Here is a 212501-nt window from a genome sequence, read left to right on the forward strand (position 1 = left end):
ATTTAATAACAGTAGATGAAGTAATCAAAACTATTAATCATTTAAAAAACTAATTTAAATTTTTGATAACTATATCTTTTGCTTCGTTAACTATAGTCGAAAGTCTAGAAGTTTCTGGTGAAATATCAGGGTGAATTTTTTTTTGTATTTTTATATAAGCTTTATTTACTTCATCCTTAGTTATTTTTTTTGACGGATTAAGATTTAATATTTTGTAAGCTTCTGATGTAGACATTGTGTTGGCATTAGATACTTTCTGGTCATTAAATGAAAATCTTCCAGAATTTCTAAGAGTTTGAATTAATCGGAATAGTGAAATTAGTTGAAAAAAAGATAGACCCTTTAATTTTAATAAAGCCAAACTTGCAACTGTTAATGGCAAAGTTAACAAAAATTTGCCAGCAACTGCAAATAATATTGCAACCACTATTAAACCAATAAATAATATTATTCTCACACCTTGTGATATTTTTTTTGAATTTATTGAGGCAAAAAACCTTAATAAAAAATACAAAGCAGCCAAAATTAACACTGTATAAATTATTATATTCATATATTTCCCTACTTATGAAAATACCATATCTAAAAAAAAAACCAGAATTAAAATCATGTCATGATGTTACATGGGAAGACAATTATAGCTGGATACATCAAAAAAATATTTTAGAGGTACTTAGAGATAAAAATAAACTATTACCTAAAGTAAAAGATTATCTTGAAGAAGAGAATAAATATACTGATTATCATTTAGAAAACACGAAACCTTTACAAAAAAAATTATTTAATGAAATTAAAGGAAGAATAAAGTTAGATGACGAGTCTCTTCCCTATAAAGATCACACCTATGAATATTGGACCAAAACAACTGAAGCTGGAAATTATTCAATCAAACTTCGAAAGAAAATTAATTCAGATTTAGTTGAAGAAGTTTGGAATGGTGATAAAGAAAAAGAAAATCTAGGAGTAGAGTATTTTGGTGTTGGAGATTTAGAAGTAAGCAATAATGATAAATACCTAGGATATTCTTTAGACACCAAAGGCTCTGAATATTATACAATTTCTATAAGAGATATTGAAACCAATAAAATCATCACAAAAGAAATTTCTGAAACTTCAGGAGGAATTACTTTTAGTTTAGATGATAAATATATTTTTTATTCTAAACTTGATGAAAATCATCGTGCAAGGAAAATATACAGGCATGAAATTGGTAATTTTAAAAACCAAGATCAACTAATTTTTGAGGAAAAAAGTGAGGCATTCACTGTTAGCATTGGCTTAAGCTCCGATGAAAAATATTATTTTATTAATACATCTGACCATAACACATCTGAACAATACTATTTTAATGTAGATGAGAAAAATCCTTCACCAAAATTAATAATGAAAAGAGAGAAAGGAATTCTCTACTCAGTTAGCTCTTGGGATGGAAAATTTTATAATCATACTAACAAAAATGCTGAGGATTTTAAAATTGATATTTCTAAAAGTCTTACACTTCAAGAATGGAAAGCATTTATATCTCCAAGAGATGAAGTTTTAATAGGTGGGCTAACTTTTTTAAAAGACTGGATTATTAGATCTGAAACTTCCAACGCACTAGATAAATTATTTATTAGAAATATTACATCAGATCTTGAAGAGGAATTAATATTTTCTAATGAAAGTATTTATGTACCAGATATTTCTTTGGTTCAAAGAGATAGAAATACTAACAAATTATATCTTGGCTATTCGTCTCCCAAAACTCCATCAAGGGTTTATTTATACGACTTACATAATAAATCTAAAAAACTTGTTAAAGAACAGGAAATACCTTCTGGACATAATCCAGAAAATTATATTGTTGAAAGAGTAGAATATAAATCTCACGATGGAAGGTTAGTTCCATTAACAATTACAAGGCATAAAAAGACTAAAATTGATGGTTCGGCAAATTTATTGCTTTATGGATATGGTTCATATGGAAGTTCAATAAGTCCCAACTTTTCGTCAACAAGATTAAGCTTAATTGATAGAGATATTATATGGGCAACAGCTCATATTAGAGGTGGTATGGAAAAAGGAATGAAATGGTGGAAAGAAGGAAAGCTTACTAATAAAAAAAATACCTTTGAAGATTACATTCATGCTGCAAAATATTTGATTGACAATAACTATTCATCAAAAGGAAAAATAATTGGTATGGGGGGCTCTGCTGGAGGCTTATTAATGGGAGCAGTTGTAAATCAATCACCAGAATTATTTTTAGGAATGATCATGGCAGTACCATTTGTAGATTCTCTAACAACAAATCTTGATCACTCTTTACCTTTAACTGTTGGAGAATTTGATGAATTTGGAAATGCTCAAGATAATAAAGAACATTTTGATTATATATTTTCATATGCTCCTTATAATAATATTAAAAAAATGGATTACCCACACATATTAATTACTACAAGCTTAAGTGATAATAGAGTTTTGTTTGATGAGCCTGCAAAATTTACTGCAAAATTAAGAGAATATAAAACTGATAATAATTTACTTCTTTTAAAAACAGAAATGAACGCAGGTCATGGAGGAAAATCTGGAAGAGATGGTGCTATTGAAGAAATAGCAATTGATTATGCGTTTGCACTAAAAATATCAGAAAAAATTTAATTCTGTAGATCTTGAAACAGTAAAACTAATTCCTATATATACTTTGTAAGTCGCCTAATGGGGCTTACATAAATAAACTTGCTTAACAAAGGAGAATATTATGACAAGTAAGGATCTATCAATCTTTAACTCACTAAGACCATTTTCAATTGGTTTTGACGATATGTTTGATCAATTTGAAAATATGCTTGGAAATGGAAATTTGACCATGCAGTCAAATTATCCACCATACAACATAAGAAAAACTGCAAAAGATAACTATGCTATTGAAGTTGCATTGGCTGGTTTTAATAAAAATGACGTTGAGGTTGAGTTTGAAGATAATTTATTAACTGTAAGAACCAAGCAAGTTAATAAATCAGATGAAAACAATGTTGATGGGGAAATAATTCATAAAGGTATTTCACAAAGACAATTTGCAAGATCATTCACTATTGCTGATGACGTAAAGGTAAATGGTGCTGAACTAAAAGATGGTCTATTAACTATTTCTTGTGAAAGAATTATACCAGAACATAAAAAGAAAAAACTTATAGAAATTAAATAAGTTTACCTTGCTTGCGGGGATAAATTCCTCGCAAGTACTTAATTAAAAACAACCATTTGATACAAAGCCAATAACAATTTTATCAGGATTTATTTCAAATCTTCTCTCACAAGGAATTCCATATTTTTTTGTATTATAAATTAATTCAAAATTTCCTTTTGCATTCTTGAAATCTTCATCTGGTTTTCCTAAATCCATCTGTAAAACACTCGCAGGCTTACTAATATATTTACTTAATTTTTCATTCTCTTTTTCAACAATTTTATTTGTTTTATCTTTGATTGTTTGACATCCGGCAATCATCAAAAATGAAAAAGATATAATTAAAAGTAATTTTAGTTTTGCCATAAAATAACAATAACATTACAATTATGGCATAATTATAAACTTCTGAGTTGAAATATGTGAATAAACGCTAGTTTTACAGCGTATTTACAAGAAGAATCAAATATTTGTCACTTAATAGGAGGACAAATGCTTGAAAATTATTTCAATTATAAAAAACACAAAACAGATTTTAAAACAGAAGTAATAGCTGGAACTACTACGTTTTTAACGATGGCTTATATAATGTTTTTAAATCCATTTATCTTATCGGGTGAATTTGCCGGACCCGAAAAAGGTTTCTTTGATTTCGGCGCAGTTTATACAGCAACAATATTAGCAACAGCACTCGCATGTTTTATAATGGCTTTTTATGGAAAAACTTGGCCAATTGGACTTGCGCCTGGTATGGGCATTAATGCCTTTGTTGCTTTTGGAGTTTGTGCAGGAATGGGTTACACACCTCAAGAAGCTTTGGGTGCAGTACTAGTTGCCGGTGTATTATTTTTAATTATATCTCTTACACCTATTAGAGCCTGGTTAATTAATTCAATTCCTAAAAGTCTTAAGTTAGGAATCGGTGCGGGGATTGGTTTATTCTTAGCAATTATTGGATTGCAAATTATGGAAGTCGTAGTTGATGATCCAGTTACTCTAGTAAAACTTGGAGATTTAAGTAACCCAATAGTTTTATTAGGTTGCGCAACATTCATTGCAATTATTGTAATGGAAAAGATGAATATAAAAGGGAATATTATAATAGGAATTTTAGTATTCAGTATTATTTCATGGGCAGCAGGATTAGCTAATTTCAATGGTCTTGTAAGTGCACCTCCACCAATGACTTATCTTTTTAAGTTTGATTTATCAGCTGCACTGACTGCAGGAATGTCTACAGTAATATTCACTTTATTATTCATCGACTTTTTCGATACTGCAGGAACGTTGACATCAGTTGCAAACGTTGCTGGTAAAGTTGATAAACAAGGTAAACTTCAAGACATCAATAAAGCTATGTTATCTGATAGTGTTGGTACAGTTGCAGGTGCAATGATGGGAACAACAACTGTTACAAGTTATGTAGAGTCTGGTGCTGGTGTAAAAGCCGGTGGTAGAACTGGAATGACATCTCTTGTTATTGGATTGTTATTTTTAGCATGTATATTTTTTGCTCCTTTAGCAACTAGTTTACCAAAACAAATTGATGGTGCTGCTTTATTATTTGTTTCTGTTTTATTTGTAAGAAATATTACAGATATCGAATGGGACGACATTGCAGAGTCTGCTCCAGCAATTTTAGCTATGATTGCAATGCCTTTAACCTATAGTATTAGTAATGGTATTGCTTTAGCATTTGTGTCTTATGCTTTAATTAAAATATTTACTGGTAAATTTTCATCTACATCACCAGCGATATTTGTTATTGCAATATTAAGTGTAATAAGCTTTGCAGTTGCTTAATTAAAAAATTTAATAGGGCTAGTAACTCTAGCCCTATTAATTAATTTCTTTTAATAATTTCTTCTATAGATAGTTCTTCATAATGTTCAGTTGGCTGAACAATCCATGGATCTGTATCTAATCTAACTGGACAAAAATCAGGTTCAAAAGTTGATGATTTTTTTTTCCATAAACAAGCTGTTTTAACTTCATTTATATAATCTTTTGTTGGACCATAATTTTTTAGCCACTCTATACTTTTATTTAATGTTAAACCTGTGTCTGAAAGATCATCAACCAAAAGTACTTTATTATAATCTTTGTTTTCTGCTAAAGAACTAATTTCCCTTGCAAACATTAGTTGCCCTTGCTTATCTTCCATCCCATCTCCAGAGTAGCTCTGGATAACAATGTAGGCTATTGGTAATTTTAAAATTCTTGAAAGGATATCTAAAATTGGGGCTGCACCTCTCATTATTCCCACTAGAACCGTAGGTTTATATTTTTTATGAATCTCGATTGCTAACTTTTCAACAATTTTGTTATACTCATCAAAAGTGATAATTAATTTATCAGCCATAAATTTTACTATCATAACTAAAAAATTTTGAAAGGGAGAAATAATGAAAGCTTATTGGATCAGTTTGTATGTAAAAGTTGAAAATCAAGATAATTTAAAAAAATATGCAGAAGTTGTTACACCAATTATTAAAAGTTTTGGGGGTGTTCCTCTTGTAAGAGGCGGAAAACATAAAACATACGATGGAGATGATTTTTCCAGATCAGTTATTTGGGAATTTCCAAGTTATGAAAAAGCAATTGAATGTCACAATTCAACAGAATATTTAGCTGGATGGGATTTAGCAAAAGATACCACTGAGAGACATATGCAGGTAATTGAGGGCTTTAGTACTGAATAGGTTCAGGATCTATACTTCTCCACAAATACCAGGTTGCAACAGAACAATATGGTGAAAATCTTTTTTGCAACAAATTTACAAACTTTTCAGGTGGTAAATATTTTTTTTTATAATTTTTAGAAATTGCTCTGAGTAGTCCAATATCTTGTACCGGCCAAATATTAGAACGATTATAAGTAAATAATAAAATCATTTCTGCAGACCATCTACCAATTTGTCTTAATTGTGAAAGATATAAAATAGCATCTTCATCTGACATTTTCGATATTAATCTTGGATTAAAAGTTTTATCCAAAGTTTGTTTTGCTAAACTTTGAATTCCTTTTACTTTTTGTTTACTAAGACCGCATGATTTTAATTGTGTAAATGTTAATGTAGTTACCATTTTAGCATTAATCTTATTTTTACATTTTTTTTTAAATTTTAAAAAAACTGAGTTTGCTGCTGCAACACTAATCTGTTGACCAATAATACTTTTACATAAAGAAAAAAAAATATCTTTTCTTGTTGTTAGAATTTTTTCTGTAGGAGATTTATATTTCATAATTAAACTAGCCATCACTTTATCTTTATTAGACAAATTTTTTTTTGCTCTACTCCAATAACTTGGTATCTTACTCATGTCTTGATAATGATAAATTTTTTTTTAAAACTATTTCACGTCTAAATATTATTATTGAAGATGCTATTACTAAAATAGCCCCAATTAGAGTTTTTGTTGTTGGAATTTCATCCCAAATTAAATAACCAAATATTATGGCAAATACTAATGCTAGATACTTTACTGGGGTAACCAAACTTACTTCAGATAATTTATAAGACTGGGTTAGCCATAAGTTTGCTAATCCTCCTAAAATTCCTATCATGGATAATAAAAATAAATCAAGTAAATTTGGTAATAACCAATTTTGATAAAATGTAAAAAAACTTAAAATCATTATTGAAATTGAAAAAAAGAATCCTATTAACCAAACTGGTTCTGTTGTGGATAATCTCCTAATAGTTATAGCTACATAAGATAGTCCTAAGCAAAAAATAATAGGTAAAATAAAATAAAAATTTAAGGAACTAAATCCTGGTTCTGAGATAACAATAATCCCAATAAAACCAACCATAACTGCTAACCATCTATAAAAACCAACTTTTTCATTTAATAAAAATATTGAAAAAATAGTAGTAAATATTGGTGCTGCAAAAGTAACGCTAACAACAGTAGCTAATGGAAGATTTCTTAAAGCAACAACAATTGAAATTAACGCAATTATTCCAGCCATACATCTTTTAAAATGTAACAAAGGTCTACTAGTTTTATAAAAATCAATATATCTTTCCCTAGGAATGATAAATAAAATAGGAATTAATCCACAAAAACCTCTAAAAAACAAAACTTGTCCAACTGGGTAATCATTGGTCCATTTTACAATCACATCCATTACAGAAAATGCACATATAGAGATAAACATGTAAAAAAAGCCTAATTGATTTTTAGAGAACATGTGATTAAGTTTAGATCAAATAATCTAATTATCAATGGAAATAGCAATTTTAGCACTTGGATGTTTTTGGGGACCTGAAATTAAGTTTAACAAACTTGAGGGGATTTTAAAAACTGAAGTAGGTTACTGTGGTGGTGACAGTAGTAAAACTAATTATAAAGAAGTTTGTTCAGGCACAACTAACCATGCTGAAGTAGTAAAATTAGAATTTGATCCTAAATTAATTTCATATGAAAAAATTATTAAATATTTTTATGAAATTCATGACCCAACCACCTTAAACTCTCAAGGTCCAGACTTTGGGACTCAGTATAGAAGTGAAATATTTCATTTTAACGATCAACAGAAACAAATTGCTGAAAAAATTACCAATGAGGAAAATAAAAAATTATTTGGAAAAATTGTTACAAAAATTTCTATAGTTAAAAATTATTGTCCAGCAGAAGAATATCATCAAAAATATTTAGAAAAGAGATAAAATGTCATTAGTAGATACAAATTGGCTAGAAAAAAATATAAATAAAGTTAAAATTATTGACTGCTCTTGGCATATGCCACAAACAAAAAGAAATGGTTTTATTGAATATCTTAAAGAGCATATTCCAAATGCTATTTTTTTTGATCTAGATAAAAATTCAAAACTAAATACAGATTTGCCTCATATGTTAACTGATGCAAAATCATGGGAAGAGATTGTAAGTAGCATGGGAATAGAAAATAATGATGAAATAGTAATTTATGACAACTCAGATGTTATCAGTTCCTGTAGATGTTGGTATAATCTAATTTACTTTGGTCATAACCCAAAAAAAGTTCATGTATTAAACGGTGGTTTAAAGAAGTGGAAAAATGAAAATAAATTAACAGACAGCAAACAAACAAATTTAAGAGTATCCATTTATAAAGCAGAAGAAAATAAGCAGCTTGTTAAAAATAAAAAAGAAATAGATGAAAATATTCAAAAAAAAGAATTTGAAGTTGTCGACGCTAGAAGTAAAGAAAGATTTGAAGGAAAAGTCGTAGAGCCAAGAAAAGGCTTAAAAAGTGGATCAATCAAAAATTCTTTTTGTATCCCTTTTTCTGAATTAATAAATGAGGATCATACATTTATTAACAAAGATGAAATTACAAAAAAATTTAATTCGGTAGGATTTGATATAAATAAAAACCTAGTATTTACTTGTGGATCTGGAGTCACTGCAAGCGTATTGGCGCTAGCTTATTCAATAATTAATGATAAATATATGCCCACAATTTACGATGGCTCATGGTCTGAGTATGGAAAGAGTTAAATTATGAGAAGATCAACAAAAATTATATCAATAGTATTAATCTTCTTTTTTATCATTGCAGCAGTAATCATTGCTAGAACAATGATTGGTAATCATTTTAAGAAAAAATTTAGCAAAAGACCACCGCCAGGAATAATTGTTCAAGTGGTTGAACAAAAATTATTTCAAAACACTATCGAGACATTTGGTACTGCAGCTCCAGCACAAATTAAATCCTTTAATATTGAAAAATATGAAATTTTAGAGCCAATTAAATTTAATACAAAAGTTAAAACAGGAGATGTGATTGCAAAATTAAAGAATAGAAACATAACCACTCCTTTCGATGGAATTATTGGTAAACGAGATTTTTCTAATGATATAGATGTATCAAAGAGTTCAATTATACTAAATTTAGAAGATACTTCAGTTCTATTTGTTGATGTAGATATACCTGAAACGTTTGCACCATATGTAAAAAAAGGTCAAAACGTAAATATAAAATTTTCTGGAAATGCTCTTAAAAAATACCCTGGGACTGTAGAATCTACTGCAAGCAGAATTGACACAAATAAAAGATCTCTTCCAGTTAGAATTAAACTTGATAACCCTGACAATGAACTTTTATCTGGATCGCTATTAGAGATCTCTATTAACTACAATGAGAGAAACTCTTTAAGCATTCTTGATACTAGTTTGCTAATGGAGGGTGATAATGTTTATGTATATAAAGTAGATAAAGAAAATACTGTAAAAAAAGTAGCAGTAGAAATTGGCTTAAGAAAAAAAGGAATTGTAGAAATCAAATCTGGTCTTGAAGATGGTGATACAGTAGTTGCTGAAGGTCTAAAAAAAACAAGACCTAATGGAAAAATAAAACCAATTGAATATGGTTCAAAACCAAAGTCATCAAGTTGGAAGAAAAAAGGTAAACCAGCTAAAACAGAGCAGAAAAAAAGTAAGTTTGATTGGTTAAAAAAATTAAACCCATTTAAAAAATCTGAGACAGAGAAAAAATAAATAAATGTACATCACCGAAGTAAGCATAAAACGACCTGTAGTAGCATGGGTTCTATCTTTAATACTAATTGTATTTGGTTTATTTGTTTATTCTGAACTGCCGGTAAGAGAGCTACCTGATGGTTTACAGCCACCTGTAGTGCAAGTTAAAGTTGATTATAAATCTGCGTCAGCTCCAATTGTAGATCAAGAAATAACTCAGGTTATCGAAGATGTTATTGGAGGAGCAGAAGGAATTAAGAATATTGACTCTAAGTCTGAAAACGGAAGAAGTAGTATTAACATCGAGTTTGATACGGATATTGAGCTTGATGATGCCGCAAATGACATTAGAGAAAGAGTGGCTAGAGTAGTCGATAATCTTCCTTCTGAAGCAGATGCTCCACAAATATTAAAACAAGCAGCAGGTTTTACCACAACAATGTGGCTTTCTGTTTCGTCTTCAACATGGTCGGATTTAGAACTTGGTGATTATGCAGATAGATATTTAGTGGATTCTTTCTCAAGTGTAAAAAATGTTGGAAGAATTCTATTGGGAGGTCTTAGAGAACTTAGTGTTAGAGTTTGGATTGATCCTATTAAGCTAGCTGCAAATGATATGACTATTCAGGAAGTAGAAAATGCACTTAGAAATGAAAATATAAGTCTGCCTGCTGGAACTTTGGAAGCAGATAATATAGATCTAACAATTAATTTAGATAAATCCTATAACAACATTGATGAATTAAAATTTTTACCTATTAAAAGAACAAAAGATAAAATAGTTAGATTAGCAGATGTTGCAAATGTAGAATTAGGTCCTGTTTCTGAAAAAACATTATTTAAAGCTCAAAGTAAAAATAATTTAAATCAAAAAACAGTTGGTATTGGGATTTATGCCAAGAGTGGTGCCTCAACAGTTGAGCTATCAAAAGAAATCCAAAAAAAAATTGTTGAAGTTAGAAAAACTTTACCAGAAGGTCTCAAGTTAGAAGTTTCATTTAACAGAGCCACATATGTTAAGGCAGCAATTGATGAAGTTTATAAAACTCTAGCAATTGCATTTGTTTTAGTTGTAATAATAATTTATTTATTTTTAGGTAATATTAAAGCAGTAATAGTTCCTGCTGTTGCTCTACCAGTTAGCTTAATTGCATCATTTTTAGGTATTTATTTATTTGATTTATCAATAAATATTTTTGTGCTTCTAAGTTTTATACTCGCAATTGGAATTATAACTGATGACTCTGTTATTATGACAGATGCAATATATAGAAGAATAGAAAATGGAGAAAATCCATTAGTTGCTGCATATAAAGGGTCTAAACAAATTACTTTTGCAATTGTAGCAACAACTTTAATTTTACTTGCTGTTTTTATTCCATTGATTTTTATTAAAGGAATATCAGGAACTTTATTTAGAGAGACTGCTATAGCTTTATCTTTTTCTATTGTTGTATCATCATTTGTTGCTTTAACTTTGTCACCAATGCTTGCGAGCAAATTTTTAGATAAAAAAGCTAGTTCTGGATTCTTTGTAAAAAAATTTAATATTTTTTTTCAGGGTTTTTCAAATTTTTATAAAGAAACATTAAACTATTGGATTAATAAAAAGAAAACGATAATAACTTTTATTTTTTTAATTATAGCTGGATCTGTGGCTTTATTTATGTACACAACCAAAGAGCTTCTCCCAAAAGAAGATAGGGGTGTTTATTTAGTTATTGGTTTTACAGATGAAGGAAGTTCGTTTGATTACACACAACAAAAAGCTCAAGATGTAGAAAAGAGATTGCTTCCATTGCTACAGGCTGAAGATAGTCCTTACAATAGATTCATCATGAGAGTTCCAGGTTTTGGAAGTTCTGCAAATTCATTTAATAGTTTTATTATAATTGCTTTACTAGATGATTGGAAAAAACGAGATAAAGATGCAATGACAATCATGAGACAAGCTATAGGCAAGATAGTAACTGTACCTCAAACTTTAGCTTTTCCAATTTCACCTCAAGGGATAAGGGTTTCCAATTACAATAAACCAGTCCAAATGGTAATTTTAGGAAGTACCTACGAAGAATTAGAAGGTATTCAAAAAGAAGTTATGAGTAAACTTAGAAGAAATAGAGGATTGTCAAGAATCGAGTCAGATTTTAATAGGAATAAACCAGAAGTAAAATTAGTTATAAATAAAAATAAAGCTAAAGATTTAGGAATATCGACTAGATCTATTGGTCAGACATTAGAAACTTTATATGGTGGTAAAAGAGTTACTACATTTAATAAATTAGGAAAAGAATATCCAATTATTCTTCAGCAATATCTTGTTGATAGAAAAAATAAAGATAGTTTGAGCAAGCTATTTGTAAGATCTAGCATAACTGGTGAATTAATCTCACTATCAAACTTAGTTGATTTAAAAGAAGAAGGGTCTGCAAAAGTACTAGCAAGATACGATAGACAAAGAGCAGTAACAATATCAGCGAACATAAATCCAAATTACTCGTTATTTGAGGCAATTGAATATCTGGAAAATATTATGTCAGAAGTTGCACCCACAAACCAAATTACTTGGAAAGGTGAGTCTGAAGAGATCAAAGAAACTACCAATGAACTTTATATTATTTTTGCACTTGGTTTACTCACAGCATATTTAGTAATGGCTGCAACATTTAACTCTTTTGTCCACCCATTTATAATTATGCTTACAGTACCATTGGCTGTTTTTGGTGGTTTAGTTTTTATTCTATTTTTAAATAGCTCAATAAATATTTTTTCTCAAATTGCTCTTGTAATTTTAATTGGTATATCAACTAAAAATAGTATTTTAATTGTAGATTATGCTAATCAAATAAGAACGACAGGTAAAGATTTGGTAAGCTCAGTAAAAGAAGCATCTAGTTTAAGATTTAGACCAATTATGATGACATCTATAAGTACCATGATAGCGATGATGCCTTTAGTAATTGGAAATATTGGACCAGGAGCTGGAGAAGCATCTAGACTAGCTGTTGGAGCAACTATTCTTGGAGGAATGATAATTTCTACTTTCTTTACACTATATGTGACACCAACAATGTACTTGGCACTTGCCAGAAATAGCAAAAGAATAGACTCGGTTGATTTAGAGTTAAAAAAAGAATTATCTAAAAAATAATATATTTATTTCTGCTCAGTGAGGTGCTACATTCTTTTAGCTGATTTTTATAAACATTTGATTGTTTCTCAACTCTTTTTGCCAAATTAATTATCTTTTTATTTTTTTTGTAATATTTGTAATTTCCCCATCCCTCATGATAAGCAACATACTGTTTAAAAGAATCAGTTTTGGATATTTTTAAAATAGTACTTGATTTATTAGTGTACCAACCAATAAAATCAACACTATCCTTAAACCTAGTTCTAACTGCCAACTTATTCCCTGTTTCTTTTTTATATTGCTCCCAAGTACCATCAACTGCTTGAGAATATCCAAATGAACTTGATAGTCTCTTATAAGGAATTATCTTAAAAAGTTTTTGTCTGGGAGGTTTTGCTAGCCAGTCAAAATCTGACTCCATTTTTATTATAGCAAGCTGTAAATAAATAGGTGTACCCCATTTTTTTTCTGATTTACTTACATGCTTAAACCATAAATATCTTTCGTTAAATATGGAACAACTATTAGCAGTATTTGATGGTATTGAAGAACAAGCAGAAATAAAAAATAATACTACAAATAATGAATTAATTTTAAAAATTTGCATATTTTTTATAAAAAAAGTTAGTCAACAACACAATTAATACTCCAAATAAATTTCCAAATAAATCAGAGAATTCAAAGCTTCTTACTGGAATAAATATATGTGATATTTCTAAAATTATAGAAAGTAAAACCAGGTACATATTCAAAAAATTCAATTTATTTGAATTTTTATAGGTAAAAAGACCAAGTGTAGTCAGTAAACTAAATGCATATAAATGGTTTGTGGAAATTAAAAGATCTGGAGTTAATTGTGGCTGTAACTTACAATCATCAAATAGAAAACAACCTAATAAACTGCCAGGAAATAAATACAAGACTATTAGAATAAAATTAGATAGATAAAAAATGAATTTATTTTGTAAAAAAAAATTAGTCATTAAATTGTATAGTTATATTTTATAAATTAAATTAAAAGATTAACAAATGAGTTATTTAATTTTAGTAAGACATGGTCAAAGTGTATGGAATCTTGCAAAAAAATTCACCGGCTGGGTTGATGTTGATTTAACTGACAATGGTAAATTAGAAGCAAAAAAAGCAGGTGAACTAATAAAATCAAACAATATTCATGTTGATATTTATTATTCATCTTTTCAATTAAGAGCAAAAAATACGTTAAAATTAATCAAAGAAATATTACATGACGTAAAAGTTTCAAAAGAAGCTTGGCAACTGAATGAACGACATTATGGAGCTCTCACAGGCTTAAATAAAGATGAAATGAAAGTAAAACTTGGTGAAGAAAAAGTTCATCAATTTAGACGTTCATGGGATTTGCGACCAGACCCTTTAGATAAAAACAATCCTTATCACCCTATTAATATTAATACCTATAAAGAAATACCAATTAATAGAATTCCTGATACGGAGTCTCTTAAAGATACTTATGAAAGAGTATTAGAGTTTTATAAACAAGAAATTGAAAATGAGATTTCTAACAATAATATTTTAATATCTGCACATGGAAATTCGATTAGAGCATTATGTAAATATTTATTTAAATTAGATGAAAATCAAATATCTAAATTGGAGATACCAACTGGAAATCCACTTGTAATAAAATTAGATGAAGAGAATAAAATTACAGATTGCAAATACTTAGATAAAGAAAGAGCTAAAGATCTTGTAGTTTTTTAAAAGTTTTGAGATCAGTTAAATGATAAAAATCATTATCAGTCTCAAATCCATATAGTTCTTCTTTTTCAATTAGATCGTTCCATACATTTGTTATTGAAAAATTTTTATCTTTATAATCAGAAAGAAGTTTTTTATTTATAATTTGGCAGCCTGTATAAATAAATTTACTCTCATTATTTTTTATGATTAAATTTTCTTTAAGATCAAAATCACCATTTAAATTTTTATCAAAACTTAATTCCTTTTTTACTAATAAAAGTATATTTTTTAGTTTTTTGGAAAAATACATATTTTCCATTTCAATAATTTCATTAAAATAATTTTTCTTCCATATTGTATCTGGGTTAAATATTAAAACATTATCTTCACTTGTATGTTTCATCATATTATTTATTCCACCACCTGTATCAAGAATACTCTCACCATCTTCAATAATTGAAATTTTAGATTTAAATCTTTTATTATTTATAAAATCATGAATTTGATCTTTTAAATAAAAAGTATTGAGAATAATTTGCTGTATACCCAAACTTTCAATTAGATTAATACAAGTTTCAAGCACTGCAATATTGTTTAATTTGATCAAAGGTTTGGGAGTGTCTAGCGTTAGCGGATTTAATCTTTTTCCAAATCCTGCACATAAAATAAAGGCTGTATTAATTTTCATTTTACTTAGTTATAAATTTAGGGAAATTAGTTGCCAATAACAACTTCAAATTAATTAAGTCTTTATTTTTACTCATCCTGCTATCAATCATATTCCAGGCATATGGAATAAGTTTTAAATATTTTCTTTTCTTATCTCTTTCTGCCAATCTCATGAATATTCCAATAATTTTTAAATTTCTAAGAACAGATAAAATATCAAAATCATTTTTGAATTTATTTACATCGATTGTTTTATTGGTGTTTAAATAATAGTTGTACACCTTATCTTTTAATGAATTGGGTGTTTTATATCTGACATCATCAATTAAGGACGCTAAATCATAGGCTTTGTTTCCAATAAGAGCATCTTGATTATCAATTAATCCGATTTGATTATTGGAGTTTATGATTAAGTTTGAAACATGAAAATCTCTATGAACAAAAGTATCATTTTTAAAGTTTAGTTTTGATAATGCCAACTTAATTTCTTTATCAAATTTACTATTGAATATATTGATTTTTTTTTTATTTAATTTTTTTGGAACATACCAATAACTAAATAACTTTGCTTCATCTAATAAGATTTTGCTTTTATAATCTTTAATCAGGTAAAATTTATTTCTAAAATTTTTGATTTTTTTATCTTTTATTAATTGTATTTTATTTAAAATATTAATTATTTTCTTAAATATTAAATATTGATTTTTTTTATTTCTTGAAAATATTTGATAAATAGTTTTTTTTCCCAAATCTTGTATTTCAATATAATTCTCTTTATAATTTTGACTTAATAATTTAGGTGCAATTATATTATTTTTAATTAAGATTTTATTAATTGAGTCATAAATTAATAAATTTTTAATTTTTTCTCTTTTTGCAAAAACTATAATTGAATTTTTTTTAGTATTTCTATAAAATTTTCTAAAAGAAGCATCTCCTTTAATTTCCCTAAAATCTTTTGAAAGTTTCATATAAAAAGATCAGTCTAGACCATCAATTTTAACAGATCTATTATTTAATTCATTTTCATAGTTAAAAATTAAATCTATGGTCTTGTTAAAGTTTACTTTATTAATTAATTCTGGCCACTCAATAAGTGTTATTTTATTTTGATCATTATCAAATAGATCTAAATTCTTAACTTCAGACTTATCTTTCAATCTAAATAGGTCATAATGTTTAATAATTAAATCATCTGTCTCATATTCATTAAGTAAGTTAAAAGTTGGACTTGTTACTTCTGTAGTTTGTAATTTTTTTTTTATTTGAAATTGATTAATTAAATATTTTACAAAAGTAGTTTTACCTACCCCCATTTCTCCATATAAAAAGATTGCTTCGCCACCTGTCAGATAATTGGAAAAATTCTTAGCTAATTCTTTGGTCGTCTCTTCTGAGGATATATCTATTATGCTATTTTTAATAGCGATAGGCATCTGGTTTGAATGGACCTTCAGTTCCAACACTTATATAATCTGCTTGTTCTTTGGATAATTTTGTAAGTTTAGCACCAACTTTTTTTAAATGAAGAGTTGCAACTTTTTCATCCAAATGTTTAGGAAGAACATAAACTTTATTTTCATAATTTTTATGATTTTTCCAAAGCTCAATCTGTGCAATTACTTGGTTTGTAAATGAAGCACTCATAACAAAACTTGGATGTCCTGTTGCACAACCTAAATTAACTAATCTTCCCTCTGCTAAAAGAATAATTCTTTTTTTGCTTGGCAATTCTATTTCATGAACTTGTGGTTTAACTTCACTCCATTTATAATTTTTAAGAGCTTCGACTTGAATTTCATTATCAAAGTGACCAATATTACATAAAATTGCTCTATCTTTCATATCTCTCATATGGTCTGCAGTAACAATATCTTTATTTCCTGTGGCTGTTACAACGATATCAGCTCTGCTAATAGCTTCTTCCATTAAAACAACCTCATATCCTTCCATTGCAGCCTGTAATGCACAGATTGGATCTGCTTCAGTAACCAAAACTCTTGCTCCACTTTGTCTTAGTGATGCCGCACTTCCTTTACCTACGTCTCCAAAGCCCGCTACAATTGCAATTTTTCCTGACATCATTACATCTGTTGCTCTTCTAATTCCATCTACTAAACTTTCTCTGCAACCATATAAATTATCAAATTTTGATTTAGTAACTGAGTCATTAACATTAATCGCTGGCACTAAAAGAGAATTGTCTTGTTCCATCTTATTTAAAGCTTTTATTCCTGTAGTAGTCTCTTCTGAAACTCCTTTTATTTCTTTCATCAAATCTTTATATTCATTATGCATGATTGCAGTTAAATCACCGCCATCATCTAAAAGCATATTTGGTTTCCAATCAGGTTTGCCAATAATAGTTTGTTTGATACACCAGAGATATTCCTCTTCAGTTTCACCCTTCCATGCATAAACAGGTATTCCAGCCTTGGCGATCGCAGAAGCTGCATGATCCTGAGTTGAAAAAATATTACACGAAGACCATCTTATCTCAGCTCCTAGAGCAGCCAATGTTTCTATCAATACAGCTGTCTGAATAGTCATATGCAAACAACCAATAATTCTTGCTCCTGTTAATGGTTTAGTTTTTGAATACTCTTCTCTTAAAGCCATTAATCCTGGCATTTCACTCTCTGCTATCGAGATTTCTTTTCTACCAAATTCAGCTGATGATATATCTTTGACTTTAAAATCTTCCATAGAAAAGTTTTATACAGTTAACAACAAATTAATCAAGATAAGATTAAGCGCTTGGAAAATTTATCTCTACAATAGCACCATCTCTATCTAATCGATTTGATGCTACAATTTCACCATCATGAAGATCAACTAAATTTTTAACAATATTTAATCCAAGACCTGAATGTTCTCCAAATTTATCTGGCCTATTGCTATAAAATCTTTTGAATATTTTTGATGTATCTATCTCTTTAAAGCCTTGGCCATCATCAATAATTTTAACCATAATTTTTTTATTTGCAGTATTGGATATATTTACAAAAATATTTTCTCCTTCTTTGCAAAATGAAATTGAATTATCCAATAAATTAGCAATTATTTGCTCAATTCGGTTTTCTATACCATTAATAATATATTTTTCATTGCCATCATTTTCATAATTAATTTTAATATTTTTTTTAACTCCTTGGATGTTGTTATAATCATCTACAACAGATTGAATAATTGGCTCTATATTGATTTTTTTCATCTTTTCTTTACTAAGAGCCACTTCATCTTTTAACATCTGTGAATAATCAGTTATTAATCTTTCAATTCTCAAAACATCATGGCTAAGAATATTCAATAATTTTAATCGTTGTTCAGAGTTGTTACTGTCTTGCAATATCTCAGAAGCACTTTTTAAAGATGCAAGTGGGTTTCTGATTTCATGAACTAGATCTGTGGAAAAATTCTCAGCGTGAGCGACTCTTTTTTGAAGTTCAATTGTCATATCATCCAGTGAATTTGATAAAAGTCCTAATTCATCATTACGACTTTTTAAACTTTCAATATTTGTTTTGGTTTGACTTTTGTCTTTAATAACTTTTGTATAGCTTACAAGGTTTTGTATTGGTTTAATAAAATATCTACTCAAAACAAAAGAGAAAATAAGAATTACAAAACCTACAGCAATTGCGGTTCTAATAACAAAAGCTTTCCTTTCATCAGTGGCTATTTTGATATCATTGGCATTTTCAGTAATGGCAATGTACCCAATATTAGAATTATCTTTAATTACATTTTTAATAGTAATTAATTTAAATTGATTAAGATCCTCCTGTATGAATGTGTAAGAATTTCCATAAGCGTCTGAATTTAAATATTTTTTTAATATTTTTTCATGAGGAAAGTTCTTATTTTTAGTTAAATTATTATTTTCATTTGTATCATTTTTGTCATTTTCATTATCATTCAAACTTTCGAATTCAATTTCATCTAATCTTGTAGAAAAAGATCTTGGATCAAGATCTAAGGTATCTGTGTCACCTACTATATTTAAATCATTATCAAAAAAGATTACTCTATCAAGGTTTTGAAATATAAAACGCGTTGAAAATAAAAACTTCCTAATATCATCAGGATTAAATTTTACGTCTAATCTTAGAAGAGTATTGATTGTATTATCTATTACATTTAAGTGTTTTACTGATTTCTTTTTAATTAAATTAGGTTGAACATTATTTAGATAAATAAATGTAAATAAACTAATAATTGTAAAGATTATAAAATTTATAAATAAAAATTTTTTTAATATAGATAAACTTTTTAAATATTTACTAAACATTAGCTAACATTCCATCTATATCCACTACCATATCTAGTTTCAATAGCTGAAAAATCAGGGTCTACTTTTTTGAATTTTTTACGAATTCTTTTAACATGACTATCAATAGTTCTATCTTCAATATCAGTGTCTTCTCTGTAAGCAATATCCATTAATTGTGCTCGTTCTTTAATAATTCCAGGTCTTTTTGCTAACTCTTTAACAATTAAAAATTCTGTTGTAGTTAACTTGTCCGGGAGCTGTTTACTGTTCCACTCACACTCAAGTTGAGATGGGTCTAATTTTAGCTTACCGTGTGAAATTAAACTTTTATTTTCCTCTAAAATATTATTCGTATCTTTTTTTCTTAGTTGAACTCTAATTCTTTCAATCAAAACTTTAATTGAAAAACCTCCAGATTTTTTTACAAAATCATCTGCTCCTAATTTCAATCCAAGCAACTCATCAATTTCATCGTCTTTGGATGTCAAAAAAATTACTGGTAGAGATGTTTTTTTTCTAAGTTTTTTAAGCAATTCTTCTCCATCCATTTTAGGCATCTTTATATCGATAACTGCTAAATCAGGAGGTGTTCTGGTTAGACCAATCAATGCACTTTCTCCATCTATATAGGTTTGAACTGTAAAACCTTCTTTTTCTAAAGCTATACTTAAACTAGTTAAAATATTTCTATCATCATCTATTAAAGCTATGGTTTGTTTATGCATTCTTTATATAAAAATACTAAATTGTTCTAAATTGGGCAATCTAATAAAATTAATGAAGCATTCCCCAATTATCTCCAACATTAACATCAACAGTTAGTGGAGTTGAAAATGAATGATAATCACTTTGTGCAACACTGGTCATTTCTTCTTTTATTAATTTGATCATCATTTTTTCATCTTTTTTTGGTACCTCAAATATTAATTCATCATGGATTTGCAAAAGCATTTTAGATTTAATATTTTTTTGTTCTAACAATTTTTTATCTAATCTAATCATTGCTAAACGCATAATTTCTGATGCTGACCCTTGTATAGGTGCATTGATTGCAGCTCGTTCTTGAAAGTTTCTCACATTGAAGTTTTTATCATTAATTCCATTGAAATGAGATCTTCTACCAAAAATATTATTTACATAACCACTTTTTCTACAAAACTTAATAGTACTATCCATATAAACTTTTATTTCAGGAAATTTTCCAAAGTATGCATTTAAAAATTCTTCTGCCTCATGGTTTGAAACATTAATTTGTTTTGCTAAGCCATATTGTGAAATTCCATAAATAATTCCAAAGTTAATTGCTTTAGCTTTTCTTCGATGATCTTGATCTACTTTTTTAATATCAATATTAAAAATCTGACTAGCTGTTAATGAATGTATGTCTTCATTATTCTTAAAAGCTTTTTTAAGTTCTTTAACATCTGCTAAATCTGCTAAAATTCTCATTTCAATTTGATTGTAATCTGCTGAAATTAACAAATAATCTTTTTTTGCAGCAAAAGCTTTTCTGATATCTTTTCCATCTTCTGATTTAATTGGAATATTTTGTAAATTTGGATCGCTTGATGCCAATCTACCAGTTGTAGTTGCTGCTAATAAGAAAGAAGTATGTACCCTTTTTGTTGATGGATTAATGTGTTCTGGTAAAGAATCTGAGTAAGTATTTTTTAGTTTTGATACTTGTCTCCAGTCTAAAACTATTTGTGGAAATTTATGCCCTTTAAAAGCTAAATCTTCTAAAACACTTGCGCTTGTTGCAAAGCTTCCTTTTTTTGTTTTTTTTAAACCTGCAATCTTTAAATCATTATAAATAATTTCACCTAATTGCTTTGGTGAAGCTATATTAAATTCTTTTTTTGAAATTTTAAAAACTTCTTTTTCTAAATTCTTAATTTTTTTTTCAAACTTTGAAGAAAGTGATTTTAAAAATTTGCTATCAACCTCAATTCCTTCCATTTCCATAAAGGCTAGGATTTTAATTAATGGTTTTTCAAATATTTCATAAATATTTACCATTTTTTCTAACTTTAAATTTTTAATAAATTTTTTATATAATCTAAAAGTTATATCGGCATCTTCTGCCGCATAATCTTTAGCTTTATCAACCTCTACATCACTAAAATTTATCTCTTTCTTTCCAGTTCCAACGATTTCTTTAAAAGATATTGTTTTATGTCCTAAATGAATTTCTGAAAGTATATCCATATTATGTCTATTTTTTCCTGCATCCAAAACATAAGACATAAGCATTGTATCTTCCATTGATGAAATTGTTATTCCTTGCTTATATAAAACTATAAAATCAAACTTAATATTTTGACCAATTTTCTTAACACTTGGATCTTCTAATAAAGGTTTTAATTTTTTAATGACAATATCTTTCCTAATACATTTTGATGATTTATGTCCAATTGGAATATAACAAGCTTTGCCAATTTTAGAACATAGAGAAACGCCTATTAAATCTGCTTGATGTGGATCTAAAGAATTTGTTTCTGTATCCACTGCAACCTCTCCTGCTTCTTCAGCTTCTTTTATCCATTCATCTATTTGATGAGGTTCGCTAATTAAGTGATAGTTTTTATTATTGATTGGCTGATGTTTTTCTGAAGCTTTTATTTTATCAGATATGTCTTTTAGTTTTGGTTCACCATATGCAGAAATAACAGAACTTAAAAGTCGGTTAAATTCCATCTCTCTTAAAAATGTATAAAGTTTATCTTTATCTATTTCTTTTAGTTTGAACTCTGTCAAATCTCTGTTGGTTGGAACATCTTTCATTAATGTTACAAGTTTTTTACTAATCAATGCCTTATCTTTATTTTCAATAAGTGTTTCTCTTCTTTTATTTTGTTTTATTTCACTAGCTGACTTTAAGAGTTTTTCTAAAGTTCCGTATTTATTAATCAGTTCAGCGGCTGTTTTAACTCCTATACCCGGAACACCTGGAACATTATCACTACTATCCCCAGCGAGAGACTGTACGTCTATCACTTTTGATGAATCAACTCCAAATTTTGTAAAAATATCTTCTTCTGAAATAAATTTATTTTTCATAGGATCAAAAATTCGAACACCTTTTTTATATAATTGCATCAAATCTTTATCTGAAGAAACAATTGTAACTTTAGCACCTTTCTTCAGTATTTTTTCAACATAAGTAGCAATTAAATCGTCTGCTTCATAATTAGGCAGATCAACCGATGGTAAGTTGAAAGCTAGTACTGACTTTCTGATATACTCAAATTGAGGCGCCAAATCATCAGGTGCCTCTGAACGATTAGCCTTATAATCACTATAAATATCATTTCTAAATGTCTTTCTTGCTGAATCAAAAATTACTGCAAAATGTGAAGGTTTTTGTAAATTTTGCTCTGACTTTGAGTCTTCAAGTAATTTAAAAAGCATACTACAAAATCCACTTACAGCACCTGTTGGTAGTCCATCACTTTTTCTAGTTAATGGTGGTAATGCATAATAAGCTCTAAAAATATATCCTGAGCCATCAATTAGGTAAAAATGATCTGTTTTTTGAATTTTATCCATTAAAATATCATTAAATATTACAGTCGTATGAAAATCTGTATATAAAAAAATTTCTTTTTTTTAAGATCATTAATTATATCTAGATTATTTTAATGTTTGATAGTATCATTTTGATATGGAGTTAACTAAAAATATATCTCAAACTAAATTAATAAAATCAGTATTGACAATATTACTTGGATCTATAGCACTGACCATATCAGCTAAAATTAAAATACCTTTTTATCCAATTCCAATGACTATGCAAACATTTGTAGTTCTATTTTTGGGTGTAAGCCTTGGATATAAAATGGGGCTTGCGAGTATTGGGCTGTATTTGTTTGAAGGAATTTTAGGTTTACCTGTTTTTTCAAATTCTCCTGAAAAAGGGGTTGGATTAATTTATTTTACAGGCCCAACTATGGGTTATTTAATTGGTTTTTTAACTGCTGGCTACTTAGCCTCAAAAGTTAATAGCAAAGACAGTCTTTTATTAATTTTGGCTAAGCTAACAATAGCAACTTCTACAATTTATATGTTGGGATTATTATGGTTAGGAACACTTATTGGGTGGGACAAGCCAATTATAGCTTTAGGAGCTCAGCCATTTCTATTAGCAGAGATATTTAAAGTAGTGCTTTTAGCCTTGATAACGAAGCAAATTTTAAAAATTAGAAAATTTATCTAGGGGATCTTTTAGAAAGAATTCTTTGAAGAGTTCTTCTATGCATTTTTAATCTTCTTGCAGTTTCTGAAACATTTCTATTACATAACTCAAATACTCTGTGTATGTGTTCCCATTTCACTCTATCTGCAGACATTGGATTTTCTGGAGGAGCAGCTTTTTTTGCAGGATCTGCAAGTAAAGCTTTTTCTACATCCTCAGCATCAGCTGGCTTTGCAAGATAATCTATGGCACCCTCTTTAATGGCTGCCACTGTGGTTGGAATATTTCCATAACCAGTCAGCATAATTATTCTACTTTCACTATTTGTATTTTGAATTTCTTTTACAACCTCTAATCCGTTACCATCTCCAAGTCTTAAGTCTACTACTGCAAAACCAGGCTTTTTCACTTTAACCGACTCTACTCCTTTTTGTACACTCTCAGCTTGAGTAACTTCAAATCCCTTTTTTTCCATGGCCCTTGCCAGTCTTTCTCTAAAAGGATTATCGTCATCAACTATAAGTAGAGATTTATTATCAAAATCGTTAATATTTTTGAGGACTGTTTGTTCTTTCATTAGACTAATATGGTGATTAGCCATCATAATTCAATACCTATTATTTACTTTACATTATTAATCTATGGGCTTAATAGGAGGAAATTTTAAAGTTTTTTAGAGATAAAAAGCTTTTTTTTATTAAATTTTTTTTTGGAGGCATTTTAAATGCAAAAATTTAAATCAGTTGAACAAATAGTAAATCAACTGAAACCTGAAAAACCGATATATTGTATCAGAAAGAATTCTATTCGTTCTGCAGTAAAATATTTCAACAAAAATTTTCCTGGTAAAATTCTTTATGCGGTTAAGACCAATCCACATCCTGTCGTAATTCAATCAATCATAGATAGTGGTGTAGAACAATTTGATGTTGCTTCTATAGAAGAAATTAAAAGTATTAGAATGTTTAGCCAAACAGCAAAATGTTCATACATGCATACTGTAAAAAGTAGAGAGAGTATTAAAGAAGCTTATTTTAACCATGGAGTAAAAACATTCTCACTAGATACTAAGGATGAATTAATAAAGATTATTAAAAGCACAAATGGTGCCAAAGATTTAGAATTATTTGTAAGAGTTGCCGTTTCTAATGAGCATGCTGAAATAGATTTATCTAAAAAATTTGGTGCTTTAAATTCAGAAGCAGCAGGATTATTAAGACTAGCAAAACAACATGCAAAGAAAATTGGTTTAAGCTTTCATGTTGGTTCACAATGTATGCATCCCATTTCATACTCTAAAGGTATTAATGAAATTGGAAATATAATTAAAAAAACAAAAATTTTACCTGATTACATTAATGTTGGAGGAGGATTTCCAACAATTTATCCAGACTTAGTGCCTCAAACTATGGATAGTTATTTTAATGAAATTAAAAAAGGTTTAGAAAATTTAAAACTTGAAAAAATGCCTGAAATTATTTGTGAACCTGGAAGAGCTTTAGTTGCTGAAAGTGGTTCCACAATTGTCAGAGTAAATTTAAGGAAAAAACAAAAACTTTACATAAATGATGGTACATATGGAACTCTGTTTGATGCAGGAACTCCAAATATAGTGTTTCCATCTAAAATGATTAAAGAAAATTCTAATAAGATAATATCAAAAAAATTAACAGCTTTTGATTTTTTTGGACCTACATGTGATAGCATGGATTATATGAAGGGTCCTTTTCTTCTTCCAAATAATATAAAGGAAAATGATTATATTGAGCTAGGCCAACTTGGTGCTTATGGCTTAACATTTAGAACTCAATTTAATGGTTATTACTCTGATGAAATATTTGAAGTTGAAGATAAACCAATCATGACAATGTATGACAAAGACATTAACAAAGCTACTTTGGTTGCTTAATGTCAGATCAAAAAAACCCAGGTCATAATAGTAAAAAAGACTTCTTAAAAAACCCTGTTGAACACATTGATATTACTTCATTCGACTCTAGAAAAATAATCTCTTCAATGGAAAAAATGTCTTTTGTTTCTCGGGAAACAGCTAATGCTGCCAATATTTACAATGATATGCTTAAAGATAAAGATTGCACAATATTTCTAACTTTAGCTGGATCAACATCAGCTGCTGGGTGTATGAATATTTACAAAGATCTTGTAAAATATAATATGGTTGATGCAATTGTTGCAACTGGGGCTTCTATTGTAGACATGGATTTTTTTGAAGCACTTGGATTTAAACATTATCAAGGTTCTCAATTTCAAGATGATACTGAATTAAGAAATAATTATATAGATAGAATATATGACACGTATATTGATGAAGAAGAGCTTCAAATGTGTGATAAAATTATTTGTGAAATAGCTGATACATTGGAACCAAGAAGTTACACATCACGAGAATTTATTTATGAAATGGGAAAATATTTAAAGAAGAATTCTAAAAAGAAAGACTCTTTAATTGAAACAGCATTTGATAATAATGTGCCAATATTTTGTCCAGCTTTCACAGATTCAAGTGCGGGTTTTGGTCTAGTGATTCATCAAGAAAAAAATCCAAAACAACACATGACGATAGACTCTGTAAGAGAATTCAGAGAGTTAACAGAAATAAAGATTAAATCTAAAGGTTCAGGTCTATTTATGATTGGTGGAGGTGTGCCAAAAAATTTTATTCAAGATACAGTAATTTGTGCTGAACTATTAGGTAAAGAAGTTGACATGCATAAATATGCTGTACAAATAACTGTTGCTGATAGTAGAGATGGTGCTTGCAGTAGCTCAACATTAAAGGAAGCAAGTTCCTGGGGAAAAGTTGATATTACAAAAGAACAAATGGTATTTGCAGAGGCAACAAGTGTATTACCTTTGATTGCAAGTGATGCTTATCATAAGGGTGAGTGGAAAAATAGAGATAGAAAAAACTTTACAAAAATTTTTGAATAAAATTGAAATATCTTTCAAATAAAAATGGATTTCTAGGAATTGACAATAAAGTCAATTTTAAAGAAAAAGTTGTAATAGTTCCTTTTGGTCTTGAAAAAACAGTGAGTTATGGTGGGGGAACAAAAAATGGTCCAAAAGAAATAATAAAAGCATCTCACCAAGTTGAACTTTATGACGAAGAATTGAATTGTGAGCCCCATAAAAAGATAGGTATTAAAACTTTAAAGCCATTTAAAATTGATAAAGATATCAAAAAAGCACTTGGTAAAATGTCTAAAATTAATGAGGAAATTTTAGATAAAAAACTTTTTCCAATGACTTTTGGTGGTGAACATTCTATCACACCTGGTTGTATTGCTCCTTTTGCAAAAAAATATAAAGATATTTGTCTACTACACTTTGATGCTCATGCAGACTTGCGTGAAAGCTATAATGGAGAAAAGTTCTCTCATGCCTCAGCTATAAAAAGATGTTTGGACTACCCAAACGTTTCTCTAATTTCTTTTGGTATTAGAAATATATCAGAAAGTGAGATTCCTTTTTTAAAAAAGAATTCATCAAGAATTAATATATTTTGGGCAAAAGATAAAAATAAATGGAATCTTAATAAATTTAAGAAATTAATTAAGAACAAAACAGTTTATCTAACTTTTGATGTAGATGGATTAGACTCAAGTATCATGCCAGCAACAGGAACTCCTGAACCAGGTGGATTGTTATGGGATGAAACTTTAAATATTATTCGAATTGCAGCAAAAAATTCAAAAATTGTTGGTGCAGATATTAATGAATTATCACCGATAAAAGGCTTTAACTCATATAACTTTCTTGTAGCAAAACTAGCTTACAAAATTTTATCTTATAAATTTTTATATTAATTTTAGACAGGCTTACTGATCTTAAGTAAAATTTTAAATGGCACCAACATTACCAAAGATACAAATAGTTTTACTGCTAGATCACCCAATGATAATGTTATCCAAGGTACACCTGTTGCATAGAATGAAATCGAAAAAAATAAAAAAGTATCAACTGTAGATCCAATTACAGATGAAGTTAAAGGGGCTATAAACCACTCTTTTTTTCTTAGACGGTCAAAAATCTGAATATCTAATAGTTGAGCTGTTAGAAAAGCTATTCCAGATCCAATAGCTATTCTAATAGAAATTAAATCAGCAAAATTAGTTGAAAATATAAGAGTAAAAATAATTCCTATAAAAAATCCAAAATATACAATCTTTCTTGCAACAAATTTACCATAAAATCTATTAGCTAAATCTGTAATCAAAAAAGCTACTGGGTAACTAAAAGCTCCATAAGTGAGAATCTCACTTAATCCATAATAATTAATTGGAAATTGAACTAGATAATTAGAGGATAAAACAACTACTCCCATCAAAATTGATAGGGCAATAAAAAGTTTGCTCATTAAGCAGTTTTAGCTACAGGCTTTTTCTTAAATGGAGATTTTATTAAAATATTTTTTTTTAATTCTTTTAATCTTGGGGACAGATTTTTGTTTTTAACTGCCTTGAGAAATTCATCAAAGCTACCTTTTTTATCAACAGATCTAACACCAGAATTGCTTACTGTTAACTTTAGACTTCTCTTTAATAATTCACTTGTGAATTTTACTTTTTTTAAATTTGGCAAAAATCTTCTCTTAGTCTTGTTGTTAGCATGACTAACGTTGTGACCCTTCATGGGGATTTTTCCAGTTAATTCACATTTTTTTGACATAATAATAGTGCCTATATAAGGGGAGATATGGAAAGCGTCAAGTTTAATAGATTTAAGATAGAGTTTTATTTCCTACAATTTCAGTATAATTTTTAACTCCATCTCTAATTAATAATTCTTTTAGGTCTTTTTTTATAATTCCTGCAATATTTGGGCCTTTAAAAACCATCCCTGTATATAACTGCACATAGTCTGCGCCAGCTGCTAACTTGTCATAAGCCGCCTTACCAGAATCGATCCCACCAACACCAATAATTTTTATTTTTCCTTTTAATAATTTATAAAATCTATTTATTAAAATGTTAGATTTCTCCTCAATTGGTTTTCCTGACAAACCCCCTTTTTGATGTCCTTGTATATCACTCAGTTTATCCCTTGTAGCTTCTGATGTGTTTGAAATGATGATTGCTTTTATTTCACATTCTAAAAGAATTTCAGAAATTAAGTTAATTTGATTTTCATCTATATCTGGTGAAATTTTAACAGCAATAGGAATATTTGATTTTAAATTTTTTTTCTCTATCATAATAGACCTAAGTAAATCTTTTAATTTATTACCTTCGTGAAATGTTCTTAAATTTTCAGTGTTTGGTGATGAAATATTGATTGTTATATAATCGGCTTCATCATAGAAAGTTTTTAATCCTATTAAATAATCATTTAATCTATCGTTAGAGTCTTTATTAGGTCCAATGTTAATACCAAGTAAACCCATTTTATTATTACGTTTAATACGCTCTTTAACAATTTCAGCACCATGATTATTAAAGCCTAGTCTATTAATTAATGCTTCATCTTCTACCAATCTAAACACTCTAGGTTTAGGATTTCCATATTGTTTCAAAGGAGTAATCGTTCCAACCTCTACAAATCCAAAACCTAATTTGAATAATGAGTTGTATACCTCTGCATTTTTATCAAAACCAGCTGCCATTCCAATTGGATTATCTAAATCTTTGTCAAAAATTTTTGTTTGAAAAATAGGATCATTTTTACTTTCATCAAATACGTTAGGAATTAAATTAAATTTTAATGATTTTATTGCTAACGTATGTGCTTTTTCAGGATCTACTTTGAATATTAGCGGTCTTAATTTAGAAAACATTATTTTAATTTATTCATTAACAACTCGGTAGTTTCTTTTACACCAAAAAAACTTATAAAAAATCCCATTCGAGGTCCATTTTCATCACCAAAAACTACCTCATATATTAATTTGAACCAATCTCTCAAGTTATCTGCATAACCATTTTCCTTTCCAGTAGAATAAATCAAAGTTTGAATATCTTCTGGGGACATTTCATCTGTACATTTTTTTAGAGTTTTTACTAATGCTTCAAGAGCTAGTTTTTCTGACACATTTGGTGATTTATATTTTTTCTGAGCTTTAATTACATCATTAAAATATTTAATTGCATAACCAACTAGGCCATCAAAAATTGAAAAATTTTTTTCAGAAATATCTGACTTATATTTTTTAACAAACTTCCATAACAAATCCTTACTATCAGCATTACTTGTTTCAACTAAATTAAGTAACATTGAAAATGTCATAATCATTTCTTCTTTTGGAATATTACCATTATGTACGTGCCATACAGGATTCATTAATAACTGTAGCTCATTTTGTTTTTTGGATTTTTCAATACAATCTAAATACTCATCAACAGCTTTAGGCACTATTTCTTTATATAACTTTTTTGCTCTTTTTGGATTTTGATACATGTACAAGGATAAGCTTTCTGGTGATGCATATTCCAGCCATTGATCAATTGTTATCCCATTTCCTTTTGATTTAGAAATTTTTTCTCCTTTTTCATCTAAAAACAACTCATATGCAAAACCAGATGGATTTTTCTTCCCTAATAAATTTATTATTTTTGTGGATAAAATTGCACTTTCAATCAAATCTTTTCCGTACATCTCAAAGTCTACATCTAATGCGTACCATCTCATTGCCCAATCAACTTTCCACTGTAATTTACAATTCCCATTTAAGATACTTGCCTCTAATTTTTTTCCCTTATTATCAAAAATAATATTTGATTTTTCTTTATCAATTTCAATAACAGGAATTTCTAAAACATGTCCAGTCTCAGGACAAATTGGTAAAAAGGGACTGTAAGTTTGTTGGCGCTCCTTACCTAAAGTTGGAATAATAATATTCATAATTTTCTCATAATTTTCTAAAATTATTTTAAGTGTTGGATTAAAAAATCCACTTTTATAAAGTGATGTAGAGCTTTGGAAATTATAATTAAATTTAAAACTATCTAAAAATTTTTTTAACATTTCATTGTTATGCTCACCAAAGCTTCCAAATTTTTTAAATGGATCAGGGACTTTGGTTAATGGCTTGTGAAGATTGTCTTTTAGTAACTCTTGATTAGGAACATTATCTGGTACCTTTCGTAAGCCATCCATATCATCAGAAAATGTTATTATTTCAGTTGGAAGATCCGATAGTTGCTTTAAAGCATTTACCATCATTGACGTTCTTGCAACCTCACCAAATGTTCCTATATGTGGAAGACCACTAGGACCATAGCCTGTTTGAAGAGTAATCTTGCCTTTTTTTTCTATAAAAGACTTTCTTTCTCGAAGTAGTTTTTTTGCTTCTACAAAAGGCCAAGCGCTAGTTTTATCTAAATTTTCTTTTTTAATCATGAATTATGCTTCTAAAAATCTTAAATCAGTGGTTTTACCAATTCTTATAGAGTTGAAATTTATTTACCATAAAATAATGTTCTTTCAAAATGACTAATTATAAAACTGTTTTTTTTACACTAGGAATTTTACAAATAATTCTTGGGGTATTCATGTTCATACCTATTATTGTCCAATTTGCTTACTCTGAAATAGACTCTTCATTTTTTGGAGCATCAATCGTTACAATAATTTTTGGAACTTTGTTTTTTTTATCTAACCTAGATCATGATAAAAAATTAAATTTACAACAAGCCTTTTTGCTCACTGCACTTTCTTGGCTGAGTATAGCAATTTTTGGGTCTCTTCCTTTTATATTTTCAACAATAGAGCTATCAGTGACAGATGCTTTTTTTGAGAGCATGTCTGGAATAACAACTACTGGGTCAACTATTATTTCAAATCTAGAATTTACACCAAAAGGAATTTTACTATGGAGAGCTATATTGCAGTGGTTAGGTGGCATTGGTATTATTGTTATGGCTATCACTTTGATGCCAATAATGAATGTTGGTGGAATGCAATTATTTAAGATTTCTAGCAATGACTCTGAAGAAAAAATACTTCCAAAATCTAAAGAGATAGCTTTGAGATTAATATATATATATTCAGGCTTAACTATAATTTGTGCATTGACTTATTGGATATTTGGAATGGGTAAATTTGACAGTATAACACATTCTATGACCACAATAGCAACAGGTGGTTTTTCAAATTATAATCAATCTATTGGTTTTTTTAATAGTATTCCAATTGAAATAGTCTCCATGATATTCATTATTTTAGGAAGTGTTCCATTTATTGCGTACATCAAATTTATAAGTGGAAATAGAAAAATTTTTTTAACAGATGCTCAAATTAAAACTTTTTTTAAAATTATTGTTACTGCAATTATATTATTATCAACATACCTATTATTAAATAATCATGAAAATTTTAATTTAAGGTCAGTTTTTTTTAATACTATTTCTATATTAACAGGTACTGGTTATGTAAACTCTGAGTATGATAGCTGGGGTGCTTTTCCAATAACTTTGTTTTTGGCGCTAATGTTTATAGGTGGATGTGCTGGGTCAACTGCTTGTGGTATTAAAATTTTTAGAATTCAAATTCTATATTTATTTATAGTAAATCAACTTAAAAAAATCATTTATCCGAAAGGTGTGTTTGTTATCAAGTACGATCAAGGCTCAGTTGATAATAAATTTATTGCATCAATAATTTCTTTTATCTATTTTTACTTTGTAATCTTCTTTATACTTACCGCATTACTATCTTTAACTGGTCTTGATTTCATCACGGCAATTTCAGGAGCCGCCACATCAATTTCAAATGTTGGACCAGGATTGGGTCCTATAATAGGTCCTAATGGAGATTTTTCATCTTTACCCGATATTTCTAAATGGATTTTAACGATTGGTATGATTTTAGGTAGACTTGAGCTATTTGCAATATTAGTATTATTCTTGCCATCTTTTTGGAGAAATTAATATGATTGAAATAAAAAAACAATCTCTATCAGAAACCTTTTCAGTTTATTTTGATAGAAGAATGATAAGAATACTACTGCTTGGAGCCATCTCTGGTTTTCCATGGGTTTTAATAGGTAGCAGTTTGAGTTTATGGCTCAAAGAAGAGGGTCTAAGTAGATCTACAATAGGATGGGCAGGATTGATATTTGGGGTATACGCATTTAATTATTTATGGGCACCTCTAATAGATAGACTTCAAATTCCTTATCTTACAAAAAAACTTGGTCATCGACGTGGCTGGATAGTTTTAATGCAAACTGCAATTTTAATCTGCTTGGTCGTTTGGAGTTTAATAAACCCAACAGAAAATCTCGCGCTGTTAATTACAGTTGGGTTAATCATTGCAATTGCATCAGCAACACAAGACATAACTGTGGATGCTTTAAGAATTGAACAGATCGGTGAAAATGAGGGCAAATCAATGGCCGCTGGTGCTGCAATGGCAGTTGTTGGTTGGTGGAGTGGATATAAATTAGGTGGTGTAATAGCTTTATTTACTGCTGAATACTTTCAAAATATTGGCATAGCTAATTATTGGCAATCAACATTTTTAATATTGGGAATTGTAGTAATTTTAATGAATATTGGGCTTATGTTTGTTCATGAAGCTCCTTCGAGTACGAGGAAAGTTAATCAAAGAAAAACTGACCAACTAATTCAGAGTAAACTTGGATCACAAAATTTTATTACAAATATAATTGCTTGGATAAGTGGAACTCTTGGGGGTCCTGTAATAAGTTTTTTCAAAAAAAATGGATTTTCAATTGCAATAGGTATTTTGAGTTTCGTTTTTTTATTTAAGATAGGTGAGGCATTTTTGGGTCGTATGTCTATAGTCTTTTATAAGGAAATAGGATTTTCTAAAGGCGATATTGCTATTTATTCAAAAACTTTGGGCTGGATTACAACAGTTATCTTTACATTGTTAGGTGGTCTATTTGTAATTAGATCGGGAGTTTTAAAAGCAATGTTTCTAGCGGGTATATTGATGGCTGCAACTAATTTATTATTTACAGCATTAGCGTGGAGTGGAAAATCAGAGTGGTTATTTGCAGTTGCTGTAATTTTTGACGATATAGCTGCAGCATTTGCAACTGTTGCCTTTGTTGCTTTTATTTCACTGTTAGTAGACAGGACTTATACTGCAACACAATATGCACTTCTTGCTTCTATTGGAACGGCTGGAAGAACAACACTTGCATCCTCGTCTGGAGCATTAGTAGATTGGCTAAATGGAGATTGGGGTACATTCTTTATTTTGACTGCTATCATGGTTATCCCTTCATTGATTTGCTTATGGTTTATTAAAGATAAGCTTAAACTTCGTGAAAAATAATTTTTATTATAAGAATCAATTCTCAAATATTTATAAAAAGGCTTCAAAAAATTCTGAAGTTACTTCTCAAATAATATTCGGAGAAAAATTTAAAATTTTATCAAAAAATAAAGATTGGATAAAAATAAAATCTTCATTTGATAACTATATCGGTTATATCAAGAATGAAAAGTATGTACAAAACCACAAGCCAAGCCATAAAGTTTATAGTTTAAAAGCTAAAGTTTGGAGTAAACAAAAAATAATAACCAATAAATTTTTACCCTTTGGTTCAAAAATTTCAATAATTAAAGAAAGTAAAAATCTTGCAGAATTTGAAAAAAATAAATGGGTAAAAAAAAATGATTTAAAAAAAATAGATCATAAAGAAAAAAATTTTACTAAAATATTTAAATTATTTTTAAAAACCAAATATGTATGGGGTGGCAAAACTTTCAATGGAATTGATTGTTCAGCTTTATTGCAGCTATTTTATTATTATAATAACTCTTTTTATCCAAGAGATACAAAAGACCAAATCAAATATTCTAGAAAACAATTAAAAAGAAAAGTATTTAAAAAAGGTGATGTAATCTTTTGGAAAGGTCATGTTGCTATGTGCATTGATTCTAAACAATTAATTCACGCTTATGGTCCAGAAAAAAAAGTATTAATTATGCCAATAATAAAAACAATAGAGAGAATTAAAAGAACAGCTAGCCTGTCTATAAAAAAAATATCCTCTATAAAATATTAACTTCTTCCAAAATCAGGTTTGTTAACATCTTGTTTTAATTTAATGATTTTTGTTCTTACTTTTTTGGTTTGAATTAATTTTTTTAAAATTGATTTATTATTTTTTGAATTAATATCTTTTTTAAAAGAATTTAAGTTTTTAATAAATAGATCAATAGCTTTTGAAATATTATGTTTATTGTTAAAAAATATATCTCTCCACATAATTTCATTTGAGGCTGCTATTCTTGAAAAATCTCGTAACCCACCTGCACTATATTTAATCAAATCATAATTTTGTATTTTTTCAAAGTCTTGTGCTGATTTTACTAAATTGTATGCAATCAAGTGTGGAAGATGACTAGTTATAGAGAAAATTTTATCATGTTTTTCTGGACTCATAATAACTATTTTTGATCCAATCTTTTTCCAAAACTTATTCAATATATTTAAATGATTTTTCTTAGTATTTTTCTCTTTTATCAAAACACACCATTTATCCTCAAATATATCTTGCCTTCCATACTCTGGTCCGCTTACCTCGGATCCTGCTATGGGGTGACTTTGTGTCCAGGAAATATCTTTTCTTAAAAATTTTTTAATAATTTTTGATGACTCTATTTTTGACGAACCTATGTCAGTTATAATAGTTTTGGATAATAAACATTTGTTCATTCTAAGAATAAGATTCTTATATTCATTCATTGGTGTACATAAAATAATCAAATCTGCTTTTACAACTCCAGCCTCCAATTTTTTTATAATTATTCCTGGTAATTTTAATTTTTTTATTTTTATAATATTGGATTTTGATTTCTCATAAATATAAATCTTGTTAGCCATCTTCTTTTTTTGAATTCTTCTCAGCAAAGATGATCCTAATAACCCACATCCAATAATTAAAATATTTTTCATATTAATTTAATATTTTTTTTGCAGCATTCATAAATGCTAAATTTTCATTTTTAGATCCAATAGTTAATCTTAATTTATTTTTAATATGATAACCATCTTCTGTGGATCTTAAAATAATTCCTTTTATTTTTAGTCTTTCATAAAAATACTTTGCTGTATATTTACATTTTTCAAAATCTAAAAATAAAAAATTTGCAGAAATTGGATTTGAAAAAATTTCGTATCTTTCAAGAAAAGATTTTAATTTCTTTGCATAATATAAGTTGTGTTTTATTGAGCGTTTTATAAAATTTTGATCTTTAAGTGACTCCGTTGCTGCCATTTGTCCAATATGACTAACATTAAATGGGGGTTTTATAACATTTAATGCATTTATTATCTTTTTAGATCCATATCCCCACCCAACTCGTAAAGAAGCTAGTCCAAATATTTTAGAGAATGTTCTTAATACAAAAACATTGTCTTTGTTTTTAAACAAATCTAATCCTGATTTGTAGTCAGAATTTTTCATATATTCTGCGTAAGCATCGTCTACCACCAATAAAATATTTTTATTCAATTTTTTTCTAAGATCTAGTAACTCTTTTTTTGTCAAATAAGTTCCAGTAGGATTATTAGGGTTAGCAAGGAAAACTATTTTTGTATTTTTTGTTACTTTTTTGAGTATCTCAATATTTGAAATTTTATAGTTAATTTCTTTTGCAAATTTAACTTTTGCATCAACAATATTTGCATAAATTCTGTACATTAGAAAACTGTATTCTGGAACTACAACTTCATCTTTTGGCTTTAAAAATAATTGACAGATCATTTGAATAACTTCATCTGAACCTGCTCCACATATAATTTTATCTGGATCACGTTTAAATTTTTTTGATATTTCTTTTCTTAAATTCTGAGATTTACCATCTGGATATCTCTCTAAATTTAACCCTTTATTAGATATTATCTTGGTTGCTTTGGAACTCATTCCCAAAGCTGACTCATTTGCTGATAATTTAATTATTTTTTTTAGTTTTTTAATTTTGGATTTACCCGGTTTGTAGGGCTCAATATTAAAATTTTTAAATTTTGGAGTGGTCATATTTTTAATTTATGAGTTCTTTATAGATAAAATTATAAAATTTTACATAGAATAAGACAGTTTTTAAAAAAATTGACATAATAAATAACATCTAGTACAAAATTTATGCGCTGATTTAACTGAATTGCGAGCGCTTAAAAAAAACCGCTAAAATTGTTTTTTTTCTCTCAATTCAAATAATAGCATTTATTATGAATACGGAATTAAACTTAAAAACTCTAATAGTTAAAAAACCACTTAAACTTGACTGTGGGAAAACTATCAATGATTTTCCAATTGCATACGAAACCTATGGAACTTTAAATGAAGAAAAAGATAATGCTATTTTAGTTTTTCATGCACTTACAGGTGACCAATTTGTAACTGGCCAAAATCCAATTACAAATAAAGATGGCTGGTGGTCCTATGCTGTAGGTCCTGATAAGGCAATTGATACAAACAAATATTTTGTAATCTGCTCAAATGTGATTGGTGGATGCCTCGGCTCATTTGGTCCAAGTCACAAAGATCCAAATACTCAAAAAGTTTTTGGTACCAATTTTCCTGTAATCACTATTAACGACATGGTAAATGCTCAGAATAATTTACTAGATCACTTTGGTATAGAAAAACTTTTTTCTATTGTGGGGGGATCAATGGGTGGAATGCAAGTTCTGCAATTTATTAGTAATTTTCCAGATAAGGCTAAAACTGTAATTCCTATTGCATGTACCTCAAGTCATTCAGCACAAAATATTGCGTTTAATGAACTTGGAAGACAAGCAATTGCTGCAGATAGTAATTGGAATGAAGGAGATTATAATTCCAAAGATACTATACCCAATAAAGGTTTGGCAGTTGCAAGAATGGCTGCTCATATCACATATCTTTCAAAAAAAGGCCTTCAAGAAAAATTTGGGAGAAAATTACAAGAAAGAGAAGATCTAAAATTTGGATTTGATGCTGATTTTCAAATTGAAAGTTACTTGAGATACCAAGGATCAGTTTTTGTAGATAGATTTGATGCAAATAGTTACCTTTATATTACAAGAGCTATGGATTACTTTGATTTAGCTAAACAATTTAACGGAAATTTATCAGATGCTTTTAAAGAAACTAAAGCTAAATTTTTCATAATATCTTTTACATCAGATTGGCTTTACCCTACTCAGGAAAATAAAGATATCGTAATTGCTTTAAACGCTATTGGTGCTGACGTTGGTTTTGTTGAAATCGAGTCAGATAAAGGACATGATTCTTTCTTACTTGATGTCCCAGACTTTCTAAGTGCTCTTAAAAATTTTTTAGATAAATCTTATACAGATAATTAATTATGAAAAATGAATTCCAAGTTATTGCTGATTTAATTGAAAAAGATAAAAAAGTTTTGGATGTTGGGTGTGCAGATGGCACTTTAATGAAATTTTTAAAAGATAATAAAAATATTAACATTAGAGGATTAGAAATCTCAAAAGATAAAGTTCAAAAATGTATAGCAAAAGGATTAACAGTAATTGAGGGAAATGCTGAGAAAGATTTAATCCAATTTCCTGATAAATCTTTTGATTATGTTGTTTTAAGTCAAACACTTCAGGCATTTTTAAATCCTGAACTAGTAATAAATGAATTATTAAGAGTTGGAAAAAAAGCAATAGTTACCATACCTAATTTTGGTTATTGGAAAATTAGACTTCATTTATTAACTAAAGGAACAATGCCTATAACTAAAACATTGCCTGATGAATGGTATAACACTCCAAATTTACATATGTGTACAATTAAGGATTTTGTTCATTTTGTAAAATCTAGAAATTTTAAAATTTTCAAATCGATAGCTCTAAGTAATGAAAACGTATCATCAATTAATGATACTAATTTAGGTCTTAAAAATTTATTTGCTGATCTAGGTATATTTTTAATTGAAAAATAATATGAGAATAGAAATAATTCACTGCTTAAAAGATAATTACAGTTATTTAGTAATTGATGAGTCTAATAATACAGCATGCGTTATTGACCCAAGTGAGTCTGAACCAGTTATTAATTTTATTGAAAAAGAAAATATTACTCTAAAATATATTCTAAATACACATCATCATTTTGATCATATTGGAGGAAATATAGATCTAAAAAATAGATACAATTCAATTGTAGTCGGCTATAAAGATGACGCTAATAGAATTCCAGAGATCCAAGTTTTACTTGAGGATGGTCAAATTTGGAAAGCTGATAACTTTGAGGCAAAAATTATTCATGTACCTGGTCATACGACAGGTCATATTAGTTTTCATTTTTTTAAAGAAAAACTAATCTTTACCGGTGACACACTATTTTCTCTTGGTTGTGGAAAAATTTTTGAAGGCACTTATCAAGAAATGTTTAACTCTTTAGGAAAAATAAAAAGGCTTCCTGAGGACACTAAAATTTATTGTGGACATGAATACACACTTCAAAATTCCAAGTTTTGTATCAAACATGAGCCTGAAAATATAAATTTACAAAACAAAATATCAAAAATTAATGAAAAGCTTAAAAATAACCTGCCCACTATCCCCTCTAGTGTCAAAGATGAAATAGAATGTAATATATTTTTAAGAGCAAAAAACGTTGAATCCTTTTCAAAATTGAGAGATTTAAAGGATAATTTCTAGTTAATTCAACTTGACTAAAACCTTGCTACAACTATATTGCGGTAACTTAAATTTAAATTCTTACTATGTCTTACGCTATAATAAAAACAGGTGGAAAACAGTATAAAGTTAAAGCTGGTGAAATCCTGAAAATTGAAAAATTACCAGACTCAAAACCTGAGTCTAAGATAGAATTCAACGAAATACTTGCATATGGAGATGATAAATCTATAGAAATAGGTACCCCACATGTTGAAGGTGCTAAAGTAGAAGCTGATTTAATTAAAAATGGTAAAGACAGAACGATTTTAATCTTCAAAAAAAGAAGAAGACATAATTCAAGAAGAAAAAATGGTCATAGACAAGAACATACAATGATTAGAATTAACAAAATTTTTTCTAAAGATGGTAAAGTTTTATCTGAGGCAGAAAAAATGGTTAAACCAACTAAAAAAGTTGAAGCTGAAGTTAAACCAAAAACAGAAGCGGCAAATAAATAAATTAGGTAAGTTATGGCAACAAAAAAAGCAGGTGGATCATCGAGAAACGGACGAGATAGTGCTGGGCGAAGACTTGGTGTTAAAAAGTACGGTGGTGAGACAGTAATACCTGGAAATATAATTGTAAGACAAAGAGGAACTAAAATTTTTCCTGGAGAAAATGTAGGAATGGGTAAAGATCATTCTATTTTTTCAGTAGTAAAAGGTAAAGTTGTGTTCAAAAAATCTAAAGCAGATAGAACTTTCGTTTCAGTAAAGCCCAATTAATAGTACAACTTAAATAGATGTTGTATTATGAAATTCCTAGATCAAGTAAAAATTTATATTAAAGCTGGAAACGGTGGTGATGGCTCACCAAGCTTCAGAAGAGAAAAATATGTTGAGTATGGAGGCCCCGATGGAGGTGATGGAGGAAAGGGTGGATCAATAATTTTAAAGGCTGAAGATAATCTTAACACACTTATAGATTATAGGTACCAACAACATCATAAGGCACAACGAGGAGAAAATGGTGCTGGACAAAATCGTACAGGTAAAGGAGGTGACGATTTATTTTTAAAGGTGCCCCTTGGAACTCAAGTTTTTGAAGAAGACAACAAAACTTTACTATTTGATTTTAATAAAAAAGGAGAAGATTTTGTCGTTGCTATTGGTGGTAAAGGTGGACTTGGAAATACTAGGTTTAAAAGTTCTACAAATAGAGCCCCAAGAAAATTTACCAAAGGTGGAATTGGAGAAGAGTTTACAATTTGGCTTCAATTAAAAACAATTGCTGACATTGGAATAATTGGTTTACCAAATGCTGGAAAATCAAGTTTGTTGGCTGCAATAACAAACGCAAATCCAAAAATCGCAAATTATAGATTCACTACTTTAAATCCTAATTTAGGAGTTGCGTCTTATGATGATAAAGAAATTACTATTGCAGATATCCCAGGACTTGTAGAAGGTGCTCATGAAGGTGTTGGTCTTGGTATACAGTTTTTAAAACATATAGAAAGATGTAAATCATTATTGCATCTTATAGATATTACTAACTTAGATTTAAATGAGTCTTACGAACAAGTTAAAAATGAATTAAAAAGTTACAGCTCAAAATTAATTGATAAAAAAGAGCTTGTAGTACTTAATAAAATAGATTTAGTAGATGAAGATACTGTTAAAGATGTAATTGATTATTTTTCAAAAGGTAAAAATTGTGAAATAATGACTATGACTACATTAGAAAAAGACTCTATATCTAAAATTAAAGCTAAACTTTTGTCATATGTCTCTTAAAAATTCTAAAATAATAGTTGTCAAAATAGGATCTTCACTTCTCGTAGATAACAATAAAAAGATTAGAAAAAAATGGCTTTCTAGTTTTGCAAAAGATATCAAAAAATTAAAAGATAAAAATCAAAAAGTAGTAATTGTAAGCTCAGGTGCAATAGCGCTTGGATGCAAGAAAATGAATATAAATAAAAAAACAATTAAACTAGATAAGAGTCAGGCTATAGCTTCAATCGGGCAAATCGAACTGATGAACTTATTTTCTCAAACATTTACAAAATATAAGCTAAATATTTCACAAATCCTATTAACTCTTGAAGATACAGAGGAAAGAAGAAGATCTTTAAATGCTAAAAGAACTTTTGAAAATTTATTTGATTTAGGTTTTATTCCAATCGTTAATGAAAATGACACAATAGCCACAACTGAAATAAAATATGGTGATAATGATAGACTGGCGTCAAGAGTTGCACAAATTTCAGATGCTGACACTTTAATTCTTCTTTCAGATGTGAATGGTCTTTACACAAAAAATCCAAAAATTTACAAAGATGCTGAATTAATCAAAAATGTAAATGATATAAAAAAAGATTTAAAAGAGATTAATATCAAAGGTGTAAACGAATATGGCAGTGGTGGAATGGAAACTAAAATTGAAGCAGCAAAAATCTGTCAATTAGCAGGCTGTAATATGGTTATAGCAAATGGACTACTCTTAAATCCTATCTCAATGATTAATGAAAAAAATAATTGTACTTGGTTTAATTCTAAAGTTTCAAAGCTTGATGCTAGAAAAAAATGGATCATAAGTTCTATTGCGCCAAAAGGATCAATTATAATTGATGATGGTGCAAAAAAAGCTTTAAGATCAGGAAAAAGCTTATTAGCCGCTGGGATTAAAAAAATTTCAGGAAAATTTAGTAAAGGGGATCATGTCAAAATTCTAGATAAAAAAAACAATGAATGTGCAAGAGGTTTAAGTTCTTTTACATCTGATGAAATAATTAAAATTATGGGAAATCATTCAAATCAAATAGAAAAATTACTAGGTTATGTTGCAAAATCAGAAGTTATTCACAAAGATGATATGGTAGAGATTTAAAATGATTAAAATAATGAACTTAATAGGTATTAAAAGTAGAAAAGCCTCCGAAAAAAAAATTAATTTAGATACTAAAAATAAAGTTTTAAATCTTTACGCCAAATTACTTGATAAAGAAAATAAATCGATATTAAGAGAAAACTTAAAAGATGTTAAATTTGCTAAAAGTAAAGGAATTAAAGAAAATCTAATTAACAGACTACAAATTGATAAAGTAAGACTCAAAAATATCAAAGATTCTGTCATTAAAATTTCTAAACTAAAAGATCCTGTAAATGTAACTCTAAAAAAATGGAGTAGACCAAATGGATTAAATATAAAAAGAGTAACTATACCAATTGGCGTAATTGGTGTTATTTTTGAAAGTAGACCCAATGTAACATCTGATGTAGCAGGTCTATGCTTTAAGTCTGGTAATGCTGTAATTCTAAAAGGTGGATCAGAAGCTTTGAATACCAACAGAATATTGGCAAAATTATTTCGACAAGCTCTTAAAAAAAATAATGTTGATGAAAATTATATTCAATTTGTAGACTCTAAAGATAGAAAAATGGTCGACATTATGCTTTCAAAAATGAAACAATACATTGATGTTATAATTCCTAGAGGTGGAAAAAATTTAGTTAAAAGAGTTCAAGAGTTTTCAACAGTTCCTACAATCGGCCACCTAGAAGGTATTTGTCACACGTTTATTGACAAAGATGCAGAATTAAATATGGCATCAAATATTATTTATAATGCTAAATTAAGAAATACAGCTATTTGCGGTGCAACCGAAACTATTTTACTTCATGAGAAAATAGTTAAAAAATTTTGTAATCCAATTTTAAAAAGACTTGAGAATGAAAATTGTAAAATATACGGTGATAATATCATAAGAAAATATTACAAAGGTAAAGTTTATCCAGCTAAAGAGAAAGATTGGTCTACAGAATATTTAACAGCTGCTGTATCGGTTAAAGTTGTTAAAAGTTCTGATGAAGCTATCAATCATATAAACAAATACGGAACAATGCATACTGACTCAATTATTACTAAAAATAAAAAAACAGCTAATAAGTTTTTAAAAAATGTTAAAAGCTCTATTGCAATGCATAATACTTCAACACAGTTTGCGGATGGTGGTGAATTCGGATTTGGTGGAGAAGTAGGTATATCAACTAATACACTACCTCCAAGAGGCCCTGTTAGCTTAGAGCAGTTAGTTTCATACAAATATGAAATCTCAAGTAAAGGAAAAATAAGAGAATAACTTGAATATAAAAAAAGTTAAAATTGGAATTTTGGGAGGTTCATTTGATCCAGCTCACAAAGGTCATTTAGCAATATCTAAAGAAGCTAAAAAAAAATTCAAACTTGAAAAAATTATTTGGGCTATTACTAAGCAAAATCCACTTAAATCTGAGAGCAAGACACCTATTGCAAAAAAAATTAAGGATTGTAAAAAAATAATTGGATTGAATTCATTTATAAAAGTAAAATTTTATGAAAATATAATTAAATCTAATAAAACTATTGATCTAATTAACCATCTTAAAAAAAATAAAAACTTTGAAATTTATTTTTTAATGGGGGCGGACAACCTGATTGATTTTCATAGATGGCACAAATCAGAATTAATTACTCAAAAATGTAATATCATCGTATTCGATCGTCATGGATATAAAAAAAATTCTTTAAAATCAAAGACATTTAAGAAGTTTAACAATAAAACTCTTACATTTGTTGAATTTAAAAAAGTCAACATTTCATCTTCTCAATTAAGAAAAATTTGATAGTCTTATTTTAATTAATGGATAAAATTTCAGATCTTAAATCAGTTGTAATTGACACACTGGATCTTAACAAAGCTCAAGACATTGTAACTATTGACCTTAAAGATAAAAGTTCAATGGCAGACTATATGATTATTGCAAGTGGTACTTCTTCAAGACATATACAGTCTTTATCAGAGCAGGTTTTAGAAAAGTTAAAAGATAATGGTATCAAAAATTCGAAGATTGAAGGAAAAGAAAGTAGTGAATGGAAGCTGGTTGACGGAATTGATTTGATTGTGCATATATTCCATCCTGAAAAAAGAAAGTTTTATGAGCTTGAAAAAATTTGGTCAGAACTAATTCCAAAAGAAAAGGTAATTATATGAAAAAAATTCAACTTTATTTGATAATTTTTTTAACCTCTTTTTTTTTCTCCTATTCAATAAATTCAGCTGAAATAGATATTTATAAAAAAATTGATCTATTTGGAGAAGTCCTTGAAAAGATAAATGAAGAATATGTAGATGAAATTAATCAATCTGAAAGCATGGACTCTGCTATTAATGGTCTTCTTCAGTCACTTGATCCCTATTCTGCTTATATGTCACCAGAAATTTTTCAAGAGATGCAAACCGAAACTAGTGGGGAGTTTGGTGGTCTCGGAATTGAAGTTAGTATGGAGTCAGGTGTTGTAAAAGTAATTTCACCCATAGATGATACTCCTGCATCAAAAGCTGGCATTAAAGCTGGGGACTATATTGTAAAAATTAATAACACTCAGGTGCAAGGAAAATCTTTAAGTGAAGCAGTTGATTTAATGAGAGGTCCAGTTGGTTCTAGCATTGAGCTAACTGTGAGACGAAGAGGAGTAAAAAAGGCTCTTACATTCAACATAACAAGAGAAATAATTGAAGTACAATCTGTTAAATCAGATTTATTAGAAAATAATATAGGATATATCAGATTAACTTCTTTCAACGACAACAGTAGTCAACAGATTAAAAAACAAATTAAAAAACTAAAAGAAAACGAAAATTTAAAAGCATTTATATTGGACTTAAGAAATAATCCTGGAGGTCTATTATCTCAGGCAATAAAAATTTCTGACTTTTTTTTAGAAAATGGTGAAATAGTATCAACGAAAAGCAGAAAAAAATCAGAGAATAGAAAATGGTTTGCAAGAAAAGGAGATATTACTGATGGAAAAACTTTATTGGTATTGATAAACTATGGATCTGCATCTGCATCTGAAATTGTTGCTGGAGCTCTTAAAGATCATAAAAGAGCAATTATACTTGGTGAAAGTAGTTACGGAAAAGGATCTGTGCAGTCAATAATTCCTCTAAAAAACAAAGGAGCTATCAGATTAACAATTGCAAAATATTACCTGCCATCTGGAAAATCTATATCAGAAGTAGGAGTAAGACCAGATATTGAAGTCAATGAAGAAGGTGATGACTTTAGAATTAAAACTGTTACCGATAATCAGCTAAATTACGCAATTAAGTTACTAAACGGATAGTAATATGAAAAAGAATTTTAGCGAACTACCACTAAGAATTGGGGTAGGAATAATTTTATTAAATAATGATAATAAAGTTTTTGTTGCAAGAAGGATCGATAATGCAAAAAAATTTTGGCAGATGCCTCAAGGTGGAGTTGATGAGGGAGAAGATTTTTTAAAAGCTGCATACAGAGAACTTGAGGAAGAAACTAGTGTTAAAAGTGTAGAACTAATCAAAGAAATGGATGGCTCTATAACCTACGAACTTCCTGATCGATTATTAGGAATTATTTGGAAAGGTAAATACAAAGGTCAAAAACAAAAGTGGTTTTTAATGAAATTTACAGGAGAAGAAAAAGAAATTAATATTAAAACTAAAAATCCAGAGTTTTTAGATTGGAAATGGATCGATATTGATCAAATTACAGAAGTTGTAGTAGATTTTAAGCTACACGTTTACAAAGAACTTCAGGAAAAAGTTAAAAAGATTATTAATTAAGAGATCTTAGTACTTCAAGTTTTTGATCAACCAAATATTTAGATTGGTCATTTATCTCAGGGTTGCTTGCTTCCTCTTCAGCCAATTTTAATAGATCTTGTTGCTTAGATTTATCTAAATCTGTGAGATTAAATATCGAGCTTGTCAGGATTGATAAATTGTTATTTTTAAACTCAACAATTCCATCCTCAACATAATAATTTTCATCACCAGATTTTGACAAAATTTTTATAATACCTGGCTTTAAAAATGAAATTATAGAAATGTGATCTTTAAGTATTCCCATCTCACCTTCAAAGGCAGGAACAACAACTTCAGATGCATCTTCTTTAACTAAAAAAGATTTTTCTGGATTTACTATTTCAATCTTAAACTCTTCACTCATTAAGCAGCAGCTTCCTTAGCCATTTTTTCAGCTTTTTCTATTGCTTCTTCTATAGTTCCAACCATATAAAAAGCTGCTTCTGGCAGGTGATCGTAGTCACCTTTACAAATTGCAGCAAAGCCTTTTATTGTTGAGTCTAAATCAACTAATTTACCTGGTGATCCAGTAAATACTTCAGCAACAAAGAACGGTTGAGATAAAAATCTCTGGATTTTTCTTGCTCTTGCTACAACCAACTTATCTTCTTCAGATAATTCATCCATACCTAAAATAGCTATTATATCTTGCAGCGATTTATAAGTTTGTAAGATTTTTTGAACTTCTCTAGCAACTCTATAATGTTCATCACCAACAATTCTAGGATCCAAAATTCTTGAAGTAGAATCAAGTGGATCAACTGCAGGATAAATACCTATTTCTGCAATTTGTCTCGATAGTACGGTAGTAGCATCCAAGTGAGCAAATGATGTTGCGGGCGCAGGGTCAGTTAAATCATCGGCAGGTACATAAATAGCCTGTACTGATGTAATCGATCCTTTATTAGTAGTAGTAATTCTTTCTTGAAGGTTACCCATGTCAGTTGCAAGTGTAGGCTGATAACCAACAGCCGATGGTATTCTACCCAATAGTGCTGACACCTCAGAACCTGCTTGTGTAAATCTGAATATATTATCTACGAAAAAAAGAACATCTTGACCTTCTTGATCTCTAAAATATTCAGCTACAGTTAATCCTGTAAGAGCAACTCTAGCTCTAGCTCCTGGAGGCTCGTTCATTTGTCCATAAACTAGTGCAGCTTTAGATCCAGCTCCATCTTTTTTAATAACACCTGAGTCTATCATCTCATGGTATAAGTCATTTCCTTCTCTAGTTCTTTCTCCAACTCCTGCAAATACTGAAAATCCACCGTGTGCTTTTGCAACGTTGTTAATTAACTCCATAATTAAAACTGTTTTTCCAACTCCAGCTCCACCAAACAGTCCAATTTTTCCACCTTTTGCATATGGTGCTAGTAAATCAATTACCTTAATACCTGTAACTAATATTTCTGTTTCAGTAGATTGTTCGTTAAATTCTGGTGCAGCTCTGTGAATAGGCCAGCTTTCTTTTGTTTTTACTTCGCCTCTTTCATCAATAGGCTCTCCAATTACATTTATAATTCTTCCCAATGTTTCAGGGCCAACTGGAACTTGGATAGGCGCTTTAGTATTTGTCACCTCGTCACCTCTTTTTAAACCTTCAGTAGCATCCATTGCAATTGTTCTAACAGTAGATTCTCCTAAATGCTGAGCAACCTCTAAAACTAGTCTGTTGTCTCCATTTTTACATTCTAAGGCTGTTAAAATTTCTGGAAGATCTCCATCAAATTTTACGTCTACTACTGCTCCAATAACTTGTGTAATTGTTCCTTTGCTCATAATTATAAACTCTCTGCTCCTGATATGATTTCTATTAGTTCTTTAGTAATTGCTGCCTGACGACTTCTATTATACTCAATAGTAAGCTTGTCAACCATTTCACCTGCGTTTCGGGTTGCATTATCCATTGCACTCATTCTTGAGCCCTGTTCACTAGCTGAATTCTCTAACATTGCCTTAAATATTTGTGTTGAAATATTTTTTGGCAATAAATTGCTTAAAATCTCATCTTCATCTGGTTCAAACTCGTAACTATCCTCAGATTTATCATCCTCTGAATTTTCAACATTTAAAGGAATTATTTGTTGTGCTTGAGGAATTTGAGTAATTACATTTTTAAATTGGTTATAAAAAATAGTACAAACATCAAACTCTTCAGCTCCAAATTTTTCAATTACCATTTTACCAACTTTTTCAGCATCAAAATAGTTAGCATGTTTTGACTCTTTGAATGAAATATTTGCAATTATCTTGTCACTATAGGCTCTTTTAAGTTGGTCGTTACCTTTTGAACCTACAGTAATGATCTTTAGATCTTTTCCATCTTTTGAAAGCTTAGCAAAATAGCTTTTGGCCTTTTTAATAATATTCGAATTAAAACCACCACACAAACCTCTATCGGAAGTCATCACTACACATAAATGAACTTTGTCATTACCTGATCCAGATAATAATTTTGGAGCATTTTCTTTGTCAGAAATCCCACTAGAAAGATTTAGAATTATATTATTCATTTTTTCTGAATAAGGCCTTCCCTTCTCAGCACTTTCTTGGGCTCTTCTAAGTTTTGCTGCCGCTACCATCTTCATAGCTTTGGTAATTTTCTGTGTAGACTTTACACTAGCTATTCTTTTTTTAAGGTCGTCTAAACTTGCCATAATAAATTAAGATTTAAAGTTTTCCTTTAATTGAGTTATTACTTCAATTAGTAATTTTTCTTTATCATCTTCAAGTTTACCTGAGCTTTGAATTGAATCAATTATTTCAGGTTTATCAGACTTACATTTTTCAATGATTTTATTTTCAAATTCAGCAATATCTTTTAATTCAATATCATCCAAATATCCCTTTACTCCACAGAAGACAGAAATAACTTGTTCAGCTACTGTCATTGGTGAGTATTGTTTTTGTTTTAGAAGTTCAGTTAATTTTGAACCTCTATTTAAAAGTTGTTGTGTTGAAGCATCTAGATCAGATCCAAATTGAGCAAAAGCAGCCATCTCTCTATATTGTGCTAACTCTAATTTCATTGATCCAGAAACTTTTTTCATCGCTTTTGTTTGTGCTGAAGAACCAACCCTTGAAACAGATAAACCTACGTTAATAGCTGGTCTTATCCCCTGGTTAAAAAGTTCAGTTTCTAAGAAAATCTGACCGTCAGTAATTGAAATTACGTTAGTTGGAATAAACGCTGATACGTCACCACCTTGTGTTTCAATAATTGGAAGCGCTGTTAAAGAACCTCCACCATGCTCATCACTTAATTTTGCTGCTCTTTCTAACAATCTACTGTGGAGATAGAATACATCACCAGGGTAAGCTTCACGTCCTGGAGGTCTTCTTAACAATAGGGACATTTGTCTATAAGCTACTGCTTGCTTGGACAAATCATCATAAATAATTAATCCGTGCATTCCATTATCTCTGAAATATTCTCCCATTGTACAACCTGTGTAAGGTGCTAAAAACTGAAGTGGTGCTGAGTCAGATGCTGTTGCAGCAACGATTGTTGTGTATTCCATTGCACCAGCTTCTTCCAATGTTTTTTGAATTTGTCTTACAGTTGATCTTTTTTGACCAATAGCAACATAAATACAATAAAGTTTTTGTTTCTCATCACCAGACTCATTAATTTTCTTTTGGTTAATGATAGCATCAATTGCAACTGCAGTTTTACCTGTTTGTCTGTCACCAATAATTAATTCACGCTGACCTCTTCCAACTGGAACTAGACTATCAATAGATTTAAGACCTGTTTGCATAGGCTCACTAACTGACTGTCTAGGAATAATTCCTGGAGCTTTTACTTCAACTCTACTTTTTTTAACACTTTTATCTAAAGGTCCTTTGCCATCAATTGGATTTCCTAACCCATCAACAACTCTACCTAATAATTCTTTTCCGACTGGAGTATCAACAATGTTCCCAGTTCTTTTTACAGTATCACCTTCTTTGATATTTCTATCATCTCCAAAAATTACAACTCCAACGTTTTCACTCTCTAAGTTTAAGGCCATACCTTTAGAGCCATCTGCAAACTCAACCATCTCTCCAGCTTGAACATTGTCGAGACCATAAATTCTAGCGATACCATCTCCTACTGATAAAACTTGTCCTACCTCAGTTACTTCTGCTTTATCACCAAAATTTTTAATTTGTTCTTTTAATATCTTTGTTACTTCTGAAGGATTTATTTCCATTTATGCCTCTATCATTCTGTTTTCGATTTGTTGTAATTTATTCTTAATTGAGGTGTCAACCATAGTACTTCCAACTTGTACTATTAAACCTCCTATTAAACTTTCGTCATGTTTGTAGTTTAATTTTATTTTTGAGCTAAAATTTTTAGTAAGCTCTTCTGTAATTTTTGATATTTCATCGCCAGATAATTCTTTTGCAGATTTTAATTCTGCTTTTAATTCTCCTCTTTTTTGAGAACATGTTTCAATGAAGCTATTTAAAATTTGATCTACATAAAAAAAACGTCTTTTAGTAATTAAAAAACTTAAGAAATTTTTTAATAAACTTTCAAATTTGTTGTCATTAGAAATAATATCTATAACTTTTAAAAGATCTTCTTGGCTATTAGTTGGATCTTTAATTAGATCTGAGAAATCTTTACTTGATGAAATCAGGCTTAAGATAGATGAGGACTGATCTTCTACTTGAGAAAGAACATTGCTTTCACTTGCAAGCTCATACAAAGCTAAAGAATATCTTTCAGCTGAAGTTATTGAAAATCCCTTATTTTTACTCAACTTGGTACCTCTGTTATGTTGAAGATTATTTTAAAATCACGCTCTAATTAGCATATGACCATAATGTCTTCAAGTAGCACATTCGTTTAAAAGTCCTTTTTTTAAAGGTTAATTGAAGTTTATTGGATCAACATCAACTGAAAGTTTTATTCCTGATGAAAATTTGTAATTTGGGATAATTTCAGCGATTGAATTCTGTAATTTGAGAGACTTTGAACCTCTAATTAACATTCTTATTCTAAATTTTCTTTTTAGTCTAAAAATAGGTGCGCTGACCGGTCCTAAAACTCTTCCATTAATTTTTTTTTCGATAAAATTTTTAAAATAAAAAGCTTCTTTTTCTAATTTTACTTCATTGTCTCCTGTTAGAATTAATGAAATAAATCTTTGAAATGGTGGAAGCTTGTTTTGTCTTCTAATATCTAATTCTCTATCAAGAAAGATGTCAGGATTACTATTTGTTAAATCTGAAATCATTTTAGTATTAGTATTATAAGTTTGAAAATACACAGTAGCAGGTTTACCTGTTCTTCCTGCACGGCCAGAAAGCTGGTGATATAACTGTAAATTTTTTTCAGCTCCTCTCAGATCATGTCCTTGAGACGAAAGATCAATATCAACTACCACAATACAATTAAGGCTTGGAAAATGAAAACCTTTAGAGATCAACTGTGTTCCAACTAATATTTGAACTTCATTATTAATTATTTTTTCTAATTTATCGCTAGAGTCTTTTTTATTCATAGTATCACTCGAAAAAATTTCAATTTTTTTTGATGGAAAGTTTTTTTTAACTTCTTCAGATATTCTTTCCACACCAGGCCCACTAAAAATAAACTCACAGTCACCATCTTTTACACAAGTTCTTTTCAAAGAAGATTTAAAACCACAATAATGGCACAATAAATTATTTTTATTTTTATGATAAACTAAATTGATTGAACAATTTGGACACGAATAACTATTAAAGCATTTATTACAAAGTACATGTGGAGAAAAACCTCTTCTATTTAAAAAAAATAATACTTGGTCTTTTTTATCAAGATGAAAATTTACTTTCTCAATTATTTTTTTTGAAAGCCAAGATTGTTTTTCTAATTTTGTTTCATTAAGATTGATTATTTCATAATTTGGTAATGATGCATTTTGATAACGTTTTTCTAATTTAGAAATACTATATTTACCTTTTTTAATATTTTCATAAGTTTCAATTGATGGAACAGCTGTAATTAAATTGATAGGAATATTTTCAAATGACGCTCTTGAAATAGCCATGTCTCTTGCATTATAGGTAACTCCTTCATCTTGTTTATAAGATTGGTCATGTTCTTCATCAACAATAATTAGACCTAGTTTTTTAAATGGTAAAAATAATGATGATCTAGCTCCAATGACAACTTTTATTTTCCCGTTTGCAATTCCACTCCAAATAATTTCCTTTTTTTTTTTTGTAATACCAGAATGCCAAACTGCTGGGGTAAAACCAAAGAATTCTATAAATTTTTTTTCAAATTGACCTGTTAAGCCAATCTCAGGTAATAAAATTAAGCCCTGAAAACCTTTGTTTATAATGTCTTTAAGGGCTTCAAAATATACCATGGTTTTTCCTGAGCCTGTTGTTCCCTGAAGAACATGAACCCTAAATTTTTGATTAGAAAAATTCATTTTTTTAAGGGATTTTTTTTGTTCTTCAGAAAGCTTTATTGAATTTTTTTTGATACTTGTGTCAAAAATTTTGTAAGCATCTTGTTGAAATTTTTCTACAGCATTACTACTTAATAAAACTAGTTTTAAAGCCATTCCTTTAGGAATTATATTGTATTCTGAAAACCAGTTAAGAAATTTGATAGTTGTTTTTTTTAATGGAGAAACGTCTAATTTTTTTAAAACACTCTTTATCTTAAAATTTCTATTATTTTTTTTTTCAAATTCATCCCAAACTACTCCTGTGATTTTAGATTTACCAAAAGGTACAACTACATAATCTCCTACTTTTAAATTAATATCACTTTCGTAAGTAAAAGGATGGTTAAAGATATTTGGTAAAAGAATCGGTACTTTCATATCTTAATAATATGAAAATTTATTAAGAGTGTATTGCTCTTTTATCTACTGATAATGCTGCTTCTTTAACAGCTTCTGAAAATGTTGGGTGAGCGTGACAAGTTCTTGCAATATCCTCAGAGCTTGCACCAAATTCCATAGCAACACCTATTTCTGCAATAAGCTCTCCTGCGTGAGGACCAATAATGTGTGCACCTAAAACTTTATCTGTAGTTTCATCTGCTAAAATTTTTACAAACCCTTCTGCGTCATCTATAGCTTTTGCTCTAGAGTTTGCCATGAATGAAAACTTACCAATTTTATATTTTGTGTTTAATTCTTTTAATTGTTCTTCTGTCTTGCCAATTGATGCAACCTCAGGGGTAGTATAAACAACACCAGGAATTGTATCATAATTTACATGACCTGATTGACCTGCAATATTTTCTGCAACCGCAATTCCTTCATCTTCTGCTTTATGGGCAAGCATTGGTCCACTTATAACGTCACCTATCGCATATATGTTATCAACGTTTGTTTTTAACATATTGTCTGTTTTAACTCTTTTTCTTTCATCTAATTCAACCCCAATAGCTTCTAAATTTAAACCATTAGTGTTTGCTTTTCGTCCAACAGAAATAAGAACTACATCACAATCAAAATTATTTTTATTTCCATCTTTATCAACTGTTGAAACAACTGCTCCTGTTTTATTATTTTGAATAGCTTCAACTTTATTTTGCATATTAAATTTGATGCCTTGTTTTTTTAAAATCTTCATAAATTCTGAGGAAATTTCTTTATCCATACCTGGAGTAATATGATCTAAAAACTCTACTACTTGCACTTCAGCTCCTAATCTTGACCAAACTGATCCCATTTCTAATCCAATGTAACCACCTCCCACTACAACCATTTTTTTTGGAACTTTATCTAATTTTAATGCTCCAGTTGAAGATACAATAACTTTCTCATCAATTTCTATTCCAGGTAATGACATTGGTACAGAACCAGTTGCTATCACTGTTTTTTCAGCCTCTATAACTGTCTCTTTGTTTTGATCATCTCTAATTATAATTTCATTTTGAGATTTGAAGCTTCCAGTTCCTTTGTAATAGGTCACCTTGTTTTTTTTCAATAAAAACTCGACTCCCTTAGTAAGAATAGTCACTGCTTTATCTTTACTTTTCATCATTTTTTCTAGATTTAGCTTAACTTCTCCAACTTCAATTCCTTTACTAGATAAATTTTGAACTTTATGAAATTCTTCAGATAAATTTAATAGGCTTTTTGAGGGAATACACCCAACGTTTAAACACGTTCCCCCAAGTGATCCTCTTGACTCTATGCAGGCTGTTTTAAGTCCAAGTTGAGCAAGCCTAATAGCACAAACATAGCCACCAGGACCCCCTCCAATTACTACTGCTTGAAATTTTTCTGACATTTAAATATCCAAAAATAACCGTCTAGGGTCTTCTAAATTTTCTTTAACCATTTTTAAAAATGAAACTGACTCTTTACCGTCAATTATTCTATGATCATATGACAAAGCTAAATACATAATAGGTCTAATTTTTATTTCTCCATCAACCACAACTGGTCTTTCAACAATATTATGCATTCCAAGTACCCCTGATTGAGGAAGATTCAATATTGGTGTTGATAACATTGATCCATACACACCACCATTACTAATTGTAAATGTTCCACCTTGAAGATCTTCAATAGTTAATTTTCCGTCTCTTGCTGTTTCTGAAATTTCTTTAATATTTTTTTCAATATCAGCAAATGATAATTCATCAGCATTTCTTAATACAGGTACAACCAAACCTTTTTCAGTACCTACAGCAAAACTAAGATTATAATAATTTTTATAAATTATTTCATCACCATCTATCTCAGCATTTACTGCTGGGAAATTTTTCAATGCAACAACACACGCTTTAACAAAAAAAGACATAAAACCTAATTTTATTCCATAACGACTTTGAAAATCTTGCTGATTTTCTTTTCTCATTTCCATAATATTAGTCATATCAACTTCATTAAATGTAGTTAACAAAGCTGCATTTTCTTGTGCTTGTTTTAATCTCTTAGCTATCGTCTGTCTTAGTCTGGTCATTTTAATTCTTTCTTCTTGACCATACTGAGCTTTTCTTTCTGAAGGTTGTGGATTAGCTCCCATTAAACTTATTAGGTCACCTTTTAAAACCCTTCCATCTTTTCCTGAGCCTTGAACTGAATTAATATCTATTTTATTTTCTGTAACAATTTTTCTAACAGCTGGTGAAAGTGTTTGGCTTTCTGTATTAGTTTTAGGCTCTGATTTTTCTATTTTGGCCTTTGGAGTTTCTTCTTCTATGACTTCATCAGTTAAAACTAATGGTTCATCTTCAATTTTTTCTTCTGGTTTTTCCTCAAAAATTTTTGGTTCTTTTTTAGATGCATCTAATTTAATTACGTTATCTTCTTTTTGAGTGGGTTCTACATTTTTAATTTCCTCTTTTTTAACTGACCCTGCTGATCCACTCTCTGATACTGAGCCTAACAAAGCTCCAACTTCTACCACAGAGCCATCTTTTGAATTTATTTCTGTTAAAATACCTTTAACAGGAGATGGCACTTCAAGATTAACCTTATCTGTCTCAAGCTCTACGATTGGCTCATCAGCGTCAACAGCATCACCAGCATTTTTTAGCCATTTTGCAACTGTTGCCTCAGTAATACTTTCGCCAAGAACAGGAACTACAATTTTTTCACTCATCTATAATTATTCAAAAACCTTATCAATTATTTCTTGTTGTTGAGAATTATGCCTTTTTGCATATCCTGTTGCTGGGGATGCATCGGGGCTTCTTCCTATATAAGAAATTTCATTATTATTAGCCTTAATAGTATCCAATGTCCATTGGATATAATCTCTAACTGAAAACCAAGCACCCATATTTTTAGGCTCTTCCTGACACCAAAAAAATTTAGCATTCTTTGCGTATGGTTTAAGCTCTTTAACAAGAGTTTTCGCAGGAAATGGGTAGAGTTGTTCAACTCTATATAAAATTACATCATCTTTTTTTAATTTTTCTCTAGCTTCTAATAAATCAAAATAAACTTTACCTGAACACATTATTACTTTTTTAATTTCTGAACTTTCTTTTAATTTTATAAAACCTTTTGTTTGTGGGTCTATTGCATGGTCCCAAAGTATTCTATGAAAAGAATTCGATTTACTAAAATCTTCTAAATTTGATACACAGTATTTATTTCTAAGTAAAGATTTTGGAGTCATCATAATTAATGGTTTTCTAAAATCTCTATGCATTTGTCTTCTAAGAGCATGAAAATAATTTGCAGGTGTTGTACAATTCATAACTTGCATATTGTCATTTGAGCACATCTGTAAAAATCTCTCTAATCTAGCTGATGAGTGTTCTGGTCCTTGACCTTCATATCCATGGGGCAATAACATTACTAATCCAGAAGCTCTTCTCCATTTTCTCTCTCCTGATGCAATAAATTGATCAATCACGACTTGTGCACCATTCGCAAAATCTCCAAATTGTGCTTCCCATAGAGTAAGAGTATTTGGTTCAACCAAACTATAACCATATTCAAATCCCAGAACAGCTAATTCTGATAAAAAGCTATCAACAACTTCAAATTGTTTTTGATTATTTGAAATATTATTTAGAGGAACATATCGACTGTTATTTTTTTGATTTCTTAATACTGAATGTCTCTGACTAAAAGTTCCCCTTCCAGAATCTTGCCCAACCAATCTTACTGGATAGCCCTCTTCTAAAAGAGATCCAAATGCTAAAGCTTCGGCTGTTGACCAATCAATATTGGATCCACTCTTAACAGCTTCTCTTCTATTATTTAATATTTTGACTATCGTTTTATGTAAATTTAATTCATCCGATGAAGCATTTATTTTTTCTGAAATTTGTAAAAGCTTTTTAGTATCTGCTCCCGTTACTCCTCTTTTATCTTTTCCTTTTTCAGGTTTATATGCTGACCACGTACCTTCAAACCAAGCAATTTTTGGTTTGTAATCTTTTGCATTTTTAAACTGATCATCAAGCAAGTTTTTAAAAGTCTTAATTGAATTATCTAAACTTTCATTTGAAATTACATTTTCATCTACAAGTCTTTTACCATAAACTTTTATTGTTGAAGGATGAGATCTAATTTTTTCATACATCAAAGGTTGCGTAAATGATGGCTCATCTCCTTCATTGTGACCAAACCTTCTGTAACAAATTAAATCTACAACTACATCTCTATTGAATTTAAGTCTAAACTCTGTTGCTATTCTAGCCGCATAAACAACAGCTTCTGGATCATCTCCATTTGCGTGAATTATTGGAGCATCAACCATCTTTGCTACATCAGATGGGTATGGGGAAGACCTGGCAAATCTTGGGCTTGTCGTAAATCCTATCTGATTATTAACTATTATGTGAATTGTACCACCAGTATTATGTCCAGGCAGTCCAGACATTGCAAAACATTCAGCTACAACGCCTTGGCCTGCAAAAGCAGCATCGCCATGAATTAAAATTGGTATTACTTTGTTTCTCTCTTTATCCTTGTGGAAATATTGTTTTGCTCTAGTTTGACCTAGCACAACTGGATTAACTGCTTCTAAATGTGAAGGGTTATCAGTTAAACTAACATGAACTGAATTTCCATCAAATTCTCTATTAGATGAAGCACCTAAATGATATTTTACATCACCCGCACCCTCATCTGATGAAGTTCCAAATTCTCCAGCAAATTCATTAAATATTCTCTTATATGATTTTTGCAACACATTGGCTAAAACATTTAACCTACCTCTATGGGACATTCCAATTTTAACTTCTTTTACTTGTGATTGACCACTAATCTTAATAATTTGTTCTAAAGCTGGTATTAAGCTCTCTCCACCATCTAATCCAAATCTTTTGGTACCAACATATTTGGTATGAAGAAATTTTTCAAACCCCTCAGCTTGAATTAATTTATTCAAAATAGCTTCCTTACCATTTTTAGTAAAACTTAAATCATCTTCTGATTTTTCAATTCTATCCCTAAACCACTTTCTCTCTGTAGGATTTGAAATATGCATATATTCATATCCAACTGGTCCACAATAAGTTTTTTTTAAAAATTCTAAAATTTCTTTTATATTTGAATTTTGTTTATTAATCACACCACCTAAATAAATATTTTTTTTATAATCAGATTTTTTAAAACCAAATGACTCAGGGTGAAGTTCATCTAAATAATCTGATTTAATTAATTCTAATGGATCTAATTTAGCTATGAGATGTCCTCTTTGCCTATAAGATCTTATCATCGAAACAGCTTTTATTGAATCTTCGTTTGATCCAGATGAATTTACATTCGTATCACCCACATTAGAAGCGGCACCATTGGAGTTATGATCTTCTTGATCAATTTTTTTCTGAAGCTCATCAATATCTATTTTGTTTTTTTTAGGACCCCAAGAAGGGCCATTAATTTCTTTTGCAATAATATTTAATTCATCTCCGATACCCTCAAAATAATCCTTCCAACTATCTGGTAAATCTGCATCTTTGTTAACAAACTTAAGGTACATTCGCTCAATAAATGCACTATTAGACTTGTTTAAAAATGAGGTTTTTTCGTATTCGAGATTTTTTGATGCTGACATCTATCTATTTAATATAATCCTCTAATATTATTTTTCAATTTGACAATTTATTAAATAAAGTTTTACCAATTATTGAAGGTGATTTTGCTACTGTAATGCCAGATTCTTCCATTTTCTTAATCTTATCTTCGGCGCCACCTTTTCCTCCTGAGATAATAGCTCCTGCATGACCCATTCTACGTCCTGGTGGAGCTGTAATTCCAGCAATAAAACCAACAATTGGTTTTTTAATTTTGTGATTTTTAACAAATTCTGCAGCTTCTTCTTCTGCTGTACCCCCAATTTCTCCTATCATTAAAATAGACTCAGTTTCTTCATCATTTAAAAACAAATCTAAACAATCAATAAAGTTTGTTCCATTTATTGGGTCGCCTCCAATACCAATACAAGTTGATTGGCCTAAACCGTTCTCAGTCGTTTGTGCAACTGCTTCGTAAGTGAGAGTTCCAGATCTAGATACAATTCCGACTGAACCTCTTTTATGAATATTTCCTGGCATAATTCCAATTTTGCATTCATCTGGCGTAATTATCCCTGGGCAATTTGGTCCAATCAATCTACTTTTAGAACCATTTAATTTTTGTCTAACTTTAAGCATATCCTGAACTGGAATACCCTCAGTAATGCAAACAATCAATTCTACAGATGCATCGATTGCTTCTATAATAGCTGCAGCAGCAAATTTAGCAGGCACATAAATCATTGATGCGTCCGCACCAACATTATTTTTTGCTTCAATAACACTATTAAAAACAGGTCTATCTAAATGCTTTTGACCACCTTTTTTAGGAGTTACTCCTCCAACTAAATTAGTTCCGTATTTAATTGCTTGCTCAGAATGAAAAGTACCATGTGCGCCTGTAAAACCTTGGCAAATTACTTTTGTGTTTTTGTTTACTAAAACAGACATATTATTTTATTGCCTCTACAATTTTTTTAGCCGCATCATCTAAATTTTCAGCAGATATCAATTTCAATCCTGAATTATCTAATATTTCTTTTCCTTCTTTGAAATTTGTTCCTGCAAGTCTAACAACTAATGGAACACTAATATTTATTTCTTTAGCAGCATCGACTACCCCTTGAGCAAGTACATCACATCTCATTATTCCCCCAAAAATATTAACTAAAATTCCCTTAACATTTTTATCAGATAGAATTATCTTTAAAGCCGCAGAAACTTTTTCTTTTGAAGCACCACCACCTACATCTAAAAAATTAGCTGGTTCTTTTCCATATAATTTAATTATATCCATTGTTGCCATAGCAAGTCCTGCTCCATTAACCATGCAGCCAATACTTCCATCTAATTTAATGTAAGCCAAATCATGTTTGCTTGCTTCTATTTCTGTTGGATCTTCTTCATTTAAATCTCTTAACTCAACAATTTCAGGGTGTCTAAATAAAGCGTTAGAATCAAAATTTACTTTTGCATCTAAGCAAATTATTTTTTCTTCTTTAGTTAAAATTAGGGGGTTAACTTCAACCATGTTTGCATCAGTATTTATAAACATTTGATAAATTGATTTTATTAGTGAAATTGCTTGTTTTTTTGCACTATCACTTAAGTTAAAAATTTTAACTATCTCTTCACATTCTTTATCTGAAATTTCATTATTTATATCAACTTTTGTTGTTATAATTTTTTCAGGTGAACTACTTGCTACCTCTTCAATATCCATCCCCCCTTGATCACTAGATATAAAAGCTATTTTAGAACTAGTTCTATCGACTAAACATGATAAATAAAACTCTTTATCTATATTTGACGACTCTTCAACGTAGAGTCTTTTAACTTCTCTGCCCTCAGGACCTGTCTGATGAGTTACCAAAGTTTTTCCCATCAGTTCTTTTGCTGCATCAGTTAACTCTTCAATAGTATCTAAAATTTTTACTCCTCCAGCTTTACCTCTTCCACCCGCATGGATTTGTGCTTTTAATACATATTTTTTTGTATTTAATGATTTTGCTTTTTCTACCAATTCATCAACAGAAAGTGCAAACACACCCTCTGGAACGGTTGCACCATATTTCTTTAAAATTTGTTTGGCTTGATGTTCGTGAATGTTCATTATTACTTAGAAAGATCAGGATCTATTTTAGACGCTGCTTCCCAAAGAGCTTTGACTGCGTCAATGGAATGCATAAATTCTTTTTTTTCTTTATCATCTAAATCAATTTGCTCAATTTTCTCTACTCCATCTTTTCCTATAATTACTGGAACACCTGCATAAACATTGCTCACACCATACTCACCATTTAACTGAATAGCACATGGTAATAATTTTTTTTCATCATTTAAATATGCTTCTGCCATCTGAACTCCTGATGCTGCAGGCGCATAAAATGCAGATCCTTTTTCAAGGTATTTCACTATCTCAGCCCCACCATCTCTAGTTCTTTGATTTATTTCCTCTAATCTTTCTTTGGAAATTTTTCCCTCTTTTACTAAATCAAGCAAAGGTTTTCCTAAAACTTTTGTAAATCTAGGCATTGGTACCATAGTATCTCCATGTCCACCCATTACCATTGCATCTATTTCTTTTACAGGAACATTTAATTCTAAAGACAAAAATAATTTAAATCTTGAGCTATCTAAAATTCCAGCCATTCCAACAACCTTGTTAGCTGGTAAACCTGAAAATTTTTGAAATGCCATTACCATGACATCCAAAGGATTAGTAATACATATAACAAACGCGTTAGGGGCATTTTGCTTAATTCCTTCTGCTACTTGTTTAATAATTTTTAAATTAATTCCTAATAAGTCATCTCTGCTCATGCCTGGTTTTCTTGGTACACCGGCAGTAATAATTATTACATCAGAGTCTTTAATATCTTTATAGTCATCTGTGCCAGAAAATTTTACATTAAAACCATCAACTGATGAAGATTGCGCTATATCTAAAGCTTTTCCCTTTGCTATTCCGCTTGCAACATCAAACAAAACTACTTCGTTTACTAGCTCTTTTGTTCCAATTAAGTGTGCTAATGTTCCGCCTATTTGACCTGCACCAATTAATGATATTTTAGTCATGTTTTTCCTTATTTCATTGTTGGCATTACAAATTCCGCGTTTGAACGAATACCTGATGGCCATCTTGATGTTACTGTTTTTAATTTTGTATAAAATTTTATTCCTTCCATACCGTGCATTGCACTATCTCCAAATAAAGATCTTTTCCATCCTCCAAAACTATGAAACGCCATTGGAACCGGAATTGGAACATTAATACCAACCATACCAACTTGAATTTTACTTGCAAAAGTTCTGGCAGCATCTCCATCTCTAGTATAAATGCTTACTCCATTTCCATACTCATGATCATTAATCAATTTAGCTGCATCTTCGAAAGTTTTTACTCTAATAACTGATAGCACTGGTCCAAATATTTCCTCTTTATAAACTCTCATGTCTTTTGAAACATGATCAAATAAGCAACCACCAATATAAAAGCCATTTTCATAACCTTGGAGTTTTAAGTTTCTTCCATCTACAACTAGTTTTGCTCCCTCTTCAACACCTAGATCTACATAACTTTTAACTTTTGCTAAATGATCTTTAGTAACCAGGGGTCCCATTTCTGAAGTTTTATCCATGCCTGGACCAACTTTTAAAGCTTCAGCTTTTTTTGATAATCTCGAGACTAATTCATCACCTATGTCACCAACAGCCACCGCCACAGATTGGGCCATACATCTTTCGCCTGCGGAACCATAGGCTGCACCCATTAATCCATTTACAGCTCCATCTAAATCACAATCAGGCATAACCACTAAATGGTTTTTAGCTCCACCTAATGCCTGAACTCTTTTTTCATTTTTAGCTGAATTTTCATAAATGTATTTAGCAATAGGTGTTGATCCTACAAAACTTACCGCTTTTACATCTTTGTTTTCTAAAATTGCATCAACTGACTCTTTGTCTCCATTAATAACGTTAAATACACCATCTGGAAGCCCTGCTTCTGTAAGTAATTGTGCTAATTTGATTGCACATGAAGGATCTTTTTCCGAAGGCTTAAGTATAAATGTGTTTCCACATGCTATAGCTATTGGAAACATCCACATTGGAACCATTGCTGGAAAGTTAAAAGGTGTTATTCCAGCCACAACTCCTAACGGCTGTCTCATTGACCAGCTATCAACATTAGTTCCTACATTTTCTGAAAACTCACCTTTTAATAAATGAGGAATTCCACAAGCAAATTCAACTACCTCGAGTCCTCTTGTTAGTGAACCTTGGGCGTCATCATAAACTTTACCGTGCTCAGAAACTATTAATTTTGTTAGTTCATCCGAGTTTTTTTCAATTAATTCTTTAAATTTAAACATCACTCTTGCTCTTTGAAGAGGAGGTTTTAATGACCAAGTTTCAAAAGCTTTTTTAGCAACTTCAACTGCTTGATCTAAGTCTGATTTTGAAGCAAGTCTTACTTCAGATTCTTGTTCTCCAGTTGCAGGATTAAAAACTTTGCCCTTTTTATCTGATGAACCAGGAATAATTTTTCCACCAACGAAGTGCTCTATTAATTTCATGAATAGGGTCTTTTAGATCAAAAAAGCTTATTAGTCTATTTAAACATTGGCTGTAGCAATCATTTTTTTAATTTCAGCAATTGCTTTTGCTGGATTCAGGCCTTTTGGACAAGCATTTGTACAATTTAGAATAGTGTGACATCTATAAAGCTTTAATTCATCTGCAACTTTTTTTAATCTTGCTTTTCTCTCTTCATCTCTACTATCAATGATCCATCTATAAGCTTGAAGAAGAACTGCAGGACCTAAATATTTATCACCATTCCACCAGTAGCTTGGACAAGATGTTGAACAACATGCACACATAATACATTCATAGGCGCCATCAAGTTTAGCTCTTTCTTCTTTTGATTGAACTATTTCAGTTGTTTCTTTCGTTGAATTATTTTTTAACCAAGGCTCAATTGATTGATATTGTTTGTAAAGCCCATCTAAATCCCCAATCAAATCTCTTTTAACTTTTAAGTGTGGTAAAGGATAAATATCTATATCACCATCAATTTCTGCATGAGGTGTGGTACATGCAAGGCCATTTTTACCTCCCATGTTCATAGCACAAGATCCGCAAACTCCATGTGCACAAGATCTTCGGTAGGCTAATGTTGGATCAATTTCATTCTTAATTTTATTAAGAATATCCAAAACTTTTGATGGACAATTATCCATATCCACTTCATAGGTATCTAACTTTGGATTTTCTCCTGTGGACGGGTCCCATCTATAAACGTTAACTTTTCTTAAATTTTTTGAACCAGTTTTATCTTGATAATATTTACCCTTAGTTACTTCAGAATTTTTAGGTAAATTTATTTGAACCATTAATACACTCTTTCTTGCGGTGGAAAATATTGTACTTCGTTTGTCAGAGTGGACTTATGTACTTCTCTATAGCCAATTTTTGTGTTCTTACCATCACACCAGGCAAGTGTATGTTGCATAAATTTTTCATCATCTCTTTTAGGATAATCTTCTCGAGCATGAGCTCCTCTACTTTCTTTTCTATTATATGCAGAGTCTACAGTCACTACAGCTTGTCTAATTAAATTATCAAATTCTAAAGTTTCTACTAAATCCGTATTAAATACTAATGACTTGTCTTTTACTGATATAGAGCCTAATCCATCATAAGTTTTTCTTATTTCTTCGACACCTTCTTTGAGAGTTTTTTCTGTTCTAAAAACTGCACATTTAGATTGCATTGTTTTCTGCATCGCCAGTCTTAATTCAGCTGTGCCAGTGTCTCCATCTGCATTTCTAATTTTATCAAATCTATCAATACATTTTTGTGTTTCATTCTCACTAATTTCTTCATGTGGTGCCCCAGGTTTAACCAGCTCAGCAGCTCTTTTTGCTGCTGCTCTTCCAAAAACAACTAAATCAATTAAAGAATTTGACCCCAATCTATTTGCTCCATGAACTGAAACGCAGGCTGCTTCTCCAATAGCCATTAAGCCTGGCACCGTTTTTTCAGAACCATTCACTGTTAAAACTTCTCCTTTATAATTTGTCGGAATACCTCCCATATTATAATGAACAGTTGGCACAACTGGAATTGGTTCTTTGGTGACATCAACATTTGCAAATAATCTTGCAGCGTCAGTTATACCTGGCAATCTGCTTTCAATAATTTCTTTATCTAAATGACTTAAGTTAAGATGAACATGATCTTGATTTTTTCCAACTCCTCTTCCTTCATTAATTTCAATTGACATTGACCTACTTACTACATCCCTTGAAGCTAGATCTTTTGCATTAGGAGCATATCTTTCCATAAATCGCTCACCTTTAGAATTTGTAAGGTAACCTCCTTCACCTCTAGCTCCCTCAGTTATTAAAGTACCGTGACCATATATTCCTGTCGGATGAAATTGTACAAATTCCATATCTTGTAAAGGTAATCCAGCTCTAAGAACCATTGCATTACCATCACCAGTGCAAGTGTGAGCTGAGGTTGCTGAGTAGTATACTTTTCCATAACCACCTGTTGCAATAATTACTGTATGTGCTCTAAATCTATGAATTGTTCCATCATTTAAATTCCATGCAATCAATCCTTTACACTCACCATCTTTCATCAATAAATCCAAAGCAAAATATTCTATAAAAAATTCAGTATTATGTTTTAAAGCTTGTCCATAAAGAGTATGCAATATTGCATGGCCCGTTCTATCAGCTGCCGCACAAGTTCTTTGTACTATTCCGTTTCCATAATTTTTAGTCATTCCACCAAATGGTCTTTGATAAATTTTCCCTTCTTCAGTTCTGCTAAATGGAACACCATATTTTTCTAGTTCAATTACTGCTTTTGGAGCTTCTTTACATAGGTACTCAATACTATCCTGATCACCCAACCAATCAGCACCTTTTACAGTATCGTACATGTGCCATCTCCAATCATCTTCACCCATATTTCCTAGAGCAGCTGAAATTCCACCTTGAGCAGCAGATGTATGGCTTCTTGTTGGAAAAACTTTTGAAATACAAGCTGTTTTTAATCCAGCTTCACTTAATCCTACAGCAGCTCTTAGACCAGATCCACCTGCTCCAAGAACAACAACATCGTATTCATGATCAATAATTTTATAAGAACTCATTAGTTTAGATTAAATAAAAAAATAATTGTTAATAATGGAATAATTATAGCAGAAATAAATAATAGTCTGTTTGCGACATATTTGATTTTATCCTCTGATATATAATCTTCAAAAACCTCACTAATATTTAGTGCAGAAAAAAAATAAGCAAAAATAATAAATAAGCTAAATAAAAATTTAGAAACTGAATTAGAAAAAAATTCTACTAATTCAAAATGATTTTGGTCATAAATTTCTATAAAATTTACTGCAAACCAAAACATTAACGGTAACAACATCACTGATGATATCTTTAAAAATACCCATTTTTTTGTAGCTAAATTCATATTAAATTTTTACCTATTAAATAAATCAAAATAGTTAATACAAATGATCCAAAGATAACCATAAGACCTGTGATACGAGTTGTTTGTAATTCAAAACCATAGCCCATATCCATGACCAAGTGTCTAATTTCACTTAACATTTGGAAGCTAAAAGACCAAACTAAACCTATTGCAATAAATTTTCCAACTATAGAATTTAAGAATTGATTTATTAAACTATAATTTGCATCACCTAACACTAAAAAAGAAACCCAAATACAAATCAAAGTAATCGCAGCAATATTAATAATTCCTGTTATTCGGTGAGAAATAGATACTAATGATGAAATGTGCCACCTATAGATTTGTATATGTGGAGATAAAGGATTTTTATTTTCCATAAAAATTATTTTTAATTAATGTTTCTGCAATCTCAACTGCGTTTAAAGCTGCACCTCGTAAAAGATTATCTGAGACAATCCACATATTTAAGCCATTCCTTACTGTTTTGTCCTCTCTTATGCGAGAAATAAAAGTTTCATCTTTTCCCTCAGCTTCAATAGGCGTTGAATAACCTTTGTCAGCTCTTTCATCAATTACTTTACATCCTTCAAAATTATCTAAGGCATCTCTAACTTTTTCTAATGAAAAAGAATTTTCAAATTCTATGTTAACTGACTCTGAATGAGAAACTAACACAGGCACTCTTACACAAGTAGCCGTTAAATCAATTTTGCTATCTAAAATTTTTTTTGTTTCATTTGTCATTTTAAGTTCTTCTTTTGTATAACCATCATCTGAAAATACATCTATGTGAGGAATTGCATTAAATGCGATTTGCTTTGTAAAGTTTTTAGACTCTATTTTATTATTTTGTAAAACTTGTTTTGTTTGCTCTATCAATTCATCCATGGGAGCCTTACCACCTCCTGAAACTGATTGATATGTTGAAACAACTATTCTTTTAATCTTAAATAAATCATGCAACGGCTTTAATGCTATGACAAGTTGAGCTGTCGAGCAGTTTGGATTTGCAATAATATTTTTCTTTATATTGTGTAAATGGTCTGAATTTACTTGAGGCACTATTAATGGTACATCTGTGTCCATTCTATAAAAACTTGAATTATCAATTACCAAAGAATGTTTTGCAGCAACTCCAGCAAAATTTTCTGAAATTTTTCCCCCTGCTGCAAAAAAAGTAATTTTTACTTTTGAAAAATCAAAAGTCTCTAAATCGATTACTTCATGCTCTTTTCCATTGAAAATAATTTTAGATCCTGCACTTCTAGATGATGCTAATAAATACAAATTATCTATAGCTAGATCTTTTCTTTCTAGAACTTCTAATATTTTTCTGCCTACATTACCAGTGGCTCCAACAATAGCTATATTCATGATTTTGTTAAAGTTTATACTAAATGAAAGGTAAATCGCAAACGTTTCCAGTACAAATATTGCCGTTTATCTCAGCTTTCACACTTAGAGACACTTCCCAGTAAGGCTTTTTAATCATTGCGATGCCAATTACTTTTTCGAAATGTGGTGAATAACATGCTGATCTTAATTCTCCAATAATGTTATTATTTTCATCTTTTAAGTCTAATGATCCTGATAAGCTGACCTCTTTAGCTTCAAATTTAATTCCCATAAGTTTTTTTTTAATTCCATTTAGTTTAACTTTTTTAAGATTTTCTTTTCCTAAAAAATTTATTTCATTATCTAATGAAACGTATTGATCAAAACCACATTCGAATGGATTATCATTATTGTCAAAATCATTTCCATACGAAAGCAATCCACTTTCAATTCTTTCAATTAAATTTGGGCAACCTGGTTTAACATTAAATTCTTTTCCTATCTCAAACAGGTGATCATACAATCTCTGTCCTGATTGAGTATCTTGAACATAAACTTCAAATCCTCCCTGCTTAGACCATCCAGATCTAGCAATTAAATGCTTTACTCCTTCAAAATCAAAATAACTAAAACCAAAAAATTTTAGTTCTTTAATTATTTTTCCAAATACTTTCTCCATTAAATCAAAAGATTTAGGACCTTGAACAGCAATAATATCAACAACTGGTTCAATAATTTTGACATCAAATTTATATCCAGATGCCAAACCTTTTGCAAAAAAAATCACATCTGAGTCAGCAATTGATATCCACCATTTATCTTCTGCTAACTTTAAGATTACAGGATCATTTACTAAATTTCCTGAAACATCAATAATTGGACAATAATAACATCTTCCTATTTTAGATTTTGATAAATCTCTACATGTCATCAATTGAACTAGTTTTGCAGAATCTTTTCCTTGAATTTCAACTTGTCGTTCAGCTGCAACATCCCAAACTTGAACATCTTTTTTTAAATGTTCATATGAGTCTTCGATAGATCCAAATGCTGCAGGTAAAAGCATATGATTATAAACAGTATAAGCAGTTACACCTTGTTTCTCTATTCTTGAAGTGTATGGAGTACTTCTAAGTCTCCTGGATTTTGCAATTGAATACTGTTTCATTTTTGTAAAAATTCTAAGACTTTTTCCCGCATTTCAAAAGCTTTTTCAATCATAATCATATGTCCACATTCATCAATAATGTGAGTTGTAGAATTATTAATCATATTTGCAAATTTTTTTCCTACTTCTATGTTAACCATTTTATCTAAGGAGCCCAAAACAAGCATGGTGGGACAATCAATTGTTTTTGCCGCATTTGAACCATTGCTGTAATTGTTGCAAGCAACAAGATCTACTCCTAATATTCTACTAATATCTTTCGGAGATTGGATTATTCTTTTTATAGGATTTCCACCTATAAATTTTTTTGACCCTTCGTAACCCCATTTCATCATTAATTTAACAGCATCTGAGTCTCCGTTTTGAGCTAGGTCTATTAAGTCTTGATTTACTGGCATTTTATAAGAGCCACCAACAAATACTAACTTGTTTATTCTGCTCTTATATTTATTTGAGTATTCAAGCATTTCCAAACACCCCTGAGAATGACCAATTAAAATAACTTGTTTTAATTCCAATTTAATAAATACTTTTTCTAACCAGTCTGCGATTTCTTCTATTGTGTGAAGACAGGGCCCCGCAGAATTACCATGTCCAGGAAGATCAACGGATAAAACATTGAAATTTCTATTTGCAAAAAATTGTTCAACTAAAGACCAAATTATATGAGAAAGACCACTACCGTGAAGAAAAATAATAGTTTCTTTTTTATGATCTAATTCTTGACCAGCATCTGACGCATAAATACTTTTATTTTCTATCTCGAATATCAAATAATTTCCTAGAATTGCTTTCTTAATTCAAATTTCTGAATTTTTCCTGTTGATGTTTTTGGAAGTTCACAGAAAACAACTTTTTTGGGAACTTTAAATCCAGCTAAAGTTTCTTTACAAAAATCTATTAATTCCTTTTCCGTAACTAGTTTGTCTTTAACCATTTCTATAAATGCACAAGGAACTTCACCCCATTTATCATCTGGTTTAGCAACTACCGCTGCAATGGAAACAGATGGATGTTTTGCAAGTGTATTTTCAATTTCAATAGATGATATGTTTTCTCCTCCAGAAATAATTATATCTTTAGATCTATCCTGTATCTTAACGTATCCATCAGGATGCATAACAGCTAAATCACCTGTATGAAACCAGCCTCCAGCCATCGCTTTATCTGTTGCATCTTTATCTTTGAAATATCCCTTCATTACAATATTTCCTCTGATCATAATTTCACCAATAGTTTTTCCATCATGTGGAACTTGCTTCATTGTTTCAGGATCCATAACTGTAACCCCTTCAGTATTTGGGTATCTAACGCCTTGTCGTGCTTTAATTTCATTCTGCTTATCTTCATCAAAATTGTTCCATTCATCATTCCAAGCACATTGCGTAACATGGCCATACGTTTCCGTTAAACCGTAAACATGCATTACTTCAAATCCTAAATCATTCATTTTCTTAAAAATGATACTGGGTGGAGGAGCTCCTGCAGTTAATACATGAACTTTGTGATTTAATTTTTTTCGATCACTCTCTGGGGCTCCTGTGATCATATTAAGTATAATTGGTGCACCACCAAAATGAGTTACTTTATATTTTTCTATTAATTCAAAAATTTTTTTAACATCTATATTTCTTAAACAAACAGTTCTTCCATTTAACATTGGAATGGTCCAAGGATAACACCAGCCATTACAGTGAAACATTGGTACTATAGTTAGAAAATTAAGTCTATTTGGCATATTCCATGCAACTGAACTTCCAGTAGACATCAAATACGCACCTCTATGATGATAAACAACTCCTTTTGGATTACCTGTTGTTCCTGAAGTGTAACTTAAGGAAATAGCCTGCCATTCATCCTCTGGCATTTTCCAATCATAATTTTCATCACCAGTATCTAAAAAATCTTCATATTCATATTCACCAATCTTTTCCAACTTTGATTGATCTGCATATTTGTCATTTATATCAATAATAATAATTTTTTTATCTATCATGCTTAAAGCTTTTTTAACTTCTACATGAAGTTGTCTGTCCACAACTAATACTTTGGCTTCACTATGGTCTAATATATAGGCAATAGTGTTTGCATCCAATCTAACATTAATTGTGTTTAGTACTCCACCAGTCATTGGAACTGAATAATGTGCCTCAAAAATTTCAGGAGTATTAAACGCTAAAAATGAAACTGTATCTCCTTTACTAATTCCAATTTTTGATAATGCGCTAGCAAATTTTACTGACCTCTTATAAACTTCTGACCAAGTATACTTTCTATCTTCATAAACTATTGCTTCATAATTGGGATAAACATCTTTAGCTCTTTCTAAAAAAGTTAATGGAGAAAGAGGAATATGATTAGCTTTGTTCTTGTCTAAATTTACATCGTAACTACTCATAATTAATTGAATTTAAAATTCATTATATTTGAACTTCCAGATATTGCAGACTTATAATGAAATTCAGCTCTTGGTAACACTTTATCAAAATAAAATTTTGCTGTATTTATTTTATCTTCATAAAATTCTTTATTAGTTTCATAATCAGTAAAACTTACTTCTAATACCTTAATCCAAGAGTATGCTATTGATACATAACCAAGTGTTTTTAAATAATCATTTGCAGCAGCACTAACATCATCTTTTTCAATTTTAGATTTATCTTCAATCCAGCCTGTAAATTTATACAAAATATCTAAGTAATAATTTAATTCCTTGGAATATGACTTCACTTTTTCATTCTTGCTATCACTTTCACTTTTAATCAAGTCTAGAAATTTTTGAATTATATTTCCATTTTTATTTGAAAGTTTTCTAAAAACTAAATCAGCTGCCTGAACTGAATTTGTTCCTTCATAAATTGGCGTAATTCTATTGTCTCTATATAATTGTTCAATTCCTTGATCTTTTGTGTATCCATATCCTCCATGAATTTGCATAGCATCATTAGTTATTTCCATTGCCAGATCAGTAAATAGTGATTTAACAACAGGGGTCATTAACGAAACATAATCAGAAGCCTCCTGTTTTATTTTATCGTCTGGATGATAAAGACTAACTTCTGTTTGTTGTGAAAGCCAAAAACAAAGGGCTCTTTCTCCTTCGATTATTGACTTCATGTTTAACAATGATTTTCTTATATCCGCATGTTCAATTATAAAATCTGCACCATTTGTTGATTTTGTATTATTAGTTTTGCCTTGTTTTCTCTCTTTAGCGTAAGCCAGAGAATTTTGATATGCTATTTCAGAAATACCCAAGCCTTGAATACCAACAACAATTCTCTCTAAATTCATCATAGTAAACATGGCATTCAAGCCCTTGTCTTTTGACCCAATCATGTAACCAGTTGCTTCATCAAAATTCAAAACACATGTTGCGGAACCTTTAATGCCCATTTTACTTTCAATAGATCCTGTGGATATTCCATTTCTTTGTCCTACTGTTCCATCTTCATTTACAATAAATTTTGGAACTAAAAATAAACTTATACCTTTTGTTCCTGCTGGTGAATCTGTTGATCTAGCTAAAACTAAATGAATTATATTTTCTGTTAAATCGTGATCACCTGATGTGATAAAAATTTTTTGACCACTTATTTTATAAGTACCATCAGTTTGATGACTAGCTTTTGTCTTTAATAACCCTAAATCTGTTCCACATACTGGCTCTGTTAAACACATTGTGCCACTCCATTTTCCTTCAACCATTTTTGGTAAGTATTTCTCCTTAATTTCTTCAGGAGCATGGTGATTAATACAATTGTAGGCACCAATACTTAATTCGCTATATAATTTAAATGAGAGGCTTGCTGACGAAAGCATTTCATCAAAAAATCCACTTACTGTTTTAGGCATACCTTGACCACCATATTTTGGATCACAAGATAATGATGTCCAACCATCTTCAATATATTTTTGGTAAGCTTCTTTGTAGCCTGGAGGTGTTCTCACTACTCCGTTTTCTAAAACAGCAGGATTTTCATCTCCTATCTTTGCTAACGGTAAGATTAAATTTTGATTAATTTTTGCTGCTTCTTCTAAAATATCTTTTACTAAATCTAAACCAACTTCATCATATTTTTTTAAATCATTGTAATTTTTGTTATTTCTTAATTTTTCAAAAAGAAATAGCATATCTTCTACTGGTGCAGTATAACTTGGCATAATTTAAGCTTAGAATAATTCTAAGATTATTGCAATTTTGAAATTATCGCATCACCCATCTCAGAGGTTGACGTTTCTTTCATACCTTCTGATAGAATATCTTTTGTTCTAAGACCATCATTTAATACGTCTTGAACTGCTTTTTCTAAAGCGTTTGCTTCATTATCAAGATCTAATGAATATCTAAGAGCCATTGCAAAACTTAATATCGATGCAATCGGATTGGCTATTCCTTTGCCCGCAATATCTGGTGCTGATCCATGAATAGGTTCATACATAGCTCTCATTTCACCATCTTTATTTTTTGCCCCCAATGATGCAGATGGTAGAAGTCCTAAAGACCCTGTAAGCATTGAAGCTTGATCAGATAACATATCACCAAATAGATTGTCAGTTACTATCACATCAAACTGTTTTGGGTTTCTTAAAAGCTGCATTGCACAATTGTCAGCAAGCATATGACTTAATTCTACATCCTTGTACTCTTTATCGTGAAGTTCTTGAACCTCTTCTTTCCAAAGCTGTCCTGCCTCCATTACATTTGATTTTTCACATGATGTTACTTTATTTGATCTTTTTTTAGCTAAATCAAAAGCAACTCTTGCTACTCTGGTAATTTCACTAGTTGTGTATGTATGGGTGTTAATTCCTTTTCTTTCACCATTATCAATTGGCTTAATACCTCTTGGCTCACCAAAATATATTCCGCCCGTCAATTCTCTTACTATCATTATGTCTAAGCCTGATACAATTTCTGGCTTTAATGTTGATGCATCAACTAATTGTTCAAAACAAATAGCAGGTCTTAAATTAGCGAATAACTTTAATTCTTTTCTAAGTTTTAATAATGCTCTTTCAGGTTTTTTTGAAAATTCTAAATTATCCCATTTAGGACCTCCAACAGCACCAAGCATAACCACTTCACTTTCTAAAGCTTTATAAAATACTTCGTCCGTTATAGGTGTACCATGTTTATCATAAGAACAACCTCCAGCAAGATCCACATCTATTTCGAAATCTAATGATTTATTATCATTGAACCAATTAATAATTTTTTTTACTTCGCCAATGACTTCAGGCCCAATACCATCACCTGGCAATAAAAGTATTTTTCTTTTTTTTACTTTAATCATTAAAAATCCATGGTTTTTTGTTTTTTAGATCTGTTTCAAAATTTTCAATTTTGTCTGACTTTTTAAGAGATAGAGCAATATCATCTAATCCCTCTAGCAAACACTTTTTCTTAAATGGATCTATATCAAATTTAATTTCATTATTTCCATAAACAATTTTTTCATCATTCAAATCAACTGAAATTTCTTCTTTTCTATTTGCATATTCTGATAGCTCTTTAATTTTTTCTTCTTCTAAAATTATAGGCAAAATTCCATTTTTAAAACAATTGCTATAAAAAATATCTGCATAACTAGAACTAATTACACATGTTATCCCAAAGTCTAATAATGCCCAAGGTGCGTGCTCTCTAGAAGAGCCACATCCAAAATTTTTACCAGCAATTAAAATTTTTGAACCATTGTATGGACTTTGATTTAAAACAAAATCATTAATTTCTTTGCCTTGATCGTCATATCTCATTTCAAAAAATAAATTTTTTCCAAGTCCAGTTCTTTTTATTGTTTTTAAAAATTGTTTTGGAATGATCATGTCTGTATCAATATTTACTATAGGTAAATATGCAGGTACGCTTTTTAATGTATTAAATTTTTGCATTAGTTTTGATACTTTCTTACATCATCTAGATTTCCAGATATTGCTGCTGCAGCTGCCATACCAGGACTTACTAAGTGTGTTCTACCACCTCTTCCTTGTCGTCCTTCAAAATTTCTGTTCGACGTAGAAGCACATCTTTCCTCAGGTTTTAATTTATCAGCATTCATTGCTAAACACATTGAACATCCTGGCTCTCTCCATTCGAAACCAGAATTTACGAATATTTTATCCAAACCTTCTTGTTCTGCTTGCTCTTTTACTAAGCCAGAACCTGGAACAACCATTGCATTCACATGTGATGATATTTTTTTATCTTTTAAAATTTTAGCTGCTTCTCTTAAGTCTTCTATTCTGCCATTAGTACAGCTTCCAATAAACACTTTATCTATTTTAATATCTTTAGCTGCCATATCTGGTTTTAAGCCCATGTATTTTAAAGCTCTTTCAATAGAGTTCTTTTTATCCTCATCGCTTTCATTTTGAGGGCTAGGAACTTTACCATCTATAGTAATTACATCTTGAGGAGAAGTTCCCCAAGTAATCATTGGTAAAATTTCATCTGCATTTAAATTCAGCTCTTGATCAAAACTTGCATCTGCATCAGTTTTAAGTGTGTTCCAATAGTTTAAAGCTTTTTCCCAATTATTTCCTTTTGGAGACATAGGTTTTCCTTTTAAGTAATTAAATATTTTTTCATCTGGTGCTATTAAGCCCGCTCTTGCTCCACCTTCTATTGTCATATTACAAATAGTCATTCTTTGCTCAACGCTTAAAGATCTAATTAAATCACCGGCATATTCTATAACAGAACCTGTTCCACCAGCTGTTCCAATCTTTCCAATAATTTGAAGTATTACATCTTTTGAAGTTACGCCTAGAGGTAATTGACCATTAACATTTATTCTAAAATTTTTTGCTTTTTTTTGAACTAATGTTTGTGTTGCCAAAACATGTTCAACCTCAGATGTCCCAATCCCAAATGCTAAAGAGCCAAAGGCACCATGTGTTGCAGTGTGACTATCACCACAAACTATCACTGTTCCTGGCTGAGTAAAACCTTGTTCAGGTCCAATTATATGAACTATCCCTTGTCGTTTATCAGCCATCCCAAAAAGTTGAACTCCAAATTCTTTGCAATTAGCTTCTAGAGTGTCTACTTGTATTTTAGACTCTGCATCGGCTATTCCTTTTGTTCTATCTGTTGTAGGCACATTGTGATCAGCTACAGCTAATGTCAAATTAGGATGTCTAACTTTTCTATTTGAATTTCTTAAACCTTCAAATGCTTGTGGGCTAGTAACTTCATGAACTAAATGTCTATCAACAAAAAGTAATGCTGTACCATCCTCTTGTTGATCAACTAAGTGATCGTTCCAAATTTTATCGTAAAGAGTAGTGGACATTGAAAAAAAAATTATTTTTTTTCTGAAGGGCTTTCTGATTTTTGTTCTTCTTTAACAACTTCAGTCGCTGGAGCTTCTTCTTTAGGAGCCTCTGCTGCTGGTGCCACTTCTTTAGGAGCCTCTGCTACAGGCGCTAAATTTTCTTCAGTTACAGTTTCTGGCTTTACATCAACATCAATTCCAATTTTTTTTCTTATCTTTTCTGCAATCCTTGCTGATTTACCTGTTCTGTCTCTTAGATAATATAATTTAGCTCTTCTTACTTTTCCTGATCTTATTACTTTTATTGAATCTATTAGTGTTCCATATAATGGGAATGTTCTTTCAACACCTTCTCCAAATGAAATTTTTCTAACTGTAAAAGATGAATTTAAATCTCTACTTTTTTTAGCAATACAAACACCTTCAAAATATTGAATTCTCTCTTTTTTACCTTCTGTAATTCTAACACCAACTTTTACAACGTCTCCTGGATAAAAATCTGGAATTTTTTTCTCTGATAGTATTTTTTTAACGTTATGTTGGTTTATTTCTTCAATTGTTTTCATATCAATATTTATCAAGTTAATTCTTCTTATATTTTTGCCATAAATCTGGTCTTCGGTCGCGTGTTATAGCCTCAGATTGAGATAAACGCCAGTCTTTAATTTTACTGTGATCACCAGATAATAAGACCTCAGGAACAGCTTTTTCCTCCCAAATTTGAGGTTTTGTGTACTGTGGATACTCTAATAACCCATTTTCAAAACTTTCATCTGTTTTAGAGTTTTCATTACCTAAAACACCAGGCAAAAGTCTTAATATACTATCAATGACAACAAATGCTGCTGTTTCGCCTCCTGATAAAATATAATCTCCAATACTTATTTCCTCTATATTTCTAGTAGATAACACTCTTTCATCAACTCCTTCAAAATGACCACAAATGAATGATGTTGATTTATCATTTGATAATTCTTGAGCATAATTTTGATCAAATTTTTTACCTTTAGGTGATAAGTAAATTATTCTTCCACCTTCAATTTTATTTTGATCTAAAGATTTTGCTAAGATATCTGCTTTTAAAAGCATTCCAGAACCTCCACCATACGGAGTGTCATCAACTGTTTTATGCTTATCTTCAGCTGCATCTCTAATGTTTACAATATTTAAATCCCATAACTTTTTAGATAAAGCTTTTCCGTATAGGCCTTTTGATAAAGGCCCAGGAAAAACTTCTGGATAAAGTGTAAACACTTGAGCTTGCCACATAAATAATCTTTTAAATTATTTTTGTTCTTCTTTAGGAGCCTCTGCTGCTGGTGCCGCTTCTGCTGCTGGAGCTTCTTCTTTAGGAGCCTCTGCTGCTGGTGCCGCTTCTGCTGCTGGAGCTTCTTCTTTAGGAGCCTCTGCTGCTGGTACTTCTGTCTTCGGTGCAGCTGCTGGTGCTGCTTCACCTTCTTTGTTTCTTTCTTTTTTTGGAACTGCCTTTTTCGGGTTGTTACCATTTGCAGGCATTGGCATTAATTCATTTTCACCTAAAATTCTTGCAACTCTAGTTGTTGGTTGTGCACCTTGACCCAACCAGTACTTAATTCTTTCAGCTTCAAGACCAACTCTCTCCTTTTTCTCTTTAGGTAAAAGAGGGTTGAAAAATCCCACTTTCTCAATAAATCTTCCATCTCTTGCAAAACGACTATCTGCTACAACAACTTTGTAAACAGGTCGTTTCTTTGTTCCACCTCTTGATAATCTTAGTTTTAACATTTGTTCTCCTTTTTATTATTTTAATTGATTAAATAGCTCTGGCGGTATTCCTTTATCAGACATACCTTTCAGATTTCCTTTAGACATCTTCTTCATCATTTCAGACATCATTTTAAATTGCTTAAGCAATTTATTGATAGTGGCTGGATCTGTGCCAGAGCCATTAGCAATTCTTTTTTTTCTAGAACCATCAATAAGTTTTGGGTTCTCTCTTTCTCTTTTAGTCATCGACAAAATAATAGCTTCATTTTTGGTAATAATACTTTCATCAATTCCAGCTGAGTCCATTTGAGATTTCATTTTTGAAACTCCTGGCATGAAAGACATTATTCCTTCAATACCACCCATTTTTTTCATTTGTCTCAACTGAGTTAAATAATCTTGCATAGAAAATTGACCTTTTTTTAAATTTTCTTCTGCTTTTTTAATATTTTCTTCACCTAAATCCTGTGCAGCTTTTTCTACAAGAGATACTATGTCTCCCATTCCAAGAATTCTATTTGCTATTCTGTCAGGATGAAATACTTCAAGATTATCAATTTTTTCACCTATACCTAAAAATTTAATTGGAACATCTGAAACATATTTCATGCTAACAGCTGCACCACCTCTTGCATCACCATCTGCTCTTGTTAAAATTATTCCAGAAAGATTTACTGTATTTTTAAATTCTTTTGCAACAGATGCTGCTACTTGTCCTGTTAATGAGTCTGCGACCAAGAATGTTTCTGTCGGATTTATTACACTTTCAATTTGCTTAATTTCACTCATCATTTGTAAATCAATTTGAGTTCTACCAGCAGTATCAAATAAAATAATCTCAGCTCCATTTAGATTTGCTGCACTAATTGCCCTTTGACAAATATCTGTTGGCTGTTGACCTTCAATTATAGGAAGTGTTAAAATATCATTTTGTTCTCCGAGTGATCTAAGTTGCTCCTGTGCAGCTGGTCTATAAATATCGAGACTAACCATCATTACTTTTTTCTTTTTGTTAGTTCCCAAATATTTAGCTAATTTTGCAGTAGTTGTTGTTTTTCCTGAACCTTGAAGGCCCACAAGCATCATGGGAACAGGCGGAACAGCACTAAGATTTATCTCGGTATTTGACTCACCTAATAGATTAACTAACTCATCATATACAATTTTTACAACCATGTCCCCAGGAGAGGTTGATCTTATAATTTCTTGACCTAGGACTTTTGGTTTAACATTTTCAATAAACTCTTTGGCAACTTCAAGAGTAACATCAGCCTCTAATAAGGCCTGTCTAATCCCTCTTAAACCCTCATCTACTTGAGCTTCATCAAGTGAAGGAGCCTTTTTTAAAGAAGAAAAGATTTCTTCGAATTTATTTGTTAAATTTTCAAACATAATTATTACGCACAGCAGTAATCGCACTAGTGGGCGAAGCCTCGCTGACTAGTGTCGATCTCTTTGTTTCCAAAGACACCACAAATTTAATGTTTTTGCGGAAACGGCAACAACCTATAATAGAGGTTCAAAAAGTCAATAAATAAGTTAAATATCTATATATGGATATTAAAGCATTTAAAATGGATGGTTTGGGCAATGATTTTGTGATCATTGATCAAAGAAATCAAAGTTATAATCTAAACAAAGATCAAATTATTAAAATATGTGATCGGAGTTTTATTGGATGTGATCAACTAATTTTTATTCAAAAAACTGACAGAAAAGATGCTAACTTAGAGTTCTACAATTCAGATGGAAGCGTTTCTGGTGCTTGTGGAAATGGGACTAGATGTGTAGCTGATCTTTTATCAAAAGAAAACGATGATAAAGAAATTATACTTTGGACTTCTTCAGGAAGATTAAAATCACAAATTTTAGGTGACAATTTAGTGGAAACGGAAATTGGTATTCCAAAAACCAATTGGAATGAAATTCCATTAAATAAAGATTTAAATACAAAAAACCTGAATATTAAAATTATTAACAAAGATAATATTGAACATATAGGTGGAACTGCAGTTAATGTAGGAAATCCTCATATTGTTTTTTTTGTTGATAATATTGAAGACTATGACTTAAAAAAAATAGGCCCTGAAGTAGAAAATCATGAATATTTTCCAGAGAAATGTAATGTTACACTTGCAAAAGTTGTGAGTAAAAAATTAATTAGAGTTAAGGTTTGGGAGAGAGGGGCTGGACTTACAAAAGCTTGTGGAACAGCGGCATGTGCTACAGCAGTAGCGGCAAATATTAATGGATTAACAGATAAAAAAACTGATATTGAGTTCGCATTAGGTAAACTATCAATATCTATTGATGAGAAAAATAGTATTCACATGAAAGGACCTGTCTCAGATATAAAAAATATTGAGATTAATATTTGATGGGAATTTTTGATAAATTTAAATCTGGTTTTAAAAAAAGTGCATCTGCTTTTACGTCTGGTCTAAGAGATATAGTTGTAAAAAAGGAAATAGATGACAAAACCTTAGACAGAATCGAAGAATATTTAATTCAATCTGATGTTGGCGTTATAGCTGCATCTGAGATTAAGGAAATTATTTCAGATAGTAAAATTGATCCAAAGAAAGATATTGCCGAGGAAATAAATACAATTTTAAAAGAATATATAGTTTCTTTGATGAAGCCACTTGAGAACAATACTTTTTTTAAAAAAAAAGAAAAAATTAATGCCACACTAGTTTCGGGTGTAAATGGAGTTGGAAAAACAACAACCATTGGAAAAATTAGTAAAATATTAAAAGCAAATGGAAATAAAGTTATGCTAGCTGCATCAGATACATTTAGAGCAGCAGCTATTGAACAATTAGAAAATTGGGCAAATAAAGTAGAGGTTGAGATAACAAAATCTTCTCAGGGAGCAGATCCAGCATCTGTTGCTTATAAGGCTATAGAAGACGCAATTGCTAATAATTTTAATCAAGTTTTAATTGATACTGCTGGAAGATTACAAAATAAAAAAAATTTGATGGAAGAATATAAAAAAATTGCAAACGTAACAAAAAAGATAGATCCTGAAGCTCCTCACGATGTAATTTTAGTTTTAGACGCTACTTCAGGGCAAAATGTAATAAATCAAGTTGAAGAATTTAATAAAATCATTCCTGTCACTGGTCTTATAATGACAAAATTAGATGGTACTGCAAAAGGAGGAATACTTTTAGCAGTTGCTAAAAAATATAAACTTCCAATTATCGCCTTGGGCTTAGGAGAAAAAGAAGATGATCTACAAATTTTTGATGCAGAAAAATTTGCTGACGCTTTTACTCAAATTAGTTGATTAAAGTACTTGATATTAAAGGCTTATAGAAGCTACACTTATAATTTTCTTTAAAATTATCATGTCCACAATTTTTAGCTATTGATGAAATGATAAAATCAAATTTTCCATTTTTTGGATAAAGTTCTAATTTTTTTTTACTAATATCAAATTTAAAATTAGCATTTAGACTTTTAACAGCACTTATCATTACTAATGTTTTGTTATCTTTTAAAAGATAGTAAGCAAAATCATCTGGAAATACTGGAAAGTCATATTCTTCAAGAAAATATTTTGCTCTTTTGGGAAACCATTCATAAGAAATTAGTGGAGATGAACTTTTTGTTTTATAATCATACATATAAAGATCTTTGGGAAAATCATTTATATAATTACTATTTTCTCCTCTTGCTAATATCGCCTTCTCTCTTGCCTTAAAATATAGAGCAAAATTTTCATTATGTGAGTTCATTTGATCTATATGGAATAAATTATCAATCAGTAATTTATTTTCTTCTGCTGCAACAAAGTTTTTAAAAGAAAAAAAAATGACAAGTATTAAAAGTGTTTTCTTCACACATAATATTTAATAGAAGAATTTGTGCTATGTTTGTTTAGAATGTGGCTTAATTTAAACTTTTGATAAATTTTTCTAGCTTGAATAAAAGCTTTTCATCATATTCCATCATATGATCGTCAGATTTAGTAAAATAAGAATACTTTGGCTGATTAGCCATTTCATAAATTTTTTTGCCCATCCAAAAAGGAACAATTTGATCAACTTCACCATGCATCACTAAAACTGGAATATTAATATTCTTGATCTTTTTTTGATTGTCATACTTATCCTTTAACAAAATTGACACTGGAATATATGGATAAAAATTTTTTGCCGCTTCAACCATTGATGTAAAAGGTGTCTCAAGTACTAATCCAGCATAATTATTGCTTTGTGCTACCTCAGTTGCAACGCCAGTTCCAAGAGACTCTCCATAAAGTATAATATCTTTTTCTTTTAAGCCTAATTTTTTGAGCCACTGAATGGTACTTCTAGCATCTATATAAAGCCCTTTTTCATTAGGCTTTCCTTTATTACCACTAAAACCCCTCCAAGCTATTATCAAAAAATTAATGTCCATATCTTTAAAATGATTTAATTTGTGAATTCTATTTTCAAGTTTCCCAGCATTGCCATGAAAATAAACAATTGTCTTAAATTTTTTAAGATCTTTTTTGTGAAACCATCCTAATAAATCTATATTATCTGAAGTTACAATCTTCACTTTTTCTACGACTACTTCCAACTTATCACCAAAGTAATTGTTCTCATCAGGATGGTACATTAAGCTTCTCTGAAAAATAAAAAGAAGAATTAACACTGATGCGTAAACAATAATTATTCCAATAATTAATTCCAAAAAAAAATTCCTACGTTTTAGTTTCATAATTTTTCTTAGCTAAATAAACACCAAAGAATACTAAAACTGTGCCTAAATAATGAAAAGTTTCCAATTTTTCATCAAAAAATATAAATCCATAAATTGCAGCATAAATTGTAAAAATATAGAGCGTAAAACCAGTTAAAGACGCACCTAGGCTTTTTTGAGCCTGAGTATAAAGAGTGAATGCAATTATTCCTGGAGATATTGCGGCAAATATAACCCATAAAAAAAATTGTGAATTAAATAAAGTTCTTTGAACAGCTGCTTCTTCAATTATATAAAATGGAAGTAAACTTACTGCTCCAAAAAATGCTACTAATGTAAATCTTTGAAAAATAGGCAATTTAGATTTCCAATAAAAAAGGTAGACAGAATAAAGAGCCCAACCAATGGCTGCAGCTAACATCCATAGATCTCCAATTGTAAAATTTAAATTTAATAATAAATTAAAATCACCTTTGATAATGATTGCAAAAACTCCTAATAAACAAGAAACTAAACCAATAATTTTAATAAAATTAACTTTTTCGTTAAAAAAAATTGCTGAAATTAAAATAATAAATATGGGTGAAGAAGTATAAATAATTCCCATATTAGTAACCGTAGTTGTTTCCCCTGCTAAAAAAGGAAACGCTCCACAAACACCACATCCCATTGCACCTAAAAAGAAAAGTTTTTTAAATTCTTTTTTAATTATTTTGGAATTTTTTATTAAAAAAGAAAATGTAAATGGTAGAAGCAATAAAACTACCACAGTCCATCTCCAAAATGCTAATGAAATTGGCGGCACATATTCAACCCCACCTCTTGCAACAATCAAATTAGATGCCATGAAAATTGGCTGAATAAATAAAAGTGAAAAAGCTAAAAAATTTTTTTTTTTATCAGACAACTTTTTTCTATTAGTAGTTATTTTTTATCAAAGAAAGCTTCGTACAGCATCATGAAGATAGCTACAGCCATCAAAATATAAACTGGCAGCACATCAAAAAAACCAATCATAGAAGATCGAGTTAGCGTTGTTGCCAACCCAATTAAAAAAGCACCTGCAAGCAAAGACCCCAGAAATGTTGTAAATTTTTGCATATTATTTATTACATTCCTTTTCTAGCCAATTGGCAACACCTAAAAACCTATGATCATCATAACGAGCACCCACTAGTTGTACTCCTAGAGGCATACCACCATCGCCCTGAAGTAATGGAAGTGAAATACAAGGTGTACCAAGATAAGACCAGACCTTATTAAATTCTGCTGTGCCTGTACTTTTCAAACCTTTTGGAGCAACACCAGGACTAGAAGGTGTTAAAACACCATGATAATCCTCAAATACTTCTTCATATGAATCATAGCTTCTTTTCATAAAATCAATTGCCTCAGCATAATCTTTGGCTGAATGTTTATTACCTTTTGAAATAGCATCTTGCATATATTTAGATAATTTTTTTTTATATTTCTTAAAATACAAACCAAAATTATTTGCCAAATCAGTTTCATGAATTATTTGATGATATTTATGAATATTCTTAAAGTAAGAAGGTGTATCGAAAACTTCAATATTTTTTTTAAATGATTTTATGAAGTATTCAAATGCATCTTTTGATTTTTTATCAAGTAATTTCCAATAATCAGTTTTATAAAAAATAAACTTTGGTTCAAACAAAGGCCCTTTTTTTGTTTCACTCAACATGTTTTCCGTTGAGTAGTGAACTGTTGCTTTGTCGTGATTATCTTTCCTAATTAAAACTTTAGCAAGTAGAGCAACATCTTCAACTGATCTTCCAAATACTCCCATGTGATCTAATTTATCTGATGTTTTTAAAACACCATTTCTTGAAATTAATCCATATGTTGGTTTATACCCAACAACACCACAATAAGATGCGGGTCTTATTACTGATCCTCCAGTTTGTGAACCAATTGATAGTGGTGCCATAAACGATCCAACAGAAGCTGCTGATCCACTAGAAGAACCACCTGGTGTTCTTGAATGATCATGTGGATTTGTAGTCTTTGAAGGACCAAGATAAGCAAGTTCTGATGTTGCTGTTTTGCCCATGACAATTGCCCCTGCAGAAAGAAGTAAATCAACTATTTCTGCATTTTGTGAGTAAGATTTACCTTTTCTAATTGGTGTTCCACACTCAGTTGGCATATCAATTGTTCCAATAATATCTTTAAGTGCAACAGGAATTCCATGTAGTGGTCCTGTTGGTTTACCAGATCGTCTATATTCATCAGCCTCAGCTGCTTTTTCAAGTAATAGTTTTTTATCTAAATGAACCCACGCTTTTACATCTTTTTCAAATTTATTTATTCTTTCAATATATTTTTGGCAAACCTCAACCGAAGTCAATTGAGCATCTTTTATTTTTGATACGATGTCTTCAACTTTTAGCTCTAAAATATCTGTCATTTCTTATTTAATTCGCAAACAATGTTTCAGGTAACCATAATGCAATTCCAGGGAACATGTACATTAAAAACATTGCAAAAATTACAATGCCAAGGAATGGCATAATACCCCTAAAAATATCCATTAATTCAACATTATTTTTTTGAACACCTTTTAAATAGTAAGCTGACATTGCCATTGGAGGTGTTAAAAAAGATGTTTGCAAATTCAGAGCAATCAGCATTGCAAAGAAATATGGGTTAACATTAAATACTTCTAATAATGGTAAAAATATTGGAACAAAAATAATTAAAATTTCTGTCCATTCTAATGGCCAACCTAAAAGAAAAATTATTATTTGAGTAATTATTAAAAATTGCCAAGTGGTTATATTGATTGAAGTGAAGAAATGTTCAAATACCTCATGTCCTCCTAGATAAGAAAAAACTGAAGAAAAAGTCCAAGAACCAATAAACAACCACATAATCATTGCCGTAGTTTTTGCTGTTAAAAATACAGACTCTTTAAAGTTTTGCCATTTTAAAGTTTTATAAAACCACGATAACAATATTGCTCCAAAAGCTCCTGCTGCAGCCGCTTCTGCGGGTGTTGCTATTCCAGCTAAAATGGTTCCAAGCACCAACATAATTAGTCCAAAAAGTGGTACAAAAGAAACTAATACTTCTTTTAAGATTTCTGCTCGAGGTGGTATATCCTCTACTTTAGGTTTTGGTGCAATTGCCGGATTCATCCATGCTCTAAAAACTGCATAGCCAATATATAAACTAGCTAAAAGAAGACCTGGAAAAATTGCAGCAGCAAATAATCTTAGTGGTGACAGTTGTGCTATTACTGAATATACAATTAACATAATACTTGGGGGTATTAAGATACCTAAGCATCCCCCTGCACAAATCACACCTGATGCAAATTTTTTATCATAACCTGCCTTCACCATTGCAGGCCAAGCAAGTAGCCCCATTAGCGTTACCACAGCGCCTATAATTCCTGTGGCGGTAGAAAATAATGTGCAAGTTATTAATGCAGCCACAGCCATACATGCTGGAAGCCTATGTGCTGCTAATCTTATAGCAAAAAATAATTTTGAAACTATACCAGCTCTTTCAACTAGGTAACCCATAAATAAAAACAATGGTACTGCTGTTAGGACATTATTATCCATAACTGTATAGGTGTTTTGAACAAATAATTGAAATATTCTGTTATCGAATATGTGCTCCATCATTGTTGCATCGTAATATGCGTAATAGCCAAAACCAATTCCCATTGCCATTAACGTAAATGCTATTGGAAAACCTAAAAGCACTGCGAACAAAAATATTCCCATCATAAAAATTGCTACTTCAGGATTTGTAAGACTTAAAAACATTTTTATTTATTCTCACTTTCTGCTTGTCTCATTAAAACTTTTTCTGTTTCTTCTGCAACAACCATTCTTGCTGGCCATTTTCCTTCTTGAATACAAATAATTGATCTACATACTTCGCTAATTCCTTGTATGATCAATAAAATACCTGCTGCTGGTATCATTGATTTAACCATATAAATTTGGATTTGAGCTGGACTACTCCAGCTAGTTTCTTTTATTTTCCACGCTAGTGCTGCATATTCAAACCCATAAAATGCTAGAGCTATTACACCAGGAAAAAAGAAAAGAAAATAAAGTATTAAGTCAATCCAAGCTTGTTTTCTTTCACTAAATAATCTGTAAATAACATCTCCTCTTACATGGGCTTCTTCAGCCAAACAGTAAGCACCTGACATCATAAGTATTGCACCATACATTTGCATACTAAAATCAAAATTCCAAAGTGTTGGCTTGTTAAATGCGTAAGCCATTACGACTTCATAAACTGTACCACCCATTAAAATTACTATACACCAAGAAAAAGCTTTACCCATAGAGGTGCTTAGCGTATCTGCAAATTTAATAAAATTTCTCATTAATAAATAAACCTATCTTTATTTCATTAAAAAATCTGTAAAAAAAAAGGGGGTTTGAACCCCCTTCTTTATAATTTATTTAAAGTTAATTAGATTTTAACTTTTCCGATTGGACCAAACTCATTTTCATAAGCTAATTTGTAGTTCGGTTGATTCATCAACAGATACTTCATTGTTCTCTTAGCGTATGCTTTTTGTGAGTCTACTACTTTCTTGAAGAAAGCATCTTTAGCAGAGAACTCACCAACGATTTTATCCCAACCTTTTAACTGTTCTGCTAGGATAGCATCAGATGTTTGGTAAACATTAACCTTATGCTCATTCATCAATTTAGCTAAGTCAGTAGAATATCTAACTAGCGCTTTGAAGTAGTTATCTGAGTTTGCAGCGTAAGCAGCATTCTTCAGAATAGCTTGATGAGCAGGTGAAAGGCTGTTTAGTCTCTTAGTATTCATAGGAATTTCAAACATTTCCTGAGATTGGTGGAAACTTCCTAAGTGATAGTGTTTAGAGACATCTTGCATTCCAAACTGTGAGTCTGATGTAGGGTTGTTAAACTCTGCAGCATCAATCAAACCAGTTTTCATAGCTGGTTGGATTTCACCACCTGGTAATTGTCTTACGACCATTCCCATAGCAGTTAAAACGTTAGTCGCAAGACCAACTGTTCTATACTTCATACCTTTAACATCAGATACTTTTGTTACATTCTTTTTAAACCAACCAAATGGTTGAGCTGGCATTGGCATATGAAAGAAACCAGTATAATTAAATCCTACACTTTTTACTGCTTCTTCGTATAATGCTCTTCCTCCACCATACTCCATCCATCCCATTACTTCTTGAGATGACATTCCGTATGAAGGACCAGTTCCAAAAAGTGAAGCTGCAGCATTTTTACCATACCAATATGCAGTCACCCAGTGACCCATATCAACTACGCCTGAACTTACTGCTTGTCCAATTTCTGAAGTTTTTACAATTGCTCCAACAGGCTGAAGATCAATTTTTAATTCTCCTCCTGACATGTCGCTAACCATTTTTGCATAATCTCCTGCCATTTCAAAAAAGATGTTGGCGCCTGATGGCCAAGCTGCTTGCATCTTTAAAGTTAATGGAGCACCAAAAGCTACATTTGGCATTGCCACAGCTGTTGCTGCTGCTGCACCTGTTGCTGCTGCTGCTTTGAAGAACTTACGTCTTGAAGGTGTTTTTGAACCCTTCAATGATTTCTTGTCTTTAATCATTAGTATCTCCTAGTTTAGTTAATTAACTTGATAAGTTAATTCTAATTAGAGATTGGAGTCTACAGCGAAAATGACCCATGCCTATTTAGATACAATCTAAGGTAGAACTGTTTGATCTATATCAATTTTTAGCTCTTATAAACGCGCTTTTATTAATGAATAAAGATTTAATTTACTTTATTTTTACAATTACCTGTGTTGAAAAACTCATCAATATTATCTATCGCTAAGTTAGCCATTGCTGTTCTAGTATCTTTAGTTGCGCTACCAAGATGAGGTAAAATGAAAGCAGTTTTAATTTTTAGGTAACCAGGATTTAAATTTGGTTCCCCTTTATAAACATCTAAACCAGCTGCATAAATTTTTCTTCTATTTAAAGCATCAATTAAAGCTTCATCATCTACAATATCACCTCGTGCAACGTTTGTGATTACTGCACCTTTAGGAAAATATTCTACTGTTTCCTTGTTAATTAAATTTACAGTTTCTTTTGTAGCAGGGCAACAAATCGACAAAACATCTGATACTGAAAAAAGGCTTTTTAAACTATCATGATAAATAGCACCCTGTTCTTTTTCTTCACTTAATTTAGAACGATTATGATAATGAATTATCATTCCAAGTGACTTTGCAATTTTTGCAATTTTTTGTCCAATTCTTCCCATTCCCAAAATACCAAGTCTAGTACCTGTTAACTGCTTCCCAATTAAATAATCTGCAGACCATTTCCAATTACTTTCTTTGGCAGCTTCAATTCCCTCCGCTGCTCTTCTGCATGCTCCTAAAATGAGAAGAATTCCTATTTCAGCAGTTGCATCTGACAAAACTTCGGGTGTGTTGGTTACAGCTATTCCTCTTTTTTTGGCAGCTTCTAAATCTATATTTCCAAATCCAACAGCAAAATTTGAAATTACTTTAACAGTATCAGGTAGTTTATTGATTGTTTCTTCATCCATTTTATCAGTCAAAGATGTCAACACAGCATCACAACCCTCACTTAGTTCAATTAATTTTGACTGTGAATAAAGTTCGTCATTTGAATTTAACTTTGCATCAAAAGTGTTTTGAGCTTTATCTTCGCAATCTTTAAGTAGTCTTCTTGTAACCAATATCTTCTTCATAATTAATTCCTTAGTAGTGCTTGTGGTTTTGGGCCTCCTGTATACCAATCTAAAACTTCAATTGTATGTACAATTGGAACTTTTGTACCATGAGAAATTTGGGTAATACAACCAATATTTCCTGTTGAAATAAAATCAGGTTTCAAACTTTCAATATTATTTACTTTTTTAGATAATAATTTTTTAGCTATTTCTGACTGTAAAATATTGTATGTCCCTGCAGAACCACAACAGATATGACCCTCTGGGATTTCAAGAATTTCATTATTTGTTTTTTCTAGAAGAGATATAGGTTGAGAGTGAATTTTTTGACCATGCTGCATAGAACACGCTGAATGATATGCAACTTTATATTTTTTATTTTTTTCTTTAAGGTCTAATTTTAAACTCTCAAATATATATTCTGATATATCTCTAGTCAGCTCAGAGATAACTCTCGCTTTTTTGCTTAATTCTTTATCGTCTCTAAATATAAATCCATAATCCTTCATTGTCGTACCGCAGCCTGATGTATTAGATAAAATTGCATCTAAATTTCCTTTTTGGTGCTCATCATACCAAGTATTAATATTATTTTTAAAGTCTTGATGTGCATCTTCTTCTTTTCCCAAATGATGATTTAAAGATCCACAACATCTAATTTTTTTTGGAACTACAACTTCAACCCCATGCCTATTTAGCAATCTAATAGTTGCCTCATTAATTTGTGGAGATATTTCTTTTTGTACACAACCTGTCAATAAAGCAACTCTTGCGATTTTCTTTTTTCCTTTAGCTTTATAAATTTCTTTATTTGGAAGTTGTTTTTTTGGAAAATGAGTAGGCATAAGCTCTATCATGTCCTTAATCTTTGACGGAAATAAAAATTTGAAAGGTTTGCTTAATTTAACTAAGAAACTGGATAATCTAAAAATTTTTGTATTAGGTAAAGTGATTGATAAAAAATATCTAATCAGTTTGTCAAAAAAAGATCTTTCATAATTTTTTTCGATATATTTTTTACCATGATCTATAATGTGCATATAGTTCACTCCTGCAGGACATGTGGTCATGCAGCTGTAACAAGATAGGCATCTGTCAATATGCTTAACAACTTTACTTGTTGGTTTTTTATTATTTTCCAACATATCTTTAATCAAATAAATTCTACCTCTAGGTCCATCAAGTTCGTCTCCTAACAATTGATGAGTGGGGCACGTTGCATTACACATTCCACAATGAACACATTGTTTGAAAATTTTTTCGGTAGCTAAATTATCTTTATTTTCTAACTGTTTTTTTGAAAAATTTGTTTGCATTAAACTCCTCTATACATCTTTCCAGGATTTAAAATTCTTTTTGGATCAAAACTTTGTTTAATCTTTTTAGAAATCATCAACCTAACATCGTCAATTGTAAAAATTGACTCTTCATAATCATATTCGGAAGATGCCTTAATAATTGTTAGGTATCCACCATACTCTTTGGTGATTTTCTTAATTTCCTTAATTTTCATATTTTTTTTTGCAGGCATTTCAATCCAAAATAATGAACCACACCAATCAATATAATATTTAAATTTATTACTTAAATACTTCATCATTGTGGACCCGTTAGAAGGTTCAATAACTATTCTCACCAAATTATTTTTGGTCTTTTCAAAAAGCTCTAAATTATTTATTTTTTTCCAAAAAGGTTCAGATTGATAATTATCCAATAAAAATGTCTTATAAGTGTTTAATTGCAACTCTTCTGTCAAAGATTTTATTTTTTCATTAATAGAAATTTTATCTCCCTCAACTCTAAATGCTAAAAATGAGCCTTTAAAATCCAAATCATTGAATTTGAATATTTTATCTCTATTCTTTAAGTAACTGTCGTCCTTAGGTTCTTCAGGAATAAATACAGCGCCTGATACCTCGCTACTTGAACCAGATATTTTATTAAATAGGTCATAAATCAATTGATTGTTTTTTGCATCAATTACGATTGTATTAGAAAATTTTTTCTTTGGTAAAACTTTAAGAGTTATTTCAGTTAAAATGCATAAAGTTCCAAAAGAACCTGTAATTAATTTTGACAAGTCATAACCTGTTACATTTTTTACAACAGTTCCTCCAGATTTAATAATATCTCCTTTGCCATTTACGCCTTTAAACCCCAAGACATGGTCTCTTACACTTCCAACTTTAAATCTTCTTGAACCTGCATAATTACATGACAGATAGCCAGCAACGGTACCTTTGTTAGATTGTCCATTTTCTATAAAACCAAAATCAATTGGTTCAAAAGCTAATTCTTGATTGTTTTTTTCTAAAGCTTTCTCAACATCCTCTAATAGAGTACCAGCTTTTACTTTTATGTATAGTTCCTCTGGAAAATAATCAATGATACCTGTTAATTTGGAAAGTGAAATTTTATTAGATGTTTGTGTTTTATTTCCAATAAAATTTTTTGTATTAGTTCCAATAATTTCAGTTGGAAGATTTTTTTTATAAAATTCTTTAATTAAAATTGATACTTCTTCCTCATTTTTTGGGAAATAAGTGTTGTTAGAATCTTGGAAGATCTGGGAATTTATTTTCGACCTTATGGACATGAACCCTTCCTTCCTCTGTGCATTTTCTTAAGATAGGATAAACTTTTCCTGGATTTAATAAATTTTTTTCATCTAATGATTTTTTAATATCAAGCTGTTGTTGAATATCCTTGTCATTAAACATTTCACACATTAATTCTCTTTTTTCTATACCAACTCCATGTTCACCAGTAATAACCCCACCTAATTTCACACAAAGTTTAAGTATTTCTGCCCCAAACTCCTCTGTTTTTCTTAGTTGCTCTTTATCGCTTCCATCGAACATTATCAATGGATGAAGATTTCCATCTCCTGCATGAAAACAATTAGCAACTAATAATTCATATTTTTGAGATAATTTTTTAATCTCTAATAAGGCTACTGCAAGCTTCCCTCTTGGAATAACACCATCCATGCAATAATAATCAGGTGCCATCGCACCACAAGCTGGAAAAGCTGCCTTTCTTCCGGCCCAAAACGATAATCTTTCTTTTTCATTTTTACTCAACTTTAAACTTGAGCAATTATTTTTTTTTGAAATTTCACTTACTTTCTTCAATAATTCATTTACTTCAGACTCAGTCCCGTCTAACTCAACTATTAATAATAATTCTGCATCACGTGGATATCCTGCTTTACTAAAATTATCAGTTGCTTCAATTAAAGCTTTGTCCATTATTTCCATTCCAGCTGGGACAATTCCATTAGATATAATATCTGAGGCTGCATTACCTCCTTCTTTAATTGATGGAAACCCTATCAATGCTGCTTTAACTACTTGAGGTTTTTTTAAAATTTTAACAGTTACCTCCGTCACAACTCCAAGCAATCCTTCAGAGCCACAAATCAAACCCATTAAATCATATCCCTCTTGATCTAATGTTTTTCCTCCAATTCTACAAATAGTTCCATCCATCAAAACCATTTCAACACCTAAAATATTATTCGTAGTTGTTCCATATTTTAAAGAGTGAACACCACCAGAATTTTCAGCAACATTTCCTCCAATAGAACAAGCTAATTGACTAGATGGATCTGGAGCATAATAAAAATCTTTATGTTGTACTGCATGAGTTATTCCTAAATTAGTAACACCTGGTTGAGTTACTACATATTTATTTTCATAATTAATGTCTAAAATTTTATTAAATTTTCCTAATCCTAATACGACCGCATCCTGCAGTGGTAAAGCACCTCCTGACAAGCCTGTACCTGCGCCTCTTGGTATTACTTTTATATTTTCTTCATAGCAATATTTTAAAATCTCACTAACTTCTTTTGTATCTTTTGGTAAAATTACAGTTAATGGACTTTGTGTGTAAGCTGCTAAAGCGTCTGTTTCATAAGGTTTAATTTCATCAGGATGACTTAACACATTTTCTAAACCAGAAATTTTAGATAAGTTTTTTACAATTTCATCTTTACGTTTGATTGTATTTTTATCAATTTTCGGCAGCACTAGATCAGTCATTAATACTAGCCTAGCATTTTTTTGATATTTTCCAATGCGTTAGAAATGTTATCTTGAGAGGCTGCAAAACTAAATCTTACATAATCTTTAGAAGTTTTACCAAAAGCAGTTCCTGGAACTATTGCAACTCCAGCTTCATGCATTGCTCTTTTACAAAATTCTGAACCATCCATTCCAGTTCCTATAACTTTAGGAAAAGCGTAAAATGCTCCACCTGGCAAACTACATTCAACACCTGGCAAACTATTTAGCCCTTCATGAATTAATTTTCTTCTTTGGGTAAATTTTTCCATCATTTCATTTATAGAGTCGTCAGGCCCATCTAAAGCCGCAATACCTGCAAACTGTGCTGCTGCATTAACACATGACACGCTATTAATTAACAATTTATTAATATGTTCAACTAATTCTTCTGGCCAAAAACTCCAACCCAATCTCCAACCAGTCATTGAATAGGCTTTACTCCAACCTTCAAGAACTATTAATCTATCTCTTAATTCTGGATAGTTAAAAAATGAAGGCATTTCTTTTCCATCAAAAATTTGTCTACTATAAATTTCATCACTTAGAATTGTTACATGAGGATATTTTTTTAGTCCCTCTGCTAATTTGTCTATTTCTGATTTTTCTACAAAACTTCCTGTGGGATTATTCGGATTAATTAAAATTAACAATCTAGTTTTATCAGTTATCAAAGACAAAATCTTATCAGCACTAAATTTTAAATCTTTGTCTTCAGTCAAATCATAAGGGACTGCTGTTGATCCAGTATAATTAATCATAGACTCATAAATTGGAAATGCAGGTGTTGGGTGAATAATTTCTGCCCCAGGTTCACCAAAACATTGAATGGCGTAATGCATTGTAGGTTTTCCACCTGGCATTATAATAATTCTCTCTGGATCTATATCTTGATTATAAAGTTTTTTAATTTTTCTAGTGACTGATTGTCTGCACTCAAGAATTCCATTTGAAAGAACATACCCATGATGACCATCATCAAGAGCTTTTTTAGCTGCTTCAACTATATGTTTTGGCGTTTTGAAATCAGGTTGACCAAGTCCTAGATGTATCATTGGGTTTCCTGCTGCTTCTAATTTTTTAGCTTCTGCTAAAACACTGAAAGCTGACTCGGTTCCCAAGCGATTTAAACTTGCTGCTAATTTCATTTTTTAATTCTCCTTAATTATTTATTTTCGATAAATTATTTTTGATCTATTCAATTCTTGAATAGTTTTGCATCCCATTAGTACCATATTTCGATTAATTTCATCGTGCATATTCTGCAATAGACGTTCTACTCCTGCTTGACCCCCAGCACCTAGAGAAAATAAGAACATTTTACCGAAACTGCACGCTGTAGCCCCTGCTGCTAAAGCCTTTAAAACGTGAGTACCTCTTCTAATTCCACCATCTAAAATAATTTCAAGTTTATCACCAACCGCATCTGAGATTTCTTTTACTTGATCAAAAGGTGATCTTGAACCATCAAGCTGCCTTCCACCATGATTTGAGATCATTATAGCCGTACAACCAATATCAATTGCTCTCTTAGCATCCTCTACTGACATTACACCTTTCAATGCAAAAGGTTTGTTCCATTTTTTTGCACAATACTCAGCATCTTTCCAGTTCATTGCTGGATCATACTGTTCGTTAATATATTGTATTACTGATTTTGAAATATTAGTTCCTTTATCAGTCTTAGTTTTTACATTCGACAATTCAAATTTTCCATGCGTAAAATAATTAAATACCCATTCTGGATGCAATGCAAAACTCATTAAACTTTGTAGTGTAAGTTTTGGTGGTGTAGTAAATCCTGTTCTGTGATCTCGCTCTCTATTCCCAGCAACCAATGTGTCAACGGTTAAGCACATACCATCATAGCCTGATGTTCTACATCTCTCAATTAAATCATCTGTGATTGATTGATCTTTATGAACATAAAGTTGAAATAATTTTGGTCCTTTTGAAATTTTGGCAATTTCTTCAATTGTGTTGTTTGCCATTGTAGACATACTATAAAAAGTTCCAAACTTTTCAGCAGCTCGAGCTGAGGCTTTATCACCATCATGATGATAAAGTCTTTGCATAGCAGTTGGAGATAAAAATATAGGCATATCAATTTTTTTACCAAAAACAGTTGTTGATAAATCAGGTTTGCCTACACTTGCTAAAACATTGGGAACTAAATCACAGTCATTAAATGCTTCTGTATTTCTTTTAAGAGTAGCCTCATCATCTGCACCGCCATCAATGTAATGGAAGATGGGTGAAGGTAGTCTTTTTTTTGCTAACTTTCTAAAGTCACTAAAATTATAACAATCTTTTAAATTCATAGTCGTTATCAAAAATTTTTAATTAAATTAAACATATAACTATTCGCACCAGGATTTTTGTCTCCAATGCTTGCATTAGATACGTGATTGTATGATATACCAATTTTAGAATTTTCAGATAAATCATAAGAAAACTGAATTTCAGATTTAAATTCAAGAACATGACCCAAATCTTTTCCATCTCCTTTGAAGTACAAGCCAGGTGCAAAACTAGGTGTGAATGTTAAAGCGCCCATATCAACGTTCCACTCAAATCCTGTATAAACATATGCAGCAGAATTTTCTGTTATAAAACCACCAGTAATTGGTGAAATATTTCCTAAAAAAGTATCTTTTTCTAAATTTTCATTCTGATGTTGAATACCAAACAACATTGCTGCTTGCTTATCATCACTAAAATCAAAATTGCCTGTAAAAAAATTATACTGATGACTGCTGTTTTCTGCCGCAAGCAATCTAGTGGCAGTAAAAAATATAGTTAAAATTATAATTAATTTTTTAAAACTCATTATTGTTAATAGCAGATTATTATGGTTTTTTTATAAATTTATTAAATATTATTGCACCGCCAACAAAAAATATCAATAGAGGTAATAGCCAAAGAAAGTAGGTATTCCTATTAAACAAAGGATCATATAAAATCCATTCACCATATTTACTTTGAAAATAAGAATAAATTTGTTTTTCAGATAATCCTTCATCAATTTTACTATCAACTACAATTTTCAAACTATTTGCAAATTCTGAGTCAGAATCGTAAACTGATTGTCCCTGACAGATCAAACAACGTAAATTTTTTGTAATTTTATTTTTCAAAATTTCATTGTCGGCTTTCAAACTATTAATAGGAAAAATAAAAAAAATGATTAAAAAGAATTTAAATATTTTCATTTTATAAATAATTTAATTTCTTCCATAGACTCTTTGCTAAGTGGCCCTATATATTTTTTAATAATTTTATTTTTATTGATTAGAAAAGACTCCGGAACTCCATAAGCGCCCCATTCAATAGCATTGGTGCCATCATTATCAAAAATTATCTTATCATAAGGATTTCCAAGCTCTTCAAGGAATTTTTTTGCATTTTTTTTTGTGTCTTTGTAGTTAATGCCAATAATCTTTAAATTATCGTTTTTTATCAAATCCATTAAAATTAAATGTTCTTGCTTACAAGGAACACACCAAGATGACCAAATATTTAATAAATAAAATTTATCTGTATTAAAAATTTTAAGTGTATTAACTGTTTTGCCTGAATCAAATAATTCGACTGAAACTGAAGGCACTTCATAATTTATTTTTACTTCCGGGGTATAAATATTAGTGTCCTGTAAACCTTTATAAAAAATAATAAAAATTGTTATAAAAATTAAAACGATTGAAAATGGTAAAAATTTATTTTTCATATTCTTTTTTAACAAAGCTCACTAATCCACCAAAGCTGATCAAAATTACTGAAAGCCAAATCCACAACATAAATGGTTTAACCTGATACCTAACATTAAAAAAGTTCTGATTTTGAACCATGTTAATAACAATAAACTTATCTGACAATAGTGTCGTTTTAATATCAGCCTCACTAGTGGCAATATTTGGTTGATTATATATCCTTAGCTCTGGTGATAGATTTTCTATTTTACCTTTAGAATCTTGCACAATGAAATTACCTATAATCGATCTATAATTTTTTTCCTTTTTTTGACTAATACTTTTAAAAACTATTTTTGTTTTTGTGTCCTGAAAAATTTCTCCCACTCTTAAATTTGTAATAATTTCATTTGAAAATAAACTGTTAAAAAGAATACTTAAAATTAATAAACTAAAACCAAAATGAGCTATATTTTGTGCTAGATTTTTAAATCCTTTAATAAAAAAATCTCTTAAAGTAATAAAAAACAAATATAAAGCACTTGAAATTAAAATTGTGTTTATCAAAAAATTAGGGCTGAAGTTTTTAACAATTAAAATGGATAAAAAAATTGAAATGATTAATAATGAAATTAAATAAATTTTGTCATCTAAGTTTGATTTAATCCATTTCAACTTTGGTCCAATCGCCATAATCAGTAAAAAGGGAACTAAAAAAGGTATAATAAGCTTATGATAAAAAGGTGGTCCAACAGATATTTTTTGAGAAGACAAAACATCAAGAAAAATAGGATAAATAGTACCAATCAAAACAACTGATAAAAAATACATCATAAACCAATTGTTAACTATTATAGCTGTTTCTTTGCTTAACCAGAAAAAACTATTTAAATTATTTTTATTAGTTTTATGAAAAAAGAAAAAAATAAATAATGAAAGAAAAATTAAAGAAAATAAAAAAATTAAAATAAATAAACCTCTTTCTGGATCATTTGCAAAAGTATGTACAGAGTTAAGAATTCCTGATCTAACCAAAAATGTACCACTCATGCTTAGTGCAAATGTTGATATTGATAATATTATAACCCAAGAAGTTAAGATTAATTTTTTCTCTAAAACCAAAATACAGTGTAAAAGTGTTGTTAATGCAAGCCATGGCATTAAAGAGACATTTTCGACTGGGTCCCAAAACCAAAAACCACCCCAACCTAACTCATAATACGCCCAAATGGATCCCAATAAAATTCCTAGAGTTAAAAAAATCCACGAACTTAAAGCCCATTTTTTTATATGAGACGCCCATTTTTGTGAGACAATATTTAAAGTTGTTGCAGCCAGAACTGAAGAAAAAATTATTGAAGAACCTACATAACCCAAATATAAAATTGGAGGGTGAATTGCTAAAGCTGGGTCTTGTAGTATTGGATTAAGCCCCAATCCTTCTGTTGGTATTGGATAAATATAATTAAAAGGGTTTGATGTTTTGATCAAAAAAATAAAAAAACCTATAATTATAATCTGCTGAAACGTTAAAGTTAAAATTCTATACTTTATAGGTTGATTTTTAGTTCTTATTAAAAAAATAAGAATAAACAATGTTAAAACAAGTAACCACAGTAATAAACTTCCTTCATGATTGCCCCAGGTTCCAGCAATTTTATAGAAAAATGGTTTTGTTGTATGTGAATTATTAAAAACAGTTTCGTTACTAAAGTCAGATAATACAAATGATAAAACTAAACATAAAAAACTAATTACAACTAAAAAAAATTGTAAAAATGTGAATGATAAAATTTTAGTATCTAATAATTTTGGATTTTTAAAATTTTTTACAGAAAGATAAATGAGAACCAATCCAAAAAAAAGTCCAAGAAATAATGAATAATTTCCTATAACACTAAATAGCATTTTATCTTTCTCCAAGCGCCTCTTTTACCTCTGGAGGCATATAATTTTCATCATGTTTTGCTAAAATTTTTGTGGCAGAAAAAAAATTTCTGTCTTTTAAAAAACCTTCTGCAACCACTCCTTTATCTTCTGCAAAAAGATTTGGGATTGCGCCTGAGTAAGTGACATTAATTTCATTTTTGAAATCTGTAATTATGAACTTAACTTCACTGGCCTCTACTAAAATGGAATTTTTTTTTACCATTCCACCTATTCTAATTTTTTTTTTATCTAATTCTGATAAAGCTTTAATCTCTGAAGGTGATTGAAAATATACTACGTTTTCTTCAAGTGATTTTAAGACTAGAAATACCGTAAGTATTAAAGTAATTAGAATAAGAGCTACAAACAAAAATCTTAATTTAACTTTACGACCATACATGGTTTAAAAGTTAATTATTTGTGGCGTTAGCTAAAATTTCTTTATTTATTTTTTGTGATTTTGCAGATTTAGCTTTCTCAGAGTTTAGAGATCCAAATTTAGCTACAAATTTATTTTGTTCCTTAGTAAATTGAACTTTTGTAATCAAGTATAGTGCTGAAAAACTTAAAAGTGTAAAACTGAAAGCAGACAATACGTAAGTCTCATATCCGTTCATAAAAAATAGTTCATTTATCATAGTCTATCTAGGCCTTTATTTTTAATTTTTATCAGTTCTGTATTATATTTCATTAAGAAAATTAGCAATGAAAAAAGAGCAAATGCCGCAGTCATTATTAGCAAAGGGAAAAGCATTGATGAATGAATTGAGCTTTTTGATAAAATATTGATTGATGCTGGTTGATGAAGTGTATTCCACCAATCTACTGAATATTTAGTAATAGGAACATTGACTATACCTATAATCGTTATAAATGTTGTAATCTTAAAAACCTTTTCTTCACTTTCATAAATTCTCCACGAAACTAGATACATTGCATAAAAAAGTGCCAATATTAACATCGATGTAATTCGAGCATCCCAAGCCCACCATGTTCCCCAGGTTGGTTTCCCCCAAATAGAACCAGTAACTAATGCAATTATATTAAAAACAAAACCAGACGGTGCCAAACTTTTAGAGATTAAAAAAAAAATTTTATTCTTAAAAATAAAACCACTAATAGATAATAAGGTAATAGATGAAAAAATTCCTAATGCTGTCCAGGCAGCTGGAACATGTACATACATTATTCTAACAGCATCACTTTGTTTATAATCTTCTGGAGATAATATTAGGGCTTCAGTTAATCCAATAGAAAGCACAATCACAAATAAAAATAAAATATATTTCGGAGCTTTTGAGGTTATTCGAAAAATTCTATTTGGTTGAAAAAGTTTAAACATAATTAGTTAACAATGTTTATTACGAAAAGGATTTCTGATCAAGAATGCAGAGGGAGATAATAATTTTGAATTAAAATTTAACATCCCTGATCAGAATATAAGTTTTTTACTCAATTTATATGGCTTAGATTTGAGCTAAATGTGTTTGAAAAATGATAGATTTAATTAGACATCTTAAAATAACTTGACCCTTTTTTTCCTGAAAAAATTTCCTCAATTAAAGGATGTTTTATTGGCTCGTCAGAATCGTCCATTAATAGATTTTGTTCTGAAACGTAGGCTTCGTAAGTTATTTCCTCATTTTCAGCCAGCAAATGATAGAAAGGTTGATCTTTTCTTGGTCTAACATTTTTGGGAATAGATTGATACCACTCCTCAGAATTATTAAATTCAAAATCAACATCATATATAACCCCTCTAAATTCGAAATGTTTGTGTTTTACGATGTCCCCAATTGAGAACTTGGCTTTTTGAATTGGCATAGTTATTAGTATGGGTATTTAAAAATAAAAATCAATGCTAAAAATATTAATGTTTTGTGATGTGGCAAATATGTTATTATATTTTAAGTGAATAAATCTTTTTTAAAATTCGTTACAGATTTTGGACCATTAGCTATATTTTTTTTTTATTATTATAATAATGATAAAAATTTATCAGTTGCTATTCCTCCACTTATAGTTGCAACTTTAATTGCATTGGCTGTTGTTTGGTTTTTTGAAAAAAAAATACCAATGATGCCCTTAATAAGTGGAATATTAATTACTTTTTTTGGTGGCTTAACTATTTATTTTAATGATCCGATATTTATTTATATTAAACCAACAATTATAAATATTTTATTTGCTTTAGCATTATTTTTTGGGAAATATTTTGCTAAAGAGCCTGTTCTAAAAAAAATTATGGGTAAATCAATCCCACTAACAGATATTGGTTGGGAATTATTAAATAAAAGATGGATGTTTTTTTTCTTGGGCCTTGCAATATTAAATGAATGTGTTTGGAGAACTCAATCGGAGGAGTTTTGGGTTAACTTTAAAGTATGGGGCATGTTGCCAATAACTATAATTTTTACCGGTTTCCAGATACCATTAATCAATAAGCATAAAATTGATGCCTAGTAATTTAAAACTAGTAGTCAATAATCCCCATAAACAAATAGAAGAAAGACAATTTTTTGAGCGAGATGAACTAAAGGTTATCTTAGATCTATATGCAAAAATGGTCTCTGAAGGATCATGGAAAGATTATGGATTAAGTATCTCAAGTAAACAAGTTAGCTTTAGTGTCTTTAGAAATGCTGCAGAGAATGCTTTATATAAAATTTGTAAAAACTTTAAGCCAAAGAATAAAAATCTTAAATACTTAATTACAGATACTACTGGTAAAATTCTCAAAAACTCATTAGATCTTAGAATTTTATTAAAAAATACTAACTGGAAAAAACTTTAAAGTTATTTAATTATAACTGTTGCCTTATCTAAATCATTTATTTTTAAAAAACAGTATGTTGCGGTTATTGCCATAATATTAGCTGAACCTTGGGGTGGTTTATTTTCTTTAAAATAAATTTGGTGCTTATCTTTTTTTTTAATAATTTTTTCCAAATTCAATGAATATCCCCCTGTATTCTGAGGCTTTGAGATATAAATAAAATTAAATTCTTCCTTAGTTAAATTTTTATCTATTAATCTTAATTTATAGATAAAATCTTCATCATTAAGAGTAAATAATCCATTTTTTTCAAAAAATGTTACTCCACTATTAGATCCGCATTTTAAATTTTGAGGTTTTATTTCTTCGGCTTGAATCAAATGACTAGAACAAGAGAATAACAAAAAACTTATAAAAATACTTAATTTATTCAAACTCAATTTAAAAAGTTTTTTTATAGAACAATGACATAAAATTTTGATTTTTTGAACCATTTGAATGATCACCATTTTGAACATGAGTTAAGTTGGCACTCAAATTAGACGATTCTGTGATCGTTTTATTAAAAACAATATCAAAATTTATTTGTCTGGCATCGGGTTCTAAATCAACATTTAGGTTGCTATAAGTGACAGTTCTATCTCTATCTGATGATGTTGGTAATCTTAAATTCATACTACCATCTTCAACTCTTTGTGGCTGATCTATAAAAAATCCTATTCTCTGATCTTTTTTTAAAAAATTAGCTTTCGTAAGACCTAAAGTAAATGAACTTGTTAATAATGGAGTTGAACTATCAATATATGAGTTTGAAGCTTTATCGATATAAGTATATCCTGCAAATCCTGAACCTACAAAAGTAAAATCATCACCTAAATTCTTTTTATATTTAATTCCAGTAAAGTTTGTATTAGACAAATCACCTGTTGCAAAAGCACCTGTTGATGTGGAATTTAAAAATTTATTTTGCTCGTAGTTTGCTCCAAATACTATTTGCAAATCTCCAGCATTTTTCATTCCTTCATTTGAACTTGATAAAGGATTTAAGTTAAACGCTAAACCTAAGTCATTACCATTTGCGTTTGTAAAAGTATCAAATCCAAAACTACTATTGTTATTAAACGACATAAAATAGTCTTGTCCTGATCCGGTATTAAAATAGGGATTTACTAAATAATTGTTACCAAAATTGCTATCATTAAAGAAATTAGATAATGGATCTATTGCATTTTCAAAGCTATTAGTTGATTGATTATAACCTAGTGCCAAGAAATCTCCTGCTGAATAAAACAAAGAACTTTCTATGTAATTACCATCTGTCTCTATTGTAAAACTACCATATAAATTTTTGTGTTTATTTTTCTTAGTAGTTTTTGGTTCAAGTCTTGACATATGGTTTTCAATTGTATTTTGAGAGGTGTAGCTCCCAGAAGTAAAAAAGCCATCGACAGCAACATCAAAATTAGCTCTATCGAAACTATCATACACTTCCATTGTTTGAGCATTAAGAGCTGATTTCAAAGCATTAGAAAATGCTGCACTACTTATAAAATTATTATTAATTAAATCGTAGTAGCTTGCATTAGGATCATCTAATAGGTTGCTTCCCCCAATTGTTTGCAGACTTCCTACCGCAGCTGTAGCAGCATTTAAATTTATTAGTCCATGACCATATATTGAACTCTGTGAATATTCATCCGTATCTAGAGCTGTAGTAAATAATCTACTAACAACTTGTGCATTTGTAAGAGAGCTAAACTCATGTTTCACTAAAGCTAGTGCTCCTGAAACCATTGGGGCTGCCATCGAGGTACCACTTTTAGCAACATGATATCCATTTGCAAAATACCATGGCGCATAAATAGAGCTACCAGGGGCTGCAACACAGTATGCAGCAACAACTCCACATTTATTTGAATAACTTGCAATTTTTCCATCTGTTCCAACAGCTACCACGGCAATTGATAAGTCTTGAAAGTCAGTATCATACAAATGAGCACCTGCTAATAATGATGGATTATCTTTGCTATCATTGCCAGCCGCCCATACATTTATTATATCTGCAGCACCAACTGCTTCCATCTGAGTATACACTGAACTACCTATCGCAGTCTCACAACTTGAAGCACTATTACAATCAACACCTATTTCTGCAGAGTCACCATAGCTATTATTTATTATATCAACACCTGCAGTAATTGCTTCTGAAAGTGAACTTGCTATTGCAGCATCAGGAAATGCACCATCAGAATTGCCGGCCTTAAAAATATAAAGTTTAGACTCATATGCTACACCATGCATCCCATCTGTAACAATTGGTGAATCGGCTTGATTATCATTATCTGCTCCTATAATTCCTGCAACATGTGTTCCATGACCTTCGTCGTCATTAGGAATATTATCTGAATTTATATTGTCACTTCCAGTAGGAGTTACAATTTTAGAACTTGGAAGTGAGTCGTTATTTCCACCAAAATCTAAATGATAATTATTTCCGCTACCATAAAGAGCAATACCTGTATCAATAACAGCAACATTAATTCCTGATCCTGTAGCCCCTCTAGCATAAGCAGCACCAGCACAAATTCTTGCTAATGCATAATTACTTCCATTTGACATACCATAATACTCTGCATCTCTTATTGTTGAATTTCCAGCATCAGTGCAATTAGGAACAGTGTAGCTAGCTCCACCTCCTGCACTACCGCCACTACCGCCACCACCACCACATGCATTTAATAAAAGGGGTAAGGATAAAATTGCTAAAATTTTTGAAATACTATTCATTAAATAAATTATTTTCATAAAATCTTTGAAAAAATAAGTGCAAATACTGCATACGAAATGTCTCAGATTTAATTATTATTTTTAATTTGATTGATGGTTAGGTATGGTATTTTAAAGAATGTCTAAGCTTGCAAAATATTTAATCAGCGATCTCAAAGAAGACTGGTCTAAACCTTCCATAAAGTTTTTTAGATCTAATGGTGCATATGGTTACATTATTTGGCTAACTTTAATAAATTGCTATTTTGAAAAAAAAGAAATTTCTATTGAAAAACTTGTGACTGATGTTGATCAATATGCATCAAGAAGAACAGTTTTAAATTTTATTGGTAAGGGTGTTGAGGGAAAGTTTATAAATAAAAAAAACTCAACTGAAGATAAAAGAAAAATTTTAATTGAACCATCAAATATTACAATTAAAGAATACTCTAGATGGTCTAGTAAATTTATTAAAAGTGTTGTTTAACACAACGTATGTATAAAATTTTTTTAATATTTTTTATTTTGTTAATGGGTCCATTAAAGGCAGAACAATTTACTAGTATTGAAAACTTTAGTTTTGAGCTTCCAAAAGGTTATCAAATATTTAATAAAAATAATCTTTATGATGTCTACAATCACTCAAATAAAGATCCACTTATAAAAAAACAAATTAACTTAGCAAAACAACGTCTTAAAAATCAAAAAATAGAATTGCTTTATAATTTTTCTAGCCACCCATTAAATAATATAAATATTTTGGTTTTTGATAACAATTACAAAGTTAATAAAAAAAAAGTCTTAAAACAATGTAAAAAAATTTTAAAAATTGAAAAAAAAGTTGGTAAAAGAAAAGTAGATCTTAAAGAGTGCAGAATGCATGATCAACCTTCATTTGCTGATTGGAGTATGTACAGAGAAAACGAAAGTTCTTTTATGGAAGGAGTTGTTACTCAACAAATAATATTTTTATATAAGAAAAAAGAATATGTTGTTACTTCTGCCTGTTGGGATAAATGCGAAGAAACTAAAAATGATTTATTTAACTTGGTAAAATCTATTAAATTTTAATTATCTTCTTTGTCCAAACAATCTTAGCAACATTATAAATAAATTTATAAAGTCTAGGTAAAGAGTAAGAGCACCCATCACTGCTTTTTTACCCATGATCTCACCTGTATCACTTGCTGCATACATATTTTTAATTTTTTGAGTATCATATGCTGTTAAGCCTACAAAAATTAAAACACCTAGGATTGATATTACAAAATACATCATTGAAGATTTCATAAAAATGTTAACTATTGAAGCGATTATTATTCCAATTAAACCCATCATCAAAAATGAGCCAAGTTTTGTTAAATCTCTTTTAGTTGTATAACCATAAATGCTCATTGCACCAAAAGTTGCTGAACATATAAAGAAAACCCTGGTAACACTCATTCCGGTATAAACTAATAAAATTGATGACAAAGATAAGCCCATTAATCCTGCAAAAACCCAGAAAGTCGTTTGAGCTTTTGAAGCACTCATTTTATTTATTCCAAAACTCATATAAAAAACTATTCCTAAAGGCGCCAGCATAACAAGCCATTTTAATCCAGACAAATATATTGCATTACCTATTGAGGTTAATGCTACAATAGATCCAGCATCATTAGTCACCACTGACATTTTAAATGTTAAAAGTGCAACTATTCCTGTTAATAAAATTCCAGTTGCCATGTAATTATATACTTTTAGCATGTAGGTTCTTAAACCTTCATCCATTACAACTGTTGACTGTTGAGCAGCTTTGGCTCTATTTAAGATTCCGTTTTTATCAAATTCCATAATAAGTAATATATAATAGTCTTTTACTAATTATTCAAGATACCTTAAAAAGATTAAAAATATCCAAATTAAACAAAAACCATTATGAATTATAAAAAACTAGGCAATACTAATCTCGAAGTAAGTACAATTTGTCTCGGCACTATGACTTGGGGTGAACAAAATACTCAAGAAGAAGGTTTTGAACAAATGGATTATGCTTTAGACCAAGGTATTAACTTTTGGGATACCGCTGAATTATATGCAGTTCCACCAAGGGAAGAAACTTATGGTCATACGGAAATCATAATAGGTAACTGGTTTAAAAAATCAAAAAAGAGAGACAAGGTTATTTTAGCATCAAAAGTTGCAGGCCCTATGAGAGCATATTTAAGAGGTGGAGGAAATAATTATGGAATAGATAAGATGACTCAAGCAATCAATGATAGCTTAAAGAGATTACAAACAGATTACATTGATCTTTATCAATTACACTGGCCTGAAAGAAATACAAATATGTTTGGACGTCTTGGATATGAGCATAAAGAGAATGGTGAGTGGAATAAATTTGAAGATGTCCTTGGCAATCTCAAAAGATTCATTGATGCAGGAAAAATAAGAGAAATAGGTTTATCAAATGAAACACCATGGGGTGTTTCTAAATATTTGGAATTATCTAAAGAAAAAGATTTACCAAGAATGATGTCTATTCAAAATCCTTACAGCTTATTAAATAGAACCTATGAGGTTGGATTAGCCGAAATATCAATTAGAGATGAGATTGGTCTATTGGCATATTCACCATTGGCAAGTGGATATTTATCAGGGAAATATAGAAATAATCAACTGCCTAAAAATTCAAGAATTGAAAGAGATCCTAATTTTTGGACAAGATATGCAAAGCCTAACACAGAAAAAGCTGTTGATGCTTATTATGGAATTGCTAACAAACATGGTCTTGATTTAGCTCAGATGTCTTTAAAATTTTTAGAAATTCAACCATTTGTAACTTCCGTTATTATTGGGGCAACTACGATGGAGCAGTTGAAAACAAATATAGAAAGTGTAAATATCAACCTAACTGATGATGTCATTAAAGAAATTAATAATGTTCAAACAATTTATCCTAATCCATGTCCATAATTAAAAAAATTCTATCAGTTGTATCAATATTATTTATTGGTTGTGTTAATCAATTGTCTGCAGAAGAAATAAAAAAAATTGGTAAATATAAAGACTGGGAATCAATGATTTTAACTGATGCGACCGGGAAAGTATGTTTTGCTCAATCATCTCCTATTTTACAGGCTCCAAAATCAAATAAAAGAGATGCAAAGTTATTTATTGCTTTTAGACCTGCAGAAAAAATAATTGATGAAGTAAGTGTTACAGGTGGTTATGAGTTTAATAAAAATAACTCTGTAGTTGCCCAGTCAGGAAAAAATAAATTTAAATTTGATATAAAAGAACAAGGTTTTGCGTGGATTGCTGATAATAAAATTGAGTTTAGAATGATTAAGAGAATGAAAAAAGGCTCTAGAATAATGATTACTGGATATAATCAAAAAGGCTCTCAAACAATTGATCATTACTCATTACTAGGATTTACTAAGGCTTACAACTCTACAAAAAAAGCCTGTAGTTAAATAAATGAAATCAAAAAAGAAAATTGTTCTAGCCTACTCAGGGGGCCTTGATACTTCTATTATCTTAAAATGGCTTCAAGAAAATTATGATGCTGAAGTAATTTGTTATACTGCAGATGTGGGACAAGAAATTGATAGAAAAAAAATTATCACAAATGCAAAGAAATTTGGCGTTAAAAATATAATCATAGAAGATTTAAAAGATATCTTTGTTAAAGATTATGTTTATCCAATGATTAGAGGTCACGCAATCTATGAGGGGGTTTATTTATTAGGTACATCAATAGCAAGACCACTCATCGCTAAAGATCAAATTAGAGTTGCTAAAAAATTTAAAGCTTATGCTGTATCACATGGTGCAACTGGAAAAGGGAATGATCAAGTTAGATTTGAATTAGGGTATCATTATTTTGGACCCAATATAAAAATTGTCGCTCCATGGAGAATTTGGAAACTAAAATCTAGAACAGATCTTATTAATTATGCAAAAAAACATGGAATAACTATTCCAAAAGATAAAAAAGGAGCCCCTCCCTTTTCAATTGATGATAATTTATTTCATACATCAACAGAAGGTAAGGTTTTAGAAAATCCAAAAAATTCTGCTCCTGAATTTATTTTTCAAAGATCAATTTCGCCTGAAAAAGCACCAAATAAACCAAGCTTTGTAACTATCAATTTTAAAAATGGTGACCCATTTGCAATTAATGGAAAAAAACTATCTCCTGCAAAATTATTAGAAAAACTTAATCAGCTTGCAGGGAATAATGGAATTGGAAGAGTTGATTTAGTAGAAAATAGATTTATTGGAATAAAATCTAGAGGAGTATACGAAACTCCTGGTGGCACATTATTAATTCATGCACATAGAGCAATAGAGTCAGTAACACTTGATAAAGAAACCATGCATAAGAAAGATCAAATAATGCCTAGATATGCTGAATTAATTTATAATGGTTATTGGTATTCAAATGAAAGATTTAAACTTCAAAAAATTATGGATCTCAAAAAGAATAAAGTTAACGGTTCTGTAAAACTTAAGCTTTATAAAGGGAATGTAATAATAGAATCTCGACAAACTAAAAGTTCTGCTTACTCAATGAAAAAAGTTTCATTTGAAGAAAACAAAACGTTTAATAAATCTAATGTTGAAAGATTTATTAATTTTCATAAGAAAAAACTTCGTTCTTAAATAAAATGCAAATAAACGTTTTTGCAGATACCATTTGTGGATGGTGTTTTATTGGACATAAAAATTTAAACAAAGCCTTAAAAAATTTTCCAAATATAAAATTTGATATTAGACATATTCCTTTTCAATTAAATCCAGATATGCCAACCGAAGGTATTCATAGAGATAAGTATTTAGAAATAAAATTTGGTGGAAAAGATTATGCAGCGCCCATGTATGAAAATATGAAATTAAAAGCAAAGGAATCTCGGATAAATTTAAATTTAGATAAAATAAAAAGAACTCCTAACACTATTCTTTCTCATTTACTTATTGTTCTAAGTGAACAATTTAATTTACAAAATAAAATTAAAGAAAAAATATATCAGTCTTATTTTATTGATGGACTCGATATTGGAGATATTGATGTTTTAATTGGTATTGCTAAAGAAAATAATATTACAGAAAATATTTTTAAAGAATTTATTAATGAAAAAAATATTCAAAATGTGACTTCAAAAATTTTAATTGCTAAAGAGAAGAATATTAGTGGAGTTCCATTTTTTGAGATAGGAAAAGATTTTATTTCTGGTGCTCAAAGCTCAATTCAATTAGAAAACGCTATTAAAGCCAATTTAAAATAAGATTTAGGACAATTTGACATTTGTTATAATTACTAAAAATTATAACTTTACACCATGGAATCGTTAAAAAACTGGATGATGGATGCAGCAAATATCTTATTTGATGATAGTAAAAATGATCTTAGATCTCTTCCTAAAACTGTAAGATTACAAATTCTTTTAGTTTTAAGTTTTATTTGGACTACAGTTTTTAGTTTATACATTTTTTCTTATACAACTTTTGCCTTTGGTTGGGCGGGTCTTTATGTGGCTCACATTGGTTTAATATTTGCCGTCTATATGACTTTTAAAAATTTTCATAAAGCAGAGGAAAAATCTAGTAGTGTTTTTAAAACAAAAAATTTTGACCCATTTAAAATAATGGTGATTGTTTTTGTGGTAGTGTTTATTTTTGTATTTTCAAAAGGAATTGAGGTTTTAACTAGTCCTAATCCAAGTTCATATTCTATTCCTTATGATGGGCCATCTAAATCAGTATTTGAAAAATGGTTACCGTTCAGTAAAAACAAATAATGGAAAAAATAGCAAAAAATTTACAGTTAGCATTAATGTGTATTATTTTGATAAGCACAGTAATTGCTGTTGGTATAGAAATTAAATATATGATTATAAATCAGTCTGTAACATTAGCCGATTTATTATTAATGTTCCTTTATTTAGAAGTATTAGCAATGGTAAGGGTTTTTTGGGATCAACAATCAATAAGCATAACTTTACCTCTTTTAATTGCGATTACTGCTCTTGCTCGATTTATTATATTGCAAGGTAAAGAAATGGATCCAACAGCATTAGTTTATGAGGCTGTTGCTATAGTTTTAATAGCAGCTGCAATTGTAATTTTAAGATTAAGACACAGTGATAAATTGGGTCTAAAAAGAAAAAAATCAAAATAATTTAATATGATGTTTGAAGCCTCAAGGGCTAAAGCAGTTGATAAATTAAATAATTTTGTAGAAAATAATTTAATTGATTATTCAAAATTAAGAAATTTTGATTTTGGACCTAATAACAGATCAAATATTTCCTGTTTGTCTCCATACATAACGCATGGAGCAATCAATGAATTAGAGGTAATTGATAAATCTCTCAAAAAGTATTCATTTTCAAAGAATGAAAAGTTTGTTCAAGAGGTTTTATGGCGCGTTTATTGGAAAGGGTGGCTTGAGTTGAGACCAAATGTTTGGTCAGACTATTTAATAGAATTAGATAAAATCAAAAATGAATTCAAAGACAATCAGTATTATTTAGATGCCACTGAAGGAAAAACAGACATAGAATGCTTTAATCAATGGGTAACCGAACTTAAAGAGAATAATTACCTTCATAACCATACCAGAATGTGGTTTGCAAGTATTTGGATATTCACACTAGAATTACCGTGGCAGCTAGGTGCAGAATTTTTTATGCAACATCTTTATGATGGTGATGCCGCATCAAATACACTTGGTTGGAGATGGGTAGCTGGGGTTCAAACTCAAGGCAAACATTATCTAGCAAGTGAATGGAATATAAATAAATTTACTAACAATAGATTTCAAAACATAAAGCTTAATGAAAATGCCACACCAATATTCAGTGATAAAACTTATCAAGTAAATAAAAAAGAATTTTTAAATTCTGAAATTTTAAAGGATCAAACTTTATTAATATTTGAAAATAATATGACTTTTGAATTTTCTGATTTTAAAGATCATAAATTTAAAAAAATTTTATTAGTCTTAAATGATACAAATAGAGTTATCAAATTGAGTGAAAAAGTGTTGAAGTTTAAAGCCGATCTTTTAAAAGATCAAAAAACAAGGTTAGAAGATAAATCAATTAATTGTGAACTTATTAACATCAGTGATTTAGAGAATATTACTGAAAAAGTTTATGCTCTTTATCCAACTGTTGGTGAAAATTTAGATTTTATTCAAAACAATAATTTAAAAAATATCAAATTATTATATAGAAAGTTAGATCAGTTTTCTTGGCAATATTGCAATAAAGGTTTTTTTAACTTTAAAAATTATATCCCAAAAATTATTGCTAAATTTAATTAAGCTAAAAAAGTTTTAATGCCATCTAAAATATACTGAACACTTAATCCTACAAGAATGATAGCTACCACTCTTGAGATAACCCCAATTATTTTTTTATTTATTAAATTAGAAAACTTTGAAGCTATAAAAAAGATTATAAAAGTTAGAGATAGTACAATTACCAATGAAAACATTCCTACTGTTTGATTGGTAAAATTAGTTCCAATATCTGAAACAGAAACAATTACTGAAGTAATGGCTGCTGGTCCTGCAATAATAGGTGTTGCTAAAGGAAATACACTCACGTTATCAGAATTTAAATCTATATCTTCTCCTTTCCTTTGCTGACGCTTGTCAAATAACATCTCTATCGCAATTATTAATAAGATAATTCCTCCTCCTATTGTAAAAGCTGGGTAAGAAATATGTAAATAGCTTAACAGTGAGCTTCCAAGTAACGCAAAAAATAACAATATGATAGTTGCAATTATAGTTGCACTAAATGCAACTTTAATTTTTTGTTTTGTCTCCATGTGTTGAGTAATACTCAAAAATAATGGAGTATTTCCTAATGGGTCAATTACTATAAAATATAGGAAGAAAGTTTGAATAAATATCTCTGACATCAGATTTATCTATCTCTTTAAAAAGATTTTACAATTTAAATTAAAACCAACGTATCATTCCAATAATACCAGCGGTTGCATAAAAAAATTGCAACAAAAGTATTCCTTTATGGCCTCCTCTATAAGCCCAAATTCCAATCAATATCGCTGATAAAAGTAATAAGCAGAAGCCAAAAAATTCTATTCCAATATTTAATGCAACAAACAAGGAATATAAAATAGCAGTAATCACACCTGCCCATTCAAAAAATTTATTGTTCATTTTATTTGATTAAATAAATCACAATATGGTTTTAAAATTCTCATAAAGAATTTTGGAATAATTATTCATGTCAGACATATTATCTTTTGCAGCATTATCAAATTTTTCTAAAGCACCTTCTCCCAACTGATCTTCAAGGGCTTTTTTATATTCTGGAACACGCCCCCATTCATTAACTGTAGTGTCTTTAATTTCTATATGAAATTGAATTCCATAAGCGTGGTTTTGGTATTTAAAAATTTGATATTTTGTTTCAGGAGACGATGCTAACAAAGTTACATCTTTATTATTTTCTATTCCCTGCACCTCATATGAATGCCATTGTAAACTTTTGATTTGTTCTGGAAATTTTGAAAAAAAATTATCTTTATCTTTTTCTTTGTTAAAATTGATATCCATAATTCCAATTTCTGGCGTACTAGATTTAACTACTTTACCACCTACCACCTCACCTAGTAACTGACAACCAAGACAAAAACCTAAGTAAGGTTTTTTTAAATTGATAACAAATTCTTCAATTGCTTTTTTTTCTTCAATTAACCAAGGATATTCTTTTTCCATATAGGTATCCATTGGGCCACCCATACAAAACATTCCATCAAATTTACTAAGATCATTTGGAATTTTTTCACCTTCATCAAGTTCAATAGTAGTTAACTTGACTCCATCAGCCAACATTAAATCCTTAATATAACCAGGATCTTCAATTTTAATGTGTTGTAAAACAATTATATCCACTAAAGTTTAGCTTAGCTTAGAGCACTTCTTGGAGCAATATTTTACTTTATCCCAATTTAACTTCCATTTTTTACGCCAAATAAAGGGTCTTTTGCAAACGGGACAAATTTTTGAAGGTAGATTTTCTTTTTTCATTATTAAATAATAAATTTAATAATAATTAAGACAAAAATTGAAGTTGCAATTCCACTTAAACCCATGGCGAGTGCAGCAAAAACTCCTGCTGTTTTGTTTTTACTCATTGCTCTTGCAGTTCCAATACCATGACTTGCTAGACCAAAACCAAACCCTCGTGCACTCATATCTTTTATATTAAAAATATTTAATGCAAAAGTTCCAAGGGAAGCACCCACAATTCCCGTAATAATTGTTATAATGGCTGTTAAAGAGGGAATTCCACCTATTAACTCAGCTATACCCATAGCTATAGGTGCAGTAACATTTCTCGGAACCATGGTTAGAATAATTTCCTGATCTAAATTAAAAAAAGAAGCTAAGTAATAAGTGATCAATATCGCAAAAGGAATTCCTAAAAAAATTGAAAATACAATTGGTTTAATTTCTTTTAAAATTAGGTTTTTTTTTTCGTAAATAGGTATTGCTAAAGCTACTGTTGCAGGACCTAACATAAAATGAATGAACTTGGCTCCATTAAAGTATCGATCATAAGTGACATCCATCGTCAATAGAACAGATGAAACAATTAAAATACTAATTGCCACTGGATTTACTAGAGGATTGAGTTTTGATTTTTTGTATAAATAGTCTCCCAACAAAAAAGCGCCAAGAGTTAGAGTTATCCAAAACAAAGGCTCTGCTTGCAAGTATACCCAAATTTTATAAAGTTTATCTTCTTTTGACATTTTTTTTCTCTAATTTAATAATCTTTTCCATAACGAAAGCGGTAAATACTAAGCTTGCTAAAGTACCTATGACAATAATTGCCAAAATTTTAAATAAATTATCTCCAAGATAATTAATGTGCATCACAACACCTACTCCTATTGGCACAAATAATAATGACAGATAGTTAATTATTTGGTGACTAGTTTCTGATATTTCCTTTTTAATTTTTTTATAGGGCGTTGCTGATTTTAGAAAAAATATAAATACTAATAATAATAAAATAAGTCCAATGACAGGTCCTGGAATATTTATTTCAAAAAATTTTTGTATTGCCTCTCCAAAAAGTTGAAAAGAAAATATAATGAACAGACTTTTTAACATTTAATAGTACACTTTATTTTATAAAACTAAATTTCTCTAAAATTTTCTTTCCATTTTTTTATTGCTTCTTCCCAACTTGGCACATTATTATCCTCATACCCATAAACAGAACCTGTTCCAATAAATCTAAAATTCTTCATTGCCAAAGCATGGTGTTTACCCCTTAAATAATCTAACATTTTGTTCTTATTTTCCCAAGCTGTTAGGGTATGATGATATTTGCTTATCTTTTTTGAGTCACAAAACAAATTTCCATTTGCTTTTCTTGCTGCAGAAAAACTTGGTATTGTATACCTCATGAATTTTAACATTCCAAAAAAACCTTTTACTTTAATGCCTGTTATAGAAATATACATTATGCAGTATTTAATTTTATAAATTTATCTGCTTCAGATAAAATCATTTTTTTTCTTTCATCTTTCATTTTATCAAAAATTCTAACCATCATCGAAAGTCTTGGGTTCTTTAAAAAAAATTTTCTATTTCGATCTATAAACCTCCAATAAAGACCATCCATCGTATTACACCACTCCCCTTTTTTAAAATCCATCATCTTCATAAAATAAGCAGATCCACAAATGTATGGTTTAGTTGCAAAAATCCCTCCATCACTAAATAAACCCATGCCATAAACATTTGGAACCATCACCCAGTCAGATGAGTCAACAAACATTTCCATAAACCATTTATAAACATAAGTTGGTTTTACTTCACAAAGGTTCATTATATTTGATAAAATCATTAATCTTTCAATGTGATGAGACCACCCATGATCAACGGCATTTTTAATTGCATGATCTAATGGAGGCAAACCCGTAGTTCCTTCGTACCAAGATTTTTTCATTTTTCTATTTTGTTTAAAAAAATTTCCTACCTCCATTTCATCAGAATAGCCTTGATAAATACCTCTCATGAACTCTCTCCAACCTATTATCTGACGTATATATCCTTCAAGTGAATTCATTCTTATTTTGTATTTTTTATGGAACTCTAAAACTTTTTGAATAATAAATTCTGGTGTTATTAAACCCAGGTTAATATATGGACTTAAAGCACTATGAAATAAGATGTTATCTTTTTGATTTACAGCATCCTCATAATCGCCAAATAAATTAGATTTTTCTTTAATAAAAAAATTTAAAAGTTTAACAACATCATCATATTCTGTTGCAAACCAAAAATTATTTGTACTTCCGGGATGATCTTTGAATAATTTTTCAATAATTGGTTTTAATTTTTTTGTATGATTGGTTTCATTGATCTTTGGAAATTTTGGGATGGATATATCTTTAGGTAATTTATTTCTATTATCTTCATCAAAGCTCCACTTTCCACCGATTGGATTGCCATCAGCACCCATTAATATTCCAGACTTTCTTCTAACTTCCTTATAAAATGTTGCCATGAAAGGCTTTTTTGATTTTCCCAAATAATTTTTAAATTCATCTCTAGAATTTAAAAACATAGGCGTTTGTATAACATTCCAATTAACTTTTTCTTTTTTTGAAAACTGAGAAATTTTTTTCTCAAAAAACTTATCTTCTACTTCAAAGCTTGTAATTTCAGTTATCTTATTTCTGGTAATTATTTTTTTAAGCTTTTTAAAATAATCATCTTTGAAATCTTTATCTTCAATTTTTAGGTAATCTAATTTATATTTATTTTTCTTTAAACTATCCGCATAAGAACGCATAGAAGATAAGAATAATAGGATTTTTTGCTTATGATGTTTTTCATAAGTGCATAATCCGTTATCTTCTGCCATAAAGAACACATGGTCCTTTTTGAAGCGGTCTAAGTATTTTAATGGAAATAATTGATTACCAAGTATAAAAAATAATTTCATAACTAAATATAACTAATAAAAAAATTTATGTCAGAAAAATATCTAATCTTTGGTGCGACAGGTTCAATTGGTTCAAGTCTAGCTGAACAATTAAAAAATGCAGGAAATGATATTCACTTAATTGCAAGAAATGAAAGTGAAGTAAGTGCAATTGCAGATAAATTAGGTTGCAAATTTACAGTTGCTGATGTTTTAGAAGATGGTTTTATTGAAAAAGTCAAAGCTAATGTTCCTGAGATAAAGGGAATTGCTTATTGTGTAGGTTCAATTGATCTTAAACCATTAAGAATGGTTACTGAACAAGATTTTAATAAATGTATGAAATTAAATCTTTATTCAGCTGTAGAGGCTATAAAAGGATATCAAGAGAGTTTAAAAAAAAATAAAGGCTCTATAGTTTTATTTTCAACAGTTGCGGCTCAAAGAGGTTTTACAAATCATGCTATTATTGCTTCGGCTAAAGCTGCTGTCGAAGGTTTAACAGTGTCACTAGCAGCAGAATTCGCACCAAATATAAGAGTTAACTGTGTTGCTCCAAGTTTGACAAAATCAAAAATTGCTGAGCCTATGTTGAAGAATACTACAATCGCTGAAGGTATCGCTAAAGCTCACCCATTAAAAAGATTGGGTGAGGGTAAAGACTCTGCATCATTAGCTAAGTTTTTAATATCTGAAGATAGTTCTTGGGTAACAGGTCAAATTATAGCAGTGGACGGTGGTCGATCAAAACTTTCTTGAAGTAAAAAATTTATTTTTATACAAAAAATCACTTATGATTAATAAAAATTAAGTATCTAATATTTTCTTTTTTGCTTTTTCAAACTCCTCTTGAGTTAATACTCCACTTTGTAGCAAATCATTTAGTTTTGTAATTTCATTGCTCAGATGCTCACCTTCAGATTGTGAAATTACTGGTTCTTTTTCTTCTTGTTCTTCTGGCCTATTTTCTACTTTTGCTTTGAAGCCTTTCATAATAGCTGTTCCACCTAAATAAAAAACAAAACCTAATATAGGAATTGCAAGTCCAAAAAATATTATTTTTTCCATAAATTAATCTTCATCCTCATCACGCCAACCTTTTTGATACATCAAATATCCAGCTAAAATTACTGAAAAGGTACCAGCTATCATCCCAAAGTCAAAACCAACTTGTTTTCCATATAGATACCAGCCTAATTGCGTTGCTCCAATTGGAACTGCCGTTAACAATATCATTATTAATCCAATTCGATATTCATAGGGCGGCTTTTTCATTTAGAAACTTTATCAAATTAGAGAGGAAATTAATTAAGTTTTATCAATTTGAGACAATAAAACTTATAAATGAAAAAGTGTTTATTTTTGTGATCTTTTAAAACAATCTATTGTATTTTTTAATAAACAAGCAATAGTCATTGGTCCTACTCCACCTGGCACAGGTGTTAAAGCCTTGGCAACTTTTGAAACCTCATCAAATGCAACATCACCCACTAAACCATTCTCAGTTTTATTTATTCCAACATCAATTACAATTGCATCTTTTTTAACCCAATCGCCTTTTACAAGCTCGGGGATACCAACTGCTGCAACAATAATATCTGCTTCTAGGCATTCAGCTTTTAAATCTTTTGTTCTTGAATGTGTAATTGTCACCGTACAGTTTTCTTTAAGAAGAAGTTGCGTCATTGGTTTACCATTTAAATTTGATCTTCCAACTACAACTGCTTTTTTACCACTTAAATTTGGTTCAATTTTTTTAATCATCAAATAACATCCAAGGGGGGTGCATGGTACTGAACTTTCATAACCTGAAGATAAATTTCCTACATTCATTGGATGAAAACCATCTACATCTTTTGAGGGTGCAATTGTTTCAATTACTTTTTGCTTATCTATATGTTTTGGAAGTGGAAGTTGAACTAAAATTCCTGAAACACTCTCATCATTATTTAATTCTTCAATTTTTTCTAAAACAGTTTTTTCCTCAACTGTATCAGGGTATTTTATAACCTCAGATTTTAAACCTACTTCATTTGCTGATTTTTCTTTGTTTCGGACATAAATTTGGCTTGGAGCCATATCTCCAATTAAAATTACAGTTAACCCTGGGACTTTATTGTATTTTGTCTTTAGCTCAGTTACTTCTTGTTTTAATTCTTCTCTAAGTTCTGCTGCAGCTTTTTTTCCATCTATTAAAATCATATTTCTTCCTTAAAAAATCATTGGTGCGATGTAAAGCTTCATACACATTTCAATAAACCAAATCAATAAAAGAAGAATTATTGGTGATATATCTAATGAGCCTAAATTAGGCAAAAAACGTCTAATTCTATATAAAACCGGATCCGTTAAACGATAAGTTAGTTCTAAAACAGAGTAAACAAATCTGTTTTGGGTGTTTAAAATATTAAATGATATTAGCCAACTAATGACAACGTTTGCTATAACAACATAAGAATAAAGTTTCAAAATTTGAAGTGCTAAATAAAAGATGGCTATCATTTTTTTTCAATATAAATCGACTGACTTGGAAAAGCAAAAGAAGCTCCATTTTTTTCAACAATCTGTTTAATTTCAATTGCAAGCCTCTCTTTAACTTCTAATGAATTACTCCAACTATTAGAATTAGTAAAACATCTCACCAATATATCTATTGAACTATCAGAAAATTTTTCAATTCTTACTGCCACTCCCGTTGATTGATTATAATCATCACTTGAATTTATATAACTTTCAATTTCTTCTCTTACTTTTTTTAATTGCTCTATAGTTGAGTCATATTGAAGGGTAATAATCCATCTAATCCGCCAGTTAGAAGTTTCACTTACATTGACAACTGCATTTTCAGCAAATTGAAAATTTGGAATTATAGCAAGGGACTTATCAAATTTTCTTATTGAAGTTGATCTAAATCCAATATTTTCAACTGTCCCTTCAATAATTCCTTCAACAGCAATCCAATCTCCAATTTTAAATCTTTTTTCCACTAAAACTAAAATACCTGAGATTAAATTTTTGAATAAATCTTGTGCACCTAATGCAACGGCCACACCAAACAAACCAAGTCCTGCAATAATTGGCCCTATCTTTATTCCCCATAATTCTAGAACTGCTGCAAGCCCTAAAATAAAAATTAAAATTTTAAGTGACTTTATGATCCATCCAATTAACTCTCTGGTTAAAAGTTTATCTAGTCCACTTAAAATATAAGAAATTGGCTCAATAATTTGATGGATGACCCAAAAAATCAATATCGTAATTAATGTTCTATTTATAGTGTCAACAATTTCACGGCCATCACTTGAAAAAGTCATGTAATAACTTGCAATAAAAAAACCAAGAACAATCGGTAGAAATCTAGCAGGACCCTCTAAAGAATGAACGAATGTATCATCTAATTTATTGGTAGTTCTTTTAGAAATTATTTCTAACTTTTTAATAATAAGTTTGCTTATTAAACCTCTAAAAATTAAGAAAATAAAAAAAATCCCAATACCAATTAATATTTGAAAAATATCAACACCTAGAATTCCTTTTTTCCAAACTGACAAAAATATATCAGAAAAATTATTTATTATTTCCATAGCTAAATTTTATATAACAAAAACTCTTCATCTCCAGGATTAAAAAGAAATATCTTCTTCCACTTAATTTCATTCAGTATTGACGAGGTTTTTTCACCAATGCACATTAAATTTGTATTCATCCAGAGACTTTCGGATTGATGCATCTTAATAAAATTTATCAAACTTAAGGCACTATTTTGAGAATAAACATAAACTATGTCAGGCATTTTAAGCTTTAATTCGTTTACAAATTCACCATCAAAATTTTGATTATGAGTAGTCCGATAATTAATTACTCTTTTAATATTATAACCTTTTTTTAAAAGTTGTTGGTCAAGATCAACGGAAACTATTTCACCACTTATATAAATTAAATTTCCATCTTTCTGATTGAAATTTTGTAAAACTAATTCTTTTAAATTTTCAACATTTCCCTCAGCTGCAATCACATTTTGAAAACCAACACTTCTAGCTTTTTTTTCAGTAGCATTTCCTACACAGAAACATAAAAGATTTTTGTCAATATTTTTTAGATCTAAAAAATTTACAGCATTTGCGCTTGTAAAAATAATCCCCTTAAAATCTGAAAAATTTATCTGTTCATAATCTACCTTATCTATTCTTAATAAAGGAAGATGAGAAACTTGATGTCCTAATGATTTAAATTTTATAATCATTTCAGAACAATCTTCTAGTGGTCTAGTTAGTAAAATATGCATATTATCTTTTATAAGAATTGTTTGATTTAGTTTTTAAAATCTGCCCCACTTCTTTACCAAGTAATTTTGCATTTTCAATTTTTGAAGATTTTTTTTCATAAAATCTTTGACTACCATCTAGAGAAAAGAGCTCAGCTTCTAAAAGAATTTCATCACCTTCAATAATGGCATGAGCTCCAACAGCTGTTTCACAATCACCTTCTAAAACTTTGAGAACATTTCTTTCAGCATTGGCTCTTTGGGATGTTTCTTGATCATTAATTTTATCTAAAACTGAAATAACCTCATCATCATCATTTCGGCATTGAAGCGAGATAATTCCTTGTCCTGCACTTGGAATTATTTCCTTTGTTGAAAATACTTCTGTAATCTGATCTTCTATTGATAAAGATTTAATTCCTGCATATGACAATATTATTGCATCATACAAACCATCATTAAGTTTTTTAATTCTTGTATCAACATTTCCTCTTATAAGTTTATAATTAAGATCAGATCTAATATTTTTGATTTGAAATTCTCTTCGATAGGATGATGTTCCAATTATAGCTTCAGCTTTTAATTCTTTAAGTTTTTTTTTATCTTTAGTTATTAATATTTCCCTTGGATCATTTCTTTCTAAAAATGTATCAGTTCTTAAACCATCAGTTTCAACAGCTGGCATATCCTTTAATGCATGAACTGCTATATCAATTTTTTTATCTTGAAGTTCTTTTTCTATATTTGTTGAAAATAAACCTTTTCCACCTACTTCTGATAATCTAATATTTTGAACCTGATCTCCTTTTGTTGATATTTCTTTAATTACGATATCGTCATCATTTAAATTTGTAGTTTGAACAATCTTATCTTTGGCATTTTGAGCATAAACTAACGCTAACTTGCTTCCTCTCGATCCAATGACAATTTTCTTATTCATAAAAATATATTTCTTACTTGTATTGAGATTGTACAATTAATAAAAACTATTTGAATGAGTAAAAAACCCTTAATTCTAGGAATTGAATCTAGTTGTGATGAAACAGCAGCGTCAATAATTACTGAAAATGAACAAGGAATACCAGTAGTTTTATCCAATATTGTTTCTAGCCAGGTTGATGTCCACAAAGAATTTGGAGGTGTTGTTCCTGAATTAGCAGCAAGATCACATATAGAAAAAATTGATTGGATTGTTCAAAAAGCAATAGATGACAGTGGTAGAAAAATTGAAGAGATAGATGCTGTTGCTTCTACGGCTGGTCCAGGCTTGATAGTATGTTTGTCGGTTGGTTTAAGTTTTGGAAAAGCGTTTGCCTCTGCCTTGGATAAACCATTCATTGCTATTAATCATTTGGAAGGCCATGCTCTAAGCCCAAAACTAAATTCAAACCTAGATTATCCATATTTGCTTTTATTAATTTCTGGAGGACATTCACAATTTTTAAATGTTCAAGGCTTAGGTAAATATAAGAGATTGGGAACAACTATTGATGATGCTTTGGGAGAGGCGTTTGATAAAACTGCAAAACTTTTAGGAATTGAATTTCCTGGCGGACCACAAATAGAAATTTTAGCAAAAAAAGGTGATCCAAATAAATATGATCTGCCTAAGCCAATTTTTAATAAGGGGGGATGCAACTTATCTTTCGCAGGTTTAAAAACAGCAATTTTGAGAATAACAAAAAATATTAAAACAGATCAGGAAAAATTTGATCTTGCAGCTTCTTTTCAAAAAACAGTGGAACAAATTTTATATAAAAAAACTAAGATTGCATTTACAGAATTTGAAAAACAAAATAATTTAAAAGAAAAAATATTTGTAGTTGCTGGGGGAGTAGCAGCTAATAAAAGAATTAGATCAATGTTAATTAATCTATGTAATGAAGAAAATTATCAAAATATTTTTCCACCAATTGAATTTTGTGGGGACAATGCTGCAATGATTGCTATGGTTGGTTTAGAAAAATTTAAATTAAAACAATTTAATAATCTAGATCATCCAGCAAAACCAAGGTGGCCTCTAGATGAAAATGCTGCCTTTCTTAAAGGAGCAGGAGTACGATTATAATGAAATATTGGTTAATGAAATCTGAGCCTGATGTTTGGTCTATTGATCAACAAAAAAAAACAGGCTCTAAAGGAGCTCCCTGGGATGGTGTAAGAAATTATCAAGCAGCAAAAAATTTGAAAAGTATGAAAAAAGGTGACCTTTGTTTTTTTTATCACTCAAATATTGGAAAAGAAATTGTTGGAATTGTAGAAGTAATAAAAGAAGCTTACCTGGATAAAACTGATAAATCAGGACGTTTTGTAGCTGTTACAGTAAAATTTAAGAATAAATTACCATCACCCATAACTCTTGAAACTATCAAAAAATCTAAGGAATTAAGCCATTTAGCTCTTATTAAGCAAAGCAGACTATCAGTAATGCCAATAGATTCTAAAAGCTGGAAAATATTAAATAACATGAGTAAAGTTTAATTATAAAATAATTTCATGCCTTTGAAAAAAAAGAAAAAAACTAAAGTTAAAAAGAAAGTTGCTAAAAAAGTAACAAAAAAAACTAAAGTTAAAAGAAAAGTTGTTAGCAAAGTTGCTAAAGAAGATTCAAAAGAACTTGTAATTAAAACTAAACCTCAGTGGGTTAAAAATAGTCTAGCTACAAAAAGTAAATATCAAGAAAAATACTCTAAATCTATTAAAAATAATGATGAGTTTTGGAGAGAAGAAGGAAAAAGAATTACTTGGATAAAGCCATACAAAAAAATTAAAGATGTCAAATACAGCACTAAAGAAGTTAAAATCAAATGGTTTCAAGATGGGACCTTAAATGCTTCAGCAAATTGTATTGATAGACATTTAAAAGATAAAAAAGACAAAACTGCAATAATTTGGGTCGGAGATGATCCAAAAGATAACCAAAAAATATCTTACAAACAGCTTCACGAAAAAGTTTCAAAAGCAGCTAATGGCTTAAAAAAATTAGGAATTAAAAAAGGAGACAGAGTTACTATTTATTTAACCATGATTCCTGAACTTGCTATTTTAATGCTTGCTTGTGTTAGAATTGGTGCAGTTCACTCAATTATTTTTGGTGGATTTTCAGCAGACTCGATTTCTGGAAGAGTTAATGATTGTGAGTCTGAATATATAATCACAGCTGATGAAGGTGTTAGGGGAGGAAAAACTATACCTCTAAAATATACTACTGATGAAGCATTAGAGAGTTGTCCCAATATTAAAAAATGCATTGTTGTTAAACGAACTGGAAATTATATCAATTGGGATAAGGAAAGAGATGTTTGGTATCATGATTTAATTAAAGATGTTTCAAAACACTGCGAACCTGAAGAAATGAATGCCGAAGATCCTTTGTTTATTTTGTACACCTCAGGTTCAACTGGTAAACCCAAAGGAGTTTTACATACAACAGGTGGTTATATGGTGTATGCTTCTATGACGCATCAATACATATTTAATTATAAACCAAAAGATATTTACTGGTGTACTGCTGATATTGGTTGGGTTACAGGTCATAGCTATATAATTTATGGACCTTTAGCAAATGGGGCAACAACAATAATGTTTGAAGGTATTCCAAACTATCCAACCACCTCAAGATGGTGGCAAATTATTGACAAATATAAAGTAAATACTTTTTATACAGCTCCCACAGCAATTAGAGCTTTGATGCGTGAAGGAGATAAACCTGTTAAAAAAACTTCAAGAAAATCATTAAAATTACTAGGTACAGTTGGTGAACCAATTAATCCAGAAGCTTGGATGTGGTATTATAAAACTATCGGGAATTCAAAGTGCCCAATTGTTGATACATGGTGGCAAACAGAAACAGGAGGAATAATGATTGCTCCTCAAACTGGAGCAATTGACTTGAAGCCTGGCTCAGCCACTAAACCATTTTATGGAATTGAGCCTGTGCTTGTTGATAAAAAAGGTAAGGAAATAAAAGGTCAAGGAGAAGGTAGATTGTGTATTGCTAAATCATGGCCTGGTCAAATGAGAACTGTCTATGGCGACCACCAAAGATTTATTGATACATATTTTTCACAGTTTGACGGTAAATATTTTACTGGGGATGGATGCAGAAGAGACAAAGATGGATACTATTGGATTACAGGTCGAGTAGATGATGTAATTATTGTGTCCGGACACAATCTTGGGACTGCCGAAATAGAAAGTGCATTTGTTGCTCATCCAAAAGTTGCTGAAGCAGCTGTAGTTGGATATCCACATGATATAAAAGGCAACGGACTTTATTGCTACGTAACTTTAAATGTAGGTGAGAGAGAAAATGGTGACCTTGAGAGAGAGTTGAAACTTTGGGTCAGAAAACAAATTGGGCCCTTGGCTACACCAGATTTAATACATTTCACACCTGGTCTTCCAAAAACTAGATCAGGAAAAATTATGAGAAGAATTTTAAGAAAAATTGCAGCTAATGAACATGATCAATTAGGTGACACAACTACTTTAGCTGATCCAAGTGTTGTAAATAGTTTAGTTGATAATAGAAAAAATATTTAAAATTGAATTAAATCCTTAAATTCTTTTCTTATAATATCCCATTTTAAAATCATAGAATTTAAAACAATTTTTCGATCTAAAGTTTTTAATTCTTCTGCAATTGGAGCCCATTTATATAATGATAAAGCACTAGGGTTAAATGGAAGATCTTTATAATAAATTTCCCAGTCTAAATTTTCAAATCTTTCGTTAAAACTTTTTTTTGCTTCTTCAATTATGTCAGATGGCATCTTGTTTGAAGTCTCATCATCTAAAATTTTAGAAAAAATTTCTTTAGCCTGATCAATATTTTGATAGTTAAAGTTTACTTTTAAATATGAGAAAGTAAAAAAAGTTAAGTCTTGCAAAGCAATAGAATAAATATTCCACTTAGCTTGATTTACAGAAGACATAAAAACATCATTATCAAAATGAAGAACATACTTTGTCCCCATTCTTGTTTTTAAATAGCTATACAGAGTAACCTGGGTGACCCAAGCTGACTTCGTTTGAATGAAGTGTTCTAGATCATCTAAATCTTTGATTTTTTTTTTTGGAATAAATGCTTTAAACAATGCAAACAAATAAATTTTAAAATCTTTAAATGATAAATCTTTCCAAGAAAGTTTATATTTTTGCATATAATTGTTGTTTTTACACACTATAGCTTAAAAAGTAACTAATAGACTGCCTATTTTGGTCAATTTTGATCTTTTAAAAACTCTTATAATGGTTATGGTTTTATTTAGTTATAACTAAAAAGAGAGGTATAAATGTCAAACGCACAAAAACACTGGGAAAAAACCAGGTCATTGTTATTCGTAACATTGGCAATCTGGTTTGTTTTCTCAATTGGCATCTTCCTTTTCGCAGCTGAAATGAATGAGGTTACTGGACCTTTCGGATATCCATGGACATATTGGTTTACATGTCAAGGATCTCTTGGAATTTTCGTAATCTTGGTTTTCTGGTTTGCTAATAGGCAAGAGAAAATCGATGAAGAGTTCGGCTTCAACGAAAGAGGAGATAATTAATGATTAAAGGTAAATTTATAGACAATTTGCCAAAAGTTTACGGAATCTATACTGGAGGATTTATAGGTTTCATAATCTTAATGGCAATTGGTGAGCAGATGGGTATGACTGCAAAGGCAATAGGTATTGGCTTTGTAGCATTTACTATATTCATCTATGCTTTAATTGGTTATCTATCAAGAACAGCTCAAGCAGAAGCGTATTACGTAGCCGGAAGGCAAGTTCCAACTGTATTCAACGGTATGGCGACAGCAGCAGACTGGATGTCTGGTGCTTCATTCGTTGCAATGGCAGGTGGTATTTACTTTAAAGGTTATGGGTATATGGCTTTACTTGTAGGTTGGACAGGTGGATATGTATTAGTTGCATCTTTGTTAGCACCATACTTAAGAAAATTTGGCTGTTACACAGTTCCAGATTTCATAGGTACAAGATACGGTGGTAATTTAGCAAGATTGCTTGCAGTAATAGTTTTAACTGTTGCTTCATTCACTTATGTGACTGCACAAATTAACGCTACGGGTACTATTGCGTCTGTTGCTTTAGATATCGACTTTAAATACGCTGTATATATTGGACTTATAAGTATTTTACTTTGTTCAATGTTAGGGGGTATGAGAGCGGTAACTTGGACACAGGTTGCACAATATATCGTACTAATTATAGCTTACATGCTTCCAATTTTTTGGATCAGTAACAAAATGGGTGCAGGTTTCTTCCCTCACTTTATGTTAGCTGATGAAGTAGCTAGAATTGGTGAGTTAGAATCACAGTTTGGTTTTGTTAAAAACTCTGCTGCTGATCTAGCAACGGTACCTAAAGGGTTGGCTGGAATAACTAAAGCTCACTCTGCAGTAAATGCAACGCCTTGGGCATTTATTTCGTTAGCATTAGCGATGATGATGGGAACAGCTTCATTACCGCACGTGATGATGAGATACTTTACTACTCCAAGCGTAAAAGCAGCTAGAAAATCAGTTGGTTGGTCTTTATTCTTTATCTTCCTTCTGTATTCTTCTGCACCAATGTTAGCAACACTATCTAAACTATCGTTGATTGATCCGACTTTACCAACAGGTATTATCGGTAAATCATTTGCTGAAGTTCAATCAATAGATTGGTTTCAAAACTGGAACCAGGCAAACTTGATGTTCATCAGTGACTTTAACGGCAATGGAACTCTTGAATTAAATGAGTTTTTCATGGGCGGTAAAGCGGTTGTATTAGCAACTCCAGAAATAGCTGGATTACCTTATGTAATCTCAGGTCTGGTTGCTGCTGGAGGTATGGCTGCTGCCATGTCAACTGCGGATGGTTTAATTCTAGCAATTGCAAATGCAATCTCTCATGATGTTTATTACAAAATGATAGATCCAAAAGCGGAGACTGCAAAAAGACTACTTGTTGCAAGGGTATTACTTGTAGTAATTGGTTTTGCTGGAGCAACTATTGCTGCAATGGAAATCCAAGGTATCTTAGGTTCAGTTATCTGGGCTTTTGACTTTGCGATGTCTGGTTTGTTCTTCCCACTTGTACTTGGTGTATGGTGGAAGAGAGCTAACAGAGAAGGTGCTATTGCTGGTATGGCTTTAGGTCTTGCATCATCAATTTGGTACCTGGTTTGGGTACGAACTGGTGGAAGCGGATTCTTAGGTATTACTCAGTTAACGTTTGGTATCTTCGGAGCAGCTGTTAGTTTAGTTGCTATGGTTGTAGTGAGTTTAATGACTCAAGAGCCAGATAAAGCAACTCAAAAAATGGTTGACGAAGTTCGTGTACCAAGCGGTAGAACCGTTACTGGTAAATAGAGCTAATAAATCTTAATTATGGGGGCGATTAATTTCGCCCCTTTTAATTTAATCTTTTTTCCAATATAAATTTTAAATGTCAGCAAACTTTCATCCTTTAGTTTATTTTATTGACTACTTACTTGGAGTTATTATGTGGACTTTAATAGGAAGGGTTGCGATGAACATTTTCCAAAAAGAAGACTCTGAATTTTTTTTCATGAAAATATTTGTCAAATATACTAACCCACTAATAAAAATTTTTAAGCCTTTAACACCATCTTTCATTATAGCACCTCTAGTTCCTTTATATGTCGCTTGGTTCTTCTACATGATTAGATTTTATTTTATGCCCTGGGTCTTAGGCTATTCTGTAATGGGTATGTTATCATTTCCGCTAGAAAGTGAAATTTCTACACAAATTTACCAATTATTTAATTCAATTAAATTTTAAAAATTGATACTAGTAGATCTGGCAATCAATGAAAAAAATACAAATATCACCATCAATATTATCTGCTGATTTTAGTCAATTAGGTAATGAAATTAAGAGGCTTGAAGAAGGTGGGGCAGATATGATTCATGTAGATGTTATGGATGGTCATTTTGTTCCAAACCTTACTATTGGACCCCCAGTTATTAAAGCATTGAGAAAACAGTGTTCAGTTAAATTTGATGTTCATTTAATGATATCTCCCGTTCATAAGTATATTGAAGCCTATTCGGATGCTGGTGCTGATATTATTACAATCCATCCTGAAGCAACTGAAAATTTAGAAGAATCTATTTTAAAGATTAAAAGTTTGAACAAAAAAGTTGGGGTTTCACTTAATCCTGAAACTAAAATTGATTTAATTGTCAATTACCTTGAAAAAATAGATTTAGTTTTAATAATGAGTGTACATCCAGGATTTGGAGGTCAAAAGTTTATGCCTGAAGTTTTAGATAAAATTAAACAACTTAAAAAAATTCAATCTAAAAAAAATATTGACTTTGATATTGAAATCGATGGAGGGATTAATTTTGATAATTGTCAATCAGCAATTGAGGCTGGTGCCAACATACTTGTTTCTGGAACAACAATATTTAAAAGTAACAATGGAGATATAAAAAAAAATATTGATTTGTTAAAATCAAAATAAGTTAATGATCACTAAAAATTTTGCAGTTAATTTAAGTCAATATTATTTAAATTTAAAATTAAGTTTTAAACAACTTTATCAAAACTCAAATTTTTACGATAAAAAAATATCTAAAACTAAAGATATTACCTTTGACTACAAACCAAGTCCCTACTTGCTATCTTCAATAGTAAAATATCAAAAAAAAAATATAAAATTGAAGATTTTGCCTTAGAAACTATTTGGCAAGACAACTTGGATAATAAAGAATTCAAAAAATTAAACAATTTTTTTTGGTTTTTTAGTTTAGATCTAAAATCATCAAAAAAGACCACTCAAACAATTGTCAATAATTGGATAAATAAGAATAATCACTATAATAATAAAGGTTGGGATTTTGATATCACCTCTAAAAGAATAATTTCCTGGTTATCAAATCATCAATTGACCTATGAAGGTTGTGAAGAAGAATTTAAAAAGAAATTTAATCAAAGCATTCAAAAACAAGCAAATCACCTTTTAAATGAAATAAAAAATTTATCAGAAGTTGAAAATAAAATTATTGGGTGTGCTGCAATTATTTTAACAGGACTAGCATATAAAGACGATAATAAATATCTTATTACTGGGTTAAATTTTTTAAAAAAAATAATTAAATCATCAATTAATAATCAAGGTTTTCCAAAATCAAGAGATATAAAACAACTAGTCTTGTACTTAAAATATTTTATTATAATTAGAGAGTGGTTCAAAGAGTCTCAAAATACAATTCCTGAATATATAGATGAAATAATATATTATCTTGGTCAAAGTTATGCTTTTATTTGGCAAAACGTTAAGCAAGATCTTTTATTTAACGGTAATTATATTTCAAAAAATGATGATTTTGATCAATATCTAAAAAGATTTGGATATATATTTAAAAATGAAAACAAAGAACTTGCGGGATATGCAATTCTCAAAAATAAGAAAATTATATTATCAATGGATGTTGGAGATAGTCCAAGCGATAATTTTTCAAAATTTTATCAATCTGGAGCTCTTTCATTCGAAATTATTTCTAACGGTAAAAAACTAATTACTAATTCTGGTTACTTTACCAATAAAGAAAGTAAATTGAATAAACTTTCAAGAAGTACAGCCTTACAAAGCACTTTATCAATTGAAGACCATTCTTCTTGTGATTATAAAAAATTAGATAAATCAAATGTAATTGTTAAAAAAGGAATTCATATAATTAGGAAAAATATTGTAATTGAAAGCAACTATTGGAAAATATCAGGCTCACACGATGGTTATCTTAAAAAGTTTAAAACTATACATGAAAGAGAAATTGAATTTTATCCGGAGCAAATGAAATTTGTTGGTTTTGACAAATTACTAAGGAAAAATAAATCAAAAAATATTAAGTTTGATATAAGATTTCATCTAAATCCAAATACAAAAGTAATGAAAACGCAGGATAATAAATCAATTTTGATAGAACTCGGAGACGAGGGTTGGAAATTTAATTGTGAAAACTTTGATATAAATATTGATAAAGGATTATATTTAGGTATTAAAAATTCACACAGAGAAAACCAAAACATATGTATATCAGGAATGAGCAAAGAAAATAATCAAACCATAAAGTGGGAAATCACCAAGCTATAATGAAAAAAATAAAAACAGCTCTTATTTCTGTATCAGATAAAAAAAATTTAAAACCACTTCTTATTTCTTTAAAAAAAAATAATATCAAAATTATTAGTTCGGGTGGCACATATAAAGAAATTCAAAAGTTAAAATTTAAATGCCTAGAAGTTTCAGAATTCACAAATTCACCTGAAATTTTAGAAGGTAGGGTAAAAACTCTTCATCCAAAAATACATGCTGGAATTTTAAACAAAAGAAAAAGTAAAATTCACTTAAAAGATTTAAAAAATAATAATTTTGAAAATATAGACTTAGTTATTGTAAACTTTTATCCATTTGAGGAGACATTACAAAATACAAAAGATCACAAAAAAATAATTGAAAATATTGATGTGGGTGGACCAACAATGGTCAGATCAGCGGCTAAAAATTATCAAGATGTAACAGTTATTACCTCATCAGATCAATATGAAGAACTAGTTGAAGAATTAAAAAAAAATAAAGGTTGCACATCCTTAAAATTTAGAGAGAAATTATCTAGAATTGCTTTTACAGAAACTGCATATTATGATTTTGTTATTTCTAATTATTTTAATAAAAAAACTAATATAATTTTTCCTAAAAAAAAGGTATTTCATGCCAATCTTATTGAAACTCCACGTTATGGTGAAAATCCTCATCAAGAAAGTGGGATATATTCAAGAAACAACTCTATGAAAATAAATCAAATTCATGGAAAACAACTAAGTTATAATAATTACAATGATATATTTTCAGCTTTAACTATTTCAAAATCTCTTCCAAAAAACATTGGAACAGTCATTGTTAAACATGCAAATCCATGTGGAGTTTCAATAAACAAAGATCATCTTAAAAGTTATAAATATGCACTTGCATGTGATCCTATTAGTGCTTTTGGAGGAATAGTATCGTGTAATTTTAAAATAGATAAAAAACTAGCATCAGAATTAAATAAATTATTTCTTGAAGTTATTATTGCAAATGATTTTGATAAAGATGCGTTAAAATTATTAAAAGAAAAAAAAAATTTAAGATTAATTAATGCTACCAATTATTCCTTCAAAGAAATATTAAGGATTGTATCTTCAAATGAGGAATTGTTAATACAAACAGAAGATATAAAAAAGTTTAGTAATAAAGATTTTAAAATTGTCTCTAAAAGAAAGCCAACTTTCAAACAAATGAAAAATCTAATTTTTGCTTTTAATATTTGTCGGTATGTAAAATCTAACGCAATAGTGCTTGCAACAAATGAGACAACTGCCGGAATTGGATCTGGCCAACCAAGTCGTTTAGATAGTTGTCAAATTGCAATAGATAAAATGAAAAAATTTATGAATACAAAAGATGAGGTAGTGGCTGCGTCTGACGCTTTTTTTCCATTTATTGATGGAATTGAAAAATTAGTTCAAGCTGGTATTACGGCAGTTATACAGCCTTCTGGATCTATTAGAGATAAAGAAATAATTAATTTTGCAAACGAAACTGACACAATTTTAGTTTTTTCAAAAACTAGGCATTTTAGACATTAATCAATTGATCTATTTTTGCTGCTAAAATAAAATCATTTTCAGACAATCCCTCTATTGCATGTGTTGTGATTTTTATTTCTGCATATCCCCAGCCAAATGATATATCTGGGTGATGTCCTTCACTTTCTGAAATTTCAGCAACTTTATTGATGAAAGTTTGACTTTCTAAAAAATTTTTAAACTCAATTTTTTTTTTTAAATAGAAAATTTCATTGTCATTTTTAGAAACATCCCAGCCATCAACTTTTTTTTGATATTTATGAATTTCAGATACATCAAAAGGCAATACTCCTCCCTCACATGGAACACATTTTTTATTTAAAAGATCACTCATATCTGAATTATGGAGCGGGCAAAGGGGGTCGAACCCTCGACCTTCTCGTTGGCAACGAGACGCTCTACCACTGAGCTATGCCCGCTTATTCTATAAATAATGAAAATAGAAGCTTTTTATAAATTTAGCAAGAAATAAAGTACTTATGTATAAAGACTTGAAGTTTATTCGTAAGACAATTCTTCTAATTTTTTTTTAAAAACTTTATTTAATTTATATTTGAGATCATCATTTAGAATTGTTTTCCAATTATTTTTTGGCCCTAAATTAAAGAAAGGAATTTTTGAGTCACCAATTTTAGATCTGGGGGCTTCTAAAAAACCATGACTTTTTTCTTTATCTTTTAGCTTTGAAAATGATGATGAGCTAACAGCATTTTTAATTTTGTTTTTAAAAATTTTTTCTTTACTGCCTATAGTTTGGTTAATAAAACTAATCACATCATTGACTACTGTGTATGTTTGATTTAACAAATCCTCATATCTAATTACCTTTACGGGTATTCTTTTTTGTGATTTCCATGACTCCAAATTTGAGTCCCATGAACTAATAAATTGAAAATCACTATAGCCATTTTCTGAAAATTTGTGAAGATCATAGATATATTGACTTTTAGATGTTACAAATTTGAATGCTTGATCATCATTCATTTCATAAAAATTTTTAAGTGAGGTAATTACATTTCTGGGATCTCTAACTACGTAAACACAACCAATCGAATTTTCTCTATTGGTAAAATTAAAATTATTTACTGATCCAAAAACATTGTGGGTTTTAAAAAATCTTATTTTTTTGTCTTGATTAATTTTTTCTTGTGCTTTTATCCAAAATTTAGTCGTATCAGTTGAAATTTTAGGGTCATAACTAAATCCATTGAAAAATTTTTTTTGTGGAAATTGATCAATATATTTCAAAACATTTTCATCAAATACTCCATCTTTAGTATAATAATACGATGCTAATAAAATTCTAAGCCACGTATTTCCACTTTTGGGATAGGATGAAATCCAAAATATCATTGTATAAATATTATAGATGATTAATAATAGTTTTAATAATTTATTCTAAATGAAAAATTTACCTAAAATTTTGCCTATTTTCCCTCTAAGCAATTTTATAATATTTCCTAAAACGACAGTTCCATTAAATATATTTGAACCAAGATATATAGATATGATAAATGATAGTATGATGTCAGATAAGCTAATTGGATTGATTCAACCAAAAAAAGCAAGTGATGATTTGGTTTCTCCCGATCTACATAATATTGGCTGCCTTGGAAAAATAACAAGTTTCAAGGAAACTGAGGATGGAAGATACTTAATAGAGCTTAAAGGTTTAATTAGATTTGAAGTTAAAAAAGAAATTGAAACTACAAAAAAATATAGAGAATATGAGGTTGATTTTAAACGTTTTAATCATGATCTTGATAACAAGAAAGAACAGCTTAAATTTTCTGACTTAGAGTTAATTTTTAAAGATCTGAAAACATTATTTGAAAAGAGAGGTTTTATAATAAATTGGAAAGAACTCGAAAAACAAAGTTTGGATGAGACTATAAATGCTTTGGCGATGGCTTCGCCTTTTTCATTAGAAGAAAAACAAATCTTATTAGAAGCAGAAAATCTTAGTATAAGAAAAAATAAAATAGCTGAGATTTTAAGTACCTACACTTACGATATTTACGACAATACAACTCTTCAGTAAGCTAAAACAACACCCCTCTGTCAGCAATTTTAGAAAACATTTTATTGATAGATGGATAATTACTAATTAGCTTAACAGACTTACTTAGAAAACTAGTTTTCATTTTTCTTTCGAAATTAAAGAGTTCGTGAATTAAATCTACACCACACGAAAAAATAAAATTTTTATGTTTCTGTCTATTTTGAAATTCTAAATTTACTGAACTATCCAAAGATAAACCATTATCCAATCTTTTTTTGATAATCTTTAAAAAAATTTTAATATCTCTAATAGTCATATTAAAACCTTGACCAGCCAATGGATGAACTTTATGCAACAAGTCTCCAAATGCTAATATATTATTATGGTAATAGGATCTTAAATTTAACGATTTTAACTCAAAACTATTAATTTTATCTACACTTTTGATTTTATACCTAAAATTTTTATCTCTTATTAGTTTGTTAATATTTTTTTCTTTTTGGTTTTTAGAGTTATATAGGGAATATACTATAGATGTTTGTGTGTTTGAAATTGGTAAAAAAGCTAATGGACCTTTTTTTGTAAAAATTTGAAAAGCTGTATCATTTAAAATCTGGTCATGAGAAATTATAGTGGTATAGGCATAACTATTGTATTCTTTGATTATTTTTTTACTAAAATATTTTTTTGTAATTAAATTAAATGGATCACAATTAATTATAAGTTCATACTTGTTTAAAAAAGATAAATTTTCTTTTTTTACAAATTTTGATTTAAAAAATTTATTTTTAGATAAATTTTTTTCTAATAATTCATATAACTTATGGTTCTTAAGTATTGAAAAAAGTTGATCGTTATTTGCTTTAAAATTTATTAGTCTTTCTTTCTTTAGATTTTCTGAAAAAATTTCTATATTTTTTAAATCCCAAATAATTTTTTTAATATTAATTATATTATTGTTAAAAAAATCTATATTATTTTTTGTAATCCCAATAGTTCTCGTATCGCTAATTTTGTAATTTTTTTGGTTATAAAGTACGTCAACATTAATTTTACAGTTAACAAGCCCCTTTGCCAAAGTTAAAGCTGTTAAACCGTTACCAAGTATACAAACTGTCATAATATTTTTAATTTTAACAATAAAAATTAGATGATACAAAGTGATTTAACCGACTCATTTATATGAATATTAAAAAAACAGCTGATTTATTGCTTAATTTTACCATTAAAAGATTGGCAGAAATATTTGGGGCTTTGGTTTCTTTGACAGGGGTGGTGCTATTTTTGTCATTGATAACATATTCTCCTAACGATCCTAATTACATTTTTCCTGAAAATACGAAAATTGAAAACTTAATGGGTTTTCAGGGTAGCTTTATATCTGATTTAGTTTTCCAATCCGTCGGTTTGATGGCTTATTTAATTCCTTTTACACTCATAATTACAGGCATTAACATTTTTAAAACAAAAGATTTCTTTTTATTTATCGAAAATAATTTTTTTACAATTTTATATTTAATATTTGGTACACTTTTTTTTGCCCATTATTATTCTAACACATATGCGCTATACATAAACGGAAATAGTGGTTTTGTTGGGCAATATTTAAGTCAATCGTTTCTCAAATCACTAATATTAATTAATGAAGATGTATCCTTCTATATATTAGTTTTAACTATTTTTATTTTTTTTCTGATAAGTTTAAATTTTGATATTAAAAAATTTTTTTTATTTATTAAAAGAATCTTAAATTTTTTAAATAAAAAGAATAGTAGAAATTATACAGATAAAAATGAAATAATTAGTGAATATATTCCACAAGATGAAATAAAAAATCTTATTCAAGAAGATTTACCTTTCATAAAAAATGAAAATAAATTTGAAACTAAAATAAAATTTAAATTACCAAGCCTTGATTTATTGAAAATTCCAACAAAAAAAGAAAGAGAGAATTTTGAAAAAAATGAAACTCACAATCCAGAGTTTTTAGAAAAAATACTTATGGATTTTGGGGTTAGTGGAAATATAAAGAAAGTTAGCCACGGTCCAGTTGTTACTCTTAATGAGTTTGAGCCTGCTGCTGGAGTCAAAGTTTCTAAAATAATAAATCTATCTGATGATATTGCAAGAAACACGAGCTCGGAGTCTGCTAGAATATCAACAATTCCTGGAAGCAATACTGTTGGCATAGAGCTTCCAAATAATGCAAGAGAAAATGTTTTTTTAAGTGAGATTTTAAATAATTCTGATTTTAAAAAAAGGGATATAAAATTACCAATAGCACTTGGCAAAAGTATTTCTGGCAAACCACTTGTTGGTGATCTAACTTCTATGCCTCATCTTCTTATCGCTGGAACTACAGGTTCTGGAAAATCAGTTTGTATTAATACTATCATTTTATCTCTCCTTTATCGGCACACACCAGATAAATGTAAGTTTATTTTAATCGATCCTAAGATGCTTGAACTATCAACATACGAGGGTATTCCACATTTGCTTTGCCCAGTAATTACTGAGGCAAAAAAAGCAGCTTCTGTTCTTGGCTGGGTTGTTAAAGAAATGGAAAGTAGATACAGATTGATGACGAAAGAGGGTGTAAGAAATATTGATGGGTATAATACTAAACATACTCTTCCAATGCCCTATATAGTTGTTGTAGTTGATGAAATGTCAGATTTAATGTTAGTTGCCGGTAAAGAGATTGAAAACTATATTCAAAAATTATCTCAGATGGCTCGAGCCGCAGGAATTCATATTATTATGGCCACTCAAAGACCCAGTGTTGACGTTATTACTGGCACAATTAAAGCCAATTTCCCTACTAGAATATCTTTTCAAGTTACCTCAAAAATAGATAGTAGAACTATTCTTGGTGAGCAGGGTGCTGAACAATTGCTAGGTAAGGGAGATATGCTCTACATGTCATCTGCGAATAAAATAGTTAGAATACATGCGCCATTTGTATCTGATAATGAGATTGAGAAAATTAATAATTCTCTAAGAACTCAAGCTGAGCCAGATTATATAGATGAAATATTAAACTTTGCTGATGATAAAGAAATTAGTGATAGTCAAAATCAGGGTGATAAAGACGAACTATATCTGCAAGCATTAGAAATTATTCGATCAGAGGGTAAAGCATCAACTTCTTTTTTACAAAGGAAACTTCAAATTGGCTACAATCGTGCAGCAAGAATTATTGATATGATGGAAGCTGATGGAGTTGTTAGTAAAGCAAATCATGTTGGTAAAAGAGATGTGCTTTAATGTTTAAATACTTTCTTATTTACATTTTTTTAGTTTTAATTTCCAATGCACATGCAAGTAATAAAGATAAAATAATAGAAAATTTAAAAAATACCAGAAACCTAAATTTTGACTTTGAACAAAATATTAATGGAAAAATAGAAATTGGAAATTGTACAATTGAATATCCAAAGAAAATTTATTGTAAATATCAAAAAAATAATAAAATTTTAGTTTCAAATGGCAAATCACTAGTAGTTAAAACTATAACAAGTTTTTACAGGTACCCTTTAAATAAAACTCCGCTGAACTTAATATTAGATAAAAATTTTTTAATTAAAAAAATAGAAAATTTAAATGAAAGAATATTAGATAAAACTTATATAAATTTTGAAATAGTAGAAAATAACAGTGAAATAAATATTTTTTTTGATGATAAAACTTTTAATTTATTCGGGTGGCAGACCAAAGATATCTATCAAAATGTAAATGTTACTTATCTTTCCTCAATTCAGGTAAATCAACAAATTGATGAAGATTTATTTATACTACCAACACAAAACTAGACTCTTATAGTTTCAGTTTTAAATATTTTCATACCTCTAGCAATATAATTATTTAAAGCATTTTTGTGATCAAGAGAGCATGTATGAACCCAAACTCTATTAACACTTCCTTTAAAAGATATCTGAATTGCTTTGGTTAATAAATATGATCCCAATTTTTTATTTTGAAATTCTTCTAGCAATCCAAAGTAGGCAATTTCAACTTCTTTTTTTTCACTATGAGATATCAACTCAAAGAAGCCAGCTAAATCATCTTTAAATTTAAAAACATATGTTTTAACATTTTTATTAGAAACATAATCTATCCATTGAGTTTCTGTCCAAACTAATCGATCAACCCATCTATGTTTTTTTCCAATATTTTTATAAAAAAATTTATTTAGCTGAAAATTTATTGGCTCTAATAAATTTAAAGAATAATCTCCATTAGGTTTGATAACCTCATTAAGATCTTGAATTGAATTTATTTCTAAATAATTTCTATTAACTTCTTGTGTCACTCAACCATTTTTCCAACTTTTTCTCCCCCAAATAAATGAAAGTGTAAGTGTGGAACCTCTTGACCACCATCATCACTTATATTGGTGAGTGCTCTATAGCCTTTGCCTACTTCTGTTGAAATACCTAGTTTTTTAGCAACTATATTTATACCCTTAAGCAACCCAACCATCTCTTCTGGGGAGGCACTTAAACTAAAATCATCAAGATCAACATATTTCCCTTTAGGGATGACTAAAGCATGAATTTTTTTTTGAGGATTAATGTCATAAAAAGACAAAACAAAGTCATCTTCATAAATTTTATTACAAGGTATCTCTCCCCTTAAAATTTTTGCAAAGATATTGTTATCATCATAACTCATTTTTTTCTATTTTCTAATTCCTGCATCACTTCTTCAATTTTCACATCATTAGCTTCTAAGTACATCAATAAATGATAAAATACATCTGCCGCTTCATGTATTTTATTTGTATCTTCTTCAATCGCTTCAATTAATTCATCAACTTCCTCTAAAACTTTGGCTTTACTTAAGGCTTTATCTGTAAGCAACTTATTTGTGTAAGACCCTTTTGCTGGTGCTGATTTTCTTTCTCGTGCAAGTTTTATTAAATTTTCTAATGTACTAAGCATACTAAATTCTAACAGGTATTCCTTTTGAATCCAGATATTCCTTAGCCTCTTTTATTGAATGTTTTCCATAGTGAAATATTGATGCTGCTAATACAGCGCTAGCTTCTCCTAATTTTATACCTTGAACTAAGTGGTCTAAATTACCAACACCACCTGAGGCAATAACAGGTATATTAACTTTAGATGAAATTTTAAACATCAGATCAATATCATATCCTGCTTGAGTACCATCTCTGTCCATTGAAGTAACTAATAGCTCTCCTGCTCCACTATTTTCCATTTTTTTTGCAAATTCTATCGCATCAATTCTAGTATTGTTTCTTCCACCATGAGTAAAAATTTCCCAATTATTTCCATTTTTTTTTGCATCTATTGCAACAACAATACATTGTGAGCCAAATTTTTTAGAACTTTCTTCTACTACTTCTGGATTTTGGACTGCAGCAGTATTGATTGATACCTTATCCGCACCACAGTTTAGTAATTTGTTTATATCATCAACACTTCTAACTCCTCCTCCAACAGTTAAGGGAACAAAACATTTCTTAGAAGTTTTCTCTACCACTTCATAAATAGTATTTCTATTTTCGTTTGAAGCAGTAATATCTAAAAAACAAATTTCATCAGCTCCACCGTCTGAATAAATTTTTGCTTGTTCAACTGGATCTCCAGCATCCTTTAGATCTACGAAATTAATACCTTTAACTACGCGGCCATTTTTAACATCTAAACAAGGTATTACTCTATTTTTAAGCATCTAGTTCCTTAACCAATTTCTCTAATTTGATATCACCATCATAAATGGCTTTTCCAACTATAATACCTTCAATATTCTTATTATTTAATTCTTTTGCTTTTTTAACATCATCAATTGAAGAAACTCCTCCAGATATTATTACAGGACAATTGGCTATGTCAGCAATCTTAGATGTTTCTTCAAAGTTGGGACTTTGCTTCATTCCATCCCTGTTGATATCAGTGAAGATCAATCTACTTACACCATAATCATTAACTTCTTTTAAATAATCTAGAGTTAGTTGATTAGAATTTTCTCTCCACCCAGAGACTGATAAATAACCATCTTTAGCATCCAACCCCAAAGCAATTTTGTTTGGAAATTTTTCACATGCTTCTTTTAAAAAAACTTTATCTTTAATAGCAGCACTTCCTAAAATAACTTTCTCAACACCTGCTTCAATATATTTCTTGATACTTTCAAAGCATCTAATGCCTCCACCAATTTCAATTTTAATATCAAATTTACTTACTATTTCTTGAATAATATCAAGATTGACCATTTCTCCAGTTAAAGCCCCATCTAAATCAACTATGTGTAAGTTTTTAAAACCATGATCCTTGTATTTTCCTGCTTGTTCCACAGGTGACATTTCATATTCAGTTTTGTTGTCAAAGTCTCCTTTAACTAGTCTGACACACTTTTTATCTTTAATGTCAATTGCAGGAAATATTTTCATTTTATAAATTTATAAAGTTATCAATTATTTTAAGGCCAGTTTTATCACTTTTTTCAGGATGAAACTGGGTTCCAAAAACATTTTCTTTTTCAATAGAACATACAATATTTGATGAGTAATCTGTTGTTGATGAAATTACACTTTTATCTTCAGGTATAAATTCATAACTGTGAACAAAATACATATGAGGGTTATTTTCTATATTTTTAAAAATCTTACTGTCTTTTAGGATATTTATTTGGTTCCAACCAATATGAGGAAGTTTATATTTTCCGTTTTGATTATCGATTTTTGATACCTGACCTGATATCCATCCTAAACCTTTAGTTTCTGTTTCCTCATAACCAATATCCGCAAACATTTGCAATCCAACACATATTCCAAGAAGTGGTTTTTTATGATTTATTACAAATTCATTTAAGGTATCAACTAAACCTTTGATATTATTTAGTGCATCAACACAACTCTTAAACGAACCCTGCCCTGGTAATACCACCTTGTCACTAGACTTAATCTTATTTAAATCCGAAGTAACTTTGAGTTTTACTTTGTTTTTAGCAACCTCATTAAAGGAATTTATTACCGAGCTTATATTACCCGAATTATAATCAACAATTGTGACATTCATTAAACTTATAATGAGCCTTTAGTAGATGGAATGCTCTTCTTACTTCTTGGGTCCATCTCCAATGCTTCTCTCAATGATCTTGCTAATGCTTTGTAGCAAGACTCGATAATGTGGTGACTATTGTCTCCATAAATATTTTCAACATGCATAGTGATACCAGCGGATTGAGAAAATGCTTGGAACCATTCTTTGAATAATTCTGTGTCCATCTCACCAAGCTTCTCCACTTTTAATTTTACTTTCCATATTAAATAAGGTCTGTTTGAAACATCTATTGCAACCCTGGTTAACGTTTCATCCATTGGAATAACTCTATGAGCATATCTTTTAATGCCAACAAATTTCTTTGCAGCTTTTTTTAAAGCTTCACCAATTGCAATACCCGTATCTTCTGTGGTGTGGTGAAGATCAATGTGTGTGTCACCTTTCGCTTTAACCTTTAAATCAATTAATGAATGCTTTGATAATTGCTCAAGCATATGGTCCAAAAAACCAATTCCAGTGTCAATTTGGTATTTACCTTTACCGTCAATATTTACCTCAACACTAATGCTGGTTTCTTTAGTTTTTCTCGATACTTTTCCTTTTCTAGCCATATATTTTAGAGGTATACATATATAATCCCACTATATCAATATCAGTATCAACACTTGAAGTATCAAAAATAGTTACCATTTATCTCCTATGACAACAATTGTGTTAGTAAGAAAAAACAATGAAGTAGTGGTCGCTGGAGATGGTCAAGTAAGTATGGGAAATACTGTAGTTAAAAGTACAGCTTCAAAAATTAGAAAAATTGAAAAAAGAGATGTGGTAGCAGGATTTGCAGGTTCAACTGCGGATGCTTTAACTTTGTTTGAGAGATTAGAAGCTAAGATTGAAAAGCATGCTGGGAACTTATCAAGAGCAGCTGTTGAATTAGCCAAGGATTGGCGAACAGATAAATATCTTAGAAGATTAGAGGCCCTGATGGCAATTGGTGATAAAGACAACAGTTACATTATTTCAGGAACTGGGGATGTTTTAGAACCTGAGGGAGATGTTATAGGTATAGGTTCGGGTGGAAACTATGCTTTGGCTGCAGGAAAAGTTTTGATGGAAACAGATAAAAGTGCAGAAGAAATTGCCAAAAAAGCAATTAAAGTAGCATCTGAAATTTGTGTTTTTACGAATGATAATATTAAAGTTTTAAAAATATAATGGAAAATTCAAACGTAACACCTCTAGTTCCTAAAGATAAGAACACTAAAGAAGAAAGTTCTCTTGTAAGTTCATTATCTCCTAGAGAAATAGTTTCTGAATTAGATAGATTTGTTGTAGGTCAGACAAAAGCTAAAAAAGCTGTTGCAATTGCCTTAAGAAATAGATGGCGGAGGCAAGCACTTAAAGGTGAAATGAAAAATGAAGTTTTACCAAAAAATATTTTAATGATTGGACCAACTGGTGTTGGTAAAACTGAAATTTCTAGAAGGTTATCAAAATTAGCAGAGGCACCGTTCGTAAAAGTTGAAGCTACAAGATTTACTGAAGTTGGATATGTTGGAAGAGATGTAGAGCAGATAATTAGAGACCTAATTGAAATAGCTATTGGCATGGAAAAAATCAAAATGAGAAAAGAAGTTCACGCCCAGGCTCAAAAATCTGCTGAAGAAAAAGTTTTAGACGCTTTGGTTGGTAAAAAAGCAAGTTTAGCAACAAGAGAAAGTTTTAGAAAAAGACTTAGAAGTGGTGATCTAGATGATAATGAAATTGAGATTGCTGTAAGTGATAATGGATCAAATAACACTTCTTTTGAAATTCCTGGAATGCCTGGAGCAAATGTTGGCATGATCAATATTGGTGAGATGATTGGTAAATCAATGGGAAATAAAGAGAAAAAAAAGAAAATGACAGTAAAAGAATCTCATGAAATTTTAATCAATGATGAATCAGATAAATTAATTGAACAAGATAAAATTATTAAAGCAGCAAAATTATCAACTGAAAATAATGGAATAGTTTTTTTAGACGAAATAGATAAAATTTCTGCAAGAACAGACAGAGTTGGTGGAGATGTTTCTCGTGAAGGTGTGCAGAGAGACTTACTGCCATTAATTGAAGGAACAACTGTAAACACAAAACATGGTCCAATTAAAACTGATCATATTTTATTCATAGCATCAGGAGCATTTCAACTTGCAAAACCGTCTGATTTACTTCCTGAGCTTCAAGGACGACTACCTATAAGAGTTGAGCTAGAAGCGTTGACTAGCAATGATTTTAAACGAATTTTAAGAGAACCAGATTTTAGTTTGATAAAACAATATGTGGCCTTATTAAAAACTGAAAATGTTGATCTAGAATTTTCAGATGATGGTATTGACACTATTGCAAACATTGCATCAGAGGTAAATGCTACAGTTGAAAATATTGGAGCTAGAAGACTTCACACAATAATAGAAAAAATTTTAGATGAAATTAGTTTTACTGCAACCGATCGTGCTGGAGAAAAAATTATTATTAACAAAGATTATATTAATAAAAATTTAGATAATTTAGTTAAAGATACCGATCTTTCAAAATTTATTTTATAAATTTATTTTTTTTCAAAAAAATATAAAAGGCTCCACTGCCACCATCCTCAATTTTTGCATCTTTAATTTCATAAATAAGTTTCATTAAATTTTTACTATTTGAAATAAATTCAGGAACTGAGTATTTCAAAATACTTAAATCTTTTGATACATAAGGGTCCTTTTCATTTTGAGAATGTATTCCTTTACCAGTAACAACAATTAATTTATTTATATTTTCTTGATGAGATTTGATTATAAAATCCTCAATAGATTTATTAGCCTCCTCAAGGCTATAGCCATGCAAGTCAATTGTTTTAATTTTAAAAGATATTTTTTTATCTAATTTAAAATCTTTGTTTGGTAATTTTTCATTTTTTGAAAGAAAATTTTCCCAGTCTTTTTTATCTTTTTCTGAAATATTGTCAGTCAATTAAGTTAAAATATTAACTAATTGCCAATTAGGGTTGGCTGATGTTATGTCTCGTGAAAAAACCCAAGTATCATAGATTTTTTTTATTTTTTCTGGATCACCTGATATAATTTTTTTATCTTTATCTTTAATACAAGTTATAACCTCAGCAATAAAATCTACTGTAACATTAAAAATCTTATCTATTTTTTTGTGTTCCTTTATAACTGCAGAATTTATTCCTATAAAAGTTATTTCAGCATAATGACCTCTCCCACTTCTCTCTTTTAAGGCTTCATTGAATTGATTATAAGTTTCTTTATTTAATAAAGGTTTACTGGTTGTTAATTTATTATCATTATCACTAAAATCAGTGATTATGGTTTCATAAGCAATTTTTGCACCCTTTAGGAATTCTTTTTGTGCTTCTTCATCAAAAACCTCATTATTTTCTGATTTTTTAGCAACCACAGCTTCTTTTAAAATTTTATCAAAATGTGTTGATGCTTTTCCGTCAAACCCACTTCTTTTTCCAAGTATTCCTCTTAGTCTTAAAAAGATAAATCCAGCAATCATTGCTAGGAGAATTATATCTATATATTCGAAGCTGTAACTCATAGACTTATAATAATTACTATGTTGATTAATTTCAACTAGCAATTTAGATTACAGACAAATGAACTCAGTTTTATTATTAATAATTTTAATTCCTGCTATTGAAATATTCCTCTTTATCAAAATAGGATCTCAAATTGGTGCTATTACTACTATTTTACTAATATTCACCACAGCAATAGTTGGGATTTGTTATGCCAAATATGAAGGATTGAATACTATTAAATCAGGCTTTCAGCAGATAAGCAAAAATAAAACACCAACATATGAAATGATATCAGGTGCCGCAATTGCTTTTGCAGCTCTATTATTGATTATTCCTGGCTTTGCAACAGATATTATAGGATTCTTAATCATATTTCCTATTTCTAGAAATTTTTTTTTAGAAAAATTTTTTTATAAATTTAAAAAAGAGGAAAAAGACACCATAAAAAATAATTTCATTGATGGCGAATTTGAAGATATAGAAGATGACAATGACAAAAAAATATAAAATATTAGGAAAGTATATTAAAGATATGTCAAGTGAGACTCCTGATATTGAAACATATATTTTTGTACGTGATTATATTTCAAAGTATCAACTCAATATTGATATTAATTCCAAAGCCCTTAAAGATAAAATGGTAGAAGTTAATACAATTTTAAAATTTGAAGACAAACAAGAAAATAAAAAAAAATCTTATTTTGAAATTAATTATTCAACTATTGTAAAAATAGAAGAGAATATTACGGAAAAGAAAGACCTTGAAAAAATAGTATTGTGTGATGTTCAAATTGAGATTTATCCTGAATTGGAAAAATCTTTTTTAAATTTATTACATAACTCAGGTTATCCAAGTGTCAAATTTGAAAAAAAGATTGATTTTGAACAACTCTATAATCAAAGATTAAATTAAAAAAAATTTTTTTTAAGATTGTTTTTTAGGTAATTTTTATGTTTTTTTTGTTCTTCAGCAGTTGGTGATACAATCTTTTTAAAATAATCAATACTTGTATTGTTTTTTTGATTAATCTTTGCTTCATCATTTTGAAAATTTAATGTTGGTTCTTTTTGATCTATTAAATTTATATAAACCTTTGCTAACAAATCGCAGTCAATCAATGCTGTATGTTGGGTTCTTCTTGAATTATCAACTCTATATCTTTTACAAAGAGCATCTAGGCTAACAGGTGATCCTGGAAATTTATCTCTTGCTAAAATTAAAGTATCAATAATCTCATTATTTATTTTTTTTTTCCTAATATGGCTAATTCATTATTCAAATGACTCAAGTCAAAGTCTGCGTTATGAATAATAAGTCTTTTATCTTTTATAAATTCTAAAAATTGTTCTCCAATATCAACAAACTTTTTTTGAGAAGCTAAAAATTCATCTGTATATCCATGAACTTCTAAAGCTTTTTCTGATACCTTTCTCTCTGGATTTAAGTAGCAATGAAATTTTCTTTTTGTTGGGATTAAATTGTCCAGCTCTATACAGCCAACCTCAACAATTCTGTGTCCTTCTTTTATTGATATGCCCGTTGTTTCTGTGTCTAAAACTACTTCCTTCATTTATATAATCTCTTTAAGAATTTTCTTTATACCATTATTAACAGATTTTTTTGTAAAATTATTTTTAATAGTAAAATTAGATTTTTTCTTTTTATACTCTGTCGAATATTGGATAGACTTAAATTTTTTCAAGAGCTTTTGATTAAAATTTTTTCTTTTTTTAAGTCTTTTTGAAATGTGGGATTGCTTAGATTCTACAAAAACTAATATATCTTTTTTTTTATTAATTTTGTTTTCTAGCAATAATGGAATGTCTAAAATTACAATTTTTTTATTTTTGTTTTTTTTCAAAAAAATATTCATTTTTTTTCTTATTTCTAAATGAATAATCTTAACTATTTTATTTAAATTATTTTTATTAGCCAATATTGCATTTAAGATTTCTATTTTTTTTATTGGAAATGAATGAATATATTTTGGTAATTTTTTTTTTAACTTATTAAAAACATTCTTATTTATTTGGTATAATTTAGCAACCTCATCGTCGGCATTAAAAACTGGATAACCAAAATTTTGGGCCACATAACTTTTGCCCGAACCTATATCACCCAAAATTCCAATTTTAATCATCGATCTAATAATTTAATAACGTTTTCATTTACATCTGGTTCAATCCCATGCCAAATTTTAAAGGCTGAAAAAGCCTGATAAATAAACATTAATTTTCCATTTAAAGCTATATTTCCTAATTTTTTTCCATTTTTTAAGAAATTTGTCTCTGCAGGATTATAGATAACATCATAGAAAAATTTGTTTTTAGAGATTGATGAAAAATCTAAATTTATTTTATCTTCTTTTTTTAAGCCTAAACTCGTAGCATTAATTATCACATCAAAATTTGGGACCACGCCCCATTCTGTTAATTCTATATTTTCAAAAAGTTTTTTTAAATTTTCTGCTTTTTCTCTTGTTCTATTGCTTATTGTAATTTTAGAAACTTTCATTTTTATTAAAGCAAAAATTATTGAGGGAACCACTCCTCCAGCTCCTAAAATTAAAACTTTTTTGTTATTAAGGTTATAATCCAATTTTTTAATACTAGTTTCAAATCCAATTATATCTGTATTGTGCCCAGTTACTTTATTTCCTTTAAGATAAATTGTATTAACTGATTGTGTTTTTTGAGCTTCAATACTTAACTCATCTAAAAAAGGAATGATGGTTCTTTTAAATGGTACAGTAACGTTAAGACCGTTAATTTTTTTTTCTCTAACTTGTGAAATTAGTTTTTCTAGTTCATTTTCATTCAGTTTTCGTTTTTCGTAAATTGCATCAATATCGTTATTTTTGATCCAATAGTTGTGCAACACTGGAGACAAGGAGTGTTCGATAGGATTCCCTATTACTAAAAATTTTTTCATTGGTAATTTTTTAAATATTCTTTAATTTTAAAAACGGGTAGTCCCATTATGGTATCTTCGTCTCCAACAATATTTGAAAATAAGTTTCTTCCTTCACCCTCAATTTGATAGACATTATAAGCATATAGGGCCTCGTCTGATATTTTTGATAAATAATCTTTTAAGTTGTTTTCTGAAAAGCTTTTCATAGTTAGTTCAGCCCTATCAGTATAATTCCATATCATTGTACCATTCTTTGAAATGCAGACTGAACTTATCAAATAGTGTTTTTTACCATTAAGTTTACGTAAAATGATTAAAGCTTCTTCTCGGCTCTCTGGTTTAGATATTAGCTCACCATTCAAGTCTAATACGCTATCAGCTCCTAGAACTAATTTATCCTTTTGACTTAAACTTACCTTGTTAGCTTTCAGTTCGGCTAAATTTTTTGAGATGGTTTCTGGTGTAGCAGATTCACCTATAAGAGTGTCCTTAACAACATCTTCATCTACATTTGATGGTTTAACCTCGCAAGATATATTGTGCTTAACCAATATTTCTTTTCTGACTTTGCTTTTAGATGCAAGAATAATTTTATCTAACATTGTTTAAATATATTTCGTGTATCTTTATTATAGACGCAGCAGTTTCTTCAACAGATTTCCTTGTAACATCAATTGATGGCCATTTATATTTTTGGAAAGTTTTCTTTGCATCCATAATTTCTTTTTTGATGTTTTCAATATTTGTATATTTTGCATTTTCAGTTTCTTTTAAAGAGTTCATTCTATTTTTTCTTAAATCAACCAAACGTTCTGGCTCTGTGTTTAAACCAACAACACAAGTTATTTGTGGATTTTCTTTTAATTTTTTGGGTAATGAATTTTCATTTACGAGAGGTATATTTGAAGTTTTAAAACCTTTGTTCGCAAGATAAATAGATGTGGGTGTTTTACTTGTTCTGCTAACGCCCACTAGAACAATGTCTGATTTTTCTATATCATTTAACAAATTTCCATCATCATGATTCATGGTAAATTGGATGGCTTCTATTCTTTCATAATATTCTTCATTAAGCACGTGTTGACCGCTTGGTTCGTGAGATGCTTTCTGATTGAGTATTTTAGAAAAATTTAAAATTAAATTTCCTAAAATACCAAAACAAGGAATTTTTTTTTTTCACTTACATTCGCTAAATATTTAGCTAAATTATTATCTACAATTGTATAAAGAATTACTGAATTCTCATTTTTTTTTGCATCTTCTAAAATTCTAAGAATTTGATTTTCAGTTCTTGTAAAAGAGTACGAATATACCTTGTATTCAATATTTTTAAATTGGGCTTTTAGTGCTAAAAAAATTCGATCTAATGTCTCCCCAGTGGAGTCAGATATAAGATAAATTTGATATGAATTACTCATGAATAAATTGTTAATAAATTTGTATTATTTTAATAAAATTACTCAATTTAAATATTGGTTAATTATTATTGTAAAATAAGGCTTTTATTAACATTAATTAAATTGTTAATAGAATTATACAATTTATTGAATAAAAATTTAAAAAGCTTCAATTTTAACAATATTAATGATTATTAATTGTTATTAAGTTGTTAATAAAATGTTAAAAAATACTTATCATCAATATTCACAACACATAATACTAATACAATAAATATATATAATATTTTAATATGACCCCTCTACATGAAGTAATAATAAACAAAAAAACGAAAATCAATCCAATTTGGATAATGAGACAGGCTGGAAGATATTTGCCTGAGTTTAGAGAAATAAGAAAATTAAATCCAAATTTTATAAATTTATGTCTAGATGAAAATTTATCCTCAGAGATTACACTACAACCTTTAAAAAGATTTAACTTAGATGCTGCAATAATTTTTTCTGATATTTTAATGCTTCCATATGGTTTAAATCAAAAGGTTGAATTTGAAAAAGGTTTTGGCCCTAAACTCGGTAATGTAAATATTGATGAAATGCTAAAACTAGATGAAGTTGATTTTGTTCAAAAAATCTATCCTGTGTACAAAACTATAAAAAAAGTAAGCACGAACGATATAGTAAAAAATAAAAATACTATAGGATTTGTGGGTGCGCCCTGGACTTTACTAGTTTATATTATCAACCAACAATCGCCTAAAAAAAATTTAAAGAAAGATTTTTTTAAAAATGATTTCTTAATAAATAGGATTCTATTAATTTTAGAGAAATTTTTAAAAATACATATTAAAAATCAGATTGATAACGGCGCAAATGTAATACAAATATTTGATAGTTGGGCTGGTTTATTAGAAGAAAAAGATTTGCCTAATTACGTTTATTCACCTACCCTTAACTTGGTCAATTATGTAAAATCTTTACATACACCTGTCATTTGCTTTCCCAGAGAAATTAAAAATTACAAAGAATTTTGTGAAATTGTTAAACCAGATGCAATTGGTATTGACTACAATGTGGATCCAAAAAAAATTTTACAGGATATAAAAATTCCAGTTCAAGGTGGGCTTGACCCCAAAATATTACTTACAGATAAAGAAAAATTAAAAAAAGAAGCAACTAAATATTTAAATATATTTAAAGATCACCCATATATTTTTAATTTAGGGCATGGAGTTTTACCTGAGACAGATCCTAAAATGTTCGAATATTTAGTTAATACTGTAAAAGATTATTCATGAAAAAAGCGGTAATTCTTTTCAATTTGGGGGGCCCTGACAAATTAGAAAATGTAGAGCCATTTTTATTTAATTTATTTAATGATCCAGCAATATTAAATTTACCTACTATTTTTAGGTATCCTTTGGCTAAATTAATTTCTAATAGAAGAACCCCAACCGCTCAAAAGATATACCGGGAGCTTGGTGGATCATCTCCTATTTTAAAACTAACAAAAGAGCAATCAAAAGCTCTTGAAATAAAGCTGAATAATGATGATCAAAACTCAGAATATAAATGTTTTATTGTCATGAGATGTTGGCACCCAAGGGCAGAGGAAGTGATAAATCATGTAAAAAATTTTAACCCAGACGAGATTATATTAATGCCATTATATCCACAATATTCTGCAGCAACATCGGGATCATCAATTAAAGAATGGAAAGATATTTGTAAAAAAAATAATCTTAAAATTAAAACAAGCACAATTTGTTGTTATCCTACAGATGATAATTTTGTTGTGGCACACAGAGAAGAAATATTAAAAAAAATTGATAAATTAGAAAATTTCAAATTAATATTTTCTGCACACGGTTTACCAGAGAAAAATATAAAAAAGGGAGACCCATATCAATGGCAAGTAGAGCAATCAGTCGATAAAATTGTTAAGTCACTAAATATTAAAAGTTTGGATTGGGCCTTAAGTTACCAAAGTCGAGTTGGCCCTTTAAAATGGATAGGTCCATCCACAGAAGACTTAATTGTAGAAAATTCAAAAATAGGCAAACATATTGTTCTAGTTCCCATAGCATTTGTATCTGAACATTCAGAAACCCTAGTCGAGTTAGATATAGAATACAAAGAGTTGGCTGACAAACATGGATGTAAAAATTATACAAGAGTTCCAGCACTAGGTACTAATGAAAATTTTATTAAAGCAATGTCCAATCTAATAATTAAAAAACAAGATTATAATTTCAATGGAGAGCTTTTTCCTCCAAAGATACAATGCCCAAAACAATTTAATAAATGCCCATGTTTAAATTATGAATAGTTATTTAATATTTAAAAGTTTACACTTGATAGCTGTTGTCTCATGGATGGCTGGTCTTTTATATCTTCCAAGAATTTTTGTTTATCATGTTGAGAACAAAGAAAAAAAAGAAGCTACTGATATTTTTGAAGTAATGGAAAAAAAACTTTTTTATTACATAATGCGTCCAGCAATGATTTTCACCTGGATTTTCGGTTTAGTTCTTATTTATTTAAATGGAATAGAAATATTTTCTCAACTCTGGATGCAAATAAAAATTATTCTAGTGATGTTATTATCTGCCTATAATGATTATTTAGGGAAATGCCTCGTATCTTTAAAAAATAATTCTAATACAAGATCATCAAAATTCTTTAGAATAATTAATGAAATTCCCACAATAATGCTAATTTTTATAGTTTTCATAGTCATTTTTAAGCCAATCTAGGGTTGTAATAACAAATGTAGTATATATATTAACAGTATCTAAATAGTCCTTACAAATTTCAAATCATGAATATTCAAGAGTTAAAATTAAAATCATCAGAACAGCTTATTACACAAGCCGAAGAACTTGGCATTGAGAATGCTAGTACATTAAGAAAACAGGAGATCCTTTTTGCGATTTTGAAAAAAGTTGCAGAAAAAGAAGAAATTACTGGGGCGGGTGTTCTACAACTATTACAAGACGGTTTTGGTTTTTTAAGAGCGATGGAGTCAAATTATTTACCAGGACCAGATGATATTTATGTAAGCCCAAGTCAAATTAGAAAATTTGGTTTAAGAACAGGAGATACTGTGGAAGGACCAGTTAGGGCCCCCAAAGAAGGTGAAAGATATTTTGCTTTACTTCAAGTGAGTAAAATTAATTTTGAAGAACCAGAAAAAGCTAGGCATAAAATTGCATTTGATAATTTAACACCTCTTTATCCTGATCAACAAATGGTCATGGAAATCGAGACAACAAAAATAGAAAAAAAACCTGATTTAACACCAAGATTAATTGATCTTGTGAGTCCAATTGGAAAAGGACAAAGGTCGATTATTATTTCACCACCCAAGGCTGGTAAAACAATGATATTACAAAGTATTGCTAACTCAATTGCTAAAAATTATCCAAAAAGTTATTTAATGGTTTTACTAATTGATGAAAGGCCAGAAGAAGTTACTGACATGCAAAGGACCGTTAAAGGAGAAGTAATTAGTTCTACCTTTGATGAACCAGCGCAACGCCATGTTGCTGTTGCCGAGATGGTTATTGAAAAAGCAAAAAGATTAACAGAGCATAAAAAAGATGTAGTCATATTATTAGACTCAATAACAAGGTTAGGGAGAGCTTATAATGCTGTTATTCCTAGTTCTGGAAAAGTTTTAACCGGTGGTGTGGATGCAAATGCACTTCAAAGACCAAAAAGATTTTTTGGTGCAGCAAGAAATATTGAAGAAGGTGGATCTTTAACTATCATTTCAACTGCTTTGATTGATACTGGTAGCAGAATGGATGAAGTGATCTTTGAAGAATTTAAAGGAACAGGAAATAGCGAAACTGTTCTTGATAGAAAAATAGCTGATAAAAGGATTTATCCTGCGATTGATATAACAAAATCTGGAACAAGAAGAGAGGAATTGTTATTTGATAAAAATGATCTTCAAAAAATGAATGTTCTTAGACGAATTATTGCACCAATGGGAACAATGGATGCAATTGAATTCATCAATTCAAAATTAAAAGATACAAAAAATAACGCTGAGTTTTTTAACTCAATGAATAAGCCTGCTTAAAATTAAAGTTTTAACTAATTTTTTTTATCCACAAATTTTTTAATTCATTACAAAATTGATTAGAAAAATCTTTTGTTTTATAAAGTGAAGATCTTTTAGCTTGTTCTCGTAAATTTTTTCTTAAATTTCTAATTACTTCTATTTTTTTTGTAAAATTTACTGCTTTTTTAATATAATCATCCGTATCATCAGCTATAAATTCTCTCAGGTTTAAATTAATATTTATACTTTCGCCACATCGCGATGTAAAATTATCCCCCTTCAGAGTTAATACTGGAACTCCCATCCATATAGCCTCAAATGTGGTTGTCACACCAGTATAGGGAAAAGTATCTAGCCCAATGTCTATTTTATTGTAAAGATTAATATGGTTTTGCTTTTCTTTTTGTCTTTCTAATAAAACAATTTTATTTTTATTTGTTATATTTTTGGGAAATCTATTTAAAAATCTTTCTCGTATTTCTAAATTATCATGCATAGAACATTTCAAAATCAATCTACTATTGGTTTTATCTAAAATTTCAGACCAAACTCTAATGACATTATTTGAAATTTTAAGAAAATTATTAAAAGAGCCGAAAGTAACATAATTATTTGTATCATAAGGTAATTCTTTTATTTTTAATTTTTCATCTAATTTTTTATGAGCGCCCCATATATTTGGAAGATATAAAACTTTTTCATAATATAAATTTTCTTCATTTTTTTTAATTAGATATGGATCAGAAATTATATAATCAATTTCTTTCAACCAAGTTGAGTTTGTATATCCTAGCCAAGATATTTGAATAGGTGCAACTCTATTTTTAAAAATTGGCAATCTATTTCCTGGCCCATGTCCAACTAGATCAATTAAAATATTAATATTTTTTTTTCTAATAAAATTAATTAATTCTAAATCTTCTAGATCAAAAACATGGTTCCAATTGTCAAAATGATGAATTAAATGGTCTGATTTTTGATTAGAATTACCCAGATTAAAACCTATAATTTCAAATTTTTTTCTATCCATGTTTTCTAGTAAACCTAATAAAAAGCCATCAATAGAGTTTCCATTGAAGTATGGTGTTATAAAGCCAACCCTTATTTTACTGTTTAAAGTTTGATTAGATATTTTCTCTTTAACTTCGTATTTAGGAACATTATTGGTAAATTCATTAAAAAGATTTATCGCATCTTTTTGTTTAAATTTTTCCAAATATAATGAAGTGAATATGTATGCTGACCAAGCTTCTAGGTTTTTTGGCTCATTTTTAACAATTATTTTTGCAAATTCATTAGCTTTTTCAGCCTCACCTAAGATTCCATAAATTTTATATAAGGTGCCATAAACCTTATCATCGTAGTCATTTTGTTTAATAAAATCCTCTAATAAAATTAAAATTTTATTATATTCTTTGATCTGAAAACAGATGGCACAAAGATTATAAAGTACTTTTTTAAAATTAGAATTTGATTTGTATGTTTCAAGAAATATATCAAAAGCAATTTTTTTTTCTTCTAATTTTGAATTTTTCTTTAATACTTTTGAGTTTGCATAAAGAAGTTTTATGGCTGGATGATTAAAATTTTTCTTATTTAAATTTTCAATTATTTTTTCTAGATCTTCAAATTGACCATTCAATAATTTATTTTCTAAATACTTAACGTGATTTAAATTAATAACTTCTATATTATCAAAATTCATAACTTTTTAAAATAAAGGTATATTAAAATAAAAAAAAAACACTTATATTTAAATCATGAGTATTTACGCTTTATCAAGTGGACCTGGAGTATCTGGTATTGCTGTAATAAGAATTTCAGGAAAAGAGACCTCTAAAGCTATTCAATTATTAACTGGTAAATCTGTTCCAGAGCCAAGAGTAGCAACACTAAGAAAAATCAATAAAATCAACACTTCTGAGCTAATTGATGAAGGCATCATACTGTGGTTTCCTGGGCCTGAGAGCTACACAGGCGAAGATATGGCCGAAATACAGGTGCATGGAAGCAAAGCTGTAATTGATGCTCTTCATACTACTATTTCAGATATTGAAAATTTTCGTTTAGCAGAGCCAGGTGAGTTTACAAAACTTGCATTTCAAAATGGAAAAATAAATTTACTTAAAGCTGAAAGCGTTGCAGATTTAATTTCTTCTGAAACTGAAATTCAAAGACAGCAAGCAATTAAGATTATGAATGGAAAATCTTCTGATCAATTTAATTTTTTAAGAGAAAAACTTTTAAAAATATTATCTCATGTGGAAGCAAAAATAGATTTTCCTGATGAAGATTTACCAAAAGATATTTTGAAAGAAATAATAAAGAGTTCTGATGAAGTTTTAAAAAATATTGAAAAAATTTTAAATGATCAAAAGGTTGGAGAAAGAATAAGAGAAGGTTTTAAGATTGCAATTCTTGGACCAACCAATGCAGGAAAATCTAGTCTCTTAAATCATCTATCAAATAGAGACGTTGCAATAGTTTCAGAGATTGCAGGAACAACAAGAGATGTAATTGAAACTCATCTTAACATAGATGGTTATCCAGTAATTGTTTCTGATACTGCTGGTATAAGAGAATCTAAAAATGAAATTGAAAAGAAAGGTATAAAATTATCATTAAATAGAGCAGAAGAAGCTGATTTAAAGTTGGTAGTTGTTGATCCCAAAAACCTTTATTTTACTGATGTTTTGAAGGGTTTATTAGATCAAAACGCAATTTTAGTAATTAATAAATCAGATCTTTTGAAGGGAGATATTGATCCAGTGATCAAAAAATTAGATCATGTATTAATTTCAATTAAGGAAAATTTAAACATCGATGAATTAATTATAAAAATAAAAAATAATTTAAAAAATAAATTTATAACAAGTGATGATATTTTAATTACAAGAGAACGACACAGACAACATCTGGAACAATGTTCAGAACATCTTAAAAATTTTAATAAAAAAAATGAAGTTGAAGATTTTGATAAAGCTGCCGAAGATTTAAGGTTAGCTACTAGACATCTTGGTATGATTGTTGGAAAAGTTGATGTTGAGGAGATATTAGGTAGTATTTTCAACGATTTTTGTATAGGTAAATAATACCCTGTTTTCCATGTTTTTAAGCCTTCTTTTAATAAAAAACGTTGATAATTTAAGCTTATTTAAACAAAACTACACGCACCTTGTAAATATAATAATCAGTTATAAATTTAGCTTATGAAAAATGATTTATCATTTGATGTTGTGGTAATTGGCGGTGGCCATGCAGGTTGTGAAGCAGCTGCAGCTTCTGCAAGACTAGGTGTGAACACCGCTTTGTTTACCCATAAGATAGAAACAATTGGAGAGATGTCTTGTAACCCAGCGATAGGTGGCTTAGGTAAAGGTCATTTGGTAAGAGAGATAGATGCACTTGACGGTGTTATGGGTGAAGTTGCAGATAAATCAGGTATCCAATTTAGATTATTAAACAGAAGTAGAGGTCCAGCAGTAAGGGGACCAAGAACTCAATCAGATAGGTCGTTATACCGTAAATATATGCAAGAAAAACTTGCAAACTACTGTAATTTAAGAATTTTTTCAGATCCTGTAATAAAGTTTATTTTTGATAGAAATACAATAACTGGTTTTGTAACTAGAGAAGGTAAAAAAGTTTTATGTTCTAAGCTAATACTAACAACCGGCACTTTTTTAAATGGTTTGATACATATAGGCAATGAAAGAATACCCGCTGGAAGGTATGACGAGAAACCTTCAACGGGATTAAGTGAACAATTAGAAAAATATAATTTTAAAATAGGAAGATTAAAAACAGGAACCCCTCCCCGACTTGACTCAAGAACAATTAATTATGAAAATTTAGAAGAACAGTTTGCAGATGATGATCCTTATTTTTTTTCTTTTTTAACTAAAAAAAATATTAACAAACAAGTTTCTTGTCGTATGACTTATACTAACGAAAAGGTTCACAAAATTATTGAAAAAAATTTATCTAAGAGTGCTATGTACTCTGGTAGCATACAAGGTGTTGGACCTAGATACTGTCCATCTATCGAAGACAAGATAGTAAAATTTACTGACAAGGGTCGGCACCAAATATTTTTAGAGCCTGAAGGGTTAAATGACCACACAATTTACCCAAATGGCATCTCTACATCACTTCCAGCTGATATTCAACAAGAAATATGTAACAATATCAGTGGTTTAGAAAATGTTTCTATAATAAGACCGGGATATGCTATAGAATATGATTATATAGACCCGAGAGAACTGTTTTTAACTCTTGAGACCAAGAAGATTTGCAACCTTTATCTGGCTGGTCAGATTAATGGAACAACAGGATATGAAGAAGCTGCAGCTCAGGGTCTTGTAGCTGGGATAAATGCCGCTTTATCTCATAAAAAATTAGAACCTTTTATATTAGATAGATCTGATGCTTACATAGGTGTAATGATTGATGATTTAGTGACTAAAGGTGTTGCTGAACCATACAGAATGTTTACATCAAGAGCAGAATACCGATTAAGCCTGAGATCTGATAATGCAGATCAAAGATTAACTGCAAAAGGAATAGAAATTGGATTAATTGGTGATGTAAGAAAAGATGTTTATTTAGATAAATTTGATAAAATTAGTCAAATTAAGCTAAAAATGACTAAATCTAATATATCACCTAATAAAGCTGATAAATTCGGAATAAAAATTGCAAAAGATGGAGTCTTGAGATCTTCTAATGAGATATTAACTCAAAAAGGAGTTGATATGAATAAAATTAGGGAAATATGGTCTGATATACCTTTTTTTAGCAATGAAATAGATGAGCAGGTTGAAATTAATGCTCATTATAGAGGTTATTTGAAAAAACAAAAAGCTGATATTTTAGCTTTTAAAAGAGATGAAAACCTTATAATTCCAGATAAAATTAACTATGATGGTCTTTCAGGGTTGTCAAACGAGGTTAAAGCTAAATTTAAGGAAATAAAACCAAAAACAATGGGTCAAGCACTAAGAATTGATGGAATTACTCCAGCTGCTGTATATATTTTGTTGTCACACGTTAAAAGAAAGTCTATTAAGCATATAGCTTAATGGACCAAGAGATTTTAAAATCATACGCAAGACTAAATGACTTAAATGTTTCACGTGAAACATTTTTAGACTTTGAAAACTATATATCGATGATTATTGAAAAAAATGAAAAAATTAACATAATTAGCCAAAATACATCATCAAGAAAGTCTATAATTGAGCGTCATATTGTAGATTCTGCACAAATTATTGATTTTATTGATTTTAATTGCAATACAACTACAGATTTAGGATCTGGAGCGGGTTTACCAGGAATTGTAGTAGCAATTATACTCAAAAATATGAAAAATGATATGGATGTGCATCTTTATGAAAAAAGCCACCATAAAAGCCGTTTTTTAAAAGAAGTTTCAGAAAAACTAAATTTAAATACAAAAGTTTTTCAAAAAAATATTTTTGAAATAAAAAATTTAGAAACAGGCACGGTTATGTCAAGAGCATTCAAGCCAATGCCTGTGGTTCTAGATTTAGTTTATGAAAATTTTTCTAAATATAAAAATTTAATTTTTTTTATGGGCAAGAGTGGAAAAAAAATATTTGAAAAATCTAAAGATGATTGGAGTTTAGAGTACATAGAAAAAAAAAGCTTAACTAATGATGACTCATTTTTATTAAACATAAAAAAAATTAGTAAGAAAAATAAAAAAAGATATAAGAAAAACTAAATGCAAATTATTTCAGTAATAAATCAAAAGGGCGGGGTAGGGAAAACAACAACAGTTATAAATTTAGCTGCGGGATTAACTCAACTTAATAAAAAAATTTTAGTTATTGATTTAGACCCTCAAGGAAATGCAACAACAGGTCTCGGATTATCCAATGTAGACAACTCAAGTGACACAATTTATGGTGTGCTGAATGGAACTAGAGAGATTAATGAGATAATCAAGAAGACACAGTTTGAAAATTTAGATATTATAACCTCTAATGTGGATCTATCAGGACTTGAGGTAGAAACGGCTGACGACAATAATAGAGCCTTTATATTAAAGGCAAAATTAAGCGCTTATTTAAACAATTCTAGAGGATTATACGATTATGTACTAATTGATTGTCCGCCTTCCTTGAGCCTTCTTACAGTTATGGCACTTGTATGCTCAAACTCACTTCTAGTACCTTTGCAAACAGAATTCTTTGCTTTAGAAGGACTAACTCAACTCATGAAAACTATTGAGAGGATAAAAGTAAGCTTAAATCCAGATTTAAAAATTAGAGGGATCCTTTTAACTATGTATGACAAAAGAAATAAGCTTTCTTCTCAAGTTGAAAAAGAAGCTAGAGATTATTTTAATGAGAAAGTTTACTCAACAGTAATTCCAAGGAATGTAAGATTATCAGAAGCACCTTCTCATGGCATGCCAGTTTTAATTTATGATAAATCTTGTCCTGGTAGTAAATCATATTTTAGTTTTACTAATGAATTTATAAATCAAGAGACAATAATTGGGAGTGCTGCTTAATGGATAAAATTAAAAAGGGTCTTGGAAGAGGTTTATCATCATTAATTGGTGAAACAAAAGTAGAGGTGCAAAAAAATCAACTACCAGTAAGCGACTTAATACCAAACAAATATCAACCAAGAAAGAATTTTGATGAGATAAACTTAGAGGACTTAACAAATTCTATAAAAGAAAGAGGAATAATTCAGCCAATCATAGTTAGAAAATCAAATAATGAAAATTCAAAATTTGAAATCATTGCAGGCGAGAGAAGATGGTTAGCAGCTCAACGAGCAGGGATACACACTGTTCCAGTAGTAATCACAGATGTAGATGATTTAAAATCTTTAGAATTTGCAATAGTCGAAAATGTTCAAAGGCATGATTTAAATCCGCTGGAAGAAGCACAAGGTTATAAAAGATTGATAGAAGAATTTTCTTATGATCAAGAAAAGGTCTCAAAATTTATTGGTAAAAGTAGAAGCTATATAACAAATTCTTTAAGAATACTTACTTTACCAGACGAAGTGATAAAATTAATAGAGTCAAATAAGTTATCGACAGGACATGCAAAGATCTTAGTAGGTATGGATAATGCAATTTTTGTTGCTAATAAAATTGTAGACAATAAACTTTCAGTAAGACAAGCTGAAAATTTTGTTCAATTATTTAAAAAGAAAAGACAAAAATCAAAGATCACAAAAGATACTAATATTATAGCTCTTGAACTTTCGGTATCAAATAAAATTGGATTAAATGTGGAAATACAAAACAATAAAAGGAATAAGGGAAAAATTTCTTTTGAGTATAAAGACCTTGACCAGCTGAATAAAATTATTGATATAATTAAATCTAATTATTAACAGTTGAAGAAGACTGAAATAAAATAAAATCTGTAATTAAATTAATTGAATTATTTATATTCTTTTTAATTTGTAATTCAGTTTCACTTAGTGAGTAAATTAGTTGTTTAATGTTTTTTGAGTTCCACTTTAGAATCTGCTGTTTAGTTATTTCTTTTTCTTTCCAAAAAATTGGTGGTTTTGCTGATGAAATGGTCAAATCGATATTTTTGTTAGTCTCGAATGCTTTTGATAAAGCCAGTAATTTTTTTGATTTGATTATAAAAGATCTAACAATTATAACGCAATCGTCGTTGCTAAAATTATTTTCATTTAAGATACTTATTATTTTCCTCTTGTTCTGAGCAAGGCAATTATCAACAAGGTCAGATATATTGTGGTTTTCGCTTAAATTGATTAGTTTTGATATATTGTCATTATTAATTTTTTTTCCATTTTTGCTAAAATGCTCAATTTTTTGAAGCTCATTCATAAGTATTTCTCTGTCTCCACTGCATTTGCTTACTATTAAGTTTATATTTGAGGATGAAATTGAAATTTTTTTTTCTCTTAAAAAATTATAAGTTAATTTAGATAACGTTTGATCATTATCAGGATAAAAGGGTACACAAACTAATGTTTTATTTTTTTCAAAAAAAGATCTTAATTTTGATTTTTTTTCTAAACTCTCTGAATTTAAAATAATTGTAATATCTTCCAGTTTTTTTTGATGCAGGTTTTCGATTATTTTTAAAATTTTGTCGGTAGCTCTTTTGATAAAAATAAATTTTTGTGGGTCAAAAAGAGATTTAGATAAAACAGTTTCAATAAAATTATTTTCGTTATCTAAAATTTCTTTTTCTTCATAGTATGAAATTATATTTTTGTCTTTAATTAAAATGTTGAGAGCTTCACTTTTCAAGCCTTCATTTTTTCCATAAAATAATATTAAATTATTAATATCTAGATTAATCTTATTAATTTCAAAAGATTTTAAAATCATTAATTAATAATTAATTCAGACGTAAGTTTGCTTGATATAGAGGATGCAAAGTTTTGCTTTATTGTTCTCTCATATCTAGCCTCTTCAAATTTATCATCCATACTGTCTATAATTTTTCTTTCAACAATTTTAATTTCTTTATTATTTGATTTTATTAAGAATATTACTTCAGCTACTAACAGATAATTAGTTACCACTCCCGTTCCATCTTTACTTAAAATGACTTTTTTATATGTGCTTTTAGCCTCAATAAAAATTTTATTATCTACTTTTTCATTTTTATACTGATCTAAATTTATCTTTAAAAAGTTATTTAAATCTCTGTCACCAGAATAGTTCACTTCTTCAATTGAAAATTTAAGATCATTTTTTTTTAAATAAATTGGCGTAAACCCACAGCTGTTTAAAAAAAGAATTAGAGAGATTATAATTATATTTGTTTTTATCATTTCAAATTATTATATTAATTAGTTTATTAGGAATAAATATCTTTTTTAAAATTTTATTATTACCTAAATATTCATTTAATTTTTTATCTTCTTTTATTTTTTTTATTAAAGTTTCCTCATTCGTATCTTTTTTCAACTCAATAATTTTTCTAGTTTTACCGTTAAATTGAATAATAAATTTTATGTTATCTTCTTCTAAAAATTTTTCATCCACCTTTGGCCATAATAATTTTTCTTTAATATCTAATATTTCCATACATTCGTTTGAAAAGTGAGGAATTACCGGACTTATTGCTATTAAAATTTTTTTATAATTTTCAATTAATTTTATTTTTTCAATTTTACTCAAAATTATTTTATTTAAGGCTGAATATGTTTCATGAAGATTAGCAATTATTTTATTATAAGAAAAATTTTCAATATTATGGGTAATCTCTTTTATAAATTTGTTGGTTAATTTGTCTAAATCGTTATTAGAATTTGATGAATGATTGGCCTCTATTTCATCAATAATTTTTTTATTTAAAACCCATAATTTTTGGAGAAATTTATAAGATGATTTAATGCCTTCGTCAGACCATTGAACATCTTTTTCAGGTGGACTATCAGATAAAATAAATAATCTAACTGAATCAGCACCATAATCTTTTATAATTTTTTCAGGATCTATAGTATTTTTTTTGGATTTTGACATAGACTCTGAAGGACCTACTTTTACAAGCTCTTCACTATCTTTAAGATATTTTTTTCCATCTTTGGTAATCAGCTCATCAGGACTAACCCAATTATTATTCTTATCTTTGTAAGTTTCATGACAAACCATACCCTGTGTAAATAAACCACTAAAAGGTTCTTTGATATTAAAGCTGTCATTTTGATAAGATAAGGCATGCATAAAAAATCTTGAGTACAAAAGGTGCAATATGGCATGCTCAACACCACCTATATATTGGTCAACAGGCATCCAATACTTTATTTCTTTAGCATCAAATCCATAGTTTAAATTATGAGGAGAACAAAATCTTAAAAAATACCAAGAAGAGTCTACAAAAGTGTCAAGAGTATCTGTCTCTCTGGTGTATTTTTTTCCGTCAATTAATATATTTTTCCACTCGCTAATTTCGTCAAGCGGATTTCCTACATTATTTAATTGTTTAATTTTTGGCAACTGAACAGGAAGTTTTTCTTTTGGAATTTTAATTGGATTGTTGTTCTCATCATAAACAATTGGAATTGGACATCCCCAATATCTTTGGCGTGAAATACCCCAGTCTTTTAATCTATAATTTGTTTTTTTTTGGCCAATATTATTTTCTTCTAAGTAATTTATTGTTTTTTCAATAGATTCATCTGGAACTTTTAGATTGTCTAAAAACTTTGAATTAAATAAATAACCAGACTCTGTATAAGCCTTATCATTAATCAAAAATTCCTTATCTTTTTCAGGTCTTACAACTGGTGTAACTTTTAGATTATATTTTTTTGCAAAATCTAAATCTCTTTGATCGTGTGCTGGACAACCAAACACAGCACCCAATCCATAATCCATTAAAACAAAATTAGCAAAATAAACTGGTACTTTCATATTTTCATCTAAAGGATTAATTGCTAATAAATTGGTTTTAAATCCAAGTTTATCAGCTGCAGCAATGGATTCCTCAGTTGTACCAGTTTTAGAACATTCTTTTTTAAATTTCATGAATTCTGGGTCATCTTCATAAAATTTTGCAACTGGATGATCTACTGAAAGTGCTAAAAAAGACATACCAAACAAGGTATCTGGACGAGTAGTATAACACTCAATTTCATTAATATCTTTTTTTGACTCAATTTTAAATTTAATTTCACAGCCGTAAGATTTTCCAATCCAATTTTTTTGCATAACCTTAACTTTGTTTGGCCAGTCTTTTAAAGTTTCTAAGCTTTCTAAAAGCTCTTTTGAAAATTTTGTTATTTTAAAAAACCATTGGTTAAGTTTTTTTCTTTCAACAATCGCACCAGAGCGCCATCCTTTACCATCTATAACTTGTTCGTTGGCTAAAACTGTATTGTCTATAGGATCCCAATTTACATAACTTTCTTTTCTATAAACTAATCCTTTATCATATAGTTTTAAAAAAAATTCTTGCTGATGTTTGTAATAATCAGGCGAGCAAGTTGAAATCTCTTTATCCCAATCTATGGATAAACCTAGTTTTTTTAGTTGAGATCTCATTACTGAAATGTTTTTTTCAGTCCATGTTTTTGGATCTAATTTATTTTGTCTTGCTGCATTTTCAGCAGGCATCCCAAAAGAGTCCCATCCCATAGGATGCAACACGTTGTATCCTTGTAATGTTTTGTATCTAGCTAAGACATCACCAATTGTGTAATTTCTTACATGGCCCATATGTATCTTACCCGATGGATAAGGAAACATTTCTAGGCAATAAAATTTTTTTTTATCTTCCTCTACTTTTGTTGAGAATGTTTTTTGGCTTTCCCAATACTTTTGCCACTTATCTTCGATAATTTTAAAATTATATCTTTCCACAAAATTATAATAAATTTTTAGTCTGAGTAGAATCTACTCTTGTTTTTTTTCTTTTTTTTGCTCTGATCTGATGTTTTATATAGGGTTGCTTTTTTTAGTATTTCTTTTTTAAGTTCTTGAACCAAAACACTTTCTTGTTCGGTTATTTTACAGTTTAGTAAATTATCAATACATTTTTTCTTAAATATCTTTATATCTAATGCATCTGATCTAACTTCGTTTGTTAGAAACCGAATTGAGATTTTAATACTTTCATTTTTACTGGTGTTATCTGTGTACCAATCTGTAATAATTATACCGCCACTATAATTTACGGAAGATAGAGGCATAAAATCAATAACATCTAATGAGGCTCTCCATAGTTCATTAGAACTAGCAAATTGAAAATTTCCTCCCATTGTCTTTTCTGAATCAAATAATTTAAAACTTCTTCCTTCTTCAATATTTTTAGCAGCTCGATCATTTACATTTACTGGTACTTTTCTAGCATCTACTTTTTTGTAAATGCCACAACCAGATACAACAAAAAAAATTATTAAAATTGCTGCATGTGTGGTATATTTCATTAAAATATTCATAATTAATTGACTAAATAACACGAATATTCATGATTTATAGCAATTATTGTGTGATATTATTGCAACACTTCATTTAAAAAATTAAAAAATCAAGGATTAAGATAAATTTTTTAGGAAAATAAGCTAATTTGCTCTTGTTATTAATATTAATAATTAAACAAAGGAGAAATTAATGACAAACTTTAAAAAAATAGGACTTACAGCATTAGCTGGATCTCTTATCGCAACTACTGCTATGGCTGGTTCACTATCAGTAAGTGGTGGAGCAAAAATGAGTTACACTTCAAAAGGTGGAACTACTGATTCATCAAATACTGGTAACAGTTTTGGTATGCAAAAAGCCATGACTTTTTCTGGTGGTGGTGAACTAGATAATGGTCACTCAGTATCATTAACTCATGTAATGACTGTTGAAGGTGCTCAATCTTCATCTTTATTAACTTACGATATGGGTGACATGGGTAAAGTTATGTACACTGATGCTGCTGGTGGATTAGGTGTTGCTGGTATAGATGACTTAATGCCAACTGCTGTTGAAGAAATTTGGGACGGTCTTGGTGGAACTAAGAATGGTTACGCTTCTTCAGCTTCAAGTGGATTTGAATACACAAACACTTCTGTTGACGGTGTAAAAGTAGAAATCGGTTACAGTCCAGATGGACAAGCTGCTAATGACGATGGTGGTGTATCTGGTACTGGTTCAGTTGATTCATCATCTTCTGTAGCTATTCAGTACACAGGTATTGATGGTGCTAACATTTTCTACGGTACTGGAAGCCAAGGTGTAACTTCTACAACTGAAAATAACTACGACACTATGGGTGTTACATACGCTATGGGTGCAGCAACTGTTGGTGTTCAATTAACTGATGTTGATCCTGCTTCAGGAAATGACGAAGAAAATACTGCTTTTGGTATTTCATTTGCAGTAAATGATGACTTGTCAATTTCTTACGGTGAATCAACTGTAGAAGTATCTGGATCTGTAGATCAAGAGTTAAAAGGTTTCTCAGTTGGTTATTCAATGGGTGGTCTAACTTTACAGGCTCACGCAAATGAAGGTGATAATGTTGGTAACACTGCTAACAATTATCAACACACTGAGTTAACAGTATCTTTTGCATTCTAATTGTTAAAAGACAAATATTTAAAGGGCCTAAATTTTTTTAGGCCCTTTTTTTTTATTCAGAAATTTTATTCAAAAAATCTAAATATTTTAAATAATTTTCATTAAGATTTACTGATTTTTTATGTATAGGATTTCTAGCCTGTTCGATACTTACAGTTTTTATTCCAGTTTTATTTTTTGTGTGATCTAAACAGTTTTCATCCCATGTTAAGTTACAAAAATTGATTAACTTTTTAGTTTCTTCAATGGGATCATTCACCAACTTTTCATAGTGACAGTCGTATATATAACCTGGCATTTTCATGTGCCAAAAAGCCATTAATTCCTTATATAAATCAATAAATTTTACTAAATATTCTTGATTATAACTCCATGGTAAGGCCCATCCTTCGAATGTGTTCTTATAAATAGATAATGCTGTATCTTTTAAGTTTCTTTTGCAGTGAATAATTTTAGCAGTTGGAAATAATATGTTGATAAAACCCAACCAGACAAGATTAAGAGGTGCCTTGTCTAAAATAATTAAATTATTATTATATTGTTTAAACCTACTTAATAAATCAACTCTTAAATTTTCTTTGAATTCATTTTGGTTTTTATCAAGATCAACTATCTTTTTTATAAAATCATCATTTTCAAATTTTTTTACAAATACATTTTTTAATATTGGTGATTCCCCAGCACCAAATATCTCTGAATGTGATGATATAATTTGATGTGTTAAAGTTGTGCCAGATCTAGGCAAACCAACAATAAATATTAACTCTGGTTTTTTAGAGGAAGTATTTTTTTCAAAAATAAAATCTTTGAAAATATGTTTTGGACTAGTTAAATATTTAGTTTGTTCATCGAAATCAAAGTTTTTTATTGTGTCAAATTTTAAATCATTAGCCATTATAAAATATTTTGAAGATAATTCAGAATTTTTTTGATCAGAAAATGATTTAGCAATAGAAAAACAAAGAACCATTTTATCATTTGATGATATATTTTCTTTATTTAATTTTTCTAACATTTCTTTTTGATGTGTTTGGTCATCATCATACTTATGGATAGAACTGTACATTTGATCTGCTAGAACATTTTGAGGATATTCTTTGTGTAAATTTCTTAAAATTTCTTTTGATTTTATAAAATCTCCAATCATTTGGTAACTGCCTGCAAGATTAGTTAGTAAAGCTTGATTTTTGTTATTTATAGCTAGAGCTTTATTGTAATAATCAATTGCTTGTGTGTTTTGATTTAAATCTTTTAAAACATTTGCATAATTCACTAAAGCGTTAAAATTTTCTTTATTAAGTTCTAAAGCATGTTCCAAAGCACTTTTTGCCTCATTATATTTTTCTTGTAGACGATACGTTGCTCCTAAATTTACTAGAATACTTGGATCATTGGGTTTGACCTTTAACCCTGATTTAAATGTTTTTTCAGCAAGTTCTAAATTGTTAAGTTGCTTGTAAGATAAACCAATCAAATTATAAAATATAGTTTGTGAAGGATCCTTTTTTAATAAAATTTTTGTTTTTTTGATTACTTTTTCAAAGTTTCCACTTTCAAAAAAATTTTGAATTCTTTTTGTCTCTTTGGTTATGTATAAAATGTCTTCTCTATTAATCATATCAATTAGTTTTGAAAGTACGATATTCCTGCTACTCCATAAGGTTTAATTAGATTAGTTTTTTTTATATTATCTTTGTTTATACCACCTAAACAAATTATTTTTTTTTTGTTTTTTTAGATAGGTTTAAAAATCTATAAATTCCAAGTTCTTTTTTGTTTTTCTTAGAAAAAAATAAAGAAGACAAAAATAAATAATCAACCTTTTGAAGTTCTTTGGTTCTTATTTCTTTTAAATTATGTGCTGAGCCTATTAATTTAAATTTTTTCTTAAGTTGGTACGAATTAATCTTAAAATCTCTATTATGAGCTGGAATATAAGCTCCATCTAAATTTAATTCTAAAGCTAATTTGATATTATTTGCTAAGTATAATTTATAATGCAGTTTTCTACATAGGTTTTTAGTTTTTATTATTGAGTCTGTATTTAAACGATTATTATAATTTCTAAAAATTATTGAAGTTGTTTTTGGCAGATTATTAATTAAATTAAAATTAAAATCGTCTATAAAACAGAATAAATTAAAATGCATAAAACTATTAGTAATTTAGAAAATATAAAAAAAAAACTAGTTAATTGCCCAAATGCAAAAATTATAGCTGTTAGCAAGACTTTTGGTGAAGAAAACATAAAACCTCTTTTGGATTATGGACATAAAGATTTTGGTGAAAACAAGGTTCAGGAAGCATTGCAAAAATGGCCAAATTTGAAAAAAAAATATATGAATATTAATTTACATATGATTGGAAAATTGCAAACAAACAAAGTAAAATTTTTGTTCCCACATTTTAATTATATACATTCACTAGATAATTTAAAATTAGCAGAAAAAATTTCAAAAGAAGAGTCTAGAAACAAAAAAAAATTTAAAATATTTATTCAAGTAAATCTAGGAAGCGAAAGTCAAAAGAATGGTATTTCTATCAAAGAATTGCCAGACTTGTACAAGCAGGCTGTAGAAAGATATGATTTAAATATTATTGGATTAATGTGCTTGCCTCCCCAAAATGAAGCTACTTCTGATTATTTTAAAGCACTAAAAAATTTAAATATAAAGTTTAATTTAAAAGAATTAAGTATGGGTATGTCTCAAGATTATCTTCAAGCTGCAAATAACGGAGCTACATATTTAAGAATAGGCTCTAGTATTTTCGGTAATAGATTTTAAATAATTTTAATCTTAGTATTTTTCTTTATTAATTTTAGCATAATTAAAAAATCTTTTTCTACCAAAGCAATGCATCCAGCTGTAGGTTTATAATTTTTAGTTAAGTGAATAAAAATACAACTACCCAATCCTGCAATGGGTTTGTTAAAATTATATTTTAAAGGTATTAAAAGATTATATTTATGATCTCTTCGTTTAAGCTTTTCACATTTTATCGTATTATTAATTTTGACTAATTTATTATATTTTTTTGGGTAATGGACATCATCACACCAACCCATATTTTCATTAATATCAATTTTTTTTAATGAGGTTTCAGGCTCTGTTAGTCTGTCTTTTCGGTAATATAAGTGCTCAATTTGAAAGGTACCTATTGGTGTTTTTCCATCTCCTTCAATTTTATTATTTGAAGTGCCATTTTTACCAATTGAACACTTAAAATTAAAATTATCAACTTGAAGTGTGTGTTTATTTTTTAAAAAAAAAGTCATATCTTTATTATATATGAATAATCAAATTTTAATAATTTACAAATTTCCAAATTTATATCAGGTTCTTAAAGAGGTTGAGGGTGAATTAAATTTTAAAATTGTTAAACATTTAGATGAGAAAATATTAAGAAATGAAATAAAGAATATTAAGAATTATTTAATAATTACAAAACAGAAATTAATAGGTTTTGATAACCAATACATAGCTCAACAATTCCCCATAACACTTAATAATTTATTAGAGAAACTTAATATTGAAATTTTGAAACAACGATTTTCAAATCAATCAGAAGTAAATATTAATAATTATTTAATTGACTTAAATGCTCGAGAAATATCATTGAAAAGTCTAAGACTAAAATTAACTGAAAAAGAAGTAAGTATAATTTTGCATTTATTTAATATGAAAAAACCTGTTACAGTTGATGAATTACAAAAACATGTTTGGATGTATCAAGATGATGTAGAAACGCACACAGTTGAAACTCATATTTATAGATTGAGAAAAAAATTTTTGAAAACTTTTAATAATGAAAATTTTATAATAAGCAAAAAGAATGGCTACCAAATCAAATAAAAAAAATCCAATTGCTAAAGAATTGCGAACAAAAAAATTTAAACCAAATATAATGAAGCCTAAAAAAGGAAAAGGTAGTTTTAATAGAAAAATTAAAAAATAAGCAAAAATTAAATTCTTGCACCAATTTTTTGAATTATTTTTGAAGAAAGCTCAGTGCCTTTTAAAAGGCTCTCCTTAACACTCATTTTATTGATTACTCCATGCAAATATCCTGCAGCAAATAAATCTCCTGCACCGGTAAGGTCAACAATTTTAAGGTTTTCTTCCGCCTTACATTCACATACTTCATTGTTTTTTATTGAAACAGATCCTTTTTCACTTCTTGTAATTATAACATTTTTATCCAATTCTTTTGAAAATGAGATTACATCGTTGAAAGATGTGCTGTCTATTAGAGATAATATTTCTTGCTCGTTTGCAAAAACAATATCTAGTTTATTTTTTACAAGTTCTAAAAATTGCCTTTTATGTCTTTCTACACAAAATAGATCTGATAAAGACATTGCAACTTTATTTGAATTATTGATTGCTTTATCAAAAGCTTTTTTTGGTTCACCTTCGTCCCACAGATATCCCTCAAGAAATACAATTTCACTTTCTTTAACTTTATTAAGATCAACATCTTGCTCATTTATTTTTCCAGCTATTCCTAAATAAGTACACATGGTACGTTCTGAATCGGGTGTAATCAATATTAAGCAAGTTCCTGTAGAGATTACTTCATCTTTTTTTGAGTATAAAAAATTAACTTTTTCTTTTTTTAATCCATCTTCGTACTGTTGACCTAAATGATCCTTATTCACTTTACCTATAAAACCTACATCATTGTCTAATTGTGAAAGCCCTACGATAGAGTTTGCAACAGATCCTCCAGAAATAGTCTCCTCAATTTTGAGTAGTGATATTAGGTTTTTAAATTCAGTTTCATTTACTAACTTCATAGTACTTTTAGTAAGAGAATTGCTTCTTAAAAAATTGTCATCCACTTTACAAAGAACATCTACAATTGCGTTTCCTATTCCCAATATTTTCATTTTAAGCTTTTTTTGTAACTACAGGTTTTTTTCTGTTAGGATAACAAGAGATACATATTTTACAAGCTAAACCATAACAGTTTCGAGCTTTACAAAATTCCCTACCATAAAAAATTATTTGTAGATGTAGTTTAGACCAGGTGCTTTTTGGAAAAATTCTCTTTAAATCTTTCTCTGTTTGAATAACGTTTTTGCCACTAGTAAGCCCCCATCTTTGCGCCAGTCTATGAATATGGGTGTCTACTGCAAAAGCAGGATATCCAAATCCTTGAGACATTACTACACTAGCTGTCTTATGGCCAACACCAGGTAATAACTCGAGTTCTTTAAAAGTTTTTGGCACTTTTCCATTATGTTTATCTATTAGTTGTTGAGACATTAAATAAATACTTTTTGCCTTAATCCGAAAGATGCCAATACGCTTTATTAATTTTTCAATTTTTTTTATTCCTAATTTCACAAAGTGCTCTGGTTTATAATATTTTGGATATATATTTTTAGTAACATTGTTGACATTTAAATCAGTGCATTGTGCAGACAAAAGGACAGAGGTTAAAAGAGTAAACTTATTTTTATGCTTTAAAGGAGTTGGAGTTTTTGGATAAATTCTATTTAAAATCTTAATGATTTTTTTGGCCTTCTCTTTTTCATTCATTATGAAAAATTTAACAAATCTCTCATTGTGTAAAATCCAGCTTTTTTATTTGTTATCCATTTAGCAGCTGTTAGTGCACCATCTGAATATAAAGCTCTGTCAAAAGCTTCATGATTTAACTTAATAATTTCTTTTCCGCTTGAAAAAGTCACTTCATGTTCACCAATGATTTCATCTTTACGCAATGAGTTAAAATTTATTTTTTTACCAAAAGGAAATTTTTTTTTGTTTAAAAATTTTTTACCAATCAATTTGTATAGGTTTTTATTTTTTCCATCAGCAATTCCCTTTCCCAACATTAAAGCAGTACCTGATGGATAATCTTTCTTATGTTTATGATGTGCCTCAAAAATTTTACTTTTATAACTTTCATCTAAAGATTTTGATGCTATTTCTGTTAGGTACATTAACAAATTGATACCCAAACTCATGTTTCCAGCTTTTAAAATAGATATTTTTTTTGAGTAATTTTTTATGATTTTTTCTTCTTTTTGAGTAAAACCAGTTGTTCCAATAATTACTTTCTTCTTAAGTTTTGAAGCAATACCTAGAATTTCTAGAGTACATTTTGGTACTGTAAAATCAATTATTACATCAGCTTTATCGAATGCTTTTACTGTATTTAATTCAGGTTTAACCCCATTAAATTTCCTATTAATAGTAGTGCTTTCTGTAAGTGCAACTAACCTAAAATTTTTATTTGATTTTGAAGATTTTATTAGTTGTTGACCCATCCTCCCCATACATCCTGTGATAGCTAAATTAATCATTTTCATTTTAAATTAAAAACACTCTTTTTTTGTAAATGGACAAGTAGAATAGTGAATTATTCCTTTTGTTGTATTTATTACTGCTGATGTTGATGTATCAACAACAGTTACAGCAGTTGAACAACTTGAAACATAAATTAACACAAAAGATGATAAGATAATTTTTTTTACTGCACTATTCATTATATTGAATACTATAACTTTAAATTAGATAATTACAGTTATAAAAATTATAGTTATTAATTTATTTTCCAGAAATTTTTTGCCTTTTGAAAGAATTTTTTAATACTTGGATTTGATCTTTCATTCTCAATTTCTCTGAATTTTTCTAATAATTCTTTTTGTTGCTTGTTGAGAGATATTGGAACTTCTGTATTTACTTGTACGTATAAATCACCATAATCACCTCTGCGCATAAAAGGCATCCCTTTACCCTTGAGTCTGAATTGTTTGCCATTTTGGGTTCCATCAGGAATTTTAATTTTTGCTTTACCACCATCAATAGTTGGAATTTCAATAGTTGTTCCAAGAGCTGCATCTGCAAATGAAATAGGAAATTCAAAAAATAAATTTTCATCAGACCTTTTAAAAAGATCATGTGAATTAACATTTATAAATAAATATAAATCTCCTGTTGCCCCACCTCTGCTGCCAGCTTCTCCTTTGCCTGCTAACCTAATTCTTGTTCCATCATCAACACCTTTTGGAATTGTTACTGATATTTTCTTTGAGGCTTGTTTTTTTCCTTGACCGTTGCAGTCATTACAAGGGTTAGTGATTTCTTCACCATTACCATTACACTGGGGACATGTTTGTTGAACGGTGAAAAAGCCTTGATTAGATCTTATTTTACCGCTTCCTCCACAATAAGTGCATCTATCTGGAGAATGGCCAGGTTTTGAGCCATTTCCTTTACAAGTATTGCATTTTTCAGTAGTTGAAAATTTTATATCCTGTTTTTTGCCCTGGTAAGCTTCTTCAAGTGAAATTGATAGATCATATCTTAGATCTGACCCTCTATTGTTGGAGCTTCTATTTCTTGATCTTCCACCACCACCAAAATCTCCAAAAAAATCTTCAAAAATATCTGAAAAATCTGCACCACCAAAACCACCAAAACCTCCACTTTGTCTTCCACCACCATTCTCAAAGGCTGCATGTCCAAAGTTATCATAATTTTGTTTTTTTTCTTTATCTGAAAGAATACCATATGCCTCACTGGCCTCTTTAAATTTATCTTCTGCTGTTTTATCGCCAGGATTTTTATCAGGATGGTATTTGACAGCAAGTTTTCTGTAAGCTGATTTTAGTTCATCAGGAGATGCACTTTTTCCAACGCCTAAAACTTCATAGAAATCTCTTTTAGCCATAAATTACTTTGAGATAATGGTCGTTGATAGTCTTAAGCGCTTTTTTCTTTATCTTGTTCTTTACCTTCTTCTTTACCTTCTTCTTTTACTTCCTCAAAATCTGCATCAACTACGTTATCGTCTTTTTTTCCTTTATCATTATTTTTATTATCATCAGGTGTATCTGGTTTTTTCTCTTGAGCTTTATATATAGCCTCACCCAATTTCATTGATGCCTGAACTAACGTTTCCGTTTTTTTCTTAATATCTTCATTATCAGTTCCTTTAAGAGCTTCTTTTAAGTTGGATGATGCATCTTCAATTGCTTTCTTCTCAGCATCAGTAATTTTAGACCCATGCTCTTTAAGATTCTTTTCAGTTGAATGAATTAAAGTGTCAGCTTGATTTCTTGTGTCTACAGTCTCTCTTTTCTTTTTATCTTCTTCCTTATTAGCTTCTGCATCTTTAACCATTTTTTCAATTTCATCTTCACTTAGTCCGCCTGAAGCTTGGATTTGAATTTTTTGCTCTTTACCAGTTCCTTTATCTTTTGCTGAAACACTCACTATACCATTAGCATCAATATCAAAAGTAACTTCAATTTGAGGAACTCCTCTTGGTGCTGGAGCAATACCAACTAACTCAAAGTTTCCTAACATTTTATTATCAGTTGCCATCTCTCTTTCACCCTGAAGTACTCTAATAGAAACTGCAGGCTGATTATCTTCTGCTGTAGAAAATACTTGGCTCTTTTTTGTTGGTATTGTTGTGTTTTTCTCAATTAGCTTAGTTGATACACCACCTAAAGTTTCAATACCAAGAGATAAAGGTGTAACGTCTAAAAGAAGTACATCTTTAACATCACCTTGAAGTACACCCGCTTGAATAGCTGCACCCATTGCAACGACTTCATCTGGATTAACACTTTTATTTGGGTCTTTTCCAAAAAAGTTTTTAACTTCTGCTAGAACTTTCGGCATTCTGGTCATTCCACCAACCATAACAATCTCATCTATGTCACTTGCTGATATGCCAGCATCACTCAATGCTGTTTTGCAAGGTGGTAGTGTTCTAGTGATTAAATCCTCAACAAGAGCTTCAAGTTTGGCTCTTGTCATTTTTAAATTAATATGTTTTGGGCCTGTTTTATCAGCAGTGATAAATGGTAAATTGATATCTGTTTGTTCTGCTGAAGATAGTTCAATTTTAGCTTTTTCTGCAGCTTCTTTTAATCTTTGAAGGGCAAGTTTATCTGATGTTAAATCTATACCATTATCTTTTTTAAACTCTGCAGTTAAGTAATCAACAATTGCGTTGTCAAAGTCTTCGCCACCCAAAAAAGTATCTCCATTTGTGGATTTAACTTCAAATACACCGTCTCCCAATTCAAGAATAGAAACATCAAATGTTCCTCCACCTAAATCGTATACTGCAATTTTCTTATTTTGTTTTTTATCTAAACCGTATGCAAGTGATGCTGCAGTAGGTTCATTTATAATTCTTAAAACTTCTAGGCCTGCAATTTTACCAGCATCTTTTGTTGCTTGTCTTTGAGCATCATTAAAGTACGCAGGAACAGTTATTACTGCCTTAGTTACTTCTTGACCCAAATATTTCTCAGCTGTTTCCTTCATTTTTTGAAGAATGAAAGCAGATATCTGTGAAGGTGAATATTTTTCACCCTTTGCTTCAATCCAAGCATCACCTTTTTCAGAGTTAACTATTTTAAAAGGAGCTGCAGCTATATCTTTTTTTACTGTTGGGTCTTCAAAATTTCTTCCAATAAGTCTTTTAACAGCAAAAATTGTATTTTCAGGGTTTGTTACAGCTTGTCTTTTAGCAGGTTGGCCGACTAGTTTTTCTCCATCGTCAGTAAAAGCTACAACTGAAGGGGTTGTTCTAGCACCTTCAGCATTTTCCAATACTTTAGGTTGGCTTCCTTCCATTATTGATACACATGAGTTTGTTGTACCAAGATCTATTCCAATAATTTTACTCATAATTTAAATTCTCCCTTTCATATATGTGTTAATATTAATTCTACAAGCTCAACAAATGTAATTATTTGTCTAAATTTTCTATATTTTCCTCACTTTTATCATCTTTATTTTCTGTCTTTTTAGACACACCAACTAAAGAGGGTCTTAGCAATCTGTCTTTTATCATAAAACCCTTTTGAACTTCTTGAACAATAGTTCCAGGTTCTTTTTGATTGTCTTCAATTTCCATCATTGCTTGATGTAAATTTGGGTCTAATTTTTTATTAAGACAATCAATTGGTTTAATATTATTTTTAGTAAAAATAGAGATTAAATCTTTATTAATTATATCGAAATGCTCTAGGATTTTTTTTAATGCCTCAGTATCCTTAAGGGCTTCATCGCTTTCTAAAATTAATTTTGACCTTGCAAGGTTATCAATTAAATTTAAAGCCTCTTTTGCAAATGTAAAACCTCCATAATCAAATGCATCATCTTTTTCTTTTTCAAACCTTCTTCTTTGGTTTTCCATTTCAGCAAAAGTTCTTGCTAATTTATCTTCTAATTCTTTTATTTTTTCCTCTGGAGATAATTCTAATTTTTCTTCCACACCATTGTTTTCATCAAGCTTATCGTCTGATTGTTTACCAGCTTTATTGCTTTCATTTAACGTTTCTGCTGTAGCATTTTCTTGGCTTAGGTTTTCCTCTTTTTCCATGAAGGCATATATGGTATGAAATCTCAAAATTGCTAGGTATTAATGAAAAAAATTTCAAAATTGCTCGTAGGCACTAATAACAAGGGAAAATATAAGGAAATTAAAGATTTATTGCCAAAATACATTAAAACCCACTCAATATCTGAATTTAAACTTAAGAGTCCAAGAGAAGATGGACTGACATTCACAGAAAACTCAATCATTAAATCTAAGTATTACTCAAAAAAAACAAAAAAATTTTGTCTTGCTGATGACTCAGGGCTTGAGATTGATATTCTAGATAAAAGTCCAGGAATTTATTCGGCTAGATGGGGTGGAAAAAAAGGTGATTTTAAAAAAGCAATAAATAGAGTGTACAGAGAATTATCAAAAAAGGATAAAAACTGGAAATATAAAAAAGTTAAAGCTAGATTTATTTGTGCGTTATCAATTTGTTACTTAGATAAAAAAATAGTATCTGTTTTGGGTAAAGTTGAAGGATATATTTCAGCAAAACCAAAAGGGAAAAATGGTTTTGGTTATGATCCAATTTTTATTCCAAAAAATAAAAGAAAAACTTTTGGTGAAATGAGTTCTATACAAAAATATAAAATAGACCATCGTTTTGTTGCATTTCAAAAAATTAAAAAATTTCTATAATTTTTTTATCTTCAATTTTATAAAAGTTTAAACGGTGATTAATTTTATTGTCTTTGATATCAAAAATACCAATCTTGCCTTTAAAAGAATTCTTTTTTTTAAAAAGTTTGTTTAAATTAGATAGGTTAGTTTTTAATGATAAATAATAGACAAGTCCAACAAGATCGTAGCTTAATAAATCTAAGTGTGAAGGGTATTCTTTAAACTCATTAAAAAACTTGTCTTTGTAATTATCAAAATTACTTTTATTTATTGAAGGATAATATAAGGGTTGGATATCTATTTCATTTAATAAACTTTTATCAAACCACTGGTTTAATGTAATAAAATACTTATTTTTAGGAGAAACGTCTGTGTATAAAAGTGATGTGGATACACTTTTTAAACTTTCATCAAAATCTGCAATAACGACTGCCTCAAAATTTAAACCTCCTAACGTATATCTCTGTTCAAGTTTTTTAATTTTTTTTTCTTTATTTGACTGATTTGATTTTTTTAATCTTAAAATTTCATCCTCTAAGTTTTGTTTTCTAATTCTATAATTGGTAATTTCTTCAATTTGTTTAGTTAATTTTGTAGGTTCTGTACTATAGTCGTAATCTTTAAATATTTTGATTCTAGAATCTTTAATTCCTTTTTTAACTTCAAACTCATAATCTTGAATAGGTGTCAAAAATATTGTCCTCTTTATTTTGTTTGTCTTTATAAATTTTTTTATGGTATTGAATTGAGAAGTAGAGTTTATTCCTGCAGAAATTACATTTTTTGGAAGATCTAATGTTTTGTTTGTTAAAGACAAAAAAGTTATATCTTTGATTTCATCTAAATAAGATATGCTTTCATAAAAAACAGGCCCAATTACAACCTTTACACCCATTTGTTTTAATTCAAATGCTGACTTAAGTGCTTTGTTTGCCTTAGAAGCTGTATCTTTGGGAATAATTTCTATGGAATCATTATTAATATCTTTCACGGCTAGTCTTACAGCTTTAATAATTGATTGCCCAAGCTCTTTATTGGAACCAGTCAAAGGTACCATGAGACCAATCTTAATTTTTTCGGAGGCTTTGGTAGAAAATGAAAATAATAATGAAAAATTTAATATTACAAAAAAAATAATTTTAATAAATTTACTCATTTTAATGTTAGTATAATGTTTTTTAAGCTCAATTATGATCATAAAATCACAATCTCAAATAAAAGATAATGAAAATAGTCTTTATTTGGTGTCAACACCAATCGGTAATTTAAAAGATATTACTTTAAGAGCTATAGAAATATTAAAAAAATCAACTTATATTCTTTGTGAAGATACGAGAGTTTCCAGGATTCTATTAAATAGATATGAAATAAAATCACGTCTGATTTCAAATCATAAATTTAATGAGTCAAAAAATTTAAATAAGATTATAGATCTTCTTAAATCTGGAGAAACAATTTCATTAATTTCAGACGCTGGAACACCTAGTATTTCTGATCCAGGCGCAATATTGGTGAATGAATGTGTTAGAAATAATATTAGAATTATTCCAATTCCAGGACCTTCAGCTGTTGCAGCAGCAGTATCAATAAGTGGCTTTTCAGAAAAATTTATTTTTTATGGATTTTTACCTGAAAAAAAACAAGCAATTGAAAATGTTCTTAATAAAATTTCAAAATTTAATGAAACGTGTGTTTTTTTTGTGTCTCCAAAAAAAGTAAACAAAATTATTCCCGAATTAAAAAAAAACTTTAGTGGAAGAAAAATAGTATTTTGTAGAGAAATTTCAAAAATATATGAGGAATTTATAAGAAAAAATATAGATGATTTGAATATATTAAATATGGAGCTAAAAGGGGAGCTAACAATAGTAATTTCTGAAAAAAAAAATGATAAAATTAATTCACAAGAATTGAGTGAATCAGATATGAATATAATAAGGATGATGATTAATAAATTAACTGTAAAAGAAATTACAGACATTATTTGTCAAACAAAAGACATATCTAAGAAAGAAATTTATAATTATTGCTTGAAATTAAAAAATGAAAACTAAATATATATTAATTATTTTACTTAGTGCAATTTTATCTGGTTGTATTGGAGTGTCATCAAAAGGAATTTTTGGCTCAGGGGTTAGTATTGCTTTTGATCCACGATCTGTTGGAACTCAAATGGACGATTCGATTATGCAAAAAAATTTAGCTGCACGAATTCTTATTAAAGATAAGAAATATTTAATATCAGTAAGATCCAAAGTATTAGATGGAAGAATTTTTTTAACAGGAAAAGTTGAAAATCCTGAGGAAAAACTGCTATTAACAAAATTAGCCTGGGAGACAAAAGGAGCTAGATCTGTTCGAAATGATATTAAAATAAAAGAAGAATTTAATTTTAAAAGATCTGCGAAAGATATTTTAATAACTTCTCAACTTAGGACAGCACTAATTTTAAATAAAAATATTAAAGCAACCAATTACCAAATAGATACTTATAAGAAAAAAATCTATGTTTATGGAATTTCATTAACTCCTGAAGAAAAAGATTTAGTCATAAGTGAAGCTAAAGAGATATTGGACGTAGAAGATGTAATTGCAAGCATTATCCTTGTAGAAGATTTAAGAATTCAAAAAGAGTAATTATTTTTTGTAATCAATTACATCTGCAGAATATGCTGCAATAGAGGCTAAATTGATTAGTTCTGACGTTGAAGATCTTAGAGGAGCAATTTCTATTGGCAACCCAAGCCCAATTAACAATGGACCAATAACTTTAGTATCTCCTAATATTTTCATCATCTTATAAGATATTGCTGCACTGTGCTGTCCTGGCATGATTAATATATTTGCTTTACCAACAATTTTTGAGAAAGGGTATAATTCTTGATACTCTGGATTTAGAGCAACATCTGGTTGCATATCTCCATCAAATTCAAAATCTACTTTTTTTTCTTTTAAAATATCCACTGCTTTCCTAATATGTTTTGTTCGGCTCGTAAGAGGTTGACCAAATGTAGAGTGAGAAACAAATGCTACTTTTGGGTCAAAACCAAATAATCTTACTACTCTCGCTGTAGAAATTGCCATTTCAGCCATTTGTTCTGATGTTGGATATTCATGAACACTAGTGTCACCTACAAAAATGGTTTTACCTTTGTGAACAACCATATTTAGCCCAAACATGATTTCTCCATCTCTTACATCCACTACTTGTTTAATTTTCTCTAAAGAAGCACCAAATCTCCTTGTGTTTCCGGTAACAGCACCATCAGCATCACCACAAGCAACCATGCTAGTTGCCCATATAACTCTATCATTTCTAACAAGTCTATCACAATCTCTTTCCAGCAAACCTTGTTCTCTTTGAAGTTTTTGAAACAAATGATTTACATATTTATTTCTTTTCTCTTCATCTTTAGAATTAACTATTTCAATATCAAAATTATCACTGTAACCAATATTTTTAATTTGTTCTTTTATCTTATCTTCTTTTCCAACTAGAATTGGAATACCTAACTTAGAATTCTTAAATGCTATTGCAGCTTTAAGTGTATTTTTATCTTCACCATCTGCGAATACAATTCTTTTTTGATTTTTTTTTATGTAAGAGTTTATTCCCTGCATTATTGTCACTGTAGGGTCTAATCTTTGTTTAAGTTGATCTTTATATATTTCCAAGTCTTCAATATTTCTTCTTGCAACTCCACTATCCATTGCAGCTTTTGCAACAGCTGCTGGGATTATACTGATTAATCTAGGGTCAAATGTAGAGGGAATAATATACTCTTTACCATAATGCGGTCTTTCACCTCCCATAGCAGCAACAACTTCATCAGGAACATCTTCTCTTGCAAGCTTTGCAATAGCCTGTGCTGCAGCAACTTTCATTTCCTCATTTATTGTCTTTGATCTAACATCAAGAGCACCTCTAAAAATATAGGGAAAGCCAATTAAATTATTTACCTGATTTGGATAATCTGATCTACCAGTTGCAATAATTGCATCATCTCTTACCTCGTTTATTTCCTCAGGAGTAATTTCTGGATCAGGATTTGCACAGGCAAAAATTATAGGATTTTTTGCCATTGTTTTTACAAATTCTTTTTTTAGAGCACCCTTTGCAGACAAACCTAGAAAAACATCCGCACCTTTGATTGCCTCCTCTAAAGTCCTTAAATTAGTTTCAATTGCAAACCTAGATTTCCATTGATCTATGCCATCAGGCCTTCCTTTGTAGATTACGCCTTTTCTATCCAGCATAATTATGTTTTCATTTGGTACACCAGAATTTTTAAACAATTCTGTACATGCTTGTGCAGATGCGCCAGCTCCATTAACAACTACTTTTATTTCTTTTATTGATTTACCACTTATATCTAGTGCATTTATTAAAGCTGCTGTTGTTATGATAGCGGTTCCATGTTGGTCATCATGAAAAACAGGAATATCTAAAATTTCTTTTAATTTTTGTTCAATTATAAAGCAATCAGGAGCAGCTATGTCTTCTAAGTTTATTCCTCCAAAACTTGGAGCAAAATTTTTAATCGAGTTAATAATTTCTTCAGCATCAGAGCAGTCTATTTCAAGATCAATAGAGTCAATATCTGCAAACCTTTTAAAAAGCACTGCTTTACCTTCCATTACAGGTTTTGATGCAAGTGCCCCTAAGTTACCCATTCCTAAAATTGCAGAACCATTACTGATGACAGCTACCAAATTACCTTTACTGGTATAATCGTATGCTGTTTCTGGATTTTCACTAATCATTCTAACAGGAGCTGCAACGCCTGGAGAATATGCTAAAGCAAGATCTCTCTTAGTAGTCATATTTTTTGATGAAATAATCTCGATCTTCCCAGGTTTTTTATATTTATGAAAATCTAGAGCTTCTTTGTCGGTGTAATGATAAATGTTAGTTTTTTTCATTTTTGATAATTAGGTATACAATTAGGGTAAAATTAAGACTAATATGATTTATGAACATAGTTAAGTCAACAGGCACATTTGGTTTTTTTACAATAATAAGTAGGTTGCTTGGCTACTTAAGGGATATTCTTATTGCAGTATTTCTTGGTACAGGAGCATTAGCTGATGTTTTTTTTGTAGCATTTAGAATTCCAAACACATTCAGAAGATTATTTGCTGAAGGTACTTTTAATGCAGCATTTGTCCCAAGCTATTCATCAGAAATAAATAAGGGTAAAAAACAATCAAATAAATTTGCTAATGATGTTTTTAATCTTCTTTTTTTAGGTTTGTTATTTTTAACAATAATAATTGAAATCTTTATGCCTACATTTGTTTCAATTATTGCCCCAGGATTTGTTGGTGATTTAGAAAAAATGACAGTAGCAATAAATTTAACAAGGATTACTTTTCCTTTCTTATTTTTCATTTGTTTAGCGTCTTTTTTTTCTGCAATTTTAAATTCACATAATAAGTTTGCAGCTGCAGCTGCAGCCCCAATAATTTTAAACATTGTTTTAATTTTAGTATTAATTTTTTCGAAATCTTTAGGTGATCAATTAGTTCATTATTTGTCCTATGGTGTTTCTTTGGCTGGTTTTTTACAATTAATATTTTTATATAGATTTGTATCAAAACATTTTACGCTAAAATTGAATTTCAAATTTAAAGCTAGTAACAAAGTTAAGTTTTTTTTTAAAAAACTTTTACCAAGTATTTTTTCCTCTGGAGTTACTCAAATTAATATTTTAATTGGAACAGTAATTGCATCTTTTCAAGCAAGTGCAGTTTCTTATTTATATTATGCAGATAGAATTTATCAAATTAACTTAGCTATAGCTGGTATCGCTATTGGTGTTGTTATACTTCCACAACTTTCAAAACATATCCAATCTAGAAAAAAAAATAAGATTTTGCTTATACAAAATAAAGCTCTTGAATTAAGTTTTTTTTTAAGTCTTCCAGCAACTATCGCTTTAGCCATTGGATCAGAAGAAATTATCTCAGCTTTATTTGGATATGGATCTTTTAATGAGAATTCGGTGAATAACTCAAGTTTAGCTTTATATTATTTTGCATTAGGTTTGCCTGCTTTTGCTTTAATAAAAGTTTTTTCAAGTTTTTTCTTTGCAAATCATGATACTAAAACACCATTTTACATTTCTTTGATTTCAGTATTACTTAATATTTTTATAAGTGTTTATTATTTTAGTGAAATTGGCTTTATAATAATTCCATTAGCAACATCGATTTCGTCATGGATTAATTCAATAATGTTATTTATATTTTTAAAAAATCGACAATTATTTTATTTCAATCAAATATTTTTTATCAAATTTATTAAAATAGTTTTTGCATCAATTATGATGGGATTATTTTTTAACTTTTTATTAAATTTTTTTCAAAACGAATTAGTATTTAATCATTCAATTAAATCTTTATATTTAGTTTTATCTGTTATAATTGGATTATCATTTTATTTAATTGTGTGCTATTTCATCAAAGCTTTTAAAATTAGTGATTTTAAACTAAACTATTAAAATATAATGAGTAAAAAAATTTTTTCAGGTGTTCAACCAACAGGTAATCTTCATTTAGGAAATTATCTAGGTGCAATTAAAAATTTTGTAGATTTAAACAATGATAATTCAAATGAGTGTATATTCTGTGTTGTAGATTTGCATGCAATTACTGTTAAACAAAATCCCAAGGAACTTAGAAGCAATATCCAAGAGACTATAGCTACATTTATTGCAAGTGGGATAGACCCAAAAAAAAGTATAATTTTTAATCAATCACAAGTACCTGCTCATGCAGAGGGTGCATGGATATTAAGCTGTGTTGCTAGAATGGGATGGCTAAATAGAATGACTCAATTTAAGGAAAAAGCTGGTAAAGACAAGGAAAAAGTTAGTGTGGGGCTTTATTCTTACCCAGTTCTAATGGCAGCTGATATTCTATTGTACGATGCAACCCACGTTCCAGTTGGAGATGATCAAAAACAACATTTAGAGTTATGTAGAGATATTGCTCAAAAGTTTAATAGTGATTTTGAAATAGAAAATTTTTTACAAGTTCCAGAGCCTTTAATACAAAAAGAATTTTCAAGAATCATGAGTCTTAAAGATGGTTCAAGAAAAATGAGTAAATCTGAATTATCAGATTTAAGTAGAATAAATTTAACTGATGATAAAGACCTGATTATTAATAAAATTAAAAAAGCAAAAACAGACCCAATGCCAATGCCCAGCACCACGAAAGATCTTGCCAAAAGGTTAGAAGCAAAAAATCTTTTAGGGATATATGCAAGCTTAACAAATTCTACTTTAGAAAAAAGTGTAGAGATTTTTGATGGAAAAAATTTTTCAGAATTTAAGGAAAAATTATCCGAAGTTCTTATAGATAAAATTCAACCTATTTCATTAGAAATTAAAAAATTACTAGATGACAAATCGTATTTAGATAATACGCTTCTAGAAGGAGTTGAAAGGGCCAATAAAATAGCTTCAAAAAAGATCAAAAGAATTAAAGAAATAGTAGGTTTTTAGATAAAATTTATTATCAAGTGTTAATTTTTTAAATATTCACTATATATAATCCATGTTCGTTCAAACAGAAGTGACACCAAACCCTAATTCACTTAAGTTTCTGCCTGGAAAAAAAGTGTCTAATAGTGGTCCATATGAAATTATCAATAAAGATGACACACAAAATGTACTTGTAAGAAATATACTTTCTATAAATGGGGTAGAAGGAATTTTTTTAGGAGAAGATTTCATCTCTGTAAACAAAAAAGATATAACCAAATGGGATGATATAAAACATATTGTAGTTTCATTTATCAATGATTTTTATTCTGAAGGAAAAGAGTTTGTTATTGATGAAAGTTTAGATGAGCAAAATGCAAATCTGGATGAAATAGAACAAAGAATAGTAAAAATTTTAGACCAAAAAATAAGACCTGCAGTAGCAAGAGATGGAGGAGATATTAAATTTAAAGAGTTCAAAGACGGTGTGGTTAAAGTTCAATTGCAAGGAAGTTGCTCTGGATGTCCAAGTTCTACAATGACATTAAAACAAGGTGTTCAAAATCTTCTATGTCATTATTTACCAGAAGTTAAAGAAGTTGTTGCTATTTAAAATATGAATAATAGTCAAGATTCACTTAAAAAAAAAATAAAAATACTTTAATAAGGTTTTTTATAAGCAGTTTATCAGTTATCTCTTTTTTTTTCATCACTCCTATTTTTATTAATTTTGCTGATAAAAATTTTAATACAAAAGAATATACAAATAATTCTAAAAAGGTCTTGGCATATACTCTTAATAAAAAAGACAAAAATGAAAATAAAATTCTTAAGGAAGAGGATATGCTTTTTGATATTTTTAGCTTGAATAATTTAGAGTCTGATTCTGTAAGATTAAGTGCCTCAACTATAATAGAACTATTTGAGGATACCGGATATAATCTTAATGATGTTAGAAAAAATAAATTAGTTAAACCAGTTGCTCTAACTTTATTGCCTCAAGAGATTAAAATGATTGAAAGTGTAAAAAAAAGGAAAGAATTTTTTATTCAAATCATTTTACCTTTGGTCATACAAGAAAATAATAATATTAAATTAGATAGAAGAACACTCTTTAAAATTATTAATAAAAGCAACAACTCAAATTCAGAAAAGCAATGGTTAGATAAAAAATATAAACAATATGGAATTAAATCTAAAGATTTATCAACATTAAAAATAAGAATGGATGTAATACCCGTATCATTGGCAATAGCTCAGGCAGCTAAAGAAACAGGCTGGGGAACTTCTAGATTTGCACAAGAAGGTAATGCTTTGTTTGGACAGTGGACGTGGTCAGGAGAAGGTCTTAAGCCTAAAAATGCTGAAAAAGGTGAAGATCATAAAGTTATGAAATTTAATATTCTTCAAGCATCAGTTAGAGCTTATCAAAGAAATTTAAATACTCATTCCACTTATAAAGCTTTTAGAAAAGCTAGAGCAGAGTTTAGAGACTCTAATAGATTATTAGACAGCATGGAACTTTCTAAATATCTAAATAAATATGCAGAGACAGGCAATCAATATGTTGAAGTCTTACAGAAAATAATAGAACAAAACAAACTACAAGATTTTGATGATGCAAAATTACTGCCCTCAAGTGTAGATCTTGAAAGTTTAATCTAGTTTTCTTTAATTGGAAATTGAATACCAAACCACCGCCATTTGCCGTTGTCATTCAAGGAGCAATTAATTCTACCTCTTCTTGGTATAAATGGACCCCTAAATTCGACGGTTAATATTCTATTGTTTAACCTTGTGTTTGATTTTTCCCATTTATCTAATTCATTAGAGTAGCAGTCGATACTTTTAATATTTTTTTGTTCATTAAAAAATTTAACTTGAAAATTTGGTGGATTATTTTCTATTGATAAATTTTTTTCCAAAGGAAGCAATTGTTCATATTCAAGTGGATACAAATTTATAATGGAATTAAATCTTTTTAGGTCTCCATAATTTTCATTAATTGGGAATCTAGGTAGTTCAAATTTATCTTTATTTAAATCAATTACACCTGAATGTTGACCGAAAGCATAATCAAAATTTTGAGAAATATAATCTCTCATGAATTTTGAATATTCACCAAAAGGATAAGAAAATAAGTTTGGTATGTAGCCTAGATTTTTTAAAAATATTTTGTTTGCTTTTTCTACATCTAAGCTGAATAAATCATTATTACCATCAATAAGGTATCCATGAGAATGTGAATGATGTCCTATAGAGGTAAATTTTTCAGCTTCAACTTCTTTAATCTGATCCCAAGTCATATACCCCTTTTTCCCAATAGGCTCTGTTGAAACAAATAAGATAAAGGGAATCTTATTTTTTTTTAAATATGGCCATGCTTCTTGATAAAATGACTGAAAAGCATCATCAATTGTAATAAGAATTTTTTTATTTGTTTTTGGTACGTAAAAATTTTTTTCAAATTGTTTAGGATTTGAAAAAGTATAATTAGAGTTTGTTATTATTTCCATTTGCTTCTTAAAAATATTCATTTGAATATTGGTTGAGGGATATTTGTGCTCATTAAAGCGGTGATACATTAACGACAAAATACCTTCATCACCAGAATAGTATTTGATATTATCTTCATCTGAAATAGAATCTGTGCTTATAAACAGGATAAAAATGAACAAACTTATTATAGATGTTACTAATGAAAATATTTTTTTAATGATCATCACTACTGGCAATACTTATAATATTACATGTGAGAATACTAAAATTAATTATGAAAAATTTACTATAATTATTAATGACTTTCTTTCATCACAAAATCTTAAAATAGTTGATATTAGCGCAATTTATATCAATAAAGGACGAGGAAGTTTTGCCGGGATAAGAAACTCTCTATCTATAGTTAAGGCTTTTAATGTTGCGAAAAAGATAGATTATTATTGTTATAATATAAATAATTTTAAAGATGAAAGTGATTTAAGTTATGAAAATATACCTAATTTATGTAAAAAATATAAAATTAAAAAAAATTTGATTAATCCTGCTTATATAAGTTAAAATTAATTATGTCAGAAACCATAGAAGAAAAATGTTTGATTAAGGGTGTAAAGTTAACTGATCAAAGAAAAGTAATTGCACAAGTAATGTCCCAATCGTCTGATCATCCAGATGTTGATGAGTTATATAACAGAGTTTCTAAAATTGACTCAAAAATTAGTATTGCCACTGTTTATAGAACTGTAAAATTATTTGAGGAGTCGGGTATATTGGCCAAGCATGAATTTAAGGGAGGAAAAGCAAGATATGAAGAGTTAAACGAAGGACACCACGATCATTTAATAGATGTTAAGTCAGGTGAAATTATTGAATTTGTAGATGAAGAGATTGAAAAACTTCAAAAAAAAGTAGCAGAAAAATATGGTTATAAGCTAGTAGATCATAAACTCGAATTATATGGGATAAAGAAAAAGTCCCAATAAATGAAACAAAAAATTTTTATCAAAACATTTGGTTGTCAAATGAATGAGTATGACTCAAATAGAATATATGACTCAGTAAAAAAAATTGGTTTTGAAAAAACAGAAAACTATGAAGACGCAAGTTGTTATTTGTTAAATACGTGTCACATACGTGATAAAGCTAAAGAAAAAGTTTATCATGAAATTGGAAGAGTTAAAAAAATTTTTAGATCAAAAAAAAAACCATTAGTAATTATTGTTGGATGTGTTGCACAGGCAGAAAATCAAGAAATGTTAAAAAGAGAACCCTACATCGATTTTGTAATTGGACCACAAGCTTATCATAAAATTAATGATACAATCTTAAATTATATTTCAAAAAATAAAAAAGTAGAAGAAACAGAATTTGATCCAATTACAAAATTTAAATATTTTAATAAAATTAAAAATGACTCAGGTAAAATTTCTTCATTTTTAACAATCCAAGAGGGTTGTGACAAGTTTTGTCATTTTTGTGTAGTGCCATATACAAGAGGTCCAGAATATTCAAGACCATTTAGACAGATTTTGGATGAGGTAAAGTATTTAGCAGAATCTGGTACACAAGAAATTATTTTACTTGGACAAAATGTAAATGCATACAAAAATGGAAAACACAGATTGTCAAATTTAATATTAGAAATTGAAAAATATTCTGAGGTTAAAAGAATTAGATATACAACATCACACCCCAAAGATATGACAGAGGATTTAATTGAAGTTTACAAAAATTCAAAAAAACTTATGCCCCTGGTACATTTACCAGTTCAAAGTGGATCAGACAAAATTTTAAATCTCATGAACAGAAAGCATACTATTAGCAATTATTATAAAACATATGACCAATTAAAAGAAATTAACCCTAGTATCCAATTTTCAAGTGACTTTATTATAGGTTACCCTGGAGAAGAAAATGATGATTTTGAGGCTACTCTTAAACTTATTAAAGAAATTAAGTTTATAAATTCTTATTCTTTTATTTTCAGCCCAAGACCAGGAACAGTTGCAGCAGATTTGAAATTAATAGATAAAAAAATTTCTATGGAAAGATTGGAAAAAATTCAAAGTCAATTATATGATAATCAAATACATATGAATAAATCATTGGAAAATAAAACAATTAATGTTTTAGTTGAAAATTTAACAGAGGATAAAGCTCAAGTTTTTGGTCGATCAGAATATATGACATCAGTTATTTTTAATGGTAAAAAGGAAGATGTCGGTAAGATTGTGTCAGTAAAAATCAACAATAGTAATCGAAGTACTTTATTCGGTGAAAGAGTTTTAAGCTCCAAACAAAAAGTAGCATGAAAATTGAATAGTTTAACAAAAAAAAATAGCGATACATCATTAAAGTTTGTTTACTCAGACAATAATTCTCTTAGTGTTATTTTTCATGACAATGAACTTTTAATTGGTGTTGTAGGTGAGTTTAATAAAAATTTAAAAGAATTAGAAAAAATTACAGAGACAAGTTTATACTCGAGAGGTAACTCTATTCTAATCAAATCTAATCCTGAAAAAAATGAAATAGTTAAAAATGCTATTAAATTTTTAGCTAATCAATTTATTAACAATGGGAGCATAGAGAACAAGGACATACTTTCTTCAGTTGATAATTTTATGATTAATGAAAAAGTTAAAAATAATAATGTCACAGATATAATTAAGACGCCAAAAAAGTCTATTATTCCAAGATCAGAAAAACAAAAAGATTATGTAAGAGCTTTAAGACAAAGTGATATAATAATTTCAACAGGCCCAGCAGGAACGGGAAAAACATTTTTAGCAGTAGCTGTAGGTCTTACAATGTTGTTAGAAAAAAAGATTGAAAGAATAATTTTATCTAGACCAGCTGTTGAGGCTGGTGAAAGGTTAGGATTTTTACCTGGTGATATGAAAGAAAAAGTAGATCCTTATTTGAGACCTTTGTATGACTCTTTATATGATCTTTTTGATTTTGAAAAAATTCAAAGAATGATTGAAATTGGTGATATTGAAATTGCACCACTTGCTTTCATGAGAGGAAGAACTCTTAAAAATTCATTTGCAATTTTAGACGAGTCACAGAATGCAACTGATACTCAAATTAAAATGTTTTTAACTAGAATTGGAGAAAATTCTAAAATAGTTGTTAACGGCGATCCAACGCAAATTGATTTACCAAATAAAAATATGTCTGGTTTAGTTAGATCAAAAGAGTTATTGGGCCATTTAAATGAAATATCAGTAGTTGATTTTGATCACTCTGATGTTGTCAGACACCCACTTGTGTCTAAAATAGTTAAAGCATACTCAAAAAATGATTAATATTGAAGTTTTCTCAGAGGAGAAAGCTTGGTCAAAAAAACTAAGAAAAAAGGAACTTTTCTTTGAAAAAATCTGTAGCTTATTTCCAAAAAAATATCAATTTCCCAACAAGAGAGTCAACCTCACTTTACTTCTTTCAAATAATAGATGTATTAAAAAATTAAATAAAGATTTTAGAAACAAAAATAAGTCTACTGATATTCTTTCATTTCCTTTAACTAAAAAAATATCAATAGCTAAAAAAACATATATTGGAGACATTATAATTAGTTATAATTTTATGAATAAACCAAAATCACAAAATATTAAAAATTTTAAAGAAAAACTAATTAAGACTTTTATACACGGATTTCTTCATTTACTTGGTTTTGATCATATTAAAGATGACGATTATACAAAAATGCTAAATGAGGAAGAAAAAATATATAAATCAGTAATTTCAAAGATGAATTAGATTGATAAAAAAAAATTACATTGAAATAATATTTTTAATTTCTCTAGGCGTGGCTTCATCCTTAAGTCTGCCTCCATATAACTACTTAATAATAAATTTTTTTACTTTTAGTGCCTTTTTTATATTTTTATTTAAAAAATCTAAGATTACCCAAAATAAAAAAACTTTCTTTTTATATGGGTGGTTGTTTGGATTTGGCTTTTTTTTATCAAGTTTATATTGGATATCGATATCTTTAACATTTGATCAAAATTTTAAATTTTTAATTCCTATAGCTGCTGTTCTAATACCAGCTTTTTTAGGTATTTTTTTTGGATTGGTTACCTTATGTTTTATAATTTCAAGACCTAAAAAAACTGTAAGCTCCTTTTTTTCTTTTTCATTATTTTTTGGAATTTTTGAATTTATAAGAGGATCAATTTTAACTGGTTTCCCTTGGAATTTAATTGCTTATAGTTTTTCAAATCATCTAGAAATTTTAAGTATCACTTCCTTTATTGGAACTTATGGATTTAATTTATTCTGCATTTCATTGTTTACTAGTCCCGCAGTTTTCATATTAAGAGATACAAAAAAAGATATAGGCGTATGCATTGTCTTTTTAATAATGCCACTATTATTTTTTATGCATGGATCATCTTATAAACAAAAATTTAATACATCAGATGTTGTATCTTACAATTACAAAATAAGAGTAATTGGTTCAAATATTAGTCTTGATAGATTTTACTTAAATATTGATCCTGTTTCAGTAATAAATGATTTAATTGAAATAAGTGAACCTAAAAAAGATGAAAAAACGATTTTTGTGTGGCCAGAAGGAATTCTTCCAGAAATTTCACAAAAAGAACTGTTTGAATATAAATGGTTATTTGAAAAGAGATTTAATAAAAATCACTTATTTTTAATTGGTATTAATAATCAAACAAACAATAAAGAAAGTATTAATTATTTTAATTCTCTATCTATTTATGATCATAATTTAGAATTATTAAATTTTTACAATAAAGTAAAACTTGTGCCCTTTGGCGAATTTTTACCCTTCGAAAATAAATTAAAAGCTCTTGGTTTAAGGTCAATTACAAATAATTATCAATCATTTTCAAAGGGAAATAGAAGAGAAATTATGGAGATTAATAGAGAGGGTTTCTATATAAAAATTTTACCATTGATTTGTTATGAGATAATTTATTCGGGTAAAATTTTTACTAACGCAAATTTTGATCTAATAATTAATATTTCTGAAGACGGATGGTTTGGTGACTCAATAGGTCCCAAGCAACATTTTACACATAGCATTTTTAGAGCAATAGAGAGTGGTAAATATTTATTACGTTCAGCAAATAATGGAATTGCAGCTATTATTAATCCATTAGGTATTATTGAGCAAAAAGTTGAATATGGTAAATCAGGTTATATAGATTTTAAGGAGACTAAAAAAATACAACCAACCATATTTTCTAAATATGGAAATAAAATCTTCTTGACTCTAATTTTATTATATATTTTTATAATTTTTTCATTTAATAGAATTAATAATGAGTAATTTAAAAAATTATCTTTTCACAAGTGAGTCTGTATCTGAAGGTCATCCAGATAAAGTCTCTGATAGAATTTCAGATATGGTTGTCGACAGTTACCTTTCTGGAGATCCCTTCTCAAGAGTTGCATGTGAAACGCTCACAACAACTAATAAAGTAGTTTTAGCAGGTGAAGTTAGAGGTCCTGAAATTAAGCAAGATGAATTAATTGAAAAAGTTAGAAATTGCATAAAAGATATTGGTTATGATCAAGAGGGATTTACCTGGAGAGAAGCAACTAAAATAGAAAGTCATCTTCATTCACAATCTGCTGATATTGCAATGGGCGTAGACTCAGCTGGGAACAAAGATGAAGGAGCTGGAGACCAAGGTATCATGTTTGGTTATGCTTGTAATGAAACAGATGTTTTAATGCCTGCACCTATTCATTATTCTCATGAAATTTTAAGATTGATGGCAGAAGATAGAAAGTCAGGAAAATTAAAAAACATAGAACCAGATAGTAAAAGCCAAGTTACTTTTGAATATGTAGATGGAAAACCTTCAAAAGTAAAATCTGTAGTAATATCTTCTCAACACACAAAAGATGTTAATCAAGCACAAGTTAGAGATTTATTGAGACCTTATATGTTACAATCTATTCCATCAAATTTTCTTGAAGGTTTTAATGAAGATGAATTTTATGTTAATCCTACAGGCAATTTTGTAATTGGTGGTCCTGATGGAGATTGTGGATTAACTGGAAGGAAAATTATAGTAGATACTTATGGTGGTGCAGCGCCTCATGGTGGCGGCGCGTTTTCTGGAAAAGACCCAACTAAAGTGGACAGATCTGCTGCATATGCAGCAAGGTATATTGCAAAAAATGTTGTTTCTTCAAAAATTGCTGACAAATGTTTAATTCAATTAGCTTATGCAATTGGTGTGTCAAAACCATTGTCAATTTATGTTGATTTATTTGATAATGATTTGGATAAGATTAAATTTGTTTTAGATAAGATAAATGAAAATTTTGATCTGAGCCCTCGAGGAATTAGAGAGATGTTAAATTTAAATAAGCCAATATATGAGAAAACAGCTGCATACGGCCACTTTGGAAGAACACCAGAAGACAATGGTTCATTTTCTTGGGAAAAAACAGATAAAACAAGTCATTTTTCTAAATAGTTTCTGTTGAATTAAAAAAAAACTTTACTATATTGCCCTTACATTATTGAATTTACAAAATGGGCATTAGCCCATTTTTTTTTGGAGCAAACAAAAACATGTTAAATAAAAGAGCAGATAAACTAGAATTATTAAGAATTGCCGAAGCTGTTGCTTTAGAAAAATCTATCGACAAAGAACTAATCATTAGTTCTATGGAAACTGGTATAGCAAAAGCAGCCAAATCTAAATTTGGTCAAGAAAATGAAATTAAAGTTTCTATTAATAGAGATAATGGAGATATAGAAATTTTTAGAAAATTGGTTGTTGCTGAAAATCCTGAAAATTCTAATACAGAAATTAAGCTTGAAGATGCTATTAATCTAAATGAAATTAACAAAGATAAAGCAATTGGAGACGAAGTATTACAACCATTGCCGTCATTTGATTTTGGTAGAATTGCAGCCCAAACTGCAAAACAAGTAATTAGTTTTAATGTCAGAGAGGCTGAAAGAGAAAGACAGTACAATGACTTTATTGATAAAAAGGATTCAATTTTAAGTGGTATTGTTAAACGATTAGAATTTGGAAATGTGATAGCAGATCTTGGGCGTACAGAAGCAATAATCCAAAAAAATGAAATGATACCAAGAGAAAATATTAAGGCTGGAGATAGAATTAAAGCTTATTGTTATGATGTCAGAAGAGAGCCAAGAGGACAACAAATTTTCTTATCAAGAGCACACCCTAAATTTATGGAGAAACTTTTTGTTCAAGAAGTTCCAGAAATTTACGATGGATTAATTGAAATTAAGTCATCATCAAGAGATCCAGGCAGTAGAGCAAAAATTTGTGTAAAAGCCGTTGATACTTCTCTTGATCCAGTTGGAGCTTGTGTAGGAATGAGAGGTTCTAGAGTTCAAGCTGTTGTAAATGAATTACAAGGGGAAAAAATTGATATTGTAAACTGGTCAGAAGATCCAGCAATTTTAGTTTCAAACGCTTTATCTCCAGCAGAAGTTCAAAGAGTAAATGTTGACTCAGAAAGAAAAAAATTAGATGTAATTTTAACAGAAGAAAATTTGAGTAAAGCAATTGGACGAAGAGGTCAAAATGTAAGACTTGCAACAAAGTTATTAAATTATGAAATTAACATAATGACTGATGCAGAAGACTCAGAAAGAAGACAATCTGAATTTAAAGAAAAAACAGAAAACTTTGTTAAAAATTTAGAATTAGATGAAACATTGGGTCAACTACTTGTTGCCGAAGGCTTTTCATCAATAGATGATATTAAAGATACTACTGCAGAAAGCTTGATGAAAATAGAAGGTATTGAAGAAGATACTGCAAAAGCTCTTATAGAAAGAGCAAAAGAATTTCATCAAAAGGATCAAGAAGATATTTCAGAAAGAATAAAAGAATTAGGCCTTCAAGACCTGTTAATAAATTTAAAAGGACTTACACCTGGTATGTTAATGACTTTAGGTGAACAAAAAATTCTTACATTGGAGGATTTTGCTGACTTGGCATCAGATGAGCTAACAGGTGGATACGATATTGTAAAAGGTGAAAGAGTGAAAATCCAAGGTTACTTGGAAGATTTTGCTTTATCAAAAGAAGAAGCAGATGAATTGATTATGTCTGCGAGAAATATTGTCTACAAAGATTGAGTGATGAGCTATGGAAAAAAAAACAAAATTAACAATATCTGGTACAGCCAAAAAATCGTTCAAAAATATTGAGATTGCAAAATCTCAAGGAAAAAATTCTGTAGTTATCGAAAAACAACCAAGTAAATTTTCAAGTAAAGGTGGAACATCTAGACCTGGAAGTTTCAAGCCAAAAACTACCTCAACATTTAATAGAGGTGCTTCCGCAAAACCATCATTTACACCTAAATCACCCCCAATAACAAACGATTTTGAGCGAAGAAAACTTGCTGAGCAAAGAGCAACAAAAAGACTTAAAGGGGATGAAAATAAAGAGAAGAAAACACTAAAGGCTGGAACTAAAAAAAGAGAATTAAAATTAACAGTCTCAAGAGCTCTAAGTGATGAAATTGAGGCAAGAGCGAGAAGTGAAGCTTCTGTTAAGAGAGCAAGGCAAAAAGAAAATAAAAATTTAACTAAAGAGGAAGTTCAAGAAAATTTAAAACCTGTTAAACGAGATGTAAATATTCCAGAAGCTATTACGGTTAGAGAACTTGCTAATAGAATGGCCGAACAATCAAGTAGCGTTATTAAGTTTTTATTTGGAATGGGCGTTACTGTAACTATTAATCAAACATTAGCAGCTGATACTGCTGAATATTTAGTAAAAGAGTTTGGACATAACCCGATAAGAGAAGAAAAAGCTGAGGAAATAATTCAAAAAATTAAAGCTACTAGAGTTGAAAATTTAAAGAATAGACCGCCAATCATAACTGTAATGGGTCACGTTGATCATGGTAAGACTTCAGTCTTAGATGTTTTAAGAAGTGCGAATGTTGTGTCAGGAGAATTTGGTGGAATTACACAACACATTGGAGCTTATCAAATAGAAAGCCAATCTAATAAGTTAACATTCATTGATACCCCCGGTCACGCAGCTTTCACAGAAATGAGGGCAAGAGGATCAAAACTAACTGATGTAGTAGTTTTAGTTGTTGCAGCTGATGATGGTGTAAAACCGCAAACAGTAGAATCTATAAAACATGCAAAAGCTGCGAATGTTCCAATTGTTGTGGCAATTAACAAATGTGATTTGCCAGATGCGGACCCGCAAAAAATTAAGAACCAATTATTAGAACATGAATTGATTGCAGAAGATTTATCTGGAGACACTTTAATGGTTGAAATCTCAGCAACTACTAAAAAGAATTTAGATAAATTAGTTGAAGCGATAATTTTGCAAGCTGAAATATTAGACTTAAAAACTGATTTTGAATCAAAAGCTACAGGAATTGTATTAGAATCTAAAATTGATGTTGGAAGAGGACCTGTTGCAACAATCATAGTAACCACAGGAACTTTAAAAAAAGGTGACTTTTTTGTAAGTGGTTTAAAATGGGGAAAAGTTAGAGCAATAATTGATGACAAAGGAAAAAATATTAATGAAGCACCTCCTTCAGCACCAGTTGAGATTTTAGGGATTAACGGTGCAGCTAAATCTGGAGACGATTTTATTGTTGTTGATAATGAAAAAGAAGCAAAAACTTTAAGTGAAAATAGAGCTCAAGAAAGTAAAGAAGTTAAAAATCCACTAACATTTGCTACTCAAGACTCAGCTTTTTCAGATAGTTCAGCAGAAGAATTAAATTTAATAATTAAATCAGATGTTCATGGATCATCAGAAGCAATTAAGAATGCAATTAGTCAAATTAAACATGATGAAGTTAAACCTAAAATAATTTTAGCAGATATTGGAATGGTAACTGAAACAGATGTTACATTAGCAAAAGCTTCAAATGCAGTTTTAATAGCGTTTAATGTTAAGCCAAGCAAGGAAGCAAAAAAATTAGCAGAAAACGAAAAAATAAAGATTTCATCATATAATATTATTTATGAAGTCCTAGATTATATTAAACAAAAAATGTCAGGATTGTTATCACCCGATATTCAGGAGACAGTTACAGGTACAGCTCAAATTTTAGAAATATTTAAAGTTTCAGGAGCTGGAAAGGTGGCAGGATCAAAAGTGATGGAGGGTGAAATCACTACTGCTTCAGATGTTAGAATAATTAGAGATGGAGCAATCATTTATACAGGAAAAGTTGGAACTCTATTTAGAGAAAAAAACCAAGTAAAACAGGTCAGTAATGGTCAAGAATGTGGAATTACGGTAAAAGATTATATGGATTTCCAAAAAAGCGATACAATAGAAGCGTTTAGTGTAACTTCCACTGAGAGAATGATCTAATGAGTGATAGAATTGGAAAACCAATATCCCAAAGACAGCTAAGAGTTGGAGAAATGATTAGGCAGTCTTTAAGCATGATTTTTATAAAAAATGAGGCTAAGGTCCCCAATTTAGAAACTAACACTATAACGGTTACAGAGGTAAGAATGAGTCAGGACTTGAAAATAGCTAAAGCATATGTGCTTCCACTTGGAGGTAAAAATGCTGAAGAAGCAATCAATGTTTTAAAAAAATACTCATTTTTAATTAGAAAAATATTATCACAGAAAGTGGTTATGAAATTTTTACCAAAATTACTTTTTAGAAAAGACGAGTCTTTTGAGTATGCGGAAAAAATAGAAAATTTAATAAAACAAACAAATAAATAGGAAAAAAGAGGCATGAACAAAAAGGCACAAGAATTAGCAAAGCATGATAAAGATACTGGATCTTCAGAGGTTCAGATTGCTTTGCTAACAGAGAAAATTGAAACTCTCTCTACACATATTAAGCAATTCAAAAAAGATAAACATTCATCTGTTGGATTGTTGAGAGCGGTAAATAGAAGAAAAAAATTGTTAGAATACCTAAAAAACACAAAAATGGATTCTTACAAAAATGTACTGTCAAAATTGGGTTTAAGAAAATAAAGATCAAGATAGATAGAACGGAATGGAACGAAACGAACGAAACGAAATGGAAATGAAATGTTTAAAGTATACAAGAAAGAAATAGAAGTAGCAGGAAAGAAGATAAGTTTAGAAACAGGTAAAGTAGCAAGACAAGCAGACGGAGCAATCATCGCTTCATGTGGTGAAACAGTTATTTTAGCAACAGTAGTAGGAGCAAAAAAAGTTAATCCTGACATGGATTATTTTCCTCTATCTGTAAATTATCAAGAAAAGTATTACGCAGGTGGGAAAATTCCAGGTGGATTTTTTAAGAGAGAAGCAAGACCAACTGAAAGTGAACAATTAATTTCAAGATTAATTGATAGACCTATTAGACCTTTGTTTCCTGGTGAATTTAAAAATGAAGTGCAGTTGTTACCAACGGTAATTTCATACGATAAAGAAAATCAACCAGATATCCTAGCAATCACCGCATCATCAGCAGCATTAGCAATTTCAGGAATGCCATTTATGGGCCCTGTAGGAGCGTCTAGAGTTGGTTATGTTGATGGTAAGTACATTCTTAACCCATCAAAAGCTGAATTAGAAAACTCAAGTTTAGATTTAGTTGTAGCAGGTACTAAAGATGCAGTGCTTATGGTTGAATCAGAAACATCAGGTTTATCTGAAGAAATAATGTTAGCTGCAGTTAAATTTGGTCACGAAGGCTTTGTCCCAGTAATCGAAATGATTGAGGAGTTAGCTAAAGAATGTAGAAAGCCAGAATGGACAGTTGAGAAAAAAGATTTATCCGAAGTTAAGCAAAAACTTGAGAGTGAATTTACTGAAGATTTAACTAAAGCTTTTGGGACAATAGATAAGCAAGATAGATCAAATCAAATTTCAGAAATATCTGAAAAAGCTAAGCAGCTTTTTGTCGATAATGAGAATTACTCTGATTTTAATGTTAATGATGAATTAAAAAATCTTGAAAAGAAAATTGTTAGAACTGATATTCTTAAAAACAAAAAAAGAATTGATGGCAGAGGTTTAGCGGATGTAAGAGCTATCGAGTGTGAAGTTGGTGTTTTGCCAAGAACTCATGGTTCAGCATTATTTACTAGAGGAGAAACACAAGCGATTGTAGTCACTACTTTAGGTACTTCTGATGATGAACAAAGAATAGAAAGTCTAGATGGACAGTCTAGAGAAAGATTTATGCTTCATTACAACTTTCCTCCTTTTTCAGTTGGTGAAACAGGAAGAATTGGAACTGGAAGACGTGAAGTTGGTCATGGAAAATTAGCATGGAGAGCAATCAATTCTTCACTGCCTTCAAAAGAGGCGTTTCCATACACTTTTAGAATAGTATCAGAGATTACAGAATCTAATGGTTCTTCTTCAATGGCTACTGTTTGTGGGGCTTCTCTAGCATTAATGGATGCTGGTGTGCCAATTAAAGAACCAGTTGCAGGTATTGCAATGGGTTTGATTAAAGAAGGTGATGATTTTAGTGTTCTATCAGACATTCTGGGTGACGAAGATCACTTAGGAGACATGGACTTTAAAGTTGCTGGAACTAAAGATGGAATTACTTCACTTCAAATGGATATCAAAATTACTGGTATTACTTTTGAAATCATGGAGCAGGCTTTAAAGCAGGCAAAAGACGGAAGAGTTCATATCTTAGGTGAAATGAATAAAGCTTTAAGTGAATCAAGAGCTGATGTTGGGCAACACACTCCAAAAATGGAACAGATTACAGTTGATAAAAAAGATATCGCTGCTGTGATTGGTAAAGGTGGCGCAACAATCAGAGAGATTGTTGAAAAATCTGGTGCAAAAGTTGATGTGAATGACGAAGGGGTTGTAACAGTTGCTGCTCCAGATGAAGAGTCTAGAAACATCGCTATGCAGTTTATTAAAGACATCACTGCAAAAGCTGAACTGAATAAAATTTATTCAGGTAAAGTTATGAAGATTATGGAATTTGGTGCATTTGTTAATTTCTTAGGAAAACAAGATGGACTTGTTCATATTTCAGAACTAGCAGACAAAAGAGTTGCTAAAGTTACTGACGTTGTCAAAGAAGGTGACGAAGTTAAAGTTAAAGTGATTGGTTTCGATAGAGGTAAAGTTAAACTTTCTATGAAACAAGCTGCTGAATAATAATTAAATTTAAATTCTAAACTAAACCCCTGGAATGAAAGTTCTGGGGGTTTTTTTTATTGCAAAAATTGACCATAAAAATGTCTCATGTGACAATGAATGAGCTAATAATTACCTTTAAAGTTTCCACTTAACATCCAACGAAAGGATAATTATGAAAAATATAATTTTATCAATAGTATTTGTAATGTTTACAAGTGCAGTTTTTGCTGGATCTTGTCCAATGATGGCAAAAAATATTGATGCGAAAATTGAAGAAGCTCAAAAATTACGTGATGCAGGTATGAAAGCTCACGAGTCTGGAGATCATGCAAAATCTGAGGAACTTCTTAATCAAGCTTTAGAGCTTTTTAAAAGTTAATTAAATGAACTCCTGGAATGAGAGTTCCGGGGGTTTTTTAACTAAATTTAACTATATTTAACTATATTTAACTATATTTTAAGAGATATTTTTAGGATCTGGCATCCCAACCTTGTTATATCCAGCATCCACATAGTGAATTTCACCAGTAACACCGTTTGCAAGGTCACTTAGTAGATATAATGCTGAATTTCCAACATCATGGATATCTACGTTTCTTTTTAGGAAAGAATGGTCTTCATTCCATTTATATAGGAATTTTGCATCTCCAATAGCAGAAGCAGCCAACGTTTTAATAGGTCCTGCACTAATTGCATTTACTCTCATGCCTTTAGCGCCTAAATCTCTTGCTAGATATTTAACACTAGATTCTAAAGCGGCCTTACATACACCCATTACATTGTAATTTGGAATAGCTTTGCTTGCTTCATAGCTTAGAGTAATTAGACTTCCACCTTCTTTCATTACTTTAGAAGCTTCTTTAGCAACTTCTGTAAATGAGAAACATGAAATTAACATACTTCTTAAAAAATTTTCTCTAGTAGTGTTTAAATATTCACCAGATAATTCAGATTTGTCCGAAAATGCAATTGCATGAACCACAAAGTCAATTTCACCCCATTGAGATTTAACATCTTCAAATAATTTGGTTACATCTTCTTTTTTTTCAACATCACAGCTAAATGTAGTTTTTGAATTTAATTTTTCTGCTAAAGGAATTACTCTTTTCTTTAAAGCATCACCAAGGTAAGTGAATGCTAGTTCAGCACCTGCTTCAGCAAGTTTTTGTGAAATTCCCCAAGCAATAGATCTTTCATTGGCAACACCCATGATTAATCCTTTTTTACCTTTCATTAAACTCATAACTTAAACCTTTTCAAAAATTAAAGCAGCGTTAGTTCCACCAAATCCAAAACTGTTAGACATAACTGTGTTTAAAGTTACACCTGTTTCAGTTTTAGTTACAATTGGAAATTTTTTAGCCTCATCATCCATATCTACAATGTTTGCTGAGCCAGTAATAAAACTATTTTTCATCATGATTAAACAATAAATCGCCTCATGAACTGATGCAGCACCTAGTGGATGACCAGATAGTGATTTAGTTGAACTTATCTTTGGAACATTAGCTCCAAAAGTTTCTCCAACACCTCTTAGTTCAGTAATATCGCCTACTGGAGTTGAAGTTCCATGAGTGTTTATATAATCAATTTTATTTTTAGCTGTTGCAAGAGCCATTTTCATACATCTCACAGCTCCTTCACCAGATGGGGCTACCATATCGTAACCATCTGACGTTGCTCCATAACCAGTTAATTCCGCGTATATTTGAGCACCTCTAGCTTTAGCATGTTCGTATTCTTCAAGCACTAGCACTCCACCACCCCCAGCAATTACAAAACCATCTCTAGTTTTGTCATAAGCTCGAGAAGCTTTTTCTGGTGTATCATTATATTTTGAAGACAATGCAGTCATTGCATCAAACATAGCAGTCATTGCCCAGTGTAGTTCCTCACTTCCGCCTGCAAAAACAATATCTTGTTTACCCATTTGAATTAATTCACTAGCATGACCAATACAGTGACCACTAGTGGCGCAAGCTGAGCTCATCGTATAATTCACACCTTTTATCTTAAATGGTACAGCAAGGGTTGCTGATGCTGTACTTGCCATTGTTCTTGGAACAACAAATGGTCCCATAAGTTTTGGAGTTTTTGCTCTAGTCTTATCGACAGATAAAACTACGTTTTCAATTGAAGGTCCACCAGAACCCATCACGATTCCAGTTTTAATATTACTTACGTCTTTTTCTTCAAGACCAGAGTCAGCAATAGCCTCTTTCATTGCAATATAGTTATAAGCTGAACCAGATCCCATAAATCTAATTGTTTTTCTATCAACGTGGTCAGAAAGATTTATATTTGGTTTGCCATGTATATGACTTCTTAAATTATGTTCTTTGTATTCTTCACTAAATGAAATTCCTGATTTTGAATTTAATAAAGATTGATGAACTTCTTCTTGATTATTACCCAAACAAGATACAATTCCTAAACCTGTAACAACAACTCTTCTCATTATTTAAATAACCCCACTTTTAAACTTTCTGCTGAATATATTTTTTTGTCATCTGCAAGTACAATTCCATTAGCAAGACCAACAGTTGTACCTCCTGGAGACATAATTTTTTTCATATCAATTTCATACCTTACATTTTTTACATTTTGTAAAACTTCACCTGTAAATTTTACTGTACCTACTCCAAGAGCCCTACCTTTTCCAGGGTTACCAAGCCACCCAAGATAAAAACCAACTAGCTGCCACATTGCATCAAGACCTAAACATCCTGGCATAACCGGATCACCCTTAAAGTGACAATCAAAAAACCATAGATCGTCTTTAATGTCTAATTCAGCCTTCAAAGAACCTTTATTGTAAGCACCATTATTATCGTTGATTTCAGTAATTCTATCAAACATAAGCATTGGGGGAAGTGGTAATTTAGCGTTTCCAGGCCCAAAAAGCTCACCATTTCCGCATGTTATGAGATCATCGTAAGAATAAGAATTTTTTTTCATAAAAATTGAAGACCCTTAATACTTGATTTAATGATAATATAATATAATAAAACAGTATAATTTTAGAGTTACTTTAGAATTATTATAAAAAACTATGAAAAAAGACTGCGTTATCAACAAATTAAGAGAAATTGGACTAAGACCAACAAAGCAAAGGGTAAAAATTTGTGAATTATTGTTTTTAAGGGATAAAACCTTCCATTTTACAATTAATGATCTTGTTAAAAAAATTTCAGATGAGATGAATGAAAAAATATCTCTGGCTACAGTTTATAATACGGTTCATGCTTTCCAAAAAAAAGGTTATTTAAAAGAAATAGCAATAAATTCAGATAAAACTTACTATGACACTAATACTTCAATTCACCATCATTTTTATGATGAGGATACTCACGAGCTAATCGATTGTGAGGAGAATGATATTGATTCTATTAATTTGAAAAAAGATATTTCTGGAAAACAAATAAAATCTGTAGAAGTTTTGATTAAAGTTGCGAGTGATAATCAAAATCAAAATTAATTCAATAAAATCATATATTTAAGTTCTACATTATAATTATTCTAAACTGTTGACTTAAAATTTAAAATCATTATATATTTCAAATTACTAAATTAAGGAGAATAAAATGTCATTAAAAGGAACTAAGACAAAGGAAAATCTAGAAGCGGCATTTGCTGGTGAAAGCCAAGCAAACAGAAGATATCTTTATTTTGCTCAAAAAGCAGACATCGAAGGATATAATGATGTTGCATCAGTATTTAGATCAACAGCAGAAGGTGAAACAGGCCACGCGCATGGTCACCTAGAATATCTAGAAGAAGTAGGTGATCCAGCTACTGGCTTACCAATTGGTGAAACTAAAGCTAATCTAGCTTCAGCAGTACAAGGTGAAACACATGAATATACGGACATGTACCCAGGTATGGCAAAGACTGCTAGAGAAGAAGGTTTTGAGGAAATCGCAGATTGGTTTGAAACTTTAGCAAAAGCTGAAAAATCTCACGCTGGTAAATTCCAAAAAACTTTAGAGTCTATTAGTTAATAAATTTTTTAGTGGGCATTAATTTGCCCACTAAATATTCAATAAAATTTCAAAAAAATTATGAGCAAAGAAGGTAGTTTAGACGCCCCTATAAGACACCCAATAGATTTTGAACATCCCGATTTTTCAAATCCTGAAAAATTAGATGCTGAAATGAGAAGAGCGTTTGATATTTGCCATGGTTGCAGAAGATGTTTTAACTTATGTGACTCGTTCCCAAAGTTGTTTGACATGATTGATGAGTCAGAAAATGAGGATGTCGAAAGTTTAAAAAGTGAACAATTTAAACCTGTTGTAGATGCTTGTACTTTGTGTGACATGTGTTTTATGACTAAATGTCCATACGTACCCCCTCATGATTTTGATCTAGATTTTCCTCATTTAATGTTGAGATACAGAACAGCTCAAAAAAAAATGGGAAAATTACCAGGTGTACCAACACAATTAGCTCAAATAGACAGAAATGCAAAAATTGGTGTCATGTTTTCAAAATTAGTTAATTGGGTATCTGATATTAAAAATAAATTTCTAAGAAAAATTTTAGAAATTGTTTCAGGGATTGATAAAAGAGTACAATTACCAAAATATAATTCAGAAACATTTTCAAACTTCTTTAAAAAAAATAAAGATAAAATGAATTTTGAAACTTCAAACAAGGATAGGAAAGTTGTAATTTATACGACTTGTTTTGTTAATTTTAATAAAAAAAATACAGGAGTTGCGGCTTTAAAAGTTTTAAAAAAGAATGGAGTTGAAGTTCAAGAGGCTTATCCAGGATGTTGTGGGATGCCTTTCTTAGAGCAAGCAGATCTTCCTAAGGTGGTTGAACAAGCAAAAAATGTATCTAAAGATTTATTAGAGTGGGTTGACAAAGGTTATAAAGTAATAACTTTAACAGCTAGCTGTGGGTTAATGTTAAAGTTTGAATGGCCCCTTTTATTACCTAAAGATGAAAATATAAAAAGATTGTCGTCAAATGTGATGGATATAGATGAGTATGTTGTTGATATAGCAAATAACGAGGGGTTAGCTGAGGGATTACAAGAAATAGATGGTGGTGTAACTGTTCACAATGCGTGTCATGCACGAGCACAAAATATGGGTATTAAGTCAAGAGATATGCTGAAATTTATACCAAACGTTAAATTAGATGTTGTTGAAAGATGTGCTGGTCACGGAGGTACTTTTGGTGTGATGAAAGATACACATGATTTAGCAAATAAAGTTGGCAGACCAACCGCTAGACAAATTAAAAATAAAAATAATAAATATATGGCCTCAGATTGTCCGCTTGCAGGAAAACATTTAAAACAATTAGAAATCGATACAAACATTTCTAATGATGAGGCGTTACATCCTATCGAATTAATGGCAAAAAGTTATAAATTATGATTATGCCAAGAGACAAAAAAGAAATTGTAAAAGAAGACATCATGCCCCTAGATGTCTATACAAAAAATAGAAAAGAGCTTAGAAAAAGTATTGTTAGCTTTAAGAAAGATAGAAGAATAGCACTAGGTCCATATGCAACTTTTTATTTTGAAAGTTACGAAACAATGTTAGCCCAAGTACAAGAAATGCTTTACATTGAAAAAGGTGGTGATGAACAGCTAAAAGATGAACTTACTGCTTATAATCCCCTAATACCCAATGGAAAAGAGCTTACAGCTACACTAATGTTTGAAATTGACAATCCAATTTCAAGAGCAGCATTCTTAAGTAAAGCTGGAGGAATAGAGGAAAAAGTCTTCATTAAAATTAATGGTGAGACAATTAAAGCAATCCCTGAGGAGGACGTTGATAGAACTTCTGCAGAAGGAAAGGCTTCTTCAGTTCAATTCATACATTTTACATTTGATGATGAACAAATTCAAAAATTTAAATCGAACGGCGTAGAAGTTGAAATTGGGATTGACCACGAAGAATACTCTCATACAACAAAACTTAATGCAGCAAATTTAAGCTCTTTATCAGCAGATTTTAGTTAATTAAGCCCCAAATATCAATAGTTTTAATCCATCCTTCATAACTATCAGATTTGATCTTGCACCAGTTATTTTCACATTTATCGACAATTAGTAATCTTCCTTTTTCTATTTGAGCTGTTGGTTTTGCAAAAGATGATGGTTTCTTAAATAAGATTTTATCTTTAGTTGTTATAACTGAATTATTCTTTTTTAATTGAGAGACATGTATCCATCCACTATTATTTTTTAAATCAATAATTCTTCTAAAATTATCTTTTTTATCTATTTCCTTTAATGGTAGATTTATTTTTTTATAAACATATTTTATATCTGAGTCAAAGCTAGGACCATAACGAACATTAACTTTACTTTTTTTTAAAGAGACAAAAGTTTCTTCAGCAACAGAGGATATTGTTAAAATTGTTAAACAAAATAATGTATAAATAATTTTTTGTATTAATTGCATTTACATTTTTTTCTTTTGTTAAATTTTACTTTTCTAAAATTTAAATTCAAAAAATCTACAATTAAAATAAATCCATTTAAATTTTTCCCAACATTTAAAATTTTTTTTAAGATTTCGTTAGCTTGCATAGTACCAATGATTCCAGCAATAGTTCCAAGTATTCCCTCATGTTCACAGTTTAGTATGTCGTCAGAAATACTTTCTTCCTGGTAAAAGCATCTTAAACAAGGATTTTTTTTATTATTGAAATCAAAAGTGAATATATGTCCATCAAATTTGCTTATAGCCCCAGTTACAAGAAATTTTTTATATTTTAAGCTTATATCGTTAATTAAAAATTTTGTTTCAAAATTGTCTGTACCATCAACAATATAATCATAATTCTTAACAATTTTTGTAAATTTTTTTTTATTTAATTTTAAATTGTAAATATCAATTTTAGTTTTAGAATTGATATTATTTAATTTTTTTTTAGCCACCTTAACTTTTGGTTTTCCCAAATCTTTTTCATCATATAAGGTTTGTCGGTGAATATTTGAAAGACTAACTAAATCATGATCTACAATTCCAAGAAATCCAACACCTGACCTGGTTAGAAATTCGGCTACAGGGCATCCTAATCCACCCATACCAATTATTAGAACTTTTGAGTTTAAAATTTTTTTTTGGCCTAAAACACCAATATTTTTTAAAATGATTTGTCTTGAATATTTTTCGAGCTGATTTTTACTAAGTTTTAAACTCATTTTCCAGTTGAGCCAAATCCACCTTCTCCTCTAACTGTTTCAGGTAAAGCATCTGTTTCTTCTAGTTGCATCTTAATAACAGGAGTTAAAATCATTTGAGCTATTCTATCCTTATTATTTATTACAAAATTAGTATTGCCATGATTGTAAAGAATAACTCTAATTTCACCTCTATAATCGCTATCTATTGTACCTGGAGTATTTAAAACACTAATATTGTTTTTAGCAGCCAAACCAGATCTTGGTCTAATTTGAATTTCAAACTCACTAGGAAATGCAACAGAAATGCCAGTTGGAACTAAACAAGAATTCTGTGGTTTTAGTGTTATTGGCTCATTTATAAAAGCCATTAAATCCATACCTGATGCTCCATTAGTTTTATAGGCAGGTAGCTCAACAGATGAGTCTAATTTTTTTATAAGAACTTTTGTCATTAATTTAATTGATTAATTATTCTATCAACTATTTCATCGGATATTTCAGATTTCTTTTTATATGAAAGTTTTTCTTTATTTTTATCTTTATAGTAGATCGTTACTTCATTAAAATCAGAGCTGAAGCCAATTTTTTTATTAGACACATCATTTGCAATTATCCAGTCACAATTTTTATTGTTTAATTTTTTTTCTGCATTTCTTTCAACATTATTTGTTTCAGCTGCAAATCCTATAACAAGTTCTGGTCTCATTGAATTATGGTTTGAAATATAATTCAATATATCTACATTCTTTTCTAAATTTAAATTTAATGATTCATGTTTTTTAATTTTATTTTTAAATTTTTTATTTATTTTAAAATCAGCTACTGCTGCAGAAAAAACTGCTACATTAGTGGGTAAGTTTTTTTGAGTTTCTAATAACATTTCATCTGCTGTTTCAACTTCAATAAGTTTAATATCATCATCAATTTTTAAATTAGTTGGTCCTGAAATAAGAGTTGTATCAAAACCTTTTTTAGATAAAGATTTAGCAATTTCATATCCCTGTTTACCACTAGATTTATTTGTAATAAATCTTACAGGATCAATATATTCGTTTGTTGGACCAGCTGTAACTAGTGCTTTTAATTTTTTATTTTTTTTAAGATTTAAAAAATAATTGTTTATTTCGTTTGAAATTTTATCAGGTTCAGACATTTTTCCTTCACCGTATTCCCCGCAAGCCATTTCCCCAATTTCTGGACCAATAAGTTTGTAACCATAATTTATTAGTTTTTGTAAATTTTGTTTTGTTGATTGATGTTCCCACATTCTTACATTCATAGCCGGTGCTAAATAAATCTCTTTATTTGATGCAAGTAAAACGGTTGAAGCTAAATCATCTGTTGTACCTTGAGCTAATTTTGAAATTGTATTTGCTGTAGCTGGTGCAATTAAAATTACATCTGCCCATCTTGATAAAGCGATATGATCCATCTCAGTTTCATTTTCGACATTAAATAAATCAGTATAAACTTTCCCTTGAGAGAGTGATGCAACAGAAAGAGGAGTTATAAATTCTTTAGCACTATTGGTTAAAATTGTTTTTATTTGTGCTCCATTTTTTTTGAAAATTCTAATTGTTTCGAGACTTTTATAAGCAGAGATTCCACCACAAATTATATAAAGAATTTTTTTGTCTAACAGATTTTTCATTTGCCGAATTAAAATACCAATAACCCTATAATTACAAGAACTAATAAACCAATAATAGATTGGTTTCTAAAAGCAGTCATTTCAGATTTTTTATTATTTAAGGCAGTGTAAGAATTTGAGTTTTGTGGGATTTGACCACTAGCTAAAAATGTTAAAGCTTGATTAGCTTTATCCATGATCTCAGGAAATTCTGGCAATCTTTTAATAACCTCCGATGTATTGTTCAGAGTATCTGTAATCGCATTAATTGGATCTTTAGTTTCTCTCAACCAGCTTTCAAGTACAGGCTTGGACGTTGTCCATATATTTGTATTAGGGTTTAATTTTCTTGCAACTCCTTCAACTACAACCATAGTTTTTTGTAACATTAATAATTGAGGTTGGGTTTGCATATTAAATTTCTCAGTTACATCAAATAATTGTTTTAGTAATTTGCCTCCCGATATATCTTTAACTGCTTGACCAAATATAGGTTCTCCTATTGATCTTAGAGCTTGAGCCAAATCGTCAATTGGAACATTATTTGGAACTAATCCAGCTACCAAATGTACTTCGGCAACTTTCCTGTAATCCCTTTGTATAAATCCAAATAAAATCTCTGCTAAGAATCTTTTACTTACTTTGTCTAATCTACCCATTATACCGAAATCTATAGGGGCAATCTGACCATTGTTATCAATAAAAATATTTCCTTGATGCATATCTGCATGGAAAAAACCATCTCTTACTGCGTGTCTTAAAAAATGTTGAATAATGTCTTCTGCAATTTTATTTGTATCTAAATTTTTATTTTTTAATTCTTCAGTTTCTCTTATTGATACGCCATCAATCCAATCGAGAGTCATTACATTTTCACTTGTAAAGTTCCAATAAATTTGTGGCACTCTAAATCCTGCATCGTTTTTAGTATTTTCTGCATATTCATTTGCTGCAGCTGCTTCAAACCTTAAATCCATTTCAAGGTTTGTTATCTCTTTCAATAAAAATACAACCTCAACAAGCTTTAATCTTTTTGTTTTTTTTACAAAAGACTCGATTATAAAAGCAAACAACATCATTGCGTCAATTTCTTCATTAAATATTTTCTTAATATTTGGTCTTAAAATTTTTATTGCCACATCTTTAATAGTTCCATTGTCATTAATTTGAGCTTTGTGAACTTGTGCAATCGAGGCAGCTGCAACAGGTTCGCTAAAGTTTATTATTGAATTATATGTGTCCTCACCAAGATCTCTTTTAATTATTTCTTTTGCTTGGCTTATAGAGAAAGGTGGAAGACGATCTTGTAAATTTTCAAGCTTAGTTGATAGTTCTTCACCAATAATATCAGGTCTAGTTGCTAAAAATTGGCCAAGTTTTATAAATGTGGTGCCCATAGACTCTAAAGAATTAGATAATCTTTCTCCCTCATTAGAACTTAGGTTTTGCTGATTTTTCTTAGAGAAAGAAATTGATAACAGCTGAAATAATATTGTTATTATAACAGGTGGTTTTTGGAATTTTGAAGCAATACTTAGTATATCAGATTTAGCAATTTTTCTTCCTAACTTAAATAAAGTTATAAATTTTTTAATCATTAATATTTCCATCCACTATGAATTGAAACAATCCCTCCAGAAAAATTTCTGTAAGAGCATTTTTGAAAGTTATTGTTCTTCATTAATTCAATTAATTCTTCCTGATTAATAAATTGTTCTATGCTTTTAACTAAATACTCATATGGCTCTTTTTCACCAACTACAAATTGACCAATGATTGGAATTAATTTTGAATAATTTTTATAAATAAAATCAAGATTTGAGTTCTGTATTTTTGAAAATTCTAAGCACAAGTACCTTCCACCTGGTTTTAAAACTCTATATGCTTCAGAAAGAGCTTTGTTTAAATCTTTTGTGTTCCTTAGTCCAAAACTAATAGTATAAAAATCAAATTTATTGTCTTCGAAGGGTAGTTGTTCTGCAGGAGAAATAACCCAGTTAATATTTTTGTAACTAGAGAGTTTTTGTTTACCTTGGCTTACCATTCCTTTGTTGGGATCCACACAAGTAATTCTACCATTTTTATCAGTGCTGTCTAAATAGAGTTTACCTATGTCGCCTGTTCCACAAGCAACATCGATGAAATTTTTATTTAAAGATGGGTTCATCATATTTATTAAGCTTTTTTTCCAAAATCTATGAACACCGAGTGACATAAAGTCATTCATTAGGTCGTATTTACTATAGACCTGATCAAATACACCTTCTACTAGCCCTTTTTTATTTTGAAGATATTGTTGCATAAAAAAAAATATATATTCAATATAGTGTCAAATGCCAGAATTACCAGAAGTAGAAATTGTAAGACAATCTCTTCATAAAAAAATCAAACAAAAAAAGGTTAAAAAAGTAATAATACGAAATAGAAATTTAAGATTAAAAATTCCACCGAACTTTGCTACTTATTTTCAAAATAAAAAAATAATTAAAGTAGGAAGATTCTCTAAATATTTAATCATTTATTTACCAAAAGAAAATTATTGCTTAATTCATCTTGGCATGTCAGGAACAATACACGTTGTAAATAATAAATTAGTTAACAAACCTACAAATACTAGTTTTTATAATTCTCCTTTTTTACCAAAAAAACATAATCATGTTGAGTTAATTTTTGAAAATTTTAGGATTGTTTATAATGATCCAAGAAGATTTGGTTTTTTCCAGTTGATAAAAAATAATCTAGACCTGAATAAAAGATTTTATCATTTGGGTCCTGAACCTTTTAATAAGAATTTTAATCTAACCTATGTTTACAATTTTTTTAAAGGAAAAAATAAAGATATAAAAAACTTTCTACTTGATCAAAAATTTGTTTCAGGAATAGGAAATATTTATGCTAGTGAAATTCTATTTTTAAGCAAAATAAATCCATTCAAAAAAGTAAAATTATTAAGTAAAAAAGAATGCCAAAAAATTATTAATAACAGTAGAAAAATTCTACTCAAAGCTATTAGTAAGGGTGGATCTAGTATAAGAAATTTTAAGGATACCTCAGGATTAAAAGGTGGTTTTCAGAATGAATTTAAAGTTTATCATCAAGAGGGAGAACGGTGTAAAAATTTAGGATGTTCTAATGTTATTAAAAAAAAAATTATCTCTAATAGATCAACTTTTTTTTGTGATTCTTGTCAAAAATAGCCAATTATTTTATTGACCACCATAAATTCTCAAGCTATACCCCTGCGGATATGGCAAACACAAAATCAGCAATTAAGAGAATTAGAAGAATATCTAAGCAAACGGCCGTTAATAAGGCTAGAAAAAGCAGATTTAGAAACGCTTTAAAAAAAATGAACCTTTTAATTGATGATAAAAAAAAAGACGAAGCTCTAAAATTCTTGCCTAAATTGAATTCTGAACTAATGAAAATTGCCAAGACAGGGATTATTAAGAAACAAAATGCATCAAGAAACGTTTCTAGAATATCCAAAAAGATTTCTGCAATATAAATTTAAAATTTTATAAGCTCGTACAAAAACAACCTCAAGTATTCACATCATCTATTAATAAAGTTTTAATTTTAACTATATCTAGATTTGGTAAATAAAAATAGTTTTTATGATTCAATCTATAAACGATTCAATCTGTGTTTGATTTAAAAAAAATATTTATTTAGATAATAAATTAATTTTTTTTTATTAAT

At 29.6% G+C, this 212501-nt stretch carries 230 protein-coding genes, 1 tRNA gene and 2 pseudogenes (1 of these 233 only partly in view); 98 read left to right on the forward strand and 135 right to left on the reverse strand.

Annotation, left to right across the window (positions count from 1 at the left end):
* Positions 1-53 carry the end of a glycosyltransferase family 9 protein gene (locus tag ACIJYH_RS06130; RefSeq protein WP_435162722.1) on the forward strand. The gene continues 886 nt to the left of window position 1, outside the view, so 53 of the gene's 939 nt are visible here — the last part of the coding sequence; its start codon lies off the left edge, out of view; the stop codon is at positions 51-53.
* Here ACIJYH_RS06130 and ACIJYH_RS06135 read toward each other — a convergent pair.
* Positions 50-553 (reverse strand): DnaJ domain-containing protein, encoded by a 504-nt coding sequence (locus ACIJYH_RS06135; protein WP_435162723.1) that lies wholly within the window; start codon positions 551-553, stop codon positions 50-52. The two genes, ACIJYH_RS06130 and ACIJYH_RS06135, sit on opposite strands and share 4 nt — an antisense overlap.
* A 14-nt stretch (positions 554-567) precedes the next feature.
* Here ACIJYH_RS06135 and ACIJYH_RS06140 point away from each other — a divergent pair, with 14 nt between their 5' ends.
* Positions 568-2643 carry a S9 family peptidase gene (locus ACIJYH_RS06140; protein WP_435162724.1) on the forward strand — a complete coding sequence of 692 codons (2076 nt, stop codon included), beginning with the start codon at positions 568-570 and terminating at the stop codon, positions 2641-2643.
* 100 nt (positions 2644-2743) lie between these two features.
* A complete protein-coding gene (locus ACIJYH_RS06145) occupies positions 2744-3190 on the forward strand; it encodes an Hsp20 family protein (RefSeq protein WP_435162725.1) in 447 nt (148 codons plus the stop codon).
* 42 nt (positions 3191-3232) lie between these two features.
* On the opposite strand, the gene ACIJYH_RS06150 is transcribed toward ACIJYH_RS06145, so the two are convergent.
* The gene (locus tag ACIJYH_RS06150) at positions 3233-3538 is read right to left on the reverse strand and encodes a hypothetical protein (protein WP_435088061.1); all 306 of its coding nucleotides are present in this window, start codon (positions 3536-3538) and stop codon (positions 3233-3235) included.
* Positions 3539-3664: 126 nt separating this feature from the next.
* Here ACIJYH_RS06150 and ACIJYH_RS06155 point away from each other — a divergent pair, with 126 nt between their 5' ends.
* Entirely contained in the window at positions 3665-4975 is a 1311-nt protein-coding gene (locus ACIJYH_RS06155) for an NCS2 family permease (RefSeq protein ID WP_435162726.1), read from the forward strand.
* A 40-nt stretch (positions 4976-5015) separates the two neighbouring features.
* On the opposite strand, the gene ACIJYH_RS06160 is transcribed toward ACIJYH_RS06155, so the two are convergent.
* On the reverse strand, positions 5016-5549 hold the full coding sequence (locus ACIJYH_RS06160) for a phosphoribosyltransferase (protein ID WP_435162727.1): 534 nt from the start codon (positions 5547-5549) through the stop codon (positions 5016-5018).
* Positions 5550-5577: 28 nt separating this feature from the next.
* Here ACIJYH_RS06160 and ACIJYH_RS06165 point away from each other — a divergent pair, with 28 nt between their 5' ends.
* On the forward strand, positions 5578-5874 hold the full coding sequence (locus tag ACIJYH_RS06165; protein WP_435096377.1) for a DUF1330 domain-containing protein: 297 nt from the start codon (positions 5578-5580) through the stop codon (positions 5872-5874).
* Here the strand turns inward: ACIJYH_RS06165 and ACIJYH_RS06170 are convergent.
* Together ACIJYH_RS06170 and ACIJYH_RS06175 are read right to left on the reverse strand one after the other, a co-directional pair.
* Complete coding sequence (locus ACIJYH_RS06170) at positions 5861-6496, reverse strand: DNA-3-methyladenine glycosylase family protein (RefSeq protein ID WP_435162728.1); 636 nt, start codon at positions 6494-6496, stop codon at positions 5861-5863. The genes ACIJYH_RS06165 and ACIJYH_RS06170 overlap by 14 nt on opposite strands.
* Complete coding sequence (locus ACIJYH_RS06175; RefSeq protein ID WP_435162729.1) at positions 6489-7370, reverse strand: DMT family transporter; 882 nt, start codon at positions 7368-7370, stop codon at positions 6489-6491. Before ACIJYH_RS06175 ends, ACIJYH_RS06170 begins: the two co-directional genes overlap by 8 nt.
* A gap of 34 nt (positions 7371-7404) precedes the next feature.
* On the opposite strand from ACIJYH_RS06175, the gene msrA reads away from it, so the two are divergent.
* Genes msrA through ACIJYH_RS06195 form a run of 4 tightly spaced genes read left to right on the forward strand, consistent with a single transcriptional unit; the run spans position 7405 to position 12794 of the window.
* On the forward strand, positions 7405-7848 hold the full coding sequence (gene msrA, locus ACIJYH_RS06180; RefSeq protein WP_435162730.1) for a peptide-methionine (S)-S-oxide reductase MsrA: 444 nt from the start codon (positions 7405-7407) through the stop codon (positions 7846-7848).
* A 1-nt stretch (position 7849) separates the two neighbouring features.
* The gene (locus tag ACIJYH_RS06185) at positions 7850-8662 is read left to right on the forward strand and encodes a rhodanese-like domain-containing protein (protein WP_435162731.1); all 813 of its coding nucleotides are present in this window, start codon (positions 7850-7852) and stop codon (positions 8660-8662) included.
* 3 nt (positions 8663-8665) lie between these two features.
* Complete coding sequence (locus ACIJYH_RS06190; protein WP_435162732.1) at positions 8666-9661, forward strand: efflux RND transporter periplasmic adaptor subunit; 996 nt, start codon at positions 8666-8668, stop codon at positions 9659-9661.
* 4 nt (positions 9662-9665) lie between these two features.
* Complete coding sequence (locus tag ACIJYH_RS06195; RefSeq protein ID WP_435162733.1) at positions 9666-12794, forward strand: efflux RND transporter permease subunit; 3129 nt, start codon at positions 9666-9668, stop codon at positions 12792-12794.
* Here the strand turns inward: ACIJYH_RS06195 and ACIJYH_RS06200 are convergent.
* Positions 12784-13383 carry a lytic transglycosylase gene (locus tag ACIJYH_RS06200; protein WP_435162734.1) on the reverse strand — a complete coding sequence of 200 codons (600 nt, stop codon included), beginning with the start codon at positions 13381-13383 and terminating at the stop codon, positions 12784-12786. The genes ACIJYH_RS06195 and ACIJYH_RS06200 overlap by 11 nt on opposite strands.
* A gap of 422 nt (positions 13384-13805) precedes the next feature.
* On the opposite strand from ACIJYH_RS06200, the gene ACIJYH_RS06205 reads away from it, so the two are divergent.
* Positions 13806-14519: a 2,3-bisphosphoglycerate-dependent phosphoglycerate mutase gene (locus tag ACIJYH_RS06205; RefSeq protein ID WP_435162735.1), complete on the forward strand. Its 714-nt coding sequence runs from the start codon at positions 13806-13808 to the stop codon at positions 14517-14519.
* On the opposite strand, the gene ACIJYH_RS06210 is transcribed toward ACIJYH_RS06205, so the two are convergent.
* Genes ACIJYH_RS06210 through polA form a run of 7 tightly spaced genes read right to left on the reverse strand, consistent with a single transcriptional unit; the run spans position 14497 to position 22989 of the window.
* A complete protein-coding gene (locus ACIJYH_RS06210; RefSeq protein ID WP_435162736.1) occupies positions 14497-15186 on the reverse strand; it encodes a nucleotidyltransferase family protein in 690 nt (229 codons plus the stop codon). The genes ACIJYH_RS06205 and ACIJYH_RS06210 overlap by 23 nt on opposite strands.
* 1 nt (position 15187) lies before the next feature.
* Positions 15188-16138 carry a phosphotransferase gene (locus tag ACIJYH_RS06215; RefSeq protein WP_435162737.1) on the reverse strand — a complete coding sequence of 317 codons (951 nt, stop codon included), beginning with the start codon at positions 16136-16138 and terminating at the stop codon, positions 15188-15190.
* Between the two features lie 9 nt (positions 16139-16147).
* Positions 16148-16603 carry a tRNA (adenosine(37)-N6)-threonylcarbamoyltransferase complex ATPase subunit type 1 TsaE gene (gene tsaE, locus ACIJYH_RS06220; protein WP_435162738.1) on the reverse strand — a complete coding sequence of 152 codons (456 nt, stop codon included), beginning with the start codon at positions 16601-16603 and terminating at the stop codon, positions 16148-16150.
* Positions 16587-17873 carry an adenosylhomocysteinase gene (gene ahcY, locus ACIJYH_RS06225; protein WP_435162739.1) on the reverse strand — a complete coding sequence of 429 codons (1287 nt, stop codon included), beginning with the start codon at positions 17871-17873 and terminating at the stop codon, positions 16587-16589. Before ahcY ends, tsaE begins: the two co-directional genes overlap by 17 nt.
* A gap of 43 nt (positions 17874-17916) precedes the next feature.
* Entirely contained in the window at positions 17917-19458 is a 1542-nt protein-coding gene (locus tag ACIJYH_RS06230) for an ATP-binding protein (RefSeq protein WP_435162740.1), read from the reverse strand.
* Entirely contained in the window at positions 19458-20165 is a 708-nt protein-coding gene (locus tag ACIJYH_RS06235; protein WP_435162741.1) for a response regulator transcription factor, read from the reverse strand. The genes ACIJYH_RS06230 and ACIJYH_RS06235 overlap by 1 nt, the downstream gene beginning before the upstream one ends.
* Before the next feature lie 49 nt (positions 20166-20214).
* The gene (gene polA / locus ACIJYH_RS06240; RefSeq protein ID WP_435162742.1) at positions 20215-22989 is read right to left on the reverse strand and encodes a DNA polymerase I; all 2775 of its coding nucleotides are present in this window, start codon (positions 22987-22989) and stop codon (positions 20215-20217) included.
* 115 nt (positions 22990-23104) lie between these two features.
* Between polA and ACIJYH_RS06245 the strand changes: the two genes are divergently transcribed.
* Entirely contained in the window at positions 23105-23656 is a 552-nt protein-coding gene (locus tag ACIJYH_RS06245) for a biotin transporter BioY (RefSeq protein WP_435162743.1), read from the forward strand.
* On the opposite strand, the gene ACIJYH_RS06250 is transcribed toward ACIJYH_RS06245, so the two are convergent.
* A complete protein-coding gene (locus tag ACIJYH_RS06250) occupies positions 23649-24212 on the reverse strand; it encodes an ActR/PrrA/RegA family redox response regulator transcription factor (RefSeq protein WP_435164271.1) in 564 nt (187 codons plus the stop codon). The genes ACIJYH_RS06245 and ACIJYH_RS06250 overlap by 8 nt on opposite strands.
* Positions 24213-24359: 147 nt before the next feature.
* Between ACIJYH_RS06250 and ACIJYH_RS06255 the strand changes: the two genes are divergently transcribed.
* From ACIJYH_RS06255 to speB, 3 genes are read left to right on the forward strand one after another with little or no spacing between them, the layout of a single operon-like run.
* Positions 24360-25544 (forward strand): type III PLP-dependent enzyme, encoded by a 1185-nt coding sequence (locus ACIJYH_RS06255; protein WP_435162744.1) that lies wholly within the window; start codon positions 24360-24362, stop codon positions 25542-25544.
* Positions 25544-26587 (forward strand): 1,9-bis(guanidino)-5-aza-nonane synthase, encoded by a 1044-nt coding sequence (locus tag ACIJYH_RS06260; RefSeq protein ID WP_435162745.1) that lies wholly within the window; start codon positions 25544-25546, stop codon positions 26585-26587. The genes ACIJYH_RS06255 and ACIJYH_RS06260 overlap by 1 nt, the downstream gene beginning before the upstream one ends.
* Before the next feature lie 2 nt (positions 26588-26589).
* Positions 26590-27465 (forward strand): agmatinase, encoded by an 876-nt coding sequence (gene speB / locus ACIJYH_RS06265; RefSeq protein ID WP_435162746.1) that lies wholly within the window; start codon positions 26590-26592, stop codon positions 27463-27465.
* A 2-nt stretch (positions 27466-27467) separates the two neighbouring features.
* Here speB and ACIJYH_RS06270 read toward each other — a convergent pair whose 3' ends face one another.
* The 4 genes from ACIJYH_RS06270 to ACIJYH_RS06285 are packed head-to-tail and all read right to left on the reverse strand — an operon-like array spanning position 27468 to position 30994.
* Positions 27468-28016 (reverse strand): queuosine precursor transporter, encoded by a 549-nt coding sequence (locus tag ACIJYH_RS06270; RefSeq protein WP_435162747.1) that lies wholly within the window; start codon positions 28014-28016, stop codon positions 27468-27470.
* Positions 28016-28327, reverse strand: a complete 312-nt coding sequence (gene rpmB, locus ACIJYH_RS06275) for a 50S ribosomal protein L28 (protein ID WP_435162748.1) — start codon at positions 28325-28327, stop codon at positions 28016-28018. The genes ACIJYH_RS06270 and rpmB overlap by 1 nt, the downstream gene beginning before the upstream one ends.
* Positions 28328-28379: 52 nt before the next feature.
* A complete protein-coding gene (locus tag ACIJYH_RS06280; protein ID WP_435162749.1) occupies positions 28380-29432 on the reverse strand; it encodes a quinone-dependent dihydroorotate dehydrogenase in 1053 nt (350 codons plus the stop codon).
* A complete protein-coding gene (locus tag ACIJYH_RS06285; RefSeq protein ID WP_435162750.1) occupies positions 29432-30994 on the reverse strand; it encodes a lysine--tRNA ligase in 1563 nt (520 codons plus the stop codon). The genes ACIJYH_RS06280 and ACIJYH_RS06285 overlap by 1 nt, the downstream gene beginning before the upstream one ends.
* An 89-nt stretch (positions 30995-31083) precedes the next feature.
* Between ACIJYH_RS06285 and ACIJYH_RS06290 the strand changes: the two genes are divergently transcribed.
* The 3 genes from ACIJYH_RS06290 to ACIJYH_RS06300 are packed head-to-tail and all read left to right on the forward strand — an operon-like array spanning position 31084 to position 34637.
* Positions 31084-32523, forward strand: a complete 1440-nt coding sequence (locus ACIJYH_RS06290; RefSeq protein WP_435162751.1) for a TrkH family potassium uptake protein — start codon at positions 31084-31086, stop codon at positions 32521-32523.
* A gap of 1 nt (position 32524) precedes the next feature.
* Positions 32525-33901: an AmpG family muropeptide MFS transporter gene (locus tag ACIJYH_RS06295; protein WP_435162752.1), complete on the forward strand. Its 1377-nt coding sequence runs from the start codon at positions 32525-32527 to the stop codon at positions 33899-33901.
* Positions 33891-34637, forward strand: coding sequence for an NlpC/P60 family protein (locus ACIJYH_RS06300; protein WP_435162753.1), 747 nt, complete (start codon positions 33891-33893; stop codon positions 34635-34637). The genes ACIJYH_RS06295 and ACIJYH_RS06300 overlap by 11 nt, the downstream gene beginning before the upstream one ends.
* Here the strand turns inward: ACIJYH_RS06300 and ACIJYH_RS06305 are convergent.
* Together ACIJYH_RS06305 and hisC are read right to left on the reverse strand one after the other, a co-directional pair.
* Positions 34634-35530, reverse strand: a complete 897-nt coding sequence (locus ACIJYH_RS06305; RefSeq protein ID WP_435162754.1) for a prephenate dehydrogenase — start codon at positions 35528-35530, stop codon at positions 34634-34636. The genes ACIJYH_RS06300 and ACIJYH_RS06305 overlap by 4 nt on opposite strands.
* 1 nt (position 35531) lies before the next feature.
* Positions 35532-36614, reverse strand: a complete 1083-nt coding sequence (gene hisC, locus ACIJYH_RS06310) for a histidinol-phosphate transaminase (RefSeq protein WP_435162755.1) — start codon at positions 36612-36614, stop codon at positions 35532-35534.
* A 191-nt stretch (positions 36615-36805) separates the two neighbouring features.
* Between hisC and metX the strand changes: the two genes are divergently transcribed.
* The 12 genes from metX to ACIJYH_RS06370 all read left to right on the forward strand — a co-directional run bounded on the left by metX (position 36806) and on the right by ACIJYH_RS06370 (position 45857).
* Positions 36806-37924: a homoserine O-acetyltransferase MetX gene (metX, locus tag ACIJYH_RS06315; protein WP_435096455.1), complete on the forward strand. Its 1119-nt coding sequence runs from the start codon at positions 36806-36808 to the stop codon at positions 37922-37924.
* Positions 37925-37926: 2 nt separating this feature from the next.
* Positions 37927-38523, forward strand: coding sequence for a methionine biosynthesis protein MetW (gene metW / locus ACIJYH_RS06320; protein ID WP_435096458.1), 597 nt, complete (start codon positions 37927-37929; stop codon positions 38521-38523).
* Position 38524: 1 nt separating this feature from the next.
* On the forward strand, positions 38525-39244 hold the full coding sequence (gene gloB / locus ACIJYH_RS06325) for a hydroxyacylglutathione hydrolase (RefSeq protein WP_435162756.1): 720 nt from the start codon (positions 38525-38527) through the stop codon (positions 39242-39244).
* Between the two features lie 65 nt (positions 39245-39309).
* On the forward strand, positions 39310-39723 hold the full coding sequence (gene rplU / locus ACIJYH_RS06330) for a 50S ribosomal protein L21 (RefSeq protein WP_028035976.1): 414 nt from the start codon (positions 39310-39312) through the stop codon (positions 39721-39723).
* Positions 39724-39735: 12 nt separating this feature from the next.
* Positions 39736-39990, forward strand: a complete 255-nt coding sequence (rpmA, locus tag ACIJYH_RS06335; protein ID WP_008544325.1) for a 50S ribosomal protein L27 — start codon at positions 39736-39738, stop codon at positions 39988-39990.
* 27 nt (positions 39991-40017) lie between these two features.
* The gene (gene cgtA, locus ACIJYH_RS06340; RefSeq protein WP_435088131.1) at positions 40018-41001 is read left to right on the forward strand and encodes an Obg family GTPase CgtA; all 984 of its coding nucleotides are present in this window, start codon (positions 40018-40020) and stop codon (positions 40999-41001) included.
* A complete protein-coding gene (proB, locus tag ACIJYH_RS06345; RefSeq protein ID WP_435096464.1) occupies positions 40991-42097 on the forward strand; it encodes a glutamate 5-kinase in 1107 nt (368 codons plus the stop codon). Before cgtA ends, proB begins: the two co-directional genes overlap by 11 nt.
* A gap of 1 nt (position 42098) precedes the next feature.
* The gene (locus tag ACIJYH_RS06350; RefSeq protein ID WP_435162757.1) at positions 42099-43349 is read left to right on the forward strand and encodes a glutamate-5-semialdehyde dehydrogenase; all 1251 of its coding nucleotides are present in this window, start codon (positions 42099-42101) and stop codon (positions 43347-43349) included.
* Between the two features lies 1 nt (position 43350).
* Complete coding sequence (gene nadD, locus ACIJYH_RS06355) at positions 43351-43872, forward strand: nicotinate (nicotinamide) nucleotide adenylyltransferase (RefSeq protein ID WP_435162758.1); 522 nt, start codon at positions 43351-43353, stop codon at positions 43870-43872.
* A 17-nt stretch (positions 43873-43889) separates the two neighbouring features.
* On the forward strand, positions 43890-44240 hold the full coding sequence (gene rsfS, locus ACIJYH_RS06360; RefSeq protein ID WP_435096473.1) for a ribosome silencing factor: 351 nt from the start codon (positions 43890-43892) through the stop codon (positions 44238-44240).
* On the forward strand, positions 44237-45376 hold the full coding sequence (locus ACIJYH_RS06365) for a S41 family peptidase (RefSeq protein ID WP_435096476.1): 1140 nt from the start codon (positions 44237-44239) through the stop codon (positions 45374-45376). The genes rsfS and ACIJYH_RS06365 overlap by 4 nt, the downstream gene beginning before the upstream one ends.
* Positions 45377-45380: 4 nt before the next feature.
* Positions 45381-45857, forward strand: coding sequence for an RNA pyrophosphohydrolase (locus ACIJYH_RS06370; RefSeq protein ID WP_435162759.1), 477 nt, complete (start codon positions 45381-45383; stop codon positions 45855-45857).
* Here ACIJYH_RS06370 and atpC read toward each other — a convergent pair.
* The 29 genes from atpC to ffh all read right to left on the reverse strand — a co-directional run bounded on the left by atpC (position 45850) and on the right by ffh (position 78744).
* On the reverse strand, positions 45850-46242 hold the full coding sequence (gene atpC, locus ACIJYH_RS06375) for an ATP synthase F1 subunit epsilon (protein WP_435088144.1): 393 nt from the start codon (positions 46240-46242) through the stop codon (positions 45850-45852). The two genes, ACIJYH_RS06370 and atpC, sit on opposite strands and share 8 nt — an antisense overlap.
* Complete coding sequence (gene atpD, locus ACIJYH_RS06380; protein ID WP_435088146.1) at positions 46242-47660, reverse strand: F0F1 ATP synthase subunit beta; 1419 nt, start codon at positions 47658-47660, stop codon at positions 46242-46244. The genes atpC and atpD overlap by 1 nt, the downstream gene beginning before the upstream one ends.
* Positions 47661-47662: 2 nt before the next feature.
* Entirely contained in the window at positions 47663-48538 is an 876-nt protein-coding gene (locus tag ACIJYH_RS06385; RefSeq protein WP_435096482.1) for a F0F1 ATP synthase subunit gamma, read from the reverse strand.
* Positions 48539-48544: 6 nt separating this feature from the next.
* Complete coding sequence (atpA, locus tag ACIJYH_RS06390) at positions 48545-50080, reverse strand: F0F1 ATP synthase subunit alpha (protein WP_271487867.1); 1536 nt, start codon at positions 50078-50080, stop codon at positions 48545-48547.
* Positions 50081-50638 carry an ATP synthase F1 subunit delta gene (gene atpH, locus ACIJYH_RS06395; protein WP_435162760.1) on the reverse strand — a complete coding sequence of 186 codons (558 nt, stop codon included), beginning with the start codon at positions 50636-50638 and terminating at the stop codon, positions 50081-50083. It lies immediately after the preceding gene.
* A gap of 108 nt (positions 50639-50746) precedes the next feature.
* Positions 50747-52702 (reverse strand): replication restart helicase PriA, encoded by a 1956-nt coding sequence (priA, locus tag ACIJYH_RS06400; RefSeq protein ID WP_435162761.1) that lies wholly within the window; start codon positions 52700-52702, stop codon positions 50747-50749.
* Between the two features lie 22 nt (positions 52703-52724).
* Positions 52725-54125: a dihydrolipoyl dehydrogenase gene (gene lpdA / locus ACIJYH_RS06405; RefSeq protein ID WP_435162762.1), complete on the reverse strand. Its 1401-nt coding sequence runs from the start codon at positions 54123-54125 to the stop codon at positions 52725-52727.
* Positions 54126-55445 carry a 2-oxoglutarate dehydrogenase complex dihydrolipoyllysine-residue succinyltransferase gene (gene odhB / locus ACIJYH_RS06410; protein ID WP_435162763.1) on the reverse strand — a complete coding sequence of 440 codons (1320 nt, stop codon included), beginning with the start codon at positions 55443-55445 and terminating at the stop codon, positions 54126-54128. It abuts the gene before it with no gap.
* 6 nt (positions 55446-55451) lie between these two features.
* A complete protein-coding gene (locus ACIJYH_RS06415) occupies positions 55452-58361 on the reverse strand; it encodes a 2-oxoglutarate dehydrogenase E1 component (RefSeq protein ID WP_435162764.1) in 2910 nt (969 codons plus the stop codon).
* Between the two features lie 34 nt (positions 58362-58395).
* Positions 58396-59271, reverse strand: coding sequence for a succinate--CoA ligase subunit alpha (sucD, locus tag ACIJYH_RS06420; protein WP_435096500.1), 876 nt, complete (start codon positions 59269-59271; stop codon positions 58396-58398).
* A gap of 1 nt (position 59272) precedes the next feature.
* On the reverse strand, positions 59273-60433 hold the full coding sequence (gene sucC, locus ACIJYH_RS06425) for an ADP-forming succinate--CoA ligase subunit beta (protein WP_435162765.1): 1161 nt from the start codon (positions 60431-60433) through the stop codon (positions 59273-59275).
* Positions 60434-60435: 2 nt separating this feature from the next.
* Positions 60436-61398, reverse strand: a complete 963-nt coding sequence (mdh, locus tag ACIJYH_RS06430; protein WP_435088169.1) for a malate dehydrogenase — start codon at positions 61396-61398, stop codon at positions 60436-60438.
* An 8-nt stretch (positions 61399-61406) separates the two neighbouring features.
* Positions 61407-62900, reverse strand: a complete 1494-nt coding sequence (locus ACIJYH_RS06435) for a CoA-acylating methylmalonate-semialdehyde dehydrogenase (protein ID WP_435088171.1) — start codon at positions 62898-62900, stop codon at positions 61407-61409.
* 39 nt (positions 62901-62939) lie between these two features.
* Complete coding sequence (locus ACIJYH_RS06440; protein ID WP_435162766.1) at positions 62940-63719, reverse strand: succinate dehydrogenase iron-sulfur subunit; 780 nt, start codon at positions 63717-63719, stop codon at positions 62940-62942.
* Entirely contained in the window at positions 63719-65494 is a 1776-nt protein-coding gene (gene sdhA / locus ACIJYH_RS06445) for a succinate dehydrogenase flavoprotein subunit (protein WP_435162767.1), read from the reverse strand. The genes ACIJYH_RS06440 and sdhA overlap by 1 nt, the downstream gene beginning before the upstream one ends.
* The gene (gene sdhD, locus ACIJYH_RS06450) at positions 65494-65820 is read right to left on the reverse strand and encodes a succinate dehydrogenase, hydrophobic membrane anchor protein (RefSeq protein ID WP_435162768.1); all 327 of its coding nucleotides are present in this window, start codon (positions 65818-65820) and stop codon (positions 65494-65496) included. The genes sdhA and sdhD overlap by 1 nt, the downstream gene beginning before the upstream one ends.
* Positions 65817-66200 (reverse strand): succinate dehydrogenase, cytochrome b556 subunit, encoded by a 384-nt coding sequence (gene sdhC / locus ACIJYH_RS06455; protein WP_435096515.1) that lies wholly within the window; start codon positions 66198-66200, stop codon positions 65817-65819. The genes sdhD and sdhC overlap by 4 nt, the downstream gene beginning before the upstream one ends.
* Positions 66190-67197 carry an aspartate-semialdehyde dehydrogenase gene (locus ACIJYH_RS06460; RefSeq protein ID WP_435162769.1) on the reverse strand — a complete coding sequence of 336 codons (1008 nt, stop codon included), beginning with the start codon at positions 67195-67197 and terminating at the stop codon, positions 66190-66192. Before ACIJYH_RS06460 ends, sdhC begins: the two co-directional genes overlap by 11 nt.
* Before the next feature lie 19 nt (positions 67198-67216).
* A complete protein-coding gene (locus tag ACIJYH_RS06465; RefSeq protein ID WP_435162770.1) occupies positions 67217-68326 on the reverse strand; it encodes a dimethylsulfoniopropionate demethylase in 1110 nt (369 codons plus the stop codon).
* Positions 68323-69099 (reverse strand): alpha/beta fold hydrolase, encoded by a 777-nt coding sequence (locus ACIJYH_RS06470; protein ID WP_435088182.1) that lies wholly within the window; start codon positions 69097-69099, stop codon positions 68323-68325. Before ACIJYH_RS06470 ends, ACIJYH_RS06465 begins: the two co-directional genes overlap by 4 nt.
* 8 nt (positions 69100-69107) lie before the next feature.
* Complete coding sequence (locus tag ACIJYH_RS06475; protein ID WP_435162771.1) at positions 69108-70724, reverse strand: acyl-CoA synthetase; 1617 nt, start codon at positions 70722-70724, stop codon at positions 69108-69110.
* Between the two features lie 2 nt (positions 70725-70726).
* The gene (locus ACIJYH_RS06480) at positions 70727-72490 is read right to left on the reverse strand and encodes an acyl-CoA dehydrogenase family protein (RefSeq protein ID WP_435162773.1); all 1764 of its coding nucleotides are present in this window, start codon (positions 72488-72490) and stop codon (positions 70727-70729) included.
* Positions 72491-72516: 26 nt separating this feature from the next.
* Positions 72517-73623, reverse strand: a complete 1107-nt coding sequence (gene leuB, locus ACIJYH_RS06485; RefSeq protein ID WP_435162775.1) for a 3-isopropylmalate dehydrogenase — start codon at positions 73621-73623, stop codon at positions 72517-72519.
* On the reverse strand, positions 73616-74221 hold the full coding sequence (gene leuD, locus ACIJYH_RS06490; RefSeq protein ID WP_435162776.1) for a 3-isopropylmalate dehydratase small subunit: 606 nt from the start codon (positions 74219-74221) through the stop codon (positions 73616-73618). The genes leuB and leuD overlap by 8 nt, the downstream gene beginning before the upstream one ends.
* The gene (gene leuC / locus ACIJYH_RS06495; RefSeq protein ID WP_435162777.1) at positions 74221-75624 is read right to left on the reverse strand and encodes a 3-isopropylmalate dehydratase large subunit; all 1404 of its coding nucleotides are present in this window, start codon (positions 75622-75624) and stop codon (positions 74221-74223) included. The genes leuD and leuC overlap by 1 nt, the downstream gene beginning before the upstream one ends.
* An 11-nt stretch (positions 75625-75635) precedes the next feature.
* Positions 75636-76172, reverse strand: coding sequence for a 50S ribosomal protein L19 (gene rplS, locus ACIJYH_RS06500; protein WP_435162778.1), 537 nt, complete (start codon positions 76170-76172; stop codon positions 75636-75638).
* Positions 76173-76188: 16 nt separating this feature from the next.
* Positions 76189-76875: a tRNA (guanosine(37)-N1)-methyltransferase TrmD gene (trmD, locus tag ACIJYH_RS06505; protein WP_435088196.1), complete on the reverse strand. Its 687-nt coding sequence runs from the start codon at positions 76873-76875 to the stop codon at positions 76189-76191.
* 15 nt (positions 76876-76890) lie between these two features.
* A complete protein-coding gene (rpsP, locus tag ACIJYH_RS06510; RefSeq protein WP_435162779.1) occupies positions 76891-77370 on the reverse strand; it encodes a 30S ribosomal protein S16 in 480 nt (159 codons plus the stop codon).
* Positions 77371-77385: 15 nt separating this feature from the next.
* Positions 77386-78744, reverse strand: coding sequence for a signal recognition particle protein (ffh, locus tag ACIJYH_RS06515; protein ID WP_435162780.1), 1359 nt, complete (start codon positions 78742-78744; stop codon positions 77386-77388).
* A 161-nt stretch (positions 78745-78905) separates the two neighbouring features.
* On the opposite strand from ffh, the gene dapF reads away from it, so the two are divergent.
* Both dapF and ftsY read left to right on the forward strand, forming a co-directional pair.
* A complete protein-coding gene (gene dapF / locus ACIJYH_RS06520) occupies positions 78906-79730 on the forward strand; it encodes a diaminopimelate epimerase (RefSeq protein WP_435162781.1) in 825 nt (274 codons plus the stop codon).
* Positions 79730-80647 (forward strand): signal recognition particle-docking protein FtsY, encoded by a 918-nt coding sequence (gene ftsY, locus ACIJYH_RS06525; protein ID WP_435162782.1) that lies wholly within the window; start codon positions 79730-79732, stop codon positions 80645-80647. Before dapF ends, ftsY begins: the two co-directional genes overlap by 1 nt.
* On the opposite strand, the gene ACIJYH_RS06530 is transcribed toward ftsY, so the two are convergent.
* The 22 genes from ACIJYH_RS06530 to hspQ form a co-directional block, all read right to left on the reverse strand.
* The gene (locus ACIJYH_RS06530; RefSeq protein WP_435162783.1) at positions 80640-81203 is read right to left on the reverse strand and encodes a hypothetical protein; all 564 of its coding nucleotides are present in this window, start codon (positions 81201-81203) and stop codon (positions 80640-80642) included. The two genes, ftsY and ACIJYH_RS06530, sit on opposite strands and share 8 nt — an antisense overlap.
* Positions 81204-81252: 49 nt before the next feature.
* Positions 81253-82071, reverse strand: a complete 819-nt coding sequence (locus ACIJYH_RS06535; RefSeq protein ID WP_435162785.1) for an alpha/beta hydrolase — start codon at positions 82069-82071, stop codon at positions 81253-81255.
* Positions 82055-82960: a DMT family transporter gene (locus tag ACIJYH_RS06540; RefSeq protein ID WP_435162787.1), complete on the reverse strand. Its 906-nt coding sequence runs from the start codon at positions 82958-82960 to the stop codon at positions 82055-82057. Before ACIJYH_RS06540 ends, ACIJYH_RS06535 begins: the two co-directional genes overlap by 17 nt.
* A 17-nt stretch (positions 82961-82977) precedes the next feature.
* Positions 82978-83154: a hypothetical protein gene (locus tag ACIJYH_RS06545; protein ID WP_435088211.1), complete on the reverse strand. Its 177-nt coding sequence runs from the start codon at positions 83152-83154 to the stop codon at positions 82978-82980.
* A gap of 1 nt (position 83155) precedes the next feature.
* Positions 83156-84484, reverse strand: a complete 1329-nt coding sequence (locus ACIJYH_RS06550) for an amidase (RefSeq protein WP_435088213.1) — start codon at positions 84482-84484, stop codon at positions 83156-83158.
* A gap of 7 nt (positions 84485-84491) precedes the next feature.
* Positions 84492-85853, reverse strand: a complete 1362-nt coding sequence (locus tag ACIJYH_RS06555) for a TRAP transporter large permease (protein ID WP_435162789.1) — start codon at positions 85851-85853, stop codon at positions 84492-84494.
* Positions 85854-85855: 2 nt separating this feature from the next.
* Positions 85856-86428 carry a TRAP transporter small permease subunit gene (locus ACIJYH_RS06560; RefSeq protein WP_435162791.1) on the reverse strand — a complete coding sequence of 191 codons (573 nt, stop codon included), beginning with the start codon at positions 86426-86428 and terminating at the stop codon, positions 85856-85858.
* 89 nt (positions 86429-86517) lie between these two features.
* The gene (locus tag ACIJYH_RS06565; RefSeq protein ID WP_435088219.1) at positions 86518-87675 is read right to left on the reverse strand and encodes a TRAP transporter substrate-binding protein; all 1158 of its coding nucleotides are present in this window, start codon (positions 87673-87675) and stop codon (positions 86518-86520) included.
* Positions 87676-87842: 167 nt separating this feature from the next.
* Positions 87843-88796: a 2-hydroxyacid dehydrogenase gene (locus ACIJYH_RS06570; RefSeq protein WP_435162792.1), complete on the reverse strand. Its 954-nt coding sequence runs from the start codon at positions 88794-88796 to the stop codon at positions 87843-87845.
* A 2-nt stretch (positions 88797-88798) separates the two neighbouring features.
* Entirely contained in the window at positions 88799-90094 is a 1296-nt protein-coding gene (glcF, locus tag ACIJYH_RS06575) for a glycolate oxidase subunit GlcF (protein WP_435162793.1), read from the reverse strand.
* Positions 90094-91374, reverse strand: a complete 1281-nt coding sequence (locus tag ACIJYH_RS06580; protein ID WP_435162795.1) for an FAD-binding protein — start codon at positions 91372-91374, stop codon at positions 90094-90096. Before ACIJYH_RS06580 ends, glcF begins: the two co-directional genes overlap by 1 nt.
* Positions 91328-92824: an FAD-linked oxidase C-terminal domain-containing protein gene (locus ACIJYH_RS06585; protein ID WP_435162797.1), complete on the reverse strand. Its 1497-nt coding sequence runs from the start codon at positions 92822-92824 to the stop codon at positions 91328-91330. The genes ACIJYH_RS06580 and ACIJYH_RS06585 overlap by 47 nt, the downstream gene beginning before the upstream one ends.
* A 5-nt stretch (positions 92825-92829) precedes the next feature.
* Complete coding sequence (locus ACIJYH_RS06590; RefSeq protein ID WP_435088235.1) at positions 92830-93993, reverse strand: pyridoxal phosphate-dependent aminotransferase; 1164 nt, start codon at positions 93991-93993, stop codon at positions 92830-92832.
* A 21-nt stretch (positions 93994-94014) separates the two neighbouring features.
* Positions 94015-95166, reverse strand: coding sequence for an alpha-hydroxy acid oxidase (locus ACIJYH_RS06595; protein ID WP_435162799.1), 1152 nt, complete (start codon positions 95164-95166; stop codon positions 94015-94017).
* Positions 95167-95174: 8 nt separating this feature from the next.
* On the reverse strand, positions 95175-95675 hold the full coding sequence (locus tag ACIJYH_RS06600) for an acyloxyacyl hydrolase (protein ID WP_435096554.1): 501 nt from the start codon (positions 95673-95675) through the stop codon (positions 95175-95177).
* Between the two features lie 19 nt (positions 95676-95694).
* A complete protein-coding gene (locus ACIJYH_RS06605; RefSeq protein ID WP_435088241.1) occupies positions 95695-96057 on the reverse strand; it encodes a cytochrome c-type biogenesis protein in 363 nt (120 codons plus the stop codon).
* Positions 96054-96572, reverse strand: a complete 519-nt coding sequence (locus ACIJYH_RS06610; RefSeq protein ID WP_435162801.1) for a DsbE family thiol:disulfide interchange protein — start codon at positions 96570-96572, stop codon at positions 96054-96056. The genes ACIJYH_RS06605 and ACIJYH_RS06610 overlap by 4 nt, the downstream gene beginning before the upstream one ends.
* On the reverse strand, positions 96562-98457 hold the full coding sequence (locus ACIJYH_RS06615; RefSeq protein WP_435162803.1) for a heme lyase CcmF/NrfE family subunit: 1896 nt from the start codon (positions 98455-98457) through the stop codon (positions 96562-96564). Before ACIJYH_RS06615 ends, ACIJYH_RS06610 begins: the two co-directional genes overlap by 11 nt.
* Positions 98444-98863 carry a cytochrome c maturation protein CcmE gene (gene ccmE, locus ACIJYH_RS06620; RefSeq protein ID WP_435088247.1) on the reverse strand — a complete coding sequence of 140 codons (420 nt, stop codon included), beginning with the start codon at positions 98861-98863 and terminating at the stop codon, positions 98444-98446. Before ccmE ends, ACIJYH_RS06615 begins: the two co-directional genes overlap by 14 nt.
* Positions 98864-98873: 10 nt before the next feature.
* Positions 98874-99101, reverse strand: coding sequence for a heme exporter protein CcmD (locus ACIJYH_RS06625; protein ID WP_435162804.1), 228 nt, complete (start codon positions 99099-99101; stop codon positions 98874-98876).
* Positions 99098-99805 (reverse strand): heme ABC transporter permease CcmC, encoded by a 708-nt coding sequence (gene ccmC, locus ACIJYH_RS06630; RefSeq protein WP_435162806.1) that lies wholly within the window; start codon positions 99803-99805, stop codon positions 99098-99100. Before ccmC ends, ACIJYH_RS06625 begins: the two co-directional genes overlap by 4 nt.
* Positions 99806-99966: 161 nt before the next feature.
* Positions 99967-100287: a heat shock protein HspQ gene (gene hspQ / locus ACIJYH_RS06635; RefSeq protein ID WP_435088252.1), complete on the reverse strand. Its 321-nt coding sequence runs from the start codon at positions 100285-100287 to the stop codon at positions 99967-99969.
* An 87-nt stretch (positions 100288-100374) separates the two neighbouring features.
* Here hspQ and ACIJYH_RS06640 point away from each other — a divergent pair, with 87 nt between their 5' ends.
* Together ACIJYH_RS06640 and ACIJYH_RS06645 are read left to right on the forward strand one after the other, a co-directional pair.
* On the forward strand, positions 100375-100926 hold the full coding sequence (locus ACIJYH_RS06640) for a septation protein A (protein WP_435162807.1): 552 nt from the start codon (positions 100375-100377) through the stop codon (positions 100924-100926).
* Complete coding sequence (locus ACIJYH_RS06645) at positions 100919-101257, forward strand: DUF2794 domain-containing protein (RefSeq protein WP_435162809.1); 339 nt, start codon at positions 100919-100921, stop codon at positions 101255-101257. Before ACIJYH_RS06640 ends, ACIJYH_RS06645 begins: the two co-directional genes overlap by 8 nt.
* Positions 101258-101259: 2 nt before the next feature.
* Here the strand turns inward: ACIJYH_RS06645 and ACIJYH_RS06650 are convergent, their stop codons facing one another.
* Both ACIJYH_RS06650 and ACIJYH_RS06655 read right to left on the reverse strand, forming a co-directional pair.
* A complete protein-coding gene (locus tag ACIJYH_RS06650) occupies positions 101260-101619 on the reverse strand; it encodes a protease complex subunit PrcB family protein (protein WP_435162811.1) in 360 nt (119 codons plus the stop codon).
* 61 nt (positions 101620-101680) lie between these two features.
* On the reverse strand, positions 101681-104044 hold the full coding sequence (locus tag ACIJYH_RS06655) for a S8 family peptidase (RefSeq protein WP_435162812.1): 2364 nt from the start codon (positions 104042-104044) through the stop codon (positions 101681-101683).
* 100 nt (positions 104045-104144) lie between these two features.
* Between ACIJYH_RS06655 and ACIJYH_RS06660 the strand changes: the two genes are divergently transcribed.
* Positions 104145-104492: a hypothetical protein gene (locus ACIJYH_RS06660; RefSeq protein WP_435162814.1), complete on the forward strand. Its 348-nt coding sequence runs from the start codon at positions 104145-104147 to the stop codon at positions 104490-104492.
* An 8-nt stretch (positions 104493-104500) separates the two neighbouring features.
* Entirely contained in the window at positions 104501-105076 is a 576-nt protein-coding gene (locus ACIJYH_RS06665; protein WP_435162816.1) for a hypothetical protein, read from the forward strand.
* Here ACIJYH_RS06665 and ACIJYH_RS06670 read toward each other — a convergent pair whose 3' ends face one another.
* Complete coding sequence (locus ACIJYH_RS06670) at positions 105077-105838, reverse strand: Bax inhibitor-1/YccA family protein (RefSeq protein WP_435088256.1); 762 nt, start codon at positions 105836-105838, stop codon at positions 105077-105079.
* A gap of 84 nt (positions 105839-105922) precedes the next feature.
* Between ACIJYH_RS06670 and ACIJYH_RS06675 the strand changes: the two genes are divergently transcribed.
* From ACIJYH_RS06675 to ACIJYH_RS06705, 7 genes are read left to right on the forward strand one after another with little or no spacing between them, the layout of a single operon-like run.
* Positions 105923-106960, forward strand: coding sequence for an NADP(H)-dependent aldo-keto reductase (locus ACIJYH_RS06675; protein WP_435162818.1), 1038 nt, complete (start codon positions 105923-105925; stop codon positions 106958-106960).
* On the forward strand, positions 106951-107463 hold the full coding sequence (locus ACIJYH_RS06680; protein WP_435096583.1) for an invasion associated locus B family protein: 513 nt from the start codon (positions 106951-106953) through the stop codon (positions 107461-107463). The genes ACIJYH_RS06675 and ACIJYH_RS06680 overlap by 10 nt, the downstream gene beginning before the upstream one ends.
* A 4-nt stretch (positions 107464-107467) precedes the next feature.
* The gene (locus tag ACIJYH_RS06685) at positions 107468-108655 is read left to right on the forward strand and encodes an argininosuccinate synthase (protein WP_435162820.1); all 1188 of its coding nucleotides are present in this window, start codon (positions 107468-107470) and stop codon (positions 108653-108655) included.
* 5 nt (positions 108656-108660) lie between these two features.
* Positions 108661-109278, forward strand: coding sequence for a DsbA family oxidoreductase (locus ACIJYH_RS06690; RefSeq protein ID WP_435162822.1), 618 nt, complete (start codon positions 108661-108663; stop codon positions 109276-109278).
* Positions 109279-109332: 54 nt separating this feature from the next.
* Positions 109333-109791 carry a UbiA family prenyltransferase gene (locus ACIJYH_RS06695; RefSeq protein ID WP_435088265.1) on the forward strand — a complete coding sequence of 153 codons (459 nt, stop codon included), beginning with the start codon at positions 109333-109335 and terminating at the stop codon, positions 109789-109791.
* Positions 109791-110171, forward strand: a complete 381-nt coding sequence (locus ACIJYH_RS06700) for a phosphate-starvation-inducible PsiE family protein (RefSeq protein ID WP_435162824.1) — start codon at positions 109791-109793, stop codon at positions 110169-110171. Before ACIJYH_RS06695 ends, ACIJYH_RS06700 begins: the two co-directional genes overlap by 1 nt.
* Before the next feature lie 6 nt (positions 110172-110177).
* Positions 110178-111320 carry an FAD-binding domain-containing protein gene (locus ACIJYH_RS06705; protein WP_435162826.1) on the forward strand — a complete coding sequence of 381 codons (1143 nt, stop codon included), beginning with the start codon at positions 110178-110180 and terminating at the stop codon, positions 111318-111320.
* Here ACIJYH_RS06705 and ACIJYH_RS06710 read toward each other — a convergent pair.
* The 8 genes from ACIJYH_RS06710 to ACIJYH_RS06745 are packed head-to-tail and all read right to left on the reverse strand — an operon-like array spanning position 111317 to position 115998.
* Positions 111317-111925, reverse strand: coding sequence for a MarC family protein (locus ACIJYH_RS06710; protein ID WP_435088271.1), 609 nt, complete (start codon positions 111923-111925; stop codon positions 111317-111319). The genes ACIJYH_RS06705 and ACIJYH_RS06710 overlap by 4 nt on opposite strands.
* Before the next feature lie 40 nt (positions 111926-111965).
* Positions 111966-112187, reverse strand: a complete 222-nt coding sequence (locus ACIJYH_RS06715) for a hypothetical protein (protein ID WP_271496840.1) — start codon at positions 112185-112187, stop codon at positions 111966-111968.
* Between the two features lie 18 nt (positions 112188-112205).
* Positions 112206-112925: a type 1 glutamine amidotransferase gene (locus ACIJYH_RS06720; RefSeq protein ID WP_435162828.1), complete on the reverse strand. Its 720-nt coding sequence runs from the start codon at positions 112923-112925 to the stop codon at positions 112206-112208.
* 6 nt (positions 112926-112931) lie between these two features.
* Positions 112932-113060, reverse strand: a complete 129-nt coding sequence (locus ACIJYH_RS06725) for a DUF2256 domain-containing protein (RefSeq protein WP_435088277.1) — start codon at positions 113058-113060, stop codon at positions 112932-112934.
* A gap of 2 nt (positions 113061-113062) precedes the next feature.
* Positions 113063-113788 carry an LrgB family protein gene (locus tag ACIJYH_RS06730; RefSeq protein WP_435088278.1) on the reverse strand — a complete coding sequence of 242 codons (726 nt, stop codon included), beginning with the start codon at positions 113786-113788 and terminating at the stop codon, positions 113063-113065.
* Positions 113772-114152 (reverse strand): CidA/LrgA family protein, encoded by a 381-nt coding sequence (locus ACIJYH_RS06735; RefSeq protein ID WP_435162830.1) that lies wholly within the window; start codon positions 114150-114152, stop codon positions 113772-113774. Before ACIJYH_RS06735 ends, ACIJYH_RS06730 begins: the two co-directional genes overlap by 17 nt.
* A 26-nt stretch (positions 114153-114178) precedes the next feature.
* Positions 114179-114508, reverse strand: coding sequence for a hypothetical protein (locus tag ACIJYH_RS06740; protein WP_435162832.1), 330 nt, complete (start codon positions 114506-114508; stop codon positions 114179-114181).
* The gene (locus ACIJYH_RS06745; RefSeq protein ID WP_435162834.1) at positions 114508-115998 is read right to left on the reverse strand and encodes a cryptochrome/photolyase family protein; all 1491 of its coding nucleotides are present in this window, start codon (positions 115996-115998) and stop codon (positions 114508-114510) included. The genes ACIJYH_RS06740 and ACIJYH_RS06745 overlap by 1 nt, the downstream gene beginning before the upstream one ends.
* Positions 115999-116025: 27 nt before the next feature.
* Between ACIJYH_RS06745 and ACIJYH_RS06750 the strand changes: the two genes are divergently transcribed.
* On the forward strand, positions 116026-116736 hold the full coding sequence (locus tag ACIJYH_RS06750) for an SDR family NAD(P)-dependent oxidoreductase (RefSeq protein WP_435162836.1): 711 nt from the start codon (positions 116026-116028) through the stop codon (positions 116734-116736).
* Positions 116737-116784: 48 nt separating this feature from the next.
* Here the strand turns inward: ACIJYH_RS06750 and ACIJYH_RS06755 are convergent, their stop codons facing one another.
* The 7 genes from ACIJYH_RS06755 to hemC form a co-directional block, all read right to left on the reverse strand.
* Positions 116785-117045, reverse strand: a complete 261-nt coding sequence (locus ACIJYH_RS06755; protein ID WP_435096625.1) for an SHOCT domain-containing protein — start codon at positions 117043-117045, stop codon at positions 116785-116787.
* A gap of 3 nt (positions 117046-117048) precedes the next feature.
* Positions 117049-117252 carry a hypothetical protein gene (locus ACIJYH_RS06760; protein ID WP_271483938.1) on the reverse strand — a complete coding sequence of 68 codons (204 nt, stop codon included), beginning with the start codon at positions 117250-117252 and terminating at the stop codon, positions 117049-117051.
* Between the two features lie 81 nt (positions 117253-117333).
* On the reverse strand, positions 117334-118179 hold the full coding sequence (gene folD / locus ACIJYH_RS06765; RefSeq protein ID WP_435162838.1) for a bifunctional methylenetetrahydrofolate dehydrogenase/methenyltetrahydrofolate cyclohydrolase FolD: 846 nt from the start codon (positions 118177-118179) through the stop codon (positions 117334-117336).
* Positions 118180-118188: 9 nt separating this feature from the next.
* Positions 118189-118479 carry a YggT family protein gene (locus ACIJYH_RS06770; protein ID WP_435096628.1) on the reverse strand — a complete coding sequence of 97 codons (291 nt, stop codon included), beginning with the start codon at positions 118477-118479 and terminating at the stop codon, positions 118189-118191.
* Complete coding sequence (locus ACIJYH_RS06775; protein WP_435162840.1) at positions 118476-119561, reverse strand: mechanosensitive ion channel family protein; 1086 nt, start codon at positions 119559-119561, stop codon at positions 118476-118478. The genes ACIJYH_RS06770 and ACIJYH_RS06775 overlap by 4 nt, the downstream gene beginning before the upstream one ends.
* 2 nt (positions 119562-119563) lie before the next feature.
* Complete coding sequence (locus ACIJYH_RS06780; protein ID WP_435162842.1) at positions 119564-120262, reverse strand: uroporphyrinogen-III synthase; 699 nt, start codon at positions 120260-120262, stop codon at positions 119564-119566.
* Between the two features lies 1 nt (position 120263).
* Positions 120264-121181: a hydroxymethylbilane synthase gene (hemC, locus tag ACIJYH_RS06785; protein ID WP_435162843.1), complete on the reverse strand. Its 918-nt coding sequence runs from the start codon at positions 121179-121181 to the stop codon at positions 120264-120266.
* Between the two features lie 54 nt (positions 121182-121235).
* On the opposite strand from hemC, the gene tsaD reads away from it, so the two are divergent.
* Genes tsaD through acs form a run of 3 tightly spaced genes read left to right on the forward strand, consistent with a single transcriptional unit; the run spans position 121236 to position 124786 of the window.
* Positions 121236-122309: a tRNA (adenosine(37)-N6)-threonylcarbamoyltransferase complex transferase subunit TsaD gene (tsaD, locus tag ACIJYH_RS06790; RefSeq protein WP_435162845.1), complete on the forward strand. Its 1074-nt coding sequence runs from the start codon at positions 121236-121238 to the stop codon at positions 122307-122309.
* A complete protein-coding gene (locus ACIJYH_RS06795; protein WP_435162846.1) occupies positions 122309-122722 on the forward strand; it encodes an EVE domain-containing protein in 414 nt (137 codons plus the stop codon). The genes tsaD and ACIJYH_RS06795 overlap by 1 nt, the downstream gene beginning before the upstream one ends.
* Positions 122723-122737: 15 nt before the next feature.
* The gene (gene acs, locus ACIJYH_RS06800; protein ID WP_435162848.1) at positions 122738-124786 is read left to right on the forward strand and encodes an acetate--CoA ligase; all 2049 of its coding nucleotides are present in this window, start codon (positions 122738-122740) and stop codon (positions 124784-124786) included.
* Here the strand turns inward: acs and ACIJYH_RS06805 are convergent.
* Positions 124783-125406, reverse strand: coding sequence for an esterase (locus ACIJYH_RS06805; protein WP_435088307.1), 624 nt, complete (start codon positions 125404-125406; stop codon positions 124783-124785). The two genes, acs and ACIJYH_RS06805, sit on opposite strands and share 4 nt — an antisense overlap.
* Positions 125407-125538: 132 nt before the next feature.
* On the opposite strand from ACIJYH_RS06805, the gene ACIJYH_RS06810 reads away from it, so the two are divergent.
* The 6 genes from ACIJYH_RS06810 (at position 125539) to purH (ending at position 131895) form a co-directional block, all read left to right on the forward strand.
* Entirely contained in the window at positions 125539-125799 is a 261-nt protein-coding gene (locus ACIJYH_RS06810; protein ID WP_435088309.1) for a DUF4212 domain-containing protein, read from the forward strand.
* Complete coding sequence (locus ACIJYH_RS06815; RefSeq protein ID WP_435096652.1) at positions 125799-127607, forward strand: sodium:solute symporter family protein; 1809 nt, start codon at positions 125799-125801, stop codon at positions 127605-127607. The genes ACIJYH_RS06810 and ACIJYH_RS06815 overlap by 1 nt, the downstream gene beginning before the upstream one ends.
* Before the next feature lie 76 nt (positions 127608-127683).
* Positions 127684-128040, forward strand: coding sequence for a hypothetical protein (locus ACIJYH_RS06820; RefSeq protein ID WP_435162850.1), 357 nt, complete (start codon positions 127684-127686; stop codon positions 128038-128040).
* A 28-nt stretch (positions 128041-128068) separates the two neighbouring features.
* Positions 128069-128728 (forward strand): ribulose-phosphate 3-epimerase, encoded by a 660-nt coding sequence (gene rpe / locus ACIJYH_RS06825; RefSeq protein WP_435162852.1) that lies wholly within the window; start codon positions 128069-128071, stop codon positions 128726-128728.
* A gap of 234 nt (positions 128729-128962) precedes the next feature.
* Entirely contained in the window at positions 128963-130360 is a 1398-nt protein-coding gene (locus ACIJYH_RS06830) for a heparinase II/III domain-containing protein (protein ID WP_435162853.1), read from the forward strand.
* Positions 130360-131895: a bifunctional phosphoribosylaminoimidazolecarboxamide formyltransferase/IMP cyclohydrolase gene (gene purH / locus ACIJYH_RS06835; protein WP_435162855.1), complete on the forward strand. Its 1536-nt coding sequence runs from the start codon at positions 130360-130362 to the stop codon at positions 131893-131895. Before ACIJYH_RS06830 ends, purH begins: the two co-directional genes overlap by 1 nt.
* On the opposite strand, the gene ACIJYH_RS06840 is transcribed toward purH, so the two are convergent.
* The 3 genes from ACIJYH_RS06840 to ACIJYH_RS06850 all read right to left on the reverse strand — a co-directional run bounded on the left by ACIJYH_RS06840 (position 131885) and on the right by ACIJYH_RS06850 (position 133248).
* Complete coding sequence (locus tag ACIJYH_RS06840) at positions 131885-132229, reverse strand: 4a-hydroxytetrahydrobiopterin dehydratase (protein ID WP_435162858.1); 345 nt, start codon at positions 132227-132229, stop codon at positions 131885-131887. The genes purH and ACIJYH_RS06840 overlap by 11 nt on opposite strands.
* Positions 132230-132239: 10 nt before the next feature.
* Positions 132240-132314, reverse strand: a tRNA-Gly gene (locus ACIJYH_RS06845).
* Positions 132315-132393: 79 nt separating this feature from the next.
* Positions 132394-133248, reverse strand: a complete 855-nt coding sequence (locus ACIJYH_RS06850) for a sulfotransferase domain-containing protein (protein ID WP_435162859.1) — start codon at positions 133246-133248, stop codon at positions 132394-132396.
* Between the two features lie 49 nt (positions 133249-133297).
* On the opposite strand from ACIJYH_RS06850, the gene ACIJYH_RS06855 reads away from it, so the two are divergent.
* Positions 133298-133936 (forward strand): LON peptidase substrate-binding domain-containing protein, encoded by a 639-nt coding sequence (locus tag ACIJYH_RS06855; RefSeq protein ID WP_435162862.1) that lies wholly within the window; start codon positions 133298-133300, stop codon positions 133934-133936.
* A gap of 1 nt (position 133937) precedes the next feature.
* On the opposite strand, the gene ACIJYH_RS06860 is transcribed toward ACIJYH_RS06855, so the two are convergent.
* Positions 133938-135017, reverse strand: a complete 1080-nt coding sequence (locus ACIJYH_RS06860) for an FAD-dependent monooxygenase (protein ID WP_435162865.1) — start codon at positions 135015-135017, stop codon at positions 133938-133940.
* 62 nt (positions 135018-135079) lie between these two features.
* On the opposite strand from ACIJYH_RS06860, the gene ACIJYH_RS06865 reads away from it, so the two are divergent.
* Positions 135080-137164 (forward strand): DNA translocase FtsK, encoded by a 2085-nt coding sequence (locus tag ACIJYH_RS06865; protein ID WP_435162867.1) that lies wholly within the window; start codon positions 135080-135082, stop codon positions 137162-137164.
* On the forward strand, positions 137164-137709 hold the full coding sequence (locus tag ACIJYH_RS06870; RefSeq protein WP_435162869.1) for a LolA family protein: 546 nt from the start codon (positions 137164-137166) through the stop codon (positions 137707-137709). The genes ACIJYH_RS06865 and ACIJYH_RS06870 overlap by 1 nt, the downstream gene beginning before the upstream one ends.
* Here the strand turns inward: ACIJYH_RS06870 and ACIJYH_RS06875 are convergent.
* From ACIJYH_RS06875 to hisB, 7 genes are read right to left on the reverse strand one after another with little or no spacing between them, the layout of a single operon-like run.
* Entirely contained in the window at positions 137706-138209 is a 504-nt protein-coding gene (locus ACIJYH_RS06875) for a GNAT family N-acetyltransferase (RefSeq protein WP_435162871.1), read from the reverse strand. The two genes, ACIJYH_RS06870 and ACIJYH_RS06875, sit on opposite strands and share 4 nt — an antisense overlap.
* Positions 138206-138571 carry a histidine triad nucleotide-binding protein gene (locus tag ACIJYH_RS06880; protein WP_435162873.1) on the reverse strand — a complete coding sequence of 122 codons (366 nt, stop codon included), beginning with the start codon at positions 138569-138571 and terminating at the stop codon, positions 138206-138208. The genes ACIJYH_RS06875 and ACIJYH_RS06880 overlap by 4 nt, the downstream gene beginning before the upstream one ends.
* The gene (hisE, locus tag ACIJYH_RS06885) at positions 138568-138840 is read right to left on the reverse strand and encodes a phosphoribosyl-ATP diphosphatase (protein ID WP_435162875.1); all 273 of its coding nucleotides are present in this window, start codon (positions 138838-138840) and stop codon (positions 138568-138570) included. Before hisE ends, ACIJYH_RS06880 begins: the two co-directional genes overlap by 4 nt.
* Position 138841: 1 nt before the next feature.
* Positions 138842-139597, reverse strand: coding sequence for an imidazole glycerol phosphate synthase subunit HisF (gene hisF, locus ACIJYH_RS06890; protein ID WP_435162877.1), 756 nt, complete (start codon positions 139595-139597; stop codon positions 138842-138844).
* Positions 139590-140315 carry a 1-(5-phosphoribosyl)-5-[(5-phosphoribosylamino)methylideneamino]imidazole-4-carboxamide isomerase gene (gene hisA, locus ACIJYH_RS06895; RefSeq protein ID WP_435162879.1) on the reverse strand — a complete coding sequence of 242 codons (726 nt, stop codon included), beginning with the start codon at positions 140313-140315 and terminating at the stop codon, positions 139590-139592. Before hisA ends, hisF begins: the two co-directional genes overlap by 8 nt.
* A gap of 1 nt (position 140316) precedes the next feature.
* On the reverse strand, positions 140317-140943 hold the full coding sequence (gene hisH, locus ACIJYH_RS06900; protein WP_435162881.1) for an imidazole glycerol phosphate synthase subunit HisH: 627 nt from the start codon (positions 140941-140943) through the stop codon (positions 140317-140319).
* Positions 140944-140948: 5 nt separating this feature from the next.
* Positions 140949-141539 carry an imidazoleglycerol-phosphate dehydratase HisB gene (gene hisB, locus ACIJYH_RS06905; protein WP_271497201.1) on the reverse strand — a complete coding sequence of 197 codons (591 nt, stop codon included), beginning with the start codon at positions 141537-141539 and terminating at the stop codon, positions 140949-140951.
* 88 nt (positions 141540-141627) lie between these two features.
* On the opposite strand from hisB, the gene hslV reads away from it, so the two are divergent.
* Both hslV and hslU read left to right on the forward strand, forming a co-directional pair.
* Complete coding sequence (hslV, locus tag ACIJYH_RS06910) at positions 141628-142143, forward strand: ATP-dependent protease subunit HslV (RefSeq protein ID WP_023649225.1); 516 nt, start codon at positions 141628-141630, stop codon at positions 142141-142143.
* Positions 142143-143516: an ATP-dependent protease ATPase subunit HslU gene (hslU, locus tag ACIJYH_RS06915; RefSeq protein WP_435162883.1), complete on the forward strand. Its 1374-nt coding sequence runs from the start codon at positions 142143-142145 to the stop codon at positions 143514-143516. The genes hslV and hslU overlap by 1 nt, the downstream gene beginning before the upstream one ends.
* Here hslU and ACIJYH_RS06920 read toward each other — a convergent pair.
* Positions 143506-143928 carry a Smr/MutS family protein gene (locus tag ACIJYH_RS06920; protein WP_435162884.1) on the reverse strand — a complete coding sequence of 141 codons (423 nt, stop codon included), beginning with the start codon at positions 143926-143928 and terminating at the stop codon, positions 143506-143508. The genes hslU and ACIJYH_RS06920 overlap by 11 nt on opposite strands.
* Complete coding sequence (locus tag ACIJYH_RS06925) at positions 143929-144525, reverse strand: Tim44/TimA family putative adaptor protein (RefSeq protein WP_435162886.1); 597 nt, start codon at positions 144523-144525, stop codon at positions 143929-143931.
* A gap of 58 nt (positions 144526-144583) precedes the next feature.
* Between ACIJYH_RS06925 and ACIJYH_RS06930 the strand changes: the two genes are divergently transcribed.
* Both ACIJYH_RS06930 and ACIJYH_RS06935 read left to right on the forward strand, forming a co-directional pair.
* Positions 144584-145015 carry an FxsA family protein gene (locus tag ACIJYH_RS06930; protein ID WP_435162888.1) on the forward strand — a complete coding sequence of 144 codons (432 nt, stop codon included), beginning with the start codon at positions 144584-144586 and terminating at the stop codon, positions 145013-145015.
* Entirely contained in the window at positions 144999-145421 is a 423-nt protein-coding gene (locus ACIJYH_RS06935) for a protein-export chaperone SecB (RefSeq protein ID WP_435162890.1), read from the forward strand. Before ACIJYH_RS06930 ends, ACIJYH_RS06935 begins: the two co-directional genes overlap by 17 nt.
* Here the strand turns inward: ACIJYH_RS06935 and dnaQ are convergent.
* The 5 genes and pseudogenes from dnaQ to ACIJYH_RS06960 all read right to left on the reverse strand — a co-directional run bounded on the left by dnaQ (position 145418) and on the right by ACIJYH_RS06960 (position 148840).
* Positions 145418-146079: pseudogene (dnaQ, locus tag ACIJYH_RS06940) on the reverse strand (DNA polymerase III subunit epsilon). The gene ACIJYH_RS06935 and the pseudogene dnaQ sit on opposite strands and share 4 nt — an antisense overlap.
* The gene (gene coaE / locus ACIJYH_RS06945; protein ID WP_435162892.1) at positions 146080-146649 is read right to left on the reverse strand and encodes a dephospho-CoA kinase; all 570 of its coding nucleotides are present in this window, start codon (positions 146647-146649) and stop codon (positions 146080-146082) included.
* Complete coding sequence (aroE, locus tag ACIJYH_RS06950) at positions 146646-147440, reverse strand: shikimate dehydrogenase (RefSeq protein ID WP_435162894.1); 795 nt, start codon at positions 147438-147440, stop codon at positions 146646-146648. The genes coaE and aroE overlap by 4 nt, the downstream gene beginning before the upstream one ends.
* Entirely contained in the window at positions 147437-148024 is a 588-nt protein-coding gene (locus ACIJYH_RS06955; protein WP_435162896.1) for a Maf family protein, read from the reverse strand. Before ACIJYH_RS06955 ends, aroE begins: the two co-directional genes overlap by 4 nt.
* Positions 148014-148840 (reverse strand): annotated as a pseudogene (locus ACIJYH_RS06960) (pyruvate, water dikinase regulatory protein). The gene ACIJYH_RS06955 and the pseudogene ACIJYH_RS06960 overlap by 11 nt, the downstream one beginning before the upstream one ends.
* A gap of 272 nt (positions 148841-149112) precedes the next feature.
* Here ACIJYH_RS06960 and hemE point away from each other — a divergent pair.
* From hemE to rho, 4 genes are all read left to right on the forward strand, one after another.
* Positions 149113-150117, forward strand: a complete 1005-nt coding sequence (hemE, locus tag ACIJYH_RS06965; RefSeq protein ID WP_435162898.1) for a uroporphyrinogen decarboxylase — start codon at positions 149113-149115, stop codon at positions 150115-150117.
* The gene (hemH, locus tag ACIJYH_RS06970) at positions 150114-151148 is read left to right on the forward strand and encodes a ferrochelatase (RefSeq protein ID WP_435162900.1); all 1035 of its coding nucleotides are present in this window, start codon (positions 150114-150116) and stop codon (positions 151146-151148) included. Before hemE ends, hemH begins: the two co-directional genes overlap by 4 nt.
* Positions 151141-151575, forward strand: coding sequence for a protoporphyrinogen oxidase HemJ (gene hemJ / locus ACIJYH_RS06975; RefSeq protein ID WP_435162902.1), 435 nt, complete (start codon positions 151141-151143; stop codon positions 151573-151575). The genes hemH and hemJ overlap by 8 nt, the downstream gene beginning before the upstream one ends.
* A 65-nt stretch (positions 151576-151640) precedes the next feature.
* Positions 151641-152909, forward strand: coding sequence for a transcription termination factor Rho (rho, locus tag ACIJYH_RS06980; protein ID WP_435162904.1), 1269 nt, complete (start codon positions 151641-151643; stop codon positions 152907-152909).
* 10 nt (positions 152910-152919) lie between these two features.
* On the opposite strand, the gene ACIJYH_RS06985 is transcribed toward rho, so the two are convergent.
* Complete coding sequence (locus tag ACIJYH_RS06985; RefSeq protein ID WP_435162905.1) at positions 152920-154596, reverse strand: hypothetical protein; 1677 nt, start codon at positions 154594-154596, stop codon at positions 152920-152922.
* A gap of 55 nt (positions 154597-154651) precedes the next feature.
* Here ACIJYH_RS06985 and mnmE point away from each other — a divergent pair, with 55 nt between their 5' ends.
* From mnmE to ACIJYH_RS07010, 5 genes are all read left to right on the forward strand, one after another.
* A complete protein-coding gene (gene mnmE, locus ACIJYH_RS06990; RefSeq protein WP_435162907.1) occupies positions 154652-155983 on the forward strand; it encodes a tRNA uridine-5-carboxymethylaminomethyl(34) synthesis GTPase MnmE in 1332 nt (443 codons plus the stop codon).
* A gap of 117 nt (positions 155984-156100) precedes the next feature.
* Entirely contained in the window at positions 156101-157972 is a 1872-nt protein-coding gene (gene mnmG / locus ACIJYH_RS06995) for a tRNA uridine-5-carboxymethylaminomethyl(34) synthesis enzyme MnmG (RefSeq protein WP_435162909.1), read from the forward strand.
* Entirely contained in the window at positions 157972-158637 is a 666-nt protein-coding gene (locus ACIJYH_RS07000; RefSeq protein ID WP_435162911.1) for a 16S rRNA (guanine(527)-N(7))-methyltransferase RsmG, read from the forward strand. The genes mnmG and ACIJYH_RS07000 overlap by 1 nt, the downstream gene beginning before the upstream one ends.
* Positions 158638-159432: a ParA family protein gene (locus tag ACIJYH_RS07005; RefSeq protein WP_435162913.1), complete on the forward strand. Its 795-nt coding sequence runs from the start codon at positions 158638-158640 to the stop codon at positions 159430-159432.
* Positions 159432-160274 (forward strand): ParB/RepB/Spo0J family partition protein, encoded by an 843-nt coding sequence (locus ACIJYH_RS07010; RefSeq protein ID WP_435162915.1) that lies wholly within the window; start codon positions 159432-159434, stop codon positions 160272-160274. Before ACIJYH_RS07005 ends, ACIJYH_RS07010 begins: the two co-directional genes overlap by 1 nt.
* On the opposite strand, the gene holA is transcribed toward ACIJYH_RS07010, so the two are convergent.
* From holA to ACIJYH_RS07030, 4 genes are read right to left on the reverse strand one after another with little or no spacing between them, the layout of a single operon-like run.
* Positions 160264-161256 carry a DNA polymerase III subunit delta gene (holA, locus tag ACIJYH_RS07015; protein ID WP_435162917.1) on the reverse strand — a complete coding sequence of 331 codons (993 nt, stop codon included), beginning with the start codon at positions 161254-161256 and terminating at the stop codon, positions 160264-160266. The genes ACIJYH_RS07010 and holA overlap by 11 nt on opposite strands.
* Positions 161256-161705, reverse strand: a complete 450-nt coding sequence (locus tag ACIJYH_RS07020; protein ID WP_435162919.1) for a hypothetical protein — start codon at positions 161703-161705, stop codon at positions 161256-161258. The genes holA and ACIJYH_RS07020 overlap by 1 nt, the downstream gene beginning before the upstream one ends.
* Position 161706: 1 nt before the next feature.
* Positions 161707-164238 (reverse strand): leucine--tRNA ligase, encoded by a 2532-nt coding sequence (leuS, locus tag ACIJYH_RS07025; RefSeq protein ID WP_435162921.1) that lies wholly within the window; start codon positions 164236-164238, stop codon positions 161707-161709.
* Between the two features lie 17 nt (positions 164239-164255).
* Positions 164256-164804 carry a DUF3576 domain-containing protein gene (locus ACIJYH_RS07030; RefSeq protein ID WP_435162922.1) on the reverse strand — a complete coding sequence of 183 codons (549 nt, stop codon included), beginning with the start codon at positions 164802-164804 and terminating at the stop codon, positions 164256-164258.
* A 184-nt stretch (positions 164805-164988) separates the two neighbouring features.
* Here ACIJYH_RS07030 and ACIJYH_RS07035 point away from each other — a divergent pair, with 184 nt between their 5' ends.
* A complete protein-coding gene (locus tag ACIJYH_RS07035; RefSeq protein ID WP_435162924.1) occupies positions 164989-165945 on the forward strand; it encodes a porin in 957 nt (318 codons plus the stop codon).
* 52 nt (positions 165946-165997) lie between these two features.
* Here ACIJYH_RS07035 and ACIJYH_RS07040 read toward each other — a convergent pair whose 3' ends face one another.
* Together ACIJYH_RS07040 and ACIJYH_RS07045 are read right to left on the reverse strand one after the other, a co-directional pair.
* Complete coding sequence (locus tag ACIJYH_RS07040) at positions 165998-167563, reverse strand: tetratricopeptide repeat-containing sulfotransferase family protein (protein WP_435162926.1); 1566 nt, start codon at positions 167561-167563, stop codon at positions 165998-166000.
* 97 nt (positions 167564-167660) lie between these two features.
* Positions 167661-168095: a thiamine phosphate synthase gene (locus tag ACIJYH_RS07045; RefSeq protein ID WP_435162928.1), complete on the reverse strand. Its 435-nt coding sequence runs from the start codon at positions 168093-168095 to the stop codon at positions 167661-167663.
* Between ACIJYH_RS07045 and ACIJYH_RS07050 the strand changes: the two genes are divergently transcribed.
* A complete protein-coding gene (locus ACIJYH_RS07050; protein WP_435162930.1) occupies positions 168090-168731 on the forward strand; it encodes a YggS family pyridoxal phosphate-dependent enzyme in 642 nt (213 codons plus the stop codon). The two genes, ACIJYH_RS07045 and ACIJYH_RS07050, sit on opposite strands and share 6 nt — an antisense overlap.
* Here the strand turns inward: ACIJYH_RS07050 and ACIJYH_RS07055 are convergent.
* Entirely contained in the window at positions 168728-169222 is a 495-nt protein-coding gene (locus tag ACIJYH_RS07055) for a L,D-transpeptidase family protein (protein WP_435162932.1), read from the reverse strand. The two genes, ACIJYH_RS07050 and ACIJYH_RS07055, sit on opposite strands and share 4 nt — an antisense overlap.
* Before the next feature lie 13 nt (positions 169223-169235).
* Between ACIJYH_RS07055 and ACIJYH_RS07060 the strand changes: the two genes are divergently transcribed.
* Together ACIJYH_RS07060 and arfA are read left to right on the forward strand one after the other, a co-directional pair.
* The gene (locus ACIJYH_RS07060; protein WP_435162934.1) at positions 169236-169799 is read left to right on the forward strand and encodes a winged helix-turn-helix domain-containing protein; all 564 of its coding nucleotides are present in this window, start codon (positions 169236-169238) and stop codon (positions 169797-169799) included.
* Complete coding sequence (gene arfA / locus ACIJYH_RS07065) at positions 169780-169902, forward strand: alternative ribosome rescue factor ArfA (protein ID WP_435162936.1); 123 nt, start codon at positions 169780-169782, stop codon at positions 169900-169902. The genes ACIJYH_RS07060 and arfA overlap by 20 nt, the downstream gene beginning before the upstream one ends.
* A 7-nt stretch (positions 169903-169909) precedes the next feature.
* Here the strand turns inward: arfA and ACIJYH_RS07070 are convergent, their stop codons facing one another.
* The 7 genes from ACIJYH_RS07070 to ACIJYH_RS07100 form a co-directional block, all read right to left on the reverse strand.
* Positions 169910-170836: an adenosine kinase gene (locus ACIJYH_RS07070; protein WP_435162938.1), complete on the reverse strand. Its 927-nt coding sequence runs from the start codon at positions 170834-170836 to the stop codon at positions 169910-169912.
* Between the two features lies 1 nt (position 170837).
* Positions 170838-171491 (reverse strand): endonuclease III, encoded by a 654-nt coding sequence (gene nth, locus ACIJYH_RS07075; RefSeq protein ID WP_435162940.1) that lies wholly within the window; start codon positions 171489-171491, stop codon positions 170838-170840.
* Complete coding sequence (gene dapB / locus ACIJYH_RS07080) at positions 171491-172267, reverse strand: 4-hydroxy-tetrahydrodipicolinate reductase (protein ID WP_435162942.1); 777 nt, start codon at positions 172265-172267, stop codon at positions 171491-171493. The genes nth and dapB overlap by 1 nt, the downstream gene beginning before the upstream one ends.
* Before the next feature lie 6 nt (positions 172268-172273).
* On the reverse strand, positions 172274-172444 hold the full coding sequence (locus tag ACIJYH_RS07085) for a hypothetical protein (protein ID WP_435162944.1): 171 nt from the start codon (positions 172442-172444) through the stop codon (positions 172274-172276).
* Positions 172445-172500: 56 nt separating this feature from the next.
* Complete coding sequence (gene dnaJ, locus ACIJYH_RS07090) at positions 172501-173631, reverse strand: molecular chaperone DnaJ (protein WP_435162946.1); 1131 nt, start codon at positions 173629-173631, stop codon at positions 172501-172503.
* A 32-nt stretch (positions 173632-173663) separates the two neighbouring features.
* Positions 173664-175610: a molecular chaperone DnaK gene (dnaK, locus tag ACIJYH_RS07095; protein WP_435162948.1), complete on the reverse strand. Its 1947-nt coding sequence runs from the start codon at positions 175608-175610 to the stop codon at positions 173664-173666.
* Positions 175611-175671: 61 nt separating this feature from the next.
* Positions 175672-176307: a nucleotide exchange factor GrpE gene (locus ACIJYH_RS07100; protein WP_435162950.1), complete on the reverse strand. Its 636-nt coding sequence runs from the start codon at positions 176305-176307 to the stop codon at positions 175672-175674.
* Positions 176308-176349: 42 nt separating this feature from the next.
* On the opposite strand from ACIJYH_RS07100, the gene rdgB reads away from it, so the two are divergent.
* Positions 176350-176946, forward strand: coding sequence for an RdgB/HAM1 family non-canonical purine NTP pyrophosphatase (gene rdgB / locus ACIJYH_RS07105; protein ID WP_435162952.1), 597 nt, complete (start codon positions 176350-176352; stop codon positions 176944-176946).
* On the opposite strand, the gene ACIJYH_RS07110 is transcribed toward rdgB, so the two are convergent.
* A complete protein-coding gene (locus tag ACIJYH_RS07110) occupies positions 176930-178126 on the reverse strand; it encodes an ABC transporter substrate-binding protein (protein WP_435162954.1) in 1197 nt (398 codons plus the stop codon). The two genes, rdgB and ACIJYH_RS07110, sit on opposite strands and share 17 nt — an antisense overlap.
* Here ACIJYH_RS07110 and rsmI point away from each other — a divergent pair.
* Positions 178119-178982 (forward strand): 16S rRNA (cytidine(1402)-2'-O)-methyltransferase, encoded by an 864-nt coding sequence (rsmI, locus tag ACIJYH_RS07115; RefSeq protein WP_435162956.1) that lies wholly within the window; start codon positions 178119-178121, stop codon positions 178980-178982. The genes ACIJYH_RS07110 and rsmI overlap by 8 nt on opposite strands.
* Positions 178972-179565, forward strand: a complete 594-nt coding sequence (locus tag ACIJYH_RS07120) for a BON domain-containing protein (RefSeq protein ID WP_435162957.1) — start codon at positions 178972-178974, stop codon at positions 179563-179565. Before rsmI ends, ACIJYH_RS07120 begins: the two co-directional genes overlap by 11 nt.
* On the opposite strand, the gene ACIJYH_RS07125 is transcribed toward ACIJYH_RS07120, so the two are convergent.
* Positions 179566-181851, reverse strand: a complete 2286-nt coding sequence (locus tag ACIJYH_RS07125) for an NADP-dependent malic enzyme (protein ID WP_435162959.1) — start codon at positions 181849-181851, stop codon at positions 179566-179568.
* A 50-nt stretch (positions 181852-181901) separates the two neighbouring features.
* On the opposite strand from ACIJYH_RS07125, the gene murJ reads away from it, so the two are divergent.
* From murJ to ACIJYH_RS07145, 4 genes are all read left to right on the forward strand, one after another.
* Entirely contained in the window at positions 181902-183431 is a 1530-nt protein-coding gene (gene murJ / locus ACIJYH_RS07130) for a murein biosynthesis integral membrane protein MurJ (protein ID WP_435162961.1), read from the forward strand.
* Between the two features lie 6 nt (positions 183432-183437).
* Positions 183438-184439, forward strand: coding sequence for a tryptophan--tRNA ligase (gene trpS, locus ACIJYH_RS07135; protein WP_435162963.1), 1002 nt, complete (start codon positions 183438-183440; stop codon positions 184437-184439).
* A gap of 52 nt (positions 184440-184491) precedes the next feature.
* Entirely contained in the window at positions 184492-185031 is a 540-nt protein-coding gene (locus tag ACIJYH_RS07140; RefSeq protein ID WP_435162965.1) for a NifU family protein, read from the forward strand.
* A 170-nt stretch (positions 185032-185201) separates the two neighbouring features.
* The gene (locus tag ACIJYH_RS07145; RefSeq protein WP_435162967.1) at positions 185202-186083 is read left to right on the forward strand and encodes a glucosaminidase domain-containing protein; all 882 of its coding nucleotides are present in this window, start codon (positions 185202-185204) and stop codon (positions 186081-186083) included.
* On the opposite strand, the gene ACIJYH_RS07150 is transcribed toward ACIJYH_RS07145, so the two are convergent.
* Entirely contained in the window at positions 186080-186934 is an 855-nt protein-coding gene (locus tag ACIJYH_RS07150; protein WP_435162969.1) for a polysaccharide deacetylase family protein, read from the reverse strand. The genes ACIJYH_RS07145 and ACIJYH_RS07150 overlap by 4 nt on opposite strands.
* A 154-nt stretch (positions 186935-187088) precedes the next feature.
* Here ACIJYH_RS07150 and ACIJYH_RS07155 point away from each other — a divergent pair, with 154 nt between their 5' ends.
* The 13 genes from ACIJYH_RS07155 to ACIJYH_RS07215 all read left to right on the forward strand — a co-directional run bounded on the left by ACIJYH_RS07155 (position 187089) and on the right by ACIJYH_RS07215 (position 200386).
* Positions 187089-187475 (forward strand): peptidase M22, encoded by a 387-nt coding sequence (locus ACIJYH_RS07155; protein ID WP_435162971.1) that lies wholly within the window; start codon positions 187089-187091, stop codon positions 187473-187475.
* A gap of 8 nt (positions 187476-187483) precedes the next feature.
* Complete coding sequence (locus ACIJYH_RS07160) at positions 187484-187897, forward strand: Fur family transcriptional regulator (protein WP_435162973.1); 414 nt, start codon at positions 187484-187486, stop codon at positions 187895-187897.
* Complete coding sequence (gene miaB, locus ACIJYH_RS07165; RefSeq protein WP_435162975.1) at positions 187898-189226, forward strand: tRNA (N6-isopentenyl adenosine(37)-C2)-methylthiotransferase MiaB; 1329 nt, start codon at positions 187898-187900, stop codon at positions 189224-189226.
* A 3-nt stretch (positions 189227-189229) separates the two neighbouring features.
* The gene (locus ACIJYH_RS07170) at positions 189230-190225 is read left to right on the forward strand and encodes a PhoH family protein (RefSeq protein WP_435162977.1); all 996 of its coding nucleotides are present in this window, start codon (positions 189230-189232) and stop codon (positions 190223-190225) included.
* Positions 190218-190679: an rRNA maturation RNase YbeY gene (gene ybeY / locus ACIJYH_RS07175; RefSeq protein WP_435162979.1), complete on the forward strand. Its 462-nt coding sequence runs from the start codon at positions 190218-190220 to the stop codon at positions 190677-190679. Before ACIJYH_RS07170 ends, ybeY begins: the two co-directional genes overlap by 8 nt.
* A 1-nt stretch (position 190680) precedes the next feature.
* Positions 190681-192225: an apolipoprotein N-acyltransferase gene (lnt, locus tag ACIJYH_RS07180; protein ID WP_435162981.1), complete on the forward strand. Its 1545-nt coding sequence runs from the start codon at positions 190681-190683 to the stop codon at positions 192223-192225.
* Positions 192218-193387, forward strand: a complete 1170-nt coding sequence (gene metK / locus ACIJYH_RS07185; protein WP_435162983.1) for a methionine adenosyltransferase — start codon at positions 192218-192220, stop codon at positions 193385-193387. The genes lnt and metK overlap by 8 nt, the downstream gene beginning before the upstream one ends.
* A 98-nt stretch (positions 193388-193485) precedes the next feature.
* Positions 193486-195039: a transcription termination factor NusA gene (nusA, locus tag ACIJYH_RS07190; RefSeq protein ID WP_435162985.1), complete on the forward strand. Its 1554-nt coding sequence runs from the start codon at positions 193486-193488 to the stop codon at positions 195037-195039.
* 10 nt (positions 195040-195049) lie between these two features.
* Positions 195050-197266: a translation initiation factor IF-2 gene (gene infB / locus ACIJYH_RS07195; RefSeq protein WP_435162987.1), complete on the forward strand. Its 2217-nt coding sequence runs from the start codon at positions 195050-195052 to the stop codon at positions 197264-197266.
* On the forward strand, positions 197266-197634 hold the full coding sequence (rbfA, locus tag ACIJYH_RS07200) for a 30S ribosome-binding factor RbfA (protein WP_435088435.1): 369 nt from the start codon (positions 197266-197268) through the stop codon (positions 197632-197634). The genes infB and rbfA overlap by 1 nt, the downstream gene beginning before the upstream one ends.
* 12 nt (positions 197635-197646) lie before the next feature.
* The gene (rpsO, locus tag ACIJYH_RS07205; RefSeq protein WP_435162989.1) at positions 197647-197895 is read left to right on the forward strand and encodes a 30S ribosomal protein S15; all 249 of its coding nucleotides are present in this window, start codon (positions 197647-197649) and stop codon (positions 197893-197895) included.
* 57 nt (positions 197896-197952) lie between these two features.
* Complete coding sequence (gene pnp / locus ACIJYH_RS07210; RefSeq protein ID WP_435162991.1) at positions 197953-200025, forward strand: polyribonucleotide nucleotidyltransferase; 2073 nt, start codon at positions 197953-197955, stop codon at positions 200023-200025.
* A gap of 154 nt (positions 200026-200179) precedes the next feature.
* Positions 200180-200386 carry a hypothetical protein gene (locus ACIJYH_RS07215; RefSeq protein ID WP_435162993.1) on the forward strand — a complete coding sequence of 69 codons (207 nt, stop codon included), beginning with the start codon at positions 200180-200182 and terminating at the stop codon, positions 200384-200386.
* Between the two features lie 78 nt (positions 200387-200464).
* Here the strand turns inward: ACIJYH_RS07215 and ACIJYH_RS07220 are convergent, their stop codons facing one another.
* The 3 genes from ACIJYH_RS07220 to fabA are packed head-to-tail and all read right to left on the reverse strand — an operon-like array spanning position 200465 to position 202965.
* On the reverse strand, positions 200465-201250 hold the full coding sequence (locus tag ACIJYH_RS07220) for an SDR family oxidoreductase (protein WP_028036143.1): 786 nt from the start codon (positions 201248-201250) through the stop codon (positions 200465-200467).
* 3 nt (positions 201251-201253) lie between these two features.
* Positions 201254-202465 (reverse strand): beta-ketoacyl-ACP synthase I, encoded by a 1212-nt coding sequence (gene fabB / locus ACIJYH_RS07225; RefSeq protein ID WP_435162996.1) that lies wholly within the window; start codon positions 202463-202465, stop codon positions 201254-201256.
* Entirely contained in the window at positions 202465-202965 is a 501-nt protein-coding gene (fabA, locus tag ACIJYH_RS07230; protein WP_435162998.1) for a bifunctional 3-hydroxydecanoyl-ACP dehydratase/trans-2-decenoyl-ACP isomerase, read from the reverse strand. The genes fabB and fabA overlap by 1 nt, the downstream gene beginning before the upstream one ends.
* Before the next feature lie 94 nt (positions 202966-203059).
* Between fabA and ACIJYH_RS07235 the strand changes: the two genes are divergently transcribed.
* From ACIJYH_RS07235 to ACIJYH_RS07250, 4 genes are all read left to right on the forward strand, one after another.
* A complete protein-coding gene (locus ACIJYH_RS07235; RefSeq protein ID WP_435163000.1) occupies positions 203060-203485 on the forward strand; it encodes a Fur family transcriptional regulator in 426 nt (141 codons plus the stop codon).
* A 106-nt stretch (positions 203486-203591) separates the two neighbouring features.
* Positions 203592-204008 carry a rubrerythrin family protein gene (locus ACIJYH_RS07240; RefSeq protein ID WP_023649160.1) on the forward strand — a complete coding sequence of 139 codons (417 nt, stop codon included), beginning with the start codon at positions 203592-203594 and terminating at the stop codon, positions 204006-204008.
* A 60-nt stretch (positions 204009-204068) separates the two neighbouring features.
* The gene (locus ACIJYH_RS07245; protein ID WP_435163002.1) at positions 204069-205400 is read left to right on the forward strand and encodes a (Fe-S)-binding protein; all 1332 of its coding nucleotides are present in this window, start codon (positions 204069-204071) and stop codon (positions 205398-205400) included.
* Positions 205401-205402: 2 nt separating this feature from the next.
* Complete coding sequence (locus ACIJYH_RS07250; RefSeq protein WP_435163004.1) at positions 205403-205996, forward strand: DUF3501 family protein; 594 nt, start codon at positions 205403-205405, stop codon at positions 205994-205996.
* Here the strand turns inward: ACIJYH_RS07250 and ACIJYH_RS07255 are convergent.
* Genes ACIJYH_RS07255 through ubiE form a run of 6 tightly spaced genes read right to left on the reverse strand, consistent with a single transcriptional unit; the run spans position 205989 to position 211101 of the window.
* Positions 205989-206441, reverse strand: a complete 453-nt coding sequence (locus tag ACIJYH_RS07255) for an SH3 domain-containing protein (RefSeq protein WP_435088445.1) — start codon at positions 206439-206441, stop codon at positions 205989-205991. The two genes, ACIJYH_RS07250 and ACIJYH_RS07255, sit on opposite strands and share 8 nt — an antisense overlap.
* Complete coding sequence (locus tag ACIJYH_RS07260; RefSeq protein WP_435163006.1) at positions 206432-207187, reverse strand: HesA/MoeB/ThiF family protein; 756 nt, start codon at positions 207185-207187, stop codon at positions 206432-206434. Before ACIJYH_RS07260 ends, ACIJYH_RS07255 begins: the two co-directional genes overlap by 10 nt.
* Complete coding sequence (gene dut / locus ACIJYH_RS07265; RefSeq protein WP_435163008.1) at positions 207184-207621, reverse strand: dUTP diphosphatase; 438 nt, start codon at positions 207619-207621, stop codon at positions 207184-207186. Before dut ends, ACIJYH_RS07260 begins: the two co-directional genes overlap by 4 nt.
* A complete protein-coding gene (gene coaBC, locus ACIJYH_RS07270; protein WP_435163010.1) occupies positions 207621-208820 on the reverse strand; it encodes a bifunctional phosphopantothenoylcysteine decarboxylase/phosphopantothenate--cysteine ligase CoaBC in 1200 nt (399 codons plus the stop codon). Before coaBC ends, dut begins: the two co-directional genes overlap by 1 nt.
* A gap of 8 nt (positions 208821-208828) precedes the next feature.
* Positions 208829-210397 (reverse strand): 2-polyprenylphenol 6-hydroxylase, encoded by a 1569-nt coding sequence (gene ubiB / locus ACIJYH_RS07275; RefSeq protein WP_435163012.1) that lies wholly within the window; start codon positions 210395-210397, stop codon positions 208829-208831.
* Positions 210397-211101, reverse strand: coding sequence for a bifunctional demethylmenaquinone methyltransferase/2-methoxy-6-polyprenyl-1,4-benzoquinol methylase UbiE (gene ubiE / locus ACIJYH_RS07280; RefSeq protein WP_435096904.1), 705 nt, complete (start codon positions 211099-211101; stop codon positions 210397-210399). The genes ubiB and ubiE overlap by 1 nt, the downstream gene beginning before the upstream one ends.
* Before the next feature lie 31 nt (positions 211102-211132).
* Here ubiE and mutM point away from each other — a divergent pair, with 31 nt between their 5' ends.
* Together mutM and rpsT are read left to right on the forward strand one after the other, a co-directional pair.
* Entirely contained in the window at positions 211133-211996 is an 864-nt protein-coding gene (gene mutM, locus ACIJYH_RS07285; protein WP_435163014.1) for a bifunctional DNA-formamidopyrimidine glycosylase/DNA-(apurinic or apyrimidinic site) lyase, read from the forward strand.
* 50 nt (positions 211997-212046) lie between these two features.
* Positions 212047-212307, forward strand: coding sequence for a 30S ribosomal protein S20 (gene rpsT, locus ACIJYH_RS07290; protein WP_435086042.1), 261 nt, complete (start codon positions 212047-212049; stop codon positions 212305-212307).
* Positions 212308-212501: the final 194 nt, after the last annotated feature.

The sequence above is a fragment of the Candidatus Pelagibacter bacterium nBUS_25 genome (assembly GCF_051200975.1).
Classification (GTDB): Bacteria; Pseudomonadota; Alphaproteobacteria; order Pelagibacterales; family Pelagibacteraceae; genus Pelagibacter.

Excerpts from the sequence above, each read along its gene's own strand:
- ACIJYH_RS06135 (WP_435162723.1), bottom strand. The coding sequence starts at position 553 with ATGAATATAATAATTTATACAGTGTTAATTTTGGCTGCTTTGTATTTT.
- ACIJYH_RS06140 (WP_435162724.1), top strand. The coding sequence starts at position 568 with ATGAAAATACCATATCTAAAAAAAAAACCAGAATTAAAATCATGTCAT.
- ACIJYH_RS06145 (WP_435162725.1), top strand. The coding sequence starts at position 2,744 with ATGACAAGTAAGGATCTATCAATCTTTAACTCACTAAGACCATTTTCA.
- ACIJYH_RS06150 (WP_435088061.1), bottom strand. The coding sequence starts at position 3,538 with ATGGCAAAACTAAAATTACTTTTAATTATATCTTTTTCATTTTTGATG.
- ACIJYH_RS06155 (WP_435162726.1), top strand. The coding sequence starts at position 3,665 with ATGCTTGAAAATTATTTCAATTATAAAAAACACAAAACAGATTTTAAA.
- ACIJYH_RS06160 (WP_435162727.1), bottom strand. The coding sequence starts at position 5,549 with ATGATAGTAAAATTTATGGCTGATAAATTAATTATCACTTTTGATGAG.
- ACIJYH_RS06165 (WP_435096377.1), top strand. The coding sequence starts at position 5,578 with ATGAAAGCTTATTGGATCAGTTTGTATGTAAAAGTTGAAAATCAAGAT.
- ACIJYH_RS06170 (WP_435162728.1), bottom strand. The coding sequence starts at position 6,496 with ATGAGTAAGATACCAAGTTATTGGAGTAGAGCAAAAAAAAATTTGTCT.
- ACIJYH_RS06175 (WP_435162729.1), bottom strand. The coding sequence starts at position 7,370 with ATGTTCTCTAAAAATCAATTAGGCTTTTTTTACATGTTTATCTCTATA.
- msrA (WP_435162730.1), top strand. The coding sequence starts at position 7,405 with ATGGAAATAGCAATTTTAGCACTTGGATGTTTTTGGGGACCTGAAATT.
- ACIJYH_RS06185 (WP_435162731.1), top strand. The coding sequence starts at position 7,850 with ATGTCATTAGTAGATACAAATTGGCTAGAAAAAAATATAAATAAAGTT.
- ACIJYH_RS06190 (WP_435162732.1), top strand. The coding sequence starts at position 8,666 with ATGAGAAGATCAACAAAAATTATATCAATAGTATTAATCTTCTTTTTT.
- ACIJYH_RS06195 (WP_435162733.1), top strand. The coding sequence starts at position 9,666 with ATGTACATCACCGAAGTAAGCATAAAACGACCTGTAGTAGCATGGGTT.
- ACIJYH_RS06200 (WP_435162734.1), bottom strand. The coding sequence starts at position 13,383 with ATGCAAATTTTTAAAATTAATTCATTATTTGTAGTATTATTTTTTATT.
- ACIJYH_RS06205 (WP_435162735.1), top strand. The coding sequence starts at position 13,806 with ATGAGTTATTTAATTTTAGTAAGACATGGTCAAAGTGTATGGAATCTT.
- ACIJYH_RS06210 (WP_435162736.1), bottom strand. The coding sequence starts at position 15,186 with ATGAAAATTAATACAGCCTTTATTTTATGTGCAGGATTTGGAAAAAGA.
- ACIJYH_RS06215 (WP_435162737.1), bottom strand. The coding sequence starts at position 16,138 with ATGAAACTTTCAAAAGATTTTAGGGAAATTAAAGGAGATGCTTCTTTT.
- tsaE (WP_435162738.1), bottom strand. The coding sequence starts at position 16,603 with ATGCCTATCGCTATTAAAAATAGCATAATAGATATATCCTCAGAAGAG.
- ahcY (WP_435162739.1), bottom strand. The coding sequence starts at position 17,873 with ATGGAAGATTTTAAAGTCAAAGATATATCATCAGCTGAATTTGGTAGA.
- ACIJYH_RS06230 (WP_435162740.1), bottom strand. The coding sequence starts at position 19,458 with ATGTTTAGTAAATATTTAAAAAGTTTATCTATATTAAAAAAATTTTTA.
- ACIJYH_RS06235 (WP_435162741.1), bottom strand. The coding sequence starts at position 20,165 with ATGCATAAACAAACCATAGCTTTAATAGATGATGATAGAAATATTTTA.
- polA (WP_435162742.1), bottom strand. The coding sequence starts at position 22,989 with ATGGATAAAATTCAAAAAACAGATCATTTTTACCTAATTGATGGCTCA.
- ACIJYH_RS06245 (WP_435162743.1), top strand. The coding sequence starts at position 23,105 with ATGGAGTTAACTAAAAATATATCTCAAACTAAATTAATAAAATCAGTA.
- ACIJYH_RS06250 (WP_435164271.1), bottom strand. The coding sequence starts at position 24,212 with ATGAAAGAACAAACAGTCCTCAAAAATATTAACGATTTTGATAATAAA.
- ACIJYH_RS06255 (WP_435162744.1), top strand. The coding sequence starts at position 24,360 with ATGCAAAAATTTAAATCAGTTGAACAAATAGTAAATCAACTGAAACCT.
- ACIJYH_RS06260 (WP_435162745.1), top strand. The coding sequence starts at position 25,544 with ATGTCAGATCAAAAAAACCCAGGTCATAATAGTAAAAAAGACTTCTTA.
- ACIJYH_RS06270 (WP_435162747.1), bottom strand. The coding sequence starts at position 28,016 with ATGAGCAAACTTTTTATTGCCCTATCAATTTTGATGGGAGTAGTTGTT.
- rpmB (WP_435162748.1), bottom strand. The coding sequence starts at position 28,327 with ATGTCAAAAAAATGTGAATTAACTGGAAAAATCCCCATGAAGGGTCAC.
- ACIJYH_RS06280 (WP_435162749.1), bottom strand. The coding sequence starts at position 29,432 with ATGTTTTCTAAATTAAGACCGCTAATATTCAAAGTAGATCCTGAAAAA.
- ACIJYH_RS06285 (WP_435162750.1), bottom strand. The coding sequence starts at position 30,994 with ATGATTAAAAAAGAAAATTTAGATAAAACTAGCGCTTGGCCTTTTGTA.
- ACIJYH_RS06290 (WP_435162751.1), top strand. The coding sequence starts at position 31,084 with ATGACTAATTATAAAACTGTTTTTTTTACACTAGGAATTTTACAAATA.
- ACIJYH_RS06295 (WP_435162752.1), top strand. The coding sequence starts at position 32,525 with ATGATTGAAATAAAAAAACAATCTCTATCAGAAACCTTTTCAGTTTAT.
- ACIJYH_RS06305 (WP_435162754.1), bottom strand. The coding sequence starts at position 35,530 with ATGAAAAATATTTTAATTATTGGATGTGGGTTATTAGGATCATCTTTG.
- hisC (WP_435162755.1), bottom strand. The coding sequence starts at position 36,614 with ATGACCACTCCAAAATTTAAAAATTTTAATATTGAGCCCTACAAACCG.
- metX (WP_435096455.1), top strand. The coding sequence starts at position 36,806 with ATGAATACGGAATTAAACTTAAAAACTCTAATAGTTAAAAAACCACTT.
- metW (WP_435096458.1), top strand. The coding sequence starts at position 37,927 with ATGAAAAATGAATTCCAAGTTATTGCTGATTTAATTGAAAAAGATAAA.
- gloB (WP_435162756.1), top strand. The coding sequence starts at position 38,525 with ATGAGAATAGAAATAATTCACTGCTTAAAAGATAATTACAGTTATTTA.
- rplU (WP_028035976.1), top strand. The coding sequence starts at position 39,310 with ATGTCTTACGCTATAATAAAAACAGGTGGAAAACAGTATAAAGTTAAA.
- rpmA (WP_008544325.1), top strand. The coding sequence starts at position 39,736 with ATGGCAACAAAAAAAGCAGGTGGATCATCGAGAAACGGACGAGATAGT.
- cgtA (WP_435088131.1), top strand. The coding sequence starts at position 40,018 with ATGAAATTCCTAGATCAAGTAAAAATTTATATTAAAGCTGGAAACGGT.
- proB (WP_435096464.1), top strand. The coding sequence starts at position 40,991 with ATGTCTCTTAAAAATTCTAAAATAATAGTTGTCAAAATAGGATCTTCA.
- ACIJYH_RS06350 (WP_435162757.1), top strand. The coding sequence starts at position 42,099 with ATGATTAAAATAATGAACTTAATAGGTATTAAAAGTAGAAAAGCCTCC.
- rsfS (WP_435096473.1), top strand. The coding sequence starts at position 43,890 with ATGGATAAAATTTCAGATCTTAAATCAGTTGTAATTGACACACTGGAT.
- ACIJYH_RS06365 (WP_435096476.1), top strand. The coding sequence starts at position 44,237 with ATGAAAAAAATTCAACTTTATTTGATAATTTTTTTAACCTCTTTTTTT.
- ACIJYH_RS06370 (WP_435162759.1), top strand. The coding sequence starts at position 45,381 with ATGAAAAAGAATTTTAGCGAACTACCACTAAGAATTGGGGTAGGAATA.
- atpC (WP_435088144.1), bottom strand. The coding sequence starts at position 46,242 with ATGAGTGAAGAGTTTAAGATTGAAATAGTAAATCCAGAAAAATCTTTT.
- atpD (WP_435088146.1), bottom strand. The coding sequence starts at position 47,660 with ATGAGCAAAGGAACAATTACACAAGTTATTGGAGCAGTAGTAGACGTA.
- ACIJYH_RS06385 (WP_435096482.1), bottom strand. The coding sequence starts at position 48,538 with ATGGCAAGTTTAGACGACCTTAAAAAAAGAATAGCTAGTGTAAAGTCT.
- atpA (WP_271487867.1), bottom strand. The coding sequence starts at position 50,080 with ATGGAAATAAATCCTTCAGAAGTAACAAAGATATTAAAAGAACAAATT.
- priA (WP_435162761.1), bottom strand. The coding sequence starts at position 52,702 with ATGAAAGTACCGATTCTTTTACCAAATATCTTTAACCATCCTTTTACT.
- lpdA (WP_435162762.1), bottom strand. The coding sequence starts at position 54,125 with ATGTCAGAAAAATTTCAAGCAGTAGTAATTGGAGGGGGTCCTGGTGGC.
- odhB (WP_435162763.1), bottom strand. The coding sequence starts at position 55,445 with ATGAGTGAAAAAATTGTAGTTCCTGTTCTTGGCGAAAGTATTACTGAG.
- ACIJYH_RS06415 (WP_435162764.1), bottom strand. The coding sequence starts at position 58,361 with ATGTCAGCATCAAAAAATCTCGAATACGAAAAAACCTCATTTTTAAAC.
- sucD (WP_435096500.1), bottom strand. The coding sequence starts at position 59,271 with ATGTCTGTTTTAGTAAACAAAAACACAAAAGTAATTTGCCAAGGTTTT.
- sucC (WP_435162765.1), bottom strand. The coding sequence starts at position 60,433 with ATGAACATTCACGAACATCAAGCCAAACAAATTTTAAAGAAATATGGT.
- mdh (WP_435088169.1), bottom strand. The coding sequence starts at position 61,398 with ATGACTAAAATATCATTAATTGGTGCAGGTCAAATAGGCGGAACATTA.
- ACIJYH_RS06435 (WP_435088171.1), bottom strand. The coding sequence starts at position 62,900 with ATGAAATTAATAGAGCACTTCGTTGGTGGAAAAATTATTCCTGGTTCA.
- ACIJYH_RS06440 (WP_435162766.1), bottom strand. The coding sequence starts at position 63,719 with ATGGTTCAAATAAATTTACCTAAAAATTCTGAAGTAACTAAGGGTAAA.
- sdhA (WP_435162767.1), bottom strand. The coding sequence starts at position 65,494 with ATGAGTTCTTATAAAATTATTGATCATGAATACGATGTTGTTGTTCTT.
- sdhD (WP_435162768.1), bottom strand. The coding sequence starts at position 65,820 with ATGAATTTAGCTACAAAAAAATGGGTATTTTTAAAGATATCATCAGTG.
- sdhC (WP_435096515.1), bottom strand. The coding sequence starts at position 66,200 with ATGGAAAATAAAAATCCTTTATCTCCACATATACAAATCTATAGGTGG.
- ACIJYH_RS06460 (WP_435162769.1), bottom strand. The coding sequence starts at position 67,197 with ATGAATATAGCTATTGTTGGAGCCACTGGTAATGTAGGCAGAAAAATA.
- ACIJYH_RS06465 (WP_435162770.1), bottom strand. The coding sequence starts at position 68,326 with ATGAAACAGTATTCAATTGCAAAATCCAGGAGACTTAGAAGTACTCCA.
- ACIJYH_RS06475 (WP_435162771.1), bottom strand. The coding sequence starts at position 70,724 with ATGAGTAGTTACGATGTAAATTTAGACAAGAACAAAGCTAATCATATT.
- ACIJYH_RS06480 (WP_435162773.1), bottom strand. The coding sequence starts at position 72,490 with ATGCCAAGTTATACTGCACCAGTAGAAGATATGCTATTTCTTTTTGAA.
- leuB (WP_435162775.1), bottom strand. The coding sequence starts at position 73,623 with ATGATTAAAGTAAAAAAAAGAAAAATACTTTTATTGCCAGGTGATGGT.
- leuD (WP_435162776.1), bottom strand. The coding sequence starts at position 74,221 with ATGCAAAAATTTAATACATTAAAAAGCGTACCTGCATATTTACCTATA.
- leuC (WP_435162777.1), bottom strand. The coding sequence starts at position 75,624 with ATGTCCACTACTCTTTACGATAAAATTTGGAACGATCACTTAGTTGAT.
- rplS (WP_435162778.1), bottom strand. The coding sequence starts at position 76,172 with ATGAAAACAATTGAAGAAATAAACCAACATAACGTTAAAAAAATACTA.
- trmD (WP_435088196.1), bottom strand. The coding sequence starts at position 76,875 with ATGTGGCAAGCTCAAGTGTTTACACTTTATCCAGAAGTTTTTCCTGGG.
- rpsP (WP_435162779.1), bottom strand. The coding sequence starts at position 77,370 with ATGTTAAAACTAAGATTATCAAGAGGTGGAACAAAGAAACGACCTGTT.
- ffh (WP_435162780.1), bottom strand. The coding sequence starts at position 78,744 with ATGTTTGAAAATTTAACAAATAAATTCGAAGAAATCTTTTCTTCTTTA.
- dapF (WP_435162781.1), top strand. The coding sequence starts at position 78,906 with ATGGATATTAAAGCATTTAAAATGGATGGTTTGGGCAATGATTTTGTG.
- ftsY (WP_435162782.1), top strand. The coding sequence starts at position 79,730 with ATGGGAATTTTTGATAAATTTAAATCTGGTTTTAAAAAAAGTGCATCT.
- ACIJYH_RS06535 (WP_435162785.1), bottom strand. The coding sequence starts at position 82,071 with ATGAAACTAAAACGTAGGAATTTTTTTTTGGAATTAATTATTGGAATA.
- ACIJYH_RS06545 (WP_435088211.1), bottom strand. The coding sequence starts at position 83,154 with ATGCAAAAATTTACAACATTTCTGGGGTCTTTGCTTGCAGGTGCTTTT.
- ACIJYH_RS06550 (WP_435088213.1), bottom strand. The coding sequence starts at position 84,484 with ATGACAGATATTTTAGAGCTAAAAGTTGAAGACATCGTATCAAAAATA.
- ACIJYH_RS06555 (WP_435162789.1), bottom strand. The coding sequence starts at position 85,853 with ATGTTTTTAAGTCTTACAAATCCTGAAGTAGCAATTTTTATGATGGGA.
- ACIJYH_RS06560 (WP_435162791.1), bottom strand. The coding sequence starts at position 86,428 with ATGAGAAATTTTATTAAATTTGCAGATACGCTAAGCACCTCTATGGGT.
- ACIJYH_RS06565 (WP_435088219.1), bottom strand. The coding sequence starts at position 87,675 with ATGATTAAAGACAAGAAATCATTGAAGGGTTCAAAAACACCTTCAAGA.
- ACIJYH_RS06570 (WP_435162792.1), bottom strand. The coding sequence starts at position 88,796 with ATGAAGAAGATATTGGTTACAAGAAGACTACTTAAAGATTGCGAAGAT.
- glcF (WP_435162793.1), bottom strand. The coding sequence starts at position 90,094 with ATGCAAACAAATTTTTCAAAAAAACAGTTAGAAAATAAAGATAATTTA.
- ACIJYH_RS06580 (WP_435162795.1), bottom strand. The coding sequence starts at position 91,374 with ATGTCCATAAGGTCGAAAATAAATTCCCAGATCTTCCAAGATTCTAAC.
- ACIJYH_RS06585 (WP_435162797.1), bottom strand. The coding sequence starts at position 92,824 with ATGACTGATCTAGTGCTGCCGAAAATTGATAAAAATACAATCAAACGT.
- ACIJYH_RS06590 (WP_435088235.1), bottom strand. The coding sequence starts at position 93,993 with ATGAAATTAGCAGCAAGTTTAAATCGCTTGGGAACCGAGTCAGCTTTC.
- ACIJYH_RS06595 (WP_435162799.1), bottom strand. The coding sequence starts at position 95,166 with ATGAATTTAAAAGATTGTTATAATTTTAGTGACTTTAGAAAGTTAGCA.
- ACIJYH_RS06600 (WP_435096554.1), bottom strand. The coding sequence starts at position 95,675 with ATGAGTTTTAAAAAATTAATTATAATTTTAACTATATTTTTTACTGCC.
- ACIJYH_RS06605 (WP_435088241.1), bottom strand. The coding sequence starts at position 96,057 with ATGAAAATATTTAAATTCTTTTTAATCATTTTTTTTATTTTTCCTATT.
- ACIJYH_RS06610 (WP_435162801.1), bottom strand. The coding sequence starts at position 96,572 with ATGAAAAATAAATTTTTACCATTTTCAATCGTTTTAATTTTTATAACA.
- ccmE (WP_435088247.1), bottom strand. The coding sequence starts at position 98,863 with ATGTATGGTCGTAAAGTTAAATTAAGATTTTTGTTTGTAGCTCTTATT.
- ACIJYH_RS06625 (WP_435162804.1), bottom strand. The coding sequence starts at position 99,101 with ATGATAAATGAACTATTTTTTATGAACGGATATGAGACTTACGTATTG.
- ccmC (WP_435162806.1), bottom strand. The coding sequence starts at position 99,805 with ATGTTTAAACTTTTTCAACCAAATAGAATTTTTCGAATAACCTCAAAA.
- hspQ (WP_435088252.1), bottom strand. The coding sequence starts at position 100,287 with ATGCCAATTCAAAAAGCCAAGTTCTCAATTGGGGACATCGTAAAACAC.
- ACIJYH_RS06645 (WP_435162809.1), top strand. The coding sequence starts at position 100,919 with ATGCCTAGTAATTTAAAACTAGTAGTCAATAATCCCCATAAACAAATA.
- ACIJYH_RS06655 (WP_435162812.1), bottom strand. The coding sequence starts at position 104,044 with ATGAAAATAATTTATTTAATGAATAGTATTTCAAAAATTTTAGCAATT.
- ACIJYH_RS06660 (WP_435162814.1), top strand. The coding sequence starts at position 104,145 with ATGTCTAAGCTTGCAAAATATTTAATCAGCGATCTCAAAGAAGACTGG.
- ACIJYH_RS06665 (WP_435162816.1), top strand. The coding sequence starts at position 104,501 with ATGTATAAAATTTTTTTAATATTTTTTATTTTGTTAATGGGTCCATTA.
- ACIJYH_RS06670 (WP_435088256.1), bottom strand. The coding sequence starts at position 105,838 with ATGGAATTTGATAAAAACGGAATCTTAAATAGAGCCAAAGCTGCTCAA.
- ACIJYH_RS06675 (WP_435162818.1), top strand. The coding sequence starts at position 105,923 with ATGAATTATAAAAAACTAGGCAATACTAATCTCGAAGTAAGTACAATT.
- ACIJYH_RS06680 (WP_435096583.1), top strand. The coding sequence starts at position 106,951 with ATGTCCATAATTAAAAAAATTCTATCAGTTGTATCAATATTATTTATT.
- ACIJYH_RS06685 (WP_435162820.1), top strand. The coding sequence starts at position 107,468 with ATGAAATCAAAAAAGAAAATTGTTCTAGCCTACTCAGGGGGCCTTGAT.
- ACIJYH_RS06690 (WP_435162822.1), top strand. The coding sequence starts at position 108,661 with ATGCAAATAAACGTTTTTGCAGATACCATTTGTGGATGGTGTTTTATT.
- ACIJYH_RS06695 (WP_435088265.1), top strand. The coding sequence starts at position 109,333 with ATGGAATCGTTAAAAAACTGGATGATGGATGCAGCAAATATCTTATTT.
- ACIJYH_RS06700 (WP_435162824.1), top strand. The coding sequence starts at position 109,791 with ATGGAAAAAATAGCAAAAAATTTACAGTTAGCATTAATGTGTATTATT.
- ACIJYH_RS06705 (WP_435162826.1), top strand. The coding sequence starts at position 110,178 with ATGATGTTTGAAGCCTCAAGGGCTAAAGCAGTTGATAAATTAAATAAT.
- ACIJYH_RS06710 (WP_435088271.1), bottom strand. The coding sequence starts at position 111,925 with ATGTCAGAGATATTTATTCAAACTTTCTTCCTATATTTTATAGTAATT.
- ACIJYH_RS06715 (WP_271496840.1), bottom strand. The coding sequence starts at position 112,187 with ATGAACAATAAATTTTTTGAATGGGCAGGTGTGATTACTGCTATTTTA.
- ACIJYH_RS06725 (WP_435088277.1), bottom strand. The coding sequence starts at position 113,060 with ATGAAAAAAGAAAATCTACCTTCAAAAATTTGTCCCGTTTGCAAAAGA.
- ACIJYH_RS06730 (WP_435088278.1), bottom strand. The coding sequence starts at position 113,788 with ATGTCAAAAGAAGATAAACTTTATAAAATTTGGGTATACTTGCAAGCA.
- ACIJYH_RS06735 (WP_435162830.1), bottom strand. The coding sequence starts at position 114,152 with ATGTTAAAAAGTCTGTTCATTATATTTTCTTTTCAACTTTTTGGAGAG.
- ACIJYH_RS06740 (WP_435162832.1), bottom strand. The coding sequence starts at position 114,508 with ATGTATATTTCTATAACAGGCATTAAAGTAAAAGGTTTTTTTGGAATG.
- ACIJYH_RS06745 (WP_435162834.1), bottom strand. The coding sequence starts at position 115,998 with ATGAAATTATTTTTTATACTTGGTAATCAATTATTTCCATTAAAATAC.
- ACIJYH_RS06750 (WP_435162836.1), top strand. The coding sequence starts at position 116,026 with ATGTCAGAAAAATATCTAATCTTTGGTGCGACAGGTTCAATTGGTTCA.
- ACIJYH_RS06755 (WP_435096625.1), bottom strand. The coding sequence starts at position 117,045 with ATGGAAAAAATAATATTTTTTGGACTTGCAATTCCTATATTAGGTTTT.
- ACIJYH_RS06760 (WP_271483938.1), bottom strand. The coding sequence starts at position 117,252 with ATGAAAAAGCCGCCCTATGAATATCGAATTGGATTAATAATGATATTG.
- folD (WP_435162838.1), bottom strand. The coding sequence starts at position 118,179 with ATGATTTTAATAGATGGAAAAAAAGCTGCAGCAGAACTTAGAGAAGAA.
- ACIJYH_RS06770 (WP_435096628.1), bottom strand. The coding sequence starts at position 118,479 with ATGATAGCCATCTTTTATTTAGCACTTCAAATTTTGAAACTTTATTCT.
- ACIJYH_RS06775 (WP_435162840.1), bottom strand. The coding sequence starts at position 119,561 with ATGGAAATAATAAATAATTTTTCTGATATATTTTTGTCAGTTTGGAAA.
- ACIJYH_RS06780 (WP_435162842.1), bottom strand. The coding sequence starts at position 120,262 with ATGCATATTTTACTAACTAGACCACTAGAAGATTGTTCTGAAATGATT.
- hemC (WP_435162843.1), bottom strand. The coding sequence starts at position 121,181 with ATGAATAAGAAAATTGTCATTGGATCGAGAGGAAGCAAGTTAGCGTTA.
- tsaD (WP_435162845.1), top strand. The coding sequence starts at position 121,236 with ATGAGTAAAAAACCCTTAATTCTAGGAATTGAATCTAGTTGTGATGAA.
- ACIJYH_RS06795 (WP_435162846.1), top strand. The coding sequence starts at position 122,309 with ATGAAATATTGGTTAATGAAATCTGAGCCTGATGTTTGGTCTATTGAT.
- acs (WP_435162848.1), top strand. The coding sequence starts at position 122,738 with ATGCCTTTGAAAAAAAAGAAAAAAACTAAAGTTAAAAAGAAAGTTGCT.
- ACIJYH_RS06805 (WP_435088307.1), bottom strand. The coding sequence starts at position 125,406 with ATGCAAAAATATAAACTTTCTTGGAAAGATTTATCATTTAAAGATTTT.
- ACIJYH_RS06810 (WP_435088309.1), top strand. The coding sequence starts at position 125,539 with ATGTCAAACGCACAAAAACACTGGGAAAAAACCAGGTCATTGTTATTC.
- ACIJYH_RS06815 (WP_435096652.1), top strand. The coding sequence starts at position 125,799 with ATGATTAAAGGTAAATTTATAGACAATTTGCCAAAAGTTTACGGAATC.
- ACIJYH_RS06820 (WP_435162850.1), top strand. The coding sequence starts at position 127,684 with ATGTCAGCAAACTTTCATCCTTTAGTTTATTTTATTGACTACTTACTT.
- rpe (WP_435162852.1), top strand. The coding sequence starts at position 128,069 with ATGAAAAAAATACAAATATCACCATCAATATTATCTGCTGATTTTAGT.
- purH (WP_435162855.1), top strand. The coding sequence starts at position 130,360 with ATGAAAAAAATAAAAACAGCTCTTATTTCTGTATCAGATAAAAAAAAT.
- ACIJYH_RS06840 (WP_435162858.1), bottom strand. The coding sequence starts at position 132,229 with ATGAGTGATCTTTTAAATAAAAAATGTGTTCCATGTGAGGGAGGAGTA.
- ACIJYH_RS06850 (WP_435162859.1), bottom strand. The coding sequence starts at position 133,248 with ATGATATTTTGGATTTCATCCTATCCCAAAAGTGGAAATACGTGGCTT.
- ACIJYH_RS06855 (WP_435162862.1), top strand. The coding sequence starts at position 133,298 with ATGAAAAATTTACCTAAAATTTTGCCTATTTTCCCTCTAAGCAATTTT.
- ACIJYH_RS06860 (WP_435162865.1), bottom strand. The coding sequence starts at position 135,017 with ATGACAGTTTGTATACTTGGTAACGGTTTAACAGCTTTAACTTTGGCA.
- ACIJYH_RS06865 (WP_435162867.1), top strand. The coding sequence starts at position 135,080 with ATGAATATTAAAAAAACAGCTGATTTATTGCTTAATTTTACCATTAAA.
- ACIJYH_RS06870 (WP_435162869.1), top strand. The coding sequence starts at position 137,164 with ATGTTTAAATACTTTCTTATTTACATTTTTTTAGTTTTAATTTCCAAT.
- ACIJYH_RS06880 (WP_435162873.1), bottom strand. The coding sequence starts at position 138,571 with ATGAGTTATGATGATAACAATATCTTTGCAAAAATTTTAAGGGGAGAG.
- hisE (WP_435162875.1), bottom strand. The coding sequence starts at position 138,840 with ATGCTTAGTACATTAGAAAATTTAATAAAACTTGCACGAGAAAGAAAA.
- hisF (WP_435162877.1), bottom strand. The coding sequence starts at position 139,597 with ATGCTTAAAAATAGAGTAATACCTTGTTTAGATGTTAAAAATGGCCGC.
- hisA (WP_435162879.1), bottom strand. The coding sequence starts at position 140,315 with ATGAAAATATTTCCTGCAATTGACATTAAAGATAAAAAGTGTGTCAGA.
- hisH (WP_435162881.1), bottom strand. The coding sequence starts at position 140,943 with ATGAATGTCACAATTGTTGATTATAATTCGGGTAATATAAGCTCGGTA.
- hisB (WP_271497201.1), bottom strand. The coding sequence starts at position 141,539 with ATGGCTAGAAAAGGAAAAGTATCGAGAAAAACTAAAGAAACCAGCATT.
- hslV (WP_023649225.1), top strand. The coding sequence starts at position 141,628 with ATGACAACAATTGTGTTAGTAAGAAAAAACAATGAAGTAGTGGTCGCT.
- hslU (WP_435162883.1), top strand. The coding sequence starts at position 142,143 with ATGGAAAATTCAAACGTAACACCTCTAGTTCCTAAAGATAAGAACACT.
- ACIJYH_RS06925 (WP_435162886.1), bottom strand. The coding sequence starts at position 144,525 with ATGAGTTACAGCTTCGAATATATAGATATAATTCTCCTAGCAATGATT.
- ACIJYH_RS06930 (WP_435162888.1), top strand. The coding sequence starts at position 144,584 with ATGAACTCAGTTTTATTATTAATAATTTTAATTCCTGCTATTGAAATA.
- ACIJYH_RS06935 (WP_435162890.1), top strand. The coding sequence starts at position 144,999 with ATGACAAAAAAATATAAAATATTAGGAAAGTATATTAAAGATATGTCA.
- coaE (WP_435162892.1), bottom strand. The coding sequence starts at position 146,649 with ATGATTAAAATTGGAATTTTGGGTGATATAGGTTCGGGCAAAAGTTAT.
- aroE (WP_435162894.1), bottom strand. The coding sequence starts at position 147,440 with ATGAAAAAATTTTTAGTAATAGGGAATCCTATCGAACACTCCTTGTCT.
- ACIJYH_RS06955 (WP_435162896.1), bottom strand. The coding sequence starts at position 148,024 with ATGTTAGATAAAATTATTCTTGCATCTAAAAGCAAAGTCAGAAAAGAA.
- hemE (WP_435162898.1), top strand. The coding sequence starts at position 149,113 with ATGACCCCTCTACATGAAGTAATAATAAACAAAAAAACGAAAATCAAT.
- hemH (WP_435162900.1), top strand. The coding sequence starts at position 150,114 with ATGAAAAAAGCGGTAATTCTTTTCAATTTGGGGGGCCCTGACAAATTA.
- hemJ (WP_435162902.1), top strand. The coding sequence starts at position 151,141 with ATGAATAGTTATTTAATATTTAAAAGTTTACACTTGATAGCTGTTGTC.
- rho (WP_435162904.1), top strand. The coding sequence starts at position 151,641 with ATGAATATTCAAGAGTTAAAATTAAAATCATCAGAACAGCTTATTACA.
- ACIJYH_RS06985 (WP_435162905.1), bottom strand. The coding sequence starts at position 154,596 with ATGAATTTTGATAATATAGAAGTTATTAATTTAAATCACGTTAAGTAT.
- mnmE (WP_435162907.1), top strand. The coding sequence starts at position 154,652 with ATGAGTATTTACGCTTTATCAAGTGGACCTGGAGTATCTGGTATTGCT.
- mnmG (WP_435162909.1), top strand. The coding sequence starts at position 156,101 with ATGAAAAATGATTTATCATTTGATGTTGTGGTAATTGGCGGTGGCCAT.
- ACIJYH_RS07000 (WP_435162911.1), top strand. The coding sequence starts at position 157,972 with ATGGACCAAGAGATTTTAAAATCATACGCAAGACTAAATGACTTAAAT.
- ACIJYH_RS07005 (WP_435162913.1), top strand. The coding sequence starts at position 158,638 with ATGCAAATTATTTCAGTAATAAATCAAAAGGGCGGGGTAGGGAAAACA.
- ACIJYH_RS07010 (WP_435162915.1), top strand. The coding sequence starts at position 159,432 with ATGGATAAAATTAAAAAGGGTCTTGGAAGAGGTTTATCATCATTAATT.
- holA (WP_435162917.1), bottom strand. The coding sequence starts at position 161,256 with ATGATTTTAAAATCTTTTGAAATTAATAAGATTAATCTAGATATTAAT.
- ACIJYH_RS07020 (WP_435162919.1), bottom strand. The coding sequence starts at position 161,705 with ATGATAAAAACAAATATAATTATAATCTCTCTAATTCTTTTTTTAAAC.
- ACIJYH_RS07030 (WP_435162922.1), bottom strand. The coding sequence starts at position 164,804 with ATGAAATATACCACACATGCAGCAATTTTAATAATTTTTTTTGTTGTA.
- ACIJYH_RS07035 (WP_435162924.1), top strand. The coding sequence starts at position 164,989 with ATGACAAACTTTAAAAAAATAGGACTTACAGCATTAGCTGGATCTCTT.
- ACIJYH_RS07040 (WP_435162926.1), bottom strand. The coding sequence starts at position 167,563 with ATGATTAATAGAGAAGACATTTTATACATAACCAAAGAGACAAAAAGA.
- ACIJYH_RS07050 (WP_435162930.1), top strand. The coding sequence starts at position 168,090 with ATGCATAAAACTATTAGTAATTTAGAAAATATAAAAAAAAAACTAGTT.
- ACIJYH_RS07045 (WP_435162928.1), bottom strand. The coding sequence starts at position 168,095 with ATGCATTTTAATTTATTCTGTTTTATAGACGATTTTAATTTTAATTTA.
- ACIJYH_RS07055 (WP_435162932.1), bottom strand. The coding sequence starts at position 169,222 with ATGACTTTTTTTTTAAAAAATAAACACACACTTCAAGTTGATAATTTT.
- ACIJYH_RS07060 (WP_435162934.1), top strand. The coding sequence starts at position 169,236 with ATGAATAATCAAATTTTAATAATTTACAAATTTCCAAATTTATATCAG.
- arfA (WP_435162936.1), top strand. The coding sequence starts at position 169,780 with ATGGCTACCAAATCAAATAAAAAAAATCCAATTGCTAAAGAATTGCGA.
- ACIJYH_RS07070 (WP_435162938.1), bottom strand. The coding sequence starts at position 170,836 with ATGAAAATATTGGGAATAGGAAACGCAATTGTAGATGTTCTTTGTAAA.
- nth (WP_435162940.1), bottom strand. The coding sequence starts at position 171,491 with ATGAATGAAAAAGAGAAGGCCAAAAAAATCATTAAGATTTTAAATAGA.
- dapB (WP_435162942.1), bottom strand. The coding sequence starts at position 172,267 with ATGAAAATGATTAATTTAGCTATCACAGGATGTATGGGGAGGATGGGT.
- ACIJYH_RS07085 (WP_435162944.1), bottom strand. The coding sequence starts at position 172,444 with ATGAATAGTGCAGTAAAAAAAATTATCTTATCATCTTTTGTGTTAATT.
- dnaJ (WP_435162946.1), bottom strand. The coding sequence starts at position 173,631 with ATGGCTAAAAGAGATTTCTATGAAGTTTTAGGCGTTGGAAAAAGTGCA.
- dnaK (WP_435162948.1), bottom strand. The coding sequence starts at position 175,610 with ATGAGTAAAATTATTGGAATAGATCTTGGTACAACAAACTCATGTGTA.
- ACIJYH_RS07100 (WP_435162950.1), bottom strand. The coding sequence starts at position 176,307 with ATGGAAAAAGAGGAAAACCTAAGCCAAGAAAATGCTACAGCAGAAACG.
- rdgB (WP_435162952.1), top strand. The coding sequence starts at position 176,350 with ATGAAAAAAATTTCAAAATTGCTCGTAGGCACTAATAACAAGGGAAAA.
- rsmI (WP_435162956.1), top strand. The coding sequence starts at position 178,119 with ATGATCATAAAATCACAATCTCAAATAAAAGATAATGAAAATAGTCTT.
- ACIJYH_RS07110 (WP_435162954.1), bottom strand. The coding sequence starts at position 178,126 with ATGATCATAATTGAGCTTAAAAAACATTATACTAACATTAAAATGAGT.
- ACIJYH_RS07120 (WP_435162957.1), top strand. The coding sequence starts at position 178,972 with ATGAAAACTAAATATATATTAATTATTTTACTTAGTGCAATTTTATCT.
- ACIJYH_RS07125 (WP_435162959.1), bottom strand. The coding sequence starts at position 181,851 with ATGAAAAAAACTAACATTTATCATTACACCGACAAAGAAGCTCTAGAT.
- murJ (WP_435162961.1), top strand. The coding sequence starts at position 181,902 with ATGAACATAGTTAAGTCAACAGGCACATTTGGTTTTTTTACAATAATA.
- trpS (WP_435162963.1), top strand. The coding sequence starts at position 183,438 with ATGAGTAAAAAAATTTTTTCAGGTGTTCAACCAACAGGTAATCTTCAT.
- ACIJYH_RS07140 (WP_435162965.1), top strand. The coding sequence starts at position 184,492 with ATGTTCGTTCAAACAGAAGTGACACCAAACCCTAATTCACTTAAGTTT.
- ACIJYH_RS07150 (WP_435162969.1), bottom strand. The coding sequence starts at position 186,934 with ATGGAAATAATAACAAACTCTAATTATACTTTTTCAAATCCTAAACAA.
- ACIJYH_RS07155 (WP_435162971.1), top strand. The coding sequence starts at position 187,089 with ATGAACAAACTTATTATAGATGTTACTAATGAAAATATTTTTTTAATG.
- ACIJYH_RS07160 (WP_435162973.1), top strand. The coding sequence starts at position 187,484 with ATGTCAGAAACCATAGAAGAAAAATGTTTGATTAAGGGTGTAAAGTTA.
- miaB (WP_435162975.1), top strand. The coding sequence starts at position 187,898 with ATGAAACAAAAAATTTTTATCAAAACATTTGGTTGTCAAATGAATGAG.
- ybeY (WP_435162979.1), top strand. The coding sequence starts at position 190,218 with ATGATTAATATTGAAGTTTTCTCAGAGGAGAAAGCTTGGTCAAAAAAA.
- metK (WP_435162983.1), top strand. The coding sequence starts at position 192,218 with ATGAGTAATTTAAAAAATTATCTTTTCACAAGTGAGTCTGTATCTGAA.
- nusA (WP_435162985.1), top strand. The coding sequence starts at position 193,486 with ATGTTAAATAAAAGAGCAGATAAACTAGAATTATTAAGAATTGCCGAA.
- infB (WP_435162987.1), top strand. The coding sequence starts at position 195,050 with ATGGAAAAAAAAACAAAATTAACAATATCTGGTACAGCCAAAAAATCG.
- rbfA (WP_435088435.1), top strand. The coding sequence starts at position 197,266 with ATGAGTGATAGAATTGGAAAACCAATATCCCAAAGACAGCTAAGAGTT.
- rpsO (WP_435162989.1), top strand. The coding sequence starts at position 197,647 with ATGAACAAAAAGGCACAAGAATTAGCAAAGCATGATAAAGATACTGGA.
- pnp (WP_435162991.1), top strand. The coding sequence starts at position 197,953 with ATGTTTAAAGTATACAAGAAAGAAATAGAAGTAGCAGGAAAGAAGATA.
- ACIJYH_RS07215 (WP_435162993.1), top strand. The coding sequence starts at position 200,180 with ATGAAAAATATAATTTTATCAATAGTATTTGTAATGTTTACAAGTGCA.
- ACIJYH_RS07220 (WP_028036143.1), bottom strand. The coding sequence starts at position 201,250 with ATGAGTTTAATGAAAGGTAAAAAAGGATTAATCATGGGTGTTGCCAAT.
- fabB (WP_435162996.1), bottom strand. The coding sequence starts at position 202,465 with ATGAGAAGAGTTGTTGTTACAGGTTTAGGAATTGTATCTTGTTTGGGT.
- fabA (WP_435162998.1), bottom strand. The coding sequence starts at position 202,965 with ATGAAAAAAAATTCTTATTCTTACGATGATCTCATAACATGCGGAAAT.
- ACIJYH_RS07235 (WP_435163000.1), top strand. The coding sequence starts at position 203,060 with ATGAAAAAAGACTGCGTTATCAACAAATTAAGAGAAATTGGACTAAGA.
- ACIJYH_RS07240 (WP_023649160.1), top strand. The coding sequence starts at position 203,592 with ATGTCATTAAAAGGAACTAAGACAAAGGAAAATCTAGAAGCGGCATTT.
- ACIJYH_RS07245 (WP_435163002.1), top strand. The coding sequence starts at position 204,069 with ATGAGCAAAGAAGGTAGTTTAGACGCCCCTATAAGACACCCAATAGAT.
- ACIJYH_RS07250 (WP_435163004.1), top strand. The coding sequence starts at position 205,403 with ATGCCAAGAGACAAAAAAGAAATTGTAAAAGAAGACATCATGCCCCTA.
- ACIJYH_RS07255 (WP_435088445.1), bottom strand. The coding sequence starts at position 206,441 with ATGCAATTAATACAAAAAATTATTTATACATTATTTTGTTTAACAATT.
- ACIJYH_RS07260 (WP_435163006.1), bottom strand. The coding sequence starts at position 207,187 with ATGAGTTTAAAACTTAGTAAAAATCAGCTCGAAAAATATTCAAGACAA.
- dut (WP_435163008.1), bottom strand. The coding sequence starts at position 207,621 with ATGACAAAAGTTCTTATAAAAAAATTAGACTCATCTGTTGAGCTACCT.
- coaBC (WP_435163010.1), bottom strand. The coding sequence starts at position 208,820 with ATGAAAAATCTGTTAGACAAAAAAATTCTTTATATAATTTGTGGTGGA.
- ubiB (WP_435163012.1), bottom strand. The coding sequence starts at position 210,397 with ATGATTAAAAAATTTATAACTTTATTTAAGTTAGGAAGAAAAATTGCT.
- ubiE (WP_435096904.1), bottom strand. The coding sequence starts at position 211,101 with ATGCAACAATATCTTCAAAATAAAAAAGGGCTAGTAGAAGGTGTATTT.
- mutM (WP_435163014.1), top strand. The coding sequence starts at position 211,133 with ATGCCAGAATTACCAGAAGTAGAAATTGTAAGACAATCTCTTCATAAA.
- rpsT (WP_435086042.1), top strand. The coding sequence starts at position 212,047 with ATGGCAAACACAAAATCAGCAATTAAGAGAATTAGAAGAATATCTAAG.